The 227,252-nt window shown below is 70.7% G+C and carries 210 protein-coding genes, 3 tRNA genes, 2 pseudogenes and 1 riboswitch (2 of these 216 cut by a window edge); of the genes and pseudogenes, 79 read left to right on the top strand and 136 right to left on the bottom strand.

The window, feature by feature from the left end; all coding sequences use genetic code 11:
* The 13 genes and pseudogenes from DC008_RS23955 to DC008_RS23895 all read right to left on the bottom strand — a co-directional run.
* A protein-coding gene (locus DC008_RS23955) for an L-threonylcarbamoyladenylate synthase (protein WP_108708715.1) crosses the window boundary here: on the bottom strand, nt 1–273 show its 5' end (the start). The gene continues 375 nt to the left of window position 1, outside the view; the window shows 273 of its 648 coding nt (coding positions 1–273); its start codon is at nt 271–273; the stop codon falls past the left edge of the window.
* Nucleotides 274–325: 52 nt separating this feature from the next.
* Nucleotides 326–1,165 carry a peptide chain release factor N(5)-glutamine methyltransferase gene (gene prmC / locus DC008_RS23950; protein ID WP_055625168.1) on the bottom strand — a complete coding sequence of 280 codons (840 nt, stop codon included), beginning with the start codon at nt 1,163–1,165 and terminating at the stop codon, nt 326–328.
* A gap of 88 nt (nt 1,166–1,253) precedes the next feature.
* Nucleotides 1,254–2,330 (bottom strand): peptide chain release factor 1, encoded by a 1,077-nt coding sequence (gene prfA, locus DC008_RS23945; RefSeq protein ID WP_055625167.1) that lies wholly within the window; start codon nt 2,328–2,330, stop codon nt 1,254–1,256.
* A gap of 105 nt (nt 2,331–2,435) precedes the next feature.
* Complete coding sequence (gene rpmE / locus DC008_RS23940; protein ID WP_019753312.1) at nt 2,436–2,660, bottom strand: 50S ribosomal protein L31; 225 nt, start codon at nt 2,658–2,660, stop codon at nt 2,436–2,438.
* Nucleotides 2,661–2,784: 124 nt separating this feature from the next.
* Entirely contained in the window at nt 2,785–3,927 is a 1,143-nt protein-coding gene (locus DC008_RS23935) for an LCP family protein (protein ID WP_108708714.1), read from the bottom strand.
* Nucleotides 3,928–4,137: 210 nt separating this feature from the next.
* Nucleotides 4,138–5,949 (bottom strand): trypsin-like serine protease, encoded by a 1,812-nt coding sequence (locus DC008_RS23930; protein WP_244221410.1) that lies wholly within the window; start codon nt 5,947–5,949, stop codon nt 4,138–4,140.
* Between the two features lie 121 nt (nt 5,950–6,070).
* On the bottom strand, nt 6,071–8,125 hold the full coding sequence (gene rho, locus DC008_RS23925) for a transcription termination factor Rho (protein WP_108708713.1): 2,055 nt from the start codon (nt 8,123–8,125) through the stop codon (nt 6,071–6,073).
* A gap of 411 nt (nt 8,126–8,536) precedes the next feature.
* Nucleotides 8,537–9,466 carry a homoserine kinase gene (gene thrB / locus DC008_RS23920; RefSeq protein WP_108708712.1) on the bottom strand — a complete coding sequence of 310 codons (930 nt, stop codon included), beginning with the start codon at nt 9,464–9,466 and terminating at the stop codon, nt 8,537–8,539.
* 334 nt (nt 9,467–9,800) lie between these two features.
* Nucleotides 9,801–10,859 (bottom strand): threonine synthase, encoded by a 1,059-nt coding sequence (thrC, locus tag DC008_RS23915; RefSeq protein ID WP_108708711.1) that lies wholly within the window; start codon nt 10,857–10,859, stop codon nt 9,801–9,803.
* Between the two features lie 6 nt (nt 10,860–10,865).
* A complete protein-coding gene (locus tag DC008_RS23910; RefSeq protein WP_164492360.1) occupies nt 10,866–12,158 on the bottom strand; it encodes a homoserine dehydrogenase in 1,293 nt (430 codons plus the stop codon).
* Between the two features lie 168 nt (nt 12,159–12,326).
* Nucleotides 12,327–13,718: a diaminopimelate decarboxylase gene (gene lysA / locus DC008_RS23905; RefSeq protein WP_108708710.1), complete on the bottom strand. Its 1,392-nt coding sequence runs from the start codon at nt 13,716–13,718 to the stop codon at nt 12,327–12,329.
* A 35-nt stretch (nt 13,719–13,753) separates the two neighbouring features.
* Nucleotides 13,754–15,042, bottom strand: a pseudogene (locus DC008_RS36480) (hypothetical protein); the annotation flags it as partial.
* 107 nt (nt 15,043–15,149) lie between these two features.
* Complete coding sequence (locus DC008_RS23895; RefSeq protein WP_108710832.1) at nt 15,150–15,680, bottom strand: response regulator; 531 nt, start codon at nt 15,678–15,680, stop codon at nt 15,150–15,152.
* A gap of 59 nt (nt 15,681–15,739) precedes the next feature.
* On the opposite strand from DC008_RS23895, the gene DC008_RS23890 reads away from it, so the two are divergent.
* Both DC008_RS23890 and DC008_RS36475 read left to right on the top strand, forming a co-directional pair.
* A tRNA-Arg gene (locus DC008_RS23890) sits at nt 15,740–15,811 on the top strand.
* 247 nt (nt 15,812–16,058) lie between these two features.
* On the top strand, nt 16,059–17,984 hold the full coding sequence (locus DC008_RS36475) for a zinc-ribbon domain-containing protein (protein WP_123954029.1): 1,926 nt from the start codon (nt 16,059–16,061) through the stop codon (nt 17,982–17,984).
* A 27-nt stretch (nt 17,985–18,011) separates the two neighbouring features.
* Here the strand turns inward: DC008_RS36475 and DC008_RS23860 are convergent, their stop codons facing one another.
* The 13 genes from DC008_RS23860 to DC008_RS23800 all read right to left on the bottom strand — a co-directional run bounded on the left by DC008_RS23860 (nt 18,012) and on the right by DC008_RS23800 (nt 28,043).
* Entirely contained in the window at nt 18,012–19,475 is a 1,464-nt protein-coding gene (locus DC008_RS23860) for a tyrosine-type recombinase/integrase (RefSeq protein WP_208645970.1), read from the bottom strand.
* Complete coding sequence (locus tag DC008_RS23855; RefSeq protein ID WP_108708708.1) at nt 19,472–19,666, bottom strand: helix-turn-helix transcriptional regulator; 195 nt, start codon at nt 19,664–19,666, stop codon at nt 19,472–19,474. The genes DC008_RS23860 and DC008_RS23855 overlap by 4 nt, the downstream gene beginning before the upstream one ends.
* A complete protein-coding gene (locus DC008_RS23850) occupies nt 19,663–20,820 on the bottom strand; it encodes an AAA family ATPase (protein WP_108708707.1) in 1,158 nt (385 codons plus the stop codon). Before DC008_RS23850 ends, DC008_RS23855 begins: the two co-directional genes overlap by 4 nt.
* Entirely contained in the window at nt 20,817–21,716 is a 900-nt protein-coding gene (locus DC008_RS23845; RefSeq protein WP_108708706.1) for a bifunctional DNA primase/polymerase, read from the bottom strand. The genes DC008_RS23850 and DC008_RS23845 overlap by 4 nt, the downstream gene beginning before the upstream one ends.
* A 90-nt stretch (nt 21,717–21,806) precedes the next feature.
* On the bottom strand, nt 21,807–21,962 hold the full coding sequence (locus tag DC008_RS36050; protein ID WP_244221409.1) for a hypothetical protein: 156 nt from the start codon (nt 21,960–21,962) through the stop codon (nt 21,807–21,809).
* 366 nt (nt 21,963–22,328) lie between these two features.
* On the bottom strand, nt 22,329–22,778 hold the full coding sequence (locus tag DC008_RS23835; RefSeq protein ID WP_108708705.1) for a hypothetical protein: 450 nt from the start codon (nt 22,776–22,778) through the stop codon (nt 22,329–22,331).
* Between the two features lie 11 nt (nt 22,779–22,789).
* Nucleotides 22,790–22,978, bottom strand: a complete 189-nt coding sequence (locus tag DC008_RS23830) for a hypothetical protein (protein WP_108708704.1) — start codon at nt 22,976–22,978, stop codon at nt 22,790–22,792.
* Nucleotides 22,979–23,013: 35 nt separating this feature from the next.
* Entirely contained in the window at nt 23,014–23,265 is a 252-nt protein-coding gene (locus DC008_RS23825; protein WP_108708703.1) for a hypothetical protein, read from the bottom strand.
* A gap of 139 nt (nt 23,266–23,404) precedes the next feature.
* The gene (locus DC008_RS23820) at nt 23,405–25,648 is read right to left on the bottom strand and encodes a P-loop NTPase family protein (protein ID WP_208645968.1); all 2,244 of its coding nucleotides are present in this window, start codon (nt 25,646–25,648) and stop codon (nt 23,405–23,407) included.
* 82 nt (nt 25,649–25,730) lie between these two features.
* Entirely contained in the window at nt 25,731–26,114 is a 384-nt protein-coding gene (locus DC008_RS23815) for an RRQRL motif-containing zinc-binding protein (protein WP_108708702.1), read from the bottom strand.
* The gene (locus DC008_RS23810; protein ID WP_108708701.1) at nt 26,114–26,764 is read right to left on the bottom strand and encodes a GGDEF domain-containing protein; all 651 of its coding nucleotides are present in this window, start codon (nt 26,762–26,764) and stop codon (nt 26,114–26,116) included. The genes DC008_RS23815 and DC008_RS23810 overlap by 1 nt, the downstream gene beginning before the upstream one ends.
* Nucleotides 26,761–27,747 carry a DUF2637 domain-containing protein gene (locus DC008_RS23805; protein ID WP_244221408.1) on the bottom strand — a complete coding sequence of 329 codons (987 nt, stop codon included), beginning with the start codon at nt 27,745–27,747 and terminating at the stop codon, nt 26,761–26,763. The genes DC008_RS23810 and DC008_RS23805 overlap by 4 nt, the downstream gene beginning before the upstream one ends.
* Nucleotides 27,744–28,043 (bottom strand): hypothetical protein, encoded by a 300-nt coding sequence (locus tag DC008_RS23800; RefSeq protein ID WP_108708700.1) that lies wholly within the window; start codon nt 28,041–28,043, stop codon nt 27,744–27,746. Before DC008_RS23800 ends, DC008_RS23805 begins: the two co-directional genes overlap by 4 nt.
* A gap of 163 nt (nt 28,044–28,206) precedes the next feature.
* On the opposite strand from DC008_RS23800, the gene DC008_RS23795 reads away from it, so the two are divergent.
* Complete coding sequence (locus DC008_RS23795; RefSeq protein ID WP_108708699.1) at nt 28,207–28,602, top strand: GntR family transcriptional regulator; 396 nt, start codon at nt 28,207–28,209, stop codon at nt 28,600–28,602.
* A 216-nt stretch (nt 28,603–28,818) separates the two neighbouring features.
* Here the strand turns inward: DC008_RS23795 and DC008_RS23790 are convergent, their stop codons facing one another.
* The 4 genes from DC008_RS23790 to DC008_RS23775 all read right to left on the bottom strand — a co-directional run bounded on the left by DC008_RS23790 (nt 28,819) and on the right by DC008_RS23775 (nt 33,769).
* Nucleotides 28,819–29,352, bottom strand: coding sequence for a flavoprotein (locus DC008_RS23790; RefSeq protein WP_279632356.1), 534 nt, complete (start codon nt 29,350–29,352; stop codon nt 28,819–28,821).
* Between the two features lie 26 nt (nt 29,353–29,378).
* Nucleotides 29,379–30,614 carry a helix-turn-helix domain-containing protein gene (locus tag DC008_RS23785; RefSeq protein WP_108708697.1) on the bottom strand — a complete coding sequence of 412 codons (1,236 nt, stop codon included), beginning with the start codon at nt 30,612–30,614 and terminating at the stop codon, nt 29,379–29,381.
* Between the two features lie 550 nt (nt 30,615–31,164).
* Complete coding sequence (locus DC008_RS23780; RefSeq protein ID WP_108708696.1) at nt 31,165–32,787, bottom strand: hypothetical protein; 1,623 nt, start codon at nt 32,785–32,787, stop codon at nt 31,165–31,167.
* Nucleotides 32,788–32,878: 91 nt separating this feature from the next.
* Complete coding sequence (locus DC008_RS23775) at nt 32,879–33,769, bottom strand: hypothetical protein (protein WP_108708695.1); 891 nt, start codon at nt 33,767–33,769, stop codon at nt 32,879–32,881.
* 776 nt (nt 33,770–34,545) lie between these two features.
* Between DC008_RS23775 and DC008_RS23770 the strand changes: the two genes are divergently transcribed.
* A complete protein-coding gene (locus tag DC008_RS23770) occupies nt 34,546–34,923 on the top strand; it encodes a hypothetical protein (protein ID WP_123954028.1) in 378 nt (125 codons plus the stop codon).
* A 140-nt stretch (nt 34,924–35,063) separates the two neighbouring features.
* Here DC008_RS23770 and DC008_RS23765 read toward each other — a convergent pair whose 3' ends face one another.
* The 12 genes from DC008_RS23765 to DC008_RS23710 all read right to left on the bottom strand — a co-directional run bounded on the left by DC008_RS23765 (nt 35,064) and on the right by DC008_RS23710 (nt 43,081).
* Entirely contained in the window at nt 35,064–36,437 is a 1,374-nt protein-coding gene (locus tag DC008_RS23765) for a tyrosine-type recombinase/integrase (protein WP_108708693.1), read from the bottom strand.
* On the bottom strand, nt 36,434–36,607 hold the full coding sequence (locus tag DC008_RS23760) for a helix-turn-helix transcriptional regulator (RefSeq protein WP_108710827.1): 174 nt from the start codon (nt 36,605–36,607) through the stop codon (nt 36,434–36,436). Before DC008_RS23760 ends, DC008_RS23765 begins: the two co-directional genes overlap by 4 nt.
* Nucleotides 36,608–36,618: 11 nt before the next feature.
* Nucleotides 36,619–38,007: a replication initiator protein RepSA gene (gene repSA / locus DC008_RS23755; protein WP_164492358.1), complete on the bottom strand. Its 1,389-nt coding sequence runs from the start codon at nt 38,005–38,007 to the stop codon at nt 36,619–36,621.
* Nucleotides 38,004–39,059 carry a DNA cytosine methyltransferase gene (locus tag DC008_RS23750; protein ID WP_108710825.1) on the bottom strand — a complete coding sequence of 352 codons (1,056 nt, stop codon included), beginning with the start codon at nt 39,057–39,059 and terminating at the stop codon, nt 38,004–38,006. The genes repSA and DC008_RS23750 overlap by 4 nt, the downstream gene beginning before the upstream one ends.
* A 5-nt stretch (nt 39,060–39,064) precedes the next feature.
* Nucleotides 39,065–39,247, bottom strand: a complete 183-nt coding sequence (locus DC008_RS23745) for a hypothetical protein (RefSeq protein ID WP_108708692.1) — start codon at nt 39,245–39,247, stop codon at nt 39,065–39,067.
* An 85-nt stretch (nt 39,248–39,332) separates the two neighbouring features.
* On the bottom strand, nt 39,333–39,884 hold the full coding sequence (locus DC008_RS23740) for a GGDEF domain-containing protein (RefSeq protein ID WP_108708691.1): 552 nt from the start codon (nt 39,882–39,884) through the stop codon (nt 39,333–39,335).
* Nucleotides 39,885–39,975: 91 nt separating this feature from the next.
* Nucleotides 39,976–40,305, bottom strand: coding sequence for a SpdD-like protein (locus tag DC008_RS23735; RefSeq protein ID WP_108708690.1), 330 nt, complete (start codon nt 40,303–40,305; stop codon nt 39,976–39,978).
* A gap of 12 nt (nt 40,306–40,317) precedes the next feature.
* Entirely contained in the window at nt 40,318–40,473 is a 156-nt protein-coding gene (locus tag DC008_RS23730) for a hypothetical protein (RefSeq protein WP_108708689.1), read from the bottom strand.
* Between the two features lie 12 nt (nt 40,474–40,485).
* Nucleotides 40,486–40,677 carry a mobile element transfer protein gene (locus tag DC008_RS23725; RefSeq protein ID WP_108708688.1) on the bottom strand — a complete coding sequence of 64 codons (192 nt, stop codon included), beginning with the start codon at nt 40,675–40,677 and terminating at the stop codon, nt 40,486–40,488.
* 19 nt (nt 40,678–40,696) lie between these two features.
* Nucleotides 40,697–41,350 (bottom strand): DUF2637 domain-containing protein, encoded by a 654-nt coding sequence (locus DC008_RS23720; protein ID WP_108708687.1) that lies wholly within the window; start codon nt 41,348–41,350, stop codon nt 40,697–40,699.
* A gap of 18 nt (nt 41,351–41,368) precedes the next feature.
* Nucleotides 41,369–42,724, bottom strand: a complete 1,356-nt coding sequence (locus tag DC008_RS23715; protein WP_108708686.1) for an FtsK/SpoIIIE domain-containing protein — start codon at nt 42,722–42,724, stop codon at nt 41,369–41,371.
* A gap of 3 nt (nt 42,725–42,727) precedes the next feature.
* Nucleotides 42,728–43,081, bottom strand: a complete 354-nt coding sequence (locus tag DC008_RS23710) for an SCO3933 family regulatory protein (RefSeq protein WP_108708685.1) — start codon at nt 43,079–43,081, stop codon at nt 42,728–42,730.
* Between the two features lie 157 nt (nt 43,082–43,238).
* On the opposite strand from DC008_RS23710, the gene DC008_RS23705 reads away from it, so the two are divergent.
* Together DC008_RS23705 and DC008_RS23700 are read left to right on the top strand one after the other, a co-directional pair.
* On the top strand, nt 43,239–43,970 hold the full coding sequence (locus DC008_RS23705; RefSeq protein WP_108708684.1) for an XRE family transcriptional regulator: 732 nt from the start codon (nt 43,239–43,241) through the stop codon (nt 43,968–43,970).
* A gap of 28 nt (nt 43,971–43,998) precedes the next feature.
* Nucleotides 43,999–44,469 carry an NUDIX hydrolase gene (locus DC008_RS23700; RefSeq protein ID WP_108708683.1) on the top strand — a complete coding sequence of 157 codons (471 nt, stop codon included), beginning with the start codon at nt 43,999–44,001 and terminating at the stop codon, nt 44,467–44,469.
* Here the strand turns inward: DC008_RS23700 and DC008_RS23695 are convergent.
* The 9 genes from DC008_RS23695 to DC008_RS23655 form a co-directional block, all read right to left on the bottom strand.
* Nucleotides 44,457–45,017 carry an HDIG domain-containing metalloprotein gene (locus tag DC008_RS23695; RefSeq protein ID WP_108708682.1) on the bottom strand — a complete coding sequence of 187 codons (561 nt, stop codon included), beginning with the start codon at nt 45,015–45,017 and terminating at the stop codon, nt 44,457–44,459. The two genes, DC008_RS23700 and DC008_RS23695, sit on opposite strands and share 13 nt — an antisense overlap.
* An 837-nt stretch (nt 45,018–45,854) precedes the next feature.
* A complete protein-coding gene (locus DC008_RS23690; protein ID WP_164492357.1) occupies nt 45,855–46,610 on the bottom strand; it encodes a XamI family restriction endonuclease in 756 nt (251 codons plus the stop codon).
* Nucleotides 46,611–46,763: 153 nt separating this feature from the next.
* Complete coding sequence (locus DC008_RS23685; RefSeq protein ID WP_164492356.1) at nt 46,764–47,999, bottom strand: DNA cytosine methyltransferase; 1,236 nt, start codon at nt 47,997–47,999, stop codon at nt 46,764–46,766.
* Between the two features lie 282 nt (nt 48,000–48,281).
* A complete protein-coding gene (locus DC008_RS23680) occupies nt 48,282–48,677 on the bottom strand; it encodes a very short patch repair endonuclease (protein ID WP_244221508.1) in 396 nt (131 codons plus the stop codon).
* A 178-nt stretch (nt 48,678–48,855) separates the two neighbouring features.
* Nucleotides 48,856–49,611, bottom strand: a complete 756-nt coding sequence (locus tag DC008_RS35265; protein ID WP_123954027.1) for a hypothetical protein — start codon at nt 49,609–49,611, stop codon at nt 48,856–48,858.
* Nucleotides 49,612–51,167: 1,556 nt separating this feature from the next.
* Nucleotides 51,168–52,970 (bottom strand): DUF1998 domain-containing protein, encoded by a 1,803-nt coding sequence (gene drmB / locus DC008_RS23670; protein ID WP_108708677.1) that lies wholly within the window; start codon nt 52,968–52,970, stop codon nt 51,168–51,170.
* Complete coding sequence (locus DC008_RS23665) at nt 52,951–56,130, bottom strand: helicase-related protein (RefSeq protein ID WP_108708676.1); 3,180 nt, start codon at nt 56,128–56,130, stop codon at nt 52,951–52,953. The genes drmB and DC008_RS23665 overlap by 20 nt, the downstream gene beginning before the upstream one ends.
* Nucleotides 56,127–57,644 carry a nuclease-related domain-containing DEAD/DEAH box helicase gene (locus tag DC008_RS23660; RefSeq protein WP_108708675.1) on the bottom strand — a complete coding sequence of 506 codons (1,518 nt, stop codon included), beginning with the start codon at nt 57,642–57,644 and terminating at the stop codon, nt 56,127–56,129. The genes DC008_RS23665 and DC008_RS23660 overlap by 4 nt, the downstream gene beginning before the upstream one ends.
* Complete coding sequence (locus DC008_RS23655; RefSeq protein WP_108708674.1) at nt 57,641–62,353, bottom strand: sacsin N-terminal ATP-binding-like domain-containing protein; 4,713 nt, start codon at nt 62,351–62,353, stop codon at nt 57,641–57,643. The genes DC008_RS23660 and DC008_RS23655 overlap by 4 nt, the downstream gene beginning before the upstream one ends.
* Nucleotides 62,354–63,583: 1,230 nt before the next feature.
* Here DC008_RS23655 and DC008_RS35485 point away from each other — a divergent pair.
* Complete coding sequence (locus tag DC008_RS35485; protein WP_164492354.1) at nt 63,584–63,745, top strand: hypothetical protein; 162 nt, start codon at nt 63,584–63,586, stop codon at nt 63,743–63,745.
* Nucleotides 63,746–63,959: 214 nt separating this feature from the next.
* On the top strand, nt 63,960–64,847 hold the full coding sequence (locus tag DC008_RS23650; RefSeq protein WP_108708673.1) for a hypothetical protein: 888 nt from the start codon (nt 63,960–63,962) through the stop codon (nt 64,845–64,847).
* 93 nt (nt 64,848–64,940) lie between these two features.
* Here DC008_RS23650 and DC008_RS36045 read toward each other — a convergent pair whose 3' ends face one another.
* The 3 genes from DC008_RS36045 to DC008_RS23635 all read right to left on the bottom strand — a co-directional run bounded on the left by DC008_RS36045 (nt 64,941) and on the right by DC008_RS23635 (nt 66,315).
* The gene (locus tag DC008_RS36045) at nt 64,941–65,462 is read right to left on the bottom strand and encodes an SHOCT domain-containing protein (RefSeq protein WP_108708672.1); all 522 of its coding nucleotides are present in this window, start codon (nt 65,460–65,462) and stop codon (nt 64,941–64,943) included.
* Between the two features lie 98 nt (nt 65,463–65,560).
* Entirely contained in the window at nt 65,561–65,899 is a 339-nt protein-coding gene (locus DC008_RS23640; protein WP_108708671.1) for a YciI family protein, read from the bottom strand.
* An 11-nt stretch (nt 65,900–65,910) separates the two neighbouring features.
* Complete coding sequence (locus DC008_RS23635) at nt 65,911–66,315, bottom strand: ATP-binding protein (RefSeq protein ID WP_108708670.1); 405 nt, start codon at nt 66,313–66,315, stop codon at nt 65,911–65,913.
* A gap of 380 nt (nt 66,316–66,695) precedes the next feature.
* Here DC008_RS23635 and DC008_RS23630 point away from each other — a divergent pair, with 380 nt between their 5' ends.
* Nucleotides 66,696–66,926 (top strand): DUF397 domain-containing protein, encoded by a 231-nt coding sequence (locus tag DC008_RS23630; protein WP_055624080.1) that lies wholly within the window; start codon nt 66,696–66,698, stop codon nt 66,924–66,926.
* Nucleotides 66,927–67,177: 251 nt separating this feature from the next.
* Nucleotides 67,178–68,089, top strand: a complete 912-nt coding sequence (locus DC008_RS23620; RefSeq protein ID WP_108708669.1) for a helix-turn-helix domain-containing protein — start codon at nt 67,178–67,180, stop codon at nt 68,087–68,089.
* A gap of 72 nt (nt 68,090–68,161) precedes the next feature.
* Here the strand turns inward: DC008_RS23620 and DC008_RS23615 are convergent, their stop codons facing one another.
* Nucleotides 68,162–68,980, bottom strand: coding sequence for an SAM-dependent methyltransferase (locus DC008_RS23615; protein ID WP_108708668.1), 819 nt, complete (start codon nt 68,978–68,980; stop codon nt 68,162–68,164).
* Nucleotides 68,981–69,398: 418 nt separating this feature from the next.
* On the opposite strand from DC008_RS23615, the gene DC008_RS23610 reads away from it, so the two are divergent.
* The gene (locus DC008_RS23610; RefSeq protein WP_108708667.1) at nt 69,399–70,148 is read left to right on the top strand and encodes a thioesterase II family protein; all 750 of its coding nucleotides are present in this window, start codon (nt 69,399–69,401) and stop codon (nt 70,146–70,148) included.
* 9 nt (nt 70,149–70,157) lie between these two features.
* Here the strand turns inward: DC008_RS23610 and ku are convergent, their stop codons facing one another.
* Nucleotides 70,158–71,231 carry a non-homologous end joining protein Ku gene (ku, locus tag DC008_RS23605; protein ID WP_244221406.1) on the bottom strand — a complete coding sequence of 358 codons (1,074 nt, stop codon included), beginning with the start codon at nt 71,229–71,231 and terminating at the stop codon, nt 70,158–70,160.
* Between the two features lie 87 nt (nt 71,232–71,318).
* Between ku and ligD the strand changes: the two genes are divergently transcribed.
* Nucleotides 71,319–72,200, top strand: coding sequence for a non-homologous end-joining DNA ligase (gene ligD, locus DC008_RS23600; protein WP_108708665.1), 882 nt, complete (start codon nt 71,319–71,321; stop codon nt 72,198–72,200).
* 20 nt (nt 72,201–72,220) lie between these two features.
* Here ligD and DC008_RS23595 read toward each other — a convergent pair whose 3' ends face one another.
* Entirely contained in the window at nt 72,221–73,027 is an 807-nt protein-coding gene (locus DC008_RS23595; protein WP_108708664.1) for a nuclease-related domain-containing protein, read from the bottom strand.
* A gap of 324 nt (nt 73,028–73,351) precedes the next feature.
* On the opposite strand from DC008_RS23595, the gene DC008_RS23590 reads away from it, so the two are divergent.
* The 6 genes from DC008_RS23590 to DC008_RS23565 all read left to right on the top strand — a co-directional run bounded on the left by DC008_RS23590 (nt 73,352) and on the right by DC008_RS23565 (nt 80,121).
* The gene (locus DC008_RS23590; protein WP_108708663.1) at nt 73,352–73,858 is read left to right on the top strand and encodes a protein-tyrosine phosphatase family protein; all 507 of its coding nucleotides are present in this window, start codon (nt 73,352–73,354) and stop codon (nt 73,856–73,858) included.
* A gap of 103 nt (nt 73,859–73,961) precedes the next feature.
* Nucleotides 73,962–74,705, top strand: a complete 744-nt coding sequence (locus DC008_RS23585; RefSeq protein WP_108708662.1) for a hypothetical protein — start codon at nt 73,962–73,964, stop codon at nt 74,703–74,705.
* Nucleotides 74,702–75,937 (top strand): sensor histidine kinase, encoded by a 1,236-nt coding sequence (locus tag DC008_RS23580; RefSeq protein WP_108708661.1) that lies wholly within the window; start codon nt 74,702–74,704, stop codon nt 75,935–75,937. The genes DC008_RS23585 and DC008_RS23580 overlap by 4 nt, the downstream gene beginning before the upstream one ends.
* A gap of 700 nt (nt 75,938–76,637) precedes the next feature.
* Entirely contained in the window at nt 76,638–77,174 is a 537-nt protein-coding gene (locus DC008_RS23575) for an SH3 domain-containing protein (RefSeq protein WP_108708660.1), read from the top strand.
* Nucleotides 77,175–77,227: 53 nt separating this feature from the next.
* A complete protein-coding gene (locus DC008_RS23570; protein ID WP_108708659.1) occupies nt 77,228–78,649 on the top strand; it encodes an FtsW/RodA/SpoVE family cell cycle protein in 1,422 nt (473 codons plus the stop codon).
* The gene (locus DC008_RS23565) at nt 78,646–80,121 is read left to right on the top strand and encodes a penicillin-binding transpeptidase domain-containing protein (RefSeq protein ID WP_108708658.1); all 1,476 of its coding nucleotides are present in this window, start codon (nt 78,646–78,648) and stop codon (nt 80,119–80,121) included. Before DC008_RS23570 ends, DC008_RS23565 begins: the two co-directional genes overlap by 4 nt.
* Before the next feature lie 10 nt (nt 80,122–80,131).
* Here the strand turns inward: DC008_RS23565 and DC008_RS23560 are convergent, their stop codons facing one another.
* Nucleotides 80,132–81,241, bottom strand: a complete 1,110-nt coding sequence (locus DC008_RS23560) for a ferritin-like domain-containing protein (protein ID WP_108708657.1) — start codon at nt 81,239–81,241, stop codon at nt 80,132–80,134.
* Nucleotides 81,242–81,367: 126 nt separating this feature from the next.
* On the opposite strand from DC008_RS23560, the gene DC008_RS23555 reads away from it, so the two are divergent.
* The 5 genes from DC008_RS23555 (at nt 81,368) to DC008_RS23535 (ending at nt 85,131) form a co-directional block, all read left to right on the top strand.
* Entirely contained in the window at nt 81,368–82,306 is a 939-nt protein-coding gene (locus tag DC008_RS23555) for an AurF N-oxygenase family protein (protein WP_108708656.1), read from the top strand.
* Nucleotides 82,307–82,508: 202 nt separating this feature from the next.
* Nucleotides 82,509–83,153, top strand: a complete 645-nt coding sequence (locus tag DC008_RS23550) for a TetR/AcrR family transcriptional regulator (RefSeq protein ID WP_108708655.1) — start codon at nt 82,509–82,511, stop codon at nt 83,151–83,153.
* A gap of 10 nt (nt 83,154–83,163) precedes the next feature.
* Complete coding sequence (locus DC008_RS23545; protein ID WP_108708654.1) at nt 83,164–83,469, top strand: hypothetical protein; 306 nt, start codon at nt 83,164–83,166, stop codon at nt 83,467–83,469.
* Between the two features lie 102 nt (nt 83,470–83,571).
* Nucleotides 83,572–84,624: a C40 family peptidase gene (locus DC008_RS23540; protein ID WP_108708653.1), complete on the top strand. Its 1,053-nt coding sequence runs from the start codon at nt 83,572–83,574 to the stop codon at nt 84,622–84,624.
* Nucleotides 84,625–84,771: 147 nt separating this feature from the next.
* Nucleotides 84,772–85,131 (top strand): DUF805 domain-containing protein, encoded by a 360-nt coding sequence (locus DC008_RS23535; RefSeq protein WP_108708652.1) that lies wholly within the window; start codon nt 84,772–84,774, stop codon nt 85,129–85,131.
* Nucleotides 85,132–85,205: 74 nt separating this feature from the next.
* Here DC008_RS23535 and DC008_RS23530 read toward each other — a convergent pair whose 3' ends face one another.
* Genes DC008_RS23530 through DC008_RS23510 form a run of 5 tightly spaced genes read right to left on the bottom strand, consistent with a single transcriptional unit; the run spans nt 85,206 to nt 90,875 of the window.
* A complete protein-coding gene (locus DC008_RS23530; RefSeq protein ID WP_108708651.1) occupies nt 85,206–86,459 on the bottom strand; it encodes a styrene monooxygenase/indole monooxygenase family protein in 1,254 nt (417 codons plus the stop codon).
* Between the two features lie 25 nt (nt 86,460–86,484).
* Nucleotides 86,485–87,096, bottom strand: coding sequence for a GTP-binding protein (locus DC008_RS23525; RefSeq protein WP_055624100.1), 612 nt, complete (start codon nt 87,094–87,096; stop codon nt 86,485–86,487).
* A complete protein-coding gene (locus DC008_RS23520) occupies nt 87,077–87,496 on the bottom strand; it encodes a DUF742 domain-containing protein (RefSeq protein WP_108708650.1) in 420 nt (139 codons plus the stop codon). The genes DC008_RS23525 and DC008_RS23520 overlap by 20 nt, the downstream gene beginning before the upstream one ends.
* A complete protein-coding gene (locus tag DC008_RS23515; RefSeq protein ID WP_108708649.1) occupies nt 87,493–87,996 on the bottom strand; it encodes a roadblock/LC7 domain-containing protein in 504 nt (167 codons plus the stop codon). Before DC008_RS23515 ends, DC008_RS23520 begins: the two co-directional genes overlap by 4 nt.
* Entirely contained in the window at nt 87,993–90,875 is a 2,883-nt protein-coding gene (locus tag DC008_RS23510; RefSeq protein ID WP_108708648.1) for a sensor histidine kinase, read from the bottom strand. The genes DC008_RS23515 and DC008_RS23510 overlap by 4 nt, the downstream gene beginning before the upstream one ends.
* A 406-nt stretch (nt 90,876–91,281) precedes the next feature.
* Here DC008_RS23510 and DC008_RS23505 point away from each other — a divergent pair, with 406 nt between their 5' ends.
* Entirely contained in the window at nt 91,282–92,052 is a 771-nt protein-coding gene (locus tag DC008_RS23505; protein WP_108708647.1) for a protein phosphatase 2C domain-containing protein, read from the top strand.
* A 15-nt stretch (nt 92,053–92,067) separates the two neighbouring features.
* On the opposite strand, the gene DC008_RS23500 is transcribed toward DC008_RS23505, so the two are convergent.
* A complete protein-coding gene (locus DC008_RS23500) occupies nt 92,068–92,562 on the bottom strand; it encodes a MarR family winged helix-turn-helix transcriptional regulator (RefSeq protein ID WP_425276567.1) in 495 nt (164 codons plus the stop codon).
* 225 nt (nt 92,563–92,787) lie between these two features.
* On the opposite strand from DC008_RS23500, the gene DC008_RS23495 reads away from it, so the two are divergent.
* Nucleotides 92,788–93,627: a lysozyme gene (locus DC008_RS23495; protein ID WP_108708645.1), complete on the top strand. Its 840-nt coding sequence runs from the start codon at nt 92,788–92,790 to the stop codon at nt 93,625–93,627.
* Nucleotides 93,628–93,696: 69 nt separating this feature from the next.
* Here the strand turns inward: DC008_RS23495 and lon are convergent, their stop codons facing one another.
* On the bottom strand, nt 93,697–96,111 hold the full coding sequence (gene lon / locus DC008_RS23490; protein WP_108708644.1) for an endopeptidase La: 2,415 nt from the start codon (nt 96,109–96,111) through the stop codon (nt 93,697–93,699).
* A gap of 310 nt (nt 96,112–96,421) precedes the next feature.
* On the opposite strand from lon, the gene DC008_RS23485 reads away from it, so the two are divergent.
* From DC008_RS23485 to DC008_RS23470, 4 genes are all read left to right on the top strand, one after another.
* Nucleotides 96,422–97,099 (top strand): spermidine synthase family protein, encoded by a 678-nt coding sequence (locus tag DC008_RS23485; RefSeq protein ID WP_108708643.1) that lies wholly within the window; start codon nt 96,422–96,424, stop codon nt 97,097–97,099.
* Between the two features lie 132 nt (nt 97,100–97,231).
* Nucleotides 97,232–97,969: a response regulator transcription factor gene (locus DC008_RS23480; protein WP_030956984.1), complete on the top strand. Its 738-nt coding sequence runs from the start codon at nt 97,232–97,234 to the stop codon at nt 97,967–97,969.
* Nucleotides 97,966–99,072 (top strand): sensor histidine kinase, encoded by a 1,107-nt coding sequence (locus tag DC008_RS23475; RefSeq protein WP_108708642.1) that lies wholly within the window; start codon nt 97,966–97,968, stop codon nt 99,070–99,072. Before DC008_RS23480 ends, DC008_RS23475 begins: the two co-directional genes overlap by 4 nt.
* 291 nt (nt 99,073–99,363) lie before the next feature.
* Complete coding sequence (locus DC008_RS23470; RefSeq protein WP_108708641.1) at nt 99,364–103,149, top strand: multifunctional oxoglutarate decarboxylase/oxoglutarate dehydrogenase thiamine pyrophosphate-binding subunit/dihydrolipoyllysine-residue succinyltransferase subunit; 3,786 nt, start codon at nt 99,364–99,366, stop codon at nt 103,147–103,149.
* Between the two features lie 96 nt (nt 103,150–103,245).
* On the opposite strand, the gene DC008_RS23465 is transcribed toward DC008_RS23470, so the two are convergent.
* Nucleotides 103,246–104,235: a hypothetical protein gene (locus DC008_RS23465; RefSeq protein ID WP_108708640.1), complete on the bottom strand. Its 990-nt coding sequence runs from the start codon at nt 104,233–104,235 to the stop codon at nt 103,246–103,248.
* Nucleotides 104,236–104,371: 136 nt separating this feature from the next.
* On the opposite strand from DC008_RS23465, the gene DC008_RS23460 reads away from it, so the two are divergent.
* Nucleotides 104,372–104,554, top strand: coding sequence for a DUF6104 family protein (locus tag DC008_RS23460; protein WP_055624112.1), 183 nt, complete (start codon nt 104,372–104,374; stop codon nt 104,552–104,554).
* 15 nt (nt 104,555–104,569) lie between these two features.
* Here DC008_RS23460 and DC008_RS23455 read toward each other — a convergent pair whose 3' ends face one another.
* The gene (locus tag DC008_RS23455) at nt 104,570–105,394 is read right to left on the bottom strand and encodes a serine/threonine-protein kinase (protein ID WP_108708639.1); all 825 of its coding nucleotides are present in this window, start codon (nt 105,392–105,394) and stop codon (nt 104,570–104,572) included.
* A 170-nt stretch (nt 105,395–105,564) separates the two neighbouring features.
* Between DC008_RS23455 and DC008_RS23450 the strand changes: the two genes are divergently transcribed.
* Both DC008_RS23450 and DC008_RS23445 read left to right on the top strand, forming a co-directional pair.
* Nucleotides 105,565–106,533 (top strand): DUF4097 family beta strand repeat-containing protein, encoded by a 969-nt coding sequence (locus DC008_RS23450; protein WP_108708638.1) that lies wholly within the window; start codon nt 105,565–105,567, stop codon nt 106,531–106,533.
* 1 nt (nt 106,534) lies between these two features.
* A complete protein-coding gene (locus DC008_RS23445) occupies nt 106,535–107,623 on the top strand; it encodes a PadR family transcriptional regulator (RefSeq protein ID WP_108708637.1) in 1,089 nt (362 codons plus the stop codon).
* A gap of 55 nt (nt 107,624–107,678) precedes the next feature.
* Here the strand turns inward: DC008_RS23445 and DC008_RS23440 are convergent, their stop codons facing one another.
* The 4 genes from DC008_RS23440 to DC008_RS23425 form a co-directional block, all read right to left on the bottom strand.
* Nucleotides 107,679–108,242, bottom strand: coding sequence for a Clp protease N-terminal domain-containing protein (locus tag DC008_RS23440; protein ID WP_108708636.1), 564 nt, complete (start codon nt 108,240–108,242; stop codon nt 107,679–107,681).
* A complete protein-coding gene (locus tag DC008_RS23435; RefSeq protein WP_055624179.1) occupies nt 108,242–108,451 on the bottom strand; it encodes a helix-turn-helix domain-containing protein in 210 nt (69 codons plus the stop codon). Before DC008_RS23435 ends, DC008_RS23440 begins: the two co-directional genes overlap by 1 nt.
* A gap of 124 nt (nt 108,452–108,575) precedes the next feature.
* Entirely contained in the window at nt 108,576–109,538 is a 963-nt protein-coding gene (locus DC008_RS23430) for a zinc-binding dehydrogenase (protein WP_108708635.1), read from the bottom strand.
* A gap of 238 nt (nt 109,539–109,776) precedes the next feature.
* Nucleotides 109,777–111,000, bottom strand: coding sequence for an NAD(P)-dependent malic enzyme (locus tag DC008_RS23425; protein ID WP_108708634.1), 1,224 nt, complete (start codon nt 110,998–111,000; stop codon nt 109,777–109,779).
* A gap of 661 nt (nt 111,001–111,661) precedes the next feature.
* On the opposite strand from DC008_RS23425, the gene DC008_RS23415 reads away from it, so the two are divergent.
* Genes DC008_RS23415 through DC008_RS23405 form a run of 3 tightly spaced genes read left to right on the top strand, consistent with a single transcriptional unit; the run spans nt 111,662 to nt 114,353 of the window.
* Nucleotides 111,662–112,615 (top strand): ABC transporter substrate-binding protein, encoded by a 954-nt coding sequence (locus DC008_RS23415; protein WP_108708633.1) that lies wholly within the window; start codon nt 111,662–111,664, stop codon nt 112,613–112,615.
* A 35-nt stretch (nt 112,616–112,650) separates the two neighbouring features.
* Nucleotides 112,651–113,595: an amino acid ABC transporter permease gene (locus DC008_RS23410; RefSeq protein ID WP_108708632.1), complete on the top strand. Its 945-nt coding sequence runs from the start codon at nt 112,651–112,653 to the stop codon at nt 113,593–113,595.
* A complete protein-coding gene (locus DC008_RS23405) occupies nt 113,592–114,353 on the top strand; it encodes an amino acid ABC transporter ATP-binding protein (RefSeq protein ID WP_055624121.1) in 762 nt (253 codons plus the stop codon). The genes DC008_RS23410 and DC008_RS23405 overlap by 4 nt, the downstream gene beginning before the upstream one ends.
* 65 nt (nt 114,354–114,418) lie before the next feature.
* Here DC008_RS23405 and DC008_RS23400 read toward each other — a convergent pair whose 3' ends face one another.
* Complete coding sequence (locus DC008_RS23400; RefSeq protein ID WP_108708631.1) at nt 114,419–115,204, bottom strand: class I SAM-dependent methyltransferase; 786 nt, start codon at nt 115,202–115,204, stop codon at nt 114,419–114,421.
* Between the two features lie 98 nt (nt 115,205–115,302).
* Between DC008_RS23400 and DC008_RS23395 the strand changes: the two genes are divergently transcribed.
* Complete coding sequence (locus tag DC008_RS23395; protein WP_108708630.1) at nt 115,303–115,932, top strand: CGNR zinc finger domain-containing protein; 630 nt, start codon at nt 115,303–115,305, stop codon at nt 115,930–115,932.
* Here DC008_RS23395 and sodX read toward each other — a convergent pair.
* A complete protein-coding gene (sodX, locus tag DC008_RS23390) occupies nt 115,836–116,270 on the bottom strand; it encodes a nickel-type superoxide dismutase maturation protease (RefSeq protein WP_055624180.1) in 435 nt (144 codons plus the stop codon). The genes DC008_RS23395 and sodX overlap by 97 nt on opposite strands.
* 145 nt (nt 116,271–116,415) lie before the next feature.
* On the opposite strand from sodX, the gene sodN reads away from it, so the two are divergent.
* The 3 genes from sodN to DC008_RS23375 all read left to right on the top strand — a co-directional run bounded on the left by sodN (nt 116,416) and on the right by DC008_RS23375 (nt 118,040).
* Nucleotides 116,416–116,811, top strand: coding sequence for a superoxide dismutase, Ni (gene sodN / locus DC008_RS23385; protein WP_020123534.1), 396 nt, complete (start codon nt 116,416–116,418; stop codon nt 116,809–116,811).
* Nucleotides 116,812–116,920: 109 nt separating this feature from the next.
* A complete protein-coding gene (locus DC008_RS23380; RefSeq protein ID WP_123954026.1) occupies nt 116,921–117,202 on the top strand; it encodes a hypothetical protein in 282 nt (93 codons plus the stop codon).
* Nucleotides 117,203–117,299: 97 nt separating this feature from the next.
* On the top strand, nt 117,300–118,040 hold the full coding sequence (locus DC008_RS23375) for a VOC family protein (RefSeq protein WP_108708628.1): 741 nt from the start codon (nt 117,300–117,302) through the stop codon (nt 118,038–118,040).
* Here DC008_RS23375 and DC008_RS23370 read toward each other — a convergent pair.
* Genes DC008_RS23370 through DC008_RS23355 form a run of 4 tightly spaced genes read right to left on the bottom strand, consistent with a single transcriptional unit; the run spans nt 118,027 to nt 119,496 of the window.
* Complete coding sequence (locus DC008_RS23370) at nt 118,027–118,242, bottom strand: hypothetical protein (protein ID WP_123954025.1); 216 nt, start codon at nt 118,240–118,242, stop codon at nt 118,027–118,029. The two genes, DC008_RS23375 and DC008_RS23370, sit on opposite strands and share 14 nt — an antisense overlap.
* Nucleotides 118,239–118,571 carry a DUF952 domain-containing protein gene (locus DC008_RS23365; protein WP_108708626.1) on the bottom strand — a complete coding sequence of 111 codons (333 nt, stop codon included), beginning with the start codon at nt 118,569–118,571 and terminating at the stop codon, nt 118,239–118,241. Before DC008_RS23365 ends, DC008_RS23370 begins: the two co-directional genes overlap by 4 nt.
* A 44-nt stretch (nt 118,572–118,615) precedes the next feature.
* Nucleotides 118,616–118,885: a hypothetical protein gene (locus DC008_RS23360; RefSeq protein ID WP_108708625.1), complete on the bottom strand. Its 270-nt coding sequence runs from the start codon at nt 118,883–118,885 to the stop codon at nt 118,616–118,618.
* 26 nt (nt 118,886–118,911) lie between these two features.
* On the bottom strand, nt 118,912–119,496 hold the full coding sequence (locus DC008_RS23355; protein WP_108708624.1) for a dihydrofolate reductase family protein: 585 nt from the start codon (nt 119,494–119,496) through the stop codon (nt 118,912–118,914).
* Between the two features lie 134 nt (nt 119,497–119,630).
* On the opposite strand from DC008_RS23355, the gene DC008_RS23350 reads away from it, so the two are divergent.
* On the top strand, nt 119,631–120,221 hold the full coding sequence (locus tag DC008_RS23350; protein WP_108708623.1) for a TetR/AcrR family transcriptional regulator: 591 nt from the start codon (nt 119,631–119,633) through the stop codon (nt 120,219–120,221).
* An 18-nt stretch (nt 120,222–120,239) separates the two neighbouring features.
* Here the strand turns inward: DC008_RS23350 and DC008_RS23345 are convergent, their stop codons facing one another.
* From DC008_RS23345 to DC008_RS23335, 3 genes are all read right to left on the bottom strand, one after another.
* On the bottom strand, nt 120,240–120,833 hold the full coding sequence (locus DC008_RS23345; RefSeq protein WP_108708622.1) for a GNAT family N-acetyltransferase: 594 nt from the start codon (nt 120,831–120,833) through the stop codon (nt 120,240–120,242).
* A gap of 252 nt (nt 120,834–121,085) precedes the next feature.
* On the bottom strand, nt 121,086–122,213 hold the full coding sequence (locus tag DC008_RS23340) for a family 2 encapsulin nanocompartment cargo protein polyprenyl transferase (RefSeq protein ID WP_108710824.1): 1,128 nt from the start codon (nt 122,211–122,213) through the stop codon (nt 121,086–121,088).
* 123 nt (nt 122,214–122,336) lie between these two features.
* Nucleotides 122,337–123,743 carry a family 2B encapsulin nanocompartment shell protein gene (locus tag DC008_RS23335; RefSeq protein ID WP_108708621.1) on the bottom strand — a complete coding sequence of 469 codons (1,407 nt, stop codon included), beginning with the start codon at nt 123,741–123,743 and terminating at the stop codon, nt 122,337–122,339.
* A 302-nt stretch (nt 123,744–124,045) separates the two neighbouring features.
* Here DC008_RS23335 and DC008_RS23330 point away from each other — a divergent pair, with 302 nt between their 5' ends.
* Nucleotides 124,046–124,636, top strand: a complete 591-nt coding sequence (locus DC008_RS23330) for an N-acetylmuramoyl-L-alanine amidase (protein ID WP_181890392.1) — start codon at nt 124,046–124,048, stop codon at nt 124,634–124,636.
* Between the two features lie 27 nt (nt 124,637–124,663).
* Nucleotides 124,664–125,584 (top strand): 1-aminocyclopropane-1-carboxylate deaminase/D-cysteine desulfhydrase, encoded by a 921-nt coding sequence (locus tag DC008_RS23325; protein WP_108708620.1) that lies wholly within the window; start codon nt 124,664–124,666, stop codon nt 125,582–125,584.
* A gap of 4 nt (nt 125,585–125,588) precedes the next feature.
* Here the strand turns inward: DC008_RS23325 and DC008_RS23320 are convergent, their stop codons facing one another.
* A complete protein-coding gene (locus tag DC008_RS23320) occupies nt 125,589–127,184 on the bottom strand; it encodes a Na+/H+ antiporter (protein WP_108708619.1) in 1,596 nt (531 codons plus the stop codon).
* A 135-nt stretch (nt 127,185–127,319) separates the two neighbouring features.
* Here DC008_RS23320 and DC008_RS23315 point away from each other — a divergent pair, with 135 nt between their 5' ends.
* The 3 genes from DC008_RS23315 to DC008_RS23305 all read left to right on the top strand — a co-directional run bounded on the left by DC008_RS23315 (nt 127,320) and on the right by DC008_RS23305 (nt 129,410).
* A complete protein-coding gene (locus tag DC008_RS23315) occupies nt 127,320–127,580 on the top strand; it encodes a UBP-type zinc finger domain-containing protein (protein WP_108708618.1) in 261 nt (86 codons plus the stop codon).
* A gap of 271 nt (nt 127,581–127,851) precedes the next feature.
* Nucleotides 127,852–128,265 carry an ATP-binding protein gene (locus DC008_RS23310; protein WP_055624136.1) on the top strand — a complete coding sequence of 138 codons (414 nt, stop codon included), beginning with the start codon at nt 127,852–127,854 and terminating at the stop codon, nt 128,263–128,265.
* 17 nt (nt 128,266–128,282) lie between these two features.
* Nucleotides 128,283–129,410, top strand: coding sequence for an RNA polymerase sigma factor SigF (locus tag DC008_RS23305; RefSeq protein ID WP_164492352.1), 1,128 nt, complete (start codon nt 128,283–128,285; stop codon nt 129,408–129,410).
* A 24-nt stretch (nt 129,411–129,434) separates the two neighbouring features.
* On the opposite strand, the gene DC008_RS23300 is transcribed toward DC008_RS23305, so the two are convergent.
* The gene (locus tag DC008_RS23300) at nt 129,435–129,890 is read right to left on the bottom strand and encodes a hypothetical protein (RefSeq protein WP_108708616.1); all 456 of its coding nucleotides are present in this window, start codon (nt 129,888–129,890) and stop codon (nt 129,435–129,437) included.
* Nucleotides 129,891–130,077: 187 nt separating this feature from the next.
* Here DC008_RS23300 and DC008_RS23295 point away from each other — a divergent pair, with 187 nt between their 5' ends.
* Together DC008_RS23295 and DC008_RS23290 are read left to right on the top strand one after the other, a co-directional pair.
* Nucleotides 130,078–131,046 carry a diacylglycerol/lipid kinase family protein gene (locus DC008_RS23295; RefSeq protein ID WP_108708615.1) on the top strand — a complete coding sequence of 323 codons (969 nt, stop codon included), beginning with the start codon at nt 130,078–130,080 and terminating at the stop codon, nt 131,044–131,046.
* 317 nt (nt 131,047–131,363) lie between these two features.
* On the top strand, nt 131,364–131,621 hold the full coding sequence (locus tag DC008_RS23290) for a WhiB family transcriptional regulator (protein WP_003992873.1): 258 nt from the start codon (nt 131,364–131,366) through the stop codon (nt 131,619–131,621).
* 171 nt (nt 131,622–131,792) lie between these two features.
* On the opposite strand, the gene DC008_RS23285 is transcribed toward DC008_RS23290, so the two are convergent.
* The gene (locus DC008_RS23285; protein WP_055624140.1) at nt 131,793–133,259 is read right to left on the bottom strand and encodes a sensor histidine kinase; all 1,467 of its coding nucleotides are present in this window, start codon (nt 133,257–133,259) and stop codon (nt 131,793–131,795) included.
* 666 nt (nt 133,260–133,925) lie between these two features.
* On the opposite strand from DC008_RS23285, the gene nagB reads away from it, so the two are divergent.
* Nucleotides 133,926–134,711, top strand: a complete 786-nt coding sequence (gene nagB / locus DC008_RS23280) for a glucosamine-6-phosphate deaminase (protein ID WP_108708614.1) — start codon at nt 133,926–133,928, stop codon at nt 134,709–134,711.
* Between the two features lie 69 nt (nt 134,712–134,780).
* Here the strand turns inward: nagB and DC008_RS23275 are convergent, their stop codons facing one another.
* From DC008_RS23275 to DC008_RS23260, 4 genes are all read right to left on the bottom strand, one after another.
* Nucleotides 134,781–136,262 (bottom strand): glycoside hydrolase family 3 protein, encoded by a 1,482-nt coding sequence (locus DC008_RS23275; protein WP_108708613.1) that lies wholly within the window; start codon nt 136,260–136,262, stop codon nt 134,781–134,783.
* A 9-nt stretch (nt 136,263–136,271) separates the two neighbouring features.
* Entirely contained in the window at nt 136,272–137,102 is an 831-nt protein-coding gene (locus DC008_RS23270) for a carbohydrate ABC transporter permease (protein WP_108708612.1), read from the bottom strand.
* The gene (locus DC008_RS23265) at nt 137,099–138,085 is read right to left on the bottom strand and encodes a carbohydrate ABC transporter permease (RefSeq protein ID WP_108708611.1); all 987 of its coding nucleotides are present in this window, start codon (nt 138,083–138,085) and stop codon (nt 137,099–137,101) included. Before DC008_RS23265 ends, DC008_RS23270 begins: the two co-directional genes overlap by 4 nt.
* Nucleotides 138,086–138,164: 79 nt before the next feature.
* Entirely contained in the window at nt 138,165–139,442 is a 1,278-nt protein-coding gene (locus DC008_RS23260) for an extracellular solute-binding protein (protein ID WP_108708610.1), read from the bottom strand.
* A gap of 356 nt (nt 139,443–139,798) precedes the next feature.
* Between DC008_RS23260 and DC008_RS23255 the strand changes: the two genes are divergently transcribed.
* The 6 genes from DC008_RS23255 (at nt 139,799) to DC008_RS23230 (ending at nt 146,865) form a co-directional block, all read left to right on the top strand.
* Nucleotides 139,799–140,563, top strand: a complete 765-nt coding sequence (locus tag DC008_RS23255) for a GntR family transcriptional regulator (protein WP_055624146.1) — start codon at nt 139,799–139,801, stop codon at nt 140,561–140,563.
* A gap of 164 nt (nt 140,564–140,727) precedes the next feature.
* The gene (locus tag DC008_RS23250; RefSeq protein ID WP_055624147.1) at nt 140,728–140,991 is read left to right on the top strand and encodes a DUF3311 domain-containing protein; all 264 of its coding nucleotides are present in this window, start codon (nt 140,728–140,730) and stop codon (nt 140,989–140,991) included.
* Entirely contained in the window at nt 140,988–142,616 is a 1,629-nt protein-coding gene (gene mctP, locus DC008_RS23245) for a monocarboxylate uptake permease MctP (protein WP_108708609.1), read from the top strand. Before DC008_RS23250 ends, mctP begins: the two co-directional genes overlap by 4 nt.
* 73 nt (nt 142,617–142,689) lie before the next feature.
* Complete coding sequence (locus tag DC008_RS23240) at nt 142,690–143,196, top strand: GNAT family N-acetyltransferase (protein WP_108708608.1); 507 nt, start codon at nt 142,690–142,692, stop codon at nt 143,194–143,196.
* 52 nt (nt 143,197–143,248) lie between these two features.
* Nucleotides 143,249–143,373, top strand: a riboswitch (cobalamin riboswitch).
* A gap of 124 nt (nt 143,374–143,497) precedes the next feature.
* A complete protein-coding gene (locus DC008_RS23235) occupies nt 143,498–145,852 on the top strand; it encodes a ribonucleoside-diphosphate reductase subunit alpha (RefSeq protein WP_108708607.1) in 2,355 nt (784 codons plus the stop codon).
* Nucleotides 145,853–145,908: 56 nt separating this feature from the next.
* Complete coding sequence (locus DC008_RS23230) at nt 145,909–146,865, top strand: ribonucleotide-diphosphate reductase subunit beta (RefSeq protein WP_235073978.1); 957 nt, start codon at nt 145,909–145,911, stop codon at nt 146,863–146,865.
* Here the strand turns inward: DC008_RS23230 and DC008_RS23225 are convergent.
* Nucleotides 146,778–147,017, bottom strand: a complete 240-nt coding sequence (locus DC008_RS23225) for a hypothetical protein (protein ID WP_062668204.1) — start codon at nt 147,015–147,017, stop codon at nt 146,778–146,780. The two genes, DC008_RS23230 and DC008_RS23225, sit on opposite strands and share 88 nt — an antisense overlap.
* Before the next feature lie 92 nt (nt 147,018–147,109).
* Between DC008_RS23225 and DC008_RS23220 the strand changes: the two genes are divergently transcribed.
* Entirely contained in the window at nt 147,110–148,075 is a 966-nt protein-coding gene (locus tag DC008_RS23220) for a GlxA family transcriptional regulator (RefSeq protein ID WP_108708605.1), read from the top strand.
* Here DC008_RS23220 and DC008_RS23215 read toward each other — a convergent pair.
* The 10 genes from DC008_RS23215 to DC008_RS23170 form a co-directional block, all read right to left on the bottom strand.
* On the bottom strand, nt 148,072–149,454 hold the full coding sequence (locus DC008_RS23215) for a bifunctional albaflavenone monooxygenase/terpene synthase (protein WP_108708604.1): 1,383 nt from the start codon (nt 149,452–149,454) through the stop codon (nt 148,072–148,074). The two genes, DC008_RS23220 and DC008_RS23215, sit on opposite strands and share 4 nt — an antisense overlap.
* Nucleotides 149,451–150,536, bottom strand: a complete 1,086-nt coding sequence (gene cyc1, locus DC008_RS23210; protein ID WP_108710823.1) for an epi-isozizaene synthase — start codon at nt 150,534–150,536, stop codon at nt 149,451–149,453. The genes DC008_RS23215 and cyc1 overlap by 4 nt, the downstream gene beginning before the upstream one ends.
* A gap of 263 nt (nt 150,537–150,799) precedes the next feature.
* A complete protein-coding gene (gene def / locus DC008_RS23205) occupies nt 150,800–151,450 on the bottom strand; it encodes a peptide deformylase (protein ID WP_108708603.1) in 651 nt (216 codons plus the stop codon).
* Between the two features lie 74 nt (nt 151,451–151,524).
* A complete protein-coding gene (locus tag DC008_RS23200) occupies nt 151,525–152,505 on the bottom strand; it encodes a tetratricopeptide repeat protein (RefSeq protein ID WP_055624156.1) in 981 nt (326 codons plus the stop codon).
* 108 nt (nt 152,506–152,613) lie between these two features.
* Nucleotides 152,614–153,855 carry an HD-GYP domain-containing protein gene (locus DC008_RS23195; RefSeq protein WP_108708602.1) on the bottom strand — a complete coding sequence of 414 codons (1,242 nt, stop codon included), beginning with the start codon at nt 153,853–153,855 and terminating at the stop codon, nt 152,614–152,616.
* A complete protein-coding gene (locus tag DC008_RS23190; protein ID WP_108708601.1) occupies nt 153,852–155,159 on the bottom strand; it encodes an HD-GYP domain-containing protein in 1,308 nt (435 codons plus the stop codon). Before DC008_RS23190 ends, DC008_RS23195 begins: the two co-directional genes overlap by 4 nt.
* A 112-nt stretch (nt 155,160–155,271) precedes the next feature.
* Nucleotides 155,272–155,574: a mycothiol system anti-sigma-R factor gene (gene rsrA, locus DC008_RS23185; protein WP_055624159.1), complete on the bottom strand. Its 303-nt coding sequence runs from the start codon at nt 155,572–155,574 to the stop codon at nt 155,272–155,274.
* On the bottom strand, nt 155,571–156,266 hold the full coding sequence (locus DC008_RS23180; protein ID WP_055624160.1) for a sigma-70 family RNA polymerase sigma factor: 696 nt from the start codon (nt 156,264–156,266) through the stop codon (nt 155,571–155,573). Before DC008_RS23180 ends, rsrA begins: the two co-directional genes overlap by 4 nt.
* 257 nt (nt 156,267–156,523) lie before the next feature.
* Nucleotides 156,524–157,162: an alpha/beta hydrolase family protein gene (locus DC008_RS23175; protein WP_108708599.1), complete on the bottom strand. Its 639-nt coding sequence runs from the start codon at nt 157,160–157,162 to the stop codon at nt 156,524–156,526.
* 1 nt (nt 157,163) lies between these two features.
* Nucleotides 157,164–157,982: an SOS response-associated peptidase gene (locus DC008_RS23170; protein WP_108708598.1), complete on the bottom strand. Its 819-nt coding sequence runs from the start codon at nt 157,980–157,982 to the stop codon at nt 157,164–157,166.
* Between the two features lie 50 nt (nt 157,983–158,032).
* Here DC008_RS23170 and DC008_RS23165 point away from each other — a divergent pair, with 50 nt between their 5' ends.
* The 4 genes from DC008_RS23165 to DC008_RS23150 all read left to right on the top strand — a co-directional run bounded on the left by DC008_RS23165 (nt 158,033) and on the right by DC008_RS23150 (nt 161,648).
* Nucleotides 158,033–158,755, top strand: a complete 723-nt coding sequence (locus DC008_RS23165; protein ID WP_108708597.1) for a M50 family metallopeptidase — start codon at nt 158,033–158,035, stop codon at nt 158,753–158,755.
* Nucleotides 158,756–158,851: 96 nt separating this feature from the next.
* The gene (aroA, locus tag DC008_RS23160; protein WP_055624164.1) at nt 158,852–160,168 is read left to right on the top strand and encodes a 3-phosphoshikimate 1-carboxyvinyltransferase; all 1,317 of its coding nucleotides are present in this window, start codon (nt 158,852–158,854) and stop codon (nt 160,166–160,168) included.
* A gap of 17 nt (nt 160,169–160,185) precedes the next feature.
* Entirely contained in the window at nt 160,186–161,196 is a 1,011-nt protein-coding gene (gene rsgA / locus DC008_RS23155; RefSeq protein ID WP_108708596.1) for a ribosome small subunit-dependent GTPase A, read from the top strand.
* 128 nt (nt 161,197–161,324) lie between these two features.
* Nucleotides 161,325–161,648 carry a DMT family transporter gene (locus tag DC008_RS23150; RefSeq protein ID WP_108708595.1) on the top strand — a complete coding sequence of 108 codons (324 nt, stop codon included), beginning with the start codon at nt 161,325–161,327 and terminating at the stop codon, nt 161,646–161,648.
* 181 nt (nt 161,649–161,829) lie between these two features.
* Here DC008_RS23150 and DC008_RS23145 read toward each other — a convergent pair whose 3' ends face one another.
* Nucleotides 161,830–162,441, bottom strand: a complete 612-nt coding sequence (locus DC008_RS23145; RefSeq protein ID WP_108710822.1) for a TetR/AcrR family transcriptional regulator — start codon at nt 162,439–162,441, stop codon at nt 161,830–161,832.
* A 553-nt stretch (nt 162,442–162,994) separates the two neighbouring features.
* On the opposite strand from DC008_RS23145, the gene hisN reads away from it, so the two are divergent.
* Nucleotides 162,995–163,795 (top strand): histidinol-phosphatase, encoded by an 801-nt coding sequence (gene hisN / locus DC008_RS23135; RefSeq protein WP_108708594.1) that lies wholly within the window; start codon nt 162,995–162,997, stop codon nt 163,793–163,795.
* 136 nt (nt 163,796–163,931) lie between these two features.
* Nucleotides 163,932–164,324, top strand: coding sequence for a CBS domain-containing protein (locus DC008_RS23130; RefSeq protein ID WP_108708593.1), 393 nt, complete (start codon nt 163,932–163,934; stop codon nt 164,322–164,324).
* 72 nt (nt 164,325–164,396) lie between these two features.
* Here the strand turns inward: DC008_RS23130 and DC008_RS23125 are convergent, their stop codons facing one another.
* On the bottom strand, nt 164,397–165,848 hold the full coding sequence (locus DC008_RS23125) for a catalase (RefSeq protein ID WP_108708592.1): 1,452 nt from the start codon (nt 165,846–165,848) through the stop codon (nt 164,397–164,399).
* Nucleotides 165,849–166,002: 154 nt separating this feature from the next.
* Here DC008_RS23125 and DC008_RS23120 point away from each other — a divergent pair, with 154 nt between their 5' ends.
* On the top strand, nt 166,003–166,419 hold the full coding sequence (locus tag DC008_RS23120; protein WP_055624170.1) for a Fur family transcriptional regulator: 417 nt from the start codon (nt 166,003–166,005) through the stop codon (nt 166,417–166,419).
* A gap of 126 nt (nt 166,420–166,545) precedes the next feature.
* Here the strand turns inward: DC008_RS23120 and DC008_RS23115 are convergent.
* From DC008_RS23115 to DC008_RS23100, 4 genes are all read right to left on the bottom strand, one after another.
* Nucleotides 166,546–166,619 (bottom strand) — tRNA-Met (locus DC008_RS23115).
* Between the two features lie 48 nt (nt 166,620–166,667).
* Complete coding sequence (locus DC008_RS23110; RefSeq protein ID WP_108710821.1) at nt 166,668–168,470, bottom strand: tetratricopeptide repeat protein; 1,803 nt, start codon at nt 168,468–168,470, stop codon at nt 166,668–166,670.
* 344 nt (nt 168,471–168,814) lie between these two features.
* Nucleotides 168,815–168,888: transfer RNA gene (locus tag DC008_RS23105), tRNA-Met, on the bottom strand.
* A 58-nt stretch (nt 168,889–168,946) separates the two neighbouring features.
* A complete protein-coding gene (locus DC008_RS23100) occupies nt 168,947–171,898 on the bottom strand; it encodes a UPF0182 family membrane protein (RefSeq protein WP_108708591.1) in 2,952 nt (983 codons plus the stop codon).
* Nucleotides 171,899–172,065: 167 nt separating this feature from the next.
* Here DC008_RS23100 and DC008_RS23095 point away from each other — a divergent pair, with 167 nt between their 5' ends.
* Nucleotides 172,066–172,608, top strand: a complete 543-nt coding sequence (locus DC008_RS23095) for a PPA1309 family protein (RefSeq protein ID WP_164492350.1) — start codon at nt 172,066–172,068, stop codon at nt 172,606–172,608.
* A 74-nt stretch (nt 172,609–172,682) separates the two neighbouring features.
* Here the strand turns inward: DC008_RS23095 and DC008_RS23090 are convergent, their stop codons facing one another.
* From DC008_RS23090 to DC008_RS23080, 4 genes are all read right to left on the bottom strand, one after another.
* Nucleotides 172,683–173,780: a YlbL family protein gene (locus DC008_RS23090; protein ID WP_108708590.1), complete on the bottom strand. Its 1,098-nt coding sequence runs from the start codon at nt 173,778–173,780 to the stop codon at nt 172,683–172,685.
* Between the two features lie 82 nt (nt 173,781–173,862).
* Entirely contained in the window at nt 173,863–174,027 is a 165-nt protein-coding gene (locus tag DC008_RS35480) for a hypothetical protein (protein WP_164492349.1), read from the bottom strand.
* A gap of 175 nt (nt 174,028–174,202) precedes the next feature.
* Nucleotides 174,203–174,664, bottom strand: a complete 462-nt coding sequence (locus DC008_RS23085) for a molybdenum cofactor biosynthesis protein MoaE (RefSeq protein WP_108708589.1) — start codon at nt 174,662–174,664, stop codon at nt 174,203–174,205.
* A gap of 108 nt (nt 174,665–174,772) precedes the next feature.
* Nucleotides 174,773–175,891 carry an SDR family oxidoreductase gene (locus tag DC008_RS23080; RefSeq protein WP_108708588.1) on the bottom strand — a complete coding sequence of 373 codons (1,119 nt, stop codon included), beginning with the start codon at nt 175,889–175,891 and terminating at the stop codon, nt 174,773–174,775.
* A 192-nt stretch (nt 175,892–176,083) separates the two neighbouring features.
* Here DC008_RS23080 and DC008_RS23075 point away from each other — a divergent pair, with 192 nt between their 5' ends.
* Nucleotides 176,084–177,538, top strand: coding sequence for a zinc-dependent metalloprotease (locus tag DC008_RS23075; RefSeq protein ID WP_108708587.1), 1,455 nt, complete (start codon nt 176,084–176,086; stop codon nt 177,536–177,538).
* Nucleotides 177,535–178,056 carry an NUDIX hydrolase gene (locus DC008_RS23070; RefSeq protein ID WP_108708586.1) on the top strand — a complete coding sequence of 174 codons (522 nt, stop codon included), beginning with the start codon at nt 177,535–177,537 and terminating at the stop codon, nt 178,054–178,056. The genes DC008_RS23075 and DC008_RS23070 overlap by 4 nt, the downstream gene beginning before the upstream one ends.
* A 57-nt stretch (nt 178,057–178,113) precedes the next feature.
* Here the strand turns inward: DC008_RS23070 and DC008_RS23065 are convergent, their stop codons facing one another.
* The 4 genes from DC008_RS23065 to DC008_RS23050 form a co-directional block, all read right to left on the bottom strand.
* Nucleotides 178,114–178,869 (bottom strand): AIM24 family protein, encoded by a 756-nt coding sequence (locus DC008_RS23065; RefSeq protein ID WP_108708585.1) that lies wholly within the window; start codon nt 178,867–178,869, stop codon nt 178,114–178,116.
* A gap of 18 nt (nt 178,870–178,887) precedes the next feature.
* Complete coding sequence (locus DC008_RS23060) at nt 178,888–179,568, bottom strand: AIM24 family protein (protein ID WP_108708584.1); 681 nt, start codon at nt 179,566–179,568, stop codon at nt 178,888–178,890.
* Nucleotides 179,569–179,581: 13 nt separating this feature from the next.
* Nucleotides 179,582–181,309: a TerD family protein gene (locus tag DC008_RS23055; RefSeq protein ID WP_108708583.1), complete on the bottom strand. Its 1,728-nt coding sequence runs from the start codon at nt 181,307–181,309 to the stop codon at nt 179,582–179,584.
* 150 nt (nt 181,310–181,459) lie between these two features.
* On the bottom strand, nt 181,460–182,056 hold the full coding sequence (locus DC008_RS23050; RefSeq protein ID WP_108708582.1) for a M48 metallopeptidase family protein: 597 nt from the start codon (nt 182,054–182,056) through the stop codon (nt 181,460–181,462).
* 302 nt (nt 182,057–182,358) lie between these two features.
* On the opposite strand from DC008_RS23050, the gene DC008_RS23045 reads away from it, so the two are divergent.
* Both DC008_RS23045 and DC008_RS23040 read left to right on the top strand, forming a co-directional pair.
* Nucleotides 182,359–183,579 carry a TOMM precursor leader peptide-binding protein gene (locus tag DC008_RS23045; RefSeq protein WP_108710818.1) on the top strand — a complete coding sequence of 407 codons (1,221 nt, stop codon included), beginning with the start codon at nt 182,359–182,361 and terminating at the stop codon, nt 183,577–183,579.
* Nucleotides 183,572–184,948, top strand: coding sequence for an ABC1 kinase family protein (locus tag DC008_RS23040; protein WP_108708581.1), 1,377 nt, complete (start codon nt 183,572–183,574; stop codon nt 184,946–184,948). The genes DC008_RS23045 and DC008_RS23040 overlap by 8 nt, the downstream gene beginning before the upstream one ends.
* A 94-nt stretch (nt 184,949–185,042) precedes the next feature.
* Here DC008_RS23040 and DC008_RS23035 read toward each other — a convergent pair whose 3' ends face one another.
* From DC008_RS23035 to DC008_RS23015, 5 genes are all read right to left on the bottom strand, one after another.
* Nucleotides 185,043–185,264 carry a hypothetical protein gene (locus DC008_RS23035; protein WP_108710819.1) on the bottom strand — a complete coding sequence of 74 codons (222 nt, stop codon included), beginning with the start codon at nt 185,262–185,264 and terminating at the stop codon, nt 185,043–185,045.
* 132 nt (nt 185,265–185,396) lie between these two features.
* A complete protein-coding gene (locus DC008_RS23030) occupies nt 185,397–185,720 on the bottom strand; it encodes a hypothetical protein (protein ID WP_055621915.1) in 324 nt (107 codons plus the stop codon).
* Complete coding sequence (locus DC008_RS23025; RefSeq protein ID WP_055621914.1) at nt 185,717–186,085, bottom strand: WhiB family transcriptional regulator; 369 nt, start codon at nt 186,083–186,085, stop codon at nt 185,717–185,719. The genes DC008_RS23030 and DC008_RS23025 overlap by 4 nt, the downstream gene beginning before the upstream one ends.
* 175 nt (nt 186,086–186,260) lie before the next feature.
* Nucleotides 186,261–186,587: a hypothetical protein gene (locus DC008_RS23020; RefSeq protein WP_108708580.1), complete on the bottom strand. Its 327-nt coding sequence runs from the start codon at nt 186,585–186,587 to the stop codon at nt 186,261–186,263.
* 165 nt (nt 186,588–186,752) lie between these two features.
* Nucleotides 186,753–188,951: an ATP-dependent DNA helicase UvrD2 gene (locus tag DC008_RS23015; RefSeq protein WP_108708579.1), complete on the bottom strand. Its 2,199-nt coding sequence runs from the start codon at nt 188,949–188,951 to the stop codon at nt 186,753–186,755.
* 183 nt (nt 188,952–189,134) lie between these two features.
* Here DC008_RS23015 and DC008_RS23010 point away from each other — a divergent pair, with 183 nt between their 5' ends.
* Entirely contained in the window at nt 189,135–189,377 is a 243-nt protein-coding gene (locus tag DC008_RS23010) for a mycoredoxin (RefSeq protein ID WP_055621911.1), read from the top strand.
* Between the two features lie 117 nt (nt 189,378–189,494).
* Here the strand turns inward: DC008_RS23010 and nudC are convergent, their stop codons facing one another.
* The 5 genes from nudC to DC008_RS22985 form a co-directional block, all read right to left on the bottom strand.
* Nucleotides 189,495–190,436, bottom strand: coding sequence for an NAD(+) diphosphatase (nudC, locus tag DC008_RS23005; RefSeq protein ID WP_055621910.1), 942 nt, complete (start codon nt 190,434–190,436; stop codon nt 189,495–189,497).
* A gap of 156 nt (nt 190,437–190,592) precedes the next feature.
* Complete coding sequence (locus DC008_RS23000; protein ID WP_108708578.1) at nt 190,593–191,996, bottom strand: dipeptidase; 1,404 nt, start codon at nt 191,994–191,996, stop codon at nt 190,593–190,595.
* 10 nt (nt 191,997–192,006) lie between these two features.
* Complete coding sequence (locus DC008_RS22995) at nt 192,007–195,600, bottom strand: ATP-dependent helicase (protein WP_164492348.1); 3,594 nt, start codon at nt 195,598–195,600, stop codon at nt 192,007–192,009.
* A 117-nt stretch (nt 195,601–195,717) separates the two neighbouring features.
* On the bottom strand, nt 195,718–199,071 hold the full coding sequence (locus DC008_RS22990; protein WP_108708576.1) for an ATP-dependent helicase: 3,354 nt from the start codon (nt 199,069–199,071) through the stop codon (nt 195,718–195,720).
* 311 nt (nt 199,072–199,382) lie between these two features.
* Nucleotides 199,383–199,769, bottom strand: a complete 387-nt coding sequence (locus tag DC008_RS22985) for an MGMT family protein (RefSeq protein WP_164492347.1) — start codon at nt 199,767–199,769, stop codon at nt 199,383–199,385.
* 186 nt (nt 199,770–199,955) lie between these two features.
* On the opposite strand from DC008_RS22985, the gene DC008_RS22980 reads away from it, so the two are divergent.
* The 3 genes from DC008_RS22980 (at nt 199,956) to DC008_RS22970 (ending at nt 206,092) form a co-directional block, all read left to right on the top strand.
* Entirely contained in the window at nt 199,956–202,742 is a 2,787-nt protein-coding gene (locus DC008_RS22980) for a lysylphosphatidylglycerol synthase transmembrane domain-containing protein (protein WP_108708574.1), read from the top strand.
* 121 nt (nt 202,743–202,863) lie between these two features.
* Nucleotides 202,864–204,411, top strand: a complete 1,548-nt coding sequence (locus tag DC008_RS22975) for an alpha/beta hydrolase (protein ID WP_108708573.1) — start codon at nt 202,864–202,866, stop codon at nt 204,409–204,411.
* Between the two features lie 133 nt (nt 204,412–204,544).
* The gene (locus DC008_RS22970; protein ID WP_108708572.1) at nt 204,545–206,092 is read left to right on the top strand and encodes an alpha/beta hydrolase; all 1,548 of its coding nucleotides are present in this window, start codon (nt 204,545–204,547) and stop codon (nt 206,090–206,092) included.
* Between the two features lie 104 nt (nt 206,093–206,196).
* On the opposite strand, the gene moeZ is transcribed toward DC008_RS22970, so the two are convergent.
* The 9 genes and pseudogenes from moeZ to DC008_RS22925 form a co-directional block, all read right to left on the bottom strand.
* Nucleotides 206,197–207,375, bottom strand: coding sequence for an adenylyltransferase/sulfurtransferase MoeZ (moeZ, locus tag DC008_RS22965; RefSeq protein WP_055621902.1), 1,179 nt, complete (start codon nt 207,373–207,375; stop codon nt 206,197–206,199).
* A 63-nt stretch (nt 207,376–207,438) separates the two neighbouring features.
* Complete coding sequence (locus DC008_RS22960) at nt 207,439–208,272, bottom strand: spherulation-specific family 4 protein (RefSeq protein ID WP_108708571.1); 834 nt, start codon at nt 208,270–208,272, stop codon at nt 207,439–207,441.
* Complete coding sequence (locus DC008_RS22955; RefSeq protein ID WP_055621900.1) at nt 208,260–209,252, bottom strand: NAD-dependent epimerase/dehydratase; 993 nt, start codon at nt 209,250–209,252, stop codon at nt 208,260–208,262. Before DC008_RS22955 ends, DC008_RS22960 begins: the two co-directional genes overlap by 13 nt.
* A 230-nt stretch (nt 209,253–209,482) precedes the next feature.
* On the bottom strand, nt 209,483–210,712 hold the full coding sequence (locus DC008_RS22950; RefSeq protein WP_108708570.1) for a hypothetical protein: 1,230 nt from the start codon (nt 210,710–210,712) through the stop codon (nt 209,483–209,485).
* Nucleotides 210,713–210,773: 61 nt separating this feature from the next.
* A complete protein-coding gene (locus DC008_RS22945) occupies nt 210,774–212,441 on the bottom strand; it encodes a DUF3492 domain-containing protein (RefSeq protein WP_108708569.1) in 1,668 nt (555 codons plus the stop codon).
* A 212-nt stretch (nt 212,442–212,653) separates the two neighbouring features.
* Nucleotides 212,654–212,830 (bottom strand): annotated as a pseudogene (locus DC008_RS22940) (ABC transporter ATP-binding protein); the annotation flags it as partial.
* Nucleotides 212,831–213,112: 282 nt separating this feature from the next.
* Nucleotides 213,113–213,205, bottom strand: coding sequence for an Ms4533A family Cys-rich leader peptide (locus DC008_RS36350; RefSeq protein WP_341867298.1), 93 nt, complete (start codon nt 213,203–213,205; stop codon nt 213,113–213,115).
* Between the two features lie 52 nt (nt 213,206–213,257).
* Nucleotides 213,258–214,631: a DUF3152 domain-containing protein gene (locus DC008_RS22935; RefSeq protein WP_108708568.1), complete on the bottom strand. Its 1,374-nt coding sequence runs from the start codon at nt 214,629–214,631 to the stop codon at nt 213,258–213,260.
* A gap of 412 nt (nt 214,632–215,043) precedes the next feature.
* Complete coding sequence (locus DC008_RS22925) at nt 215,044–216,069, bottom strand: alpha/beta fold hydrolase (protein ID WP_235073961.1); 1,026 nt, start codon at nt 216,067–216,069, stop codon at nt 215,044–215,046.
* Nucleotides 216,070–216,369: 300 nt separating this feature from the next.
* Here DC008_RS22925 and DC008_RS22920 point away from each other — a divergent pair, with 300 nt between their 5' ends.
* The 4 genes from DC008_RS22920 to DC008_RS22905 all read left to right on the top strand — a co-directional run bounded on the left by DC008_RS22920 (nt 216,370) and on the right by DC008_RS22905 (nt 218,354).
* Nucleotides 216,370–216,594 carry a hypothetical protein gene (locus DC008_RS22920; protein ID WP_108708567.1) on the top strand — a complete coding sequence of 75 codons (225 nt, stop codon included), beginning with the start codon at nt 216,370–216,372 and terminating at the stop codon, nt 216,592–216,594.
* Between the two features lie 237 nt (nt 216,595–216,831).
* Entirely contained in the window at nt 216,832–217,473 is a 642-nt protein-coding gene (locus DC008_RS22915; RefSeq protein WP_055621891.1) for a TetR/AcrR family transcriptional regulator, read from the top strand.
* A 156-nt stretch (nt 217,474–217,629) separates the two neighbouring features.
* Nucleotides 217,630–217,857 carry a DUF3107 domain-containing protein gene (locus DC008_RS22910; protein ID WP_055621890.1) on the top strand — a complete coding sequence of 76 codons (228 nt, stop codon included), beginning with the start codon at nt 217,630–217,632 and terminating at the stop codon, nt 217,855–217,857.
* A 227-nt stretch (nt 217,858–218,084) separates the two neighbouring features.
* Nucleotides 218,085–218,354: a hypothetical protein gene (locus DC008_RS22905; RefSeq protein WP_108708566.1), complete on the top strand. Its 270-nt coding sequence runs from the start codon at nt 218,085–218,087 to the stop codon at nt 218,352–218,354.
* A 37-nt stretch (nt 218,355–218,391) separates the two neighbouring features.
* Here the strand turns inward: DC008_RS22905 and DC008_RS22900 are convergent, their stop codons facing one another.
* Nucleotides 218,392–219,147: a ferritin-like fold-containing protein gene (locus DC008_RS22900; RefSeq protein ID WP_108710817.1), complete on the bottom strand. Its 756-nt coding sequence runs from the start codon at nt 219,145–219,147 to the stop codon at nt 218,392–218,394.
* Nucleotides 219,148–219,625: 478 nt separating this feature from the next.
* Between DC008_RS22900 and DC008_RS22890 the strand changes: the two genes are divergently transcribed.
* Both DC008_RS22890 and DC008_RS22885 read left to right on the top strand, forming a co-directional pair.
* The gene (locus tag DC008_RS22890) at nt 219,626–221,896 is read left to right on the top strand and encodes a DEAD/DEAH box helicase (protein WP_108708564.1); all 2,271 of its coding nucleotides are present in this window, start codon (nt 219,626–219,628) and stop codon (nt 221,894–221,896) included.
* 108 nt (nt 221,897–222,004) lie between these two features.
* Nucleotides 222,005–222,886, top strand: coding sequence for an alpha/beta fold hydrolase (locus tag DC008_RS22885; RefSeq protein ID WP_108708563.1), 882 nt, complete (start codon nt 222,005–222,007; stop codon nt 222,884–222,886).
* On the opposite strand, the gene DC008_RS22880 is transcribed toward DC008_RS22885, so the two are convergent.
* Nucleotides 222,883–223,776 carry an NYN domain-containing protein gene (locus DC008_RS22880; protein ID WP_108708562.1) on the bottom strand — a complete coding sequence of 298 codons (894 nt, stop codon included), beginning with the start codon at nt 223,774–223,776 and terminating at the stop codon, nt 222,883–222,885. The two genes, DC008_RS22885 and DC008_RS22880, sit on opposite strands and share 4 nt — an antisense overlap.
* A 239-nt stretch (nt 223,777–224,015) precedes the next feature.
* On the opposite strand from DC008_RS22880, the gene DC008_RS22875 reads away from it, so the two are divergent.
* Nucleotides 224,016–224,168 carry a hypothetical protein gene (locus DC008_RS22875; RefSeq protein WP_107096745.1) on the top strand — a complete coding sequence of 51 codons (153 nt, stop codon included), beginning with the start codon at nt 224,016–224,018 and terminating at the stop codon, nt 224,166–224,168.
* A gap of 84 nt (nt 224,169–224,252) precedes the next feature.
* Here DC008_RS22875 and DC008_RS22870 read toward each other — a convergent pair whose 3' ends face one another.
* From DC008_RS22870 to DC008_RS22860, 3 genes are all read right to left on the bottom strand, one after another.
* On the bottom strand, nt 224,253–224,858 hold the full coding sequence (locus DC008_RS22870; protein ID WP_108708561.1) for a MarC family protein: 606 nt from the start codon (nt 224,856–224,858) through the stop codon (nt 224,253–224,255).
* A gap of 113 nt (nt 224,859–224,971) precedes the next feature.
* On the bottom strand, nt 224,972–225,829 hold the full coding sequence (locus DC008_RS22865; protein ID WP_108708560.1) for a PHP domain-containing protein: 858 nt from the start codon (nt 225,827–225,829) through the stop codon (nt 224,972–224,974).
* 113 nt (nt 225,830–225,942) lie between these two features.
* Nucleotides 225,943–226,584, bottom strand: coding sequence for a DUF6758 family protein (locus tag DC008_RS22860; RefSeq protein WP_108708559.1), 642 nt, complete (start codon nt 226,582–226,584; stop codon nt 225,943–225,945).
* Nucleotides 226,585–226,749: 165 nt separating this feature from the next.
* On the opposite strand from DC008_RS22860, the gene DC008_RS22855 reads away from it, so the two are divergent.
* Nucleotides 226,750–227,252, top strand: the start of a protein-coding gene (locus DC008_RS22855) for an MFS transporter (RefSeq protein ID WP_108708558.1). It continues 724 nt past the right edge of the window; 503 of the gene's 1,227 nt are visible here — the first part of the coding sequence; its start codon is at nt 226,750–226,752; its stop codon lies off the right edge, out of view.

Genomic DNA, 227,252 nt, shown 5'->3' with positions numbered 1-227,252 from the left:
GTCGACGAGCTCCCAGGCCAGCTCGGAGAAGTCGGTGACGAGCCCGTGGAGCGTGTTCGGGGAGCCGATCAGCACGGGCGTCGGCATGTTCCGGCCGCGGCCCTTGGCCTCCAGCAGATCGCCGACGGCCTCCTTGGTGAAGGCGTCGGCGCCGATGCCGTACACGGTGTCGGTGGGAAGGACCACGAGCTCGCCTCGGCGGACGGCGGACGCGGCCTCGCGCAGACCCGTCGTACGGTCGGTCGCGTCGTTGGTGTCGTATCGCCGTGCCATGTCTAGCGGGCCTCCTCGTACACGTGCTTCCGGACAAGAGCTCGGGGGGTGGTCACGGCATCGCCTTGCGGGCCGTCGCGAACCGGGGGCGGTTGTTCAGGTCGGGGTGGTCGGCGGCGTCGGCCCAGCCCCGCTCCTCGGTGAAGATCCACGGCACCTGGCCGCCCTGGGTGTCGGCGTGCTCGATGACGACGACGCCGCCGGGCCGCAGCAGGCGGTGCGCGGTGCGCTCGATGCCCCGGATGAGGTCCAGGCCGTCCTCGCCGGAGAACAGGGCGAGTTCGGGGTCGTAGTCCCGGGCCTCGGGGGCGACGTACTCCCACTCGGTGAGCGGGATGTACGGCGGGTTGGAGATGACCAGGTCCACCTGGCCGTCGAGGTCGCGGAAGGCGTCCAGCGCGTCGCCCTGGCGCAGCTCGACCCTGGACCCCTCGACGTTCTTGCGGGTCCAGCGCAGGGCGTCCTCGGAGAGCTCCACGGCGTGCACGCGGGAGCGGGGCACCTCTTGGGCGAGGGCGAGCGCGATGGCGCCGGAGCCGGTGCACAGGTCGACGATGCACGGCTCGACGACGTCCATGGCGCGTACCGCGTCTATGGCCCAGCCGACGACGGACTCGGTCTCGGGCCGGGGCACGAACACCCCGGGCCCGACGTGGAGTTCGAGGTAGCGGAAGTAGGCCCGTCCGGTGATGTGCTGGAGCGGCTCACGCTGCTCGCGCCGGGCGATGACCTCCCAGTAGCGGGCGTCGAAGTCGGCGTCCTTCACGGAGTGCAGCTCGCCCCGCTTCACGCCGTGCACGAACGCGGCGAGTTCCTCGGCGTCGTTGCGCGGTGAGGGCACGCCGGCGTCGGCCAGCCGCTGGGTGGCCTGGGCCACCTCCGCGAGCAGCACGCTGCGGGGGCTCGAGGGTCGCCCCCCAATGGATTGCTGCACGCAAGTCCTCCGTGTCGTACTCGTCCGTGCCTACGTCCTGGCGTCCTTACGCCGCTGCCAGCTTGGCCGCCGAGTCCGCGTCGACGCAGGCCTGGATCACGGCGTCGAGGTCGCCGTCCAGGACCTGGTCCAGGTTGTAGGCCTTGAAGCCCACCCGGTGGTCCGAGATCCGGTTCTCCGGGTAGTTGTAGGTGCGGATCTTCTCGGAGCGGTCGACCGTGCGGACCTGGCTGCGGCGTGCGTCGGCGGCCTCCTTCTCGGCCTCCTCCTGCGCCGCGGCGAGCAGCCTGGAGCGCAGGATACGCATCGCCTGCTCCTTGTTCTGCAGCTGGCTCTTCTCGTTCTGGCAGGAGGCGACGACGCCGGTCGGCAGGTGCGTGATGCGCACCGCGGAGTCGGTGGTGTTGACCGACTGGCCGCCCGGCCCGGACGACCGGTACACGTCGATGCGCAGATCGTTGGGGTTGATCTCGACGTCGATCTCCTCGGCCTCGGGCGTGACCAGCACACCGGCGGCGGAGGTGTGGATACGGCCCTGGGACTCGGTGGCGGGGACACGCTGCACGCGGTGCACCCCGCCCTCGTACTTCAGCCGGGCCCAGACGCCCTGGCCGGGCTCGGTGGCGCCCTGGCCGCCCTTGGTCTTCACGGCGACCTGGACGTCCTTGTAGCCGCCCAGCTCGGACTCGGTGGCGTCGATGATCTCGGTCTTCCAGCCGACGCGCTCGGCGTAGCGCAGGTACATGCGCAGCAGGTCGCCCGCGAAGAGCGCGGACTCGTCGCCGCCGGCTCCCGCCTTGATCTCCAGGATGACGTCCTTGTCGTCGCTCGGGTCGCGGGGGACGAGCAGCAGGCGGAGCTTCTCGGTGAGCTCCTCGCGCCGCTGCTCGAGCTCCTTGACCTCGGCGGCGAACTCCGGGTCGTCGGCGCCCAGTTCACGGGCCGTCTCGATGTCGTCGCCCGTCTGCTTCCACGACCGGTAGGTGGCGACGATCGGCGTGAGCTCGGCGTAGCGCTTGTTCAGCTTGCGCGCGTTCGCCTGGTCGGAGTGGACCGACGGGTCGGCGAGCCTCGTCTCCAGGTCGGCGTGCTCAGCGACCAGTTCCTCGACGGCCTCGAACATCTTGGGCTCCTGAAATGCGTACGGAAGGGAAGGGCGGGCGACCAAAAACGCCGGTCCCGGCGCGCCTGGTGGGGGCGCGGCCGTGGACCGGCGAATCGGTGCTCGCTACTTCTTGGAGCCGGCGGCAGCCTTGCCGAAGCGGGCCTCGAAGCGGGCCACACGGCCACCGGTGTCGAGGATCTTCTGCTTGCCCGTGTAGAACGGGTGGCACTCGGAGCAGACCTCGGCGCGGATGGTGCCGCTGGAGATCGTGCTGCGGGTGGTGAACGACGCGCCACAGGTGCAGCTGACCTGCGTCTCGACGTACTCGGGGTGGATGTCGCGCTTCAAGGTGTCTCCTAGAGTTCCTGGAGGGCGCCGGGTCGCCGCCGCGGGATGCGGGAGCGTGAACCGGGGCCGACGTACCAGTCTGCCAGGACTGGGGCCATCCCCCCAAACCGGGGGTCCCGGTGATCTATTCCCCGGACCGTACGACGCCGTTCGCGTCGCCCGTCGCGGTGCCCTCGGTGGCCGCCTTCGGGATCGGCCGGTCGTGCTCGAGGGCCGTGAAGACCTGCTTCGCCTTGGCCTCGGCGACGATCACCCGGTTCGGGTCGGCCGGGTCGTAGCGGACGGGCAGCGTCACCATGGTCATGTTCTTCGAGCTGATGCCCTTGAGGCCGTTCGCGAAGGACATGAGCCGGTTGACCGAGCCCAGGCCGGAGTCGGTCGTGACCGTCTTGGTGGCGGTGTCGGCGAGGTCGAGCAGCCGCTTGGGGTTGCCGAACAGGTCGATGCTCTTGGCCTGCTCGATGAGGGCCTTCATGAACGCCTGCTGGAGCTGGATGCGGCCGAGGTCGGAGCCGTCGCCCACGCCGTGCCGGGTGCGGACCAGGCCGAGGGCCTGCTCGCCGTCGAGCCGGTGGGTGCCGGCCGTCAACTCGAGATGGCTGTCGGGGTCGTCGATGGCCTTGGTGGTGGTGACCTCGACACCGCCGAGCCGGTCGATCAGCTTCTGGAACCCGGAGAAGTCGACCTCCAGGTAGTGGTCCATGCGGATGCCGGTCAGGGACTCCACCGTCTTCACCGCGCAGGGCGCGCCGCCGGTGCTGTACGCCGAGTTGAACATGACGCCCGAGGCCGCCGGGTAGGCGTTGCCGTCGATGTCGGTGCAGCGGGGCCGGTCGATGATCGTGTCGCGCGGCACGGAGACCACGCTGGCCTTCTTGTGGCCCTTGTGGACGTGCAGGATCATCGCGGTGTCCGAGCGGGCGCTGCCGTCGTCGGCACCGCCGCCGAGCTTCTTGTTGCCGCCGCCGGAGCGGGAGTCGGAACCGAGGACGAGGATGTTCTCGGAGCCGTTGTCGGTCTTCCGCGGCCGGTCGGTGCCGAGGGCCTGGTCGATGTCGACGCTCTGCAGATTGCCGTTGAGCTTGAAGTACAGATATCCGGCGCCGGTGCCGCCCAGGACGACGATCCCCGCGGCCGTCCAGGCGGCGATCAGCAGGCCCTTGCGTCTCTGGCGGGGCCTGCGGCGGCGTCCCTTGCCGCGTGGTCGGGGCGTCCTGGAGCCGGTTCCGCCCGGTATGCCGGGCTCCGGCGTGCTCTCGGCTGACACTCTGCTCCTCGGTTCTCGTCCGGTCGTCTCCCCCTTGCGGTCAGGTTCGGGCGTGGCACAAAAGCACCCTTACCGCACCATCGTCACCCCGTCGGGTCAGACGGGGAAACCCGGACGAGGGTTGCACAGACGACTGTGCCCACCGCCGGAGCGACGGTGGGCACGGTGTGCTGCGGGTGAGGCGGGCCGGACCCGCTCCCACCTGGGATGTCAGCCGAAGATGTCGTACTGCTTGAAGTCGGTCGCGACCGAGATCCTTGTGGCGAAGATCTCGCTCGTGGCCTTGCCGGTGCCCTTGTACAGGTAGAGCGTGCCGCCGGTGGTGCGGGCCAGGAAGTCGGCCTTGCCGTCCCCGGTGATGTCACCGACGGCGTCGAAGGCGTTGTACGTCCAGTGGCTGCGGACCTTGATCCGGGACGAGAACGCCTCGGAGCCGGTCTTGCCGGTGCCCTTGTACAGATAGATGTCGCCGGTGCTCGCCTGGCGGGCGATCAGGTCGGCCTTGCCGTCACCGGTGAAGTCGCCGTGGCCGCGCACGGAGTTGTACTGGTTCCAGCCGGTGCGGACCGAGTAGCGGGTGCCGAAGGTGCCGTCGCCCCTGCCCGGGTAGACGTACAGCGTGCCGCCGGAGTCGACCGAGATCAGGTCGGGCAGGTAGTCGCCGTCGACGTCACCGGGGGTGATGATGCGGGTGCGGGTCTTCCAGTTGTCGGCGAGCTTCTTGGTGGACCAGCTCTGGGCGGACGGCACGTAGTGCGTCCAGAAGACGTCGCCGTCGCTGCTGCGGCGGTACACCAGGTCCTGGTAGCCGTCCCGGTCGAGGTCGGTCTGCAGGACGACGTTCACGCCGTTCCAGTTGCCCCAGGACTCGCGGGCCGCGAAGGAGCTGCCCTTGGAGTCCTTGGAGTAGCCGGTCTTGGTGGAGGCGTTGCGCACCCACAGGTCGGCCTTGTGGTCACCGCTGATGTTGGTGTCCTCGACCCGCGGGTAGGCGGCGCCGACGTAGGTGCTGACCTTCGAGAAGACGCTGTAGGCGCCCTTGGCGACGCAGTTCTGCACGCCCCAGGAGACGACGCCGACGATACGGCCCTTGACCACGAGCGGCCCGCCCGAGTCGCCGTTGCAGGCGGAGACGGTGCCGCTGTCGCTCCCGGTGGCCGGCTTGCCCGCGCACACCATGTGGCCCTTGACGAAGTCCGCGCCGAAGTAGCCGGCGCAGGTGCTGTCGGACTGCACGGGCAGCGTGGCCGACTTCAGCGACTGCGAGATGTCCTCGCTGGTGGAGCTGGTGCGGCCCCAGCCGTAGACCTTGGCGCTGGTCCCGGAGGCGTACGAGGCGGTGTCGCCGGACGTCGTCATCCGGATCGGCGTCGCCTTGACCTTGTTGCCCAGCGTGATGACGGCGATGTCGTTGTCGATCGTCGTTGCGCTGTACGACGGGTGGTACCACTGCCGGTACGGCAGCGAGACGGTGCCGCCGTGCAGGTCGCTGCCGCCGGAGCCGTCGGAGGTGGGCAGCTGGTTGGTGCCGGTGACGACGGCGCCGTAGTTGTACCAGTCGTAACCCTTGACGCAGTGCGCGGCGGTGAGGATCTTCGTCGGCGCGACGACGGCGCCGCCGCAGAAGAAGCCGAGGTCGTCGTCCTCGGTGGCGGTGCCCCGGTCGTCGTAGTACCAGAGCTGCGCCATCCAGGGCGCCGTGGTGATGCTGGTCGTGGTGCCGCCGATCACCATGGGGCTGGCGGTCGAGTCGTCGCCGCCCGCGGCGTACGACGACTTCTTCGACGTCTCGCCCGCGGTGTCGTCGCCGGCGAGCGCGCCGGACACGCGGCGCTCCAGCTCGGCCGACGGCACCGAGGCCGTGGCGGGCTTCACGGTCGGCTGCGGCGCGGCGGTGGCGGCTCCCGCGGTGGACGTGAGCAGGGCGGCGGCGACGGCCGCGGCGACACCGGCGGCGGCGACGGGCAGCCCGAAGCGGATCCGGCGTCTGTGACGACCGCTGCCGGATTGGGTGGTGGTCAAGAAGGTCCCCCCAGGACACAAGAGTAGGAAGGGGCGCCTGTGGCACCCGTCCCTATCAGCGCCAAAAGGCCGCCCCACGTCACTGGCGTGACATGGGGCGGCCTTTTCGGACGCGTACGGCTCAGTCGCCGTTGCCGGGGGTCGGCGTCGTCTTCTGGATCTGCATCAGGAACTCGACGTTCGACTTGGTCTGCTTCATCTTGTCGAGGAGCAGCTCGATGGCCTGCTGCTGGTCGAGCGCGTGCAGCACCCGGCGCAGCTTCCAGACGACCGCCAGCTCCTCGTTGCCGAGCAGGATCTCTTCCTTACGGGTGCCGGACGCGTCGACGTCCACCGCGGGGAAGATGCGCTTGTCGGCGAGCTTCCGGTCGAGCTTGAGCTCCATGTTGCCGGTGCCCTTGAACTCCTCGAAGATCACCTCGTCCATACGGGACCCGGTGTCGACGAGCGCGGTCGCGAGGATGGTCAGCGAGCCTCCGTCCTCGATGTTGCGCGCGGCACCGAAGAAGCGCTTCGGCGGGTACAGGGCGGTCGAGTCGACACCACCGGACAGGATGCGGCCGGAGGCCGGGGCGGCGAGGTTGTACGCACGGCCCAGACGGGTGATCGAGTCGAGCAGCACGACGACGTCGTGGCCCAGCTCCACCAGACGCTTGGCGCGCTCGATGGCGAGCTCGGCGACCGTGGTGTGGTCCTCGGCCGGGCGGTCGAAGGTCGAGGAGATGACCTCGCCCTTGACCGACCGCTGCATGTCGGTGACTTCCTCCGGACGCTCGTCGACGAGGACGACCATCAGGTGGCACTCGGGGTTGTTGTGCGTGATCGCGTTGGCGATCGCCTGCATGATCATGGTCTTGCCGGTCTTCGGCGGGGCCACGATCAGACCGCGCTGACCCTTACCGATCGGCGACACCAGGTCGATGATGCGGGTGGTGAGAACGCCCGGGTCCGTTTCCAGACGGAGGCGGTCCTGCGGGTAGAGCGGGGTCAGCTTGTTGAACTCCGGGCGGCCGCGGCCGTGTTCGGGTGCCATGCCGTTGACGGAGTCCAGGCGGACCAGCGCGTTGAACTTCTCGCGGCGCTCGCCCTCCTTGGGCTGACGGACCGCGCCGGTGACGTGGTCACCCTTGCGCAGGCCGTTCTTGCGGACCTGGGCGAGGGAGACGTACACGTCGTTCGGGCCGGGCAGGTAGCCGGAGGTCCGGATGAACGCGTAGTTGTCGAGGATGTCCAGGATGCCCGCGACCGGGATCAGGACGTCGTCCTCGGCGATCTGCGGCTCCTGGCCCATCTCGTCGCGGCCACGGCGGCCACGGCGGTCGCGGTAGCGGCCACGACGTCCGCGCCGGCCGCCCTCGAAGTCGTCGTCGTCCTGCGGGCCGTTGTCACGCTGGCGGTCCTGACGGCCGCCGCCCTGCTGCTGGCCCTGCTGACGGTCCTGACGGCCGCCGCCCTGCTGGTCGTCGCCCTTGCGACGGTCACCGCGGTCACGATCGCGGCCGCGGTCACGGCGGTCGCGGCGGCGGTTCTCGCCGCCCTCACCGGCGTCGCCCTTGGCGTCGTTGCCCTGCTGGCCCTGGGACTGCGTCTCGGCCTTCGACTCGCTCTTCGCCTCGGCGGTGACCGTCTCGGGCGTGCTCGCGGGCGCACCGGCGTCGGCGGTGGCACGGCGGCGGCGGCGCTCGGCCGGCGCGTCGTCTCCCCCGCGCTCACCGTCCGCGCCCCGCTCGTCCGCGTCGCCGCGGGAGGGGCCGCCGGCCGGCTGGCCGGGGATCTCGATCTGCTGCTGGGCCACCGCCTGGTCGGCGGGGGCCTCCGCCTTCGCCTTCTTGTCGGCGTCGTCGCCGGTGCGCGCCTTGGAGGTGGCACGGCGCTTGGGCTTGGTCTCGGTGGCGGCGTCGGCCTTCGGGGCCGCGGCACCTCCTCCCCCTGAGGGGGTACCCCCAGCCTGCGCCTCCTTGATGACCTCGATCAGCTGGCTCTTGCGCATCCGCGCGGTGCCCCTGATGCCGAGGCCGGAGGCGACCTGCTGCAGCTCGGCCAGCACCATGCCCTCGAGGCCGGTACCGCGGCGCCGCCGGGAGCCGGCACCGCTGGCAGGCGCGGAGGCGTCCGTGGCGGGCGCGGCAGCGGTCTCCTCGACACGTGCGCCCATCAGATCGGTGGTGTCGCTCACGAAGGGTCCTTCCCTGGAGCGGACGTCGGCCTGTCTGGCTCGGCGACCGGTTGTGCTGTCCGGCGTCGGTCCTTGGTGTGTGGACCGTGCCGGGGCGGTGGTCCGCCAAAGGCGGCGGAGGAATATCTGGAGATGGCGGTTCCCTGAGCCGTGGCACTGAGTGTCGGTGTCACGCGGCTCGGTCGCGCCGGTTCCGGAGCGTGCCCGGCGAGTCGCTCAGCGCTCGCGTACGAGGTACTGCCCGCATACGTCGTACGGAACACAGTGCGACTTGGGAGGCTCCCGGAAGAATGTCTGTCCCGGACGGGGACACGAAGCACCTCGCCATGGTGGGGTCGGGTGCAGACTTGAGGTTAACACTACCGGATCCAACAAACATTCCCCCTCTCGAAATCCGGCAACCGCGCGCTTTCAGATGTCACCGGACGGCGCGAGCGGCAGTACGCACGCGCCTTGAGCGTCGAGGTCGAGCCGGTTCGCGGCCCATCCCTCGCCTGCCAGATGGGCGACCTTGTCGGCACTGGCCTCGTCGGCCAGCGCCAGCACGGTCGGGCCCGCGCCAGAGATCACCGCGGGCACTCCGTCGGCTCGCAGCCGCTCCACGAGGGCCGCGCTCTCCGGCATGGCCGGCGCGCGGTACTCCTGGTGGAGACGGTCCTCGGTAGCGGGCAGCAGCAGCTCGGGGCGCCTGGTCAGGGCCTCGACGAGCAGGGCGGCACGGCCCGCGTTGGCGGCGGCGTCGACGTGCGGGACGGTGCGCGGGAGCAGGCCGCGCGCGGTCTCGGTGAGGACCGGCTTCCCGGGGACGAAAACCACCGGAACGATGGAATCGGCCGGATCCATCCTGATGGCGCGGGCGGCGCCGGCCTCCATCCAGGAGAGCGTGAACCCGCCGAGCAGACAGGCCGCGACATTGTCGGGGTGGCCCTCGATCTCGGTCGCGAGCTCCAGGAGCGCGGTGTCGTCGAGGCGGGCCTCGCCGCCTATCGTCACGGCCCGGGCGGCGACGATGCCGGCGCAGATGGCGGCGGAGGAGGAGCCGAGGCCGCGGCCGTGCGGGATGCGGTTGGCGCAGACGATCTCGAGGCCGCGCGGCTGGCCGCCCAGCAGGTCGAAGGCGGTGCGCAGGGACCGTACGAGGAGATGCTTCTCGTCGCGGGGCAGCGTCTCGCTGCCCTCACCCGCGATGTCGATGTGCAGCCCGGAGTCGGCCACCCGGACGACGACGTCGTCGTAGAGCCCCAGCGACAGGCCGAGGGCGTCGAAGCCCGGGCCGAGATTGGCGCTGGTGGCGGGGACGCGCACCCGGACGGCGGCGGCGCGGAACGCTGGACCGGCCATCGCTCGATGACTCTCCTTGAGCTGCGTGATTGTCGAAGACACTTCGATGCCGTACGAGAACCCAGGGGGCCGCGTGCCGGGCCGCGGAGACGGCGCGGCACCGCGCCCTGCGGAGGCATATGCGGCGGGCGGGTTCAGTACAGCCTATCGAAGACAGGTTCTGTGGCGACATAGGGCGCACAGGAGGCGCACGATGCGTGTCGTATGCCCCCTGTGCACCCCCCACTCAGGGACTTCCCCAGGTGGGCGCCGTCTGAACACGCCACGCGGACCCGTACGACGGGGTGTGGCGCCACTGCCTCGGCGGTGGCGCCCTCCGCCCGTCCGGTGGCGTTTACGCCAGTCCGAGCCGCTCGGCCGCGGTGGCCGCGTCGACCGGGACGGTGACCGGCTGCGGGGCGCCGGCGACGGCCCAGTCGGGGTCCTTCAGACCGTTGCCGGTCACGGTGCACACGATCCGCTGCCCCGGATCGACCTTGCCCTGCTCGGCCGCCTTCAGCAGACCGGCGACCGACGCGGCGGACGCGGGCTCCACGAAGACGCCCTCCTGCGCGGCCAACAGCCGGTAGGCGCGCAGGATCTCACGGTCCGTCACCTCGTCGATGAAGCCGCCCGACTCGTCCCGCGCCGCGAGGGCGAAGTCCCAGGAGGCCGGGTTGCCGATGCGGATGGCGGTGGCGATGGTCGAGGGGTCCTTGACGACCTCGCCGCGCACGATGGGCGCGGAGCCGGACGCCTGGAAGCCCCACATACGGGGGGTGCGGGTCGCCGGGCCGTCGGCGGCGTACTCCCGGTACCCCTTCCAGTACGCGGTGATGTTGCCCGCGTTGCCCACCGGCAGGACGTGGATGTCGGGGGCGTCGCCGAGCATGTCCACGATCTCGAAGGCGGCCGTCTTCTGCCCCTCGATGCGTACCGGGTTGACCGAATTGACCAGCGACACCGGGTAGTTGTCGCTCAGGTCGCGGGCGAGCGTGAGGCAGTCGTCGAAGTTGCCGTCGACCTGGAGGATCTTCGCGCCGTGCACGAGGGCCTGGCCCATCTTGCCGAGCGCGATCTTGCCCTGCGGCACGAGCACGGCGGACACCATGCCGGCGCGCACGGCGTAGGCGGCGGCGCTCGCCGACGTATTGCCGGTGGAGGCGCAGATGACCGCCTTGGCGCCCTCCTCCTTGGCCCGCGTGATGGCCATGGTCATACCGCGGTCCTTGAAGGACCCGGTCGGGTTGGCGCCCTCCACCTTGAGGTGGACCTCGCAGCCCGTGCGCTCGGAGAGCACCTGCGCGGGCACGAGGGGCGTGCCGCCCTCACGGAGCGTCACGACCGGCGTGGTGTCGGAGACGGGCAGCCGGTCCCGGTACTCCTCGATGATTCCGCGCCACTGGTGGGTCATTGCTGGTTACTCTCCTTCAACCCGCATGATGCTGGCGACACCCCGCACGGTGTCGAGCTTGCGCAACGCCTCGACGGTCCCGACGAGGGCCGCGTCGGACGCACGGTGGGTGACGACGACGAGGGAGGCCTCGCCGTCCTTGCCTTGCTGGCGGACGGTGTCGATGGACACGCCGTGCTCCGCGAACACGGTCGCGACCTGGGCGAGAACACCCGGTTTGTCCGCCACGTCAAGGCTGATGTGGTACCGCGTGACGACCTCGCCCATCCCGGAGACGGGAAGGGCGGCGTACGCGGATTCGCCGGGACCGGTCGCGCCGTTGAGCCGGTTGCGGCAGACGGCGACGAGGTCGCCGAGCACGGCGGACGCGGTCGGCGAGCCGCCCGCGCCGGGGCCGTAGAACATCAGCTGCCCGGAGGCGTCGGACTCCACGAACACGGCGTTGTACGCGCCGCGCACGGAGGCCAGCGGATGGGTCAGCGGGATCATGGCGGGGTGCACGCGCGCGGTGACGGACCCGCCGTCGGCGGCCCGCTCGCAGATGGCGAGCAGCTTGATGGTGCAGCCCATCTCCTTCGCGGAGGCGAAGTCGGCCGCGGTCACCTCGGTCATGCCCTCGCGGTAGACGTCGTCGAGACGCACGCGCGTGTGGAAGGCGATCCCGGCGAGGATGGCGGCCTTGGCGGCCGCGTCGAACCCCTCGACATCGGCGGTCGGATCGGCCTCGGCGTACCCCAGGGCGGTGGCCTCGTCGAGGGCCTCCTGATACCCGGCCCCGGTCGAGTCCATCTTGTCCAGGATGAAGTTCGTCGTCCCATTGACGATGCCGAGCACCCGGTTGACCTTGTCACCGGCGAGGGACTCGCGCAGCGGACGGATCAGCGGGATGGCACCGGCGACGGCGGCCTCGTAGTAGAGGTCCTTGCCGTGCTTCTCGGCGGCGGCGTGCAGGGCCGCGCCGTCCTGGGCGAGGAGCGCCTTGTTGGCGGAGACGACGGAGGCGCCGTGCTCGAAGGCGGTGGTGATGAGCGCGCGGGCCGGCTCGATGCCGCCGATGACCTCGACGACGACGTCGATGTCACCGCGCTTGACGAGGGCGGTGGCGTCGGTGGTGACGAGGGCCGGGTCGATGCCCTCGCGCACCTTGCCGGGACGCCGTACGGCCACGCCCGCGAGCTCCACCGAGGCACCGATGCGGGCGGCGAGGTCGTCGGCGTGCGTCGTCATGATGCGCGCCACCTCTGAGCCGACCACTCCACAGCCCAGCAGCGCCACCTTCAGCGGACGCGTACGCATCATCCGACCTCGTTTCCTCATACCGTCTACGGTTGCACCAGTCTCACTCACCGGACGGAAGTTTCTGCCCTTCGTCCGGATCGTGAGACATCTATTTCATTTGTACCGGGGTGGGAGACGAGAGATCTTCCGCCCTCGGTGTTCTGGCCGTTGCTGTGCTCCGGCTGCGGGTCAGCCGACGTCGAGACGGAGGAGGTCCTCCTCCGTCTCACGCCGGACGATCTCCCGGGAGGCGCCGTCCCGCACGGCGAGGACCGGCGGCCGCAGCACGTGGTTGTAGTTGCTGGCCATGGAACGGCAGTAGGCGCCCGTCGCCGGTACGGCGATGAGGTCCCCCGGCGCCAGGTCGGCCGGCAGGAACGCGTCCTTGACCACGATGTCCCCGCTCTCACAGTGCTTGCCGACGACGCGGGCGAGCATGGGCTCGGCGTCGGAGGAGCGGGAGACGAGGGCGACGCTGTACTCGGCGTCGTACAGGGCGGTGCGGATGTTGTCCGACATCCCGCCGTCGACGGAGACGTACGTGCGCAGCCCGTCGAGCGGCTTGATGGTCCCGACCTCGTAGAGCGTGAACGCGGTCGGCCCGACGATGGCGCGCCCCGGCTCCACGCTGATCCGCGGCGTGCGGAGCTTCGCGGCCTCACACTCCCGGGTGACGATCTCGGTGAGCGCCTTGGCGATCTCGTGCGGCTCACGGGGATCGTCGTCACTCGTGTACGCGATCCCGAGCCCGCCGCCGAGGTCGATCTCGGGAAGCTCGACGCCGTGCTCGTCGCGGATGTCCTTCAGCAGCCCGACCACGCGGTGCGCGGCGACCTCGAACCCGGACATGTCGAAGATCTGCGACCCGATGTGGGAGTGGATGCCGATGACGTCGAGCCCGTCGAGCTGCAGCGCCCGCCGCACGGCCTCGGCGGCCTGCCCGCCGGCGAGCGGGATGCCGAACTTCTGGTCCTCGTGGGCGGTGGCGATGAACTCGTGGGTGTGCGCCTCGACGCCGACGGTGATGCGGATCTGCACGCGCTGCCGCGTGCCGAGCTCATGGGCGATATGAGCGACCCGGACGATCTCCTGGAACGAGTCGAGCACGATCCGCCCGACTCCCGCCTCGACGGCCCGGCGGATCTCGGCGACGGACTTGTTGTTGCCGTGGAAGGCGATGCGCTCGGCGGGCATCCCGGCGGACAGCGCGGTGGTGAGCTCGCCGCCGGAGCAGACGTCGAGGTTGAGCCCCTCCTCGTGCAGCCACCGCACGACGGCACGGGACAGGAACGCCTTGCCCGCGTAGAAGACGTCGGCGTCGGTCCCGAAGGCGTCGCGCCAGGCGCGGGCCCGGGCCCGGAAGTCGCTCTCGTCGAGGACGTAGGCGGGGGTGCCGTGCTGTTCGGCCAGGGTCTTGACGTCGACCCCGCCGACGGTGACGACCCCGTCATCGCCCCGGGTGACGGTCCGGGCCCACACCTTGGGGTCGAGGGCGTTGAGGTCCGCGGGCGGGGCCGAGTAGTGCCCCTCGGTCAGGACGTCGGCGTGACGGGGCCCGGCGGGATGTGCGGAACGGCTCATGACTCTTGTCGGCTTCCTCAGAGATGTTCGGGTGCGTCGATGCCGAGCAGGGACAGGCCACCGGCCAGCACCGCCCCGGCGGCTTCGGCGAGCGCGAGCCGGGCACGGTGGGCGGCCGAGGGTTTCTCCGCCCCGCGCGGCAGCACCGCGGGCAGCAGGGGCAGCACGGCATCGGCGACGCTGACGAGGTGCCGGGCAAGTCGATCGGGAGCGCGGTGCGCGGCGGCCTGGGCGAGCACGCGGGGGTGGTCGGCCAGGGGGTGGAGGAGGGGGTGGGGGGTGGCCGGGGGCGGATCGCCAGGGGGTGGGTGGCCTGGGGGGCCCTCGGGGTGGGGTGCGCGTGCGCGGCTTGGGGGGCGTCGGGGGTGGGGACGCCGGTGGGGGTGGGGACGCCGGTGGGGGTGGGGGTGCCGGCGGGGTGGGCGGCGGCGTACGTGGGCCGGGCGGAGAGGGCAGTGGGATGGGCGGCGGCCCCGATAGGCCGGGCAGGGCTGGCCGTGGGATGGGCGGCAGCGCCCGTAGGCCGGGCGGGGTCGATCGGGCCGGGCTCGGCACGGAACCCCAGGTCGGCGGCGTTACGGCTGAGGGCCCGGATGCGGGCGTGCGCGTAACGGACGCGGAAGAGGGGGTTGCCCTCACGCTGGACGAGATGCTCGTCGGAGATACGGGGCCGGTCGTGGCCGGCGGGGTGAAGCAACGCCCACCGCCCGGCGTCACGGCCGAGGTGGAGAGGGGAGGCCGGAGCGGGAACAGGCTGAACGACGTGGCCCGCCGAGGAGGCCGCCGGACCCGGAACTCCCTCGTCCCCACAGCCCGGCACCCCGAGTACGGTGATCCACTCCCCCTCGAGCACACCACCCTCACAGCTGGTGCGCACGCCCACCCCCTGGGACCGCACCAACCGACCGACGACATCCATGACGACGACGGCACGGACCTCGCACGGGGCGCGCAGGTGCACGACCTCACCGCTGGGCTCGTCGACGAACCCGTACCGGGGGCCGCGCCGCAGGATCTCGGCGACGAGATCGACGCCGGCGGCGCCACCGAGGGTGATGTTGAGGAACCCGGGCCCGGTGACGACGACGTCCCGTACACCGTCACTGGCGGCGAGGCGGGTGCGCAGGATCTCGGCCACGTGGAGCGGGGGCTGCCCGGCGGGCCGGGCGAGCTGGAGGGCGATGTTGGTGGCGTAGTCGCCACAGCCACCGGGGCCGGGAGCGGTGACCTTGACACGCTCCGGCACGGCGACGTCCAGCACCCCGTCGTCGACAGCACGACGCACCGCGCCCAGCACGGTACGGGAGAGCTCGACGGGGGTCACGGGTCAAGCGTATGGGAGGAGGGGGGTGGGTATGCGACCGGGTTTGTACGGGCCGCTCGGTGTGACCCGGCCCCACACGGAAGGCCCCCAGGGCCTGCTGGCCCGCCCTAAACCCTGACCCCTGCTCCCAGCCCCCCACCGACGCGCCGCTCCCCCTCCAGCAACCGCCGCACGACGCTCACGAGTTCGGCGGGCTCGAAGGGCTTGGGCAGAAAGGCGTCGACGCCGACGTCGAGCCCGCTCTCGATCTCGTACTGCGTACAGCCGCTGATGATCGCGAGCGGAAGATCACGCGTACGGCTGTCGGCACGGAGCTGCGCGGCGGTACGCAGCCCGTCGAGGCGGGGCATGACGACATCGAGGGTGATCACATCGGGCCGCACCTGATGGACCACATCAAGACACTCGGCACCATCGGCCGCGGTCACGACCTCGATGCCCTCCAGCTCGAGATTGACCCTGATCAACTGCCGGATGACCTTGTTGTCGTCCACAACAAGCACCCGGCCGGACGCGCCTGGCACAACTCGAGAGTAGGTCCGGACCGGCCACCGCGTCCGGGTTTTCCCGACTTCCACCCCCTGCGGGTGACCCACCCCAGCTCGCACGGGGTGCCACACCCCGCAAAACCCGTTCATGAACACCCCACCGGAGCTGGTAGTGTTCTACCCGTCGCCGCGAGCAACGCGACCGACACGCCCCCGTAGCTCAGGGGATAGAGCAACGGCCTCCGGAGCCGTGTGCGCAGGTTCGAATCCTGCCGGGGGCACTCGCCGAGGATCAGCAGCCATGATGCGCTGACCAGGGTGGATGCCGACAGAAGAGGGCGGGAGTCAGTCTCACTGACTCCCGCCCTCTCTTGTCGTCTCTCACTGTCCGCGACACACCCTCGACACAGTGCATGCCCCCTCGCGCTGTCACCACACACGAGCCCCCTCTGCAGAACATCGCCCGTAGATCGCTCTGAGCTTGCCCCTGGCGCGCTCTTCGAAGCTGCACCAGAGATCAAGCGAGTCATGCCCCGCAGCGGCAAACGGGCCGTACTATGCGGCTGGTTTCGACTTGCTAGGGGGGACATGTCGCGCTCGGTAGATACGACCGACAGACAGCGAAACGCGCTCACCTTCACACACCCACACATCGCGACAGAGCTGGTCGCAGTCATCGGCCACGACGACGTAACGAGTGACCGGCTTCAGCCTTCCGACCAACGTGGGTGCAGGTGGCGCTGCACAGCATGTGCCCATGAGTGGACGTGCACCGTCACCAAGCGAACTACAGGCGGCGCCGGCAGCGGATGCCCGAAGTGCGCACGCCTACGGACAATCAATGCACGCAGGATAGCTCGCCAAGGTGAGTCCCTTGCAGATCTACACCCCGAACTGGCCCAAGAATTTGTTGCCAACCTAGAGAATGAACTCACCCCCTCACAACTCAAGCCACACAGTGGCTACAAATGCCGCTGGCGCTGCCGTTTCTGCAACAACGAATGGGTAGCGGTTCCACAGAACCGCGTATCCAACAAAACAGGCTGTCCCGCCTGCTTTGCAGCAAGGCGGGGCAAGTGGAAGCGCAAACCACAGGGCACATTCCAAACCGCACATGATGCACTCGGAGAGGTCGCTAAGGAGTTCATCAGAAACGAAACAACGCCGGATCATGATTTAACCATGCTCAGACCTGGATCTGGCGATAAGTGCGCCTGGCTGTGCTCAACTTGCGGTCACACATGGATAGCCAGCGTCGCATCCCGTGTTCGCTCACACAAGAATCGAAGCGGATCCGGATGCCGGAAGTGTTACGACCGACGCATCGCCGCGCGCCGCAAAGCCCCTAAAGAAGGAGAGTCACTCAGAGAAATCTACCCACAGATTAGCCAATCCTTCGTGAAGAACTTGACAACGCCGGGCGTAGGGCCCGAGCACCTGAGAATACGTAGCAATGACCGGTGTCTCTGGAAATGCAGCTATGGGCACGAATGGGAAGCTAACGTTCTGACCCGAACATATGGTTCCGGCTGCCCCAAGTGCACGTCAGCAGGCAGGTCGCGTTTCGAGCTTGAGGTGCAGTACCTGCTCGCAGCAGCAATAGGGGCCGACGTCGTATGCGACCACGCCGTAGAGCACGTGCGTGGAGCCTCGGGACGCCCTCCCCGAGTAGATCTCTTCGTGCCGTCGGTTCAACTCTATGTGGACCTGGACCCGTTCCACACGCACAGCACAGACCGCCACCGGGAAAAGGATGCCAGAAAGAGCGTACTCCTGCGTGATTTGGACTATGTGCGGGTTCGCGCTCAAGGCCTCCCTCACATCCCTGGCGAACATGTAGAAGTCAGTGACGCCACTAGAAAGGGAATCGACCCGTGGACCTGGGCGTCTTCACTCGGTCCGACCATGGTTGCTCGCGGACTCCAATTCAAAACACTGAGTAAGGCGCAAAGAGAGAGAGCCCTGGGGCAGGCAGCAGACGCCTGGGCGACAATTAAGGGAGGAGTGAGGTTCGAGTCTGCGGCGAAGAAATATCCCGGGCTTCTCCCTGAATTCAGAAAGAACCTCACCCGACCCGAGTACGACCTGTCCCTGTGCTCGCCTTCTTCGTTCGATGTAGCGGAATGGCAATGCAGCAAGTGCGGACACGTATGGGAAACCATGATCCGCAACAGAACATACAGCGGCTCTGGTTGTCACGCATGCCACCGACAAGGAACAAACAATAACAACGTCTCCCGATCGATGGCGCAGCCTGGCGAGTCGCTTGCAGATCTTCTCCCCAGCATCGCTGCTAGGTTCATCCGTTGCCTGAAAGACCCAACACGCACCCCAGAAAACCTTAGAATCAAGAGCAATCTGAGGTGCGAGTGGTTTTGTCAGACAAGACAGCACACGTTCACCGCACCAGTCTTTGCAGTATCTGGCGGAACTAAGCGCAGGTGTTGCAGATAGCGTATGCATAGCGCGCCAGATCTGCTTCTATACCATGTCTCCGTCTTCTTCCAAAGACTTAGAAATCTTGGCGTTCGCGACTTCCTCGTGTCCGTCGACGCAGCCGTGATATCGCCGATGGATCACCTCCGGCGAGTTGCCGACCCGACGGGCCACCTCGGCAATCGGCACCCCCGCGTTCAGCCACCGCGTTATGCAGGCGTGCCGCAGATCGTACGGGCGGCCGGCCAACGGCGAGTCGACGCGCTCAGGCGGGAGGGCGTAGGCACGTGCCTCCTCCCAGACGCGCCAGTAGGTGGAGGACCCGACGACTCCCCCGCGCTCGTTGCCGAAGACGCGCTCCTCCTTGGCCGTCCCGAATTCCGTAAGGTGCGCGCGGAGGATCGCGACCAGCACAGGCGGAACAGGCACCGGCCGGTCGCTGGTCGCCTCCCTCGCCTTGAGTCCCCGGCGATCGTGCCGCTCCCCCGAGTCGGTCCACTGCTTCCCGGAGACGGGCCGCGTTTCCCGCAGGGTCAGCGTGCCCCAACCCGTCTCGGGCAGGTGGCAGTCCGACAATCGCAGCCCGACCGCCTCCGCGGGGCGCAGGCCCGCGTAGTACAGGACCGCGTAGAAGGCCACCAGCCGCCGCCCACGGCACCGGTCCCACGACCCGACGTAGGAGACGGCCGTGAGCAACTGGCGGGCCTGGACGGGGTTCACCAGGACGCGGCGGTCAACGACATCGTTGGACCCGACGTGCTTCCGGCGAGCGCGCTGGAGCGGGTTCTCTGGGAGCTCCCCCGTCACCACGGCGTGTTCGAGGGCGGTGTTCAGGGCCCGGCGGCGCCGCTTGTATGTGTCGCCCGCCGCCGGGGTGCCGTCCAGCTTGTACCCGAGGCGGTACAGCACATCCTCGAGTACTTCGGGGTCGGTCAGATCACCCAGTGGCCGGTCGGTCGTCGTGACCCAGTCGTATGCGGCCTTGAGTTCGGCCGACGGGTCCTCTCCCGCGTTTGCGGGCACGATCCCCCACCGGAAGGCCAGCCGAAGGGTCTCGTCGTCGGGAGCGTCGTCCCCACGCTTGACCATGGCGAGCGTCACGGCCGCAAGGCCGTCCGCCATGCCCTCACGGGTCTTGGCCGCAGCCGTACGCCACCGTCCAGCCACGTACTTCCGGCAGAACTCGAACCATCGCAACGACGACTCGGCGTCCGCTGCTTCGGCGGCTTCGGCCGCCGCGCGTACCTCGGACTCAGGCAGTCCCGATTCGATCTCGAACGCTTCACCACGCCGATTCATGGCCTGCCACAGCTCGGACCGTCGGCTCTCCGCGAGAGCCAACGTGGTGAACGTGTCGCCGTGCACCTGCCCTGCGACCACCCACCGGAGGCGCCACGGGCGGGACTTGCGGCCGGTCTTGGTCACCTTCCACAGCCTGACGTCGAAGGAGTAGCCCGGCCGGGCCGACCCGCGAGGGCGCCCGGCCGGGGTGTTGCTCTCGGCGCTCACGCAGCGTCCTCCCGCTCCGCAAGCCAACGCTCGTACTCCGACCGCCGGATCCGCACGTCGCCGTTCGGGAGCTTGATCGCGCGGGGCCCCTTCCCGAGCTGGCGCCACCGGTAGAAGGTCGACGGGGCGACCTTCAGATCAGTGATGACCTCCTTGACGGTCATCTTCTCGTCCCGTGTACGGGCGCTCATTTCGCCATCCCTTCGGCTTCGTCCGCACCGGACAGGCCGGACAGCTCCAATTCCGACTGTCCGGGGTGTTCGTGCTGGTCAGACGGGACAACCGGACAGCCGGACAGTGCGGACACCTCTTGGGCGCCCTGCGTCCGGGTTTCGGTGTCCGGGTAGTACCGGCCGCCGGCGTCCTTGGTGAGCTGTCCGGCGTCGGCCATGCGGTTGCAGGTGCGGCGGATCGTGTCGATGTCGACGTGCGGCAGCTCGTCCGCCATGTCCTTCGGCTTGGCGCCGGGGTGGGCGCGGACGTACCGCAGGATCGTGGCGCGGGTGTCGCTGACGGTGTGGTCGGAGACCGGGCCGTCCAACAGGTGCCAGGCGCCGGAGGCGGGTTGGAAGCTGAGGGCGTACTCGGCTTCGTCCACGTCGCGGCCGGTGACGTGCAGGATGCCGTCCGCCTGCCCACGCGCCCGTTTCAGCACGAGCGTGGCGTCAGCGGCTCCGGCGATGCCGTTGGTGCCGGAGACCTCGGTCAGGAAGTCCTCGGAGCCTGCCTTGCGGACGTGGTGCACGAGGACGACGGCCACGCCGTAGTGGTCGGCGAGCCGCTTGGCGTAGCCGACGGCGACATAGTCCGCGTCGTACGCCGACACCCCGGCCGGGGCCTGTCCGCGCATCTTGGCGAACACGTCGATGACGACCATGCGCGCGTCGGGGTTGCGCTCCAGCCACTGTGCGATGGCCTCGGTCCCGCCCTGGGGGAAGGGCGGGCATTCGGTGACCAGGGTCAGACCGGCGGGCGCGGGCTGGCCCCCGAGCAGCTTGCCCATGCGGGTCTGGAGACGGCGCGGGGTGTCTTCCAGGGCGAGGTAGAGCACCGGGCCTCCCTCGACGGGTACGGAGTCGAACGCCTTGCCGCCGGCCGCGGCCGACAGCCCCAGTCCGAGGGAGAGCCAGGACTTGCCGACCTTGGGCGGCCCGGCGAGCACGTTGACGCCCTCGGCGAGGATGCCGGGCACGGCCCATTTCGGCTCGGGGAAGTGCGCGGCCATGAGCTGATCGGCCGTCCATGCCGTCCGTGGGCGCTCCCGTTTGGGCAGCGCAACGGGGGCCGTCTCGGGGTCGCTGGGCACGGAGTACAGGTGCAGGGGCGGGATGGGGTTGGCGCTCATGCGGCGACCGTCCGGGGGCGACGTGCTCCGGCACGCAGGCCGGAGGAGATGGTACGCCGTGCCTCGCGCTCGCCCTGGCCGACTTGGAGCGCGGCCGTGAGGAGCCAGCCGGTGACGTCGGCTTCGCCCAACTCGCCTCCGGCAACGAGCTGTCCGAGGGCGACCGCGGCGATGTAGAGGCTGTTGTTGTGCTCGTGCGGGCCGGAGCCGGTGACCCGCTGCACCTCCCCGTTGATCGCGGAGCGGAGGAAGGCGGTGCGCCGTCCGTGGCCGGTGAGGGCGACCGTGACGGGTGTCTGCGGGGGCAGCGGGGCCGGGCGCAGGAGTTCAGCGAGCCAGCCCGGCAGGGGCGCCACGGGGCCGTGGTGGGTGACCTCGTACGGGTGTCCGGCGAAGGTGCTGCCCGCGCCGACAACGAGCCCGCCCCACGCGCGGGTGTCGACCTTCCAGCCCAGCCCACGGGCGCTGTCCCCGGCGGTGTTACGCAGGGGCTCGCCCTCGGGCGCGAGGAAGTACAGGTGGGTGCCGCCGCTCCACGTGCGCACCGTGTAGGTGTCGGCGGGGAAGGGCTGGCCGTGGCGCTCGCAGAGCACGGCGAGCACGTCGGCGCCGTCGGTGACGCCGTGCTCGGCCCAAGCGGCCGGCGGGGTGTCGCCGGGGTGCTTGGGCTTGTCCAGGTCAATGACTACCAGGCCGGACGGGCCGGTGGCGATGCCCACGTTGAAGGCGGCAACGGACCACGCGCGGGTGATGCGGTCCGGGTCGGTGGTGGCGCGGGTCTCCCAGTCGGAGACGGCCGGGCGCTTGTCACCGGGAATCAGGGGGAAGACGCGCCAGTCACGCGACGCTGCGTCAAGCGCGGCGGTGAGCTGGGCAGAGCCGTCCAGGTGCGGCATGCTGGGGGTTCTCCTGTTCTGTCTGCGGATGGGCAGGGAGAACCGCGGCGGCGGGCGACCTTGCTGGGGAGTCCCGCCGCCGCGGCGTTGCTACTGGTTCTTGGTCCAGTGGGCGTATTCCTGGCGGACGTAGCCGCGCGGGTCGGCGGCGGTGGCCGGGTGCTCCGGCCGGTACGGGGCGCCGTGGTAGTCGCCCTCGCCCTCCCGGTCGCAGTCGATGAGCCGGCGGGCCGCTTCCGTGGCCACCTCGTCGGCGTCACCGCGGGGGCCGTCCTCCTCGGCGCGCAGTGCGATGCGGTCCAGCAGCGCGGCCTTACGGAGCCAGAACTCCCGCCCCAGGTGCTCGCCGAACGGCTTATCGGCGGCCGTTCGGGCGGTCCATCCGATCTCGCGGATGAGGCTCGGGGCGAGCGCGTACGCCTCGTCCGGCGTGGGCCACGGTCCGGGCTCGGGGCGGTGGTCGGCGGTGACGTACAGCCGGGTGCGCGCGCCGTCGGGTAGGTGCGGATGGCGCCGGCGGCGAACGCACCGCTCAGTGCAGCGGTGATCCGGTCGGTGTCGGCGGGGTCGCAGATGACGCGGATCTCGAACACGTCTGTCCTCTCGGGGTGGTCAGCCGTGGAAGTGGCTGCGCTTGATGACGGCCTTGCGGATGTGGACGGTGCTGCCACGGGCGCCGGCGACGGCGCGGGCGGGGGCGCGCCAGGCGAGCACGGCGAGCGCGATCCAGACCAGGGCGCCGGAGCCGAGTCCGGCGAGCGCGTTGACGGCCTCGCCGATGCCGTAGCCGAAGCCGGCCGCGAGGGCGCCGCCGCCGATGCCGGCGCCCATCAGGCGCTGGGCGAGGGGGTCCAGCAGGGGCAGCGAGGTGAGGTCGCGCGGCTCGGGGCGGGCCATCGGGGGCGGGGCGAGGTGCTTGGGCATGGGGACCATGCGCCCGTAGGCGTCGGGCACCCACACCACCGGCCCGCGCTCGGCGGCCAGTTCGACCGCGGCCGGGGCCAGCGCGTACGGCTCGGTGGGCATGTCGTGCGCGAGCGCGGGCAAGGTGGATTCGTTCACGGCGGTGCTCCTCACAGTTGCTGGATGGCGTCGATGACCGCGGCGGCGAGCTGGTTGATGGGTCCGGCGGCGCCGGTAGAGGCGAGGAAGAAGCCGAACCCGGCGGCGGTGAACGCGGCGCCGTAGCCCAGGGACTTGGAGCGGAGCAGGAAGAACAGGACGAGTCCGAACAGGGCCACGAGTGAGACGGTGACGGCCACGGGCGGAACCTCCCTTCGACGGGGTGGGCGGGTGGTCAGTGGGTGCCTTCGCGGTAGATCCGCTGGGCTCGGTTGAAGAGCCAGCGGCCGGCGCGTATGCGCTTGCCTGTGGCCTTGCAGCGGCGGCAGCTCTTGCCGCGCTTGGGCCGTCCCTTGCGGTCGGTTTCCAGGGCGAAGCCGAAGCCGTTGCACTTGCGGCAGGTGCCGAACGGGCTGGCCGCGCACATTCCGACGTAACCGAGCGTGACGGAGAGCAGGCAGGCGATAGCAAGGGCGATGGGGGTCACGAGGGGCCCTTCTAGGCGGTTTTCGAGGTTTTCGCAGGTGGGGTGCTATGCGCTAGATCGCAGATCAGGTGCTGTGTGGGGTGCTAGCGAGGGTGCTACCGGTAGCACGTCGCCCTGCTACCGGTAGCACCGTCCAGGGCTAGGCGGCGCCCCGCTTTTCGTCACGCTCCGCAATCGCCTTCGTGAGGTCGGCGCGGACGATGCCACGGCGGGTGGTGCGGGTGCCGTCGTCGGTGGTCCCGGCCACGTCGCGGGTCTTGATGCCGTGCGGCTTGAGCGCGCTGGTGACGTTCTCGCCCTTCCAGCCGCCGTAGACCTCCGGCCGCAACTCGGCGAGCCGGGCGGCGATCCGCTCGTTCCACACCCGCTCTTCCGACGGCGGCACGACCGCGGCGACGTCGGCGAGCAGGTCGTACGAGGGGCCGGTCACGGCCTCGGGGTCCTCTCCGAGCGCGTGGCCGGACAGGGTGCCCTCAGCCTTGCGCAGGGCGTAGGCGCGCTGGGCGATGGCGTGGGTGGCGTGGTCGTCCAGGTAGGCGGTGCGCACCACGACCGGCAGCGCCGTGGCGCCGGCGAGGTAGCCGTTACCGGCGTCGATCTCCGGGCGGAACGAGGTGGCGCGTACACCGTTCTTGTACGCGGACGTACCGAGGATCATGTCGTTCTCGACCTGCCCGGCGACCTTGAGAGCGAAGCGGATGGACACATTGCCGCTGATGCCGGTCGGGAGCGAGTCCTTGTCCGGGCGCTGCGTGGCCAGGACGAGGATCACGCCCAGGGCGCGACCGAGCTTGATGATGAACTCGGCGTCGTCACCTGCCTGTTTGCCGTACTTGGGGTGCGCGAACAGGTTCTGGCACTCATCGAACACGCCCACGAGCGGCCACAGCTTGAGCGAGCGCTTGTCGGCGATGGCGCGGGTGATGCGCTTGTCCGGGCACAGGTCCCGCGGCAGCTTCTTGATCGCAGCCGCGCGGCGCATGACCTCCTCGCGCAGCAATTTCAGGGAGTCGGCCGCGTACTTGATCGAGTCGTCGTCGATGCCGGAGACGAACCGGTGGCTGACGCATTCGAGGGAGTCCAGGTCGCCGGTGCCCTTGTTCTCGTGCAGCCACAGTTCGACGGACGGGTCCATGGCGGCGCCGCAGGCCAGCACGCGCACGGAGGCGGTCTTGCCCTGGCCGGGCAGCGAGCCGATCAGGATGTTGTGCTGGATCATGGGTACGGACTGAGCCCGGCCGCGCGGGTCGATGCCGAACGGGATCCGCTTGAAGATGTCGTGCTTGCGGGCGGTGGCGAGCGGCCACTTGACGAGTCCGGTCTTGGACAGATCCCGGTCCCCCACCCAGAGGATGAGGCGCCCCTCGTGCTCGTTGGGGTCGGCGTCAGGCCACACGCAGCCGAGGGGGCGGCGCAGGCCGGAGGCGAGTCGGGCGCGCCGGTCGGCCACGTCGGCGACGGTCACCCCGAGGGGCAGGTCGATGTCCGCGCGCCAGCCCGGGCCCTCACGGGTGATCGGGGCGACGAACTTGATGCCGTCCTGCCCCTTGGCCACGGCACTGGTGATCTGGCCGATGCCGATGGACGCCATGGCCTTGACCACGATGTCGCTGGTCAGCTTCTGCACCTCGGTCTTGATGACCGCACGGGTAGCCAGCGGCGCATCCGCCGGCGCGCCCAGCCAGCCCAGCGTCAGCACGATAAGCGTGGCGGCGATGACCTGCGTACGCGGCTCGGCGCCGTAGACCAGGAACAAGCCCATGACCAGGGCGGCCAGGGCACCGAGGATGGTGAGGAGCATCCGCAGCCGCACCCGCCGGTCGCGCTGACGGGAGAGCTTCAGGTACAGCTCGGAGTTTTCCCGACGTGCCTCGGCCTGCCGCAGCGGCTCACCCTCCGCGTCGACCGCCCAGCGGCCCACGCGGGTCAGGGTGTTGGCCAGGCCGCGCGGCGAGCGCCAGATGAGCTTGGGCACGTACAGAAACGGCACTCGGACCGCGTGGAAGGCGATGGTGTGCCAGACATGCCCGGCCAGCCACCGCATCGCGTTGGCGAACTCCGGGCCCGCCTTCGCCCACGCCGGGAGGATGTCCAGCCGCTTGGAGTCGCGGATGCGGTCGATCAGACCGGGGCCCGACTGAGTCGGCGCCGGACGGTCGACCAGGGTCGGGGCGGAGTCGTCCGACTCTCCCTCGCCCGGGTCGACCGACTCGGTCGGCTTCGGGTCGCCCGACCGGCCGGGCCCGGAGTCGGGCGCGCGGTCCGCCGACTCGGTGCGGGCCGACCGGGCCTTGTCCAGGTCGACCACGGCGCCGTCGGAGTCGGCGGCCATCTCGGCTTCAAGCCGGTTGAAGAGTTCGTTGTCATCGTCGGGATGTTTCACTGAGGGTTCCTTCTCTCTGGGAGGGATGCGGGGCCCGGCCGCTGCTTTGGTCGGTTTGGGACCGGGCCCCGCACTGAGTGGGTCAGGCGGCGCGCTGTTCCTCGGGGTAGGTGCAGAGGAGGCACATCCCGAGCGAGGTCGGGATGCAGTAGCTGTAGGTGATCCGGCACTTGGGGCAGGTGCGGCGGGCGAGCATCGCCAGGGCGAGCGCACCCCACTTGCGGGAGGTCATCGGCCGGACCGGCTTCGCGCGGTCGACGCGGTAGAGGTAGGCGACCTGCACCCCGGCCTTGCGGCCCCGGTGGCTGCGCATTACCTGTGCGGCGACCGGCTGTCCGCCCGGCCGCAGCCCGGCCGCACGCAGCTGCCGGCGAGTGGCGTAGCCGTCCGGGGCGAATCGCCACGGGTACGTGGGGACCCCGAACCGGGCACCAGACGGGTCGAAGCACTTGCTGTAGGCGGACATCAGGCCGCCACCCCTACGACCAGAGCATCGGTCCGGGCTCCGGCGCGGCCGGCGCGCCGCCCGGTGACCGTGGCGAACAGTCGCCCCAACCCGGCGCGGCGGGTACCGGCGCGGGCCTGCTTGGCCGCGTACATCGCCTCATCGGCCCGCCGCAGCAACCCGGACAGGTCGTCGCCGGGGAAGTCCGCAGCGCGCACCCAGCCGAGAGAGACCGTGGTGTGTACGGCCGGGTCCTGGCCGTCGACCGGACGGGCGAGCACGCCGTGCAGCACGGCGAGCATGTCGGAGGCGGTGCCGTGGTCGTCGATCAGGACGGCGGCGAACTCGTCGCCCCCGAGCCGCCCGGCCACCCCGGAACGGCCGACGTGGTAGGCGAGCCGGTCCGCGGTCGTCTTCAACAGCGCGTCCCCGGCCGCATGCCCGAAGGTGTCGTTGATCTGCTTGAAGCGGTCAACGTCGGCCAGCACCACAACCGCCCGGGGGTCCCGCAGCAGAGCCGTGGCGCGACGGGTGAACGCCTCGCGCGTCCGCAGCCCGGTCAGCGGGTCACGGCGGGCGACGTTCAGGCGCCGCCGTAGCCACAGCGTGTGCGCCGACCAGCCGGAGGCGACCGGCGCCGCCGCGGCCAGCATGGTCAACACGGTGTTCATGCCGCCGCCTCCTCGGTCCCCTCGTCGCCGTCGACGGAGTGCAGGCGGCGCCCCTCGGCCCGCTCGCTCAGCAACAGGTCGCGCAGCACGCGGGAGTTGGCAGCCGAGCAGTGCAGCGTGGTCCGGATGGCTTCCGCGTTGATCGCGTCATCGGCCCAGTCGGCCGTGGCCTCACGCGCCTCGGCGAGCAGTTCCGCCGGGGTCCGCGGCGCCTTGGCAGTCTTGGCCTTGCCCTTGGTGCCAGCCTGGCGCTTGCGCGGCGCCTTGGGCGCCTTCGGCTCTTCCGTCTGCTGCTGCGGCACGGGCGGGACGTCCTCGCTCGCCGGGGCCAGCTCGCCCAACTTCAGCAGCACGCGTTCCGGGCGCGGGGTCTTCGACCGCCACCGCCGGCCATGCCGCTCGCGCAGCCGAGCGCGGGCCAGCTGCCGCTCCCGCTCCCGCTTCAGCGCCTCGGAGTAGGAAGTGATCTCCCACAGCGTCATCCGCCGCCACAGAGCGAAGGTCGATAGCGGGGCGAGCATCCAGCGGGAGAATCGCACCTTCTCCATCCGGCGGCCAGTGGCGGCGCCGATCCGGACGGCGTAGACGTGGGCGCCGATCTCGGAGAACACCACCCACAGCAGGGGCATCGTGCCGTGCGCGACCTTTGCCCACAGCGTGTGCCCGGCTGCGACGTTCAACCCGCACGTGACCAGCGTTAGCGCCCAGGGCACGAACCGCACCCACGCCAACGCCATGTCCATCCGGATCAAAAGCAGGTTGGCCACGGTGAACACCGGAATGGCCACATCGATGCCGACCGGCAGCATCCATGGCGCGCCGAAGCCCCAACGGGCGGCGGCAAAGGAGACCGCGTCGAACGAGGCAATCAGCCCCAGGGCGCCGACCCCGGCCGCGGCCAACGCGCCCAGTCCGGCAAGACCCATCTCCGGCTTCGTCAGCGGCGGCACCGCCGGCCGTGCCGTCTCGGTTGCGGTCGTCATGCCGCCGCTCCCTTCCGGGAGGACCGGCGGCGCCTCGCCGGGCTCGCCAGCGGAACGACGTTGAACAGTTCTGGGGCGTGCGCCTCGATCACCTCAGCGGCGATGCGGGCCACGTCGTCCGGCAGGTTGCTGTATTCGGGGTCGGCGAGGATGTCGCGCGCCGCGTCCAGGCGGGCCGCGTGCTCTTCGTCCGTCTCGCCCTCGACCCCGAGCCACAGCTCAACCGGGGTACCAAGGGCCAGCTCCACGAAGTCCGCAGCCGATACGGCCTGTTGATGGCCGACGTACGTGCGCATGGTGCTCTCCTGAGTCGAAGGAGCAGGGAGAACCGCGACGGCGGGCGACCTTGCTGGGGAGTCCCAGTGCCGCGGGAGTTTCAGATTGACCTATGTCAATCTGGCTGTCAAGAGGGTTGGGCGAGGCGTAGAGATTGACCTAGGTCCAGCTACTCTCGAACCCATGGAGCAGAGTCCAGAAGCGCCCAAGCAGACGCCCACGGCCAAGGAGATCGCCGCGGATTTTCGCGAGAAGATCACGGGCCCGAACCGCGAGTACGATCCGGGAGACCGACTCCCTGCGGCTCGCAAGCTCGCCAAAGACCTTGGCGTTCAGCTCATGACCGTGCAGAGCGCCTACGGCCAGCTCCGTGACGAGGGACTGGTTCTCACCCAGCAGGGTCGCGGGACGTTCGTCCGAGACCCGTCGGTGCCGCTCGGTACCGAGCCGGGCAGTAGTCCCGCGTTCACCGCACTGGCAGCAGAACTCAGCTCGATTCATGACGCTCTTCGTCTGCTCGGTGAGCGACTGGACCGCCTTGAACAGCTTGTCGGTGACGGGACTCCACCCTCGCCGTAAGTTCGTCCGCTCGCCGTAGCAGTCGTTCGACCGTGGCGCGCGCCTCGCTCAGACTCGCTTCAATCAAGGCAAGTTCCGTGGGAGTCAGGCCTCCCAACTCGCCGCTTCGCTCATTGATCCCTGACATGCCAATGAGCATGCGACCGGAAACGGAAGAGGACCCGGACAGACTGTCCGGGTCCTCTTTCCTTGCAGACCAAGTAGGTTGACGACTCGTCACCGAGTGGCTTCCACCACGGCGTCGAGCACTGCGGCCCACGGGAGTTCGCGCCCCGCCGGCGCTTCCCTCGGTTCGTACAGCGGCCAGACGTCCGGGCCGTAGACGACGTGCACTCCCCCGGCCCGAAGGGCATCGACGTGGCCCTGCCACGCGGGGTGGCGAGCGTGCGCCGCGTTCACCCGAGGGAAGATGACAACCGGCAGACCGAGGGTGCCCATGGCCTCGCCAACCTGTGTCAGCGCCTGGTTGTCCATGAGGCCGGTCGCGAGCTTGGCAACTGTGTTGGCCGACGCGGGGGCGACCACGTAGCAGTCAACCGGCGGATGCGGTCTGTCCTCTCCAGGGAGACGCGGTTCGTCACGCACAGGCAGGCCGGTGAGCTTCTCCAGCCGCTCAACCTCGCCGATCATCCGTAGCCACTTACCTGCGGTCGGCGTGAGGGTGACGGCCACCTGCCATCCTCGGTCCATCGCGGGTCCGACAAGACCGGTGCGCAAAGCCTCAACGCCTCCGGCCGCCGACCCGACCACACCGAGCACCCCGCGCTTGCCTGAACTCACTGCACCGCCCTGCACCGCTGAGCCATCACGAACACCTCGGACGAACGCGAACCGCTGGTCACGGGAGACTGCTTGATCAGGTCCCGCAGCGTCTCGCGCACCCTTGGATTGTTGCGTACGAGCTGCGGCGATGTCCGCTCAGCTGTACGTAGCTCCGCGAACGCTTCATCCCCCTGCCCAGCGAGGGACAGGGCACGGGCGAAGTCGATACGGTGCGAGACGCTGCGCTCCTGCGGCATGTGGTCGACGTTGATCCGGCCGTGTTCCACCACGTACGAGACGTTGTCGAGGTCCAGCTCAATAGACAGGCGATGGAGCAGTACGTTCGTCGGCCCGAACCCCGTCTGCCAGTAGTTCTCATCCGACCCGAGGTCATCCGCGAGTTCTTCGGCACGGTCCAGTAGTGCCGTTGCGGTGGGCCGGTCCTGATGCCGTGCCGCCGCGACGGCGGCACGCAGGTGGATCATGCCCAGAAGGCTGAGCGCCGCCGGGTTGCTGTCGGTCACCTGAGCCGACAGCCACGTAGCTGCCGTGTTGCCCAGCTCTAGCGCATCGTCATAGCGCCCGTTGGCGAGCAGGGCATGCGTGCCGGATCGCGCAGCCGACGCCAACACGAGCGGGTCGTCCGACTCGTCAGCGGCTCGCATCGCGCGCTCGGCAGCAAGCCATGAGATGTCCGACTCGCCGATCTTCGCAAGAGTCGTAGCCGCAAGGTGGTGCGTACGGGCTGACACTGCCCAGCAGTCGCCATGGTCATCGCCGCGGCGCGCCGCTCGTTCCTCCAGTTCCTGTGCGGTCTGAAGAAGCGCCGGCAAGGCTGCGATTACGCTGCCGAGCCGTCCGCCCTGGTAGTCGTTCCATGCCTGCTCGACACGCACGGCCACAGGGGCAGGTGTCGGAAGCTGGGTCTCAGCCTCAGGGCCGAAGAGCAGGCGCGAGAGCCGACGCGGGCTCATGAGGGCGTCACGTACGGCGGGGACATCGTCCTGCTGCCGCTCGTCTTCCATGAGCACGGTCTGACCGAGTAGATCCCCGAGAGGCACGCGCAGGGTGCGCGACAGCTCCGCGAGCATGTCGATACGGGGCGGCTTTCGGCGTCCCGTCTCGATCTTCGCGAGCCAGTCAGTGCTACGACCGACCAGACCGGCCAGCACCTCTTGCGTGTAGCCGCGGCGCTTCCGGTAGAACGCGATGCGCTCGCCGATGCTGAGGTGATCTCCAAGACCACGCATGTGGTGTTGCCTCCCGCTGCTGAGTAGGGGCGTCTTCACGGTACCGACGCGGCGGGGAAGGGGTAAGTGATCTCAGCCCTTACCGCCAACGACCAGCGTGCGGCACTGAGCAGGAGCGAACCCGGACGGATTGTCCGGGTCTGATGGAACCGCGCTGGGAGGGGTCCGCACTGTCCGGCTGTCCGGTTAGGGCTCTCACCTGCACAAACAGCCCGGACAGCGGCACTTTGAGCTGTCCGGGCTGTCCGGTCACAGACGGCTGCAACACGCAGTGGGTGTTACAGCCCGTCGGCGAAGCCGACCTCTCCAATGGACGTAGGAGCCGGAGGCGACTTCCGATCTGCTGACTCACGAGGGGTACACAGGAGGGTTCGGAACTTTCCCTACCTGATCAAGCACCCGTCGTCGCTTCACTCCTCCGGGCGAGCGCGGGCGGCCGGCGGCGCCCGCGCTCATGTGTCCGCCCCGCTCGGCACCACCGGCCGCCCGCCCACCCCCGCCCAAGGAGTAGGCACACGGTGCATGAAGTCAGAACACGTCGTGGCCGCTCTCACTGTTCGGATTCGGGCACCATGAAGCTGCGCAGCTTATCGATCAGTGCAGTTGCTTGCACGAGGAGGTCTGAGAACGCGCTAGACAACCCTTTCTCCTCCAGATTGAAGTGCGTGGCAGCTCGTTGGTAGTCCTTACCACCCCTGACATGGGCTGGCCCGCTGCGGAGGCCGTTAAGGTTCCGCAGAAACGTGATGAGTTCTTGCCGTTCCGGGAACTCGACCCCGTCGAGGTACTTCTGAAATTTGGTGATGCCCTTATCGTTAGGCTCAACCGTGATGTGCTTGGCGAGCTCACGTTCGTTCAAACGCTCCACGAGAACCTTCGATAGCGACATGACCTGGTCGTCGAATTCTTTCTGGTTCTCGCTCGCCGGGACGTGTAGCGTTGCCCAGTTGTGCTCGTCTTCAGTCCTGAGCGGCTTGAACAGATCCCACCCAAAGTGGTTATGCCAGCTGTCACGAAAACGCTCGTACGAGGCTTTGAACGCGAGCGCAGGCTCATCGGCGGCAGCCCACTCGCCCAGGATGCCGCGTCGGAACGCAACGTCACTTACATTCCCATCGGGCACGACATTAAAGCTCTTCCAGTAAAGCTGCTCCTTCTGAGAGAGCCTGCCGAGGTCACCCAGATAGACAACCACGTAGTCCCGATGGTTATTGTCGAGTCGAAGCCCCCAGTACCCACCACAGTAAAGGTGACTGTCTTCGACCCGATATTTCGCAGGGTCGTTGTAATACTTAGCCATGACGGCCTTGCTGAAGAAGACGGGCGTCAGAAAGTGGGGAGCTTCGGGGTTCTTGCCGAAGTGGTTCGCAAGCTGTTCCTCATCGCAAGTGAAGTAGACGTTGTTTCCCTCCTCGTCTACGTCAATAATGAACTGCTCGTACTCTCGGCTATCACGATCACGAATCCAAGATGGGAGAGGATTACCCGAGCCCTCGACGATCTTCTTCCCTGTCATGCGCGCCATGGTCCGACGGGCAGGGTCGGAGATACCCGAAAGCATGTTAACCCACCGAATGTATCGGTAGTTAGTTTCCTGCTGGTCTACGTTCTGCTTCTCAATCCCCAGCTCGTCCAGCGTCTTCGACGACCAACGGTCAAACTCGAAGAAGAGCAGCATCACCATTCCGCGAGCCGCGAGGTATTCCTTGATGTACTTCGCCCGCACTTGGATTTTCTTCGGCGCCACACGGACGACTTCAACATCGTCGCCGTTGTCGTCGAGAGCGATAAAGACGCCCTTCTTGCGGTCCTCGTAGAGGTTGTGAAAGTGCCGGAACTCCTCGGACAGTTCGAGGTACGACGGCTTCAGACCATGGAAGTCGCGGCTAATGACGAACGGCTCAATCCCATCGTCATCACCAAAGCGGTGGTACTCGCGCCTACCATCGCCATAGAAGGAAAACCCCGGCATCCCGTGGCCAATGAGCAGATCCCACGACGTGTTGGCAAGACATCTGTCCAGGACCTCGGGCCGGGCAAGCGAACAGTAGTAACTCACCTCCTCGTGCTCGCCCTTCGTGAATTCATAGACAGTGATCCATGGTTCCGCGCCGAGCTTGTTAGCGACGTATTCCAGTCGGTCAGAGAATTCAAGAGGGGATCGCTCATTCATGTGCGCACTTCATCCTAACGCCGAGCACCGGAAAACTATTTTTGCGTAGCGAGGCTCACTGCCACGATCTACGGAACTTTCCCCTTCGGGATCAGTTCTGCCACTCGTGCAGAAGTCCACCAGTCATGAGGAGCGCCGAGTACGCATTGGCCTTGACGGTCTCGGCAGTCTCCGGGTGCGCCCCCAGGTCGCACATGAACTTAAGCGCCCGCCGTACCTGCTCGGCACGCGGCGGATAGCCGACCTTGATCTTGTTTGCTTCCCTGCGGAGCGTCTTGAACGCCGCTTCCACATCGGCCGCCTCGTCCTCTTCGTCAGCGGTCTTCCCAACGAGCGCAGCGAGCGACTGGCGGAGCGCTTCTACCGTCAGCCGCCACTCCTGCTTGAGGTACTGCTTCTCTGCGTCCCGGTAGAATTCGAGAGCCACCTTGAACTCAGCCGACCGGTTGGCGTCCGGCGCGTCCAGCTCGATCAGGAGCAGGCGCCGATACTGCATCTGGTCAAGGACAGCCGCCCAGTCGCTTTGGCTGAGCTCACACTCGATGCTGCCAACCCCGATGCGTTCGAGGCTGCCGTCGTTCATGGTCGTGCCGGTGAGCTGCAGGCGGAACTTCATGCCGCCCGTGCGGTGCTCCTCGATCACCTGGAGCTGCCGGTGGTCAACATCAGCCACCAGGACGAAGGATGTGGTGGCTGCCAAGCTGTGCAGCGTGACCGGTGAGTCTTCGACCGCAAGCCTTCTCACATACCCACTCGTTGATCCGAGCCCTTCCGCGTACAGCCTGCCCTCGAGCAACAGCGGCTTCTGGGCCGCCACTTCATCTCTACATGAGGCTTCGACGTGGAAACGAAGCTGCATCACGCCGAGCCCGCTGGAACCCTGCACCTTCTTGAGGTCGAGCCGCACCGCGTTGTTGGCCCAGCCCATGTTGATCCATGCCTCGTTCATGATCGGCCTCTCGTGGTCGGCGTAGACGAGCATTCCAGGATCGGGAGGACGCGGACGCGAGTCAACTGAGTTGCGGAGGAGAGGTGGTGACACGTATGGGCTGGAACTCGAACAGCTCGACCAAGCACCCGAGTCGAGTTGAGTGCCAGTACAAGAGCCGTCAGCCACAGGCCCCGCTGAGTGTCTAACTGCGTGACAACGCCGACGGGCAACGACAGGCGAGCACGGACACCGGCGAACCTGCAGTGCAGGTGACGAGCACACCAGCTCAAGGCCGAGCCCTCACCCAAGTTGCTTCGCGACAAAGCAGTCCCTGCCCCAAGGCGCCCAGCGCATCCAGCCCGCACGGGAAGAGCGGCCGACGCAGTGCCCGGCCGCAGCCAACGGAGTGCTCCCGCGACACAGCTCCGACACACTGTGTGTCCCCGTACCACAACGGACTGGCTCCCGCGCAGGTCAGAGGGGATGCATGGCTCGATCGGCGCAATCACTCCGGAGCCGTGTGCGCAGGTTCGAATCCTGCCGGGGGCACCCAGCATGAGGTGCCCAAAGACCCCGTCACCAGCGGAAACGCTGAGGCCGGGGTCTTCGCGTATGTGCAGCCATATGCAGCGCTGAGCGGCCCTAGGTCGGGGTCTGTGGACTATTCGTGGACAGGATCTTGGAGAGTCTGCCCAGTTCAGCCGACACTTGAGAAGGCCAGCGAGGTCACGGACCCACCACGGACCAGGCCATGTCTACTGAGCTTGATCGGGCGATGTCGGGTGATTGCCTGACAGGTGAGGGATGGGTCCGGTAGATGTGTGCGCGTGAATGACTCCACGCCCGAGAACGACGAGCCCACATCCTTCGTCGAGAAGACGAAGTACCTGTACGGGAAGCACAAGGGGAAGATCCTCGCCGCCGGCACCGCCTTGGGCGGCATGGCTCTGGCCGTCGCTGTCGTGGTCTCCAAGACTGCCATGGAACAGAACGCCTCCGATGATGGCGAGGACGCAGAGGACTCCGGGTCGGTCGCCGAATCTGCGTCCGCGGACGAGCGGCGGAATGGCCCTGTCAGACACTCGGTCGTCGGGCACAAGAGGACCCTTGCTGACGGACGCATCATTTCCGTTGCGCCTTATGAGCGGGGCGGCTCCTCGGATGACGAGGATGAGGACGAATCCCCCGGCGAAGCCGCCGCCTGAGCGCGTGGGGAGAAGGGTCGTTCAACGCAGCCCAGAGCTGGTGACGCGTGGGCAAGCGTCTACAGCATCCTGTGGAGACACAAGCAAAGCGAAGGTCCCCGGAGTCATCCGGGGACCTATGAATCGAGCAACGCCAGTGCTTACTCGTATTCGCGCAACAACTCCTCGATCTTGCGGTTGACGATCTCCTGCCGTCCGTCGATGCACTTGGCATAGCGGCTCAGCAGGACCTCGACGCTGTTGCCCGCACGCTCGGCGACCTCCGTCGGGTCTACCCCGGAGTTGAGCCAGGTCGACAGTGCCGAGTGCCTGAGGTCATACGGGCGCGCAGCGAGCGGGGAGGCGGCCGCGGCCGGCGGAAGCGCCAGCGCACGGGCCTCCTGCCAGACGCGGTAGTACGTCGAGGAGCCGACCACTCCCCCGCGTTCGTTGGTGAACAGCCGCCCATCCTCGGCGGTGCCGAAGGTGTCGAGGTGCTGCCGGAGGATGGCGACGAGCTGGGGCGGGATCGGTACGAGCCGGACCTCTTCCGCCGGCCGGTTCTTGAGGCCCCGGTCGTCGTGGGTCTCACCGGAGTCCGTCCACTGCTTTCCGACGCTGGGACGTGTCCGGTTCAGCAGTACCGTCCCCCAGCCGGTCTCAGGCAGTTTCAGGTCCGAATCGGTGAGGCCGACGGCCTCAGCCGGGCGCAAAGCGCCGTAGTACATGCAGGCGAACAGGCCGACGAGTCGGCGACCACGCGCCCGGCCGTACCCACCAACGTACGAGACCGCAGCCAGCAGGGAACGGGCCTGCGCAGGATTGGCGACCACCCGGGGATCGACTTCCCCGGCCACCTTCGGTTCCTTCCAGCGGATGCCCGTGATCGGATTCTCTTTGAATTCCCCGAGGTCCACTGCATAGTGCAGCGCGTTGACGAGTGTCCGACGCTTGCGCCGGACAGTCTCCGCGGCTGCCGCCGTCCCATCGAGCTTCAGCTTGAGCGAATCCAGGACGGCCCTGCCGATCGCAGCGTCACCGAGGTCCGAGAGCGGGCGCGACGCCTTGGCCACCCAATGCAAGGTGTTCGCGATCTCGGTCGGCAATTCGCGCTTGTCCGGTCCGGGAAGGATGAAGGCCCAGTTGCGGAGCGCCCTTCTGATCATTTCCTCGGACGGCTGCCCCGGACGCTCGTCAAGAAGGGCCATCGTGACGGCGGTCAGAGCCTCATTGATCCCGTTGCGCGTGTTCGGCGCCGCGTGCGGCCACTTCATGGCGAGGTACTTCTGGGCGAAGGCATACCAGGTCAGCGTGGTTGCCTTTTCGACCATGGAGTCGGGCAGCCCTGTTTCCGTGTCGAACTCTTCGCCCGCATGAGCGGCACGAAGCATCTTGGATCGGTAGTGGTCCGCAAGCCCTTTGGTGCGAAACTGATCGGAGAACACGGCTCCGGCAACAGTCCATCTCACGTCATAGGACGACTTCTTCGTGTTCCTCTTTCGAACACCCCAGATCTTCACATCGAGAGACCTCATGCCGCGGTCCTCTCCCGGGCATGCAGCCATGCGTCGAAGTCACTGCGCCACATGCGCCATTCACCGTTGGGCAGCTTGAACGCCTGCGGCGCCTGCCCGATCTCCTGCCACCGGTAGAAGGTCCGCCGTGAAATGCCCTTCAGTTCGGTACAAACCTCACGCACCGTCATCAACTCGTCTTTCACGTCAGTACTCCTTCCTGTACGAGGTCTCGCAGGGCTTCGCGGGCGGTTTCGCGGTTGAGCTGGAGGTCGCGGGCGATGGTGGCGGCCAGAACGGATTCGCCGGGGGTGTGGCCGTGGCCGGCGTATTGCCAGTCGGCCAGGACGAGGACGGTGTCCGGCTCGGTGTCCTCGATGCCGAGGGCGGCGTGTTCCTGGGCGGCGCGGTAGTCGGCGCGGGCCTGGCGGAGGGCGCCGAGGGTGGTCGAGTAGCGGCGGGACTTAGATGAGAAGTGGCCGCGGAAGCCGAGCATGTGCGCCCAGGCCCACAGGCGCCGGTCCGGGTAGAGCGGATCGAGGGTCTTGCACGCGGCGATGAGGCGGCGGGCATGATCGGGGACGCCGTGCCGGTCGAGTTCGGACAGCTCCCCAACGCGGTGGTCCAGGGTCCCGGTGTTCTCAGCCGCTTTGGTCGCGTACTTGGCGACGTAGGAGGCAACGGCCTGTTCGGTGATGTCGGAGCCGTCCCCGAACGCCTTCACGGGCCGTACGTCGAGCTGTGTGCCCCACCGGAAGGTGCGGGCCGGTTGGTCCTCGGCGGCCGGGACCGAGACGGAGGTGTACGAGTGCGCGGCAGCTGCACGGATGGCGTCGGCGAGGAGGTCGACCGTTGCCCAGGCGGGCGGCGGCGTGTCGGGGCCGTCCGGGCCGTCGAGGCGGATCACGGCATGGAAGTGCAGGGCGCCGCGCTTCTGGAATTCGGCGACCTTGCCGTACGACAGCCGGGCACGCTCTTTCAGCTCGCGTTGGGTGAGGCTGGCGCGGGCGGCGATCTCGCGGCGAAGGCGGGTGGTGAAGCGTTGCCAGAGTTGCCCGGCGTGGTTGTTGAACAACACCGCGCCCGCGTAGTCGTACGTCTCCAGGTCGAGTGCGGTGCCCAGCACCGGGTCGTCGGAGGCGTGGCGGGTGCCGCAGCGGCAGATGCCTTGGTCGGGCCGGTTGTGGACCGGGCCGAACGAGGGGGCGGTGAGGGTCGCGAAGACGCGGGGGTGATCGCGGACGGTGGCGGGGATGTCGCGGCGGTCGTCCCCGGCCAGGCCCGCGCGGATGAGGTGGTAGGTGTCGCCCGCATACGTCCACGCGCAAGACGGGCAGCGGGAGGCGCGGCGGTTGCCGCAGGCGAGGCGCAGTCGTCCGCCCGGCTCGTGTTCGGTGGAGTAGTGGTGCAGGGTCTCACCGGTCGTCTTGTCCTTGTGCAAGGTCCAGCCGGTCAGGTGAATGGGGTCGGAGCAGCCGCCCGTGCGGCGGATCTGGTCCTCCCAGCGGTGATAGTGAGGGGCCGAAGCCACCCTCAGCAGATCGCCGAGGGTGATCGGATCCAGGCCCGCCAGGGTGGCGGTGTCGCTCACGCGGCCACCTCCAGGGCAGCGGGAACCAACGGCCGCAGGACGGCGGCGGCGAGGGGCGCGGGGACGGCATTGCCGATCTGCTCGAACTGCTTGGTACGGGAGCCAGCCCACGGGTAGCGGGCGGGGAAGCCCTGGAGTATGGCCGCCTCCTCAACCGTCAGACGCCGAATGGGCGTGCCGTCCGCGTCGATCCAGGCAACGTGATTCATGGCCTTGCCGAACAGCAGGGTCGAGGCGGGTTGGTCGAGGCGCCGGCGGGTGGCTGTGGGGCGGCTACCGACCTTGAGCAGCCAAGACCGAGCGCGGCCGGTGAGAGTCCAGGACGGGCCGGTGGTTGGGAAGCGGCTTCCGCCGGTGGTGTGGTTCCCGCGCGTGATGACCTCACTGGGCAGGCAACCCAGAACGTCGCCCATGGTCAGCCAGGGCGGCAGGCTGGCGCCGAAGAGGTCAGCGCAGGTGCCGCCGTCGGCGTGGGTGGGCTCCGGTGGCAGGGCTGGGCGAGTACGCGAGGCGATCAGGAAGACACGGCGGCGGGTCTGGGCGACGCCGAAGTCCGCCGCGTTGAGAACTCCGGTCCACGTTGAGTAGCCGATTCCTGCCAGTAGGTGGGCAGTGTGCTCGAATAGGGGCGCCACGGCAGGGACCTCCTCGAGGGCGATCCAGTCAGGGCGCAGGTCGAGGGCATACCGAAGCGGTTCGACCACCAGGAGAGAGCGCGGGTCGGAACATGCTGCGCGCAGGGTGGCGCGGGTGTCCCGCCCGCGGGCGAGGTCGTCCAAGCCCTGGTGGCACAGGTCGCGATCGACGTTCCCGACACGCAGGCCTGCGGCGCTGAAGGTCTGGCACGGCGGCGAGGCGATTAGGCCGGACACCTTCCTTAGGAGAGCGGTGCTCGGATAGGCGGCGACGTCGGCGCGGATGGTGGCGTGCCCGGCTGCGGCACGGGTGGCGCAGGCGGCACTGTCGGTCTCGATGCCGATGTCTCGCAGGCCGAGGGCACGCAGTCCCTCGGACCAGCCACCGGGGCCGGCGAAGAGGTCCAGGACAGTCATGGCGGTCACCGTCCCGTCCGGGCGAGTGTGACCGGGCGAGCGGGGCCGACGCCGTGGCAGTTCGGGCAGTGGACGGTGATGGTGCGCAGGTGACCCTGCGGGTCGCGGCCGCCGAGGGTGACGGCGACCGTGGCGAAGCCGTCGCAGGCCGGGCAGATACGTCGTGCGGGCGGGGTGTGCTGGGCCATGATGGTGCTTCCTTTCGATTGCGGTTGGAAGGAACGGCCCCGGGTGGCGGCGTGCTTGGCGGCTTGTGCGCCACCCGGTGGCCGGTCAGTGAGAAAGGCGCGAGCCCCGGCGGCCACGGCCCTTGGCCGCGTACATGGCCGCATCGGCGGCGGCGAGCGCATCGGTGAGCATCGGTACCGGCAGCTCAGCGAGACGGCAGATGCCGACCGAGGCGGCCAGCGGCAGCGACCTCCCGGCGTAGTGCAGCGGCCGGTGCAGTGCGGCGATCAGCGCACCCAGGTCGACGGCAGCCAGGTTCTGGACAACGGCGACGAACTCATCCCCGCCCAGGCGTCCGGCGGTGCCGTGGCGTCCGCACCAGGTACGGAGCCGGTCGGCGGTGGCGGCGAGGGCGGCGTCTCCGGCAGCGTGGCCGTGGGTGTCGTTGAGGTTCTTGAAGTGGTCGAGGTCGACCAGGAGCACGGCGGCGGCCGAGTGCCGACGGATGCAGTGCTCGGCGCGGGCGGTCCATCCAGCGCGGGTGTGTAGACCGGTCAGCGGGTCACGGCGGGCGGAAGCGAGCCGGCGGGCGAGGACGCTTCCGTGGACGGCCCAGCCCAGTAACGGCACCAGGACGGCGGCTATCTGCGGATCCATGACGTTCCCCTTTGGACGACAGCAGTTGGCGGAGTACGTGTCCCGGAAGGCGGCGGCGTGCTGGCGGCTTGTGCGTCACCTCCGGGACCGGTCAGCGGCGGTGCTGCGAGGTCAGCAGCGAGCGCAGGACGACGGCGCAGACGGCGACCGAGGCGGCGGTGACGGCGACCGCGAGGAGCATGGAGACCAGGACGGCGCCGACGACCAGGACCACGGCAGTGCCGCCGCCGACGAGGGCGAGCGCGGTGCCGGGCGTGAGCTGTAGGGCGGGCCGGGATGGAACCGCGACCGGGGCCGGGGCGACGGGGACCGACGGCGTGGACGGCGTGCCAAGGCTGACGGTGGTCGGCTCGATGACGACCGCGGGCGGGGCGACCAGGCCGGTGGGCTGGGGCATGGTCGGGAGCTTGGGCCGGAACATGGGCGGATTTCCTTACTTGACGGCGGTGTCGATGACCGGGGCGAGAAGGCTGTCGGCGAGGAGGTAGCCGCCGAGGAGGAGCACGGCAACGAGCCAGAGGGGCGGGCGGATGAGCTTGACGCCGAGGACTCCGACGACCAGCAGGGCGAACCAGAGCGGGACATCCATGGCGGTGGCCTCCTAGCGGACCTTGCAGCGGTGGGTACGGGCGGCGAGTTGGGCGGCGGACTGGCTGGAGTAGTCGGCGGACCAGCCGCAGCCGTCCGAGCTGCACACGGCGGCGTGCTTGGTGGTGCCGTTGCGATCGCGGTGCGTGCCGATCTGCACCGGACCGATCTGCATCACGGAGTGGAAGAAGTCGCGGGCGGGCATGACGGGGTCTCCTTTCGGGTCAGGCGAGCTGGGCGGCGATGGCGTCGGCCAGGTGCGGCGGGACGCCGAGGCGGGAGCGCAGGGTGTCGGTGTCGATCTGGGCACCGGTCCGTTGCTCGTGGTCGGCGGCGACCTTGCGGGCGTGGTCGACGAGCGCGGCCGGGACCGAAACGGCCGGCGGGGCCGGGTCGGCGGCCGGGAGGGCAGGGGCGTCGACGGGAGCCGTCGGCACCGGTTCCAGGTCAGGCTCAGCGGCGGCGACCGGTTCGGGCTCCACCTCGGGCGCGGGGTCCGGCTCCGAGGTGTGGGCCGCAGGTGAGTGTGCGAGGAGGGTGCCGCCCATGAAGGCCAAGGCGGGCCAGGCGGCGACGAGGATGCGCAGCCAGGCCGGGACGTCGTCGAGGTCGAGGAGTCCGGCGGTGGCGACGTTCGCGCCGAGCGAGGCAACGAGGGCGGTGAGGAACCAGCACCAGGCCAGCCGAGACGGACCGTCCGTGCGCAGCCGACGCCAGGCGGCGACCAGCAGCAGATCGACGGAGACCGGGTAGGCCCAGGCCTTCCAGCCGTCCTGCCCGGCAGCGGCGGCCAGGTCGTGCAGGTGGGCGAAGGACAAGGCACCGGCGATGACGGCTTGCACCAGGACGGCATCCACGCGCAGCAACGAACGGGGCATGACGAACCTCCGGGAAGGTCAGGCGGCGGCCGGGGCCGACTCGACAGCCGGGGCCGGAACCGGGGCAAGGGCACCGAGTGCAGGCCTGAACGGCGCGAGGGCGGACAGGTCCGGGACCAGGTCGGCGTGCCGGTTGCAGATGTTCACCGCCTGGCGCAGGGAGGTGTGCGGGGCGCGGATGCGGGCCCAACCGCCGGTCGAGTCACCGGTGATGGCGACGCCGGGGGTGTCGGTGGGGATCTGGATCGCGGCTAGTACGGCGTCCGGGGCGATGTCGCCGAGGGCCATGTTCGCCGAGGTTTCATCGTTGACGCGGTGGGCGGTGCGGCCGGTGAGCTGGGCGCGGAGCATGGTGATGCCCTTGCCGAGTTCGGAGCCGAAGCGCTGCCCGCAGATCTCCAGGTAGATGCCGGCCGCGCGGCCGAGCTGGGCGAGGCGGGCCAGGGCGGTGATGATGCGATCCCGGCGCTTCTCCTCCTCCTTGGTGGCGAAGAGGGCGAGTTCGGCGACCTCGTCGACCAGGACCACGATCGGCACCGGCCGCAGGTCTTCGGGGAGGTCCCAGATGTCGGCGGCGATCTCCGCATCGGGCACGTCGGCGGTAACCCGCTGTTCGGCCCGGATGAGTTGGTAGACGTCCTGCATGTGGGACACAAGGACGTCGAGGAGTTCGGCGGCAGTGTCGGGGTTGTCGGCGAGTGCGGAGAACCGGCGAGCCAGCGGGAACAGCTCCACCCCCTGCTTGCAGTCGATGCCCACCAGGGCGACCCGGTGCGGCGCGAGCGCGGCCACGAGGTTGCGCTGATAGACCGACTTGCCGGACTCCGTGGCACCGAGGGTGAGCGCGTGCGGCACCGTGCGGTAATCGCGGTAGTGGACGGCTCCGTCCTCGCGCAGGGCGACCGGGACCCGCATCGGTCGGCTGTCGACCAGGGCAGGCATCTGCACGCGCTTGAGCACGTCATAGCCGGTCATGCGTACCTCGACGACGCCCGAGCGCAGTTCACGGGAGGTGACCCCGTACATGGCAAACGAGTGCCGCAGCCGGTCACACGAGGCGGCCACGTCGAAGGCATCCTGACCGGGCCGCAGCTTCAGCCGCAGCACCAGGCCGGTACGGGTCACCCTGACGCGCAGGATGCGCGGGGCCCGTGGGCCGGGGACTGGCCGGTTGGTCATCCGGGCCAGTGCCAGACGCCAGCGTGGGGCCGGAACGGTGAGGCCGCAGGCGTCCATGACGGAGCCGTAGCGAACCAGGACCCGCAGCGCGGCAAGGACGACCCCGAAGGTCAGCCAGTACCAGGCGGGCCGCCGCCACCGCAGGAGACCGGCAGCAGCGACGACCAGCACCAGGGCGACTAACAACCGTGTCATGACTCAGGCCGCCTTCGAGGCCGAGCCCGCAGCGGCCAGCGAGGTCACCGCGACCGCGCGGAAGGCGATCCCGTGCCGCTTCTGGCCGTTGAACTCGTTCTCCCAGGGCGAGGCGACCAGGCCGGTCAGGACCACCGGGGTGCCCATGGTCAGGTCCTCGGAGACGCCGGACTGCGGAACGGTGAGCTTGAGGATCTCCACGTCGTCGGGGGTGGAGAACATGACCTCCACGACCATCAGGGTGGCGCCGTCCTTGTCGAGGGCAATCTCGCCGGTACGGCGGTCCTTCACCTTGGGCTGCGGTGCCTTGGCGACCATCACGGTGGCGTTGGCGGTGTCCACGGGAATCTGACGCATCGTCTTGTCTCCTGTATCGGTGCGGTGTTGACCGACATCCCGTCGGTGAGATCAGGAGACCGTGAGGGACGGTGGACGCATCACCGTCCGTATGGACGTTTAGGGACGTCTGAGCTACCGTCAAAACGTCCCTAGCGGTCCCAGTGAAGGGCACGTCATGGCGAACGAACGTCTGCGCGCAGCGATTTCAGCGAAGGGCGAGACGATCCAGTCCGTTGCCGAGCACGTCGGAGTGGACCCCAAGAGCGTCGAGCGGTGGATCACCACCGGCCGCACGCCGCACCGCGGGCACCGCTGGAAGGCGGCGAGCCTCCTCGGAGTCGACGAGGTCTACATCTGGCCGTCCGTGGAGAAGCAGGCGGAGAAGGCCAGCACATCCGAGCTGATCACGTACTACCCGCACCGTGGCGCGGTGCCCGCCCCCCTCTGGTCATCCCTGATCGAGAAGGCGACGGACCAGGTCGACATCCTTGTGTACGCCGGGCTGTTCCTCTTCGACAGCAATCCGGACCTGCCGGACCAGCTGGCCGAGAAGGCGAAGGCCGGCGCCCAGGTCCGCATCCTGCTCGGCGATCCCGACTCCGAGGCGGTCCGGCAGCGCGGCGAAGAGGAGGGCATCGGCAACGACCTGGCCGCACGTGCCCGGATCACCCGGCGCTACCTCGAGCCCGCCATGTCGACGCCCGGCGTCGAAGTCAGGCTGCACGACACGATCCTCTACAACTCGATCTACCGGTTCGACGAGGACGTTCTCGTGAACCCGCACGTCCTCGGAGCTCCCGCCGGCCAGAACCCCGTGATGCACTTCCGGTATCTCCCAGGAGCGCGGACCTTCCGGCACTACATGCGAAGCTTCGATTACGCGTGGGAGCGGGGCCGCGCGGCATAACAGGCTCCGGACGTGCAACGCTGAACGCATGGCCCGTGTCGACTACTTCAACAACCCCAACGCCCCGAAGGCGAACAGCCTCGTCCCCTCCGTGACCGCCGTGGCACGCAACGAGGCCGGGGAAGTTCTGCTGATCCACAAGACCGACAACGATCTTTGGGCCCTGCCCGGAGGCGGTATCGACCTGGGCGAGTCAGCGCCCGACGCAGCCGTACGCGAGACGAAGGAAGAGACCGGGTTCGATGTGGAGGTGACCGGCCTCGTCGGCATCTACACCAACCCCGGGCACGTCATGGCGTACGACGACGGCGAGGTCCGTCAGCAGTTCTCCATCTGCTTCCATGCCCGCATCACCGGCGGCGAGCTGCGGACGAGCAGCGAGAGCAAGGAAGTGGCGTTCGTCGACCCGAGCAAGCTGGACGAGCTGAGCATTCACCCGTCGATGCGCATGCGGATCGAGCACGGCCTGGCCGACCGGGCGGAGCCCTACATCGGCTGATCAGCCATGCGGTCGAGGGTCCGCTCGACAGCGCCCCGGAGGTACGGCCGCGCCTTGCTGATCGCGTTGTGCACCTCGCTGCCCGGCTCGTAGCGGACCAGGATCTCGTCGATCCGGGTATCAAAGTCGAAGGACTGCCCAGCGGGGCCGGTCGTCATATCGGCGAAGATCAAGGCGTCCAGGACTGGCGAGTCTTCCCGCTCATAGACGGCCAGCTCCGCCGAGAGTCGGCGCTGCTCCGCCTCGTACACGGCTCCGGAGTGGTGAGCCACCAGTCGCACCAGGCGCGCCGGCGCACCGAGCAATTCGAGATGCCGAGCGCCATCGAGGGGATGGAAGCCGGTGTCACGCAGCTCGGGCGCGTAGCCGATGTCATGCAGCCAGGCAGCAGCGACGAGGAGATCCCGATCCGCCTCGGACACGGCCGCGGAAACTTCGTTCGCCCGAGCAGCCACTGCCTGAGTGTGGAGCCAGCGGTTCCCGAGCGGAGGAAGCAGGGACTCGGCGAGTTCAGCCGCTCCCTGAGGCGTGTCCAGTGCAGAAGGCATGGATGGAACGTTAGCCGAGCCGACCAGAGAGCCGACAGGCCACGATCGAGCGGTTGCCGATCAGAGGGCGGTAAGACTTTCCCTACTTCATCAAGGCTCGCTGCGCTCGCTCGTCCGGCGGCCGACGGCGCTTGTCGATCACCGCCAACCCGACCGCCGCAGACTCCGCCCAGGGCGCATCAACGGCCGCTTACGGCCCCCATGTCACCGCCACCACGATCCGGCCTCGGAAGGGGAAAGACACAACAGCGGTCGAACCTCAACGCCCCGTTTGCGGGGCCACCACACACCCCTTTCCACCCGGTTGCCTACACCAGTAGGTCGGATCACACCGAGGGCCGCGCCAAGCGCGGCGGCGCCGGCCGGTCGCCGCCGCGCCGCCTCCATGTCTTCGCCACCGGCGCACGTCGCCGCCCGCCCGTCGCCGCACGCAGCGGCCACATTCCAACACGGGCACGGGGACGAACGGTGATCCCCAACGGCGCAGGTCAAAGACGCTTTGTGTCACCGGCAGAGGCCCGATCGTGGTGGCGGTGGCACGCGGGTCGACGCTGCCAGATGCGCAGGCGTTCATACGGCCCACTGATCACGCACCAGGCCACCAGCCAGCGGGTGCAGCCATGAGAGGAGAGAACCCCGTCGTGGCCGGGGCGGCCGGCTCCGCGACTTTAGCCAGCCACTTTGGCGCGAGCCTCGAAGCTCATGGCCCCAACGTCGTGCTTTAACGGGCAGGTCAACAGACTGCCCGACGCGCCGGAAGCTTACGGGGCCATGATCACTCGCGCCAAAGCAGCTCCCGGCCAAAGTCGCTACACCGACCGCGTTCTCACAGCCTCGCTAGGCGATTGTCTCGATAAAATCTGTCAGCGCCTTCAAGTCGTGTTGCCAATAGACCCATAGGCCGTCCATATTCTGCGCCCTTTCTAGACATGAGAGATCAAAAGAGCCAGCCAGCACGGCAACGGACATCACCTGAGTGCCGAAATGCTGACGCCAAGTCTCAGACTTGCCGCCGCATTCACGAATCAGTCGCTTCCAAGAGTTTTTGGGGCCGTTTGAAACCTTGCACTCGATCGCCAGAAGACGTCCATCCTTCAAGCGAATTGGGACATCGCATTTGGCCCCGGCCACTTTTCTTTCTTTCGAGAAGTGGCCACGCTCCAAAACATCCAGGACGTCGATGTCGCCTCTCTTGGCATCCAGTACGTACCCGATGCCCTCTAGCGCTGCTGCAACTTCGGCTTCCTGACGCTTACTTGCTGTCCCTCGCCGACGTGTTCGCAGCAGCTCCAAAGCCAATAGCGCGCTGGTCGCCATGACTGCGGACTCGCGCTCTGTCTCGTTTGGTTGCCTGCCCTCCGCAACCCAGGCGAACCGGACAGGATCCAGCACCTCGCGGATCACCTCAGCGGTTTCATCGCAAAGGTCGGCTGGGACAGTTCGAAACTTCTGCCCAACTAACGTCCAGAGATCCTCCTCGCTTACTGGAGGGGCACAGACATACCTGAGAATGCGCCATATGGTCGGGTCATATATGAAAGCTTGACCGTCCAGATTGAGGAGATCTCCAGTCACCTCCAGTGCTTCTCTCACGCGGGGCTCTACTTCTCGGTACACCTCCTCAAAAGCCCGGGGACCCTCTTCTTTCCGTTCTTTGCGGAACAGTTGCTCTGAACGCACTCGCCCTTCTGCTAGTTCCGACGTAGACCAGTTTGCAGGAAACTTCCACGTCTGAACCATCCCCCACTAACCTGCCAATTCTCGTTGCTTGCGGGCAGCCGCTCTATGCTCGCCGTTTGTCTGATGTTCCATGGCGGTGTAAGCCATCCACTTATGGAATTCGGGCGGCCAAGGTCCCGACTTAGGAGCGGCTTTCTTGTTCGAGCTAATAGACTGCATGAGCATCAGTCCCATTTTTTCCGCCACATCAGCCTGTACGGCATTACCGATTTGGCGAAACCTGCTGGCGACTGTTCCCTGGAACTCCCACTCTCGGGGAAACCCTTGCAGTGCCGCACATTCACGCCAAGTAAGCCGGCGCAAGGTGCCATCTTCGAGGCGGATCCAGTCCGGAGTTGTAGCAGCGCGGATCGTTCGCGCCGGCATGTTAAGGTCGGCCAGAAAACGATCCTGCCTATAGCCCCAGTGGCCAGTGGGGCGGTTGGCTTCGACAATTCCACCCGACTTAACACCAGTGCCTGGGGTCAAGCCCTTGAGTTCGTCCACCAGGGAGCCGGCGGGATACACAATATCCTCAGGCTTGGGCGTTGGCTGCCCAGAAAGGAACTCACCAAGCGTCACCCACGGCTTAACATCGCCCATAAGGGTGTCACCCACGAGTCTTCCATGTGTGGGTTCCGGGAAATCGGGAAGAATGCGATCCTTGGACGCAATCATGAAAAGCCGAATCCGGCGTTGTGCAGCTCCGAAGTCAGCGGCATTAAGCAGCTTGAAACGCGTGGCGTAGCCAATTTCTTCGAAGGAAGACCTGATGAGGCGCAGGACTCCACCCGGTTCCCCGCTCGGGTCTTTGGCCGTAACTAGGCCGCGGACATTTTCGAAAAGGATTAGCCTCGGCTTCAGCTGTTCAGCAAGGCTGACGAACTCCAAAAAGAGTTTACCCCGCGGATCCTCAATGCCCCGCTGCCGACCGGCAGAGCTGAAAGGCTGACACGGAGGCCCGCCGGCTAGAACGTCGGGGCGCCACCGACTGGTCGCGCCTTCAGGGCGCAAATCCGCAGCCTTGAGTTCTTCTGCAGGAGCATGGATAAGGCGGGCGCCTTCCAAATGGATTCGCCCCTCCTGGCCACGCACTGGAACGCTGGATTCCTGTACCTTCTGCAGAGTCTTCATGCAGTTGGCGTCCACGTCGGTCGCGGTGACAGTGTGGAACCCAGCACGCTCTAGGCCGAGGTCAAGCCCACCTGCTCCCGAGAAGAGCGAAACAAGTGTGGGCTTCCTTTCGCTATTAGGTGTAGTCAAGGGTCCCTCGCTGACTATGGGTGGTTCGGACCGGCGGTGCAGTCTCGTGGAGTTGCTGCCGCACGGGACAACTACAGATGCTACCGGGGCCGACCGTCAGCGTGATGCTATAGGCAACATACTGGTGCAGGAAGGCCTCTGCGCACCATGTCAACACTGTCCAAACGTCCGCGTATCCCTGCGCGCAGCGCCAGTTCAAGTAGCGAAGCGGTCAAGACGGTGTAACCCAACCGTTTCCTGACGCCTCGTCACAAGAGCGCCTCGCGTCCCTACGTGGGCGCGCTACCCCGACTTCGTCGTGGTTGGTGACTGCTGGCGGACGCACTCGGCCACGTGCGAGGCTGCAATGATCGGATCTTCGTGCTCCCAGATGCGAACTACTATCCATCCGGCGTCTATCAGTTGGCGATCGGTGTCAGCATCACGCGCTTTATTCCTGCTTATCTTACGCGCCCAGTAGTCGCTATTTGCCACAGAAGCGCTGTAATGTTCGGGGCAACCGTGCCAGAAACATCCATCAAGGAAAACTGCGACTTTAGCTTTCGTGAATACCAAGTCCGCTGTCCGACGCAGATGCGGCAGTGGCCGAACGCTCACGCGGTACCTAAGACCTAGTGCATGGACGGCGCGCCGAAGCGCCAATTCAGGGCGCGTGTCGCGACGAGGAGTGCGCTGCATCCTCAACCGCACTTCATCGCTGGATGCCCAAGAGCTGTAGGAACGACTCATGTTGCAGCCTAATTAGGGTACCTTCAGTCAGAATCCAGTAACCGCGCCGGCTGGTGCTTGCCGAACACGCCTCTTCCAGGTTAACCAACGTGCCCGCCGACAGATCCTCTACTGCGTCAAGCGCCCTCTACGCTGACGTCAAGATCCGGTACATAGCTTGGCCATCCGCCTGCACCTCTGCCTCTCTCAGCGCTCGCCAAGCCGCATGATCGGCATCGAGTAGAGACCCTGCCAACTTCAGCTTCTTAAGATCTGATTTCGTCAACTGTGGCTTGAGGTCAAAGGGGTTGACAGGCAGAGAGAGCAGAAAAGCCAAATCACGATAGTGCTTTTCCTTGGACGAGGCCGCAATGCCAAGGGCGGCCGCCTTTCCAACGATCGCCCCGAGCAAGTTGGGACGATGAATCGTCCCAACTCGATCACCAAGTTGTGCACAGATACTTTCACTCCGTTGCACGGCCTGTCGGCCTCCAGGAACTTCCAGCGTCGTACCTGGGGGCGTAGTGGTGAGATTAGCCCGCTGTCCAAGGTTGTCTGGAGCAAGCAAGTCAACAATCAGAGCGCCCGCGGAATCGTCACGCTTATACCTGTGCGTCTTGCCTTCCGGGGATACCCCAGTGGATTCAAATCCCATCTCTTCCAGAGCAGCGACGAGCGTGCGCAAACTCTGCTGATCAGATATGACATCAGCCAGCACATCAAGGTCAAGGCTCGCTGCTGGCGGGGTCCTGCCGTGCTCCAATCCGTGCAGCAGTACCATTTGACCACCGATCAGCGTCCAGTCTTGGGGGACCTTCTCAGAAAGATCCAGGAGGGTCCCCCAAAGGCCCACCAGTGGCCCCGTCAGCAGATCCGACTCAATGCGGACCCGTACGTCTGTCACGCTGCATCCGCCAGCCGCGCCGCAGACGATGCAAGCAACGGTTCGAGGATGCCTGCCGCTGCCACAACGGCACGGTCCTCTTTCGCGTCCAGCAGGTCAGCTGCGATCACGGGAGCCGGAGCGTCCCTCCCCTCCTTCGCTTCATGTACATCTGGCGCAAGGAATGACCAAGCGCTGGCGGGGGGCACACGAACGACAAGGTTGCCGCCTTGGGCATCCATCACCAGGCCGAATGCAGCTTCTAGCTTCCCTATCCGGTCTGGATGCACGTAGACCTCAGCACGCCCAGGTGCCACATAGTCGGCGCCCACATGAGGAGCGGCGCTAGCCCCAGCCCGTACTACATCCGAGTGGGCGAGCAAGGCATGCAACGCACTGCGGTGAACTCGATAGCGCCGGACTTCGGCCCTGGCGGCAAGCAACTTCTGCAGACGAGCCGCTGGCATGTCTCCATCGGCAGCTAGGATCCGAAGACGGGCAAGTAGGCGAGACCGCTCTGGGTCCGACAACCCAACAGGCCGGCGCCCCGAAAGCATGGCGAGAGCTCCCCAAGCGTTCTTCGCCGACAGGGGACGACCAGGTTCGGGAGCTGACAGCTTGCGATCGCGGACGCTGTCAGCATCCACGATCCACCGCCCACCGACCATCGAGCCTCGCAGCTGATCATCACGCAGCAGCTGGCGTACACGCGAGTCGTCCACACCCAAGCTCTTGGCGGCTTGCCTCACGGACATGAAGTCCACGTCACACCTCCTTGCGCGTATCCTCCTGGACCCAGGAGGGAAGACGCAACCAGTGTCCACCCTTCGCCGGCTTGCGTCAAACCTCACGGTTCCGGGAGGGAACACGCAATGACTCGCTTGGGAGCAGAGAACCAACCGTCGAACGCAAGGGTTAGCCATCCTCGAAGCGGGCACCCCGTTGCCCATGCAAGCCCATGTCACTATGTGTGATACCTGCAGGTCAGAAGTATGTTCTACTGTTAGCCGCAGCGGGGTCGGGCTAGAAGCCGCACATCCAGCCGCTCCCCCACGCGGTGGAAACACAGATCCAATCCTCAGGGCTCTGGTACGCCTGACAGCCGCCTATTTGCGGACCATTCGTGGACCGAACCAGATCGTCGCATCGGGAATCATCGCCTGACCTGCTGGAACAGGTGAGACACACGGGCCCTCCGGAGCCGTGTGTGCAGGTTCGAATCCTGCCGAGGGTGCTGAAGCGCTGTGGGGCGACAATCCGTTCAGCAGTACGTCAGGGCCGTACGCAGGATCGGGCTCGGCTTCCCTCTGACTGGATGTCAGTCGTCGCCGTTCGAGGAGGGCCTCGACCACCAACCGGCCCGCAGGAGGCGGTCGGTGATGGGTGAAGCATCTCGGCAGTCACGCAAGGCGCCCTTAGATCGTTCCCTGCCTCGTCCCACACGGATCGAGGGCTTCGCGCAGTACGGGAGCTCAGAGACAAGAATCGGGCAGCTACTGGCGGAATGGCGGTCGGGCGTGGAATCACTCTGCGGCCCGCCATGTGCCCCGCAGGGCCGCAGAGTGGTGGAGAGTGCGTCACCCGGGCCTGCGAACCTCCGGCAGGACGTCGTCCAGGAGGCCTCTCACATCGCTTCCGCCCAAAACCAGTTGTCGGTCCAGCATCCGGTTACCTGTCTCGCAGGACGTTTCGCTGACGAGGGAGCACCCGTGGCAGGCCGAGGCGTTCAGCTGGGAGGCCCCCTGGCGGTCGCTCTCGATGCAGACCGGGTCGTTGGAGCAGAAGTCCGCGTCGTCCAGGGCGGTCACCAGGAGGGGGATGAGCTTCTTGGGATCCCCGAGCCTGACGAGGCCGCCGAGAGTGCCCTGGGCGTCGCCGGCCGCTGTGTAGATCAGGATGCCCGCGGTCCTGTCCGTGCGATCGGAGTTCGCGTAGATCCTTTCCTGCAGTGCGGCGGACGCGTAGCCGCTGGCGAAGGCCAACCGTCGGATGAGCAGGTGTGCCAGCGTGTGCAGGGCGATGTACCTGGGCTCGGGCACATCGAGACGGCCGGCCCACGGGGAGTCCGCTCTTCTCTTCTTGAGGATGCTGGCGCGTGCCTGCACCTCCGGCTGTGCCTCCCATGCGGCGATCTTCCCCTCGTCGAATCGCAGGAAGATGCCTTCCCCGAAGAGTTCGATCGCCGGGTAGGTGGGCCGATACGACCGGTCCGCCCCCAGGTCGACGTGGATCAACGCCGCGTCCGCGTCATGGCGGCGGAACCCTCGCAGGGCACGGACCTCCCGCACTCGTCGCACCTGTCCGATGCCGCTGATCTTGCCGACGAGGCTCCGCGGCCCGGCGATCCCTTCGAGGCTTCTCCCGTCGACCACGAAGTCGCTGCCCGAGCGGTCGCGCCCTTCGTCGAGCTTCTTCAGGAACGCCGACCACTCCCCGTCCTTGAGGTCGAGCAGCAGCTCCCCGGGGGGACCCTCTTCCCCCGCCGCGACGCCGAGGACGGATTCCGCCGTCACTCCGAGGTCCTCTGCGATCAGCTGCGCCAGCACTTCCGACTGAGGACCGCCGTTGTCGGTCACGATCTTTCCGAAGAGCATGTGACCGCGGATCTCGTCGGCCGTCTCCGCGGACCGCGGACGCTCCTCCGGTATGTCGAGAGCCGAGATCCTTTCCGCGATGTAGTTGCCCGTGGCCCCGCGCTGCACGGCGACCAACTCGTACGGGCAGGGCTTCTTGACGGCGCTCTCCGGCTCCCAGGGCTGCCGTCCCGCGCAGCGGATGCCGTCCTGGTGGAGGCCCCCCTTGCTCACGAGTTCCGTGAGCTTCCGTTCGTTCTTGCAGCCGTAGCACTTCACCACCAGTGCCGCGAGGCCTTCGCCTCGAGTCGCCAGCTTGTGGAATCTGAGTGCCTTGAAGTCACGGCAGACGCGAACTGCTTCGTCCATGCTCGCGGCCCGCCCGCGATGTGCCCACTGGAACCAGTTGATGTCCTGGATGTGGCTGCCCTTCTCGCAGACGGCCGCATATCGCATCGGCACGAGCGCGCCACCGCAGTCGCAGGTGTTGCTCCACTTGCCCTTCTTCCTGCCGGTCAGCTTCGAGAGCTTGTCGCAGCGCTCGCAGAACCGCCAGGCGGGAAAACGCCAGTACGGCAACGCGGGGGTTTCCTTCGCGGCCCGGTTCGCGTGTGCCGGCGGCTGTCTGAGGACACCGGCGCCGATGCGGGCCATCAGCCGCTCGCAGCTGATCTCCTGGGCGTACTTCTTGTCCCACCAGGACGTGTCCGGCGCCATGAGCGATTCGCCGCGCACGTCGACGATCGCTCCCACACCGAACGGCGAGATCGTCTCGGAAAGGCGCAGGTCATGCCTGATCTTCTCCATGGTGCACCTCCTCCTGGGGTTCCTGGACCTCGACCGCCACGTTGGGCTCCACAGACCTCATCGAGTCCGCGACGAGCCATCCCTCACCGGACTGGCCGAACTTCTTCAACAAGGCCTTCTGGTCTTTCTTCGTCCGCTGGTAGTACAAGGGCTCGCCCGACCCACGCGCCTGGGCCGCCCGTCGGTCCCAGTCCCTCAGAAGGCTCCACACCGCGGCGCGTGTGTCCGCGGATTCGAGCCCGTCGGCACGCGTCACGTGGCCGAGGAACCGTTCTACGAGTCGTTCGACCGCCTCTTGGATCCTGTCGTCCGCGAGGTCCAACTCGCCTGCCGCCTCGTTCCGGGCGAACCGGGTGAACGACTGACGCAGAAGCGCCACGAGCGCCCCGGCGAGTGAGCGCTCGCGCGAGGACAGTGACCATGGTGTGACGCTCGTGGGTTCGACGCTCCGGTAGAGCGCCTCGTGGTAGCCCCGGAAGGTCTCGAAGTGCGACCGGTCACGGGCCCGTCCGGAGCGGAAGAGGGTGACGACGACACCTTTCGTGTCTCCACGTCCGACACGGCTCGTGGCCTGGATGTACTCGGCCGTGGTCTTGGGCTGTCCCACCATGAGCATCAGCGCGAGTCGCGGGATGTCGATGCCCACGGACAGCATGTTCGACGACAGGACCACATCGACGGCGTCCTGAGACTCGTCCGCCCTGACCCGGAGCGCACGAAGATCGTTCGGCAGTTCCTCGGCTCCGCGACGGCTCGTCAGTTCGAGGACTTTCCCTGCCCTCACGGATCGCAAGGGGAAGCCGAGCCTCTCGGCACGGGGGTCCAGACGGCCGTTGACGTCATCGATGACCAAGGTCCCTGTGCGCCCGAGCTCACGGAGACTGTTGTGGTACATGACCAGCGTCCAGTACGCGTCGCGCGACGCGGCGGACGGGACGCGGGCGGCCAGAGCCTCCGGCATCTCCACCATGGGAGTGACGGCCGCGATGACGGCGGACGGTTGTGAGACCGCCTGCGGCATCAGGCCGACGTAGAGACGCCCTTCCCCGCTCTCCACCGGACGGGAGAAGAATGTGCGGTCGTCGTCGAGACCCGACGGTGGGTACAGGGCGACCTCTCGCCCGTACAGTCCCTCCACCTGCTCCTCGGACGCGCGGATGGTGGCCGTCGAGGCCACGATCTTGGGGCTGGTGCCCGACCGGCTCAGCAGAACCTGGATCACGGCGTCGAAGACGGCGACGGTGGTCCCCAGGGGCCCCGAGAGCAGGTGCAGCTCGTCCTGGATGATCATGGACGGTTGTCTGAAGGTTGTCCCCAGGCCGAGCAGACTGCCCGCTTCCGGCTTGAACTGCAGGCGTGCGAACTTGTCGACAGTGGCCAGGAGGATCGTGGGCGGATCGTCGTACAGCACCTCGTCGACGACCGCGAGCGGGAGCTCGCCGGCGAAGTCGCACGTCGCGTCGACACAGTGCAGCAGGACGTCCACGCCCTCCAGACGCATACCGTAGTCCTGTGGCTTGTCGCTCCTGAGCCTGGGCACCAACGGCGTCAGACACCAGGGGCAGCTCTCTACCTGGAACTCGTTCGCCTCGTCCGGCCGCGCGGCCTTCTGCAGCCGCTTGAGTGCTTCACGCGCCTCTGCCCGCGTACCGGGTGTCACCTCGTTGCCCACCCAAAGACCGATGGAGAACGGAGCCATGCCCTTCGCCCGTTCGTCCGTGCCCCGCAGCATCTCCATGGCACAGACCAGCGCCGCGGCCCGTTGGAACTGCTGAGAGGTCAGCAGCCGCAGGGTGTAGCGGGTGATGACGGCGGTTCCCCCGCCGGCGTTCTTGTGTGTGAGTCGTCGGCGGAACACCTCGATCGCGGCGAGGCCCAGATACGCCTCGGTCTTGCCGCCACCGGTCGGGAACCAGATGAGGTCGACGAGCTCCCGCTCCTTGTGCCTCTCGTCGACGGTGGAGGCCAGTGAAACCAGCAGGAAGCCGAGCTGGAAGGGTCGCCAACGCGGCTCCTGGACCTGGTTATCTGGCGTCCCGCGGTTGAGGGACGCCTGCCGCATCTGAAGCCGCATGGCGGCCATGCCGAGCGAGAATGCCGTCCGAAGGTCCTGCCGCCCCGGCGCCCTGAGGAGGTCCAGGCCCTCCCTCATCCTGTCGACGGCGTCCTGCGATCGTCGGGCGATCCGGACGGCCACGTCCCTGTCGGGGTCGAACGTCTCGGCCCGCTCCAACTGTTTGGAGGCCCAACCGGCGAACGCCTCGACGAAGGCGTCCAACGATCGAAGGACCGCTTCGGGATCCTCGTCGATCCGCTGAAGATGCCCCAGCTCCAGAGCCTCGGCCTCCGCCGTCCCCTCATCGAACCCCGTCGTCTCGACGGCGGGCACCACGAACGCCGGTACGGGCTCGAGGAAGACCCTGGTACAACGGTCGTCCGCGAACTCCCAGTCGGCGGCCATCCCGTGCCCGACCGCGTAGACCTTCCGCTTGCGATACCGCAGGCGCAGTTCGGCGGCTTCCGGGTCGGTCTCGATGGAGCGTGTGGTGTCGTGCTCCAGGATTCCCGCCCCGTCGGAGGGCGCGGCGGCCAAGCGGACCTGGAAGAGCATCCGCGGGATGTCGAGTCGGTCGTCGCCCGTGGATTCGCCCAGGACCCGTACATGGACGGTGACCAACGAATTGCCCCGGAAGTCCCGCCAGCGAGAACCGAGCTCCACCGGGACGCCGCCCACGGAAAGGCTTTCGGGGCCCTCCCCTCGCCTGAGCACGAGGCCGTCCTTGGAGAACGGGGTACGCCGCCATCTGGGCGGTCCGTCCCCCGCGACGGCGGCGTACGTGCCGCACGAGAAGTCGACGTCGACGGAGTCTCCGTCGGTGACGAAGGACAGCGCGACGGACGAGGGCTTCCAGTCCTCGGCCAAGGGAACCGCGGCCCCGGTCTCCTCGACATCGCCGTCGGGGACGTCCGCCGTCACGTCCGCGTCCGTGTCTCGGTCGGCGTGAGAAGGTCGAGCCTCCGCCTCGGCCGGGAAGAGCATGCCGACGGCGTACTGCCGATGAGGCAGGTTCGCGGTGACCTCCTCGGGCCCCGCTTCGGGCCCCACGTAGGAGGCTCGGAGATGATTGAGGGCCTCCTTCTGGGCCACTGTGAGGTTCACTTGTCGACCTGCTTTCGAAGAAGATCCTGGAGCCGCTTCTTGTCGGCCCTGGACGCGACCACGTGGAGGGTGACCCGCGCCCGAGTGACAGCCACGTAGAACGCGGCGATTCCCCGGTCGTCGTATTCCTGGGGCAGGTCGCAGACGATGACGTGCTCCGCCTCCAGGCCCTTGGCGTAGCGGGGGTTGGTCACGAGGAATCCGGCCTCACTCCTGCGGGGCTCGGCGTCCTCGGACACGCTGATGATCCAGATGTCATGGCGTCGGGCTCCATCGGCGACGAGGTCGCGAGCCACGCTCTCGGCCGCGGAGACACCGGCCGACCCGTCGGACCACCGCCATTCCACCCGATCACCGTGCACGATGCCCGGGTCCCCGACATCGGCGCCGAGATACTCCTGCACGACATGGACGATCGCGCGGGTGTTGCGCACGTTACGGTCGAGGTCGTACTGGAGCGCCTCCTGCTGGACCAGCTCGCAGACCTCAGGGTCGAACTCGCCGTCGACGCGCGCCTGATTGTTGGGATCGAGGAACATCCTCCACCGGCCGCCTTCCCGACCGCCGCGGATCACGGCGTCCAAGGCGTCCATGCCGTCGGCGTTCATGAGGTCCTGTGCCTCGTCGACGAAGACGACGTCGTACTTCTTGTCACCGGACAGGTCCGCGAAGGGAAGGAGATCGATGTCTCTGCCCACGATCCGAGGGCCGAAGAAGTCGACCAGGGCGGGCGAGTGAAAAGTGATGAGGACGGACTTCCCTTCGCCCGCCTCCTGCTTCGCTCCTTCAGCCAGCACCAGGGACTTCCCTGTGCCCGCCCCACCGAACACGAGCATCCTCGGGTTCCGGGACAGCGCGGCAAGGACCCTGGCCTGCCCCTCGGTCGCCCGATTCTGCTCCTCCAGCACGGCCCCCCGCTGTGCATCGATGACGGGCATCCTGGTGAACTCGCCGAACAGGCGGGCCCGGAGCGTCTCCGACCTGGCGACCCTGATTCCGTGAGGCGCGCTCCTCGCTCCGCCGGCCACCTTCTCGAAGGCCTCGGTCAGCGCGGCGATGCTCATCTGCTCCTTGGCCCACCAGTGGCTTCCCTTCCACTCGACGGCCGGTGGGGGTGCGTCGATGTCGGGGGTGAGGGCGACAGCCTCGGTAGCGAACCATCCGACGCCCTCCTCCTGGAGAATGTCGCGCAGCGCGTACATCGCCGACTGCGCCTGATCCATCGGCGACTCTCGCAACTTCTTCCAATCGCCGTGCCTGTCGATGGAGTACCAGACGCCGTCGTACTTCCGGACACCTCCGCCCTTGACCTCTAGGACGATGACGATGCCGTTCCAGAGCACGACGAAGTCAGCTTCGCCCTGCTGCTTGACCGCGTGGCTCCGCAGCTTGACGGAGTGGAAGGCGACGGCGTCGGCGGGGCCGTCCACCGCTCGCAGCAGTCGGGCCACCCGCCGTTCGGCGCCGCTGGTGGTGGTCGCATCGACGTCGGCGAGGTCCGGTACCAGAATCATGATCCCTGCTTTCGCCAGAGCTCTTCGTAGGCACGGAATCCGAGGAGTTCGTCGGCCGCGCCGAAGTTGTCCTCGACATCCACGATGAGGCACTCCTCCTTGCCGCCGTTCGCGGGACCGCGCAGCCCTCGGCCGGCCATCTGGATGTAGGCACTGGGACTGAAGGTGGGCCTGGCGATGTACAAGGCCCGCACACCGGGCGCGTCGAATCCCTGGATCAGAAGATCGCAGTTGGCGAGAACCCTGATCTCGTTGCGCTTGAATCGCTCGATGACGTCACGGCGGGTCTGCCGACCGGTCTGCCCGCTGACCGCCTCGGCCGCGACGTCCCGATAGCGAAGGGTCGCGGCAAGGACCTGGGCGGACAAGACGTTCGGCGTGAACACGAGGATCGGCCACTCCGGATCCCGCTTCAGAATGTCGTCCACGAGGATCTTCATACGGGCCTGGTCCCGACCGATACGGTCGAGGACCTGGGGTTCGAGCCTGCGCAGGGATCGCACCTGTGCCAGTTCGTCCGGCTTCAGGGCGACATCCACGCCGTTCAGCAGTTCGTGCCGGACTTTCGCGAGGACGCCTATCTTCGACAGCTCCTCGTAGGCGCTGTCGTCGAAAGCTCGCATCAACTTCCCGCTGAAGCGGGCCGCCAATTCCTTCGTCGGCTCGGTGACATCGCCGCTGCCCTTGAACGGCGTCGCCGAGATGCCGACCAGAGGCCGTTCCCAGCTGCGGCCGTCGACCCCGAGCCACCTGAGGATCTTCGTGTACATCTTCGACCCCCCAGCCCGGTGCGCCTCATCGATGAACACGGCGGAGGCCCGGCTCAGCCACTCGTACTCCGGAGTGCCGGCGATCCGGTCGAGCTTCGCGTCGGTGGCCACGACCACGCTGAACTCGGTGTCGGGTTCGTGGACGACGTTGGTGTTCCAGAGCCGGCCGATCGTCAACGGACTTTCGTCCCCTAGCCAACGCCACACGGTGCCGAACGTCTGCACCGCCTGCTCGCAGAGCTCCTCCGACTGGGCGATCCACAGCACGGTCCCGCGCATCTCGCCGTCGGCGAACAGGCGCAGCACGGTTTCGGTGGCGACCCGGGTCTTCCCCGCCCCCGTGGGGAGCTCCACCATGCCCTTGAGCGCACGCCCGTCCGGGCCCCTTGAGGTCAGGACCTCCTTCAAGTCCTGGCTGATCTTTTTCTGGAAGTCGTGGAGAGGCTTGAGCTTCACGGCGCCGGGCACCACGAACTCGTCGTCCTGGTGCCGCGTGCGTCGCCCGGCGTACTTGGCACCGAACCCCATCTTCCGCAGCCAGGCGACCGTGGGAGCTCCGCCCGCCCATGTCGTGGGGACGTCCGTGTACCCCTCGGCGCTGAACTCCTCCGCGAGAAGCTTGATCGAGTCGCTCCCGTAGACAGTCAGGAAGAGTTCGGCGACGGACGTGGAGCCGGTCACCAGCCCCTGACCCTCGATGGCCTGCCACAGTCCCTTCGGCAGGTTCTCCTTCAGCGTGTCGTCACCGATGTAGATCGCGAGCCGCTCGGCATCGTCGGAGGCGGCCCGGGCGTCCTGCCGTTGTGCCTCGAGGTGTTGATCGATGCGTGCCTGGAGGATGTCGCTCACCTCGGCGTTCGACAGGCGCAGATCGAAAGCTTCGTTGACGATCTGCAGGACACGCGACTCGTCGAGTTCTGCCTGGACCACCAGGGTCAGTCCCTGACGGTGCCACTCGAGCGACTGGTCTTCGACGCCGTCCTCCGTGGTCACACGCTTGGTGATCTGGACGGCCTTCGCCACCGTCGCGTTCGTGACCTTGTCCTCGACGAATGTCGAGCGCAGTCCGGTGTAGAGGTCGATGACGTGTTCCTCGGCCTGCCTACCGTCGACAAGGAGCGAGAAGGAGAAGCTGTCCTCGAACCGTCGGCATCCGACCACCTCGACAAACTCGTCCGCCTCGTCCTCGTCCACCTTGAGGTACGGCTTCTGCCTCTGGTTGAGGAATTCGCGTTCCTCCTCGGTCGTCGCCAGGTACACCGCATCGGGCCGCCTTCGCTCGATGGCACGTCCCACCCGAGCGGGGATGTACACCGGGTGCCCGTCCGGGAAGGCGAAGCGGCTCGCGGTGAGGATGAACCCCTTCAGGGCCACGTTGCTGATCGGCGAGGTGACCTCCGACTCGAGCGCCTCGTGCAGGAGCTCCACAGGGACCTCGCCCAGGTCCTTGGGCAGCTTCAGGGCGTCCTCGACGTGGCGCGGTCCTCGGAACAGAGGAAGAAGGGCCTCGTACGCGACGAGCGACGCGGAGACGACGTGACCGGGCGTGCGGTACCCGCGATTGGACTTCAGCGAGCCGGCTCGCCCCGCCGCCCAGCGAACAGGGGACAGGACCCGGTGGCTCAGCCCCGTGTCGATGTCGGTGCAGAGCCAGTGCCCCACCTGGTCGAGCCTGAGCAGTCCTTCCGTCCACCGCTCGCGCAGGGGCTCGGGAGCGCCCGCGTCCCGCAACATCAGAAGCGCGGAGAACGGGCCGGGGCCCTCGCCCCTGTCGAACTCGACCTGCTCGACGGGCCGGTCCCCGGGCCCGAGCCTCCGGTTCACCTCGTCCAACACGTACTGGCAGTAGTCGTCGAAGTGGATCTCGTCCTCGAGCGGGTACGAGGCCACCGGCTCGGTGACGACGCCGGCGGCGTGTGCCAGTTGTGGCACGCATCTCGTCCGGTCCAGCACCCGATCCGGAGTGCTGTCGCCGAGGCCGTCGATGTCCAGCACCAACTGCGGCAGGGCCCAGCCGCCGTCCAGAGTCGGGACCCTGAGGGCCCCATTCCTGTTTCCCGCGACGGCCTTCTGCGCCTGCGCCATGGGCACGTCGGTGGCCGCCTCCCAGAACTTCGGGAGCTCGTCTTCCTGCGTCTCCGGTGACAGCCTGGCCATTCGGGCCTCGAACTTGGCAAGCGGGTCGAGGTCGCGGAACCCGCGATCCGCGAGCTTCTTCTCGACGCCGGGAACGGCCAGGAAGTCCGGATCGACGAAGCACGCCCCCTCGATGTCGACGTCCTCCGCACGATGGAGGAAGACCCGGTCACTGTCCTTGATGGACAGCATCCCGGCAGTCGTGGGTATGACCTTGGCGGGGCCGAAGCCGTTTGGATTCCTCAGCACGAAATCGAGGGCCTTCGCCGCGGAGGCCATGTCGGGCCCCTCCGCCCACTCGCGCAGCCAGGAGAGGACACCTCTCTTGTGCACCTTCTCCAAAGCCTTCTGCTCGTCCCGGAGACGTGAATCGGTGAAGGCGGAGGAGACGCTGGAGATGTAGAGCGCTCTCAGACGCGCCCCTCGCTGGCTGGTCGCATAAGAGCGCCAGTGCGGCACGTCCTCGTTGGTATGGGGGGACCTGATCCATTCCTCGTGATCACGCTCGGAGGCGTCACCGACGCCGAAGTCCAGGGGTCGAAGCTCAGGTGGTGTGCGCAGCACACCTGTCGCGTCGGGGACCAGGGCCTTCTCGCTGCCGAGTCGCGGCACATGGACGCAGAGGATCTCGTCGCCGAACGAATGGGTCTCTCGGCCACGTGCCGGCATGTAGTCCAGGTGTGCTGCTGGATCGTCGGCGGACGAGACCCTCGGCAGCATGTCGACGAACATCTCCGAGAGAGTCACGAGGATCTCTCGGTTGTACGAGTTCGTGAGCAAGGTGGTGCGGTCGTCGTTGACACTCCAGGGCGCGTTGAAGAGGGCGGACGCCGATGTCCTGTCCTGGAGCGGGAAGTACGACCAGAACTCCCCCGTCTTCAGCTGGGCGAAGCGCGCGGGCATCGCGACCGTGACCTTCATCCGGTCACGCGACACCGCTTCCCCGACCTCGATCCGAGCCTCGGGGCTGGGCGCGTGCATGCGATCCTCGACGTACCACTCGTCGTGGTCGCCATCGGGACGCTCGATGCGGAATCGGCCGTCGCCCAGGGCGCGCGACACGTGAGACGTGACGAAGTTGGCGTCGACTCCGACGACCCGCAGCCGGATCTCGCGCACCGAGTTCACGAAGAGGAGGAACTCGGAGCGGAACTCCTCGATCTCCTTCTTGAGGCTCTCCAGCCTCGTGGCGTGCGGCAGTCTGACGACGGTCACCGCCCACTCCCCCAACTCCGCCAGGATCGGGTCCTTGCCGAATTCGGTCGCCGCGTCGATCCGGGTGAGCGTCCTGAGAACCGGCAACCGCTTGGGTACGGGCGCAATGGCCGCGATCGCCGCCTTCGCCCTCGAAGAGTTGAACTCGAAAGCGACCGAACGACTGAACACCTGAGGGGTGTCGGTGACCGCGAGCACCGACTTGAACCCGAGCCCGAACCGACCGATCTCGTCGCCCCGCTTACCACTGAGGTGCGCATGAGCGAGCGCGGTGAGGCCGCTTCGGGAAAAGGGGCGACCGGCGTTCGCGCAATACAGCGTCTGATGGTCGAGATCGAGAACGATCTCGACCCTCCCCGCTCCGTCTTCGTACTCGGAAGCACCGGACATCGCGTCAGCCGCGTTCTGCACCAGCTCCAGGAGGGTCCGGTTCGAGTAGCCACCGACCCGGATGGACTCTTCCTGGTTGGCGTGCTCCGTTATCAGATTCGCGTTCGCACGATACGAGTTGATCGCCCGTTCGAAGAGCTCGTCGACCTCGCGGACCAGCCCCGTATCAGGCACCCAATCGTAATTCTTCCCCAGCACGGCGCACCGCCCCCGCTCTCACTACCACGAACTACCAATGCCAGAACCGCATCCGAGCGAAATCTGAATGCCGATCACCGCGGCCCGACGTTTTGTCCCGCACCTCGGATGCGCCGAGGCGCCCCGGTCGTCGGCAGCCTCCCGTCACTTCCCTGACTGACGGTCGATGCCCGAGCACCGCAAAGCCCGACCCGAGTCGAAGCGAATACGATTCCCGACGTTGCGCGATGCGCGACTGATTTCGACGAGCTCGACGCGCCCGCCACCGCTCCGCCCGGCCCAGATCGCTCACGGCTCCTATTGCGTCAGCCCGGGCCGATGACCCGGCTGGGACATTCGAGCTGACCCCACATCACAGCGATCTTCACACACCCCCCACAGCGTGAAGCTCAAGCGTTCAACAAACTTTAGCCATAGGGAACCCCCTGTTACCGATTCGCAATACGGAGATCACCTACGGCATACGCCCGAAGTCGACGCGCCGCCAATGGTGCCGCCAACGAGGCAAATGTCGAGCGCGTCCCGGGCGGTACCTGCGTACAGCAGTAATCGGCCGGCCAGCGGACCCCGACCCCCGAAGGCCTCATCGTCACCACTGTGCCCACCCCCCTCAAGGCTTCACCAAATACTCAACAAGCGGAAGCCCTTCCACCGAATCGAGCAGGCCACCTGGAGCACGCCACGGTCGGCGCGCCCCCACCACGCACCCTCGCACCGGCGCGGACCGCTTGTGAAGGTCCTGACAGGGGCTCAGCTCGTCGCCCAGCAACTCGCATCCGGCCCCACCCTGACACCCCTACGCCAGTCACGGGGCGCACTTCGCGATTCGTGTGCGTTGCAATGATCACCTGAGGCTGCTATCAATCTTCCCCACGCATCATCACATGATCTTCACATCCTGCAGGTCCCCTCTCATGGCCGGTGGTCGGGGGAGTGCGCGTGTTCCGTCGGTCGGTCTCCGGGCCGTGAGTCCATCTGGAAAGCACATGAGCGATTGCCCGTCCTGCGGTGCTGAGACAGCCGCAGGTCACGCGTTCTGCAGCCGTTGTGGGGTGCCGGTTGCCGAAGTCGGTGCGGCCGACCCCGCTTCTCCTGCCACCGCCCCGCCTCCTCCCCCGCCGACCGCGCGCCCACGGTTCCCACTGCGGCGCCGGCCGTGGCTCCCACCGCACCGCCCATGCCGCAGTTCGCCCCCCCCCCCCCGGGCGGGCTGCCCAGTGGTTCGGGGCCGTGCGGCCCGACGCGGCGGCCGCCAAGAGCGTGGCCGTCGGTGCGCTGGCGGCGTTGGGGAGTCAGCTCGGGCTGCTGTTCGTCGTCCTCGCCGTCGGGGCTCAGTTCCTGCCCGACGAGAACACCGGCACCTTCGGGGACTGGCTGCCGGCCGCCGTGTGAATGGCCGGGCTGGCGCTCCGCGGCACGCTGGGGCTGTCCCTCGAGGAGGAGGCGCAGTCCTGGGGGGCGGACGAGGTCGCCGGGCAGGGGGAGGTCGGGCTCACCCTGCAGTTGCTGCTCTTCACCGGTACCGCGCAAGTGGGCCCGCGTCACCGGCATCGGCCTGATCGCGGCCGTCGTCCTCGGTGGCGGTGGTACGGCTGCCTGGGCCGTCGTGGACTCCCAGGTGTACGGCCCCGAGGGCGCCGTCGAGGACTACTTCGGGGCGCTCACGGAGGGCCGTGCCGAGGACCTCCTGGAACTGCTCGGCGGCACCGACTCCGGCCCGCTGCTGACGCAGGCGGTACTGGACCGGCAGCGCAAGGCGGCGCCGATGACCGGTGTCAGGATCAGCGAGCTGGAGGAGTCCGAGGACACAGCCGCCGTCACCGTGACGTACACGGTGGACGGCGACGAGTACGAGACCGTCGTGCATCTGGTCGCCGACAAGGAGGACAAGCACCACGGGCTGTGGCGGCGCTGGCGGGTCCTGGGCGGTCTCGGCAAGGTCGAGCTGACGGCGTCGTCCGTTCTCGGCAAGGCGCAGGTGAACGGGGTGACGGTGCCGTTGGACGAGGGCCCCACCGAGGTGACCGTCTTCCCCGGCTCGGTGACCGTGGACGGTGTGAGCTCCGCCCATGTCGCCGCCAATGGGGGCGGCACGGTCGTCGTGGGGCCGGGTGAGACCGAGGTCGTGGACGAACTCCGCGCGGGTCTCACCGGCAAGGGCGAGCGGGCCGCGCAGCAGGCCGTGCTCACCGAGCTGAAGGAGTGCGTGGAGCGGAGCACGAGCCTCGAACCCGACGACTGCCCGATCAGCCCGGACGGCTACTTCTGGGGGGACGACGCCGAGGACGTGAAGTGGACGCAGAAGTCCGAGCCGTCCCTGCGGACCGAGCCGGCCGAGGACGGCACCTCCGGTGAACTGGACCTGGAGGTCGCCTGGACCGACGTCAGTTTCGACGTGGAGGAGAAGATGGAGGACACGTGTACGTCGTCCTTCTCGGCCACGGTCGACCTCACCGGCACGCCCCCGAGCGTCAGCTTCGACGAGTACTACTGACCGACCAGTACTGACGAGCACTACTGGTCGGTCAGTACGTCCGATCCGTCCGGGCCGGCACCCTTCACGGGTGCCGGCCCGGACGCGCGTGGGTCACATGCGCGCCAGGATCTCCGCCTTCTTCGACGTGAACTCCTCCTCCGAGAGGATGCCCGCGTCCCGCAGCTCGGCGAGCTGGCGGAGCTGCTCCACGGGAGTCCCGCCCGACTGCGGCGCGGGGGCGGGGGCGGGGGCCGCCGTCGGCTGCTCGGCGCCCGGGACCTTGCCGAGGATCAGGTCGGTGAGCAGGCTCTTGATACGGGGAGCCGTGTCGTGCGGAACGCGGAACTCGATGTTGTTGCCCGACGCCACCACCACGACCTTGGTGAACAGCAGGCCGTCCCGCTTGGTCACCACGCTGGCGATGTTGCGGACCGGGATCATCTCGGTGCCGGCGTCGGAGCTGCGCACCCCGGTGGCCAGGAGCGAGGCGCCGCCGGTCAGAAAGCCGGCCGTGAGCTTCTTGGCGCTCATGCCACGGGTGCGGGACCACTCGACCCGGTCGTGGTAGATGGCCACGTCGGCGTTCTTGCCCTCGATGTGGCTCTTGAAGGTCATCAGCGCGGTGCTGGACATGGTGGTGCTCCTGACGTTCGGAAACGGCTTGGTACGTGCCGTCTGCACCTAGACCCACCCAGATGGGTGAAGGTTGTACGAACGTCGGGGTGACGGGCTCAAGCCGTCGGGTCCGGCATGATTTCGCGGACCTCCTGGGGGCAGCGGCACGCCTCGGCGATTTTGGCCGCCCAGGCCAGCGCGGCCTCGCGGGTGGGGACGTCGATGACCGAGAAGCCGCCGATCACCGCCTTGGTCTCCGGGTCGGGGCCGTCGGTGACGGTGCCGTCCGGGGACACGATGCTCGCCCGCTGGCGTTCCAGTCCGCCGCCGTAGACCCAGACGCCGGCCTCGCGGGCCTGGCGGACCACCTCCATCGAGGCTTCGGCCACCTTCGGCAGCTCGCCCTCGGGGATGATCATGGTGCCGTCGTCGAACGAGATCAGATAGTGCGTCATGGCCGACTGTTCTACGGCACGTCGGGCTCGTCCGTGCGCAGCATCGCCCAGACCGTCTTGCCGGCCGGGGGGCGGCGGGTCCAGCCCCAGTGCTCGGACAGGGCCTCGATGATGCGCAGACCGCGGCCGTGCTCGTCGAAGGGGTCGCTGGTGTGGGGGTAGACCGGCGGGCTGTCGCTCGGGTCGATGACCGCGCAGACCAGGTGCCCCGGGCGGCGCAGGCTGAGCCGGAGCCAGATGTCGCCGTCGACTGCAGCGTGCAGGACGGCGTTGGCCAGGAGTTCGGTGACCACCGTGAGCGCGTCGGTGGTGCGGTGGGCGAGGCCCCAGTCGTCCAGGGTGCGGCGGACGACGTCGCGGGCCTGGGCGCAGCCCCGTTCCGCGCCGGTGAGGGGCAGGGTCACGGGGCGGGGCATGTCCGTACCGGCGGGCGTGTCCGTGCCGGATGCGGTCGGTCCGGCTGGGCGCAGAGGCGCGATACGGGGCGTCTGCGGGGCGGCGCCGAGGCTTCGTACAGCGGCGCCGGAGGGGCGGGCCGGCCTCGCGGGGGACACAGCGCTGCCGGGCGGTCGAAGGCCTTCGTACGCAGGTAAGGACACAACGTCTCCCTGATACACGGTCATGACGGGGCGTCTGCACCGCAGTTGACGGCACGGCTATTATCCACGACGAAGGCCTCCTCGTGCAATTTCACGGGAAATTGCGCGTGGAATGTCATCGCAGAGCACGATGCGTGTCCGGGGCCCGGCGTGGCGGAGGGGCGTGCGCGTGGCGGAACGTGAGCAAGGAGAGTGCAGTGCCAACAGCACCGAACGGCGTACGGGCCAGCTCGTTGGGCGTCCGTTGGATCAAGAGCCGGCACAGCAATGCCGAGGGCAACTGCGTCGAAGTGGCGGCTCTGGCCGACGGGCGGGTCGCCCTGCGCAACTCCCGCGACCCCGACGGCCCCGCGCTCGTCTACACGCCGGGCGAGATCTCCGCGTTCCTGGCCGGCGCCAAGGACGGTGAGTTCGACCACCTGGCCTGACGCCGCTCGGCCGGTCGTGTGACGGCGGCCGGCCGTCCACGGGCACCGGCGTCCCCGGTGGGGGTGCCGGTCACGCAGGGGCGCCGCGGCTCTTCGGGGGAGGCGGCGGCGCCCCTGGCGGGGGGGTGTCGGGCCCTGACATCCGTGCCTCAAACGGAAGTTGAGCGCTCCACTTCCGGCGGGGCCGGGCGACGGGAGCCATCCGGATGCGATAATGCAGTCTGTCGTATGCCCGTCTACGGGGAGTCAGGATGTCCTCCGAGTCACCTCGCATTTCCCGCCTCGAGCCGTATCTGAGCCGGACGGAGCCCGCGCCCACCCTGCTGAAGATGCTGGTCGGCGTGCAGCTGGCGGGTATCCGCGAGGACGCCGGGCTCTCCCAGGACCAGGCGGCGCGGGCCGCGGGGTTCAGCCCGGCGAAGCTGTCGCGGATCGAGTCGGGCAAGGGCCGCCGGCCACCCACCGAGGCCGACGTCCGTACGCTCCTGGAGCAGTACGGCACCGCGGAGTACGAGGCCTCCGTGCTGCTGCAGCTGCTCAAGCGCGCCAACGAGCCCGGCTGGTGGCAGCGGTACGACAAGCGGCTGATGCCGGAGTGGTTCGACCGGCTGGTCGGGCTGCAGGAGGCCGCCACCGCCATCCGTACCTTCGAGCTCCAGTACGTCCCGGGTCTGCTGCAGACCGAGGACTACACGCGGGCCGTCGTGGAGCGCGGGCTGCCCACGGCGTCCGCGCGCGAGGTGCAGCGGCGCGTCGAGCTGCGTATGCGCCGCCGCCAGCTTCTGCACCGCGCCGACGCGCCCCGGCTGTGGGCGATCGTGGACGAGTCGGTGCTGCTGCGCGTCCTCGGCAGCCCCGCGGTCATGCACGAGCAGCTCGAGTACCTCGTCGAGATGGCGCAGCGGCCGCATGTGACCGTGCAGATCGTGCCGCTGGACGTGACCAACGCGTCCGCGCCCGCCATCCCGATCACCTATCTCCGGTTCGGCGGCGTGGACCTGCCCGACATCGTGTACCTGGAGCACATCAAGAGCGCCGCGTTCCTGGAGGACCGCGACGAGACGGAGGAGTACCGACTCGCGCTGGACCGCCTCGGTGACGAGGCCCTCGACCCGCGGGAGTCGCTGGAGCGGCTGCGCGAGACCATGAAGCGGTACGCGTGACGTCCTGAAGCGGCCTCGCCGGAGCCTCCTCACGGAATCACGGAGGCTCCGGACGCGCGCTGTGCGGGGGGACTACTGCGGCAGTCGGCCGATGCCGCCGAACTCGATCCACTCCATCGTCTGCTGACGCGGCGCCACCTCGTTGTCGGGGCGCCAGGTGGAGACCTCCACCAGACCGGGCTCCAGGATCTCCAGGCCCTCGAAGTACTCCTCGACGTCCTTCTCCTGGCGCACCCGGCCCCAGTGGCCCTGGGTCGCCTGGTCCATGAACTCGGTGACGAACTTACGGACCTCGGGGTCCTCGCTGACCAGCTGGCACATCAGCATGAAGCTGCCCGGGGCGAGGCGCTCGCGCACCCGGCGGGCCACCGCGAGCGGCCCGTCGGTGTCGCTGTCCGGGATGCAGTGGAACACCGAGTTGAACAGCACGGCCACCGGCTGCGAGAAGTCGATCAGGCGCTGGGTGTCCGGGTGGTCGAAGATGCCGTCCGTGTCGCGCATGTCGGCGTGGATGACGGCCGTGCGGTCGTTCTGGTCGAGCAGGGCGCGCCCGTGGACCAGGACCATCGGGTCGTTGTCGACGTACACGACACGCGACTCGGGGTCGACGTCCTGCGCGACCTGGTGGACGTTGTTCTGGGTGGGCAGACCGGAGCCGTGGTCGAGGAACTGCCGGATGCCGTACTCGCCGGCGAGGGTGCGCACGGCGCGCTGGAGGAAGCGCCGGTTGTTCACCGCGAGGGCCCGGGTGCTGGGGACGACCTTGTCCAGCTCCTCGCAGGCCGCTCGGTCGGAGGCGTAGTTGTCCTTGCCGCCGAGATAGTGGTCGTACATGCGCGCCGCTGTCGGCACCGCTGCGTCGATCGATGTGGACAGCTTTCCAGGCTCCATCGTTTCCCCCAGTGGCAGGGCCGGCCGAGGAGGATCACCTCGCCGACAACCCATCCTAGGGAGCGCCGAGTTGGTCGGGCCAGCCCATCGCGCAAGCCCGTAGGGCCTCTCGCGCCCCGCGGGGTGCGCGGGGACCGGCGAATTGGAGCAAGGGTGCGAACCGGTCACGCGCCCGTGCGGGCCCGGGTGTCCGCAAACGTTCGTAGGTGTCTACGAGATCGGCGGGCGGCGGCGGGGCCGGGTGCCGGGGGATGCCCTCAAGTGCCGTCCCGGGCCGGGCGATCAGCGGGGACGCGCGTCGCCAGGAGGCCCCGTCGGCGGTGGTTTCTCGGTCGCCTTTGGTGCCCGGGACGGCCGTGCGCATCGCCTCGAACTAGAGTTCCTGGTCAAGAATCGCATTCGAGTTCGAGGCGGAACCATGACCGTGCCCGGGACGCGGAGCCGGTGGCTGCGGGGCACGCGCTCCCCCGGCGCGCGGACGCTGCTGGTGTGCTTCCCGCACGCGGGCGGGGCGGCCGGGTTCTTCCACGACTGGGCGGCGCTCACCCCGCCGTGGCTCGACGTCCTGGCGGTCCAGTACCCCGGCCGACAGGACCGGCTGAACGACCCCTGCCCGGCCACGCTGGAGGAGCTGGCCGACACGGTCGCCGAGGCCCTGGTGCGGGAGGCGGCGGACGGGCCGCCACTGACGCTGTTCGGGCACAGCATGGGCTCGGCGGTGGCGTACGAGGTGGCCGGGCGGCTGACGGACGCGGGCATCGCCCCCGCCCGTCTCGTCGTGTCGGGGCGCGGCCGGCCACGCGGTCCGCATGAGCTCGCCCCGCGCGCGGCCCCCGACGACGACGAGATCCTGCGGCACGTCCGCACGCTCGATCCCGCGGGCGCCGCCCTGTACGACCATCCCGATCTGCGGCCCGTGATCATGCCGGCGCTGCGCGCGGACTTCCGGATGCTGGCCGCGCACCGCCCGGTCCCGCTGCGGCGGCTGGCGGTGCCGGTGACCGCGTGCGGCGGGGACCGCGACCCGGTGTGCCCGGTCGCGGAGCTGTCGTCCTGGTCGGACGTGACCTCGCGGGAGCCGGAGGTGCGGGTCTTCGAGGGCGGTCACTTCTATCTCACCCCGCGGAAGACCGACGTGCTGGCCCTCCTCGCCGCACGGCTGGTGTGACGGCGGGGATCAGGCCGAACGCTTGCGCGACGCCGTCTTCTTGGCCGCCGTCTTCTTCGCGGCGGTCTTGGACGACGTACTGGTCTTGGCCGTGCTCTTGACGGCGCTCTTCTTCGCGCCCTGCGCGGACTTCGACGTCGACTTCTTCGCGGACGACGCCGTCTTCTTCGCCGCGGTCTTTCCGCCGGACGTGGACTTCCTGCCCGCGGTCTGCTTCGGTGCGGCGCGGGCGGACTTCCGCTGCGGCAGCGTCCGCACCTCCGCCTCCGCGGGCTCGGCGGTCTCGTCCGGCTCCGCCGGCTCCTCGCCCCGGGACTCCTTCGCCGCGCGCACGCTCTTCTCCAGCGCGGCCATCAGGTCGAGGACCTTGCCCGACTGGGCCGGTGCGGGCGACTCGGGCGGGGCCTCGCCGGAGACCTTCGCGGCGACGACCTCCTCCAGGGCCTCCCGGTACTCGTCGTGCAGCTCGTCCAGCTCGATCTCGCCGAGGGTGTCCATGAGGGCGTCCGCGAGATCGAGTTCCTTGTCGTTCACGGTGACGTGCGTGTCCGGGGCGACACCCTCGGGAGCGCGGACCTCGTCCGGCCACAGCAGCCCGTGCATGGCGATGGCGTCGTCGACGACCCGCAACATGCCGAGCCGCTCCCGGCCGCGCAGGGCGTACTTGGCGATCGCCACCTTCTGGCTTCGCTTGAGCGCCTCCCGCAGCAGGGTGTACGGCTTCGCGGCCTGCGCCCCGCCGGCCGCGAGGTAGTAGGCGGCGTCCATCTGGAGCGGGTCGATCCGCTCGGCCGGGACGAAGGCGACGATCTCGATGGTCTTGGCGGTCGGCAGCGGGAGGTGGGAAAGGTCCTCGTCCGTGATCGGGACGATCGTGCCGTCCGCGTCCTCGTACCCCTTGCCGATCTCGGACTGGTCGACCTCGCGGTCCTCCAGCTCGCAGACCTTGCGGTAGCGGATCCGGCCGCCGTCCTCCGTGTGGATCTGCCGGAAGGAGATCGAGCGGTTCTGGGTGGCGTTCACCAGCTTGATGGGGATGCTGACCAGGCCGAACGAGATGGCGCCGTTCCAGATGGATCGCACTTCCGCACCCCTTCGGTCGATATGCCACTTCGGGCGATATGCCAGGATTGTTCCTATATTCAGTTGTTTCTCTGGAATCCTCATCGTATGACGCCGATCACAGAGGTGGAGGGGCGACGGCTCGCGCTCAGCAACCTGGAGAAGGTGCTGTACCCGGCGACCGGCTTCACCAAGGGCGAGGTGCTGCACTACTACGCCACCACCGCGCCGGTGCTGCTGCCGCATCTGCGCGACCGGCCGGTGTCGTTCCTGCGCTATCCGGACGGCCCGGACGGGCAGCGGTTCTTCGCCAAGAACGTGCCGCCGGGCACCCCCGACTGGGTCACGACCGCCGAGGTGCCCCGGATGGAGGGGCCGGCGCGGATGGTGCTCGTGCAGGACCTGGCGAGCCTGATGTGGGCCGCCAACCTCGTCACCGAGTTCCACACCCCCCAGTGGGTGATCGCGGCGCCCGGCGAGGCGGACCGGCTGGTCTTCGACCTGGACCCGGGGGCGCCCGCCTCGGTCGTCGAGTGCTGCGAGGTCGCCCTCTGGCTGCGGGAGCGGCTGGCCGCCGACGGCATCGAGGCGTACGCCAAGACCTCCGGTTCCAAGGGCCTGCACCTGACCGCCGCCGTACGGCAGGTGTCCTCCGAGCGGGCCACGGAGTACGCCAAGGAGCTCGCCGTCGAGGCGGAGCGGGCGATGCCCCGGCTGGTCGTCCACCGGATGACGAAGAGCCTGCGGCCGGGGAAGGTCTTCGTCGACTGGAGCCAGAACGCCGCCCGGAAGACGACGGCCGCCCCCTACACCCTGCGGGCCCGCGCCGAGCCGCTGGTGTCCGCGCCGGTCACCTGGGAGGAGGTGGCGGAGTGCCGCGACCCCGGCTCCCTGACCCTCCGCGCCCCGGACCTGGCCCCGCGCCTCCAGGACTTCGGCGATCTCCTGGCCCCGCTGCTGGACCCGAAGACCGCGACCGCGTTGCCCTGACGGCCGCCTGTTCTCAAGGCTCAGAGCGCCGCCGCCCACACCGTGCGGTCCCGCGCCATCGCGTACAGCGCCTCGACGTCCGCCGGTTTCAGCAGCCCGCCCGTCCGCGCGAACCCGGCGATCTCCGTGTCCCGCAGCACCCGCACCTCCCGGGGTGGCGCGGTCACCGCCACCTCGGCCGGAGCGACGAGGACGAGGACCGGGCGGACCTCGGCGGTCAGGACGTGCGCGGCCCGGGCGGCCTCGGCACGCAGGCGCCGCAGCAGCGGCTGTGCCGTCCGCCGCCCGAGCGTGACCAGCGGGTCGGCGACGGTCACCTTCTGCCTGCGGGCGTACAGGCTGTGCAGTGCGAACAGCCCGCCGGGCCCGATCAGCAGATGGTGGATGCGGTCCCCGCCGGGCAGCGGCACCGAGTGCAGCACCCGCCAGCCCGCGCCCTCCAGCAGGTCCAGCGCCTCGCCGGCCGTCCGCTCGGCGGTCAGCGCCCGCTGCCGGGGGTCGGTCCGCAGCCGGTGGGCGCGCCCCGGGTCCCTGTCGAGCGCGACGAGCAGTGCCTCGCCGGGGCGGTTGGGGGCCAGGTCGTCGTCCGGGTGCAGGGCGAGCCGGGCCAGGTCCGCGGGGGTGGGGACCGGGGGCGGGCCCACGGCGACCGTGCCGGTGACGAACGGGGCGAGGGCCTCCAGCACCTCCTCGCGGTGCTCCTGGCCGAGGAGGTTAACGCGGGCCGCCTCCCTGTCGTACCAGGCGATGTTCCGCCCGTCCGGGAGACAGACGTACAGCCGTTCCCGGCCGTGCCGCCAGGCGGGCACGACGCGCAGTTCGCTCATGGCACCATCACCCCACTGACCATGGGAACAGGCGGGGTGCTGCGCGGGCAAGAACCCGGCTACCTTGGGGAGGAGTTGGGCAGACCCCCCGTAGGGCGTGTCACGAAAGTGGCGTCGTTCGCCCGGAGGGCGGGGCTCGCGGCGTCTGGTGCCGGGGGCACGTCCCACGCCCTTCAGGCAGTGGGGGGAGCATCGCAAGGCGGAGGGCCTTCCGCGTACTGGGCGTACGCGGGCGACCCGACAACGCGGCGAGGTGCCGTGCCAGGCGCCGCGAGCCGGACGGGACTTTCGAAACACGCCCTGGGGGCGGCTGGGGAGGCGCCGTTGCGTACCCGCAGGAAGCAACCCGACGTACCCGCTCCGGACAGTCCGTGGAGCGAGATCGTGCCCGGTCTGTGGATGGGCGGGCACCAGTTCCGCGGTCGCACCGGGCAGCTGGAGTTCGCCGTGGTACGGGACGAGTTCGACCTCGTCCAGTCCCTGCTGCGGCTGCCCGGGCACGGGCCCGACCCGGGGGTGGAGCACCATGTGTGGCCGATCCCGGACGGGCCGCTGGACGGCACACAGCTCGCGGGCGTGATCCGGCTCGCGGACGCCGTGTCCGAGGCGCTCGACGCGGGCCGCAGGGTCCTGGTCCGCTGCTACCACGGCTACAACCGCTCGGGCCTGGTCGTCGCCCACGCCCTGATCCGGCGCAGCCACTCGCCCGACCAGGCCATCCGGCTGATACGCTCCCGCCGCTCTCCCTGGGCCCTGCACAACGAGCTGTTCGTCGACTACCTCCGCGCGGGACTGCCGGTCGCCCGGCTCCTGGAGGAACTCGCCGAGTGACCGGTTCGCCCGTCCGCCACCCGGGTGCGCAAAAAGGACTTCCGTACGAATAGGGTGTACGCGCCACGGGCGCCCGCCCCTCACCCGCCCTCCCTGGAGAACCGTGCCCCGCAGCCGCCCCCTGCGCCCCGCCGCGCTCGTCGCCGTGCTGGCGGCGGCCGTCGCGGGCTGCGGTGACGCCGGGGGCCTGCGCAGCGCGGGTCCGACCGAGACCGCGGTCGGCCCGGACAAGCTCTGGCCGCAGCTGACGCCGGCGTCGAGTCCGGCGTATGTGATCGGCGAGGTGAACCGCGAGGTCGTCAAGGGGGTCGCGGTCTCCGGCGGCGACATCCACGCCGTGGACCCGGTGGCCGTCGTACGGCGGGAGATCGCCGAGAGCCCCGGGGACTATACGGACGACCGGGCGCCGTACCGCGAGACCGGGCGGCTGATGGCGCAGTGCGGCGCGGGGGCGGGCCACGGCCGGTGCCCGGTGCTGCGGCCGTACTACCGGGATCTGACCGGCGACGGGCGCGCCGAGCTGACGCTGGGCTTCCGGCTGCTGCCGGGCCGGACCACCGCGGTGCGCGTCTACACCGTCGAGAAGCAGCGGCTGGTGCGGGTGATGAGCTGGGACGACGCGGTCAGCGGGGTGGAGCTGGCCCGGCGTTCGGTGATCATCCGCTCGCCGTCGGAGGTCGCCGGGTACGAGTACCGGCTGCAGTGGACGTGGGAGCCGGACCAGAAGGCGATGCTGCTCACGCACGACGAGATGCTGCGCACGGGCCCGCACCCGCCGAAGACCCCGAAGCCGTCCCCCTCCTCCTCGTCGTCCCCGTCGGCGTCCCCCTCGGCGGGGACTCCGTGAGGGTCCGGCTGCCCCGGTGGGCCGGGCCGCTCGCCGTGAAGGCCGCCGTGTTCATCACGGTGATGTGCTGCGCGCTCGCGGCCCTGCTGGGCGTCCTCGTGCATGTCTCGGTGACCAACCAGACCGTCGGCAAGGCGCGCGAGCTGGCGCTGGGCCGGCTGGCGAGCGCCACGAGGGCCTTCGAGACCGGGGACACCCTCGGTGCCGGGGTCCGGGTGGACCCGCCGGGGCTGCCGCGCTCCCTGCGGGAGCTGGCCCTGGGCGGCGAGCGGGGCACGATGGTCGCCGACCACCGGGGGCGCCCCACCATGTGGGCGGCGGGCCCCGTCGACCGCAGCCGGATCCTCGCCGTCGAGGTGGACTACTCGCAGCAGGCCCGCACGATCGACGGTCTGGACCGGGCGATCCTGTGGTCGTCGGCCCTGGCGATCGGGGTGACGGTCCTGGCGGGAGCGTTCGCGGTGACCCGGGTGACGCGCCGGCTGCACGCGACGGCCGGGGTGGCCCGGCGCATCAGCGTCGGCGACCTGGACGCGCGGGTCGGCGACCCGCGGACGAAGGACCCGGACCGGCCGCAGGACGAGGTGGCCGTGGTCGCCGCCGCCCTGGACTCCATGGCGTCCTCGCTCCAGGGCAAGCTGCTGGCCGAGCAGCGGTTCACGGCGGACGTGGCGCACGAGCTGCGCACCCCGCTGACCGGGCTGCACGCGGCGGCCGAACTGCTGCCGCCGGGGCGGCCGACCGAGCTGGTGCGGGACCGGGTGGCCGCGCTGCGGACGCTGACCGAGGACCTGCTGGAGATCTCGCGGCTGGAGTCGGGGCGGGAGCGCTCCGAGCTGGACACCGAGTCGCTGGCGGCGCTGGCCGACCGGGTGGTGCGGGGGTCGGCGGGTGACACCGAGGTCGTGGTCGTGCGGGACGCGGTCGTGGAGACCGACCGGCGGCGGCTGGAGCGGGTGCTGGGCAATCTGGTGACCAACGCGCACAAGCACGGCCGGGGGCCCGTGGTGCTGACGGTGGACGGGCACGTGGTGACGGTCCGGGACCACGGCGAGGGCTATCCGGAGTACCTGGTCGCGCACGGGCCGCAGCGGTTCCGCACCGAGGGCGGCGCCAAGGGGCACGGACTGGGGCTCACCATCGCGCTGGGGCAGGCGGAGGTGCTGGGCGCACGACTGACGTTCGCCAACGCGGAGGACGGCGGGGCGATCGCCCGGCTGACGCTGCCGTAGGGGCATGCCGCGTACGCCGGATGACGCCGCCATAGCGGCCTGACGGCATTCCCCGCGCGTTGACTGACGCTGCCGTAGAGGGCGGGGGCACTCCCGCGCGGCGGCCGACGCCGCCGTACCAGCCCGGCGGCAGCCCCGGCGCACCGGCCGACCCCGCCGCAGCGGCCGGATGTCATCCCCCGCGCGCCGGCCGACACCGCCGCAACCGCCGGGCGGCATCCCCCGCGCACCGGCCGACGCTGCCGCAACGGCCGCGGGCAAACCGTGCGCCGACCGACGCTACCGGGCGGCCGGGGCATGTCCCGCGCGGCGGCCGGGCGGCAGTCCTCGTGCACCGGCTGACGCTGCCCCAGCGGCCGGGCGGCATCCCCCGTGCGCCGACCGACGCTACCGGGCGGCCGGGCATGTCCCGCGCGGCGGCCGACGCCGCCGCAACCGCCGGGCGGCATCTCCCGCGCACCGGCTGACGCTGCCGCAGCGGCCGGGCGGCATCCCCCGGACACCGGCCGACGCTGCCGCAGGCGCCTGGCGGCATTCCCCGCGCCGTCGGCAGGCTCGCGGCGCGGGGCCGCTTCTCCCCCGGGCGTGGTGCTCGGTTGGCCCATTCAGACGCGCGGCGCCCCGGGGGCGCTCCTAGCGTGGCGATCAGTCAGGTTTTTCCTGTCCCGGGGTTTTCCGGGACTGTCCTCGGAGGTGCCTCATGGCCCTGCGTTCGCGTTTCGCGCTGTCCATAGCCGTCGGTCTGCTCGCCACCGGCGCGGCCGCCACACCCGCCATGGCCGACGACGAGTGGGGGTCCGGCAGCAGCTCGGAGTCCAACAGCTCGGAGTCCCAGGGGGACTGGGGCGGGACCCAGGGAGAGGGTGGCGGCGGTGGCGGCGGTGGCGGCCAGGGTGGGGACGGCGGCGGGGACTGGAGCGGCGGCGGCCAGGGCGGTGAGGAGAACGCGTCGCAGGGGGCGTCCCAGGGCGACTGGGGCGGTGGCGGCCAGGGCGGGAACCAGGAGTTCACCCGGGGCCGGGTCACCGCGGGCACCCTGCTGCTGCGCAGCGCGCCCGACCGGGGCAGCGAGGTCATCCGTGTCGTGCACCGGGGCGACCACGTGCGTATCTACTGCAAGACCCGGGGCGAGAGCGTCCAGGGCAACCGTCACTGGTACCTCCTCGCGGACGGCACCTGGGCGTGGGGCTCGGCACGCTACATCGAGACCGTCGGGCGCTCGCCGCGCTGGTGCTGAGGCATCAGGAGTCATCAGGCGCGCAAGACGCACTATTTGGGTAGGTTCCGGACATGACCAAGGCCGGAACCTCCCTGGTGGCGGCGGACGCGCCCGCTCCCACCGCAGCTCTCCCCCGGCGCCGTGGCATCGAACTGTCCCTCCTCGTCGTGGCCGTCCTGCTCAGCGTCTACGGCTACTGCGCGGTCGGCCTGGCCCGGCACGGCACCGTCCCGCCCGGCGCCGCCGGCTACGGCGCCGGGCTGGGCGTGCTGGCGCTGGTCGCGCATCTGGCCGTACGCCTGCGCGCCCCTTCGGCGGATCCCCTGCTGCTGCCGATCGGCGTGTTGCTCAACGGGCTCGGCCTGGTGCTGATCTACCGGCTCGACCTGGAGACGCCGGGCGACCGGGCGGCGCCCACCCAACTCGTCTGGTCCACGCTCGGGGTGACGCTGTTCATCCTGGTCGTGCTGCTGCTGCGCGACCACAGGGTGCTCCAGCGCTACGCCTACGTCTGTGTGGTCGCCGCGCTCGTCCTGCTCACCCTGCCGATCCTCTTCCCCTCGGTGAACGGTGCCCGGATCTGGATCCGGATCGCGGGATTCTCCATCCAGCCCGGCGAGTTCGCGAAGGTGCTGCTCGCGGTGTTCTTCGCGGCGTACCTGGCCGCCAACCGCAGCGCCCTGGCCTACACGGGCCGGCGGGTCTTCGGGGTGGAGCGGCTGCAGCTGCCGCCCGGGCGGGTGCTCGGCCCGATCGTCGCGATCTGGCTGGTGAGCGTGGGCGTGCTGGTCCTCGAACGGGACCTGGGGACCTCGCTGTTGTTCTTCGGCCTGTTCGTCGTGCTGCTGTACGTCGCGACCGGGCGCACCGGCTGGATCGCGCTCGGCCTGCTGCTCGCCGCGGCGGGCGCCATCGCCGTGGGCCAGCTGGAGCCGCATGTGCACGGCCGGGTCGAGGACTGGCGGCACCCGTTCGCCTCCATCGAGGCGGGCGAGGGCCCCAACCAGCTCTCCCAGTCGCTGTTCGCCTTCGCCGCGGGCGGCACGTTCGGCACCGGGCTCGGCCTCGGCAACTCGATCCTGATCGGCTTCGCGGCCAAGTCGGACTTCATCCTGGCGACCGCCGGGGAGGAGCTGGGCCTGGCCGGTCTCTCCGCGATCTTCCTCCTGTACGGCCTGCTGGTGGAGCGCGGCTACCGGACGGGGCTGGCGCTGCGCGACCCCTTCGGCCGGCTGCTGGCGGTGGGGCTCGCCTCGATCGTGGCGCTCCAGGTGTTCGTGATCGCGGGCGGGGTGACCGGGCTGATCCCGCTGACCGGCATGGCGATGCCGTTCCTGGCGCAGGGCGGCTCGTCGGTCGTCACCAACTGGGCGATCGTGGCGCTGCTGATCCGGCTGAGCGACCGGGCGCGCAGCCGGCTCGGGGTGCCCCGGGCCGAGGAGCCCGCGGCGCCGGAGACAGGGCGGCACGAGCACGCGGGGGCCGTCCGATGACCCGGCACATCCGGCACGCCGCCTTCTTCTGCGCCCTGCTGCTGGCCGCGCTGCTGGTCAACGCGGCCCGCGTCCAGGTCGTCGAGGCCCCGGCCTACGACGACAACATCGCCAACCGCCGCACCACCATCGCCCGGTACGGGCAGCCGCGTGGGAACATCCTGGTCGACGGCGCCCCGGTCACCGGCTCGCAGGACACCGGGGAGCATCTGCGCTACGAGCGGACGTACACGAACGGCCCGATGTACGCGCCGGTCACCGGGTACGCCTCGCAGGTGTACGGCACGACCCTGCTGGAGCACACCGAGGACGGGGTGCTGGCGGGCACCGACCCGCTGCTGTCGCCGTTCCCGCTGTGGGGGGCGGCCGCGCGGGGCCGCTACCCGGGCGGCGACGTGGTCACGACGCTGCGGCGGACCGCACAGGAGGCGGCGTACGAGGGGCTGGCGGGCCGCAAGGGGGCGGTCGCGGCGATCGAGCCGTCGACCGGGCGCATCCTCGCCCTGGTGTCCGCGCCCTCCTACGACCCGTCGGTGCTGTCGGGGAACGGCTCGGCGGTGGCCCGGTCCTGGTCGACGCTGAACCGGGACCCGGACAAGCCGATGCTGAACCGGGCGGCGCGCAAGACCTATCCGCCGGGTTCCACGTTCAAGGTGGTGACGGCGGCCGCGGCGCTGGACGCGGGGGTGGTCGAGGACCTGGACGCCAAGACCCGCACCCCCGACCCGTACACGCTGCCGGGGACCCGGACGAAGCTGACCAACGCGTCCGAGGGCTGCAAGAACGTGCCGCTGCGCAAGGCGTTCGAGTGGTCCTGCAACACGGTGTTCGCCAAGCTCGGCGTGGAGGTGGGCGTCGACCGGATGGCGGCGACGGCGAGCGCGTTCGGGTTCAACGACGCCGAGCTGAAGATCCCGTACTCGGTGGCCGAGTCGACGTTCGACACCCGGGTGGACCGGGCGCAGCTCGCGCTGTCCTCGATCGGGCAGTACAACACGCGGGCGACGCCGCTGCAGATGGCGATGGTGGCGGCGGCCGTGGCCAACGGCGGGCAGGTGCGCTCGCCCTATCTGGTGGAGCGCACGGTGCGGGCCGGCGGGGGCACGGTGGCGGCGGCCGGGTCCCGTCCGATGCGGCAGGCGATGCGGCCCTCGACGGCCGCGCAGCTGCGGGAGCTGATGGTGGACGTGGTGCGGGAGGGCACCGGTTCCAACGCCTGGATCCCGGGCGCGACGGTCGGCGGCAAGACCGGCACGGCCCAGCACGGGCTGGGCAACTCCGGGACGCCGTACGCCTGGTTCGTCTCCTGGGCGCAGGGCGACCACGACGTGGAGCCGAAGGTCGCGGTCGCCGTGGTGGTGGAGGACGCTGACGCGGACCGGGGCGAGATCAGCGGCGGCGGGGACGCGGCGCCGATCGCGCGGGCGGTGATGGAGGCCGTGCTGAAGTCGTCGCCGGAGCCGCGGCGCTGACGCGGGCGGCTCAGTCGCCGTCGGCGCCCGCCCGTACGGCGTCGGTCACCTCGGCGACCCGCTCGCGCTCCTCGCGGGCGAACCGTTCGGCGTCCAGCCGCTCGGCGATCTCCTCGTCCTGGCTCATCAGCAGGTCCAGGTTGTGATCGCCCATCTCCAGCACGCCCATGTCGACGTAGGCCCGCTGGAGGCGTTCGCCCCAGAGGCCGATGTCCTTGACGCAGGGCACGATGCGGGAGAAGAGCAGCTTGCGGAACAGTCGGAGGAACTCGGAGCGTTCGCTGAGCTCCTCCGCCTCGGCTTTCGGCACGCCGAAGTTCTCCAGGACCTCGACACCCCGCAGCCGGTCCCGCATCAGGTAGCAGCCCTCGATGACGAACTCCTCGCGCTCGCGCAGTTCGGCGTCGGTGAGCTGCTGGTAGTAGTCGCGCAGGGCCATCCGCCCGAAGGCGACGTGCCGGGCCTCGTCCTGCATGACGTAGGCGAGGATCTGCCGGGGCAGCGGCTTGGTCGTGGTGTCACGGATCATGCCGAACGCGGCGAGCGCCAGGCCCTCGATCAGCACCTGCATCCCGAGGTAGGGCATGTCCCAGCGGCTGTCGCGCAGGGTGTCGCCGAGCAGGGCCTGGAGATTGTCGTTGATCGGGTAGACCATCCCGACCTTCTGGTGCAGGAAGCGGCCGTAGATCTCGGCGTGCCGGGCCTCGTCCATGGTCTGGGTCGCCGAGTAGAACTTGGCGTCCATGTCGGGCACCGACTCCACGATCCGCGCCGCGCAGATCATGGCGCCCTGCTCGCCGTGCAGGAACTGGCTGAACTGCCAGGAGGCGTAGTGCCTGCGCAGGTCGCCCCGCTCCCGTTCGCTCATCCGGTCCCAGTACGGGGTGCCGTACAGGGCCATCGCGTCCTCGGGCGTGCCGAGCGGGTCGTAGGGGTCGACCTCCAGGTCCCAGTCGATCCTGCGCCGGCCGTCCCACTGTTTGTCCTTGCCCTTCTGGTAGAGGGCGAGGAGCCGCTCGCGGCCGTCGTCGTACTCCCAGTTGAAGCGGGCCGCGCCGGTCGCCGGTACCTGCCAGAGGAGGTCACCCGGATCGTCGGCGTACACGTCGTATGTCGGCATATGGCGCAGGCTCCTACGTGTTGGACGCGGGGTCAACAAGTGCGGCACGGGGGATTGACGGGCTTACTGACAGGCAGTCTCATAAGAGCCGTACGATGTGACCACCGGTTACGAGGTGAGGGACCGATGACTGCCCTGACGGAAGCCGAGGCGCTGGACGGACTGCGCGACGCGCTCGGCCTGCTCAAGGACCGTGAACAGGTGGCCGAACGCCTCCTCGCCTCTTCCGCGAAGCACTCGTTCGACCCCGACAAGGAGCTGGACTGGGAGGCGCCCTTCGAGGAGGGCAAGTGGTTCTGGCCCCCGGAGCTGGTCTCGCTCTACGACACCCCGATGTGGAAGCGGATGAGCGAGGAGCAGCGCATCCTGCTCTCCCAGCACGAGGCCGCCGCGCTCGCCTCCCTCGGCATCTGGTTCGAGCTGATCCTGATGCAGCTGCTGGTCCGGCACATCTACGACAAGGCGGCGACGAGCGCCCACGTCCGGTACGCCCTCACCGAGATCGAGGACGAGTGCCGGCACTCCAAGATGTTCGCCCGCCTGATCTCGCACGGCGGCACGCCCTGGTACCCGGTCAGCCGCGCCCACCAGAACCTGGGCCGGCTGTTCAAGACGATCTCCACCACCCCGGGCTCCTTCACGGCCACCCTGCTCGGCGAGGAGGTGCTCGACTGGATGCAGCGCCTGACCTTCCCGGACGAGCGCGTCCAGCCGCTGATCCGCGGGGTCACGCGAATCCATGTGGTCGAGGAGGCCCGCCATGTGCGGTACGCCCGTGAGGAACTGCGCCGGCAGATGATGACGGCGCCGAGGTGGTCGCAGGAGTTCACCCGAGTGACCTCCGGCGAGTTCGCCCGCGTCTTCTCGGTCGCCTTCGTCAACCCGGACGTCTACACCAACGTCGGCCTCGACAAACGGGAGGCCATGGCACAGGTCAAGGCCAGCGGCCACCGCCGCGAGGTCATGCAGACCGGCGCCAAGCGGCTGACCGACTTCCTGGACGACATCGGCGTCCTGCGCGGCGTGGGCCGCCGCCTGTGGAAGTCGTCGGGGCTGCTGGCATAGCCGAAGGCGCTCCCGGCCCGGCGGTTAAGGGCTGTCCCGTCATTCCCGGTGGATCGGCGCGCGGCGTCGGATGCGGTGCATCGCAAGGCGGAGGGTCGTCCGCATACCGGATGTATGCGGACGACCCGACAACGCGGCGAGGTGCCGTAGCCGGCGTCGCGCGCCCGCCGGGAATGACGGGACAGCCCTTAGGCTTCCTTCCATGCCAGCCGCTCCCGCCTACCGCCGTCTGAGCGTCGAGGAGCGCCGTTCGCAGCTCCTCGACGCCGCCCTCGGGCTCTTCGCGCACCGCGCCCCCGAGGAGGTCTCCCTCGACGACGTGGCGGAGGCGGCCGGGGTGTCCCGGCCGCTGGTGTACCGGTACTTCCCCGGCGGCAAGCAGCAGCTCTACGAGGCCGCCCTGCGCTCCGCCGCCGAGGAGCTCCAGAAGTGCTTCGACGAGCCCCTCGACGGGCCCCTGGTCCCCCGCCTCGCCCGCGCTCTCGACCGCTATCTCGCGTTCGTCGACGAGCACGACACCGGGTTCAGCGCCCTGCTCCAGGGCGGCAGCGTCGTCGAGACGTCCCGGACGACGGCGATCGTCGACGGGGTGCGCCGGGCCGCCGCCGAGCACATCCTGCGGCATCTGGAGGTCGGCGACCCCGGGCTCCGCCTGCGGATGACCGTCCGGATGTGGATCACGGCCGTGGAGGCGGCCTCGCTGATCTGGCTGGACGAGGGCAAGCAGCCGCCCGTGGAGGAGCTGCGGGACTGGCTGGTGGACCAGTTCGTGGCGGTGCTGTCGGTCACCGCCACCCGGGACCCGCAGACCGCGGCGCTGGCCGAGCGCCTGCTGGCGGATGGCTGACACTGGTCCCGTGAAGAGCGAAGACACCCCGTTCGAGGGCGGCCCGATGGACGGCCGGGTGCTGCCCGTGCTGCTGGGCATCACCGGGCACCCGCCGAAGACGTACCGCATCCCCGTCCCCGACCCGGACGGCGGCCCGCCCACGGTCCTCGTCTACCGCCGCGTCCCGCGTGTACAGGGAGCCCGGCCGGGGCTGTCGCGGCGCTGGAAGTACGCCTACGACCCCGAGGGCGAGCGGGGCGGCCGCCGGCTGAACTGGCCGTGGTCGCGTCCCGGCGACACGCCGCCCGGCAAGCGGGACGACCCGCACGGGTGACCGGCCTACGCCGAACCGCGCACGTCCCGCGCGCGGACCCGGTGCGTCCGCTCGATGCTCACGGTGCGAGCAGAGATCCTGTACCGCACCGGAGGTGATGACATGTCAGGAAGGCCGCTGCGTCTGGCGTGCACCGCGGCCGTGCTGTCCGCCGCGCTCCTCGCCCCCGGGTCCGCCACGGCGGCCCCCGAGCCCCCGGAGCGCACCACGGCCGCCCTGCTGACGGACCTTCAGCGCCTGTACCGGGAGGCGGAGCGGGCGACCGAGACGTACAACGCCACCGAGGAGAAGCTGGACCGGCAGCGCGCCGAGGTGGCCCGCCTGGACAAGGCGCTCGCCGCCGCGCGGCTGCGGCTGCACGACAGCCGGGGCGCGGCCGGCCGGCTGGCCCGCCAGCAGTACCAGAACACCACGGCGATCTCCCCGTACGTACGGCTGCTGCTGGCCCGCGACCCCCAGCATGCCCTGGACCAGAGTCATGTCATCGGCCTGCTGGCCCGCGAACGCGCCGAGACGGTCGGCCGGCTGACCGGCACGGAACGCGAGGCGGACCGCCTGGCCCGCCGGGCCCGCGCCGCCCTGGACACCCGACTCTCGCTCGCCGACCGGCAGAAGAAGGACCGGGACACCGTACGCAAGCGGCTGCGCGAGGTGGAGGAACTCCTCGCGTCCCTCACCGCCGAGCAGCTCGCCGAACTGGCCGAACTGGAGGAGAAGGGCGTCGACAAGGCGCAGAAGGACCTGGTGGCGTCGGGCGCCCTCGCGCAGGACGACCACAAGCCGTCCGCCCGGGCCAGGCGGGCGATCCGCTTCGCCGAACGCCAGCTGGGCAAGCCGTACCGCTGGGGCGCCGAGGGGCCGAAGTCGTACGACTGCTCGGGGCTGACCCAGCGGGCCTGGGCGCACGCCGGCACCCGTATCCCCCGCACCAGCCAGGAACAGTGGGCCCGGCTCGAACGGATCCCGCTGGCCGAAATGCGCCCCGGCGACCTGGTCGTCTACTTCCCCGACGCCACGCATGTCGCCCTGTACATCGGCAGGGGAAAAGTGGTCCAGGCGCCGCGCCCCGGCGAGAAGGTCAGGATCTCCCCGATCGCCTCCAACCCGGTCCTGGGCGCGGTCCGGCCGACGACGAAGACGCGCAGCTCAAAGTAGTCGAAGTGGCCTTTTATCAAGCCACAGATGATCACCGATCAGACGCTGCGCGATAACTTTTTGACCCGCGAGAACAAGCCATCTAGATTCCGCTGGCCTGTTCATTTCAAGCAGGCCTTCACCCGATCTAGTCCCTGGGGGGGACCCATGAACTGGTACCTCGACGTCCTCAAGAAGTACGCCACCTTCAGCGGCCGCGCCCGCCGCAAGGAGTACTGGATGTTCGTGCTCTTCAACACGATCGCGTACATCCTGCTGATGGTCATCGACCTCGCCACCATCGGCTCCGGTGTCCTCGCCATCGTCTACGAGGTCGCCGTCCTGCTGCCCTCGCTCGCGGTCGGCGTCCGCCGCCTGCACGACACGGACCGCTCCGGCTGGTGGCTGCTCATCGCCCTCATCCCGCTCGTCGGCGCCATCGTCCTGCTGGTCTTCCTGGCCAGCGACGGCAAGCCGGAGGCGAACAAGTACGGCCTGAACCCGAAGCTGGCGCCGGCCGCCGCCTGATCAGGCTCACACATACGACGGTGGCCCGCCCCTTCGGGGGGCGGGCCACCGTCGTTCTGTACGGGCCGGAAGACTCAGGCGCCCGCGAGCGAGCCCAGGTAGGCCTCCGTCTTCTCCGGGTCGTAGAAGAAGTTCTCGAAGTCGGCCGGGTTGTCGAAGGCGTTGGCGAAGCGGTCGGCGGCGGGCTGGAGCTGGCCTGCCGCGCCGATGAGGTTCAGGACGTGCTCCGGGGGCGGGGCCAGCATGGCGTTCGTCCACTTGGTGACGTGCTGGGCCGTGGCCCAGTAGCGGTCGAACGTGGCCCGCATCCAGGCCTCGTCGAACTCCTTGTCGCCGTGTTCCAGGATCGACGCGAGGTAGGCCGCCGCGCACTTGGACGCCGAGTTGGAGCCCTGGCCGGTGATCGGGTCGTTGGCCACGACGACGTCCGCGACGCCGAGGACCAGGCCGCCGCCGGGCAGCGTGCCGACGGGGTTGCGGACCGTGGGGGCGTACCGTCCGCTCAGCGTGCCGCCGGCGTCCGTCAGCTCCACCTTCGTGGCGCGGGCGTACTCCCACGGCAGGTACCGCTCCATGAGTTCCAGGGTCAGGGAGAGGTGCTCGGCCGGGTCCTTCACGCCGTTGAAGACGTCGAGCGGGCCGCCGGGTATGCCCTCCCAGAACAGGATGTCCGCGCGTCCGGACGTCGTCAGGGTCGGCATCACGAACAGCTCGCCGACGCCGGGCACGAGGTTGCAGCGGACGGCCTCGGTGTCCGGGTGCTCCGGGCGCGGGCCCATGCCGTGCACGTAGGCGACCGCGAGGGCGCGCTGGGGCTCGCTGTACGGGGAGCGCTCCGCGTCCCGGCCGAACATCTGGACGAGCTCGCCCTTGCCCGCCGAGACCAGCACGAGGTCGTAGGTGCGGGCGAAGTAGTCGAGGTCGCCGACGGCCGCGCCGTGGATGACGAGCTGGCCGCCGCGCTGGGCGAAGGTCTCCATCCAGCCGGCCATCTTCACCCGCTGGTCCACGGACTGCGCGAACCCGTCGAGCCGGCCCAGCCAGTCGATCGCGCGGGCGGCCGGGCCCTCGGCCCAGGAGCCGGGGGCGGCGACGGAGACGCCGAGTCCTTCGATCTTCGGGGCCTGGGACTCCCAGAAGTTCAGCTGGAGGTCGCGCTCGTGCTGGAGTGCGGTGTGGAACATGCACTGGGTGGACATGACCCGCCCGGAGCGGATCTCGTCCGCGGTCCGGTTGGACATCAGGGTGACCTCGTACCCGTGGGACTGAAGTCCGAGGGCGAGCTGGAGACCGGACTGGCCGGCCCCGACGACGAGTATCTTCCGCATGCGGGTGAGGGCTCCTAACCGCGTTTCACTCGGGGGTGACGTCCAGCGCGTGCCCCACCAGGGACAACAGGGTCTCGATCACCGAGATCCGGCGCCTCGCGTCCATGATCATTACAGGTATGTGCGGAGGGATCGTCAACGCCTCCCGCACGTCCTCCGGTTCGAACCGCTCACTGCCGTCGAAGTGGTTGACCGCGACGACGTACGGCAGCCCGCAGCTCTCGAAGTAGTCGAGCGCCGGGAAGCAGTCCTTCAGCCGCCGGGTGTCGGCCATGACGACCGCGCCGATCGCGCCGCGCACCAGGTCGTCCCACATGAACCAGAACCGCTGCTGGCCCGGGGTGCCGAACAGATACAGCACCAGGTCCTCGTCGAGCGTGATCCGCCCGAAGTCCATGGCCACGGTGGTGGTCGACTTGCCGGGCGTGGCGGTGAGGTCGTCGGTCTCCTCGCTCGCCTCGGTCATCAGCGCCTCGGTCTGCAGCGGCGTGATCTCCGAGACGGATGTGACGAGCGTGGTCTTGCCGACGCCGAACCCGCCCGCCACGACTATCTTCGTGGCGATCGGGGCCCGGGCCCGGTCCGTCTGCCAGGACCGCAGGTCCTCGTCGGTGTCCTCAAAGACGACGGAGTCCACTCAGCACCCTTTCGAGCAGAGCCCGGTCCGGACGGCCGGTGCCATGACCGGTTCCGGTGCCGTACACACGGATCTTTCCCTGGTCCGCGAGATCGCTGAGGAGCACGCGGACCACGCCGAGCGGCATCTTCAGCAGCGCGGCGATCTCGGCCACCGTACGCATCCGGCGGCACAGTTCGACGATGGCCCTCAGCTCCGGCATCACCTTGGTGCTGAGCGAGCCGTTCGTCAGCTCCTTGCGCTCCTCGGGGGCCTCCAGCGCGGCCACGAACGTCTCCACCAGGAGGACGTGGCCGAAGCGGGTGCGGCCGCCGGTGAGCGAGTAGGGCCGCACACGGGCCGGTTTTCGGTCACCCCCGCGCACGGGGAGCTGTCGCCGGTTCCTCGGGGCGTTGCTCATCGGGTGCTCCCTGCCGACGCGGGCTCCAGCGACTTCCGGAGCTCGCTGCGGAGTTCGGGGGTGAGAACGTGTCCGGCCCGGCCGACGAAGAGCGCCATGTGGTACGCGACCACGCTCATGTCGCAGTCGGCGGAGCCGTGCACCCCGAGCAGCGAGCCGTCGCTGATGGACATGACGAAGAGGCTGCCCTCGTCCATGGCGACCATGGTGTGCCTCACCCCGCCGAACTCCATCAGCTTGGCCGCCCCGACGGTGAGGCTGCCGATGCCGGAGACGATGGTGGCGAGGTCGGCGGAGGAGCCGCGCGGGCCCGAGCGCCGCTCGTGCCTCGCCTCGCGGGCCTCGGCGTTGCGTGCCTGGTCGGAGGAGAGGAGCAGGAGGCCGTCGGAGGAGACGACGGCGACCGACTGGATACCCGGCACCTCCTCGACCAGATTCGTCAACAACCAGTGCAGGTTGCGGGCTTCACTGCTCAGTCCGAAGGTACTGGGCGCGGTCAACTGCTTGCCTCCTCGACTGTGCCCCCCGTGGCTGCTTCGGATTCGGTGCTCGCTCCGGCGGGCGTGTCCGGTGCCTTGTTCTGTCCGGTGCGTTCGGCGATCTCCGCCTGGACGTCGCGGTAGCCGGCCTCCGCGCCCTTGCGGAAGCCGCCGAGCCGGCGGCGCAGGGCCTCGGCGTCGACGCCCCCGCTGCGGCGGACCGGCGCGGCCGTCGGTGCCGTGATCCGGGGGGTGCGCTTGGGCAGGCCCTTGTCGGTGACGGGCTCCGGGTCCTCGTCCACCTCGTCCCGGGCTCGTTCGTGGGTGTCGGGGCCGATGGCGTACGGGTCGGGGCGCTCGGGCTGCTCGGGCGTCTCCATGCGCTCGGGCAGCTCCGTCCGCTCGGGCCGCTCCGTGAGCGACTCCTCGGCCGGGGCGGCGGCGGGCTCCGGGATCAGCAGCTCCATCGTCGTCTCGGCGGGCGACTGCTGGGCGGGGACGTGCGGTTCGGCGGCTGCCTCGGCGGGCTCGGTGGCCGAGGGCTCGGTGGCCGAGGGCTCGGTGGCCGAGGGCTCGGTCGCCTCCGGCTCCTCGCCGGCCTCCTCGGGCCCGGCCTCCGACTCGTTGCGCTCGACGGCCTGCTCGGCCAGCGCCACCAGCGGGTCGGCGCCCTTCTGCCGGGCCGGCAGATGGTTGGAGTTGGCCTCGGCGTCGGCGCCCGGCAGGGAGAAGGTGTGGCCGCCGGTGCGGCGCGGTGACTCCGTGGGGACCGCGGCGGTGGGCGCGGCGGCCAGCAGACCCTTGGGCAGGACGGCGACGGCCGCGACCCCGCCCTGCTTCTGCTCGCGCAGCTGCACGCGGACGCCGTGCCGATGGGCGAGGCGGGCGACGACGTACAGGCCGAGACCCAGCCCGTCCTCGCCCTCCTGGTCGTAGGTGGCCTCCGGGTCGAACTCGGCGAGACGGGTGTTGAGCCGGGTCAGCCGGTCCCCCGCCATGCCGATGCCCTCGTCCTGCACGGAGAGCATCACCTCGCCGCTCTCCAGCAGCCAGCCGGACACCTCGACGGGCAGGTCCGGCGGAGAGAACGAGGTGGCGTTCTCCATGAGTTCGGCGAGCAGGTGGGACAGGTCGTCGGCGGCGAAGCCGGCCACGTGCGCGTGCGGCGGCAGCGCGGCGATCCGGACCCGCTCGTACCGCTCGATCTCGCTGACGGCGGCGCGGACGACGTCCACCAGCGGCACCGGTCCGGCGTGCTGCTGCACGTGCTCGGTGCCGGCCAGCACGAGGAGGTTCTCGCTGTGCCGGCGCATGACCGTGGCGAAGTGGTCGAGTTTGAACAGGGTGGCGAGGCGCTCGGGGTCCTGCTCGCGCTCCTCCAGGCCCTCGATCACGCCGAGTTGCCGCTCGACCAGGCCGAGGGTACGCAGGGCGAGGTTGACGAAGGTGCCGCCGATGCTCTCGCGCAGCCGCTCCAGCTGGGCGGTGGACTCGGCGAGTTCGCCGCGCAGGTCCTCGCGGGCGTCGGCCATCTTCTGGCGCTGCCCGACCAGGTGCTTGCGGTCGGACTCCAGGGTGGCGATGCGCTCGTTCAGGGCGGCGGCCCGCGTGTGCAGCGCGTTGACGGAGTCGACGACCTGGGCGAACTCGTCCCTGCGGCCGGTGAACCGCACGGGTTCCTCGGCGGCCGGGTCGGCGGCGCCCGCGAGCCGGGCGGAGCCGAGCCGCAGTACGGCGAGGGGGCGGGTGAGGCCGCGGGCCATGCCGGTGGCCACGCCCACGGCGAGCAGCATCAGCACACCGAGGATCGCGATGTGGATCTCCAGCGCGGTGACGTCGTCGTCGCGGAGCTGCTCCAGGGCCTTGGTGCGGCGGTCGTAGAGGGCCGACTCCGCGCCGCGCATCGAGTCGACGCGGGCGGAGAGGGCGGCCGAGGCACGGCGGGTGTTGGTCTCCAGGTCCCGGTCGCTGAGCGTGGGCTGGTCGGTGAGGGCGACCAGGTAGCGCTCGGCGGTGTCGACCTCGGGACCGGTGACGGTGGAGTCGTACGAGGCGCGCGCGGCGGGCGCGGCGGTGTCCCGGAAGTCGGCAAGGGCCGCGTCGGAGCGCAGCCGGGCCTGCTGGGCGGCGGTGGCGAGCGCGTCACGCTGTTTGGCGTCCGCGTCCGAGGAGGTCTTCCGCGTGGTCGCGACACCGGTGAGCGGGTCGACGACGGTCTGGGTGGTGGTCGGCACGCTCAGCGCGGCGAGCAGCAGCCCGCGCGCGGCGGCGGCCTGCTGCACCGCGGTGTCGAGTTCGGCCAGCGCGTGGGCGCCGGTGCCGGCGCGCGAGGGCATCTCCTCGGCCAGGCGCTCGGCGAGCCGGTGCAGTTCGGCGATGGCCGCCGTGTACGCGGCGTGCGCCTCCAGGGCGGTGCTCTTGCCGGTGAGCGCGGACCGGCGCAGCGTGGCGACGCCTTCGAGGTCGTCGCGCAGACCGGCGGGCGTGTCCGTGTCGGCGCGCAGCTCCTCGACCTGCCGGTCGACCCGGGCGCTGCGCTGCTCGCTGGGCGCCTTGGACTTGGGGCGGCCCGCGGCGATGTAGGAGGTGACCTCGTCGCGCTCGTCGGCGAGGGAATGCGCGAGGGTGAGCGCGTCCTGGGTCTGCTCGGCGAGCGTCACGGCGCTCTGTGTGTCATGCAGTTGCGCGGAGGCGGTGACGATCGAGGGGACGCCGGCGCCGGCGATGGCCGCGGCGACGACGGCCACGGCGACGATCAGCCGGTTCCGTACGTGGGTCGGGCGCCCCTTGCCTGCGGGGGCGGGGGCTTCGGCGGTGCCGGGGGTGGGCTGGTCGCCTCCTGCGGAGGCCGTCTGCTTGCCTGAGCGACGAGGCCGCGTCTTCTGCACCGGTGCTCGCATTCCTGACTCGTGGTACCCATGGGTCCGGATGACGTCGGGTCAACTTCCGTCGACCGTACGTACACCCCTCCCCCAAGCTCGCGACTGGGTTCGCGCCCGGGGTGGCCCTCACCGGTCCCCGACCCTCCCAGTGCCGGTGGGCGACGGTCCGGCATCACCTGACCCGCCACCCGAAGGAGTGAACCCCGGAGGGGAGTTGGCGGGCAAGTTCCCGTGGCCGGTGCCAGGACCCTGCGCGGTGGGCCGGTTGGACGTCTGCGGCGGGCGGTGGCAGTATTCGCCGCCACGTCTTGCCGGAGTGATGCATTCCTCTCAAATCAGGCGGGTGACCTGCGTCGCCGTGACGGTCCGGCGGAAGTCGCGCCCCTGGGCGGGACCTTGTGAAGGGCTCGTGCAGACTGGCCGGATGCGCACAGAGCTAGTTTCGGAGTCGGGCGATCCGGACCGCGCCAACGAGGACTTCGCGAGTGTGGCCCTGCCCGCTTCGGGGCGGGGAGGGGCCCTCGTCGTCCTGGACGGGGTGACGCCGCCGCGGGACGGGGCGGGGTGTGTGCACTCCGTCCACTGGTTCACCGCACGGCTCGGCGGGGCCCTGACCGAACTGACCGTTTCCCTCCCCGATGTGCCCCTCGCGGAGGTGCTGGCCCGGGCGATCGCGCGCACCGCCGAGGCCCACGCGGGGACTTGTGACCTTTCTCACCCGCGCACGCCCCAGGCAACCGTCGTCCTCGCGCGGTGGTCCGCCGGGGCGGTGGAGCACCTCGTCCTGTCCGACTCGGCCCTGCTGGTGGAGTCCCACGACGGGACGGTGACGCCCTGCCTCGACGACCGACTGGACCGGCTGCCGGCGTCGGCGCTGGCGACGCACGCCCATGTCGACACGTATCTGCGCAACAAGGAGGGCGGCTTCTTCACGGCGGCCGCCGACCCGGCGGTGGCGGAACGGGCGGTGACGGGGGCGCTGCCGCGCGACGAGGTGCGCACCCTGGCCGCGCTGACGGACGGGGCGACCCGCTGGGTGGAGCGCTTCCGGCAGGGCGACTGGCGCGACTGCCTCGGCTATGTCCGCGAGAAGGGCGCGGGGGCGCTGGTGGAGCGGGTACGCGCGCTGGAGCGGACGCACCCGGGGCGCGGCAAGCGGCACGACGACGCGACGGTCGTGTACGTGGAGCTGTGAGGCGGCCGGGGGCGGTTAATGGTCCATGCCCCGGTTCAGCTGGTTCAGCAGCCGGGCCAGCTCCGCCACTTCCTCGCGCTCCCAGTGGGACATCTGGGCGACATAGCTCGCCCGGCGGGCCTCGCGGACCTTGGCGACCCGGCGGCGGCCCTCCTCGGTGAGGTGTACCAGCCAGGCCCGGCCGTCCGCCGGGTCCGGTTCCCTGGCGACCAGGCCGAGGTCCTCCAGGGCGCGCAGCTGGCGCGACATGGTGGCCTTGCCGACGCCGATGTACGCGGCGAGTTCGGTGGCCCGCAGCTGTCCCGACTCGTCCAGACGGACCAGCAGCCCGTACGCCGCCGACTCCAGGTCCGGGTGGACCTCGCGGGCCATCTCGCCCTGCTTGGCCCGGGCGCGCCGGAAGAGGACCGTCAACTCGCGTTCCAGGTCCAGGAACTCGGGCTGGTCCATACCACCGCTGGAGCTACCGGGTCCGGGCGCCATCGCGTCGCCGTTGCCGTCTTCGTGCACGTCAGCCCCTGCCTCGTTTTCCCGGCCGTGAAAGTTTCCGCCAACCGGCGTCATCGCCGCAGCTCCGTCAGTATTTCGCAGGCTTAGACCAACGGCAGCCGCCAGGCCCTCTTCCACCTGGTCATTCCGCTGCCTAGCGTCGTACGCGGAGCATGCCGCTGACATGCTCACGCCACACCCGTGCGCGTTCCCCACCATGCGTCACCGAGCCTTCGGAGGCACGCTATGCCCGTGCACAGACCCGAACAGCGCCACCCCCACAGCCCGTATCCGACCGGACTCCTGCTCACCCTCGCACTCGCCCTGGCCCTGCTCGTCCTGACCGCCCAGCCGTCGTCAGCGCGGGACGGCGGCACCCCGCCACGCGGCTCCGCCTACATGGGCATGGGCGTCGCGGCGCACGACGGCACCACCGGCGTCCCCGCCGGCACCCTGGCCGCCCAGACGGAGGGTGTCGACGTCTCCAGCCACCAGGGCAACGTCGCCTGGTCGACCCTGTGGTCCAGCGGGGTCAAGTGGGCCTATGTGAAGGCCACCGAGGGGACGTACTACACCAACCCCTACTTCGCCCAGCAGTACAACGGCTCCTACAACGTGGGCATGATCCGCGGGGCGTACCACTTCGCGACCCCGGACACCACCAATGGAGCAACCCAGGCCGACTACTTCGTCGACCACGGCGGCGGCTGGTCCCGCGACGGCCGCACCCTGCCCGGTGTCCTCGACATCGAGTGGAACCCGTACGGCGACGCCTGCTTCGGCAAGTCCGCCAGCGGGATGGTCACCTGGATCCGCGACTTCGTGAACCGCTACAAGGCGCGCACCGGCCGCGACCCCGTCATCTACACGGCGACCAGCTGGTGGAAGCAGTGCACCGGCAACTCCAGCGCCTTCGCCTCGGCCAACCCGCTGTGGATCGCCCGGTACGCCGCGTCCGTGGGCGAACTGCCGGCCGGCTGGAGCTACTACACGATGTGGCAGTACACCTCGACCGGCCCGACCGTCGGCGACCACGACCGCTTCAACGGCGCCCTCGACCGGGTCGTGGCCCTGGCCAACGGCTGACGCCCCCGCACGGGGAGGGCCCGGGCCCCCACCTGGGGACCCGGGCCCTGCCCTGTCCGGCGGCGTCCGTCACGCCGCCGCCGGAACCTCCCGGGCCGCGTCGCTGGTGGCCGGCGACAGGGCCAGCTCCAGCACCTGGCGGACATCGGTCACGGCGTGGACGTCGAGCTTGTCCAGCACCTCGGCCGGGACGTCGTCCAGGTCGGGCTCGTTGCGCTTGGGGATGATCACGGTCGTGACCCCCGCGCGGTGCGCGGCGAGCAGCTTCTGCTTCACGCCGCCGATCGGCAGCACCCGGCCGGTCAGCGAGACCTCACCGGTCATCGCCACGTCCGTACGGACCAGCCGTCCGCTGAGCAGCGACGCGAGCGCCGTCGTCATCGTGATGCCCGCGCTCGGCCCGTCCTTCGGGACCGCGCCCGCCGGGAAGTGGATGTGCACGCCCCGGTCCTTGAGATCGGCGACGGGCAGCTCCAGCTCGGCGCCGCGGCTGCGCAGGAAGCTCAGCGCGATCTGGGCGCTCTCCTTCATCACGTCACCCAGCTGACCGGTCAGCGTCAGGCCCGCCGCGCCCGTCTCCGGGTCGGCCAGCGACGCCTCGACGAACAGGACGTCGCCGCCCGCGCCGGTCACCGCGAGACCTGTGGCCACGCCCGGCACGGCCGTACGGCGCTCCGCCGGGTCCTGGGCCGACTCGGGCACGTGGTGCGGCCGGCCGATCAGGCCGCGCAGCTCGTCCTCGCTGACGCTGAACGGCAGCTTCCGCTCGCCCAGTTCGTGCTGGGCCGCCACCTTGCGCAGCAGCCGCGCGATGGACCGCTCCAGGGTGCGCACGCCCGCCTCGCGGGTGTACTCGCCGGCGAGCTTGCGCAGCGCGCCCTCGTCGATGGTGACCTCGTCCGCGTTCAGTCCCGCCCGCTCCAGCTGGCGCGGGAGCAGGTGGTCGCGGGCGATGACGACCTTCTCGTCCTCGGTGTAGCCGTCGAGCCGGACCAGTTCCATACGGTCGAGCAGCGCCTCCGGGATGGCCTCCAGCACATTGGCGGTGGCCAGGAAGACGACGTCGCTCAGGTCGAGCTCGACCTCCAGGTAGTGGTCCCGGAACGTGTGGTTCTGCGCCGGGTCGAGCACTTCGAGGAGCGCGGCCGCGGGGTCGCCGCGGAAGTCGGAGCCGACCTTGTCGATCTCGTCGAGCAGGACCACCGGGTTCATCGACCCGGCCTCCTTGATCGCCCGCACGATCCGGCCGGGCAGGGCCCCGACGTACGTACGGCGGTGGCCGCGGATCTCGGCCTCGTCGCGCACACCGCCGAGGGCGACACGCACGAACTTGCGCCCCATGGCGTGGGCGACGGACTCGCCCAGCGAGGTCTTGCCGACACCGGGCGGGCCGACGAGCGCCAGCACGGCACCGCCGCGCCGCCCGCCGACGACACCGAGGCCGCGCTCACCGCGCCGCTTGCGCACCGCGAGGTACTCGGTGATCCGCTCCTTCACGTCCTCGAGACCGGAGTGCTCGGCGTCCAGCACGCCCTTGGCGCCCTGGATGTCGTAGGCGTCCTCGGTGCGCTCGTTCCACGGCAGCTCCAGGACGGTGTCCAGCCAGGTCCGGATCCAGGAGCCCTCGGGCGACTGGTCGCTCGACCGCTCCAGCTTGTCGACCTCCTTGAGCGCGGCCTCGCGGACCTTCTCCGGCAGGTCGGCGGCCTCCACGCGGGCGCGGTAGTCGTCGGACTCCTCGCCCTCCTGCTCGCCGTTCAGCTCGCGCAGCTCCTTGCGGACGGCCTCCAGCTGGCGGCGCAGCAGGAACTCGCGCTGCTGCTTGTCGACGCCCTCCTGGACGTCCTTGGCGATGGTCTCGGCCACGTCCTGCTCGGCGAGGTGGTCGCGCAGCTGCTGCGTGGCGAGCTTGAGCCGGGCCACCGGGTCGGCGGTCTCCAGCAGCTCGACCTTCTGCTCGGTGGTCAGGAAGGGCGAGTATCCGGAGTTGTCGGCGAGCTGCGAGACGTCGTCGATGGCCTGCACCCGGTCCACGACCTGCCAGGCACCGCGCTTGCGCAGCCAGGCGGTGGCGAGCGCCTTGTACTCCTTCACCAGCTCCGCCACCTGTCCGGGCAGCGGATCGGGCACGCTCTGGTCGACGGGCGTGCCCTCGACCCACAGCGCCGCACCCGGCCCGGTGGTGCCCGCGCCGATACGCACCCGGCCCCGGCCGCGGATCAGGGCACCGGGATCACCGTCGGCCAGCCGGCCGACCTGCTCCACGGTGCCGAGCACCCCGGTGCTCGCGTAGGTCCCGTCGATACGCGGCACCAGCAGCACCCGGGGCTTGCCGGGCGTGGACCGCGCGGCGGCCTGCGCGGCCTCCACGGCGGCACGCACATCGGCGTCGTTCAAGTCCAGGGGGACCACCATCCCGGGCAGCACGACCTCGTCGTCGAGCGGCAGCACGGGCAGGGTGAGCGGTGTGGACGTCGAAGCCATGATCTCCCCTTAGGCAGTCAAGTTGAGTTACGCCGACTCAATGCTCGGGGCTGCCCGATTGTTCCCGGCACTCCGGCACGTTCGCTGACAGCGATCGACGGCGAACCCGGCGTGTGGAATCCACGGGGTCGACAGGGGAAGCGGCGAGTCGAAGGCCGCTATTCCGGCCGGTCCCCGGCCACCGGAATCCCGGCGTGCGTAGCCGACGGCACGGTGACCGAGCCGGTCCCCGCCCGGGAGGCGGTCACGGCGTTCGCTCTCGGCGATCGGGTGCTCACCGCAGCCCCCTCCCCCCTGGCAGGATGGCCCGATGTCCACTTCGTACGACACGCCTGTGGTTCTGGACCGTCGCGAAGGCCCCTATGGGGAGGTGGTGCTGCGGCGGCACGGGGAGCTGCTGCAGATCATCGCCAACGGCTGCTTCCTGATGGACACCTCCGACGGCCGCTCGGAGCGGCTGCTGGTGGACGCGGCGCTGGACGCGCTGGGCGACCGTTCACGGCCGCACATCCTGATCGGCGGGCTCGGGGTCGGGTTCTCGCTCGCACACGCCGCGGCCGACCCGCGGCCGGGGCGGATCACCGTCGCGGAGCGCGAGCGCGCGATCATCGACTGGCATCTCGGCGGGCCGCTGTCCGGCCTCTCCGGGGCGGCGCTCGCGGACCCGCGGACGTCGATCCTGGAGACCGATCTCGTCACCCACGTGTATGAGACATCCGCCACGTACGACGCGCTCTGCCTCGACATCGACAACGGGCCCGGTTGGACCGTCACCGACGGCAACGAGAGCCTGTACTCACCGGACGGACTGGCCGCCTGCGCAAGGGCGTTGACACCGGGTGGGGTACTGGCCGTATGGTCCGCTCAGCCCTCTCCGGAATTCGAAGAAACCTTGCGCAATGCCGGATTCCAGCAGGTGCGTACCGATGAGATCCCCGTTGCCCGGGGCGTTCCGGACGTCGTGCACCTCGCCGTCCGACCTGGATAGCCCTGGCACGGTGACTCCCCGTACTCTGCTTCCCTGACGCGGATCATTCAAGCGTCAATCGCAAGCATGCGCAGGCACAGCCAGTAAGCGGGATCACCCCACGGATTCCGGAAAGCAACTTTGGGGCGGGCGATGGAGCAGACACACACCTCCCACAACGGCACGGCGGCGACCCCCGGCGCACAGCGCCGGGTCCTGGTGGTCGAGGACGATCCGACCATCGTGGACGCCATCGCGGCCCGTCTGCGCGCCGAGGGATTCCTCGTGCAGACCGCGGGTGACGGCCCGGCGGCCGTCGACACGGCCGAGGCCTGGCAGCCCGACCTGCTGATCCTCGACATCATGCTGCCGGGCTTCGACGGCCTGGAGGTCTGCCGCCGGGTGCAGGCCCAGCGGCCGGTGCCGGTCATGATGCTGACCGCGCGGGACGACGAGACGGACATGCTGGTCGGGCTCGGCGTCGGCGCCGACGACTACATGACCAAGCCGTTCTCCATGCGGGAGCTGGCGGCACGCGTGCACGTGCTGCTGCGCCGCGTCGAGCGCGCCGCCCTCGCGGCCACCACGCCGCGCTCGGGCATCCTGCGCCTCGGCGAGCTGGAGATCGACCACGCGCAGCGGCGTGTGCGGGTCCGCAGCGAGGACGTGCATCTGACGCCGACCGAGTTCGACCTGCTGGTGTGCCTGGCGAACACCCCGCGCGCGGTCCTCTCGCGCGAGCAGCTGCTCGCCGAGGTGTGGGACTGGGCGGACGCCTCCGGCACCCGCACCGTGGACAGCCACATCAAGGCGCTGCGCCGGAAGATCGGGGCCGAGCGCATCCGCACCGTGCACGGCGTGGGCTACGCCCTGGAGACGCCGACGCCATGAGCGACGGTCCGGCCGCGCGGAGAGGCCCCGGGGAGCCCTGGGGCGGCGTACGTCCGTTCTCGATCAAGACCAAGCTGGGCGCGCTCGTCGTCATCGCGGTCCTGATCACCACCGGACTGTCGATGATCGCGGTGCGCACCCAGACGGAGCTGCGCTTCATCACGGTCTTCTCGATGATCGCCACGCTGCTCATCACGCAGTTCGTGGCGCATTCGCTCACCGCGCCGCTGGACGAGATGAACACGGTGGCCCGCTCCATCTCCCAGGGCGACTACACGCGCCGGGTCAGCGAGAGCCGCCGCGACGAACTGGGCGACCTGGCCGGGACGATCAACCTCATGGCCGACGAGCTGGAGGCCCAGGACCAGCAGCGCAAGGAGCTGGTCGCGAACGTCTCCCACGAGCTGCGCACCCCGATCGCCGGCCTGCGCGCGGTCCTGGAGAACGTGGTCGACGGCATCGCCGAGGCCGACCCGGAGACGATGCGCACGGCGCTGAAGCAGACCGAGCGCCTCGGCCGGCTCGTGGAGACCCTGCTGGACCTGTCCCGCCTGGACAACGGCGTCGTCCCGCTGCGGATGCGGCGCTTCGAGGTGTGGCCCTATCTGTCCGGGGTGCTGAAGGAGGCCAACATGGTCGCCTCCGCGCGCGCGGGCATGACCTCGGGCTCCGGCAGCCACACCCGTACGGACGTGCATCTGCACCTCGACGTGTCCCCGCCGGAGCTGACCGCGCACGCCGACCCCGAGCGCATCCACCAGGTCGTCGCCAACCTCATCGACAACGCGATCAAGCACAGCCCGCCGCACGGCCGGGTCACGGTCAAGGCGCGGCGCGGCCCGCACCCGGAGTCGCTGGAGCTGGAGGTCCTGGACGAGGGCCCGGGCATTCCGCGCTCGGACTGGCACCGGGTCTTCGAGCGGTTCAACCGGGGCGCCGTCAGCCGCCCGCACGGCCCGGGCAGCGACGGCGGCACCGGACTGGGGCTGGCGATCGCGCGCTGGGCGGTGGACCTCCATGGCGGCCGGATCGGTGTGGCCGAGTCGGAGCGGGGTTGCCGGATTCTTGTCACACTTCCAGGGCAGCCTTCCGTACCAAGTTGACGTAAAGTTCGAAGCGGAGCGCCAAGATCCACACGCGTCGTGCCTGACAGGGCCGTGTGATCAGGTACAGACCTGCGCCGTCGCCGCGTCAGGTCGCGGCCGCGCCATCCCCTTTACGTGCCGCAGAAGCGGAACCCCGCTTGTTTCCCGCCATTTCTGAGCCCGAAACACGCTTCCCGATGTGACTTACACGACGATGACCATGCCCGGCCTGACCTTCCCGGCCGGGGAGGCGTAGCCTTGATTCCCGCTGTCCATCACCTTGTGAAGCGGAAGAGGGCGGTTGCCGCCGTGTCGCCACAGTCCCCCAGTAACGCATCGAGCATCTCGACCGACGCGGACCAAGCGGGCAAGAACCCCGCTGCCGCGTTCGGCGCCAACGAGTGGCTCGTCGACGAGATCTATCAGCAGTACCTCCAGGACCCGAATTCGGTAGACCGCGCCTGGTGGGACTTCTTCGCCGACTACAAGCCGGGGGCTGCCGCCGCCCCGGCTCCGGCGGGTACCGCGGCCGCGGGGGCCGCGGAGACCACCACCGCTCCGGCCGACGCGTCGGTCCCGGCGCCCGCTCCCGCGGCCCCGAAGCCGGCGGCCGCAGCCCCGGCCAAGGCCGCCGCGCCCGCCGCTCCGGCGCCGGCGAAGCCCGCCGCGGCCCCGGCCGCCAAGCCGGCCCAGCCGAAGAAGGCCGAGCCCGCCGCCGCCCCCGCGGACGGCCCCGAGTTCGTGACGCTGCGCGGCCCCTCCGCCGCGGTGGCCAAGAACATGAACGCCTCGCTGGAGCTGCCGACCGCCACCTCGGTCCGCGCGGTCCCGGTGAAGCTGCTGTTCGACAACCGCATCGTCATCAACAACCACCTCAAGCGGGCCCGGGGCGGGAAGATCTCCTTCACGCACCTGATCGGCTACGCGATGGTGCAGGCCATCAAGGCCATGCCGTCGATGAACTACTCGTTCGGCGAGAAGGACGGCAAGCCGACCCTCGTCAAGCCGGCGCACGTCAACCTCGGCCTCGCCATCGACCTGGTCAAGCCCAACGGCGACCGCCAGCTCGTCGTCGCGGCGATCAAGAAGGCCGAGACGCTGAACTTCTTCGAGTTCTGGCAGGCCTACGAGGACATCGTCCGCCGCGCCCGCGACGGCAAGCTGACGATGGACGACTTCACCGGTGTCACGGTCTCCCTGACCAACCCCGGCGGCCTGGGCACCGTGCACTCCGTGCCGCGCCTGATGCCCGGCCAGTCCGTGATCATGGGCGTCGGCGCCATGGACTACCCGGCGGAGTTCCAGGGCACCTCGCAGGACACCCTGAACAAGCTCGGCATCTCGAAGGTCATGACGCTCACGTCGACCTACGACCACCGGGTCATCCAGGGCGCCGCCTCCGGCGAGTTCCTGCGCCAGGTCGCGAACCTGCTGCTCGGCGAGAACGGCTTCTACGACGACATCTTCGAGGCCCTGCGGATCCCCTACGAGCCGGTCCGCTGGCTCAAGGACATCGACGCCAGCCACGACGACGACGTCACCAAGGCCGCCCGGGTCTTCGAGCTGATCCACTCCTACCGGGTCCGCGGCCACGTCATGGCCGACACCGACCCGCTGGAGTACCGCCAGCGCAAGCACCCCGACCTCGACATCACCGAGCACGGCCTCACCCTGTGGGACCTGGAGCGCGAGTTCGCGGTCGGCGGCTTCTCGGGCAAGTCCCTGATGAAGCTGCGCGACATCCTCGGCGTGCTGCGCGACTCGTACTGCCGCACCACCGGCATCGAGTTCATGCACATCCAGGACCCCAAGCAGCGCAAGTGGATCCAGGACCGCATCGAGCGCCCGCACTCCAAGCCGGAGCGCGAGGAGCAGCTGCGGATCCTGCGCCGGCTGAACGCCGCGGAGGCCTTCGAGACCTTCCTGCAGACGAAGTACGTCGGCCAGAAGCGCTTCTCCCTGGAGGGCGGCGAGTCCGTCATCCCGCTGCTCGACGCGGTGCTGGACTCGGCTGCCGAGTCCCGCCTCGACGAGGTCGTCATCGGCATGGCCCACCGCGGCCGGCTGAACGTCCTGGCGAACATCGTCGGCAAGTCGTACGCGCAGATCTTCCGCGAGTTCGAGGGCAACCTCGACCCGAAGTCGATGCACGGCTCCGGTGACGTGAAGTACCACCTGGGCGCCGAGGGCACCTTCACCGGCCTGGACGGCGAGCAGATCAAGGTCTCGCTCACCGCCAACCCCTCCCACCTGGAGGCGGTCGACCCGGTCCTGGAGGGCGTCGCCCGCGCCAAGCAGGACATCATCAACAAGGGCGGCACGGACTTCACCGTCCTGCCGATCGCCCTGCACGGCGACGCGGCCTTCGCGGGCCAGGGTGTCGTCGCCGAGACGCTGAACATGTCGCAGCTGCGCGGCTACCGCACCGGCGGCACCGTCCACGTCGTCATCAACAACCAGGTCGGCTTCACCGCGGCCCCCGAGTCCTCGCGTTCCTCCATGTACGCGACGGACGTGGCCCGCATGATCGAGGCCCCGATCTTCCACGTGAACGGCGACGACCCCGAGGCCGTCGTCCGCGTCGCGCGGCTGGCCTTCGAGTTCCGTCAGGCGTTCAACAAGGACGTCGTGATCGACCTCATCTGCTACCGCCGCCGCGGTCACAACGAGTCGGACAACCCGGCCTTCACCCAGCCGCTGATGTACGACCTGATCGACAAGAAGCGCTCGGTGCGCAAGCTCTACACCGAGTCCCTGATCGGTCGCGGCGACATCACCCTGGAAGAGGCCGAGCAGGCGCTGCAGGACTACCAGGGCCAGCTGGAGAAGGTCTTCACGGAGGTCCGCGAGGCCACCGCGCAGCCGACCGCCGCCGAGCCCACGGACCCGCAGGCCGAGTTCCCGGTCGCCGTGAACACCGCGGTGACCACGGAGGTCGTCAAGCGGATCGCCGAGTCCCAGGTCAACATCCCCGACCATGTCACCGTCCACCCGCGTCTGCTGCCCCAGCTGCAGCGCCGGGCGTCGATGGTCGAGGACGGCACCATCGACTGGGGCATGGGCGAGACTCTCGCGGTCGGCTCCCTCCTGCTCGAGGGCGTCCCGGTCCGGCTCGCCGGCCAGGACTCGCAGCGCGGCACCTTCGGCCAGCGCCACGCGGTGATCATCGACAACAAGACGGGCGAGGAGTACACGCCGCTCCAGTACCTCTCCGAGGACCAGGCGCGGTACAACGTGTACAACTCCCTGCTGTCCGAGTACGCGGCGATGGGCTTCGAGTACGGCTACTCGCTCGCCCGCCCCGAGGCGCTCGTGATGTGGGAGGCGCAGTTCGGCGACTTCGTCAACGGCGCGCAGACGGTCGTGGACGAGTTCATCTCGTCGGCCGAGCAGAAGTGGGCCCAGACCTCCGGTGTGGTCCTGCTCCTGCCGCACGGCTACGAGGGCCAGGGTCCGGACCACTCCTCGGCCCGCCCGGAGCGCTTCCTCCAGATGTGCGCGCAGAACAACATGACGGTCGCCATGCCGACGTCGCCGTCGAACTACTTCCACCTCCTGCGGTGGCAGGTGCACAACCCGCACCACAAGCCGCTGGTCGTCTTCACCCCGAAGTCGATGCTGCGCCTCAAGGCCGCCGCGTCGAAGGCGGAGGAGTTCACCACCGGGCAGTTCCAGCCGGTCATCGGCGACGCGTCGGTCGACCCGGCCGCCGTCAAGAAGGTCGTCTTCTGCGCCGGCAAGGTCTACTACGACCTGGAGGCCGAGCGGAAGAAGCGCGGCGTCACGGACACGGCGATCATCCGCATCGAGCGCCTGTACCCGCTGCCGGGCACCGAGCTCCAGGCGGAGATCAAGAAGTACCCGAACGCCGAGAAGTACCTGTGGGCCCAGGAGGAGCCGGCGAACCAGGGTGCGTGGCCGTTCATCGCGCTCAACCTGATCGACCACCTGGACCTCGCGGTCGGTGCCGACGTCCCGCACGGCGAGCGCCTGCGCCGCATCTCGCGTCCGCACTCCTCGTCCCCGGCCGTCGGTTCCGCCAAGCGGCACCAGGCCGAGCAGGAGCAGCTGGTGCGTGAGGTGTTCGAGGCCTGAGCCTGCGGACCGCCGTAGGAGAGCCCGGACGGAAGGCCCGGCTCCGAGTCCCTCGACTCGGAGCCGGGCCTTCCGGCGTCCGCTTGCGGGCGTCTTCTAGCGCAGGGCTGCGTGGAGCTGGGCGAGGGCGCGTACGGTCGACCGGATCTCCAGCAGATAGGCGGTGGCCCCGGACGGGCGCCGGGCCGGCTCGGGTGCCCTCGACGGTTCGATGCCGACGGTGTCCACCTCCACGGCGAAGGGCAGCTGCAGCATCCGTACGGCGGTGGCGTGCTGGGCGGGCACGTGGAGCGCGGTCGTCACCAGCAACAGCCGGTCCCCCGGCCCCAGTTCGGCGACCCGCTCGGCGAAGAAGGCGTAGCTGTCCGCGGTGTCCGCGCGGCGCCGCTCCGGCCGGCTCGACGGGGCGGCGACCACCCGGACGGGCAGCCGCCCGGGCGTACGGTACGTGCGGACGGCCCAGGTGCCGCCGGGCAGTTCGGACTCCTCACCGGCCACGGACTCGGGCGTCTGCAGGCCGAAGGCGCGGCGGGTGCCGAAGTCGAGGGCCTCGTACTCCTCGCCGAGCTCGGGTGCCCCGGCGAGCGCGGCGAGCTCGAACTCGTCGCCCACGAAGGGGCGGTGGCCGCCGAGGGCGGTGACGGAGCCGGCGGTCACCCGTCCGGTGCGGATCAGATGGGCGGCGTACGCCGTGCGGGCCAGGCAGGCGCGGATGAGGCCGCCGAGGACCAGCACGTGCTCGTAGTGGCCGTAGCGCAGCCGGGTGCCGCCACAAAGGCCGAGAGCCTCGGCGGCGGCCCGTACGAGCTGCTGCTGCTCGGGGCGTACGGGCAGGTCGTCGGCGAGATTGCGTTCCCTGCCGCGCCGGGTGTCCCAGCGGCGGGTGAACACGTCGAGCCGGGCCAGCCGCTCGGCCGCGTCGCCCTTGCGGGCCGCCAGGTCGCGGGCGAGTTCATGGTCCTGGTCGGTGCGGGCGAACGCCTCGACCAGGGCGCGCACGGGCGGCGAGGCCAGCCAGTCCTCGATGTCCGCGACCGGGTCAACTCCCGTGCCGACGAGGGGTACCGGGTCGAAGTGCGTACTCATGTCGTTCCGTCTCCGTGGGATGGGACTACCGCGCGCCGTCCCGAGAACTGCCGGGACGGGGGCGGGGTCACGGAACCGTCGGCGAGCGGCCCCGGCCCGGCACGCAGCCGTGGCGGACAGGACATATCCTCACTGCATGTACTTCACCGACCGAGGCATCGAAGAGCTGGAGAAGCGGCGCGGCGAGGAGGAGATCACCTTCGAGTGGCTGGCCGAGCAGCTGCGCACCTTCGTCGATCTGAACCCCGACTTCGAGGTACCGGTGGAGCGGCTGGCGACCTGGCTGGCCCGGCTGGACGACGAGGACGACGACATCTGAGGACGCCGGTGCACGTCAGTCCAGCGGGCTGACGGGCCAGCAGGCGAGGCCCAGTGTGCCGTGGGCCAGCAGGAGCGCGCCCGCGGTCGTCCAGCCGCCGCTGCGGCGGTGCAGGCCCCAGGCCGTGAGAGGCAGGCCGACCGCGATCTGGGCCAGGGAGAGCGCACGCGCCCAGGGCCCGGCGGCGGCCCAGGGCACGAGAGGGGCCGGCGGCGCGGCGTCGTCCTCGGACCGGGCGGCGCCCTCCGTCGGGCGGACGTGCGGGTGTTCGCGTGCGGCGGCGCGCAGCCGTTCGGCGCTGTCGCCGGGGGCGAGGCCGTCGGGCAGGTGCACGCCCGCGCGCTGGAGGACGGCGAGCAGTCCGCGCAGGCGGGCGCGGGCGTCGGACGCCGGGTCGGGGCGGGTCAGTTCGTCGAGGGACTGCTCGTCGAGCACCGGGTCGAGGCCGAGGCGGGCGGCGAAGGTGTGCATGGCCTCGTCGACGCCGGCCGGGGTGCCGTCGGCGAGCCATTCGTAGCCGACCGGGCGGCGGAAGCCCGAGGCGAGGGAGTACCCGGCGCGCTCGGTGTCCCACCACAGGGCGAGGGCGGGCCACGGGGCGCCGACGGCCAGGGCGAGGGCCCAGCCGGACAGGACGCGGTCGACCGGCTCGCCGCCCTCCTGCCAGGGCCTGCCCTCGGGGACGAGCACACTCCACCCCTCGCCGGCCGGCGCGAGCAGCATGTCCTCGCGCAGCAGCCTTGCCACGGGTGCGACGGAATCGGGTTCCGCCCGGCACAGGAGCAGGGCGCCCGGGGCCGGCTGGGCCTCGCGGGCGGACCGGGACTGTTCCGTCGACATGCCCCCACGCTAGGCCGGTTTGCCCGGTCAGCGAGATTTGTGATCACCAGAACGAGTGCCTTGACTTTCCCTGCCCGCGATATATCGTGTTTTACGGAAGACGCGATATGGCGTGTCGTGTCCGGGTCCGGCCCGTGCGGCCGCGTCCGGCCGGTCAGGAGGTCCGCACCATGCCCGAGTGGTCCGTCACGGAGCCCAGGAAACTCACCTTCGAGGAGCCGGTGCGCGACCTGCACGTCCGCGTCGTCAACGGAACGGTGAACGTGGTGGGCACCGAGGAGGGTTCCGCACGCCTGGAGGTCTCCGAGATCGAGGGCCCGCCCCTGGTGGTGACCCAGCGGGACGGCGTCCTGACCGTCGCCTACGAGGACCTGCCCTGGAAGGGGTTCCTCAAATGGCTGGACCGCAAGGGGTGGCGCCGCAGCGCGGTGGTCTCCCTGGCGGTGCCGGCCGACACCTGTGTCGAGGTGGGGGTGGTGGGCGCGAGCGCGTTCGTCTCCGGCCTGCGGGGGCGGTCCATGGTGAAGGGCGTGACCGGCGACACCACGCTGGTCGGCCTGTCCGGGCCGGTCCGCGCGGACACAGTCTCCGGGAACCTGGAGGCACAGGCCGTGACCGGCGACCTCCGCTTCAACTCGGTCTCCGGCGATCTGACGGTCGTCGAGGGCGCCGCCTCGTCCGTGAAGGCCGACTCGGTCAGCGGGTCCATGATCGTCGACCTGGACCCGGACGGCCCGACGGACGTCCGGCTGACCAGCGTCTCCGGCGAGATCGCCATACGGCTGCCCGCCCCGGCCGACGCCGACGTCGAGGCCAACACCGCGAGCGGCACCATCTCCAACGCCTTCGACGACCTCCGCGTGCACGGCCAGTGGGGCGCGCACAAGATCACCGGCCGGCTGGGCGCCGGCACCGGCAAGCTCCGGGCGACGACGGTCTCCGGCTCCATCGCCCTGCTGCGCCGACCGCCCCGGGAGGACGAGTCATGGGTGGATGAGGAGCCCGGCCCGGCCGGGGACCCGGTGGGCGGACCCGGGGCCGGAGCGGGGGACAATCCCCTCTCCGGCCAGGGCGACGATCCGACCGACGCCCCCACCTCCCGCCCGGCCGACGGCACGACCGACAAGAAGGTGCTCTGACATGCCCCCCGTCTTCGCCCACGGCCGCCTGCGCCTGTATCTGCTGAAGCTGCTGGACGAGGCGCCCCGCCACGGCTACGAGGTGATCCGCCTCCTGGAGGAGCGCTTCCAGGGGCTGTACGCGCCGTCCGCCGGCACCGTCTACCCCCGTCTGGCCAAGCTGGAGGCGGAGGGCCTGGTCACCCACACCACCGAGGGCGGCCGCAAGGTGTACGCCATCACGGACGCGGGCCGCGCCGAACTCGCCGACCGCAGCGGTGAACTGGCCGATCTGGAGCTGGAGATCCGGGAGTCGGTCGCCGAGCTGGCCGCCGAGATGCAGGCCGATGTGCGCGGCGCGGCCGGTGATCTGCGGCGCGAGATGCGGGCCGCCGCGTCCGAGGCCCGCAAGGGCGGCTCCGGGGCGGAGAGCCCCTCGGGCGACTTCTCGGACGTCACCGACAAGGAGGCCTGGCGGGCCGCCAAGGAGGAGATGCGCCGGGCCAAACAGGAGTGGAAGGAGCAGGCCCGCCGCGCCAAGGACGAGAGCCGGCGCGCCCGCGAGGAGGCCCAGCGCGCCCGGCGCCAGGCCAAGGAGGCGCAGGACCGCGCCCGGGCCCAGGCCCAGGAGGAGGTCCAGCGCATCGCCCGCCGGGTCCAGGAGCATGTGCAGGACCACTTCGCCCGGGGCGACTGGCCGACGGGGCTGCGCGAGGGCCTGACGGAACTGACCAAGGAGTTCGGCGACTTCGGCAAGGGCTTCGGCCGGGACTTCGGCTTCGGCCGCCCGGGCGCCCCCTCCCCCGGGACCGACCGGGCCGGACAGGCCCCGGCAGGCGAGCACGCCCCCGCCGCCGAGTACACCCGGCCCCCCGAGTACTCCGAGACCCCCGAGGACTTCCCGGCCGGCTACGAGCCCACCTGGGCCCATGAGACCGGCACCGGCGACCCGGCCCGCGACCTGGACCGGCTGCTCGACCGGTTCCGCGACGACATCCGTGACGCGGCCCGCGACCACGGTGTGACGCCGGACCAGTTCCGGGACGTACGGCGCCACTTGTCGACTGCGGCGGCCCATATCGGCGCGGTGCTGCGGGCACCCAAGTCCTGACGCAGGCCGGGCGGTACGGCCCGACCGCCCGGCCCGGCCTTCCCCGCAGCGCCCCTCAGCCGGCCTTGGACTCCGGTCCGCCGTACAGCACCCGGGTGACGGACTCATGGGTCACGCCGTGGTCGGCGAGGGCCTCGGCGGGGACTCCGGGGCGGCTGGTCAGGGCCAGCAGCAGATGCTCGTCGCCGATGTACCGGTCCCGGCGGGCGACCGCCGTGCGCAGCGACCGCGTCAGCACATCCTTGGCGTCCTTGCCGAACGGGCGGTGCCCGGACCAGCCGCCCCGGCCGCGGCGGTCCCCGGCCAGCGCCCCGACGCCGTGCGCCTCCTCGACCCGGGCGACGATCTCCGTGACGTCGATCCCGAGTCCGGCGAGCGCGTCGGTTTCGGCCTGGGACAGCCCGCCCCGCCGGCGGGCCTCGCCGAGCGCCCGGCGTACCGAGTCCAGCCATGCGCCGCCGCCGAGCGACGCCAGGGCGAACGACGCCCGGCCGCCCTCCCGGTCCAGCAGCGCGAGCAGCAGATGCTCGGGCCCGACGACCGGCGCCTCGTCCCGCTCGGCGTGCTCGACCGCGCCCGTCACCACCGCGCGGGCGTCCTTCGTGAACCGTTCGAACATCAACGCCTCCCGTGCTTCTTGTGGACGGCCTGCCTGCTGACCCCGAGCTCCGCGGCGATCTCCTGCCACGACCACCCTTGGTTGCGCGCGCTGCGCACCTGCACCGCTTCCAGCTGTTCCAGCAGCCGGCGCAGGGCGGCGACGGCCCGCAGGCCCACCCTTGGATCGCGATCTCCCGCCCGCTCGGCGAGATCCGTTGCCTCGGTCATGATGTCAATATTGGTTGACAGGCCGGGCGATGTCAACCCTGGTTGACATGCAGGTGCGGGGGCATGAAGAACGGCGGGTCCTGAGCCGAGCCCGGACCCGCCGTGAAAGGCGCGACGCCAAAGGTCAGTTGGTGAGGACGATCTTTCCGAACTGCTCGCCGGACGCCATCCGCTCGAAGCCCTCACGGGCCCGGTCCATCGGCAGCACCTCGTCGATCACCGGGCGCACCCCGGTCGCGGCGCAGAAGGACAGCAGGTCCTCCAGCTCGTCCTTGGTGCCCATGGTGGAGCCGACGACCTTCAGCTCCAGGAAGAAGATCCGGGTGAGCTCGGCGTGCGAGGGCCGGTCGCCGCTGGTGGCACCGGAGATGACCAGCGTGCCGCCCGGCCTCAGCGACTTCACGGAGTGCGACCAGGTGGCGGCGCCGACCGTCTCGATCACGGCGTCGACGCGCTGCGGGAGCCGGGCCCCCGACTCCACGGCCTCGACGGCGCCCAGCTCCAGGGCACGCTTGCGCTTGGCCTCGTCCCGGCTGGTGGCGAAGACGCGCAGCCCGGCCGCCTTGCCGAGGACGATCGCGGCCGTGGCGACACCGCCGCCGGCGCCCTGCACCAGCACCGAGTCACCGGGCCGTACACCGGCGTTGGTGAACAGCATCCGGTACGCGGTCAGCCAGGCGGTGGGCAGGCAGGCGGCCTCCTCGAAGGAGAGTTCCTTGGGCTTGGGCAGGACGTTCCAGGTCGGGACGGCGACCTGCTCGGCGAAGGTGCCCTGGTAGCGCTCGGTGAGGATGGAGCGGGGCTCCCGGGGGCCGACCCCGTGCCCGCTCTGGCCGATGACGGAGTGCAGGACGACCTCGTTGCCGTCCTCGTCGACGCCGGCGGCGTCGCAGCCGAGGATCATCGGCAGCCGTTCCTCGGGGAGGCCCACACCCCGCAGGGACCAGAGGTCGTGATGGTTCAGGGAGGCGGCCCTGACATCGATGGTGCTCCAGCCGGGGCGGGCCTCGGGGGCCGGGCGGTCCCCCAACTCCAGGCCGGAGAGCGGCTGGTCGCGGTCGATTCGGGCGGCGTAGACGGCGAACATGACCTTGACGATAGGCTCCGCGCCCGGCCGGCGGAACGGTGGGGCGTTGTGAGACACGCCCTCTTGCCAAGCCACCGGGCCCCTGCGAGCGGCCTCGCGGGACACGCCGGGCCAGGTCCCGTCCGCCACCCGGACGGCGGAGCAGGCGGGTAAAGAGACAAGCCACCCCGCCTGCACCCGCCGACGAGAACGACCCCGCCCGGACAGCCGGGCGGGGTCGTTCTCGTCGACACCGGGGTCAGCGGCGGGCGACACCCTCGGCGCGGGCGGCGGCGGCGACGGCCGCGGTGACCGCGGGAGCCACGCGCTCGTCGAACGGCGACGGGATCACGTAGTCGGCGGCGAGGTCGTCACCGACGACACCGGCCAGCGCCTCGGCGGCGGCGATCTTCATGCCCTCGGTGATACGGGAGGCCCGCACCTGGAGGGCCCCGGCGAAGATGCCGGGGAAGGCCAGCACGTTGTTGATCTGGTTCGGGAAGTCCGACCGGCCGGTGGCGACGACCGCGGCGTACTTGTGCGCGACCTCGGGGTGCACCTCGGGGTTCGGGTTGGCCATGGCGAACACGAAGGCGCCCTCGGCCATGGAGGCGACGGCCTCCTCGGACACCGTGCCGCCGGAGACGCCGATGAACACGTCCGCGCCGGCCAGGGCCGACTCCAGCGAGCCGGTGAGGCCGGCCTTGTTGGTGAACCCGGCCAGCTCGCGCTTGACGTCCGTCAGGTCGGTCCGGTCGGCCGAGACGACGCCCTTGCGGTCGGCCACGGCGACATCGCCGATACCGGCCTCGACCAGCATCCGGGCGATGGCGACACCGGCCGCGCCGGCACCGGAGATCACGGCCCGCAGGTCCGCGAGTCCCTTGCCGGTCAGCCGCGCGGCGTTGCGCAGCGCCGCCAGCGTCACGACGGCCGTGCCGTGCTGGTCGTCGTGGAAGACCGGGATGTCGAGCCGCTCCTGCAGCTTGCGCTCGATCTCGAAGCACCGGGGGGCCGAGATGTCCTCGAGGTTCACTCCGCCGAAGGACGGGGCGAGGCGCACCACGGTCTCGACGATCTCGTCGACGCCGGTGCAGGCGAGGGCGATCGGGACCGCGTCCACGCCGCCGAACTGCTTGAACAGAATGGCCTTCCCCTCCATCACCGGGAGGGAGGCCTCGGGGCCGATGTCACCGAGCCCCAGCACGGCCGTGCCGTCGGTCACGACGGCGACGACGGACGACTTCCACGTGTAGTCGTTGACGAGTTCCGGCTGCTCGGCGATCGCGCTGCACACTTTCGCGACGCCGGGCGTGTACGCCAGGGACAGGTCGTCCTTGTCGCGGACCGGCACGGTGGCCTGCACGGCCATCTTGCCGCCGCGGTGCAGGGCGAATGCCGGATCGAAGGAATCGAGGGGCTCGACCCCTCCGTCCTGATCGGTATTGCCCCCGCTGCGAGGATTGACGATCTCCGCTGCCACTTTGTCTGACCCCTTAAATGATCATGGTTGAGGGTGGGACCACTCCTGGTGAGAAGTGGGCGGGGACGCGTATGGCCCTGCTCGTTGATACGTACGACGTACGACGTACGGCCCATACGCGACGGGCGCGCCGCACACGCGCCCTGAGCCCCGGATGAGGGGTGTAAAGAACCTTCTTACCGGACGGACCGCGCCGCGACGAGTCCAATACGTGCAAGATCACATGACGCATGGGGAGGCTTCCTCACCCATGGATACGAATCGGACACGACGTGAGGGCGGCACCGGTGTGAATCGTGCCGAAATGGGCGGACAATCATCACCAAACACCATGGAAGGTCACCGAACCTCACGTACCCCACACACGACCGGTCCGCATCCCGCGAAACGCCGAAGATCTTCCGGCCGGAAGGGCGGATTCCCGTAGAAGGTGCGGCCAGGGTGGACCGGCCCGCGACGGTTCGGGGGTAACCCGTTATCCGATTTTGACATGGCGGGCGCCCTGAATGGCCCAGTCCGAATGGCAAGATGCCGTAATCACACAGGGTCGCGACACTCGAAGGCGTGTGCTCTCGTCGACCTGAGGAACACAGGCCCCTGCCGGTCACCGGCAGGTGCCCGCCCCATCGGCAACTCCACCCATCCGCCGGAGGAACCCACCATGACCGCACGCACCACCCGTCGTACGACCGCCGCTCGCTCCCGGTTGGCAGTGGTCGGCTCGATCGCGGTCGCAGGCGCACTGATTCTCACCGGTTGCGGTGACCAGACCGACAGCAACACGGAGGGCACGGGCTCGAAGAGCGCCGCACCGCTCGCCGACAAGCTGCCGCAGGCGATCCGCGACAAGGGCGTCATCAAGGTCGGCTCGGACATCGCGTACGCCCCGGTCGAGTTCAAGGACGACTCCGGCAAGACGGTCGGCATCGACCCCGACCTGGCCGCCGCCATGGGCAAGCAGCTCGGCGTGACCTTCGAGTTCGAGAACGGCACCTTCGACAGCCTGATCACCGGTCTGCGCTCGAAGCGCTACGACATCGCCATGTCGGCGATGACGGACACCAAGGACCGCCAGGAGGGCATCGACTCGGACACCGGCAAGAAGGTCGGTGAGGGCGTCGACTTCGTCGACTACTTCACGGCCGGTGTCTCGATCTACACCCAGAAGGGCAAGAACACCGACATCAAGACCTGGTCGGACCTGTGCGGCAAGAAGATCGTCGTGCAGCGCGGCACGGTCTCCGAGGACCTGGCCAAGGCCGAGGCCAAGAAGTGCTCCGGTGGCAAGACCATCACCATCGAGGCCTTCGACAACGACCAGCAGGCCCAGACCCGCCTCCGCGCGGGCGGCGCCGCCGCCGGTTCGTCCGACTTCCCCGTCGCCGCGTACGCCGTGAAGACCTCCGGTGGCGGCAACGACTTCCAGCTGGTCGGCGAGCAGGTCGAGGCCGCCCCGTACGGCATCGCGGTCGCCAAGAACAACGCCCAGCTGCGCGACGCCCTCAAGGCCGCCCTCGACGCGATCATCGACAACGGCGAGTACGACAAGATCATCAAGAAGTGGGGCGTCGAGGACGGTGCCGTGAAGGAAGCCACCATCAACGGCGGCAAGTGACCGCGTCGGACAGCGGGCACTGAAAGGCAACACCTGTGACTGACATCGACAAGAAGGACGGGGCGGCGGACACCCCGCCGGCCGGTCCGGAGGCCATCAAGGCCATCCCGGTCCGCCACTACGGGCGGTACGTCTCCGCCGTCCTGGCGCTCGCCATCCTGGCCGCGATCGTCTACGCCTTCTCCCAGGGCAAGATCAACTGGGACGCGATCCCGGACTACTTCTTCGACGACCGCATCCTCGACGGCGTCGGCAAGACGCTGCTGCTGACGGTCCTGTCCATGGCGATCGGCATCATCGGCGGCGTCCTGCTCGCCGTGATGCGGCTGTCCAAGAACCCCGTGACCTCGTCCATCGCGTGGTTCTACATCTGGTTCTTCCGCGGCACCCCGGTCCTGGTCCAGCTCATCGTCTGGTTCAACCTGGGCCTGGTCTTCGAGTACATCAACCTCGGCCCGTTCTACAAGAACGAGTGGTCCGACTTCATGACGCCGTTCCTGACGGCGCTGCTCGGACTCGGCCTCAACGAGGCGGCGTACATGGCGGAGATCTGCCGCGCCGGTCTGCTCGCGGTCGACGAGGGCCAGACGGAGGCCTCGCACGCCCTCGGCATGAGCCATGTGAAGACGCTGCGCCGCATCGTCATCCCGCAGGCCATGCGCGTGATCGTGCCGCCCACGGGCAACGAGGTCATCAACATGCTGAAGACGACCTCGCTGGTCTCGGTCGTCCAGTATCCCGAGCTGCTGCGCGCGGCCCAGGACATCGGCCAGACCTCCGGCGCCCCGGCCGAGATGCTGTTCCTCGCGGCCGCCTGGTACCTGCTGCTGACCTCGGTCTTCAGCATCGGCCAGTACTACCTGGAGCGCTACTACGCCCGCGGTTCGAGCCGGTCCCTGCCGGCGACGCCGTTCCAGAAGATCAAGGCGAACCTGCTGTCCCTGTCCAACCGCTCTTCGTCGACGGGAGGCACCGCATGACCGCCATGGTCAAGGCCGAGGGCGTCCACAAGTCCTTCGGCCCCGTAGAGGTCCTCAAGGGCATCGACCTCGAGGTCAAGCAGGGTGAGGTGTTCTGCCTCATCGGTCCCTCGGGTTCCGGCAAGTCGACCTTCCTGCGGTGCATCAACCACCTGGAGAAGATCAACGCCGGGCGGCTGTACGTCGACGGCGAGCTCGTCGGCTACCGCCAGAAGGGCGACAAGCTGTACGAGCTCAAGGACAGCGAGGTCGCGCTGAAGCGCCGGGACATCGGCATGGTGTTCCAGCGGTTCAACCTGTTCCCGCACATGACGGCCCTGGAGAACGTCATCGAGGCGCCGATCCAGGTCAAGGGCGTCTCCCGCGCCCAGGCCCGGGAGCGGGCGCGCGAGCTCCTCGACCGGGTCGGCCTGGCGGACAAGGCCGGGAACTACCCCTCGCAGCTCTCCGGCGGCCAGCAGCAGCGCGTGGCGATCGCCCGGGCGCTGGCGATGGACCCGAAGCTGATGCTCTTCGACGAGCCCACCTCGGCGCTCGACCCGGAGCTGGTCGGCGACGTCCTGGACGTCATGCGCGACCTCGCCGAGTCCGGCATGACGATGGTCGTCGTCACCCATGAGATGGGCTTCGCCCGCGAGGTCGGCGACAGCCTGGTCTTCATGGACGGCGGTGTGGTCGTCGAGTCCGGCGATCCGCGGGAGGTCCTGACCAACCCGCAGCACGAGCGGACACAGGCGTTCCTGTCCAAGGTGCTCTGACCGAGGACACCGGAGAGGGGCGGTACGGGTCATCCGTACCGCCCCTCTCGTCATGTCCCGGGGTGCTACTTCAGCGCCAGCAGCAGCGTGTCCGACGGGGAGCACCAGACCGGCCGGGCCTCCCCGAAGCCCTGCTCGCGCAGGACGCGGGCGTGCCACGCGGCCGGGGGCATGTCGCCGTCGGCGTGGTCGCCGTAGATCTCGAAGCGGCGGGCCGTCGGCTCGGCGAGGGCCGGGTCCTGGGCCGCGAGCCGCCACCACTCGGACCAGTCCGGGACGCCGTCCGCCCTGGCGCGTTCCATGCGGGCGTGGCGCTGGGCGCGCTCGGCGGCGTTGATCCGGGGCGTCGTGTCGTCGATCATGTGGTCCGCGTTCATGAAGACACCGCCGTCACGGACGAGCTCCGCGACCTGACCGTAGAGGGCCACGAGGGGTTCACGGTGCAGCCAGTGCAGGGCCGTGGCGGTCAGGACGGCGTCGTAGGAGTCGTACGGCAGCCGGGCCGGCCAGTCGGGGTCCTTGAGGTCGGCCGTGACGAACGAGATCCGCTCGTCGCCCGCGAAGGTCCCCTCGGCGATGGCCAGGAGCGCCGGGTCGAGGTCGACGCCGGTGCTGGTGGCCTCGGGGAAGCGCGCGAGCAGCCGTGCCGAGATGCTTCCGGTGCCGCACGCGAGGTCGAGCACGCGCGGGGCCGGGCCGACCAGGGCCTCGACCATGTCGAGCATGATCCGGAAGCGGTCCTCGCGGTCCGGCATGTACCACTCCTGCTGCCGGTCCCAGCTGCGCTGCCAGGCGGCCCAGTCCGCGGTGGTCGCGGTGGTCGCGGTGGCCGAGGTGTCCATGTCCGTCATCGAGCCCCTCCGTCGCACGATTGCGTAATACCCTGGATCCACGATCGACCATTACCCGACCGCACGACGACGATAGAACGTCTCCGTAAGGACTACAAGTGGAACTGGCCTATTACTCGGACTACGCCGTCCGGCTCGTCAACAGCGAGGACCCGGCCCGGGGCAAGGACTCACTGACGTCGGTCGAGGCCGTCCGCGACCTCTTCGGCAGCCACCAGGAGGCGGCCCGCCGCGCCACCGACGCGGACGTCACCCGTTTCCGCTCGGTCCGCGCACGCCTGCGGTCGGTCTTCGAGGCGGCGAACGACGGCGACGAGTCCACCGCGGTGAACCTGCTGAACGCCCTGCTCCTGGAGTTCCCGGTGAGCCCGCAGATCTCCGGGCACGACGTCCGCGACGACGACGGGCGCCCGCTGTGGCACATGCATCTGGCCGACCATCCGTCGAACGCGACCGCCGGCTACGCGGCCATCGCCGCGATGGGCCTGGCCTTCCATCTGACGGAGTACGGCGTCGACCGGCTGGGGCTGTGCGAGGCGGCGCCCTGCCGCAACGCCTACCTGGACACCTCGACCAACCGCTCCCGGCGCTACTGCTCCGACCGCTGCGCGACCCGCGCCAACGTCGCCGCCTACCGGGCGCGCAAACGCCTGGAGGCCGACCGGTCGGCCAGCACCGGCCGCACCGCCGAGAGCGCCCAGCGCAGCCTCGCGAACGGCGAGCGCTGACCGGGCTTGCGCGGCCGCACCCGCAGCCGTACGCGGCCCAGGATCAGCTCGTCCGGGACGACGCCGTAGTCGGTGCTGTCGCCGCCCGCGAACGCGTTGTCGGCCAGCACCCACCAGCCGCCGTCCCGGCGCTCGGCCGCGCGCTTGACGACCAGCAGGTCCTGCTGGAACGGATGGCGCAGGACCACGACGTCACCGGGCCGGGTCCGGCCCCGGTGCGACACGACGAGCAGATCGCCGTGGTACAGCGTGGGCACCATGGAGGGACCGGTCACCTCGGCCCACCCGAAGGGCCGCCCGGCCCGCCCGCGCTCGGTCTCCTGCGACAACTCCGGCATCCCCGGCACCTCCCCGGTACGGTCCTCCACCAGTCTCAGTCTCACCCTGGACTTTTGTCCTAAGCCCACGGGGGCACTCGCGAAATCCGGTCTTGCAGGGAGTAATGTCCCACCTGAGAAGACGATCACGAGGAAGGAATGCTCCATGCTTTCCCGCCTGTTTGCCCCCAAGGTCAAGGTCAGCGCACACTGCGACCTGCCCTGCGGTGTGTACGACCCGGCCCAGGCCCGCATCGAGGCGGAGTCGGTGAAGGCCGTCCAGGAAAAGATGGCCGCCAACGACGACCCGCACTTCCAGGCGCGTGCCACCGTCATCAAGGAGCAGCGCGCCGAGCTGGCCAAGCACCACGTCTCGGTGCTCTGGAGCGACTACTTCAAGCCCCCGCACTTCGAGAAGTACCCGGAGCTGCACCAGCTGGTCAACGACGCCCTGAAGGCCCTCTCGGCCGCCAAGGCGTCGACGGACCCGGCGACGGGCCAGAAGGCTCTGGACTACATCGCCCAGATCGACAAGATCTTCTGGGAGACCAAGAAGGCCTGAACCCAGGCCTTTTGTCGTTTCCCGACCTCCGAAGGGGCTCGGCCGGTTCGCCGGACGGGCCCCTTCGGTGTCGGTTCACCCGCATGGCCCGGGGTTCCGCCGAGGGGCCGTGAGAGTGCTCACCCAGGGCGACGCCATGGTGTTCGTGCCGGCGGACCGGCGGGACACCGCGCTGGTCTCGCCGGACGCCTTCGCGGGCGTGGGGGACATGGCGCCGGCGCGCGGTCCGGTGGAGTCCGGGACGCTGAAGGGCGAGGAGGCGTCGCCCGCCCGGATACGGTCCACGATGCCGGCCCAGCGGCGGATCCTGCTGGTGACGGACGCCGCAGCGGTGGTCCGGCCGGTGTCGGCACGCCGGGACGAGGTCAAGTCCGCCGTGCTGAAGCGGTAGTTCACCGAGGTGGACATAAAGGTGCGCGGGAGGCGGGTGACGGTGTACGAGCGGATGCCGTCCCGGTGAGAGCGGCGACCCGTCCTACGATCACCCCATGAGCATCCGCTGGACCTACGCCTTCGTCGACCGACCCGCCGCCCTGTTCGAGCGGGCCCACACTTTCTGGGCGGCGGTCACGGAGAGCGGGCTGTCCGAGTTCCGGGGCGAGCGGGGCGAGTTCGTGACCCTGGTGCCGGGCGGTGGTGCGGACGCCTGTGTGAAGGTGCAGGGGGTCGGCGCGGGGGCCGGGGGCGCGCATCTCGACTTCGCCGTGGACGACGTACGGGGGTTCGTGGCGGACGCGCTGGGGCACGGTGCCGGACTCGTCGCCGAGCACGACGGGTGGGCCGTGCTGCGTACGCCGGCGGGGGTGCCGTTCTGCGTGGTGCCGTGGGCCGGGGAGTCGGTCCGGCCGCCCGTGGTGCGCGGAAGCCGGCTCGACCAGGTCTGCCTGGACCTGCCGCCCTCCGCGTTCGACACCGAAGTCGCCTTCTTCGGCGCCCTGCTGGACGGCTGGGCGTCGGCGCCCGGCTCGCGCCCCGAGTTCCACGTACTGCGGCCCCCGGCCGGGCTGCCCGTCCGGATCCTGCTGCAGCGGCTCGGCGAGGAACGCGCGCCCTCCGCCCATGTCGACCTCGCCTGCGCGGACATCGCGGCGACCCGCACCCGGCACGAGGAACTGGGCGCCGTCTTCGTCGCCGACGGCGCCCACTGGACGGTGATGCGGGACCCGGCGGGTGGCGTCTACTGCCTGACGGCCCGCGATCCGGGCACGGGGGCGCTCAGCGCCCGCTGACGAAGCAGGCGACGTCCACGCTTCCGTCCGCGGGCGAGGGCAGAGGGCACTCCGTCGGCGACGTGCCCGGCGTCGCGTTCTCCCAGCCGAACCGCCCCTGCGGCCGTCCCGTGTCCTGCAGCCACAGCGTCGCCCCGCCCGCGACGGCCACCAGCACCAGCCAGGCCGCCACGATCCACCGCCATGACCGCCGCCGCGTCACCTCCACCGCTCCACGTCGACCACGGCGCCGACCGGCAGCGGCCCGTACACGTGCGGGAACTCCTCTCCGCCCGGCTCCACCGCCTCGTAGCGCAGCGGCACGTCCAGCCGCTCGGGGTCGACGACCAGCACCACGAGATCGTCCGGCCCGTCGTAGGTGCCGTAGAGGAAGCCGGCGACCTTGGGGAGCTGGGCGCGGGTCGAGCAGTGGATGAAGCCCTCCTCCTGGAGCGTGCGGCCACGGGTGGAGATCTCGTAGGCGCCGCGCTCGCGGGCGGCCTCCCAGAGCGAGCGTTCCGTGAGGTGGAGGATGTACGCGTGTTCGGACATACGGCGAGCGTACGGTCCGGGGCGGAGCCGCTTCTCGCCGCCGGTCAGGATTCGGTCGCGGTCGTCTTCTCGGGTCCGCCGGACGCGACCGGGCTCCCGGGCGGGGTGGGACCACCGGACGCGTCGGGCTGTCCGGGCCGGGCGGGCCGGTCGTGGTGCTGCTCGGCGGCGCCTTCGGAGTGCGCCGCGCAGTCGGGGTTCCGGCAGGGACCGGGTACCCATGTGGGGACCCACGCGCCCAGCGTCTTGTGACGCCGGACGACCATTTCCACGGGCTGTCCGCAGTCGGGACAGACGTGCTGTTCGCTGCCCATGTCCCCAGGGTAGGACGGCGCGCCGCTCAGCGCTTCCTGCTGTACGTACGAACCACGGCGCCGTTCTTGAAGGCCCGGACCTCGTCGAGGGCGAAGTCGGTGACGGCGAAGCCCGAGCCGAACATCGGCATGCCCGTCCCGTAGACCAGGGGATAGCTCTTGATGACGAGTTCGTCGATCTCGTCGATCAGCTCGCCGGCGAGCTGCGAGCCGCCGCACAGGTAGATGTCCAGTCCGCCCTCCTCCGCCTTCAGGGCGCGGACGGCGCCGACGACGTCGTCCCTGATCAGCTCGACGTCCGGGTCCGGGGACTCGGCCAGGGAGCGCGAGGCGACGTACTGGCGCAGATGGGCGTAGGGGCTGGTGATGCCCTCCTTCAGCCCTTCGTCGTAGCTGCCCCGCCCCTGGACGACCGTGTCGAACCGCACGTTCTCCAGGTGGTCGAGGCCGAGGGCGCGGCGGCCGGGGGTGGACACCGTCTCCGGGTACCGCTCCGTGAGGAAGGCCAGGAACTCCTCGTCCACGAAACGGAACATGTCCGTGGCGTCGCCGGCCGGGTCCCCGATGAAGCCGTCGAGGGAGCAGGCGATGAAGTAGGTGAGCTTTCGCAAGCCGGTCTCTTTTCGTAGGCTGACCGCAACCACTTCGGTTGTAGTGCTTCAGTTGTAGTACTCCGGCTGTAGTGGTTACAAGCGCTTTTCCCGTGCTGTTCCATGAAGGCTTCAAGTGAGGGAGGGGATTCCGCATGGCGGGTAACCCGGAGCGGCGGGCCGCTCTCGTCGACGCGGGCGTCGAGTTGCTGGCGCGTGAGGGGGCGCGGGGGCTGACGTTCCGGGCGGTGGACGCCGAGGCCGGGGTGCCGGTCGGCACCGCCTCCAACTACTTCACCGACCGCGAGGACCTGCTCCGGCAGATCGACGCCCGGCTGCACACACGGCTCGCACCGGACCCGGAGGTCCTCGCCGGGCTGCTCGCACGACCGAAGGACCGCTCGCTCGTCACCGCGTTCATGCACGACCTGATGGGCCGGGCCACCCGCGACCGCACCGGGTATCTGGCGCTGCTGGAGATGCGCCTGGAGGCGTCCCGGCGCCCCGAACTGCGCGCCTCGTTCACCAAGTCGGTGCGTGGCGACCTCGACGAGGCCCTCGGCTTCCACCGCTCCGCCGGGCTGCCCGGCGGCGACGAGGTCGTCACCGTGCTCTATCTGGCGATGCTCGGCCTGCTCCTGGAGCACCTGACCCTGCCGGACGTCCTGGACGGCGTCCTCCCCGGGGTGTCCGTCCCGGACGGGCTGGTGGAGCGGATCACGGCGACGGTGGTGCCGGAGGCGTAGCAGGGGGTGTCGTGCCGGTCAGCCGCGCGGCTCGCGCCACATCGGCCACATCGGGGGGCCGTCCGGGAGGTCGAGGGGGCGGCCCTCCAGGGCGAAGCCGAGGCGTTCGTACAGCACCCGGCTGCGGGCGCTGCTCGCCTCCAGATAGGCGCCGAGGCCGTCCCGGTCGCAGCGGTCGAGGACGGAGGTGATGAGGGCGGTGCCCAGACCCTGCCCCTGCCGCCCGGGAGCCGCGGCGATCATCCACAGGTACTCGTGGGCCCGTCCGGCCGGGTGGATGCCGGCGGTGAGCCGGCCGATCAGCTCGACGCGCTCGTTGTCCGGGTCGACCTCGGCCCGCAGTCGGGCGGGCCCCTCGTCGTCCTGCTCGGGCGCGTCGGCGGGCACGGACATCCACAGCGCGCAGGCCGTGCCGTCCTCGGTGAGGTCGATCCGGCCGTGGGCCAGCACGATGTCCGTGAAGGCGGCCATCAACTTCGGGTGCGTGGTCCGGCGGTGCTCCTTGCCCGGGAAGACCCAGCCGCTGACCGGATCGTCCTGGAAGGCCGCGTCCAGCAGCCCCACCACCAGCTCCCGGTCCGCCTCGCCCGCCGTCCGGATCGCCACGCCCATGAGTCCGCGCCCCTTCGTCTCAACCGGCCTTGATCGTAGGGCGGTTGGTGCCGCCGTGCCGCACCGGGGACGACTTTGACGCGATCCATGCGGCTCGCCGCACAGAGGTGCTTGATGTGAAGGCGGGCCCCGCACACCGTGGGGATGTGCGGGACCCGCCGGGCCGGAGCCACGGTGGTGCCGTACGGGGTCAGGAGCCGTACGGCCCCGATGGCTCCGGGGTCCTCGATTCCGCGGCGGCGGCCGCGGGTCTCAGGCGCTGCGCCGGGTCACGAACTCGGCCAGCGCCAGCAGTCCACCCGCCTCCTCCGGTTCGGGCACCGCGCGGGCGAGCGCCTCTACGGCACGTGCCATCCGGTCCGCGGCCTGGGCCTGCGCCCAGTCGCGGCCGCCGGCCCGCTCCACGGCGAGCACGGTGCGCTGCAGGTCCTCCTGGTCGTAGGGCGCCTCGTACAGCGCGGCCAGCTCCTGGGCGGCCGGGCCGCCCGAGGTGAGCGCCGCGACGACGGGCAGGGACTTCTTGCGCGCGGCGAGGTCCGCGCCGACCGGCTTGCCGGTCCGCCTCGGGTCGCCCCATATGCCGATCACGTCGTCGATGAGCTGGAACGCGAGCCCGGCCTCACGGCCGAACGCGTCCATCGCCCGTACCCCGCCGTCGCCGGCGCCCGCGTACAGCGCCCCGAGGGCGCAGGCGCAGCCGAGGAGCGCGCCGGTCTTGGCCTCGGCCATGGCGAGCACCTCGTCGAGGGTGACCTCGGTGGGGCGCCGCTTCTCCAGCGCGGTGTCGGCGTGCTGCCCGGCGCACAGCTCGACCACGCAGTCGGCGAGCCGGGACGCGGCCTTCACGGACGCCGGATGCGGGTCGTCGGCGAGCAGGCGCAGCGCCAGCGCCTGCAGGGCGTCACCGGCGAGGATCGCGTCGGAGTCGCCGAACACGGTCCAGGCGGTGGGCCGGTGCCGGCGTGTGGTGTCGCGGTCCATCACGTCGTCGTGCAACAGCGTGAAGTTGTGGACCAGTTCCACCGCCACGGCCGCTCTGAGGGCTGACGCCCGGGCCCGCGGTCCGCCGAGCGCCGCCGCGGCGGTGAGGACGAGGGCGGGCCGGATCGCCTTGCCCGCGCCGCCCGTCGCCGGGGTGCCGTCCGGATCGGTCCAGCCGAAGTGGTAGCCCGCGATCCTGCGCATCGAGGGCGGCAGCGACTCGACCGCCGCCCGCATCTCGGGGTCGACGGACGCCCGGGTGCGCTCCAGGATCACCGCCGCCTCCGGCGTGTCGGCCGGTCCCGGCGGGCCGGCCTGGCCGGTCGCGACGGTCCCCCGCCCCTCGGGCGGCTCGGTGGCGAGCGGGACCCCGGCGGGGCGGTGCTGTGTCTCCGTCATGAACTCACCCACGGCCTCGCCTCGATGAGTCGGCCCACGGTGGCCCTTCCGCTCCAGCTGGACGCCTACGCCGTGGGTCTACCCACGCGGAGTGTGCGGAACACGGCGTACCGGCTGCGGAGGTCATCGCCAACGGCCGATCTCGACGTTCTCCAGGACACCCAGCGCGTCCGGGACCAGCACCGCCGCCGAGTAGTACGCCGTCACCAGGTACTTGATGATGGCCTGTTCGTTGATGCCCATGAAGCGGCACGACAGGCTCGGCTCGATCTCGTCGGGGATGCCGGCCTGCTGGAGGCCGATGACGCCCTGCTCCGCCTCGCCGGTGCGCAGCGCGATGATCGAGGTCGTCCGGGCCTCGGTGACCGGGATCTTGTTGCAGGGGAAGATCGGCACGCCCCGCCAGGTGGGGATGCGGTTGCCGGACATGTCGATGGTCTCCGGGACCAGTCCGCGCTTGTTCAGCTCGCGTCCGAACGCGGAGATCGCGCGCGGGTGGGCGAGGAGCATCTTGGTGCCGCGCCGCCTGCTGAGCAGTTCGTCCAGGTCGTCGGGGCTGGGCACACCGTCGTGCGGCTGGAGCCGCTGGTCGTACTCGCAGTTGTGGAGCAGGCCGAACTCGCGGTTGTTGACCAGCTCGTGCTCCTGGCGCTCCTTCAGGGCCTCCACGGTGAGCCGCAGCTGCTGCTCGGTCTGGTTCATCGGCTGGTTGTAGAGGTCGGCCACCCGCGTGTGGATGCGCAGCACGGTCTGGGCGATGCTCAGTTCGTACTCACGGGGCCGGGGTTCGTAGTCGACGAAGGTGTGCGGGATGTCCGGCTCGCCGCTGTGGCCGGCCGCGAGGTCGACCTCCTTCTCGCCGTACTTGTTGGTGCGCTGCGTCGGGATCGACCGCAGCTCCTCCAGGTGCTCGCGCAGCGACTCGGAGCGCTCCGCGACCTGCTCGAAGTCCCGGCGGTCGAGCACCAGGACGGTGCACGCGGTGACCGTGCGGGCCGTGTACTCCCAGATGGCGTCGGGGTCGAGCAGCGCCGCCTCGCCGAGGTAGGCGCCGTCGGCGAGGACGCCCAGCGACTCGTCCTCCCCGTAGGGGCCGGTGCCGATCTTCTCCACCCTGCCGTGCGCCAGCAGGTACACCGCGTCCGTCGGGCTGCCGAACGAGGCGATGACCTGGCCCGCCGCGAACTCCCGCTGCGCGCACCGCTGGGCGAGCTCGGAGAGCACGTCCTCGTCCTCGAAGGAGCGCAGCACCGGCAGCTCACCCAGCTCGGCGGGGATGACCTCGACGCGGTCGCCGGTCTTCACGAACGTGACGCGGCCGTCCCCCACGGCGTACGTCAGCCGCCGGTTCACCCGGTACGTGCCGCCCTGCACATTGACCCAGGGCAGCATGCGCAGCAGCCAGCGGGAGCTGATCTCCTGCATCTGGGGCGCGGACTTGGTCGTGGTGGCCAGGTTCCGTGCGGCCGCCGTGCCGAGACTCTGCTGTGTCTTGGCCTGCTCCGTACGGACCTCTTCGCCTACCGACATATGGAATTGCCCTCCCGGTCGTGCACGGGCGCCGTCCTGACGCCACGCGTAGCGATCTGCCTGACCAGGCTTTCATCACGGAACGTGTTGGTGCTATTACCCGAACGAGGGGGAATGGATCACTGTCCCGCTGGGCAGATGGTGGCCTTCTGTCCACCCCTACCGGCACTCCGGACTGGCTGAAACGGCTCGCTCGCCGTGCGACGGGGCGAGCGGCAAGGAGTCCTTTCTTCCGTTTCCGGTAAAGGACCGGTACGAGGCGGCCGCATCCGGCGGCCGCCCCACGGCGCGAGGAGGCGTACATGGCCACACCCATGTCCGCGAGCAGATTCCTGCAGAGGCTGCGCGCGGAGGGCGTGACGGTCGTCGAGGTCGGCGACTGGGAGCACCACAACCGCAACCACGTGGGGCCGTGGGGCCCCGTGCACGGCGTGATGATCCATCACACGGTGACCAAGGGCAGCGCGGCCACGGTCGAGCTCTGCCGCAAGGGCTACGAGGGGCTGCCCGGCCCGCTCTGCCACGGTGTGATCACCAAGGACGGCAAGGTCCATCTGGTCGGCTACGGCCGCGCCAACCACGCGGGTCTCGGCGACGACGACGTCCTGCGCGCGGTCATCGCGGAGAAGACCCTGCCGCCGGACAACGAGGCGAACACCGACGGCAACCGCCACTTCTACGGCTTCGAGTGCGAGAACCTCGGCGACGGCAAGGACCCCTGGCCCGAGGCGCAGCTCGACGCGATCGCGCGCGTGTCGGCGGCGGTCTGCCGGCATCACGGCTGGAACGAACGCTCGGTGATCGGGCACCTGGAGTGGCAGCCCGGGAAGGTCGATCCGCGCGGGTTCACGATGGCGTCCCTGCGCGGGCGGGTCCGGGAGCGGCTGAAGTAGCGGCCCCGCGCCGGTCACAATGGCCGGGTGACCAGCCGTGACGCCGTACCCGACCTCGCCGCCCTGCGGCCGCGGCTGCCCTCGCCGCTGTGCGAGTCGGCGGACGGGCGGCTGGCGCGGCACGGTGTGCGGCTGCTGCTCAAGCGGGACGACCTGATCCACCCGGAGCTGATCGGCAACAAGTGGCGCAAGCTCGCGCCGAATCTGACGGCCGCGGCGGGCCGGACGGTCGTCACCTTCGGCGGTGCCTACTCGAACCATCTGCGGGCCACGGCGGCGGCGGGCCGTCTCCTCGGCCTGCCCACGGTCGGCGTGGTGCGCGGCCAGGAGCTGGCGGGGCGTCCCCTCAACCCCTCGCTGGCCCGGTGCGTGGCCGACGGGATGCGCCTGCACTTCGTCGACCGGTCGACGTACCGGCGGAAGCACGAGCCCTCGACGCTCGCCGACGTCCTGCGCGCGGCGGGCGCCCAGGACGCCTATGTCGTGCCGGAGGGCGGCAGCAACGCGCTCGCCGTCGAGGGCTGCCAGGCGCTCGGCGAGGAGCTGCGCGGGCGGGCCGACGTGGTCGCGGTGGCGTGCGGCACGGGCGGCACCCTGGCGGGCCTGGCCGCCGGGCTGGGCGCGGGCGCGCGGGCGCTCGGCGTGCCGGTCCTCAAGGGCGGCTTCCTCGGCGCCGAGGTCCGCGCCCTGCAGACGGCGGCGTTCGGGGGTCCGCGCGGCGACTGGTCGCTCGACGAACGGTTCCACTTCGGCGGGTACGGGCGTACGACGCCCGCACTGGAGTCCTTCGCGGCCGACTTCGAGGACCGGCACGGACTGCCCGTCGAGCGGCTCTATGTGGCCAAAATGCTGTACGCGGTCGTGGCCCTCGCCGAGGAGGGAGCCTTCGCGCGCGGGACGACGGTCGCGGCCGTCGTCACCGGCGCGCCGCTCCCCGGAATCAGCTGACCGCTCAGCCCTCCTCGCGGTAGGCCGCGGCCTCCTCCAGGTCGAGTCGGCGCAGCAGGGTGCGCAGCATCTCGTCGTCGATGTAGCGGCCGTCGCGCAGTTTGACGAAGACGGCGCGTTCGGCGCCGATCGTCTCCCGGGCCAGGCGCCGGTAGGTGTCGTCGACGGACTCGCCGGTGATCGGGTTGGCCTGGCCGAGGCGTTCCCAGACGGAGTTGCGGCGGCGTTCCAGGACCGCCCGCAGCCGCTCGACGAGGGGTTCGGGAAGGGCGTTGCGCTCGTCGGCGAGCAGTTCCCGCAGACGTTCCTCGGCGGCGCGGGACGCCTGCGCCTGGGCGTTGGCCTCGGCGAGGGTCTCGGCCTGGGGATCGCGGCCCGGCAGCTTCAGCAGGCGGATCAGGGCGGGCAGCGTCACGCCCTGCACGACGAGCGTGCCGATCACGGTCGTGAAGGTCAGGAACAGGATGAGGTTGCGCTCGGGGAACGGCCGGCCGTCGTGCATCGCGAGCGGGATGGAGAACGCGATGGCGAGGGAGACCACGCCCCGCATCCCGGCCCAGGAGATGACGAACGGCCCCTTCCAGGTCGGTTCCTCCTCGCGCTCCCTGATCCGGGCCGAGAGCATCCGCGGCAGGAAGGTCGCCGGATACACCCACGCGAAGCGGGACGCGACGACGACGGCGAACAGGGCGAGCGCGTACCAGGCGGCCGTTCCGCCCTCGTAGGTGCCGAGGCCCTTGAGGACGACCGGCAGCTGCAGGCCGATCAGGGCGAACACCGCCGACTCCAGCACGAACGCGACCATCTTCCACACCGCCTCCTCCTGGAGCCGGGTCGCGAAGTCGACCTCCCACGCGCGGTGCCCGAGATAGAGGGCGACGACCACGACGGCGAGCACACCGGAGGCGTGCACCTGCTCCGCGACCGAGTACGCCACGAACGGGGTGAGCAGCGACAGCGTGTTCTGGAGCAGCGCCTCCTTCAGATGGGTGCGCAGCCAGTGGATCGGCACCATCAGGACCAGTCCGACGACCACACCGCCGACCGCGGCCAGCAGGAACTCGCCGATACCGCCGAGCCAGGTGGCGCCCTCGCCGACGGCCGCCGCGACGGCGACCCGGTAGGCGGTGATCGCGGTGGCGTCGTTCACCAGGGACTCGCCCTGGAGGATCGTGGTGATCCGGGACGGCAGGCCCACCCGGCGGGCGACGGCCGTCGCCGCGACCGCGTCGGGCGGCGCCACGACCGCGCCCAGCACCAGCGCCGCGGTCAGCGGGAGCCCGGGGACGAGCAGATAGGCCGCGTAGCCGACGACGACGGTGGCGAACAGGACGTATCCCACGGACAGCAGCGCCACGGGCCGCAGCTGCGCGCGCAGGTCGAGGTAGGAGCTGTCGGTGGCCGCCGTGTACAGCAGCGGCGGCAGGATCAGCGGCAGCACGACGTGCGGGTCGAGCGTGTAGTCGGGCACGCCCGGCACGAACGACACCATGAGCCCGGCGGCGACCAGCAGCAGGGGCGCCGGCACCGGGACCCGCCGGGCGAGCGCGGCGACCGCGGCGCTGCCCGCCACCAGCAACAGCAGCGGCATCACGTCCATGCTTCTCGCCCACCCTCGTCCGTCGCCGGCGCTCGCCCGCGCCCGCTCGCCGTGTCCGGGGACGGCGGCCGTCCGCGCTCCCCGGCCATGATTCTCCCGCGCGCGGCCACGCGCGGCCGTCGTAACCTGGCAATCATGAAACAGTGCACGCACGCCGACGGGCTGCCGCACCCGGAACCCGAACCGCTGAGCGAGACATGTCCCGAGTGTCTGGCGGAGGGCACGCACCCCGTCCAGCTGAGGATCTGCCTCACCTGCGGTCACGTCGGCTGCTGCGACTCCTCGCCCGGGCGCCACGCGACCGGGCACCACAAGGAGTCCGGGCACCCGGTCATGCGGACCTTCGAGCCCGGCGAGCGCTGGCGCTGGTGCTTCGTGGACCACGTTCTGGTGTGACGGCGACGTAGGCTGGACGACGCCGGTGGCCCGACGGTTCGACCGTCTGACGTCTGGGTACGTCAAACCGGCGCGCGCTCTTCCCAATTGGGCCCGCAGACCCCCTAGCCACGGAGCGTATCCGTGTGTTTACTATGAGTGACAGCAAGGGGTTGGGGTCCTGGGGACAGGAAACTTCGAAGCGCGATAGCGTCACCGCTGAACCACAGATCGCGTTACCCCGGGGGGCGACCCTCGGCCCCGAGAAGCTTGTACCACCTTGGAGGTGAGGGTGTCCCAGATCGCAGGCGAGCCCGTGACCCAGGACTTCGTGGAAGTCCGGCTGCCGGCTGCGGGTGCCTACCTGTCGGTGCTGCGTACGGCGACTGCCGGCCTCGCCGCCCGTTTGGACTTCACCCTCGACGAGATCGAGGACCTTCGCATCGCGGTGGACGAGGCCTGCGCGATCCTGCTGCAGCAGGCCGTGCCCGGCTCGGTGCTCAGCTGCGTCTTCCGCCTCGTCGACGACTCCCTGGAGGTCACCGTCTCGGCCCCGACCACGGACGGCCACGCCCCGTCCCGCGACACCTTCGCCTGGACCGTGCTCTCGGCCCTCGCCGGCAAGGTGTCCTCGGCGGTGGACGAGGACAAGACCGTGTCGATCAGCCTCTACAAACAGCGCGGCGCGGGACCCGGGCCGGCGTGAGGGACGGGGACGGGCCGGTGCGGGACGAAGAGCGCGGCACACGGGAGCTGCCGGACGGCACCTCCCCCTGCTCCGACGGAGCCGGGAGCCTGGGGGCGGGCCCGAGCGGCCCGAGCGGTTCCCGCCGCATGGCGGACGGCATCGACGGCATCCCCGAGCAGGCCCGGCCGCACCCGGAGGACGACTCCGTGGCGACCGGCCTCCTGGCCGACGGGCGGGATGACGACGGTGCCGTGCAGGGCACGCCCCCGGCCGGGCGCATCGGGGTCTCCCCGGCCCGGCCGGCGGCGAGGGCTCGGGAGAGGGCGACGGGGACGATGAGCGAGCACGAGCGGTACGCCGAGGAACGGCCGACGAGCGCACGCGGCGCGCAGGCGACACGCCACGACCCGCAGGACCGCAGCGGGGCGCGCGCCCTGTTCGTCGAGCTGCGCGGCCTGCAGGACGGCACCCCGGAGTACGCGGAGCTGCGCAACCGGCTGGTCCGGATGCATCTGCCCCTCGTGGAGCACCTCGCGCGCCGCTTCCGCAATCGCGGCGAGCCGCTCGACGACCTCACCCAGGTCGCCACCATCGGGCTGATCAAGTCGGTCGACCGGTTCGACCCGGACCGCGGTGTGGAGTTCTCGACGTACGCGACTCCGACGGTCGTCGGCGAGATCAAGCGGCACTTCCGGGACAAGGGCTGGGCGGTGCGCGTCCCGCGCAGGCTGCAGGAGCTGCGCCTCGCGCTGACGACGGCCACCGCCGAGCTGTCCCAGCTGCACGGCCGCTCCCCCACCGTCCACGAGCTCGCCGAGAAGCTGGCGATCTCGGAGGAGGAGGTCCTGGAGGGCCTGGAGTCGGCCAACGCCTACTCGACGCTGTCGCTGGACGTCCCCGACACCGACGACGAGTCCCCGGCGGTCGCGGACACCCTGGGCGCGGAGGACGAGGCGCTGGAGGGCGTCGAGTACCGCGAGTCGCTCAAGCCGCTGCTGGAGGATCTCCCGCCGCGCGAGAAACGCATCCTGCTGCTGCGCTTCTTCGGCAACATGACCCAGTCGCAGATCGCGCAGGAGGTCGGCATCTCGCAGATGCACGTCTCCCGGCTGCTGGCGCGCACGCTGGCGCAGCTGCGGGAGAAGCTGCTGGTCGAGGAGTGACCGCCGCCGGTCGGCCCCGCCGGGTCAGCTCTCGTCCGGTTCGCCGCCGGGCCGGCGGATGCCGAGGGCCTGTGTGGTCGACGGGCTGACCAGGAAGACGAGCGTGGCGATCGCGGCCGCGGCCAGGGCGATCCCCACCGGGATGGCGATGCTGTCGGCCTGCAGCAGGCTGTAGGCCACCGGCAGCGCCAGGATCTGGGTGATCACGGACGGTCCCCGGCTCCAGCTGCGCAGGGCCAACAGCCCGCGCGCGGCGAGCAGCGGCAGCAGGGCGAGGACGACGAGCGTGATCCCGAGCGTGACGGCCTGCCCCCGGTCGTCCGGGTCCCCGGTCAGCCCCAGCACCAGCACCCAGACACCGCCGACGGCCAGTCCCAGCCCTTCCAGGGCGGTGAGCACGGCGGCGTAGGTGAGCCGCCGCGGGCGCGGACCGGCGGTTTCCTCGGGAGCGGGGGTCTCGGGGGTCTGCTGCTTGGTCACCCCTGAAGGGTAGCCCTCGGCCAGGGGCCGCTTTTCGGCCGAGGTCACCTTCGTCGCGGTGCCCCGGCCCGGGCCTCCCGATCCCCCGCTGTCCCCCGTTTTCCCGTGTCGAGGCTCACGCGGGTTCTCCCGGGAGATCCCCACCTCGACCTGTGCCCGGTACCCCCCAGTAGGTACGCTGCCAGTCATGCGTGCACTTCTCGTGGTCAATCCGGCGGCAACCACCACAAGCGCACGTACGCGCGATGTCCTGATCCATGCGCTCGCCAGCGAGATGAAGCTGGAGGCGGTCACCACCGAGTACCGCGGCCATGCGCGCGACCTGGGCCGGCAGGCGGCGGACAGCGACGACATCGACCTGGTGGTCGCCCTCGGCGGCGACGGCACCGTGAACGAGGTCGTCAACGGTCTGCTGCACAAGGGCCCCGACCCGGAGAGCCTGCCGCGTCTCGCGGTGGTCCCGGGCGGCTCCACCAATGTCTTCGCCCGCGCCCTCGGCCTGCCCAACGACGCCGTGGAGGCGACCGGCGCCCTGCTGGACGCCCTGCGCGAGGGCAGCGAGCGCACGGTCGGCATGGGCATAGCCGCCGGCACCCCGGGCACCGCCGACGAGGCCGTGCCGGGCCGCTGGTTCACCTTCTGCGCGGGGCTCGGCTTCGACGCGGGAGTCGTCGGCCGGGTCGAGCAGCAGCGTGAGCAGGGCCGGAAGTCCACGCACGCGCTGTATCTGCGCCAGGTGGCGCGTCAGTTCCTCCAGGAGCCCAACCGCCGGCACGGCACGATCACGCTGGAGCGGCCGGGCGCGGACCCGGTGACCGATTTGGTGCTGTCCATCGTCTGCAACACCGCTCCATGGACGTATCTGCTCAATCGTCCCGTGTACGCGGCACCTAAGGCCTCGTTCGATACCGGGCTCGACGTACTCGGTCTCAGCCGGATGTCCACGGTCGCGGTTGCCCGGTATGCGACCCAGTTGCTCACTTCGTCCCCCGAGCGGGGACCCCATGGCAAGCACGCCGTCTCCCTGCACGACCTGGACCGGTTCACCTTGCATTCGAAGGTGCCCCTGCCCCTTCAGATGGACGGCGACCACCTGGGGCTGCGTACGAGCGTGACGTTCACAGGCGTACGCCGTGCACTGCGTGTGATTGTGTGAGCGGAACGGGCGAAAGTCCTTTCACTCGAACGTTTAGGCCAGGATCCACCCCATGGAAGTACGGCTGTGACCTAGTCGACACCGAGGAATCAAAAAAAACTTTCCGGAAGGGGTTGTATCCGTCGCCGAGGTTTGCGAGTCTCTACATGGCGATCGGGACGGCCCGCAAGACCGGCCTCCACTGATCACCAGAATCCCCTTCAACTCACAGGACCCACGCCGGGGAACCTGGCGATAGGCCCTTCACTTGTTGAGGGATTCGTGAAAGCGTTCACATTCACAAGCAACCCGCATGTAATCAAGGAGAGGTAGCAGCCATGGACTGGCGTCACAACGCCGTTTGCCGCGAGGAAGACCCCGAGCTCTTCTTCCCCATCGGCAACACCGGTCCTGCGCTGCTGCAGATCGAGGAAGCCAAGGCCGTCTGCCGCCGCTGCCCGGTGATCGAGCAGTGCCTGCAGTGGGCGCTCGAGTCCGGTCAGGACTCCGGCGTCTGGGGTGGTCTCAGCGAGGACGAGCGTCGTGCGATGAAGCGCCGCGCCGCCCGCAACCGGGCCCGTCAGGCCTCCGCCTGACACTCCCACCCCGCAACACAGCCTGAGCTTGGCGGCGCGTACAGCGCGTACGCATCTCCCGCCCCGAGCCGCAGCGCGCAGTACCCCCGATGAGCACAGGCCCCGGACCTTCTGGTCCGGGGCTCTTTGCTGTCCGCACTCCCCCGTCGCCGGCCGCTGCGCGGGCCGGTGCTACTTGGTCGCCCGGACCGGGATGTCGAGGATCACCCGGGTGCCCCGCTCCGGCGCGGGGACCATGTCGAACGCGCCGCCCAACTCGCCCTCGACGAGCGTCCGTACGATCTGCAGACCGAGGTTGCCCGCGGTGTGCGGGTCGAAGCCCTCGGGCAGGCCGACGCCGTCGTCCTGGACGGTGACGAGGAGCCGCGCCTGCTTGGTCGTCCCGCCGCGGACCGCCGACACCTCGACGGTGCCGGTGTCGCCGTCGCGGAAGCCGTGCTCCAGCGCGTTCTGCAGGACCTCCGTCAGGACCATCGACAGCGGGGTGGCGACCTCGGCGTCCAGGATGCCGAAGCGGCCGGTCCGCCGGCCGGTGACCTTGCCCGGCGAGATCTCGGCGACCATCGCGAGCACCCGGTCGGCGATCTCGTCGAACTCGACGCGCTCGTCCAGGTTCTGGGAGAGCGTCTCGTGCACGATGGCGATCGAACCGACCCGGCGGACCGCCTCCTCCAGGGCCTCCCGGCCGCGGTCGGACTCGATGCGCCGGGCCTGCAGGCGCAGCAGCGCGGCCACCGTCTGGAGGTTGTTCTTGACCCGGTGGTGGATCTCCCGGATCGTCGCGTCCTTGGTGATCAACTCACGCTCGCGGCGGCGCAGTTCGGTGACGTCCCGCAGCAGCACCAGCGAACCGATGCGGATGCCCTTGGGCTTGAGCGGGATCGCCCGGAACTGGATGACGCCGTCCTCGGACTCGATCTCGAACTCCCGGGGCGCCCAGCCGCTGGCGACCTTGGCCAGCGCCTCGTCGACCGGGCCGTGGGTGGGGGCGAGTTCGGCGGTCGTCCGGCCCAGGTGGTGGCCGACCAGGTCGGCTGCGAGGCCGAGGCGGTGGTAGGCGGAGAGGGCGTTCGGGGAGGCGTACTGGACGACGCCGTCGGCGTCGACGCGGATCAGGCCGTCGCCGACGCGGGGCGAGGCGTCCATGTCGACCTGCTGGTTGGCGAACGGGAACGAGCCGGCCGCGATCATCTGCGCGAGGTCGGAGGCGCTCTGCAGATAGGTGAGCTCGAGCCGGCTCGGGGTGCGCACGGTGAGCAGGTTGGTGTTGCGGGCGATGACGCCGAGGACGCGGCCCTCCCGCCGGACCGGGATCGACTCGACGCGGACCGGGACCTCCTCGCGCCACTCGGGATCGCCCTCGCGCACGATCCGGCCCTCGTCGAGCGCCGCGTCCAGCATCGGGCGGCGGCCGCGCGGGACGAGGTGGCCGACCATGTCGTCCTGGTAGGAGGTCGGGCCGGTGTTGGGCCGCATCTGCGCCACGGAGACATAGCGGGTGCCGTCGCTGGTGGGTACCCACAGCACGAGGTCGGCGAAGGAGAGGTCGGAGAGCAGCTGCCACTCCGAGACCAGCAGATGCAGCCACTCGAGGTCGGTGTCGTCGAGGGCCGTGTGCTGGCGTACGAGTTCGTTCATGGAGGGCACGAGGCCGAGCGTACCTGGGGTTACCCGCGTAGCACGCACGCCGGTGGCGGGACGCCGTACGGCCCCGGAGACACCCGCGGGCCGCGGCGCCTGAGAGGGACCCTCAACCCTCCCGGCACCGCAGCCCGGAGCAATATCGGCCGTGGGGTGTGCGGTCCCGGTCGGCCGAGGATGAGGACCCGAAGCAGTCAGGGCAGAGAGCTCCGGTTCCTCGGTCCGCCTTCCTGTGCGGGGAAGACGGAAGTCGGTGCGTTCTCGTTCCACGCACTCCCTGGCATTGTGGACTAGACCACTCGGGTGTGTCCATGCGTGGGAGCGTGTTCGCTGTTGGCGCTTTCGTGCGGGCTCTCGCACCGGCCCGAGCCGGCGGGTCGCCCTGGCATACATCACGCAGCCTAACCCGTGTGGGTTCATGTCGGGGCGGGTCGGCCGGGGCAATTCCAGCGCACCACCGCCGGTTCGTCCCAGGTCGCCCGGTTCGGCCGGGTCGTACCGGGTCACACGGTCCGCAAGAGGGCCCTGGACAGGGGGTGCGGGAGCGGCGATCCGCGGGGTGCGCCCACCTGGGCCCGAAGGGCCCGCTCTGTTAGATTGGTCTAAACCACATGCTCTCTTCAGGGTGACCTTCGAGTCCCTCCTCAGATCGGCAGGCCCAGCGTGGAAGTTGTCATCGTTCCGGACGCCCAGGCGGGTGGCGAGCTGATAGCCGAGGCCATGGCCCAGCTGCTCCGACGCAAGCCCGACGCCCTGCTCGGTGTGGCCACCGGGTCGACACCGCTGCCCATCTACACGGCGCTCGCGGACAAGGTGCGCTCCGGTGCCGTCGACGCCTCGCGGGCGCGTATCGCCCAGCTCGACGAGTACGTGGGGCTCCCCGCCGAGCACCCCGAGTCCTATCGCTCGGTGCTGCGGCGCGAGGTGCTGGAACCGCTGGGCATCCCCATGGACGCGTTCATGGGCCCGGACGGCACGGCCGAGGACGTGCAGGCCGCGTGCGAGGAGTACGACGCGGCCCTGGCGGCGGCCGGCGGGGTCGACCTCCAGCTGCTCGGGATCGGCACCGACGGGCACATCGGCTTCAACGAGCCCTGTTCGTCGCTGGCCTCGCGGACCCGGATCAAGACGCTCACCGAGCAGACCCGCGTGGACAACGCGCGCTTCTTCGACGGGGACATCGAGCAGGTCCCGCACCACGTGATCACGCAGGGCATCGGGACGATCCTGGAGGCGCGGCACCTGGTGCTGCTGGCCACCGGCGAGGGCAAGGCGGACGCGGTCGCCGCGACCGTCGAGGGCCCGGTCGCCGCGGTGTGCCCGGCGTCGGCGCTGCAGCTCCACCCACACGCGACGGTCGTCGTGGACGAGGCGGCCGCCTCGAAGCTGAAGCTGGCGGACTACTTCCGGCACACGTACGCCAACAAGCCCGACTGGCAGGGGATCTGAGCCCCGCTCTTCCGCGGACGACCAAGGCGCCGGTCCCCTGAGGGGGCCGGCGCCTTGGTCGTCCAGCCCTTAGACGCCCGCGATGACCTCCGCCGCCGCGCGGCCGCAGACGCGGGCCGCGCCATGGGTGGCGATGTGCAGGGCGCCGCGGGGGGCGGCCTGGGGGACGCCCATCTCGACCACGATCGTGTCGGGACGGGCCGTGAGCAGGTCGTCCAGGGCCGTCGCCATCCAGGGGTGGCGGTGCTCGTCGCGCACGACCGCCACCAGGCGGCGCCCACCGGCCGCCGCGAGGGCCTCCCGGCCCGCGTCCTCGCCGGTGTGGCTGCCCGTCCGGGTGCCGGGGAGCAGCCGGTCCAGCTCCGCCGCCACGCCCCACGGCGTCTCGTCGCCGACCGCGATGTTGGCGACCGGGGTGAACGCGGCGACGTACGGCGCCCCGATGAGCGGGGTGAAGGACCCGGCGCCGGCCAGCCGCAGGGCGCGGCGGGCCGCGACCAGGCCGATGTCGGGTCGGGCCTCGGCCGCGTCCGCCGTGGTGGCCGTCGTCCAGCGGGCCAGCTCGCGGACGCGTTCGGCCGCCTCCGCGAGCCGTGCCTCGGGCAGGTCGCCCGCACGGACGGCCGTGACGAGGGCGTCGCGCAGCCGCCGTACGGTCTCGTCGTCGGCGAGGCCGCCGCCCACGCAGATGGCGTCGGCACCGGCCGCGATCGCGAGGACGCTGCCGCGCTCGATGCCGTAGGTGGCGGCGATGGCCTGCATCTCCATGCCGTCGGTGACGATGAGGCCGGTGTAGCCGAGTTCGCCGCGCAGCAGATCGGTCAGGATGCCGTGGGACAGGGTCGCCGGGCGGTCCGGGTCCAGGGCGGGCACGAGGATGTGCGCGCTCATCACGGCCCGGGTACCGGCGGCGATCGCCGCGCGGAACGGGGCGAGTTCGCGTTCCGTCAGCACCGAGGCGTCGGCGTCGATGCGGGGCAGCGCGTGATGGGAGTCGACGGCGGTGTCCCCGTGGCCGGGGAAGTGCTTGGTGCACGCCGCGACGCCCGCCGACTGCAGACCGGTGACATAGGCCGCGGTGTGCCGGGCGGCCAGGGCGGTGTCGGCGCCGAAGGAGCGCACGCCGATCACCGGGTTGGCCGGGTTGGAGTTGACGTCGGCCGACGGGGCCCAGTTGAGGTTGACGCCGCAGGCGGCGAGGCGGCGGCCCAGTTCGGCCGCGACCTGCCGGGTGAGGTCGACGTCGTCGACGGCGCCGAGGGCGTGGTTGCCGGGGAAGCTGGAGCCGGTCCGCACCTCGAGCCGGGTGACGTCGCCGCCCTCCTCGTCGATCGCCACGAGGACGTCGTCGCGCTCGGCGCGCAACTGGGCGGTGAGGGCGGCCAGCTGCTCGGGCGAGGCGATGTTGCGGCCGAACAGTCCGACGGAGGCGAGGCCCTCCCCGAGGCGGCGCAGCAGCCAGTCCGGGGCGGTGGTGCCGGTGAAGCCCGGCTGGAGCACGGTCAGGGCATCGCGCGTGAGTGTGTCGGTGCCGCTGGCGATGGTCGTCATCGGGTGGCGTTATCCCTTCACGGCGCCGGCCGTCAGGCCGCTGACAGCCCTGCGCTGCAGGAAGACGAAGAGGATCAGGATCGGGACGGCGAAGAGGGACGAGGCCGCCATGGTCGCGCCCCAGTCGTTGCCGAAGGCGGTCTGGAAGCTGGACAGCCACAGCGGCAGGGTCTGCGCCTCCGCCTCCTTGTTCAGCACCAGGACCAGCGGGAACTCGTTCCACGCGGTGATGAAGCCGAAGAGGGACGTGGACATCAGGCCCGGCGCCAGCAGCGGCAGGATGACCTTGCGGAACGCCTGGGAGCGGGTGCAGCCGTCGACCATCGCCGCCTCCTCCAGCTCCCGCGGCACCGCGGCGACGAAGCCGCGCAGCGTCAGGATGGTGAAGGGCAGGATCATCATCATGTAGAAGACGGTCAGCGGCAGCAGGCTGTTGAGCATCGACGCGTCCCGGACGATCATGTACACCGCGATGATCATGACCTCCCAGGGCGCCATCTGGGCCAGCATGAAGCCGATGACGAACCCGCGCCGCCCCTTGAACCGCATCCGCGCCAGGGCGAACGCGCCGGCCAGCGCGATGACCAGGGCGAAGACGACCGCGCAGAGGGTGACGATCAGCGAGTTGCCGACGTAGGTCCAGAAGTGGTCGACGCCGGTGGCCCGCTGGAAGTGCTCGAAGGTGATGTCGGTCGGGAACCAGACCGGGTCCTCGGAGATGATGTCGCCGGTCGGCTTGAACGCCGTGGCGAACATCCAGTAGACGGGGAAGACGAAGCCGACGAACAGGACGACGGCCGTGACGTTGGGCCACAGACGGCCGAAGAGTGAGCGCTTCACAGCTCGTCCTCCTCTTGCTTGAGCACGATCCTGAGGTAGTAGGCGGTCAGGCCGAGCAGGATCAGGATGGTCAGGACGGCGATCGCGGCGCCCATGCCGTAGTGCTGGTTCCCGACGCCCTCGATGTAGGCGTAGACGGGCAGGATCTCGGTGAGCCGGTCGGGGCCGCCGCCGTTGATGGTGAAGACCTGCACGAACGCCTTGAAGACCCAGATGACCTCGAGGAAGGTCGTGGCGTACAGGAAGGGGCGCAGGAACGGCATGGTCACCGTGGTGAAGCTCTTCCAGACGCCCGCGCCGTCCAGGGAGGCGGCCTCGTACAGCTCGCTGGGGATGGTGGTCGTGGCCGCGTAGAGGTTGATCGCGACGAACGGGATCGACATCCACACGATCAGCAGGGTGACCACGAAGAACGTGGACATCTGGCTGCTGGTCCAGCTGTAGTCGGCCATCGAGTGCCAGCCGAGCTTGTCCAGCACCCAGTTGACGACGCCGAAGCGCTGCGCGAACAGCCACTGGTAGACGGTGCTGGCGGCGACCACCGGCATCGCCCAGGCCAGTACGAGCCCCATCATCAGCGTGATCCGCATCCGCTTGCCGAGGCGGGCCAGCAGCAGGCCCACCAGGGTGCCGGCGACCATGATCAGGACGACGTTGACCGCCGTGAACAGGATCGAGCGCAGGGTGACGCGCCAGAAGTCCTCGCCGGTGAGGACCTGCTTGTAGTTCTCGACGCCGTTCCACTCGGTGACGTGCTGGATCAGCTGCGCCATGTTGAGGTTCTGGAACGACAGCAGCACGTCCTTCAGCAGCGGCCAGCCGAGCAGCAGCACGGTGGCCGCGCAGGCCGGCAGCAGCAGGAGGTAGGGGACGAACGTGCCCGCGCGCCTCCCCGTCGCGGGTCTGGGCCCGCGGGGTCCGCCCGGCGTCGTCTTCGCCACGTCCACCGGACCGGAGGGCGGCCGTTCGGTCTGCACGGTCATGCTCGCGATCTCTCTTCTCGACCTACCGGAACGAGGGTGCGGGGGGCGGCCCGACGGCCGGCCCCCGCACCCGGTGCCCTTACTGCTGCTGCGCGAGGCGCTTGTTGAACTCGTCCTCGACCTGCTTGGCGGCGGCGGCCGGGGACTTCCCGTTCAGCACGGCGGTCATGTACGTCTTGACCGGGTTGGGGGCGTTCTCGACGGCGGCCCACTCGGGGATCAGCGGCGTGGTGCCACCGCCCGCGGCGGCCGGCGCGGCGGCCTCGGCGACCTCGTTGCCCTTGAGGTTGCTCTGCAGCGACTCCTTGTTGGGGATGACGCCGTTGAGCTTGGCGAGCTGGCCCTCGTACTGGTCGGACAGGGCGATCTTCAGGAACTCCTTGGCGAGCTCCTGCTTCTTGCTGCCCGCGGCGACCGCGAGGTTGGAGCCGCCGAGGAAGACGCCCTCGGGCTTGTCGGCCGTGGCACCGGGGATGGTGAAGTAGCCGATCTCCTTCTCGATCTTCGGGTTCGCCTTGATCGCGATGCCGGCCTCCCAGCCCATGCCGATGAAGGCGCCGACGTTGCCCTTGCCGAAGACCTCGCCCTGCTGCGGGGTGGCCTCGTCCTTGTCCTTGGGGGCCTTGGACAGGGCCTGGAACTTCTTGTACGTCTCCATGGCGGCGGCGACCTTCGGGTCGTCGAGGTTGGAGACGTACTTGCCGTCCTGCTCCTTCACCAGCTGGACGCCCTCACCGATGGTGAGGCCCACGAAGTGGTACCAGTTCTGGCCGGGCAGGTAGATGGGCTCGGCGTCGGTCTTCTCGCCGATCTGCTTGAGGTCGGCGTAGAACTCGTCGCGGGTCTTGGGCGTGTCCTTGATGCCGGCGTCGGCCCAGACCTTCTTGTTGTAGAGCACCACGCGGTTGGCGAAGTACCACGGCGCCGCGTACTGCTTGCCCTCGAAGATGGAGGACTCGTTGAGGGACGCCGTCCACTCGGCGCCGATCTCGTTCTTGAGGTCGGCCAGGTCGGCGAGGCCGCCCGTCTTGGCGTAGGCCGGCGTCTGGGTGTTGCCGATCTCGAAGACGTCCGGCGGGTTCTCCTCGGAGAGGGCGGTGGTCAGCTTCTGCTGGATGCCGTTCCACTGCTGGATCTGGAACTTGACCTTGGCCTTGGTCTTCTTCTCGAAGGCGGCGGCGACGTCCTTCTGCCACTGGTCGGGCGAGGAACCGTCCATCACCCACACCGTGAGCGTCTCGCCGGCGTACCCGTCCGCCCCGGCCTTGCCCCCGCCGTCGCCGTTGTCGCCCCCGCACGCCGCCAGGGAGATCATCATGCCCGCGACACCGATCGCGGATATCAGCCTGCGCTTCACGCCACCCTCCTCAGGGATGCCACAAACCCCCCTGCCTCCCCGCACTAGCGATGGGCCGGGACCTGGACCAATGGTGTAGACCAGTACCCGGAGCTTGGACCAGACCAGAAGGGGTGTCAAGGGTGCTCGAAGGGGCTCCTACCAGCCGTTATGCGACCTACATATGCAGGAACCTTTAAGTAAGAAACCCTCGAAAATGCGGCTCGCGGCCGCCATCGGCCGCTAGACCATTGCATTCTGTGGACTAGACCAAACGGCCCGGCGACGGTATACAGAACAGATCACGGAGCGTACGGGGACAGGCCCCGCGCCACCGTGCCACGATGTGAGCCGCAGCCGGAGCGGGAAGGCGGAGCATGAGCACCGACGTCAGCAGTGCGGAGAACGAGAGCGGCGTCCCCGTCCGCACCGCCCGCGTGCCCAAGTACTACCGCCTGAAGAAGCATCTCCTCGACATGACGGAGACCCAGGCGCCCGGCACCCCCGTGCCGCCCGAGCGCACGCTCGCCGCCGAGTTCGACACCTCGCGCACGACCGTGCGCCAGGCCCTGCAGGAACTCGTCGTCGAGGGCAGGCTGGAGCGCATCCAGGGCAAGGGCACGTTCGTCGCCAAGCCGAAGGTGTCGCAGGCGCTGCAGCTCACCTCGTACACCGAGGACATGCGGGCACAGGGCCTGGAGCCGACCTCGCAGCTGCTGGACATCGGCTACATCACCGCCGACGACCGGCTGGCCGACCTGCTCGACATCACGGCCGGCGGCCGGGTGCTGCGCATCGAGCGGCTGCGCATGGCGAACGGCGAGCCGATGGCCATCGAGACCACGCACCTGAGCGCCAAGCGCTTCCCCGCGCTGCGCCGGTCGCTGGTCAAGTACACCTCGCTCTACACCGCGCTCGCCGAGGTCTACGACGTCCATCTCGCCGAGGCTGAGGAGACCATCGAGACCTCGCTGGCCACCCCGCGCGAGGCCGGTCTGCTCGGCACCGACGTGGGCCTGCCGATGCTCATGCTGTCCCGGCACTCCCTGGACCGCGAGGGCCAGCCGGTGGAGTGGGTGCGCTCGGTGTACCGCGGCGACCGCTACAAGTTCGTGGCCAGGCTCAAGAGGCCGCAGGACTGACGTACGGACGAGGTCGGTACGGAAGATTCCGCTTCTGTCCAGCTCCATGTGACGTGCACACGATTCCTCCACATCGGAAGGGCGGTCAAAGCCTTCCGCTGCGGTTGCGCCGTCACCTACATTGCCCGGGCATTTCCCAGGCGATCAATGAGCGGAGCCGTCCGATGTCAGATGCACCAGAAGTGAACAGAGGCCTGGTGACGCCCGCCCGGGTGGTCATCGGCCTCTGCCTGGCCGCACCCTTCGTGGCGATGCTGTGGGTGGGTTCGTACAGCAGGACCGACCCGCAGTTCATCGGCATCCCGTTCTTCTACTGGTACCAGATGCTGTGGGTGCTGATCTCGACGCTGCTGACGATGACCGCGTACAAGCTGTGGCAGCGTGACCAGCGCGCCCGCGCCTCCCAGAAGGGCGGTGCCGCGGAATGAACGACGGCGTGAACGGCGTCGCGCTCGGCGTCTTCATCTTCTTCTTCCTGGCCGTCACGGTCATGGGCTTCCTGGCCGCGCGCTGGCGCAAGGCCGAGAACGAGCACAGCCTCGACGAATGGGGCCTGGGCGGCCGGTCGTTCGGCACCTGGGTCACATGGTTCCTGCTCGGCGGCGACCTGTACACCGCGTACACCTTCGTGGCGGTCCCGGCGGCGATCTACGCGGCCGGCGCGGCGGGCTTCTTCGCGGTGCCGTACACCATCCTCGTCTACCCGCTGATCTTCACGTTCCTGCCGCGCCTGTGGTCGGTCTCGCACAAGCACGGCTATGTGACGACCTCCGACTTCGTGCGCGGGCGGTTCGGCTCCAAGGGCCTGTCGCTGGCCGTGGCGGTCACCGGCATCCTGGCGACGATGCCCTACATCGCGCTCCAGCTGGTCGGCATCCAGGCCGTCCTGGACGTGATGGGCGTCGGCGGCGGCGAGAACACCAACTGGTTCATCAAGGACCTGCCGCTGCTCATCGCCTTCGGCGTGCTGGCGGCGTACACCTACTCGTCGGGCCTGCGCGCCCCCGCGCTGATCGCGTTCGTCAAGGACACGCTGATCTACATCGTCATCGCGGTGGCGATCATCTACATCCCGATCAAGCTGGGCGGCTTCGACGAGATCTTCGCCAAGGCGAGCGAGGCGTACAGCCAGACCAACCCGGCCACGGGCGCGCCACGCGGGGCGCTCACCCCGCCGGACGCGACCCAGTGGACGTACGCCACGCTGGCGCTGGGCTCCGCCCTCGCGCTGTTCATGTACCCGCACTCGATCACCGCGACGCTGTCCTCCCGCAGCCGTGAGGTGATCCGGCGCAACACCACGATCCTGCCGCTGTACTCCCTGATGCTGGGTCTGCTGGCCCTGCTGGGCTTCATGGCGATCGCGGCCGGGATCAAGGTGCAGAACGGGCAGCTGGCGATCCCGCAGCTGTTCGAGAACATGTTCCCGGCCTGGTTCGCGGGCGTGGCCTTCGCGGCCATCGGCATCGGCGCGCTGGTGCCGGCGGCGATCATGTCCATCGCAGCGGCGAACCTGTTCACCCGCAACATCTACAAGGACTTCATCAGGCCGGACGCCACGCCCGCCCAGGAGACCAAGGTCTCCAAGCTGGTGTCGCTGCTGGTGAAGGTGGGCGCGCTGGTCTTCGTCCTCACCATGGACAAGACGGTCGCCATCAACTTCCAGCTGCTGGGCGGCATCTGGATCCTGCAGACCTTCCCGGCCCTGGTCGGCGGCCTGTTCACCCGCTGGTTCCACCGCTGGGCCCTGCTGGCCGGCTGGGCGGTCGGCATGATCTACGGCACGCTCGCCGCGTACGGGGTGGCGACCCCGGCGCAGAAGCACTTCGGCGGCTCCTCCAAGGAGATCCCGGGCATCGGTGAGATCGGCTACATCGGTCTGACGGCGTTCGTGCTCAACGCGCTGGTCACCGTCGTCCTGACGTTCGTCCTGAAGGCCGCGAAGGCCCCCGACGGCGTCGACGAGACGAAGCCGGAGGACTACACGGCGGACGCGGGCGACCCCGGCGTCCAGGTGGAGCTGCCGCCGGCCACGGCGGGCTCGTCCCACTGAACCACCCGCACACGGCGGGCCGTCGGAGAAATCCGGCGGCCCGCCGCCGTGTTCCTGCGGCAGACTCGGCGGCATGGACATCGTGATCCGGCCGGCGGCCCCCGGGGAGTACGGCATCCTCGGGGAGATCACCGCAGAGGCCTATCTACGGGACGGACTGCTGGACTTCGGCGAGGACGACTCCTATCTCCATGAGCTCAAGGACGTGGCCAGGCGCGCGGCGGCCGCCGAGGTACTCGTCGCTGTCGAGCGCGACCGTGTCCTCGGCGGCGTGACCTTCGTCTCGGGCAGCGGCCCGATGGCGGATCTGGCCGGGCCCGGCGAGGCGGAGATCCGGATGCTCGCCGTCGACCGGGCGGCCCGGGGACGCGGCGCCGGCGAGGCGCTCGTACGCGCCTGCCTGGACCGCGCCCGCGCCACGGAGGGCTGTGTACGCGTGGTCCTCTCCTCCCAGCCCACCATGTACAGCGCCCATCGCATCTACGAGCGTCTGGGCTTCGTCCGCACCCCGGAACGGGACTGGAACCCCGTGCCGGAGCTCCTCGACCTCACGCTCGTCACCTATGAGTTGACGCTCTGACACCACCACGCCACAACATCTAGGGGTGGCGCGACGGGCGAGCACAAGATGTATGCTCATGCTCGCTGTCGCCGCAGGGGAATCCGGTGCGAATCCGGAACTGTCCCGCAACGGTGTACTTGTGCATGTTCCGTGCACATGGTCAGTCCGAGGACCTGCCGACAGTGCGTCCCGGCCACCCGGCCGGTGCGCCCAGACGTCCGGGCCTCGTGGAATGGGCCGGTGGACGCGACGCCCCGTGCGCTCGTGAGCTGCCCCCTGCCCTCCGCAAGGCCCTGTGCCGAGCGAGGGAGAGCCTCACGTGACCATCGCGCCAGCCGAACCGGCCTCAGCGGCGGCCGAACCGGAGAACGACGGTCCCGGTGCCGCGCTGTTGCGGACCCTGACCGAGCTGACCGCCGACCTCCCCGACGCCGACCCCGGCCGGGTCGCCGCCGCCGCGCTGCGCGGCCGGTCCGCGCGGGCCGACGAGGCGGAGCTGCGCGAGCTCGCCACCGAGGCGGCGGCCGGTCTCATCTCCGAGGACCCGGCGTACAGCCGGCTGGCCGCGCGGCTGCTCACCCTCTCCATCGCCGCCGAGGCCGCCTCGCAGGGCGTCACGAGCTTCACGGGGTCGGTCGCGACCGGGCACCGCGAGGGCCTGATCGCCGACCGGACCGCCGCGTTCGCGCGGACGCACGCGGACCGGCTCGACGCGCTCGTCGACCCCGCCGCCGACGACCGCTTCGGCTACTTCGGCCTGCGCACCCTCTACAGCCGCTATCTGCTGCGGCATCCGCACACCCGCAAGGTGATCGAGACGCCCCAGCACTTCCTGCTGAGGGTCGCCTCCGGCCTCGCCGCGGACGACACCTCCTCGGCGGTGGACGAGGTCGCCGCGCTGTACCGGCTGATGAGCCGCCTGGAGTACCTGCCGTCCTCCCCCACGCTCTTCAACTCCGGCACCCGGCACCCCCAGATGTCGTCCTGCTACCTCCTGGACTCCCCCAAGGACGAGCTGGACTCGATCTACGACCGCTACCACCAGGTCGCCCGGCTCTCCAAGCACGCCGGCGGCATCGGGCTGTCGTACTCCCGCATCCGCTCCCGGGGTTCGCTGATCCGGGGCACCAACGGGCACTCCAACGGCATCGTCCCGTTCCTGAAGACGCTGGACGCCTCCGTGGCGGCCGTGAACCAGGGCGGGCGGCGCAAGGGCGCGGCGGCGGTGTACCTGGAGACCTGGCACTCCGACATCGAGGAGTTCCTGGAGCTGCGGGACAACACCGGTGAGGACGCCCGCCGTACACACAATCTGAACCTCGCGCACTGGGTGCCGGACGAGTTCATGCGCCGGGTCGAGGCCGACCGGCCGTGGAGCCTGTTCTCCCCCGCCGACGTGCCCGAGCTGGTCGATCTGTGGGGCGAGGAGTTCGACGCGGCCTACCGCGCGGCCGAGGCGGAGGGCCTCGCGCGCAAGACCCTCCCGGCCCGCGAGCTGTACGGCCGGATGATGCGCACCCTCGCGCAGACCGGCAACGGCTGGATGACCTTCAAGGACGCCGCCAACCGGACCGCCAACCAGACCGCCCTGCCCGGGCACGTCGTGCACTCCTCCAACCTGTGCACCGAGATCCTGGAGGTCACGGACGACGGGGAGACGGCGGTCTGCAACCTCGGCTCGGTCAACCTCGGCGCCTTCGTGCGCGACGGGGACATCGACTGGGAGCGCCTGGACGAGACGGTCCGCACGGCCGTCACGTTCCTCGACCGGGTCGTGGACATCAACTTCTACCCGACCGAGCAGGCCGGCCGCTCCAACGCCCGGTGGCGCCCGGTGGGTCTGGGCGCGATGGGTCTGCAGGACGTCTTCTTCCAGCTGCGGCTGCCCTTCGACTCGCCCGAGGCGAAGGCGCTGTCCACGCGGATCGCCGAGCGCGTCATGCTCGCCGCGTACGAGGCGTCCGCCGACCTCGCCGAGCGCGAAGGGCCGGTGCCGGCCTGGGAGAAGACGCGCACCGCCCAGGGCGTGCTGCACCCCGACCACTACGACGTGGAGCTGACCTGGCCCGAGCGCTGGGCCGCGCTGCGCGACCGCCTCGCCACCACCGGCCTGCGCAACTCGCTGCTGCTGGCCATCGCCCCGACCGCCACGATCGCGTCGATCGCCGGTGTCTACGAGTGCATCGAGCCGCAGGTCTCCAACCTGTTCAAGCGCGAGACGCTGTCCGGCGAGTTCCTCCAGGTCAACTCGTATCTGGTGGAGGAGCTGAAGCGGCTCGGCGTGTGGGACGCCCGCACCCGTGAGGCGCTGCGCGAGGCCAACGGCTCGGTGCAGGACTTCGCGTGGATCCCGGCGGACGTACGGGCGCTGTACCGCACGGCGTGGGAGATCCCGCAGCGCGGCCTGATCGACATGGCGGCGGCACGCACGCCGTTCCTCGACCAGTCGCAGTCCCTGAACCTGTTCCTGGAGACGCCGACCATCGGGAAGCTCTCCTCGATGTACGCGTACGCCTGGAAGCAGGGGCTGAAGACCACGTACTACCTGCGCTCCCGCCCGGCGACGAGGATCGCCCGCGCGGCCCGCGCCACCGTCCCCGTCCAGCAGGCCGCCGACCCCGAGGCCGTCGCCTGCTCCCTTGAGAACCCCGAGTCCTGCGAGGCCTGCCAGTGACCACCAGCACGACCAAGAACCTGCTCGACCCCGGCTTCGAGCTGACCCTGCGCCCCATGCGCTACCCGGACTTCTACGAGCGCTACCGGGACGCGATCAAGAACACCTGGACCGTCGAGGAGGTCGACCTCCACTCGGACGTCGCCGACCTCGCGAAGCTGACCCCGGCCGAACAGCACCTGATCGGGCGGCTGGTGGCGTTCTTCGCGACCGGTGACTCGATCGTCGCGAACAATCTGGTGCTGACCCTGTACAAGCACATCAACTCCCCGGAGGCGCGGCTGTATCTGTCGCGCCAGCTGTTCGAGGAGGCCGTGCACGTCCAGTTCTATCTGACGCTGCTGGACACCTACCTCCCCGATCCGGAGGACCGGGCGGCGGCGTTCGCGGCGGTGGAGAACATCCCGTCGATCCGTGAGAAGGCCGAGTTCTGCTTCCGCTGGATGGACTCGGTGGAGAAGCTGGACCGGCTGGAGTCGCAGTCCGACCGCCGGCGGTTCCTGCTCAACCTGATCTGCTTCGCCGCCTGCATCGAGGGCCTGTTCTTCTACGGGGCCTTCGCCTACGTCTACTGGTTCCGCAGCCGGGGCCTGCTGCACGGCCTCGCGACCGGCACCAACTGGGTGTTCCGGGACGAGACCATGCACATGTCGTTCGCGTTCGACGTGGTCGACACGGTCCGCAAGGAGGAGCCGGAGCTGTTCGACGACCGGCTCCAGCAGCAGGTCACCGACATGCTGAAGGAGGCCGTCGAGGCCGAGCTGCAGTTCGCGCGCGACCTGTGTGGTGACGGCCTCCCGGGCATGAACACCGACTCGATGCGGCAGTACCTGGAGTGCGTCGCCGACCAGCGGCTGACCCGCCTCGGCTTCGCCCCGGTGTACGGCTCCGAGAACCCCTTCTCCTTCATGGAGCTGCAGGGGGTTCAGGAGTTGACCAACTTCTTCGAGCGGCGTCCCTCGGCGTACCAGGTGGCGGTGGAGGGCACCGTCGACCTGGACGAGGACTTCTGAGTCCGGACCGCGTCGCGCTCCTGGGCCTCCCTGATCTGACGGTCGATGCGGCGGTCGTGCACGATCCCGATCACCGAGGGGAGGACCAGGAGGACGAACATCCCGAGCACGACGGCCATGGCGAGCAGTGTCTGTGTCTGTTCCGTAGTCATGACACCACTGTCGCGCCGGACACTCCTGTCGAACAGTGGCAGGACTGCCGCACACCCTCGATTTACTGCCATCCGCGAGGCACAATGGCACCATGCTGAAGAACGTGGCGGCCGTCCTGCTGGACGGCGTACACCCCTTCGAACTCGGTGTGGTCTGCGAGGTGTTCGGCATCGACCGCAGCGACGAGGGCCTGCCCACGTACGACTTCGCGGTCGTCTCGGCCGAGGGGCCGACGCTGGGCACCCACGCCGGCGGGCTGACCCTCTCCACCCCGTACGGTCTGGAGCGGCTGGAGGAGGCGGACCTGATCGCGGTGCCGGCCGGGAACGACTACCTCACCCGTGACTTTCCGCCCGAGCTGCTGGACGCCCTGGTCAGGGCGGTCGACCGGGGCGCCCGGGTGCTCAGCGTCTGCTCCGGGGTCTTCATGCTGGGAGCGGCGGGCCTGCTCGACGGACGGCGGTGCAGTGTGCACTGGCGGCATGCCGAGGAGCTGGCGCGGCGGCACCCCCGGACGACGGTCGAGCCCGATGTGCTCTACGTCGACGAGGGGCCGGTGATCACCAGCGCCGGCACCGCCGCCGGCATCGACGCCTGTCTGCACCTGGTGCGCAAGGAGCAGGGCCCGGAGGTCGCCAACAAGATCGCCCGGCGGATGGTGGTGCCGCCCCACCGGGACGGCGGCCAGGCCCAGTACATCGAGCGCCCGCTGCCCGCCTCCTCCTGCGACACCGTCGGCGAGGTGCTGGCCTGGATGGAGCGGCACCTAGACGAGGACGTCACCGTCGAGCAGCTCGCCGAGCGCGCGCTGATGTCCCCGCGGACCTTCGCCCGCCGCTTCCAGCAGGAGACCGGCACCACCCCCTACCGCTGGATCCTGCGGCAACGGGTCCTGCTGGCCCAGCAGTTGCTGGAGGCGACGGACGAGACGGTGGACGCGATCGCCGGCCGGACCGGGTTCGGCACGGCCGCCGCGCTCCGCCACCAGTTCGTACGGGCCCTCGGGACGACCCCCCAGGCCTACCGGCGCACGTTCAAGGGACCCGAGGCCGCCTAAGGGCTACGGGGTGTCGTCCGCAGTCTCAGGTCGTGCGGGTGGAGGGTGATGCCGACCCTGGTCCCGTCCTTCGAGCCGGGTGTCTGCTCGAAGTGGTACGAGGTCGCCAGCGCCGCCGTGACGAGTGTCAGCAGCGCCATCGACAAGTGGTCGCTCGGGCACTTGCGGTTACCGACGCCGAACGGCGTCATGGCGTACTTCGGCACCTCCTTCGCCCGCTCCGGCAGCCAGCGGTCCGGGTCGAACCGGAGGTGGTCGGTGTAGGACCGCGGGTCGCGCTGGACCGCGTACGGGCTGTAGACGATGTCGGACCCGGCCGGAATGCGATAGCCACCGAGTTCGGTGTCGGCGACCGCGCGCCGGGTGAGAATCCAGATCGCGGGCCGCAGCCGCATTGCCTCGATCACGACATTGTTGGTGTGCCGCAGGGCGCGGACGTCCTCGAATGCCACCGGCCGGCCGGCGGTCACGGATTCAACTTCCGCGCGCACCTTGTCGGCGTGTTCCGGGTGCTCGGCGAGGACATGGAGCAGCCACATGATCGTGGACCCCACGGTTTCGGCCCCTGCGGTCAGAATGGCGACGACCTGGTCGTGGATCTCCTGCTCGCCAATGGGGTCGCCATTGCCGTCCGTGGCCTCCAGCAATGCCGTCAGCAAATCGTTCGGCCTTTGACCGGATGCCCGGCGTTCGGCGACGATCTCGTCGACGATGAGATGGAAATCGGCCAGGGCTCCGTTGAATCGGCGGTTGGCCGGGAGCGGCAGCCTGTAAAGCGGCCCGAGTGGGATCACCATCCGCCGGTACATGCCCCGGAAGAGCGTGTCGAGCGCCGCGGACAGCCGCTCGGCGCGTTCGTCCATGTACGCCCCGCGCAGCAGGCAGCGGGCGGCGACGCGCACGGCGATCCGGAAGGCCTCGGTGGTGCAGTCGATGATCTCGCCGGCCTGCCACCGCCCGGTGAGCGCGTGTGCCTCCTCCTCCATGACCGGCGCGTAGCCGGGGATGGCGTCGAGCCGGAACGCGGGCTGCATGGTGCGGCGCTGACGGCGGTGCCGGGGCCCGTTCGCGGTGGCCACGCCCTCCTTGCCGAGCAACTCCTCCAGCGACTCCCACAGCGGCCCGGCGATCTCGAAGTCGGTGCTCAGCGCCAGTGCCCCGGTGAGTTCGGGGCTGGTGACGGCGTACAGGGTCTTCGGGCCGAGCCTCAGGCGGACGACCTCGCCGTGGTCGCGCAGCCCGGACATGAAGGCCAGGGGATCTCGGACCATGCGCCAGGCGTGGCGCAGTACGGGGACCCCGCCGCCGGCGAGGGGCGGCTCGCGCAGTTCGGAGGACGGACGGGAGCCGGTTCCCGGGGGTACGGACTCGACGGTCATTTCTCACCTGCCGCTTCGTTGCTGACGTACGGGGGCGTGGACCGGTCGTCCCAGCTGTCGACCTTGTACCGGCCGGACTCGTGGTGGAACCAGTAGACCGAGCTGAACCAGTTGCGCATATTGCCGACGCAGGTGCGCACGGCGGTACCGAGTTCCTTTCCGTACCGGGTGCCGTCGGCGAGGGAGTCGGCGAACACCAGGGCGTCGCGTTCGGCGACGAGGAATGCGGAGACACACCCGTCGATGCGGTGCCGCATTTCGACGATGGCCTCTTCCAGGGTCAGCCGTTCATGGGTGACGAGACTGATGCCGAGATTGTGGACCTCGTCGCCCGCTATTTCCTTCGGGAGGGAGCAGAGGTCGTTGTACCAGGCGGCGAATTCCTGGCTCAGTAATGCCGCCCTCCGGTATGCGGGATGCTTTCTCACGAAGTCGGGGAGTTCGAGTTCCGCGCTCGGTTCGAGAAGGTCGTTCCAGATGTGGTGGGCGAAGGTGAGTCGGCGCAGGGCGAGGTATTCCTCGACAGTGGGGATACGCCCTTCGGTGCGGTTCACGAATTCCCGGTCGTACGCCTCGATGACGGCGTGGAAGTGGCGGGCGAAGCGGGCGTTCCAGCCGGGCGACAGGAACGAGTACAGCCGTACGAGGCTGTCGGCCAGTCCCGCCACCAGCGGATCGGTGTGCCCGAGGTGCCGCTCGGGCGCGTCGAGGGCGGTGTGCAGCCGGGTCCGCAGCCGCCGCCAGGCGGCCGGCCGGCGGTGGACGATGTCGCGGTCGTGCCGGTCGTCCCAGACGAAGAACCACGCGCTGTAGTCGGCTATCGCCTGCAGGACGGCCTCGGGGGCCTCGGTGTAGTACCCCGCCATGAGGTCGGTGTAGCAGAGGCCGTCGGCATACTCCTCGACCTTGTCGGCCGGCATGAGCCGTTTTTCGAGGAGCCAGGTGCGGGTCTTCTCCTGGAGCCGGGGCCAATAGGGATGGAGTTGCCTGGGAAACGCTTCCTCGATCACCGGAAGACAGAGCGCTGGTGGTACCGGTACCGCTGTCGGTGTCGATGTGGTGCCGCGTGAGAAAGCATGCACGAACAAACCCCTCTCAGCCCGCCGGTCGGTCACGCCCTCCCCTGCGCCGGGCGTGCACCGTCGTGTATCCCCGCACTTCCATTCAGCACCACAACTGACCGTTCTGGGAACGGATTTGCATCATTCACTACCCCTACAGGACCGCAGTCCCGCTGTCATCGGCGGGACGCGCTCGAACAGATGACGGAGACGCGAACGGCGCCCGACCGGGACGGAGGTCCTGGGCGGGCGCCGTACGGATGCGGCCCGTGGGCGCGAGGGGGTCAGTCGTTGGCGACGACCGGGTAGCGCGGCTCGTTCTCGGCCATCTGCCGCAGCGCGTCCTTGCGCTCCCGCTTGGAGAGGCGGTCGATGTAGAGGTAGCCGTACAGGTGGTCCGTCTCGTGCTGCAGGCAGCGGGCGAAGTAGCCCGTGCCACGCACCTTGATCGGGTTGCCCTTCTCGTCCTGGCCGGTCACCTCGGCGTAGTCCGGGCGGGCCAGCGGGGCGTACGCGGTCGGCACGGACAGGCAGCCCTCGTTGCTGTCGTCCAGGCGGCGCCGGTCGGCGGGCAGCTCCACGAGCTTGGGGTTGCAGACGACACCGACGTGCCGCACGCCGTCGTCGTCCGGGCAGTCGTAGACGAAGACCTTCAGGTCGACGCCGATCTGGTTGGCGGCCAGGCCGACCCCCTCGGCGGTGCGCTGCGAGGCGAACATGTCGTCGACCAGCTGCCGCAGTTCGTCGTCGAACTCCGTGACGTCCTTGCACTCCTTGTGGAGGACCGGGTTGCCGACGACCGTGATGGGCCGCGAGGTGCCGCGCTCGCGGTACGCCTGCTCGCGCTCGTCGCAGTCCTCCGAGTCGATGACGAAGCCCTCGTCGTCGACGGGGAGCACGCCCGCGTGCTGCTGATCGGTGTCCTGCTGGGCCATGACAGACGTAAGCCTTTCCTGCACAAACCGGGGATCGGACGGACGGTGATGCTGATACAGGGTACGGGGAACGCTCAGCAGACCTCTTCGAGATCACGCCAGTCACGGCTGTCCGGGCTGTCCGCGACCCAGCCGTCCAGCAGCCCCCGGACCAGCGCGGCCGGTGCCGCGACCCCGCACTCGCGCTCCGGCACCCACAGCTGCCCGTCGGTGCGGTGCCCGAGCGGACCGGGGTGGCCCGGCTCACTGTGGTCGTGCGGGTCCAGATGCTCCCCGTCGCCCTCGTCGGACGGCATCCGTGACTCGGAGCACATCCGGCACAGCAGCCGCACGGACGACGACCAGTCCTCCGCGGCGAACCCGGCGTCGGCGGCGAGCTGCTCCAGGGCGTCCCGGTCGGACTCGGTGGCCGCCTCCAGCAGGACCACCCAGGTCGGGACGGGCGACGGCGCCCACAGCTCGATCTCGTCGAAGACCGGGAAGGAGTGACCCGACGACGTGGTCCGCTCCCCGTGGGGCACACCGTCGTGCAGCACGACCTCGCCCCAGCGGCGCCCGGACGACGGCAGCGGGATCGACAGCACCTCGATCCGGGCGGGGTCCAGCCGCCGCCCCCACACCACCTCGGCCTCACCCTCCGGGGAGAGCCGTACGGCCGCGCTGCCCAGGTCCATCCCGGCCGGCTCACCGGACTCGGTGGCCCCGCCCGGCACCCGCAGGCCGTACGCCTGCCAGGCCCGCCGGGCCAGCGGCCAGTCCTGCAGCGCGGTCGCCGCGATGCCGACGTTCCACCAGTCGGGGGCGCCGGTCTCCCGGTCCAGCAGGGCCACGGCCCGCAGCCCGGCCGCCCGCGCCTGCTCCCAGTCGTGCCGGAACTTGTGCAGCAGCGCGAGGTTGAACCAGGACTCGGACAGCCAGGGCTCCAGATCGGCGGCCCGCGTCAGCAGCGCGCCGGCGTCCTCGTACCGGCCGTCGCCGATCAGAGTGAACGCCCGGTCGGTGGCCTGCCGCCAGGAGGCGGAGGGCCGGTGCCGTCCCTTGCCGAAGATCCTCACGATTCCCGCCTGCCAGTTCCGTGGAGTGGGCTGGCTAGTGCTGCCCCCGGACACCCTTTCCTTCGCATCCAACCACGTACGGCTGGAAGGGCGCTCATTACCCATGGGTTACCCAGCCACAGGCATGCTCAGACCGTCTCTGGACAGGACCCGCGCGAGCGAGCCGACCACCTCCGGGGCGTACTCCCCGGCGGTGCCCAGGCGCAGTTCCTCCAGGGCCGCCAGCGCCCCGCCGGGCCCGGCGTCGCGTGCCTTCTCCTCGTACGCGTTCACCGCGCGCACGATCCGGGCGGCGACCGGCTGCTCGGCGCAGGGGTCCGCGAGACGCTCCACGATCAGCGCCACCTGGAGGCTCACACCGGTCTGCCGGACCACGGCTCCGCCGAGCAGCGCGATCCGCCGCTGCTCCTCGGCGGGCAGCCGGGCGGTCGCCCCGGCCGGCACCGGGTCGACCAGGCTGAGCTGTCCGATGTCGTGCATGAGCGCCGCGTACTCCAGCACGGTGAGCTCCGCCTCGGACAGCCCGAGGTCCCGGCCGACCTCCCGGCTGAGGGCGGCCACCCGGCGGGCGTGCCCGGCCGGGGTGTATCCGGCGATCTCGGTGGCCCGGGCGAGGGAGGCGATGGTCTGCCGGTAGGTGGTCCGCACGGCGGCGTACCGGCGGAACGACATCTGGGTGAGCAGCAGCGGCACCGAGAAGACCGGCAGCGCCCACAGCCCGACGACGGCGACGGCGAGCGCCATCACCGCGCCCGTGGCGCAGACCGCCGACCCGATGCCGAGGGTGGCCCGCAGCTCGTCGCGGAGCAGCGGGCCGAACGGCCAGCCGGTGCGGGAGTGCGCGAGGGCCGCGGCGAGCAGCGCGTCGCACAGGAAGGTGAGAGTGAGGACCGCCGCCAGGAGCACGGCGTACGAGGTGCCCCAGCCGTGGAAGGCGCCCTGGTTGTAGAGGGGGTGCAGACAGACCGCGGCGAAGCCGGTGGTGAGCACGCGCCGCGCGAGATGGTCCCGCACGGGCCGGCCGCACGCGATGTGCGGGACGCTCCCGAGCAGCGAGGCGGTGAGCACCACGCCGACCACCTGGGTCACCCCGTGATGGGTGGCCTGCCCGCCGGCCTCCCCGAGCAGCGCGTACGACAGGGCGGCCGCGGCGCCGAGGGGTGCGGCCTCGCGGCCTTCGGCCCCGGTCCAGCGGGTCAGTTCGCCGAGGACGACGAGGGCGCCGAAGGCGAGGGCGGTGCCGCGTTCGTCGAGGCCGTCGCGCAGACAGTCGAGCAGGGAGAGCCCGGCGAGGAGGGCGGCGCCGGTGTGGACGCAGCCGAGCAGGAGCGATGACCGCGGGGCCGTCATCGGTGGGCTCCGGGGACGCTGGAGACGGGTGGCCGGGGCGGGGGCGCGCCGGCCTCGTCCGCGGTCACGGCGGGGTGCCAGCCGAACCGGCGGACGGCGCGGACGAGCGCGGTGACCATCCGGGGGTCGAACTGCGAGCCCGCGCACCGCTGGAGCTCGCGCAGCGCGACCTGGACGGGCCGGGCCCGGGAGTAGGAGCGGGTCGACGTCATCGCGTCGAAGGCGTCCGCGACGGCCACCACCCGGGCGGGCTCCGGGATCTGGCTTCCCCTCAGGCCGTAGGGGTAGCCGCTGCCGTCGAGGCGTTCGTGGTGGTGCAGGACGGCGGCCCGGGCCTCGCCGAGGAAGGAGATGCCGCGGACCATCTCGTGCCCGTACTCCGGGTGCAGCTCGATGATCCGGCGTTCCTCGGGGGTGAGGGGGCCGTCCTTGCGGAGCAGTCGGGTGGGCACGCCGAGCTTGCCGACATCGTGCAGGATGCCGGCGAAGCGGAGCACCTCCACCCGCTCGTCGTCCAGGCCCAGTTCCCGGGCGATCATCATGGAGGCGTGCCCGACGCGCTCGCTGTGGCCGCGGGTGTAGCCGTCCTTGATGTCGACGGCCTGCACGAGGGCGCGGATGGTGGCCTGGTGGGCCGCGTGCTCACGGTGGTACTGGGCGAACACCCACCACGACACCCACATGGGCAGCAGCACGAGCAGGGCCGCGACCGGGCCGTACGGGCTGTGCCAGAGGACGGCCATCATGAGTCCGGCCAGGCCGTGCACGGCGATGGGCGCGAGGGAGCGCAGGTACAGTCCCCGCCAGGCGCGGCGGGCGGGCACCCGCTCGGCGAGCGCCAGGATGCCGCCGTCGAGCAGGGTGAGGACCAGGCAGAACGCGACGACGGCGGCCCCGGCGGCGGCGAGCGCGCGGGGGAACTCCGACGCCGTCACGGCGTCCGGCTCGCCGAGCGCCCCGTAGACCCCGGCGGCCGCGGACACGGCGAGCACCAGCTGGGAGGCCCGCCACAGGCGCCGCGGTCCACGCGGCCGGCGTCCGACGGGTCCGAGCAGCGCGCCCGGCACCGCCACGAGCGCGGCGGCGGGCGCGGGCAGCAGGAACGCCCCGGCCAGCAGCACGGGGTAGAAGGTGCCCGACAGACGTCCGCGGGCGGCGACGCGTCCCCCGCCGGCGTACAGCGCGGCGAGGAGAGCCACCGCCCACCAGGGCGGGTGCGCGGAGTGCAGGGGCAGCAGACAGAGCGCCGCCGCGAGGGCGGCACAGGCGACGTACACGCGCGCCCGTGCCGGCAAGGTCTCCATGCCCCGGCCCCTCCCCCACCGTCACCTGCTCAGCTCTCGCGGAGCCTAGGTGGGTGTGGGGGCGGGTGCGGGCGTGTCGCCCGCCTTTCGCACGTTCGGGTGACGCGAGGCGTCAGGTCTCCTGCGGAGCGGTGGCCACGTCGTGGTCGGGCACGGCCTGTCCGGAGCGGATCAGGTCGAGCCGGCCCAGCACCTTCGCGCGCAGGTCCGTGGGGACGTCGTCATGGCCGCAGCAGCGCTTGACGAGCTTCTTCACGGCCTCTTCGAGTCCGTACTTCTCCAGGCACGGCGAGCACTCCTGGAAATGCTGCTTGAACTTGACGCGGTCGACATCCGGCATCTCGCTGTCGAGGAACTCGTAGAGGTGGTCGAGTACCTCGGAGCAGTCCGTCTCGTGCGGCTCTCCGCAGCTCATGAGCCCGAGCCTTTCGCTTCGTCCGACTCTCCGGCGCCGGCCGGGACCAGCCCGCGCTCGCGGGCGTAGTCCTCGAGCATGCCGCGCAGTTGACGGCGGCCCCGGTGCAGCCGGGACATCACCGTTCCGATGGGTGTCCCCATGATGTCCGCGATCTCCTTGTACGCAAAGCCCTCTACGTCGGCCAGATACACGGCGATGCGGAATTCCTCGGGGATCGCCTGCAGTGCTTCCTTCACGTCCGAGTCCGGCAGGTGGTCCAGCGCCTGCGACTCGGCGGAGCGCAGTCCGGTCGACATGTGCGACTCGGCGCGCGCCAGCTGCCAGTCCTCGATCTCCTCGGCCGCGGAGCGCTGGGGTTCGCGCTGCTTCTTGCGGTAGGAGTTGATGAAGGTGTTGGTGAGGATCCGGTACAGCCACGCCTTCAGGTTGGTGCCCTCGCGGAACTGGTGGAAGGACGCGTACGCCTTGGCGTAGGTCTCCTGCACCAGGTCCTCGGCATCGGCCGGGTTGCGCGTCATGCGCAGCGCGGCCGAATACATCTGGTCGAGGAATTCGAGCGCGTCCCGCTCGAAGCGCGCGGTGCGCTCGGCGGTCGTCTCGGGGGACGTGCCCACGCTCGTGCCCAGGCCCTCGGGCTGCTCCGCCTGGCCGTTGTCGGTCCCTGCGTCGGTACCGGGAACCGGACCCACCTCCTCAAGATTCCGGGCAGGGCCGAATCCGGCCGTGCCTGAATCGGAGGATAGACGACCTGCCGTACCTGCCGCCCCTCGAATAGGGGCGGTCTTGGCCGCGTGCAGCACCGTCCAGTCCAGGTCGGCACGGCTGCTGCGACTCGGGCAGAAGGTCGAACCCATGCGGTGGACTTCCTCTCCAGCGACGTCGGTGCCGGTGCGTGGGCACCGCTGTCCGCCACAACAGAGGCCGGGGCCGCAACATTCCCGAGTCTTTACCCCAGTGACCCGGCCCACCCGACGACCGCGTCCGTGACGAGGGACACGGCCTCGTCCTGGGTGAGGGGCGCCCGCTTGGGCACGGCGAACCCGTGGTCGCCATGGGGCACCTCGACCAGTTCGTAGGGGCCGTCGGGGAACTCCTCCGGCCTGCCGAAGGGGTCGTTGCCGCCCTGCACGACGAGGGTGGGCACGCCGGCGCCGAGCAGTTCGTCCGCCCGGGACTTCTCGGGCCTGCCCGGCGGGTGCAGGGGGAAGCTCAGCGCCAGTACGGCGTGCGCCCCGAGCTCCACGGCCGTACGGCAGGCGACGCGGGCGCCCGCGCTGCGCCCGCCGGAGATCACCGGCAGGCCCGGCGCCGCGAGCGCCGGCCACACCCCCCGCCACCCGGTGTCCAGGGTCTTCGGCGCGGGCGCCACCTTCTTGCCGGCCACCCGCCAGGGCTGCTCGACGAGGGCGACGCTCACCCCGTGCTCCGGGAGGGTCCGGGCGAGCGCCACGAGGTCGCGGGCGCCGATGCCGCCGCCGGCGCCGTGGCTCACGGCCAGCACGAGCCGGGGCCGGGGCGCCGGGTGCCAGGTGACACGGGCGTCGCCCGCGTCCGTGGCGATGGTCTCGATGATCTCGGTCGTCACGTCAGAAGAGTGTGCCCTCTTCGGGGCCGTCGAGCTCCTTCAGCAGCTCCGGGCCGTTGTTGCGGACGTTGCTGACCAGCGTGGAGACCGGATAGGCGCGCATCAGCCCGGACGGCGGTGGCGTGAGGAGCGAGCGCAGCTCCTCCGGGTCCTGACGGGCGGGGTCCAGCCAGGCGTCCCAGCGGTCGGGCGTCAGCATCAGCGGCATCCGGGGGTGGATGTCGGCCAGGGAGCGCGGGCCCTCCTCGGGCGCGACCGCGAGCGGCGCGGTCTCCGCCTCCGTCGTGATCACCGAGCAGGTCACCCACCAGGCCCGCGGATGGTCGTCCGGCAGGGTCCGGTCCCGCCAGAACTCGTACAGCCCGGCCATCGCGAAGACCGAGCCGTCGGCGGGGAGCACGAAGTAGGGCTGCTTGCGCGGCCGTTTGCGCTTGCCCTCCTGCTCCAGGTCCAGCTCCTGGCGGCCGGTGACCCACTCGTAGTAGCCGTCGGCGGGGATGACGCAGCGCCGGGAGGTGAAGGCCCGCCGGTACGACGGCTTCTCGTGGACCGTCTCCGCGCGCGCGTTGATCATCTTGAAGGCGCTCTCGGGCGTCTTGGACCAGCTGGGGACCAGTCCCCACTTCAGCTTGCGCAGCTGCCGAACCGGGCGCGGGTCGTCCGCGTCTTTCAGGGGGCGGTCCAGGACGACGTGGACCTCCTTGGTCGGCGCCACGTTGTAGTCCGGCTCCAGGGTCTCCTCGGGCTCCCTCCCCATCTCGATCCCGAAGATCGCCGCGAGGTCCTCGGGCCCACGACTGGCTGCATACCGTCCGCACATACGTGCCACACTGCCAGATTCCATCCACCCCGAGGGAGTCGACGCCTCATATGGACAGCACCGCATCCGCCTCGCTCGCCTCGCTGTGGGACGAGGTCTCCGGTACACAGACCGACCCGGACCTGTGGGTGGTGATCGCCACCCTGGTGGCGGCGCTCGCCGTGGTCGTCACGCCGGGCGCGTGGCGGCTGTCGCGCAACGCCATCACCATCGCCCACGAGGGCGGACACGGTCTGGTCGCCCTGCTGACCGGCCGGGCGCTGACCGGGATACGGCTGCACTCCGACACCAGCGGCCTCACGGTGAGCCGCGGCAAGCCGTACGGCCTCGGCATGATCCTCACGGCGGCCGCGGGCTACACGGCTCCGCCCCTGCTGGGGCTCGGCGGCGCCGCGCTGCTGTCCGCCGGGCGCATCACGCTGTTGCTGTGGCTGGCGACGCTCCTGCTGCTGGCGATGCTGGTGATGATCCGCAATGCCTACGGGGCACTCACGGTCTTCCTGACGGGCGGCACGTTCGTGGTGGTCTCGTGGCTCGCGGGACCGCAGGTGCAGGCGGCGTTCGCGTACGCGGTGGTGTGGTTCCTCCTGGTGGGCGGTGTTCCGCCGGCCTTCGAGCTGCAGGCGAAGCGGTCGCGCGGCGGGGCCGGCGACTCGGACGCGGACCAGCTGTCGCGACTCACCCATGTCCCGGCGGGGCTGTGGCTGTTCCTGTTCCACGCGGTGTCGCTGTGCTCGCTCCTCGGCGGGGGCCGCTGGCTGCTGGACCTGTGAGGCCCTGAGCGGCCCCAGGTCACGGGGGCGGGCCCCGTGGCACGACCGGCCCCACGGCGCGGCACCGGCGGGACCGCCTGCTTATAAAGTGGGGCCATGGCCCCGAACGACGCATCCACCGCCCTCTGGCCCGCCCCGCACGCGAGCGGAGCCGTCGACGCGACGGTCCACGTGCCGGGGTCCAAGTCCGTCACCAACCGCGCCCTCGTCCTCGCCGCCCTGGCGAGCGAGCCCGGCTGGCTGCGCCGCCCGCTGCGCTCCCGGGACACGCTGCTGATGGCCGGCGCGCTGCGCACGATGGGGGTCGGCATCGAGGAGGGCGTGGGTCCGGAGGGCACCGGTGAGGCGTGGCGGGTCCTGCCCGCGGGCCTGCGCGGCCCGGCCACGGTCGACGTCGGCAACGCCGGCACGGTGATGCGCTTCCTGCCGCCGGTGGCCGCGCTGGCCGACGGCCCGGTCCGCTTCGACGGCGACCCGAGGTCGTACGAGCGTCCGCTGCACGGGGTGATCGACGCGCTGCGCGTCCTCGGCGCCCGGATCGACGACGACGGCCGGGGCGCGCTGCCGCTGACCGTGCACGGCGGGGGTGCGCTGGAGGGCGGCGTGGTGGAGATCGACGCCTCGTCCTCGTCCCAGTTCGTGTCGGCGCTGCTGCTGTCCGGCCCGCGGTTCAACCAGGGCGTCGAGGTCCGGCACACCGGCTCGACGCTGCCGTCGATGCCGCACATCCGGATGACCGTCGACATGCTGCGTGCGGTCGGCGCGCAGGTGGACACCCCGGAGTCGGGCGGTGAGCCGAACGTCTGGCGGGTCACGCCGGGCGCGCTGCTCGGCCGCGACCTGACCGTCGAGCCGGATCTGTCCAACGCCCAGCCGTTCCTCGCGGCGGCGCTGGTGACCGGCGGCAAGATCCTCATCCCGGACTGGCCGGCCCGCACCACGCAGCCCGGCGACCGGCTCCGGGAGATCTTCACCGAGATGGGCGGCTCCTGCGAACTGACGGAGTACGGGCTGGTCTTCACCGGTTCGGGCGCGATCCACGGCATCGACGTGGACCTCGGCGAGGTCGGCGAGCTGACGCCCGGCATCGCGGCCGTCGCGGCCCTCGCCGACTCCCCCTCGACCCTGCGCGGGGTGGCGCATCTGCGGCTGCACGAGACGGACCGGCTGGCCGCGCTCACCAAGGAGATCAACGAGCTCGGCGGCGATGTCACCGAGACCGCCGACGGCCTGCACATCCGCCCGCGCCCGCTGCACGGCGGCGTGTTCCACACCTACGAGGACCACCGCATGGCGACGGCCGGCGCGATCATCGGCCTCGCGGTCGAGGGCGTGAGCATCGAGAACGTGGCGACGACGGCGAAGACGCTGCCGGACTTCCCCGATCTGTGGACCGGGATGCTCGGGGCGTAGGGCTCGGGGACACAGCGATGCGCCGCTACGGCAAGCACACCGACGAGGACGACATCCGCACGCGCCCCGGCCGTCGGAACACCAGGCCCCGGACCAACATCCGCCCGAAGCACGAGGACGCCGCCGAGGGCATGGTCCTCACCGTCGACCGGGGGCGGCTGACCTGCCTCGTCGACGACCGGGTCGTCCTCGCGATGAAGGCCCGCGAACTGGGCCGCAAGGCCGCGGTGGTCGGCGACCGGGTGGCCCTGGTCGGCGATCTGACCGGGAAGAAGGACACCCTCGCGCGGATCGTGCGCATCGAGGAGCGCAGCTCGGTGCTGCGCCGCACCGCCGACGACGACGATCCGTTCGAGCGGGTCGTGGTCGCCAACGCCGACCAGCTGGCCATCGTCACCGCCCTCGCCGATCCCGAGCCGCGGCCCCGGCTGATCGACCGCTGTCTCGTGGCGGCGTTCGACGGCGGCCTGGAGCCGCTGCTGGTGCTGACCAAGTCCGACCTCGCGTCCCCGGACGAACTGCTGGAGCTGTACGGCGCGTTGGACATCCCCTACGTCGTCACCAACCGCGAGGAGCTGACCGACGGCGGCGCTGCGGACCGGGTGCGCGAGCATCTGAGCGGCAGGGTCACGGCGTTCGTGGGCCACTCCGGCGTCGGCAAGACGACGCTGGTGAACGCGCTGGTGCCGGAGGACCGCCGGCGTGTCACCGGGCACGTCAACGCGGTGACCGGGCGCGGCCGGCACACCACGACGTCGGCGCTCGCCCTGCCGCTGGGCGGGGCGGGCGGCTGGGTGGTCGACACCCCGGGCGTACGGTCGTTCGGGCTCGCCCATGTCGACCCGTCCCGGGTCATCCACGCCTTCCCCGACCTGGAGGCGGGCACCGAGGGCTGCCCGCGCGCGTGCAGTCACGACGAGCCGGACTGCGCGCTGGACGCCTGGGTGGCGGAGGGTCACGCCGATCCGGCGCGGCTGTACTCGCTGCGCCGGCTGCTGTCGACGCGGGAGCGCACGGAGGGCGACTGACCTCCGCGTTGTTTGTCCCCCCGTGAGTTAGGTAAGGGCATAATCGCATTGAGCGAGCTCCAAGCTTGGCCAGAGGCTGACGAACCTGACGAAGCGGTCACCGAACCTGGGATACGGGAGGACAGCACATGGCGTGGCTGCTGGTCATCGTGGCGGGGCTGCTCGAAACCGGCTTCGCCGTCTGTCTGAAACTGTCGCACGGCTTTTCGCGCCTGTGGCCGACCGTCGCCTTCTGCATCTTCGCGCTCGGCAGCTTCGGTCTGCTGACCCTGTCCCTGCGGAAGCTGGACGTGGGTCCGGCGTACGCGGTGTGGACGGGCATCGGGGCGGCGGGCACCGCGATCTACGGGATGGTCTTCCTCGGCGACATCGTCTCCACGTTGAAGATCGTGTCGATCTCCCTGGTCATCCTGGGAGTGGTCGGCCTCCAGCTGTCCGGATCCGCGCACTAGGGTCTTTCGTTTGGATCAGGCCGGATCAGGAAGCGGGGGGGTCCGGTGCCGTGATCGCAAGGCGGAGGAGGGCGCCATGGCGGAGCCGTGGCAACCGACGACAACGCGGCGAGGTGCGGTGCCAGACCCCGCGAGCCCGGCATGATCCAAACGAGAGGCCCTGGGCCTGACCGACACGGGGTCAGTCCTTCAACTGCCGGTCCAGGGCGCCCCGTACGAGCTCGGCGACCCCGTCCTCGCCGGGCGGCGGGGCGGCGACGCAGGACAGGGCGAGCCGCAGGGCGAGTTCGCAGCAGCGCGCGAGACCCGCGGGGTCCGGCTGGGCGGCGCCGGACGCGGCGAGCACCGTGACGGCCCGGTCGCGCACCATGGCCACGAAGTCGCCGGGCGCGGGCAGCGGCCCGTCGGCCCTGCGCTGGGCGGGCACGGCCGAGGAGGACGGCACCGCGGACAGCGTCGGCGCGGGCAGGCGCTCGCTCCAGCAACCGGTGAGCAGGGCCCGGACCAGTGCGTTGTCACGGGCGAGCCGCGCGGTCCAGTCGGCGGTCGCGGTCAGCCGGTCACGGGCGTCGCTCGGGGTGGCGAGGGCGCGTTCGACGCCCGCCAGATAGGTGTCGGCCTCCCTGCGGACCAGCGCGCGGGCCAGTCCCTCCTTGCTGCCGAACTCGTTGTAAAGCGTCTGCCGGGACACCCCGGCCGCCGAGGCCACGTCGACCATCCGCACGGCCGACCAGGGCCGACGCGCCAGCGCCGTGAAGGCGGCGTCGAGCAGGGAATCCCGCGCTGCAGGCATCATCGCCTCCTGGGGCGAGCGGCTTAGCGCCCAGATTTGACGCGCACGGAACCACTGTCAAGGGTTCCCGAAGGCATCCGGGGGTCCTTCGGCCGGGCGCGCGGGGCTCGGACGCCGGGCGCCGGGGAGGCTTGGGGCGCGGGGCGCCGGGCGCCGGGGAGGCCTGGGGCGCGGGGCGGCTTTCCGGCGCAGGCGGCGTGGGGCCCGGCGCGGGAGGGCGTTCCGGCGCAGGGGGCGCCGGGGCGGGTGCGGGGGGCTCGGCGCCCGGGGCACGGGCGCGGACCGAGGGTTGGGGCGGGCGCGCGGCGCTCGGGGCGGGCGTGGGCCCGGCGCCGGGCGCGAGGGCCTTTCGCCGCCGGGAGGGGGCGCGGCAACGAGCGCGGGCGGGTTTCCGGTGCCGGGGGCGTGGGGCCCGGCGCGGGAGGGTTCTCCGGCGCAGAGGGCTCCGGGGCGGGTGCGGGGTCGGGGTCGGGTGTGTGGCTCTCGTGTGGGGGGCCGGTCCGCACGGGGGTCCTGTGGCCCCACCCCGATCACGACAGATACGGTTCGTTCCATGCCGGACTACCTCGACGATCTCCGCCTCGCCCACGTCCTCGCGGACGCCGCCGACGCCGCCACCATGGCCCGCTTCAAGGCGCTCGACCTCAAGGTCGAGACCAAGCCGGACATGACGCCGGTGAGCGAGGCCGACCGGGCCGCCGAGGAGCTGATCCGGGGGCAGCTGCAGCGGGCCCGCCCGCGCGACGCGATCCTCGGCGAGGAGTACGGCGTCGAGGGCACAGGCCCCCGCCGCTGGGTGATCGACCCGATCGACGGCACCAAGAACTACGTCCGGGGCGTCCCGGTGTGGGCCACGCTCATCTCGCTGATGGAGGCGGGCGAGGGCGGCTTCCAGCCGGTCGTCGGCGTCGTGTCCGCCCCGGCGCTCGGCCGGCGCTGGTGGGCCGCCCAGGGGTACGGCGCGTTCAGCGGGCGCAGCCTCTCCGCCGCGACCCGGCTGCACGTCTCGCGCGTCTCGAAGCTGGCGGACGCGTCGTTCGCGTACTCCTCGCTCAGCGGCTGGGAGGAGCAGGGGCGCCTGGACGGCTTCCTCGACCTGACGCGCGAGGTCTGGCGCACACGCGCGTACGGCGACTTCTGGCCGTACATGATGGTCGCCGAGGGCGCGGTGGACCTCTGCGCCGAACCGGAGCTCTCCCTCTGGGACATGGCCGCGACCTCGATCGTCGTGACGGAGGCGGGCGGCAGCTTCACCGGCCTCGACGGCCGCCCCGGCCCGCACAGCGGCAACGCCGCAGCCTCGAACGGACTGCTGCACGACGAACTCCTGGGCTACCTCAACGGCCGGTACTGAACGCCCTCTTGTTGACCCCCTCTTTGCCTGTCACTCTGGGGATCCCCCCACTTGTGAACTTGTGCACCGCCATAGGGCGCGTCCTGCGTCAGGCAGGAGCGGCGGTGCGGGGGCACTTCAGGAGGTGGCTCCATCCATGCTCGTACGAGACGCCATGAGCACCGTGGTCCTCACCATCGGCCCCACCCACACCCTTCGCCAGGCAGCCGCGCTGATGTCCACCCGCCGGGTCGGCGCGGCCATCGTCCATGATCCCGACGCGGGCGGCATCGGCATCCTCACCGAACGCGACATCCTCAACTCCGTCGGTCTCGGGCAGAGTCCGGACACCGAACGGGTGCACGACCACACCACCGACGACGTCGTCTTCGCCACGCCGTCCTGGACCCTGGAGGAGGCGGCCCGTGCCATGGCGCACGGCGGCTTCCGGCATCTGATCGTGCTGGAAAGCGACGAGCCCGTCGGCGTCGTCTCGGTCCGGGACGTCATCCGCTGCTGGGCTCCGGCCCGCCAGCACGCGCCGGCCTGAGCACACACGACGGGCCGGGCTCCCCCACGGAGCCCGGCCCGTCCGCCGCGGCAAGCGGTCCAGCGCCTTCGGTCAGCCGCGCAGTGCCTGCACGGCGGCCTCCAGCCGCTTGCCGAAGTCCTCGTCGGCCTGGCGGAAGTTGTCGATCGCGCGCTCGGCGATGTCGTCGCGCGTCACGCCGGAGATGGCGTTCGCCAAATTCTTCACCAGGCGCTCCCTCTCGTCCTCCGACATCAGCCGGTAGAGGTTGCCCGCCTGGACGAAGTCGTTGTCCTCGGCGTGGACGGGCGTGACCGTCTCACCGGTGACCCCGCTGACCTGCACGGGCTGCCACAGCGGGCGGTCCGTCTGGAAGGGGCCGCCGAAGCTGTTCGGCTCGTAGTTCTTCGCGCCCTTGTGGCGGCCGTCGTAGAGGTAGCCGTCACGGGAGTGGGTGCGCGCCTCGGTGGCGTGCGGTCGGTTCACCGGCAGGTGGTCGGCGTTGATGCCGACGCGGTAGCGGTGGGCGTCGCCGTACGCGAAGAGACGGCCCTGGAGCATCTTGTCCGGGGAGGGACCGATGCCCGGCACGAAGTGGGCGGGGCTGAAGATCGACTGCTCGACCTCGGCGAAGATGTTCTCCGGGTTGCGGTTGAGCTCCAGCTTGCCGAACTCGATCAGCGGGTAGTCCGCGTGCGGCCAGACCTTGGTCAGGTCGAACGGGTTGAAGCGGTAGGTCGCCGCCTCGGTCACCGGCATGATCTGGACGGAAACGGTCCAGGTCGGGTACTCGCCCCGCTCGATGGCCTCGCGCAGGTCGCGCTGGTGGGAGTCGGGGTCCTTGCCCGCGAGGACCTCGGCCTCCTCGGCGGTCAGGTTCTTGATGCCCTGGTCCGTCTTGAAGTGGTACTTGACCCAGAAGGCCTCGCCTGCCTCGTTGTTCCACTGGTAGGTGTGGGAGCCGAAGCCGTCCATGTGGCGGTAGGACGCCGGGATGCCGCGGTCGCCGAACAGCCAGGTCACCTGGTGGGTCGACTCGGGCGACAGGCCCCAGAAGTCGAAGACGTTGTCCGCCTCCTGCGAACCGGTGTACGGGTCGCGTTTCTGGGTGTGGATGAAGTCGGGGAACTTGATCGCGTCCCGGATGAAGAACACCGGGGTGTTGTTGCCGACGAGGTCGTAGTTGCCCTCCTCGGTGTAGAACTTCACCGCGAACCCGCGCGGGTCGCGCACCGCGTCCGCCGCACCCAGGTTGCCCGCGACCGTGGAGAAGCGCAGGAAGACCTCGGTCTCCTTGCCCACCTCGGACAGGAACTTCGCCCGGGTGTACCGCGTGACGTCGCCGGTCACCGTGAAGGTGCCGTACGCACCGGCGCCGCGGGCGTGCACCACGCGCTCCGGGATGCGCTCCCGGTTGAAGTGCGCGAGCTTCTCGAGCAGGAGCTGGTCCTGGACGAGGACCGGGCCGCCGATCCCCGCGGTCTCGCTGTTCTGGTTGTCGGCCACCGGAGCTCCGGCCTCCGTCGTGAGCGGTCCCTGGGTCACGTAACGCCTCCTGCTTGGTTCCGGGTGAACCCAACCCTTCCTGCCCCTTGGTCAAGTTCGTCATCGATCTTACAATGGACATTGTCTAAGTCAAGCGAGACTCCAAAGTCACATCTGTTCAGAACCTGGTCCTGGTGCTGTTAAGGTGTCCTCCATGAGTGACCTTCTGGAACGGCTGCGTGGACGCGGGTGGCGCATGACCGCGCAGCGGCGCGTCGTGGCCGAGGTCCTCGCCGGCGAGCATGTCCATATGACGGCCGACGAGGTGCACGCCCGAGCTGTCGCCAAGCTGCCCGAGATCTCGCGTGCCACCGTCTACAACACGCTGGGTGAGCTCGTGTCCCTCGGCGAGGTGGTCGAGGTCTCCACCGACAAGCGCGCCAAGCGGTACGACCCGAACGCGCACCGGCCGCACCACCACCTGGTGTGCGCCCAGTGCGGCACGATCCGGGACGTCCACCCCACCGGGAACCCGCTGGCCGATCTTCCCGACTCCGAGCGCTTCGGCTTCTCGGTCTCCGAGGTCGAGGTCACCTACCGCGGCGTCTGCCCGAACTGCTCCAAGGCCTGAGCACGCTCCTGAAGCCCCGGCGCCTCTGAGGTGCCGGGGCTTCGTGCTGCCCGGCCTGCGCGAGACAGGGGACGGCGAAAACACCAAGGGCCGGAATCCCTGAGGATTCCGGCCCTTGGTCTTGAGTAGCGGGGACAGGATTTGAACCTGCGACCTCTGGGTTATGAGCCCAGCGAGCTACCGAGCTGCTCCACCCCGCGTCGGTGAAATGAACACTACGTCAAGGACGCGGACCGAGGCAAATCACTTCAGGCGGACAGTTCCTCCCGCAGAGCGTCCCGCAGACGTGCCGCGCGCTGCGCGACCTCCTTCGGGCCGAGGGTCACCGCGCGGTCGGCCCAGCGCTGGCCCTCCGCCAGCTCGCCGCGACGCGCGTAGACCAGGGCGAGCCGCAAGGCCGACCGCCCATGCCCGGCGTCCGCCGCACGGGTCCACCACACGGCGGCCTCGGGCTCGCTGCCCTCCCTCGCCAGCAGCAGACCGAGATTGAACGCGCCGTTGCGCGAGCCGGCCTCGGCGGCCCTCCGGTACCACTCGGCCGCCTCGACCACGTCACCGCGCGCGGCGGCCAGCATGCCGACCCTGACCTGGGCGCGCCGGTGCCCCTGGGTCGCCGCGCGCTCGTACCACTCCTCGCACTCGGTCTTCTCGTGCACCGTCTCGCCCAGCTCGTGCGCGGGCTCCGGCGGGCGCCGCGCGTCGAGCAGGGTCGCCAGCCGGTACGCCGCCTCGGCGCTGCCGGCCCCGGCCGCACACCGCAGATGCCGCTCGGCCGCGAACTCGTCCCCGTCCCGCAGCCGCGCGATGCCGACCTGGAGCGCCGCCTCCGAGTGCCCGGCGGCGGCCGCGCGCTCGTACCAGCGCAGCGCGGCCTCCTCCTCGCCCCGTCCGGCGTGCAGGATGCCCAGGTTGAACGCGGCGTCCACGCTGCCGGCCTCGGCGGCCTTGGAGAACCAGGGCTCGGCGCCCGCGGCGTCCCCGACCTGGAGCAGCAGGATGGCCAGCGCGTTCGCCGCCTCGCGGTGCCCGGCGTACGCGGCCCGCCGGTACCACTGCTCGGCCTGCGCGGTGCGCTTCTGCTCGGCGCAGAGCAGCCCGAGGTTGTACGCGCCGTTCACGTCCCCGGCGTCCATGGCGGCCCGGTACCAGCGCTCGGCGGTCTGCGTCTCGCCCCGCTCGGCGTGCAGCGCGCCCAGCGCGTTGGCCGCGTTGCCGTCGCCGTCCTGGGCGGCCCGCAGCCACCACACGGCGGCGCTCTCGCTGTCCCCGGCGTCGCGCAGCAGGAAGCCCAGGGCGCAGGCGGCCCGCGGCTCACCGTCCTTGGCGGACGTCAGATACCAGCGACCGGCCTCTTTGAGCTCGCCCCGCCGCTCGAGGATGGCCCCGAGGTGCAGGGCGGCCCGGCGGTGTCCGCGCGCGGCGGCCTGCCGGTACCACTGCTCGGCCTCCTCCGGCGCGGCCTCGTCCGCGGCGACACCGTTGTCCGGCCCGTCCAGGTCCGTGTGGCCGGCCTGCCGGTCGAGCGCACGGGCCAGCCGGTACGCGGCCTCGCGGTGGCCGCGCTCGGCGGCCGCCCGCATCCAGCGCTCGGCGCCGGGGTCGCTGCGGTGCTCCAGCAGATCGGCGAGCGCGTAGGCGCCCAGCGCGTGTCCCTGCTCGGCGGACTGCCGCAGCCAGTACTCGGCGGCTGGCTCGTCACCGCGCTCGCGGTGGTGCCTGCCGAGCGCGTGCGCGGCCGCTGCCGATCCGGCGACGGCGGCGATCCGCCACCAGCCGGCGGCCTCGTCGGCGTAGCCGCGCTGGTGCAGCAGGACGCCGAGGTTGTTGGCCGCGGCCCGGTCGCCCGCTGCGGTGGCGGCGCGCAGATGGGGCTCGGCGCCGTCGAGGTCGCCGCGGCGCAGCAGCATGGCCCCGAGGACGCTCATGGCCTCGGGCTCGCCGCTCTGCGCGGCGAGCCGGTGACGTGCCTCCTCGGCCGCCTCCCCCGCGTCATCGGCGTCCAGGGGGCGGTCGAGGGCCGGGGTGTCCTCCGGCTGCACCAGATCACTCATCGGCTGCGAGGCGTCCTCCATCGGCTGCACGGAATCGCCCGCCGACTGCGCATAGTCGGCAGGCTGCACAAACCGCCCTGTATCCAACAGAGTTGCCTTGTCCCCCATAACGTCCATCGTCGCACCACCTGCAACCTGGGTACACCTGGTATACCGCAGCCAGTGAGGTCACTTCAGCGTTTTGTCGACATGCCCACAGAGAGACAAGTCAAACACAGACGGCCCAACTCGCCACGGCGGCGCGTCCATCCCGCTGCCCTGCACATGCGTTCGCACACCACGAAGGCCCGGATCCATGAGGATCCGGGCCTTCGCTTGTCGCACGATCGAATCGCCGACTTCAGTAGCGGGGACAGGATTTGAACCTGCGACCTCTGGGTTATGAGCCCAGCGAGCTACCGAGCTGCTCCACCCCGCGCCGTTGTGTTGCAACCGTACCACGGCGCGGGGTGGGCCTTTTGACCAGCTCAGCGCCCCTAGGTGCCGGTGGGCTCGCTGGTCGGCTCGGGACTCTTGCCCGGCTTGGCGTCCGCGTCCCCGTCACCGGATCCGCCGGCGCCCTTGTTCGCGGCGTCCTGGGCGTCCTCGGCCCGCCGCAGCGCGTCCTGCAGGTCCTTCTGCGCCTTGCCGTACGCCTCCCAGTCACCCTTCTTCAGGGCTTCCTGGCCGGCGTCGAACGCCTTCTGGGCGTCGTCGAGCGCTTCCTGGACCGTCGGGTCGGTGGACTTCGGCGGCGGGGTCGTACCGCCGTCGTCGCCCTCGTCCGGCGGCTCGGTCGTCGGGCCCTCGGCTCCGAAGACCTTGTTCAGCGCCTCGTCGAGCGTGTCCTCGAAGGCGGTGGCGCCGCCGTAGGACACCAGCACCTTGCGCAGCAGCGGGTACTTGAGCCCGCCACCGCGGACGTAGACCGGCTCCACGTAGAGCAGTCCGCCGTCCAGCGGGACCGCCAGCAGGTTGCCGTACTCGACCTCCGAGTCGCCGCCTCTCAGCAGCCTGATCGTCTCGGCGATGTTCTGCTCGGAGTTGAACTGGCTCTGTACCTGACTGGGGCCGTTGACCGTGGTGTTGGTCGGCAGTTTCAGAATTCTGATCTTGCCGTAGTCACCGGTCCCCGCCTCCGCGTCGACCGCCATGAACGCGCTGAGGTTGTCCCTGCCGTTGGGCGTGAACGTCGTCGTCAGCGAGAACGCCTGCGCCTGCTGGTCGGGCATCTTCATGCTCAGGTAGTACGGCGGCACCGCGCTGCCCGACTTGTTGGTCGGGTCGTCCGGCACCTGCCAGACCTCGCTGCCGCTGAGGAACGTCGTGGCGTCCTTCACGTGGTAGCGGGTGAGCAGCTCACGCTGGACCTTGAACAGGTCCTGCGGGTAGCGCAGATGGGCCATGAGCCCGCTGGAGATCTCGCTCTTGGCCTTGACCGTGCCGGGGAAGGCCTTCATCCAGGTCCTCAGGACGGGGTCCTTGGTGTCCCACTGGAAGAGCTTGACCTCACCGGTGTAGGCGTCGACCGTCGCCTTCACCGAGTTGCGGATGTAGTTGACCTGGTTCTGCTGGGCCACCACCGCGCGGTTGTCGTTGGTGGCGGTCAGCGAGTCGGCCGTGGTGTCGCCGAGGGTCGTGCGCGAGGAGTACGGGTAGCCGTTCGTCGTCGTGTAAGCGTCGACGATCCACTGGATCCGTCCGTCCACGACCGCCGGGTAGGCGTCGCCGTCGATGGTCAGCCACGGGGCGACCGCCTCGACGCGCTCCTTGGGCGTGCGGTTGTACAGGATGCGCGAACCGTCGCCGATGGCACCCGAGTACAGGATCTGCGGCTCGCCGAACGCCACGGCGTACGCGGCCCGGTTCACCGGGTTGGAGAGGCTGACCCCGCTGTCGCCCTTGTAGCTGTAGGTCTTCTCACCGCTGTCGTCGGAGTAGTCGATCTCCTTCTGGGGACCGCCGACGATCGAGTACATCGTGGTCTTCTCGCCGTAGTAGACCCGCTGCTCGTACGTCCCGAGGTCGCCCTTGGACGGCAGGTCGGACTCGGTGAACTCCGGGCGGCCCTGGGAGTCGGCGTTGGTGCCCTCCGCGGCCACCGCGCCGTATCCGTGGGTGTACCGGAAATGGTCGTTGATCCAGTTGCGCTTCGGGATGCCGTTGAGGTTGATCTCGCGCAGACCGATGACCGTGTCCTGGTCCTTGCCGTCCTTGCTGTACCGGTCCACGTCCAGGTTGGTCGGGAACGCGTAGTAGTTCCTGATCTGCTGGAGCTGCTGGAACGTCGGCGAGACGATGTTCGGGTCCATGATGCGGATGCTCGCCGTGGAGCCCACGTCGTCGCGCAGCTTGGTCTTGTCCTCGGTCTCGCTGGTGCCGGGGTACTCGGTGACCTGGGTGCCGTCGATGCCGTAGGCGTCACGCGTCGCCTTCAGGTTCTTCTCGACGTACGGCGCTTCCTTGGCCTGCTCGTTCGGCTGGACCTGGAACTTCTGCACGATCGCCGGGTACAGGCCGCCGATCAGGATCGCGGACAGCACCATCAGGCCGAAGCCGATCACGGGCAGCTGCCAGGTGCGCCGCCACAGGGTGGCGAAGAACAGCAGGGCGCAGATGACCGCGATGCAGAACAGGATCGTCTTCGCCGGCAGATAGGCGTTGGCGTCGACGTACCGCAGACCGGTCCAGTTGTCGGTGGCCTTGAAGTCGCTGGACTTGACCGCCAGGCCGTACCGGTCGAGCCAGTAGGCGACGGCCTTCAGCGCGACGAAGATGCCGAGGAGGACCGAGAGGTGCCCGGTGGCGGCGGCCGTGGCGCGCGCGCCGGGGCTGGTGATGCGCAGCCCGCCGTACAGGTAGTGGGTGAGCGCTGCGGCGATCACGGAGAGGATCACTGCGGCGAAGCCGAAGCCGAGCAGGAACCGGTACCAGGGCAGGTCGAAGGCGTAGAAGCCGACGTCGAGGTGGAACTGGGGGTCCTTCTCACCGAAGGGCACGCCGTTGACCCACATCAGCCAGGTCCGCCACTGGCTGGAGGCGGAGGCGCCGGCGATCAGACCGACCAGCGCCGTGATGGCGATCAGCAGCCACTTCTTGTAGGGCGCGATGCCCATGCGGTAGCGGTCGAGGTTCTGCTGCTCCATCGACATCGCGCTCAGCGGCGGGCGCAGCCGGTGGGCCAGCCAGATGTTGAAGCCGACCGCTAGGGCCATCAGCAGGCCGAAGACGAAGAACAGTCCGATCTTGGTCCACAGCGTCGTCGTGAACACCGACGAGTAGTTCACCGACCGGTACCAGAGCCAGTCCGTCCAGAACCCCGCGAACATGGTGAAGACCATGCCGAGGACGGCGAGGACGCCCAGTGTCATGAGCAGGGTCCGGACCCGCCGGGACGGGCGGCCCACTCTCATCCGTGGCCCGGTCGGGCCTCCGCCGCGGTCCGGCATCTGGAAAGCCAAGGTTTCGCACCCCGAAGTTCGCTGTTGGTCTGGGTCAGGCCCGCGTCTTCGTGGACCCTCTGTGGCCCCCCGTGATCGCGGGTCCACACCTATGCAACTTACTCACCCTTTACTCGGTTCCCGATCCGGGCCAGGAACGAGGCAGGATTGTGACCATGTCCAACACTCCCATGGCAGCCAACCCCCTGACCCGGGCCGTTCTCGAGATCGACGAGTACGCCTCCGGACTCGGCTGGGACCAGCCCGCCCGCCTCTTCGCCCTCGTCGACACCGCACGGCTGCGAGTCCAGGAACCCGGCCTCGCCGCCCAGCTCGGCCTGGGGGACGAGCAGGAGTCCACCGGCCTGACCCCGATCGAGCAGGACGAACTTCCAACGGGCAAGCAGCTCGACGAGTTCCTCGGCACGATCGCCTGGCCCGACGCCGTCGCCGGCTGCGCGCTCACGGTCGAGCGTCTGATGCTGCCGCCGTCCGCGGAGGCGCAGGTGCCGCAGGGTCTGAGCGACGCCGAGCTGACGCGCTGGGTGGCGGAGCACCCCGAGCGGCAGGAGGTCCGGATGACGGTGGCGGTGCTGCGCGACGGCAGCCGTGAGTCGGCGCTGCGGCTGCGCGAGAAGGACACCCCGACGGAGGTCCTGACCGGTCCCGAGCTGGTGCCCGGCCTGGCGCAGGCGCTGGCGGCGACGTTCGAGGACTGAGGACCTCGGGATACGACGGCGGGGCGCCCCCCTGTACGAGGGGGCGCCCCGCCGTCGTAGGCGCCGGGGCCGGGTCAGCTCCCGGTGGTGCACTTCGGCAGTCCGGCGGTGTCGCCGGAGCGGATGTCCTTCAGGGCGCCGAGCGCGTCGTCGATGGTGTCGACCTTGACCAGGGTGAGCCCGTCGGGGACGTCCCGGGCGGCGGTGGCGCAGTTGTCGGCGGGGGTGAGGAAGAACTGGGCGCCCTTGTCATGCGCGCCCACGGTCTTCATCTCGATGCCGCCGATGGGTCCGACCTTGCCCGCGTCGTCGATGGTGCCCGTGCCGGCGACGAACTTCCCGCCGGTGAGGCTGCCCGGCGTCAGCTTGTCGTAGAGCCCGAGCGCGAACATCAGGCCCGCGCTGGGGCCGCCGACGTCGGCGAGCTTGATGTCGATGTCGAACGGGAAGGTGTGGTCGGTCCCAGCGGAGATGCCGACGATGGCGCGCTTGGCGCCGCTGTCGTCGGACTCGGCGGTCCTGATCGTGACCTTCTCGCTGCCCTGCGGCGTGCGGCGCTCCTTCTCCGCGGCGGCCTGCTCCTTCGCCGGGACGATCGTGAAGACGACGTCCTGGCCGGGCTCGTGCTTGGTCACCAGGTCGGCGACGTCCCCGGGCTTCTTGACGGCGGTGCCGTCGACGGCCTTGATCACGTCACCGGCGTGCAGCTTGCCCTCGGCCGGGCTGCCCTTCACGACCGTCGAGACGATCACCCAGCTGCGCACCGGGATGTCCAGCGCCTTCAGGGCGGCGACCTTCGCGCTCTCCTGGGACTGGCTGAACTCCTCGGCGTTCTCCTGGGTGGACTCCTCCTCCGTCTTGCCGTCCGGATAGAGGGTGTCGTGCGGCACCACCTTGTTGTCGTGCGCCAGCCAGCCGTAGACGGCCTCCACGAGGTTCATCCGGTAGTCGGCGCTCGTGACCCGCACGGTGGTCATGTTGAGGTGGCCGCTGGTCGGATAGGTCTTGCGCCCGGAGATCTGCAGCACCGGCTCGCCGTCGTGCTCCCCCAGGGTGTTCACCGTGGGACCCGGGGACATCTCGGCATACGGCACGCGGATGAAGACCCCCGCGCACAGGAGCGCGATCAGCATCAGAGTGGAGGCGAGCATCGTCGCGGTGCGGCGTGGCATGGCACGACAGTACGTGACAGTCCTGTCAGAGCCCCGTCAGGGCCGGGATCCGGACCACGCGGGCGCCTTGGGGCGCCGGTGATCAGGTCCGGGACGGGGGCTTCTCCATGGCGGCGCGAAACCGCGCGTACCCGTCGAGCTCGGGCCCGTCGCCGCGGGTTCTGCGGGTCCTGTTGGCCCAGCTCCCCCACAGGCCGGCGCCGATCGCGGCCCCGAGCGGAATCAGCAACCAGGCGAGCGCCGTCATGCGCGCCTCCCGTCCCCAGAGCGAACCGCAAACTGACTGATCAGCAGATTAACCGCTGGCACTGACAACGCTCATGCCCGGGGTGCGGTTACGCAAGCCGAGTGGGGTGGACGGGTCCCCGGACGCCTCCGGAGGACGGGTCGGCAGGCGCGGACGGTCAGCAGGTGCGGCCGGGTCAGCAGGCGCCGACCCACTCCTCGGTGCCGTCCGAGAACCTCTGGTGCTTCCAGATCGGCACCTCGTGCTTGAGGTCGTCGATCAGCTTCCGGCACGCCTCGAACGCCTCGCCGCGGTGGGGGCAGGAGACGGCGACGACGACGGCGAGGTCACCGACCGCGAGGTCGCCCACGCGGTGCACTGCGGCGAGCGCCCGCACCGGGAACCCGGCGACGACCTTCTCCGCGATCCGGCGCATCTCCGCCTCGGCGCTGGGATGGCACGAGTACGTCAGCGCGTCCACGTCGGCACCCCCGTCGTGGTTGCGCACGGTGCCCACGAACAACGCGGTCCCGCCGGACGCGTCGTCCCCGACGGCCCGGAAGACCTCGTCCACGGAGAGGGGTGTCTCACGGATGCCGATGAGCTTGACCGGGTCCTGAGCGCCCTGCTCACCGGGGTGATCACTGGTAGGTGCCATGACCCCATCGTGCCCCACGCGCGCGAGGGCGGGGAATAGCGTCATCGCCCGGCACACGCGTGTGGCTCTTTGGAGCCTCCTACAGACGGCGAGGCCGTCCGGGGGCGGTCAGATCCGGCGGCGGGCCTTGCGCGCCCTGCGGACCACCGCCGCGGCGCCCAGCAGCGCCACCGTCGCGCCCGCGGCACCGGCGGCCGTGGCGTCCTTGCGGCCCAGGCGCCGTCCGGCGACCGTGTGCCGTCCGGAGACCTCCTCCAGCAGCTCCGCGAGCACCTCCTCGTTGGTCCACTGCGGCCGCCACCCGGCGTCGTGCAGCCGGCTCCCGCTGACCACCCAGGGGTACATCGTGTAGGCGAGGTCGCCCGCCGGGGACGGCGTCAGGCCGATGCGGTGCAGCCGGGCCGCCGCGCCGAGGGCCACCGCGGACGGCAGTTCCATCCGCCGGATCCCGCTGAGCTCCTCGACCTCCTCCTGCTCCAGCCATCCGTCGCAGCCGACGGCCAGTTCCCCGTCGACCTTCTCCAGGACGGCGTACTCCAGGGCGCCGCACAGGTCCTCGACATGGCAGAACTGCCAGGCGGGCCGCGACCCGGCGACCACCAGCAGCCGAGGCGACTCGAAGTACCTGGTCAGCGCGGTGTCGGTGCCGCCGACCAGGACGGCCGGACGGACGACGGTGACGTTGAGGCCCGGGTGGGCGCGGGGGGCGCGGCGTGCCAGGCGCTCGATCTCCAGCAGGTCGCCGACGCCGGTGGCCTCGGCGGTCGCCCGCAGCTCGGCGTCCTCGGACAGTGGCAGCTCGTTGTCCGGCAGGGCGCCGTAGACCATCGCGGAGGTGCACAGCACCACGCGGTGCACTCCGGCGGCCGCGGCGGCCGTCAGGACGGTCTGGGTCCCCCGAACGTTGTAGGCGGTCCGCGCGGCGGGATCCGTCTCCAGATCGAGGTCGAGCGCCAGGTGCACGACGACGTCGGCGCCGCGCAGCTTCTCCGCGATGGCCGGGTCACGGACGTCCAGGATGTGCCACTGCGCCTCCGCGCAGTCGCCGCGCCGCTCGTCGATCGCGATGACCTGCTTGACCTCGTCGGAGGCGACGAGCCGCTCCGTGAGCAGGGCACCGACGCCGGACGCGGCACCGGTGACCGCGACGACGGGACCGCGCACACCGCGCGCGGGAGGGGTTGACCGGTTTCGCGCTGCGCGAACCTGCGGATCGGGGGAACTCACCGGGCGTCTCCAGCGGTTGTCTTCAGTACGAGCGTGAGTGACGCGTACGTACCAGGTGGCATCCATCCTGCCGCAGGCCGAGAGTCGGCGAAGCACCGAGGCCCGATCGGTCACAGGTGTCTACGCTGGGTGGTGTTATCGGGCAGTCGTGCCGCCGGCGCCAGCCGGTGGCCTTACCAGCCGAGGAATCCCGTGAGTGACACCCCATTCGGATTCGGCCTTCCGCCGGAGGAGCCGGACGACGGCGACGAGGGCAAGAAGAAGGACCAGGAGAGCGGTGGTGGTCAGGGACCGTCCAACCCGTTCGGCTTCGGGGTGCCCGGTGCCGGAGGCTTTGGCAGCCCGGGCGCCGACAATCCGTTCGCAGCGATGTTCGGTTCGCTGAGCCCCAACGACCTGGGCGCCGCCTTCCAGCAGCTCGGCCAGATGCTCTCGTACGAGGGCGGCCCGGTGAACTGGGACATGGCCAAGCAGATCGCCCGCCAGACGGTCTCCCAGGGCACGGCGGACGGCACCAAGGACGCCAGCGTCGGCCCCGCCGATCGCACCGCCGTGCAGGAGGCGGTCCGCCTCGCCGACCTGTGGCTCGACGACGCGACGTCGCTGCCGTCGGGTGCGGGCACCGCCGTCGCCTGGAGCCGCGCGGAGTGGGTCGAGGCGACCCTGCCCGCGTGGCAGGAGCTGGTCGACCCGGTGGCCGAGCGCGTCGGCAACGCCATGGGCGACGTGCTGCCCGAGGAGATGCAGGCCATGGCCGGCCCGCTGATCGGCATGATGCGCTCGATGGGCGGCGCCATGTTCGGCACGCAGATCGGGCAGGCCGTGGGCGTGCTCGCGGGCGAGGTCGTCGGCTCCACCGACATCGGCCTGCCGCTCGGCCCGGCGGGGAAGGCCGCGCTCCTTCCGGTCAACATCGAGTCGTTCGGCAAGGACCTCGGTGTGCCGCAGGAGGAGGTGCGCCTGTATCTGGCGCTGCGCGAGGCCGCCCACCAGCGGCTCTTCGCCCATGTGCCATGGCTGCGCTCCCATCTGTTCGGCGCGGTCGACGGGTACGCGCGCGGGATCAAGGTCGACACCGCCAAGCTGGAGGACGTCGTCGGCCAGTTCGACCCTCAGAACCCCGAGCAGCTCCAGGACGCGCTCCAGCAGGGCATGTTCCAGCCGGAGGACACCCCGGAGCAGAAGGCCGCCCTGGCCCGTCTGGAGACGGCTCTGGCGCTGGTCGAGGGCTGGGTGGACGCGGTGGTGCACGCGGCCGCGAAGCCCCGTCTGTCGTCCGCGGACGCGCTGCGCGAGACGCTGCGCCGCCGTCGTGCCTCGGGCGGTCCGGCCGAGCAGACCTTCGCCACGCTCATCGGGCTCGAGCTGCGTCCGCGCCGGCTGCGCGACGCCTCCCGGCTGTGGGCCTCGCTGACGGACGCGCGCGGTGTCGACGGCCGGGACGCCCTGTGGCACCACCCGGACATGCTGCCGACGGCGAGCGACCTGGACGACCCGGACGGCTTCGTGCACCGCGAGCAGATCGATTTCTCCGAGCTCGACAAGATGCTCGGCGAGGCGGCGAGCGGCGGCTCCACGGGCAAGCCCGACCTGAGCAAGGGCCCCGAGGACGGCGAGGACCGCCGGAAGGACGACGACGGCGAGTGAGCCTGTACGACGACGCGGTCCTGGTGCTCAAGGGGTACGAGGACCAGAGCGAGCTGCGCCAGGTCTACCTCGACCATCTCGCGGAGCACCCCGACGGCCTGTGGAAGGCCTGCTCGGACGGCCACATCACGGCGAGCGCCCTGGTGGTCGACCCCGACCGCGGGCGGGTGCTGCTGACGCTGCACAAAAAGCTCCGGATGTGGCTGCAGATGGGCGGCCACTGCGAGCCGGGCGACGCGACCCTGGCGGCGGCCGCCCTGCGTGAGGCCACCGAGGAGTCCGGCGTCACCGGTCTGACCCTGCTGCCGGGCGGCCCGGTGCGCCTCGACCGGCATCCCATCCCGGCGCCCTGCAACTGGCATCTGGACGTGCAGTACGCCGTCCTCGCGCCCTCGGACGCCGAGCACGCGATCAGCGACGAGTCACTGGACGTGCGCTGGTTCGCCTACGACGAGGTCCCGGACGTGGCGGACGCCTCGGTCGTACGGCTGCTGGAGGCCACGCGCGCGCGGCTGTGAACGCGTGAGGGGCGACCGCCGGGCGGTCACCCCTCACGCGTGCGGGCCGGTGCCCGGTCAGCTCCAGACGTTGCCCTGGTTCTGACCCCGGGCGCCCTGCTGGCCCATGCCGTACTGGGCGGCGAGGCCGGAGCCGATCTGGGCGTTCTGCGGCGGCAGCAGTTCGCTGGGCTGGACCAGCGCGAAGCCGGTGCCCATGAAGCTGAGCTCCCAGCCCTCACCGGTGCTGCCGCGGCGCCGCCACACCCCGGAGGAGTGCGTCTGCGCCTGCATCTGCACCCGCAGCCCGGTGGACCAGGCCACGATCGCGTCGGCGTCGCAGTTGACGTACTTGTCGGGCGTCACCTGCATCATCAGCGGCATGCCGGAGGTCATCAGGGCGACCTTGCCCCGGCCGGTGATGTTGAGCTGGTACTTCCCGGAGCCGGAGATGCCGTAGAGGCTGTCCACGGCGATGACCTCGTGGTGCAGCGAGGAGTCCATCGCCAGCACATAGCTGCTGTCGACGGTCAGCCCGTCCTGGTCGACGTCCACGAGGTGGACGTGCTGCTTGAGGTTGGCGAGGTAGACGACCCCCTGTCCGTGACAGCGCATGAGGTCCAGGCCCTCACCGGTGCGCGCCCGCGAGCGTGACTGCTGGTTGCTCTGGAACTCGGCGTCGAACTCGACGAGTCCCTGGTAGGCGACCATCGTGCCCTTGCGGGCGAGGACGTCGTCGTGCCCCTCCAGGGCGACGCGGAGCATCTGCTTGTTCTGCAGGCTCCAGCGGTCCTGGGTCTGCTGGTCGTTGTAGGCGAAAATCGGGCTCTGCATGGCGTTCTTGGCTCCCCCTCAGCCCCGGACCCGGAGGCGGTCGGTACTGTCCTCGCTCGGCTGGACGACGACGATGCCCTGGCCGGAGAAGGCCATCTGGTAGGCCTCACCGCTGCCCCGGCCGATCAGGGACTGCGCCTTGAAGCTGCGCTTGCCCTTCACCTTGAGGTTCGGCGACCAGGCGACGAGCGCGTCGGGGTCGACGTACGTCTCGTCCTCGCCGCCGCCGCAGTCGACGACGATCGGCTTGCCCCGGGAGGTCAGCGCGACCCAGCCCTGCCCGGAGATCTTGGTGTTCCACAGGCCCTGCCCGGCGAACTTCGCCAGGCCCTTCACCCGCTCGACCCCCCACGTCAGATGGGCGTCGAAGGCGAGGAGGTTGGTGGCGTTGACGGAGATGCCGTCGCCGTTGAGGTTGATCACGACGACGTTGGCGCCGTAGTCGGCGAGGTAGAGCAGGCCGTCGCCGGAGCACTTCATCAGCGGCGCGCCCTCACCGGTGAGCCAGTCCTTGGCGATCTGACGGACGGCGGGCGGGTTGGGCTCGTACTGGACGAAGCCCTCGTAGGCGACCATCGAGCCCACGCGTGCGAGGAGGTCGTGCCCGGTCTGCATGGCCACCTTGGCCATGTGGTTGCCGTGGTTCTCCATGCGGGCGGTGACGGGTGCGGGGGCGTAGCCCGCGAGCGGCTGGTTCATGACGGGCTCTCCCTCAGATCTCGTACGGCTGGACGACGACGAAGCTGCCGGGCGCCGCCCGGAACTGGAGGTTCACGCTCTCGCCGGTGTCGCCGGGGTAGGCGTTGCGGCGCATGCGGACCTGGCTGGAGACGACCACCTGCGCGGCGGACGACCAGGCGACGACGGCGTTGCAGTCGGCGAACGTCGTGGGCGTGACGGGCAGCACCACGGGGGTGCCGTGCGTCTTGACGACGATCGTGCCGGTGCCGGTGAACTGCATCGTGAACAGCGCGCCGCCGGGGATGCCGTGACCCTCGATCCGGCGGACCTCGTACTGCAGGCCCTCGTCGAAGGCGAGGACGTTCTCCGCGGAGACACAGATGCCGTCGCCCTGGAGTTCGATGGGGTGCACCATCGTGTTGTCCTCGGCGAGGAACACCTGGCCCTGGCCGGTGCAGCGCATCAGCTGCATCTCCTGGCCGGTCGCGTTGCCCACGATCCGGCCGGAGAAGCCGGCGCCCTTGTAGCTGAAGTCCACCTTGCCCTGGTAGAGCACCATGCTGCCCTGGCGGGCCAGCACGGGCTGGCCGCCGACGCCGAGGTCGACGCGGACCATCTTCTTGTTCTGCTGCGTCCAGCGCTGTCCGGTCGGCGTCTCCTTGAACTGCTGGAGGGCCGCGGCGACACCGGGCGCCTGGGGGGCGCCATGGGGGGCACCGTGCGGGACATGGCCTGGCACCTGCCCGGGGATCTGGCCCGGGACCTGCCCGTACGCGGGCGGCTGCTGGCCGTATCCCGGGGGCGGGGTGGGCTGTCCGTAGCCGGGCGGCGGCACCGGGGCCTGGGGTGCCTGCGGCGCCGGGGGTGCCTGCGGGTAGCCGTAGCCGGGAGGCGGCGGCGCGGAGGGCTGGCCGTAGGGCGCGGGCGCCGGGGCGGGCGGCGGCGGGGTGCCACCGGGCGGCGTCATGGGCGCGACGATCGTCGGCTGGGCGTGCACCGACGGCGCCGGGGCCGGAGGCGGCGGCGTGGCACCGGGCGGGGGCGCGAAGCCCTGGGCGGCCGGAGCCGGCGCGGGGGCCGGCGGAGCCGCGGGCTGCGGGACGGGAGCCGGCGCGGGCGCTCCGGCCGGGGCTCCGAAGGCGGGCGCCGCGACGGCCTGGGCGGGCGGCGCGAAACTGGGCGCGCCGGCGCCGGCCTGAGGCTGCGGCGGGGCGGCGGCGGGCGTCTCCTCCTCCATCACCTCGCCGCCGAAGTTCCTGAGCAGCGCCTCGAGACCGCCGTCGAAGCCCTGTCCGACGGCGGCGAACCGCCAGACGTCCTTCAGATAGAAGTCGCCCAGCATGACGGCACGTTCGGTGGTGAACTCGGAGCCGGTGAAGGAGTACCGGGCCACCTCCTCGCCACCCGCGACGATACGGATGTAACCCGGGCCGACCTGCGACATCTGACCGTCGCCGTCGAGCGTCGCCGTGAAGGACAGCTTCTGGATCTGCGGGGGGATCTTGTCGAGCGTGACCCGGAACGACTCGGTGTCACCGGCCTGCGCGCCGAGGATCTGGATGGCCTCCTCGGGGGACTTCGGCTGATTGAAGAAGATGAAGTAACGGTCGTCGGAGAGCCGTTCGTCGGCGTCGAGACCGAAGCAGCTGATGTCGAAGGTCAGCCCTGGGCCACCGATCTGCACACCTACGTACAGGTCCGTGCCCGCCGTGAGATCACTGATCCTGGCCTTGTGGCCGCGTTGGAATTCCCTGGCCATGCGTAACGACCGTCCCCCATCCCGAAGTGAGTGCGTCGCGACAGGCTAACGGCAAACTCGGACATCGGACGAAGCCGGTACAGACCCGGTACACAACCCTTCCACGCCCGAATCGGGGGCGTCCTCTGCGGACACCTGCGCGTGCGCCGCCTACTCGCCCCGGGCGGCGGGCAGATGGGGCAGCCGCTCGGCGGCCACGACACCTTCGAGATAGCCCTTGGCGCGCTCGGTGCGGGGATACGCCTCCAGCAGCCGCCAGAAGCGGGGCCCGTGTCCGGGGACGAGGAGATGCGCGAGCTCGTGCAGCAGGACGTAGTCCACGACGTACTCGGGCATGCCCTGCAGCCGGTGGGAGAGCCGGATGCTGCCCTCGGCCGGGGTGCACGAGCCCCAGCGGGTGTTCTGGTTGGTGACCCAGCGGACCGAGTCGGGCCGCGCCCGGCCGTCCAGATACTGCTCCGACAAACGGTCCGCGCGCGTGGACAGTTCGGCGTCGCCGAGGACCTTCTTGCTCTCCTGGGCGGCCAGCTTGTCGAGCATGACGCGCACCCAGCGCTGCTCCTCCGCCTCGGACATTCGGGCGGGGATGAGCACGATGGTGCGATCGCCCTCGCGGTACGCCGAGACCGTCCGGCGGCGCCGGGCGCTCCTGCGGACCTCGATCGCGTTCGCCCCCGAGCCGCTCAGGGGCGGGCTCGTCGTACTGCGCTGTGGCGTTCCGGCGCGGTGCAGTGGGTCGGCGGACACGCCCCGACGTTACCCGCTGTGGCGGGGGGAAGTCCCGACTCCGGGACGGTTCGGTTCCGATCCCCCACGGTCCGTCTGATTTGTACGACGAATATCCACTGCCTGTGGACAACTTTCGGCACCGATCGGCGTGACCGTGCATTCTGGCGGACGTCGGGGACGCCACGACCGGGCTCCCCCGGCACACGGGGACGCACCATCACGACGGCTACGGGGGCCTGTTCATGAGCACTGCACCATCGACGGATACGACGGATACGACGGCTAGGGCGGACAGTGCGGAGGCCGGGGCGGGGCTTCCGCTGGCGCCCTTGCTGAAGCCCGCGTTGCGGCGCGCCTGGCGCGATCTCAATACGGTGCAGTTCGGGATGACTCCGGCGCACGCGCTGACGCTGGGGCCGATGGACACCGCGACGGGCAGCTTCCTCGATCTGCTGAACGGCACCCGGGGACCGGAGTTGCTCCGCGAGGAGGGCCGGCGGATGGACCTGCCCGACGGACACGTCGACGGGCTGCTGCGACGGCTCTCACGGGCCGGTCTGCTCGACGACGCCCGCGGCGGCGGGCCGGGGGGCGACCTGCTGCGGCGCAGAAAGGCCGTCCTGGACCGGCTGCGCCCCGATCTGGCCTCGCTGTCCCTGAACACCTCCGACCCGGGCGAGGCGATCGGCCGCCTCGCCGCCCGGCGTGCGGCGCGGGTGCAGGTCCGGGGCGCGGGCCGGGTCGGCGCGACGCTCGCCTCGCTGCTGGCGGGCGCCGGGGTCGGCGAGGTGGACGTGCGCGACATCGGACGGGTCGAGCCGGGGGACGTGACACCGGGCGGACTGCCCGCGGAGACCGTCGGCGACCGCAGGGACGAGGCCGCGCGCAGGGTCGCCCGCCGGCATGCCCCGGACCGCCCGCCGCGCCGCGACACCCGCTCCCCCCGCGGACAGGACGCCCAGGGCCACTCGTTGGTGATCATCGCCCCGCGCGACGACATCGGTGTGCACGCCCCGTCACCGTCCGCCGCCGAACCGCTGATCGACTCCGGTACGCCTCATCTGTACGTCCGCGTGGTCGAGGGCACCGGTGTGGTCGGTCCCCTCGTCCTGCCCGGCGAGACGGCCTGCGCGGGCTGCCTCGACGCGGACCGCACCGACCGCGACCCGGCGTGGCCGCGTCTGATCGCCCAGTGGCGTTCGGGCCGGGGCAGGTCCCGGCCGGTGCCACCCTGCGATCTCGCGCTGGCCACCACGGTCGCCGGACTGGCCGCCGCGCACGCCCTCGCCTTCCTCGACGGCCGGATCCCGTCGACGGCGGGTGCGCGGTGGGAAGTGTCACTACCCGGTCTGACCTGGCACGCCCGTCCGATCTGGGCGCATCCTGCCTGCTCGTGCGGTGCCGCGGCCAAAGGTGAGGGGGAACACCCCTCCGCGAAGGCGGGGTCGCACGAGACAATGGCGAGGGAACGGCCGTCGAAGACGCCACGCCGCGAGGGGGGCACCGCACGGCCGGCTCGGATCTGGAGGGCGCATGTCTGATCTTCCGCGCAAGGCGGTCACCCGCACCGCCAAGCTCGCCGCGCTCCCGCTCGGCTTCGCCGGGCGGGCGACCTGGGGACTCGGCAAGCGGATCGTCGGTGAGTCCGCGGAGATCGTCGGCCGCGAGCTTCAGCAACGGACCGCCGAGCAGATGTTCAAGGTCCTCGGCGAGCTCAAGGGCGGCGCCATGAAGTTCGGCCAGGCCCTGTCCGTCTTCGAGTCCGCCCTGCCCGAGGAGATCGCCGGGCCGTACCGCGCGGCCCTCACCAAGCTGCAGGAGGCCGCCCCTCCGATGCCGACGCGCACCGTGCACGCGGTGCTGGCGGAGCGGCTCGGCGAGGACTGGCGCGAGCTGTTCCTGGAGTTCGAGGACAAGTCGGCCGCAGCCGCCTCGATCGGCCAGGTGCACCGGGGCGTATGGCACGACGGTCGTGAGGTCGCGGTCAAGGTGCAGTACCCCGGCGCCGGGGAGGCTCTGCTGTCCGACCTGAACCAGCTGAGCCGCTTCGCCCGGCTCCTGGGCCCCCTGATCCCGGGCATGGACATCAAGCCGCTCATCTCGGAGCTGAAGGACCGCGTCTCCGAGGAGCTGGACTACGGCCTGGAGGCGCAGGCACAGCAGGCGCACGCGGAGGAGTTCGCGGACGACCCGGACGTCGTCGTCCCGGCGGTCGTCCACCAGAGCGACGAGGTCCTGATCACCGAGTGGATCGACGGCGTGCCGCTCTCGGAGGTGATCTCCGACGGCACCGAGGAGCAGCGCGACCGCGCCGGTCAGCTCCTGGCCCGGTTCCTCTTCTCCGGCCCGGCCCGCACCGGCCTGCTGCACGCCGACCCCCACCCGGGGAACTTCCGGCTGCTGCCGGGCGACCCGGACGGTCACGGCGACTGGCGGCTGGGCGTGCTGGACTTCGGCACGGTCGACCGGCTCCCGGGGGGCCTGCCGACGCCCATCGGGGAGTCGCTGCGCATGACGCTGGACGGCGACGCGGACGCGGTCTACGAGATGCTGTGCGGCGAGGGCTTCGTCAAGGAGACGATCGACCTGGAGCCCGAGGCCGTCATGGACTACCTGCTGCCGATCATCGAACCGGCGCAGGTCGAGGAGTTCACGTTCACCCGTGGCTGGATGCGCAGTCAGGCGGCCCGGGTCGCCGACCCCCGCTCCCCCGCCTACCAGCTGGGCAAGCAGCTCAATCTGCCGCCCGCCTATCTCCTCATCCACCGGGTGACGCTGAGCACGATCGGCGTGCTGTGTCAGCTCGGGGCGACCGTGCGGCTGCGCGAGGAACTCGAGGAGTGGCTGCCGGGGTTCGCGCCGGAGGACTACGACTACACGGACGAGGAGGACTCGGCGGCGGAGGCCTGAGCCGGGGGCCGCACGGGCTGCGCCGGTTATACGGGCTCCTCGGCCTACACGGGCTGCTCGGGCTGCTCGGGCTGCTCGGGCTGCTCGGGCTGGGCTACCACCAGGCGGAGTCGAGCCTGCCCTCGATCGCGCGGAGGTTCTCGCGCGAGCAGGTGTCGCAGAAGTGGATCCGGGCGCCGTTCTCCACGGAGCAGGTCCAGGTGGGGCGCGGTCCCTCGGCGCGGGTGCCGCAGCCGGCGCACACCAGCGGCTGTGCCTGGGGCTCGGCGTCGGAGCCGCGGTCGCCGTCGCTGTCACTGCCGGGAGGACTCGTCACCCACCCGACGATAACGCCGGTGCCCACTGTTAGCCCGGACAACGCACGGCGGGGGCCGCTCCGTTCGTGACGGATCGGCCCCCGCGAGGAGTCGGTGCCCTGCCGGTGGGACGACCCACCGGCTGGTGGCGATTACTGCATGACCGCCATGGCGAGCGCCCGGCGGGCGCGCAGCGAGGCGCGCTCGGCCCGGCGCTGCATCCGGCGAGCGGTCGCCAGGCGCACGGCCTGGCGCTCCCGCTGCGCCTCGTGCTGGAGGTCGTGCATATGCGCACGTGCCAGGGCTTCTTGGATGAGTTGCATCTCTCGGTTCCTGTTCTGGCGCGCGGTGGTGGCGCCACTGCTGGTGAAGTCTTCAGGCGCGGAGCCTGCGTTCTCGTGGGTGGACGGCTTCATCGGGGCCTGCTTCTGGGGGTCGTGCGTGAGGGGGCGGTCGATCGTTCCGGTGATGTTCATGCCGTGACCGGGTTCTTGCGCGGGCGGCCACGCGGCCGCTTCCGGGCGACGACGACACCCTGGACGAACAGCTCGCCACCCCAGACGCCCCAGGGCTCGCGCCGCTCCTTGGCGCCGGCGAGGCAGGCCTCCATCAGCGGGCAGGTGCGGCAGAGGGACTTGGCGTACTCGACGTCCGCCGGCGACTCGGCGAAGAAGACCTCCGGGTCGTACGAACGGCAGGGGACGGGCACGCCGAGGTTCTCGATGGCGTCGTCGAGCGCGGTGAGCGCGGTGAGGGGGGTCAAGGTCGGGTCCTCCGTGGAGCCAGGCTTGGGAATCACGTCTGAAGGCGGTACGGACGGGGCGTGCGCTTCGAGTTGCACGGTTCGTCTTCCTCGTCTGTTCGTTCCGGTCCTGTTGGACCGGTTGGCGGCTGGTACCGGGTCTTGCCTGTCCCGAGGCTCCTTCGCTCTGTCGCCCCCTGTGAGAGGGCAAACAGAAGGGCCGCGGATCCCGGATGGGGTTCCGCGGCCCTGAAGGCGCCGGCCTGATCTGCGATCAGGCTGGATCACTCCAGGGTTCTGGCCCACGGAAGGCCCACATCTGGTGGTGCTGCGTCGTCTGCTTCCGGAATCCGGCACCGGTCGCCGTAAAGGCATAGGCCTGCGCCTGTGCCACTACTGCCGCTTCCAGTGCCTTGGTCGGTCGCTCATTGCGCTCACGGACGGGAAGGCCCGCGAGGGACACGGCGGACGCCGGACGGACGGCACGAATGCCGGACAGACCGGTGCCCTGGTCCGAGGCGCCGAGCATGCACAGGGAGGCGACGACCGAGCGATCGGTCATTTTGGCGGTGCTGATGGAGCTGGCGTTGATGCTGATCACTGGACTCGCCTCCTCTCGGCGTCTCGGGGGACTGGTGTGAACCAGTCCTGCGGGTATGCAAGTACATCACGGATCAGGGGCCTCCGAGAAGGCCTCCGTTCGCGTGGTTAAGAACCTATGGGGATCGCTGGGGCATGCGCAAACTATTTTTGGGACGAGTTCCCGTCAGTCCTCACTTTCGCTCTCCCCAATCTCCTGACCTGCGCATATGGCCAGCACATCGGCTCCGTAGCGGTCGAGCTTCCGTTTGAGGAGACCTGGAATGCGGGCCAACTCATGCGGACTGCACGGCTCCGCCTCGGCGATCGCCATCAGGGTGCGGTCCGTGAAGACGCAGAAGTCGGGCTGGCCGCTGCGCCGTGCCTGCTCCGCCCGCCAGTCGCGCAGCCGCTCGTACAGGCCCTCGTTCATGTCGGAGGGGCAGGTCTCGCAGCGCATCAGCTTCATCTCACCTGCGTCGATGAGCGTGCGCCCGCAGACCCGGCAGCGGGCGGGGGTGCGCTGCGTCCGTCTCGGGGCGGTCTCGCGCCGGCTGGTGAAGCCCCGCTCGACACCCCCGGCACCGCCGCCCGCCGCGGCCCGCCCCTCGGCACCCGCGGTGCCGGGGCGCAGCCCGTCCAGGAAGCGGCTGGGGCGGCGGTTGGGGCGGCCGCCGGGAGCACGGGTCAGCGCCCAGGAGACATGCAGATGGCGCCGGGCGCGGGTGACGCCCACGTACAGCAGGCGGCGCTCCTCCTCGACCTGCTCGTCGGTCTTGGCGTAGGAGATCGGCATCATGCCCTCGGCGACGCCGACCAGGAAGACGGCGTCCCACTCCAGGCCCTTGGCCGAGTGCAGGGAGGCGAGGGTGACGCCCTGGACGGTGGGGGCGTGCTGGGCGTTCGCCCGCTCGTCGAGCTCGGCGACCAGGTCGGCGAGGGTCGCGCCGGGCTTGGCCGCCGCGAAGTCCTGGGCGAGGTGGACCAGCGCGGCCAGGGACTCCCAGCGCTCTCTGACGGCACCGGAGCCGGCCGGGGGCTCGGACGTCCAGCCCTCCCCCGACAGCACGGCACGCACCTGCGAGGGCAGGTCCACGACGTCGTCCAGGAGCGAGTCGTTGGCACCGAAGCGGGCCGCTCCGCGCAGGGCGACGCTCGCCTTGCGCACCTCGGGGCGGTCGAAGAACCGCTCGGCGCCGCGCAGCTGATAGGGGATGCCCGCGTCGGCGAGGGCCTGCTCGTAGGTCTCGGACTGCGAGTTCGTGCGGAACAGGACGGCGATCTCGGCGGCCGGGACCCCGGCGTCCAGCAGGTCGCGGATGCGCCGGGCGGCGCCCTCGGCCTCGGTCGGTTCGTCGGCGTACTCGGTGTAGACGGGCTCGGGGCCGGAGTCGCGCTGGGAGATCAGTTCCAGCCGGTGGTCGGCGGCGCGGCCGCGGGCCTGGGCGAGGAGGCCGTTGGCGAGGCGGACCACCTGCGGGGTGGAGCGGTAGTCCCGGACCAGCTTGACGACGGTGGCTCCGGGGTGGCGGGTGCGGAAGTCGAGCAGATGGTCCGGGGTGGCGCCGGTGAACGAGTAGATCGTCTGGCTGGCGTCCCCCACCACGCACAGGCTGTCGCGGTCGCCGAGCCACAGCTCGAGCAGGCGCTGCTGGAGCGGGCTGACGTCCTGGTACTCGTCGACCACGAAGTGCTGGTACTGCGAACGCACCTGCTCGGCGATGTCCTGGCGGTCCTGGAGGACGGCGACGGTCAGCAGCAGGACGTCCTCGAAGTCGATGACGGCGCGGTCCCGCTTGAGGTCCTCGTAGACGGTGTAGAGCTGGGCGATCTCGGCGGGGTCGCGGGGGGCCTCCCGTCCGGCCTTCGCGGCGGCGAGCGCGTAGTCGCCGGGGACGGTCTGGGTGACCTTGGACCACTCGATCTCGGCGGTGACGTCACGCAGCTCGTTGCGGTCGAGGCGGATGCGGCAGGCGGCGGCCGCGTCGGCGACGAGCTGGACCTTGCGGTCGACGATCCGCGGCATGGAGCCACCGACGGCTTTCGGCCAGAAGTACTGCAGCTGCCGCAGCGCGGCCGAGTGGAACGTGCGGGCCTGGACCCCGGCGGCGCCGAGCTGGCGCAGCCGGCCGCGCATCTCCCCGGCGGCACGGGCGGTGAAGGTGACGGCGAGCACGCTGGCGGGCTGGAGGATGCCCGCGCGGACCCCGAAGGCGATGCGGTGGGTGATGGCCCTGGTCTTGCCGGTGCCGGCGCCCGCGAGCACGCACACCGGCCCGTGCAGGGCGGTCGCCACCTCACGCTGCTCGGGGTCGAGCCCTTCGAGCACGGCGTCGGGGGAGTCCGGTACCTGCGGGAACAGGGTGGAGTGCGTTGCTGCTGTCACACGTTCATGCTGCCAGGTCGCCGGAGACGGCCGCGCCGGTTGTCCACAGGCGGGCAGGGACAGTCGTACGAATGCGGCAGGCGTCACGTGCGCGGCATACCCCGGGCGGGAATGGCGGGCCCGTCCCGTACGTTCCCCCAGCGGACGACCCGATCCCCGAGCTATCCGAGGAGCGCGCGAGACATGCAGGGCACTGTGACGATGTACAGCACCACCTGGTGCGGCTACTGCCAGCGGCTGAAGAAGCAGCTGGACCGCGAGGGCATCGCGTACACCGAGATCAACATCGAGCAGGACCCCGAGTCCGCCGCGTTCGTCGAGAAGGCCAATGGCGGAAACCAGACGGTGCCGACCGTGCTGTTCGCGGACGGTTCCACGCTGACGAACCCGTCGCTGGCCCAGGTGAAGCAGAAGGTCGGCGTCTGAGCCTGCCTACTGCTCCGGACGTCCGGTCCGGCGTCTGATCCAGAGCGACGAAGAGGGTGGCGGCCCCCCAGCGGGGCCGCCACCCTCTTCGTCTGTGCCCGTGGGCTTCCGCGCCGGTCAGACGCCGCGCGTCGGCAGCTGCTTGCCGTACCAGAGCTCGATCAGCCGGGCCGCGATCGAGATGCCGTACGGCGGCAGGACCTCGCCCGACTCGAAGGCCGTACGGAGGTCGTCGCGGGAGAACCAGCGGGCCTCGTGGATCTCGTCACCGTCCACGTCGATGTCGGTGGAGGTGGCCCGGGCCATGAAGCCGAGCATGAGGCTGGACGGGAAGGGCCAGGGCTGGCTGGCCACGTACTCGACCCCGCCGACGTGGATGCCGGCCTCCTCGAAGACCTCGCGCCGCACGGCCTGCTCGATGGACTCCCCCGGCTCGACGAAGCCCGCGAGCGTGGAGAAACGGCCCTCGGGCCAGTGGACCTGGCGGCCGAGGAGGATGCGGTCCTCCTCGTCGGTGACGGCCATGATCACGGCCGGGTCGGTCCGCGGGTAGTGCTCGGCTCCGCAGGCGGGGCAGCGGCGGATGTGCCCGGCTGCGGCGATGACGGTGCGCTCGCCGCAACGGGAGCAGAAGCGGTGGGTGCGCTGCCAGTTCTCCAGGCCGACGGCGTGCACCATCAGCCCCGCGTCGCGCGGTGACAGCAGCAGTCCGGCCTCGCGCAGCCCCGCAGGGCGCGCGGACTGGTCGATACGGCCCGGCAGGGCGTCCTTCTGCAGGGCGAAGTAGCTGACGCCGTCCTCGTCGATGCCGAGGAAATAGCGGTGCGCCTCGGTGAGGGGAGCCTCGAACGAGGGAGTCATGACGAGTTCGGTGCGTCCGTCCGGCGTCTCGTCGATCAGGACCTGGCCCCCGGAGACCACGAAGCAGCGGGTCGTGGGGTGACTCCACGCCGCGGCCAGCCAGGCCTCGTCGAGCCGGTGGTGGGCGGCGCGGTCGATGCCGCTCGGGGCTGTGAGCGAGACGGGTCGGTCGGCGGTGTGGTCGGTCGAGGTGGTCACGGGTGCTTCCAACTCCCCCAGTGGAACGGTGTGCTTCGGCGGGTGGATCGGCGGGACGTGGGACGGGAGGTGACCGGGGGCGGCAGGGCTCGGCGGCATGGGACGGCTTTTCCAGTGTGCCGCGCGTGTGCTGCCGCTCCGGGCGGGTGCGGTGCCTCAGGGCGCATGACGCCAGTGCGCGGCCAGATCACCCCACAGATAGGCGGTGGTCTCGACGCCTTTGAGGAGCAGGTCGAGCTCGACCTTCTCGTTCGGGGCGTGCCAGCCGTCGGAGGGGACGGAGATGCCGAGGAAGAGCACGGGTGCGCCGAGCACGTCCTGGAGGTCGGCGGCGGGCCCGGAGCCGCCCTCGCGCGTGAAGCGCACGGGGCCCTCGAAGGCGCGGCCCATGGCGCGCACGACCGACTGCAACGCCGGGTGGTCGAGCGGTGTCAGACACGGGCGGGTGGCCCCGCTGAAGGTGATCTCGCAGCGGATTCCCGCGGGCACCTGCTCGGCGGCCCACGCGCGGACGGCCTTCTCGATGTGGTCCGGGTCCTGTCCGGCGACCAGCCGGAAGGAGAGCTTCACCAGCGCGGACGACGGGATGATCGTCTTGCTGCCGGGACCCTGGTAGCCCCCGCCGATGCCGTTGACCTCGGCGGTGGGGCGGGCCCAGACACGCTCCAGCGTGGTGTGGCCGACCTCGCCGTGGGTGGCGTGCGACCGGGCGGTGCGCAGCCACCGCGCCTCGTCGAACGGCAGCTCGGCGAAGAGCTCGCGCTCGCGGTCGGTCAGCTCCACGACGCCGTCGTAGAAGCCGGGGATCGCCACGCGCGCGTGGTCGTCGTGGAGGGCGGCGACCAGGCGGGCGACGGCGGTCGCCGGGTTGGGGACGGCGCCGCCGAACGAGCCCGAGTGGATGTCCTGGTCGGGGCCGTACAGCCGGATCTCGCACTCGGCGAGACCCCTCATGCCCGTGCACACCGTGGGGGTGTCCTCGGACCACATGCCGGTGTCGGAGACGATCACCGCGTCGGCGGCCAGCCGGTCGGCGCTCTCCTCGACGAGGGCGCGGAAGTGCGGGGAGCCGGACTCCTCCTCGCCCTCGATCAGCAGCTTCAGGTTGACGGCCGGGGCGGTGCGGCCGGTGGTGGCGAGGTGGGCGCGGACGCCGAGTGTGTGGAAGAACACCTGGCCCTTGTCGTCGGCGGCCCCGCGCGCATACAGCCGTCCGTCGCGGACGACGGGCTCGAAGGGCTCGCTGTCCCAGCCGTCCTCGCGGGCGGCGGGCTGCACGTCGTGGTGGCCGTAGACGAGGACCGTGGGCGCCTCGGGGTCACCGGAGGGCCAGTGCGCGAAGACGGCGGGCGCTCCGGGCGTGGGCCAGACCTCGACGGCCGGGAAGCCGGTCTCGCGCAGCTTTGCGGCGAGCCAGTCGGCGCTGCGGCGCACGTCGGGCGCGTGGGCGGGCTGAGCCGAGACGGACGGGATGCGCAGCCACTCGGCGAGATCGTCGAGGAAGGCGGTGCTGTGCTGTTCGATGTACGTACGGACAGCGTCGTCCGGGGTCTGGCTCATACTCCCGAGCCTATCGGCCCGCGCCGACATCCTGATTGGGCGGTTCCTCACACTCCGTCTCCCCGGCGGGCTCGCCGGTGAGCAGCCGTTCCAGTGCCGCGCGGTCCGGCAGCGCGTCCGGGCGTACGACCTCGCCGCTGCGGACGTAGAGGAAGACGGCGTCCACCGCCTCCAGGGGGACGCCCTGCTGCTCGGCCCAGGCGAGCCGGTACAGGGCGAGCTGGAGGGGGTCGGCGGTGCGGCCGCGGTTGGTCTTCCAGTCGACGATCTCGTACGTCGCCTCGCTGCCGTCGCCACTTCGGTACACGGCGTCGATGCGGCCTCGGACGACCCGGCCGGCGATCGCGAGCTGGAACGGCGCCTCCACCCGGTAGGGCGTGCGGTGCGCGTACTCGGTGCGCTCGAAGGCGGCCTTGAGCGCCTCCAGGTCGCGTTCGTCGGCGATCTCCGCCTCGCTGCCGGGCAGCTCGTCGGGGTCCAGCATCGGCAGCGTCAACTCTTCGAATCGGGCTTCCACCCATGCGTGGAACCGGGTGCCTCGGCGTGCGGCGGGTTGCGGGGGGCGCGGCATGGGGCGTGCGAGTTCCTGCGCGAACCCGTCCGGGTCGGCGGCCAGCCGCATCAGCTGCGACGCGGTCAGGGACGCGGGCAGCGGTACGTCCATGACGCTCGCGCGGGCGCGCAGCAGCTCGCCGGTGAGGGCGTCGAGGTCGCGGTCCCAGGAGGCGAGGGTGCGGGCCTCCTCGGGCGTGAGGCGCTCGCGCGGGGGCGGCACGGGGGACGGCGGTCCATGGTCCCGGTCGGGCGTGCGGGTGCCGGGCTGCGCCGCCTGGTGCGGGATGGCCGGGCGGGCGGGGGTCTGAGGCTCGGGGGCGCTCTCGTGCCGGGTGCCGTCCTCCTCCTCGTCGTACGCACCGCCCTCGTACGGGTCGTCCTCGAAAGGGTCCTCCTCGAAGGGATCGTGGTCGAGAGGGGCCTCGTCGAGGGGCGCCTCGTCCCACAGGTCGGGTTCGCCGAGGTCGGCGTCCTCGTCCGGCGGAGGCGGCCAGTCCGGGTCGTCGTACGTGTCGGGGTCGTGCGCCGCGACGACGGCGTCCTGGGACGCCAGCTGTTCGAGGTGGGCCAGGACCGTCTCGGCGGCCGCGCGGCGCCGGGCCAGGGCGGTGTCGTCCAAGGGCAGAGGCCAGGCGTGCTCGGCGCCCTCACGGAGCAGGGCGGGGTTCTCCGCGTCCTCGGCCGGCTCGTCGGCCCACACCTCGATCTCGCCGTGCCCGGACGCACAGTGGTCGTGCAGGGCGAGCAGGAAGTCGGAGGGCCCGCGGGGCTTCTTCTGGCTGGGGCCCCACCAGTGACCCGAGCCGAGGAGCAGTGAGCGGGGCCGGGTGAAGGTGACGTAGCCGAGGCGTAGCTCCTCGGTGTGCTGGTGCTCCTTCATGGCCTCGTGGAAGGCCTTGAGGCCCCGGGAGTCCCAGGAGGTGACGTCGGGGAGCGTGTCGGCGTCGCCACGCAGCTCGTGCGGGAGGACCTTGCCCTGGGCGGTCCACTTCTCGCGGCCCTGGGCGCTGGGGAAGGTGCCGGTGACCAGTCCGGGGACGGCGACGACGTCCCACTCCAGGCCCTTGGACTTGTGCGCGGTGAGCACCTTGACGGTGTTGTCGCCGCCCGGCAGGGCGTTGTCGAGGCCCTTCTCGTACTGGGCGGCGGTGCGCAGGAAGGCCAGGAAGGCGAGCAGGGAGGCCTCGTGGTCGCCGGCCGCGAAGGACGCGGCGATGTCGAGGAAGTTGGACAGGGTCTCGCGGCGGCGGGCGGCGAGCGCGTGCGGGGAGGCCGAGAGCTCGACCTCCAGGCCGGTGACGGCGAGCACGCGGTGGAGGACGTCCATGAGCGGGTCGGACAGGGAGCGGCGCAGGTCGCGCAGCTCGGCGGCGAGGCGGGCGAAGCGCACGCGCGCGTCGGGCGAGAAGGGCAGCCCGTCGTCGTCCCCGGTGCCGTCCAGCGGCGTCTCCAGGAAGGTGTCGAGGGCGTCCGCGAGGGAGATCACCTCGGCCGGGTCGATGCCCTCGACGGCCTCGGCGAGGCGGCGGTCGGGGTCGTCGTCGCCGTCCACGCGCGCGTGGGAGACGAGCAGGCGGGCGCGGCGGCCCAGCAGGGCGAGGTCGCGCGGGCCGATGCGCCAGCGCGGGCCGGTGAGCAGCCGGACCAGGGAGGCGTTGGCGCCGGGGTCCTGGAGGACCTCGCAGACGGCGACCAGGTCGGCGATCTCGGGCAGGTGGAGCAGGCCGGACAGGCCGACCACCTCGACGGGTACGTCCCGCGCGACGAGCGCGCCCTGGATCTCCGCGAAGTCACCGGCCGTACGGCACAGGACGGCGATCTCGCCCGGCGCCTTCCCGGTGTTCACCAGGTGGGCGATGGAGTCGGCGATCCAGTCGATCTCCTCGGCGTGGGTGGTCAGGAGGGCGCAGCGGACGATGCCGTCGCGCTCGGCTCCCGGGGCCGGGCGCAACGCCTCCACGCCCGCGTGCATGGCCCGCAGGGGCTCCGCGAGGCCGTTGGCGAGGTCGAGGAGGCGGCCGCCGCTGCGGCGGTTCTCGCTGAGGGACTGGCGGGTGGCGGGGCGGCCGTCGGCGTGCGCGAAGTGCTCGGGGAAGTCGTCGAGGTTGGCGACGGAGGCCCCGCGCCAGCCGTAGATCGCCTGGCAGGGGTCGCCGACGGCGGTCACGGGGTGGCCGGTGCCCTCGCCGAACAGCCCGGCGAGGAGGACGCGCTGGGCGACGGACGTGTCCTGGTACTCGTCGAGGAGGACCACCCGGAACTCGTCGCGCAGCAGCCGGCCGACCTCGGGCATCCCGGCGAGGCGCGCCGACAGGGCGATCTGGTCGCCGAAGTCGAGCAGGTCCCGTTCGCGTTTGGCGGCGCGGTAGCGGACGACGAGGTCGGCGAGTTCGCGGCGCGCGGCGGCGGCTTCGGGGACCTTGCGCAGGTCGGCGTTGCTGAGCCGGGTGTTCTGGAGGGTGAGCAGCAGCTCGGCGTCGTGGGCGCGCAGGGCCTCGGGGCGTACGAGGTGCTCGGAGAGTTCGGCGTCGAGGGCGAGCAGGTCGCTGACGAGGTCGGCGAAGGAGCGGGTGAGAGCCGGGTAGGGGCCGGGGGCCTCGCGCAGCACGCGCGCGGCGAGCTGGTAGCGGGTGGCGTCCGCGAGCAGCCGGGAGGTCGGTTCGAGCCCGATGCGCAGGCCGTGGTCGGTCAGCAGACGGCCCGCGAACGCGTGGTAGGTGGAGATCACGGGCTCGCCCGGCGGGCGGTCGGGGTCGATGGCGTCGGGGTCGGTGACGCCGGCCCGGACGAGGGCCTTGCGGACGCGTTCGGCGAGCTCGCCGGCGGCCTTGTTGGTGAAGGTCAGGCCGAGGACCTGCTCGGGCGCGACCTGGCCGGTGCCGACCAGCCACACCACGCGGGCCGCCATGACCGTCGTCTTGCCCGATCCGGCGCCGGCCACGATCACCTGCGGGGCGGGCGGCGCGGTGATGCAGGCCGTCTGCTCCGGGGTGAACGGGATGCCGAGGAGCTCTTTGAGCTGCTCGGGGTCGGTGATACGGGCGGGCACCTGAGGAAGGCTAGCGGCGGCCACTGACAGCCCGTGTCCGTTCGGTCGGCCGCGGTGGGGAAAGCGCAGGTCGGAGCGGGTGGTGCGATCGGTCACGCCGGTCGTCGGCGGGTGCGGTCACTCGACCACGTGCCGTCCCTCGGGGCGTGCGCTGCACGACGCCCGGAACGCGCAGTGGGTGCAGTGCTGCCCCGCGGTGGGCGTGAACCGCTCGTCGAGGACCTTGCCGGCCGCCGTGGCCAGCAGGTCGCCGACCCACTCCCCCTCCGGGCCGTCCAGCGGCTGCTGCGCCTGCACCTTGGGCAGGGTCTCGCCGCCGTCCCGTTTCGCGGCGCCCTGGCGCAGCTGGACCAGCTCGGCGCCGCCCGGTTCGGGCCGTGCGCCGTCGAAGGCGTCGTCGACGGCGCCCTCGCGGACGGCGAGCTGGTAGACGGCGAGCTGCGGGTGGCGGGCCACCTCGGCCGCGCTGGGGGCCTGCTTGCCGGTCTTGAAGTCGACCACGTACGCGCGTCCGTCGGCGTCGGCCTCGACGCGGTCCATCTGTCCGCGGATGCGCACCTCGAAGTCGCCGGCCTCCAGCGTCACGTCGAAGTCGTGTTCGCTGGCCACCGGGGTGCGGCCCGCACGGTCCATGACATGCCAGCGGAGGAAGCGTTCGAGGGCCGCGCGCGCGTGGGACTTCTCCTGCGCGGACTTCCACGGGGCGTCGAAGGCGAGGGCGTTCCAGACGGAGTCGAGCCGTTCCATGAGGACGTCGAGATCGGCCGGGGTGTGCCCGGAGGCGACCTCGTCGGCGAGGACGTGGACGACGTTGCCGAAGCCCTGGGCGACGGTCGCGGGCGCGTCGGCCTTCACCTCGCGGCCCAGGAACCACTGCAGGGCGCAGGTGTTGGCCAGCTGGTCCAGCGCGCTCCCGGACAGCACCACGGGCTGGTCGCGGTCGCGCAGCGGCACCTTGGACTCGGTGGGTTCGAACATGCCCCACCAGCGGTAGGGGTGGGCGGCGGGCACCAGGGGGCGGCCGTCGTCGTCGGAGAGCGCGGCCAGCCGGGCCAGCCGGAGCGCGGCGGCCCGGCGCAGGGCGTCGGACGCGCGCGGGTCGACCGTCGTCGCCCGCAGTTCGGCGACGAGGGCGGCCACGGACAGCGGGCGGCGGGGCCGGCCGGTCACGTCGACGGGGTCCACGCCGAGTTCGGTCAGGAACCGGGACGGCTGGTCGCCGTCGTCGGCGGGGGCCTTCACGGCGGTGACGACGAGCCGTTCACGCGCGCGCGTTACGGCCACGTAGAACAGCCGGCGCTCCTCGGCGAGCAGCGCGCCCGGGGTGAGCGGTTCGGCGAGCCCGTCACGGCCGATGCGGTCGGCCTCCAGGAGGGAGCCCCGGCGGCGCAGATCGGGCCACAGGCCCTCCTGGACCCCGGCGACGACGACCAGGCGCCACTCCAGCCCCTTGGAGCGGTGCGCGGTCATCAGGCGCACCGCGTCCGGGCGTACGGCCCGCCGGCTGAGGGTGTCGGCGGCGATGTCCTCGGCGTCGATCTCCTCGAGGAAGTTCAGGGCGCCCCGGCCGCCGGTGCGCTCCTCCGCGCGCGCGGCCGTCGCGAACAGCGCGCATACGGCGTCCAGATCGCGGTCGGCGTTGCGGCCCGCGGCGCCGCCGCGACGGGCGGCCCGCTCCAGGCGGGTGGGCCACGGGGTGCCCTCCCACAGGTCCCACAGCGCCTCCTCGGCCGTACCGCCGCCCGCGAGGCGCTCGCGGGCCTTGCGGAGCAGCGCGCCGAGCCGCTGCGCGCCCCGCGCGTACGCGGGGTCGTGCACGGCCAGCCGCTCCGGCTCGGCCAGCGCGCGGGCGAGCAGGTCGTCGGAGGGCGGCGGCAGCGGGTTGCCTCCGGCCCGCTCCTCGTCGCGCAGGGCCCGCCCGAGGCGGCGCAGATCGGCGGCGTCCATGCCGGCCAGGGGCGAGGTGAGCAGGGTGAGGGCGGTCTCGGTGTCGAGCCAGCAGGGGGCCTCGTCGGTGGTCGTCTCCGGGCCGTCCGGGTCCTCCGGTGAGCCGTGCTCCTGCCTGTCGGAGAGGCCCGCCTCCGCCGTCGCCACCGCGCGCAATGCCGTCAGCAGGGGCGCGACGGAGGGTTCATGGCGCAGGGGCAGGTCGTCGCCGTCGATGTCCAGGGGCACCCCGGCGGCCGTGAGGGCGCGGCGGACGGTCGGGATGGTGCGGGAGCCGGCCCGGACCAGGACGGCCATGTCGCTCCAGGGGACGCCGTCCTCCAGGTGGGCCCGGCGCAGGATGTCCGCGACGTTGTCCAGCTCGGTGCCGGCCGTCGGGTAGGTGAAGACCTCCACCCGGCCGCCCTCGCGGACGGGGGTGAGCTCGCGGTGGGCGCGGACTTTGTCGGCCGGGAGCCGGGTGAGCGGCATGCGCCGGGTCAGCAGCCGGGTCGCGGCCAGCAGCGCGGCGCCGGAGCGGCGGGAGACGCGCAGGACCTCGACGGGGGCGGGGCGGCCGTCCGCGCGCGGGAAGGCGTGCGGGAACTCCAGGATGCCGTTCACATCGGCGCCCCGGAACGTGTAGATCGACTGGTCGGGATCACCGAAGGCCACCAGGGTGCGGCCGCCGCCGGCGAGGGCGCGCAGGAGCCGCACCTGCGCCGGGTCGGTGTCCTGGTACTCGTCGACGTACACGGCGTCGTAGCGCGCGGCGAGCGCCTCGGCGGCGTCGGGCCGCCGCGCGAGCAGGACCGCGCGGTGGACCAGCTCGGCGTAGTCGAGGACGCCCTGGAGGTCGAGGACGTCCAGGTACTCGGCGAGGAAGGAGGCCGCGGCCCGCCAGTCGGGGCGGCCGATGCGGCGGGCGAAGTCGTCCAGGGCGCCGGGGCCGAGGCCCAGCTCACGGCTGCGGGCGAGGACCGCGCGGACCTCGTCGGCGAAACCCCGGGTGGTCAGGCAGGCGCGCAGCTCGTCCGGCCAGCGCACATGGGCCAGCCCGAGCCGCTCCAGCTCGGGCTGGCCCGCGAGCAGCTCGCGGACGGTGACGTCCTGCTCCGGGCCGGAGAGCAGCCGCAGGGGATCGACGAACAGGTCGTGGTCCTGGTGGGCGCGGACCAGGGCGTAGCAGAACGAGTGGAAGGTGGTCGCCTGGGGCGCGCGGGCGGCACCGATGCGCAGCGCCATGCGGTCGCGCAGTTCCACGGCGGCCTTGCGGCTGAACGTCAGCACGAGGATGCGCTCGGGGTCGCCCCCGCGCGCGATGCGCTCCGCCACCGACTCGACGAGCGTGGTCGTCTTGCCGGTGCCCGGGCCCGCGAGGACGAGCATCGGCCCGGTCCTGTGGTCAACCACCGAGCGCTGTGCGGCGTCCAGACGAGGGGGAGCCGCCTGGGCCGGAGGGGTACGCACCAACCGGTAAGCGCCACGGGCCCCCTGTCGCACCGGGGTGTGCGACAGGCGCCTGGTGGAGGAAGAGGAGCTCACGTGGTTCGCCGGTCCTGGTGGGTGTGCAAGGGGTCGTGGCCGGCGCGGTGCGCCGTCGTCGGGGGGCCGTGGTCGGGGTCGCGGGCGGCCGCCTTCCGCGCGGGGCGGGCGGTGACCGCGGGATGAGGGGGACACGCGCAGCCGACGCTACGCCGCGGGACCTCACGGAAGCAGGGCTTCCGCTTCATCCCTCGGGTCACTCCTGGCACCTGCGCCCCTCGCCTCACGAACGTACGTCATGCCTCGGACGTGCCCTCCTTCCCCCGGACGCGTCACGGGTCACACGGCGGGCCCGCCGATGGCGGAAGCTGTCAGGTGTGACCCTGTGCGCGTCCGCCTCCGTCCCAGCGCGCCCGCCTCATGTCGAGGCGCGGCAGGTGGCCCTCGGCCGCCCTGCTCGCGTCCTTCAAGGGGGTGCCCTCGGCGCGGTAGTGCTCCAGCGCCCGCAGCTCGTGGCCGGGCAGCAGGACGCCGTCCGCGCGGACCACGCGCCACCACGGGACGGCGCCCCCGTAGAGGGCCATCACCCGGCCCACCTGGCGGGGTCCGCCCTCCTCCAGCCACTCCGCGACATCCCCGTAGGTCATGACGCGCCCCGGCGGGATCAGCTCGGCGACCTCCAGGACCCGCTCGGCGTACTCCGGCAGCGCGTCCGCGCGCTCCGGTCGGGCGGTGTCCGGCAGGCTCTCCTCGCTCATCCGCCCCATCCTGCCGCACCCCACCGACAACGCGACGCGCCCGCCACCGTGCGTAGCCCTCGCCCCGGGGCCCCGCTTCCGGCAGACTGTGCGCCCCCGCGTTTGCACCCTGATGCCCCTGTGTGTCGGTGGGGCATGCCACCATCGTGCGGGCGGTGACTGGTGATACGAGATCAAGAAGAGACGATGAAGCAGCAGGGCGTGCACCCGGAGGACGCGGAGAGCACGTCCGGCGCTTCGTCGCGCCCTGACACCGCGCGCGCGGGCGGAAAGGACCCCGAGGGGGCCGCCGCCGGCGAGGAAGAGCAGGTCGGCGAGGGTTCCGGCACGGGCCCCGAGGCCGGCGACACGGCGGGGCGGGACTCCGAGGAGGCGTACGCCGACGAGGTCGAGGGTGACGAACCGCTCCTCCCCGCGCGCGTGCACCGACCCTCCGACCTCGTCCGGGTCCTGGTGGGCGTGCTGGGGATGGTGCTGCTGCTCGCGATCGCCGCGTTTGCGCACGGCACCACCTCGGGCCTCGAACAGGACATCAACAAGGGCACCGGACAGGCGCCCGACGTCTTCAGCAAGATCGCCGGTCTGGTCTCCAGCATCGCCATCCTGCTGGTCCCGGTGGCCTTCGCGATCGAACGGCTGATCAAGCGGGACGGGCTGCGCATCGCGGACGGCGTCCTGGCGGCCGTCCTCGCGCACGGGGTGACACTCGCCACAGACCTGTGGGTCGCGCGGGCCGCCCCCGAGTCCATCCGGGACGCGCTCACCCAGCCCTCCCCCGGCGACGTCGGCTCGCTCACCGACCCGGTGCACGGCTACCTCGCGCCGGTCATCGCGTACATGACGGCCGTGGGCATGTCCCGCAGACCCCGCTGGCGCGCGGTCCTGTGGGCGGTCCTGGTCCTGTACGCGTTCTCGATGCTGGTCACCGGCTACACCACGCCGTTCTCGATCCTGCTGACGCTGCTGATCGGCTGGGCCGTCGCCTACGGCACGCTCTACGCCGTCGGGTCGCCCAACGTCCGCCCGACCGGACGGACCCTGATGGCGGGCCTTCGGCATGTCGGCTTCCGCCCGGTGAGCGCGGCCCGCGAGGAGGTCGCCGACGCCCAGGAGACCGCCACCGACCGCGGCCGGCGCTACTTCGTCACCCTGGAGGACGGGCCTCCGCTGGACGTCACGGTCGTCGACCGGGAGCAGCAGGCGCAGGGGTTCTTCTACCGCGCGTGGCGCAACCTCACGCTGCGCGGCTTCGCCACCCGCAGCAGCCTCCAGTCGCTGCGGCAGGCCCTGGAGCAGGAGGCCCTGCTCGCCTACGCGGCCATCGCCGCCGGCGCGAATGCGCCCAAGCTGATCGCCACCTCCGAGCTCGGCCCGGACGCCGTGATGCTCGTCTACGAGCACACCGGCGGCCGCACGCTGGACTCGCTGGCGGACGACGAGATCACCGACGATCTGCTGCGCGACACCTGGCTCCAGGTCAAGGCGCTGCAGTCCCGCCGTATCGCGCACCGCAGGCTGGTCGGTGACGCCATCCTGGTGGATCGTTCCGGCAAGGTGATCATCACCGATCTCCGCATCGGGGAGATCGCCGCGAACAGCCTGCTGCTGCGCATGGACATCTCCCAGCTGCTGGTCACCCTGGGGCTGCGCGTCGGCGCCGAGCGCGCCGTGGCCTCGGCGGTCGGCGTGCTCGGTCCGGACGCCGTGGCCGACTGTCTGCCGATGCTCCAGCCCATCGCGCTGAGCCGCTCCACGCGCGCGACGCTGCGCCGTCTCGCCAGGGAACGCGCCGAACGCGAGCGCGAGGCCGTCCTGGAGGCGTCCCGGGTGTCCAAGCAGGCCCGCAGCGAGGAGGCCGCCACCGACGCCGGGACCGGGTCCGACAAGCCGGACAAGAAGACCGTACGGGCGCAGGCGCGGGCCGAGAAGCGGGCCCTGGACGAGGCTCTGGACGACGCGCGCGAGGAGGACCTGCTCACCCTGATCCGGCACGAGGTGCTGCGCATCAGGCCGCAGGCACCGGTCGAGCCGGCCCGGCTGGAGCGGGTGCGTCCGCGCACCCTGATCAGCTTCATCGCCGGCGCCATCGGTGCGTACTTCCTGCTCACGCAGCTCACGCACATCGAGTTCGGCCCGCTCGTCGCGAACGCCCAGTGGGGCTGGGTGGCCGCGGCCGTGCTGTTCTCCGCCGCCAGCTACTTCGCCGCGGCGATGGCCCTGCTGGGGTTCGTGCCGGAGCGGGTGCCGTTCCGGCGGACGGTGGCCGCGCAGGTCGCCGGGTCGTTCGTGAAGATCGTCGCGCCGGCCGCGGTCGGCGGTGTGGCCCTGAACACCCGCTTCCTGCAGCGCGCGGGAGTGCGGCCGGGGCTCGCGGTGGCGAGTGTCGGCGCTTCGCAGCTGTTCGGGCTCGGCTGCCACATCCTGATGCTGCTGGCCTTCGGCTACCTCACCGGAACCGAGAAGACGCCCTCCCTGTCGCCGTCCCGCACGGTCATCGCCGGTCTGCTGACGGTGGCGGTGCTGGTGCTCGTCGTGACGTCGGTGCCGTTCCTGCGGAAGTTCGTCGTCACGCGCGTGAGGTCGCTGTTCGCGGGTGTCGTGCCCCGCATGCTCGACGTGCTCCAGCGGCCGCAGAAGCTGATCACCGGCATCGGCGGCATGCTGCTGCTGACCGCCTGTTTCGTCATGTGCCTGGACGCCTCGATCAGGGCCTTCGGCAGCGAGGGCACCTCCCTGAGCATCGCCAGCGTGGCCGTCGTCTTCCTGGCGGGCAACGCGCTCGGCTCGGCCGCGCCGACCCCGGGCGGCGTGGGTGCCGTCGAGGCCACCCTGACCGTCGGTCTGATCGCCGTCGGCCTGCCCAGCGAGGTCGCCGCTCCCGCGGTGCTGCTGTTCCGCCTGCTGACCCTGTGGCTGCCGGTGCTGCCGGGGTGGCTCGCCTTCAACCATCTGACCCGCAAGGGCGCGTTGTAAGGCGGCTCAGCACACGACGAGCCGCCGTACGGTGGAGGGGCACCCCACGGGCGGGGCGCCGCCGTACCTCGTACGGCCCGTGTCCCGGGCGCCGCGCCCCGCACGACCGCAGGATGGGATCATGCCGAACCCGCCCCGGCTGCGCGCCGCCGCCCTGACCGCCGCCGCCCTGCTGCTGGCCTCCGCGCTCGCGGCCTGCGGGGACGACGATTCCGGCGACCGTGACCTGACGGCGCAGAAACTGACCTGGCGGGACTGCCCGGCGCCCTCGCAGGCGCAGGGCGGCGGAGGGAGCCCGTCGCCGTTGCCGGACGACGGCACCTGGCAGTGCGCGACGATGAAGGCGCCCCGCGACTGGGACGAACCCGAGGGCGACACCATCGACATCGAGCTGATCCGGGTGCGGACCACCGCCCCCGAGGACCGCCGCATCGGCTCCCTGATCTTCAACTTCGGCGGGCCGGGCGGCTCGGGCGTCACCACGCTGCCGGCCTTCGGCTCGTCCTACGAGACCCTGCGCACCCGTTACGACCTGGTGAGCTTCGACCCGCGCGGGGTCGGCCGCAGCGCACCTGTGTGGTGCGAGGACGACCAGCAGCTCGACGCGTACTTCCAGCAGGACGCGACACCGGACGACGCGGCCGAGCGCACCGAGTTCCTCGACAGCACCAAGGAGTTCAACAGCGCCTGCGAGAAGAACTCCGGCGCGATGCTGCCGCACGTCGGCACCACGGAGGCGGCCCGCGACCTGGAGCTGATGCGTCAGGTCCTGGGCGACGACAAGCTCCACTACTTCGGCATCTCCTACGGCACCGAACTCGGCGGCGTCTACGCCCATCTGTTCCCGGACAAGGTCGGGCGGGCCGTGTTCGACGCGGTGGTCGATCCGGCCCAGAACCCCGAACAGGGTTCGCTCGCCCAGGCCAAGGGCTTCCAGCTGGCCCTCGGCAACTTCGCCGAGGACTGCGTCTCCCGCGTCGAGGACTGCCCGATCGGCGACGCCGCCGAGGACGTCGAGAACCGCATCGCCAAGCTGCTGAAGGACCTCGACAGCAAGCCGATCAAGGGAATCTTCCCGCGCGAGCTCACCCAGGCCGCCGCCACCAGCGGCATCCTGCAGGCGCTGTACTCCAAGGATTTCTGGCCCTATCTCACGGAAGGGCTCGAGCAGGCGTACGACGGGGACGGCAGCACCCTCATGCTGCTCTCCGACGCGCTGAACGGCCGCAGCGAGAACGGCGAGTACAACAACAGCACCGCGGCCAACGTCTCGATCAACTGCGCCGACGACAAGCCGCGCTACACCCCGGCGTTCGTGGAGGACCGGCTGCCGGAGTTCCGCGCGGCCTCCGAGCTGTTCGGCGACTCCCTCGCCTGGTCGCTGCTCAGCTGCACGGACTGGCCCGTGGCGGGCGCCGCCGACCATCCGGACGTCAGCGCGCCCGGCGCGGCACCGATCCTCGTCGTCGGCAACACCGGCGACCCGGCCACCCCCTACGAGGGGGCCCGGAAGATGGCGCAGGCGCTGGGCGACGGGGTCGGTGTCGAGATGACCTACCGAGGGGAGGGGCACGGGGCGTACGAGAGCGACAACAAGTGCGTACGGGACGCGGTGAACGGCTATCTGCTGGACGGGAAGGTGCCGACGGCCGGGACGGTCTGCTCCTGAAACCATCGACCCATCGAATATGCGCAGGTCAGAGAGTTATCCACAGGCTCCGACGGGCTTTCGGTGATCCGCCTACTATGGCCGGACCGCCCTTCGCCGCACGGTGCGGAGGGCCCGCGAGGGGGGACACGGCATGGCACGGTTCGTACGGTGGACGGCTCTGACGGCTGCCGCCGCGCTGCTCGCGACCGGATGCGGCGGGGGCTCGTCGGACGACCCGAAGACCGACGGGGACACCGGCGGCACCAGCGCTTCGGCACCGGCCGGGAGCCCCGAGGCGGCGCTGCCCTCCTCGCTGACCTCCCAGGAGCTGGACTGGGGCCGCTGCCGGGCCACGGAGGGCTCGCCCGCACCGGGTGACGAGTGGCAGTGCGCGGATCTGAAGGCGCCGCTGGACTGGAAGAAGCCCGAGGGCAGGACGATCGACCTCGCGCTGATCCGCGCCAAGGCCACCGGCGACGACCGCATCGGCTCCCTCCTCTTCAACTTCGGCGGGCCCGGCGGCTCGGGCGTGGACAGGCTGCCCTGGTACTCGACGGGCGCGTCCGCGCTGCGCGAGCGCTACGACCTGGTGAGCTGGGACCCGCGGGGCGTGGGATCCAGCGAGGGGGTGCGCTGCCGCCGCGACCAGGAGATCCAGGCGTCCGAGGCCGTCGACCTCACGCCGGACACGGCCGCGGAGGAGACGGCATACTTCAAGGACGCCGCCGACTTCGGCAAGGGCTGCCAAAAGACCGGAGGCTCCCTGATCGCGCATGTGTCGACCGCGGACACCGCGCGCGACATGGATCTGATGCGCCAGGTGCTCGGGGACGAGAAGACGCACTACTTCGGCATCTCCTACGGCACCGAACTGGGTGGGGTCTACTCCCACTTGTTCCCGAAGAACGTCGGCCGGATCGTCCTGGACGCGGTCGTCGACCCGAGCGCCGACGCGGCCGGCCACGCCGAGAACCAGGCCCGCGGCTTCCAGCGCGCGCTGAACAACTACCTGGAGTCCACCGGCAAGAGCGCCGAGGAAGGCACACGTGAGGTCGTCGACCTGCTGAAGCGGATCGACGCCAAGCCGCTGCCGACGTCGTCGAGCCGCGACCTCACCGAGTCGCTCGCCCTCACGGGCATCATCAGGCCCCTCTACAGCAAGGCCAGCTGGCCGACCCTGACCAGCGCCCTCCAGGCGGCCCAGCAGGGCGACGGCACCGAGCTGCTGGCCCTCGCCGACGACTACAACGACCGTCAGGACTCCGGGAAGTACGGCACGGGAAGTCACTCGCAACGGGTCATATCGTGCCTGGACGACAGGCAGCGCCCGACGCCCGAGGACGCGAAGAAGGCGTTGCCGCACTTCGAGAAGGTCTCACCGGTGTTCGGCCCGATGCTGGGCTGGGACACGGCCGGCTGGTGCCACGACTGGCCGGTGCCCGGTCAGTACGACACCCCGGAGGTCAGCGCCCCGGGCTCGGCCCCGATCCTGCTCATCGGCAACACCGGCGACCCCGCCACCCCCTACGAGGGCACCCGCAGGATGGCCGACGAACTCGGCAAGGGTGTCGGCGTGATGCTCACCTGGAAGGGCGAGGGCCATTCCGCGTACGCGAAGGGCAGCAGCTGCGTGGACTCCACGATCAACGACTACCTGCTGGAGGGCACGGTCCCGAAGGACGGCAAGGTCTGCTCGTAGCGGGCGGGGCGGCGGCCCCTGGGGTGCACGGGGCACGACAGAAGCCCACGGCCTCCGAACGGGTCGGGGCCGTGGGCTTCGTCAGGGCTGCCGAGCGGGGCCGGTCAGTAGACCGGCTTGTCGGGCTCGATCTGGTTGACCCAGCCGATCACACCGCCGCCGACGTGGACCGCGTCCGCGAAGCCCGCGGACTTCAGGACCGCGAGGACCTCCGCGCTGCGGACACCCGTCTTGCAGTGCAGGACGATCTTCTTGTCCTGCGGGAGGTTCTCCAGGGCGGTGCCCATGAGGAACTCGTTCTTCGGGATCAGACGGGCGCCGGGGATCGAGACGATCTCGTACTCGTTGACCTCGCGGACATCGATGATGTCGATGTTCTCGCCGTCGTCGATCCACTCCTTGAGCTGCTTGGGAGTGATCGTGGAGCCGGCCGCCGCCTCCTGGGCCTCCTCGGACACGACGCCGCAGAAGGCCTCGTAGTCGATGAGCTCGGTGACGGTGGGGTTCTCGCCGCAGACCGCGCAGTTGGGGTCCTTGCGGACCTTGACCTGGCGGTACTGCATCTCCAGGGCGTCGTAGATCATGAGGCGGCCGACAAGGGGCTCGCCGATGCCCGCGAGGAGCTTGATGGCCTCGTTGACCTGGATGGAGCCGATGGACGCGCACAGCACGCCCAGCACGCCGCCCTCGGCGCAGGAGGGGACCATGCCCGGCGGCGGGGGCTCCGGGTAGAGGCAGCGGTAGCAGGGGCCGTGCTCGGACCAGAAGACCGAGGCCTGGCCGTCGAAGCGGTAGATCGAACCCCAGACGTACGGCTTGTTCAGCAGCACGCAGGCGTCGTTGACCAGGTAGCGCGTCGCGAAGTTGTCCGTGCCGTCGACGATGAGGTCGTACTGGCTGAAGATGTCCATCACGTTGTCGGCCTCGAGCCGCTCCTCGTGAAGGACCACGTTCACGTACGGGTTGATGCCCTTGACGCTGTCGCGGGCGGACTCGGCCTTGGAGCGGCCGATGTCGGCCTGGCTGTGGATGATCTGACGCTGGAGGTTCGACTCGTCGACCTCGTCGAACTCCACGATGCCGAGCGTGCCGACGCCCGCCGCGGCCAGGTACATCAGCGCCGGCGAGCCCAGGCCGCCGGCGCCCACACAGAGCACCTTGGCGTTCTTCAGCCGCTTCTGCCCGTCCATCCCGACATCGGGGATGATCAGGTGGCGGGAGTACCTGCGAACCTCGTCTACGGTGAGCTCGGGGGCGGGCTCGACCAGGGGTGGCAGCGACACGGGGACTCCGTTGGTCGGTCGATCACTACATTTGTTCTCCTCGTAACAGTGCCATGGCCTTTTTCATTCCGAGACACCTGTTCCGATCCGCGAGACGATGTCGTCCCAGTAGCCGGGCATGGACTCCCAGGGGTCGGTGCGTCCCCCGCCGTCGGTGCGGTCGGTGAACCAGACCGTCGCGGCGCCCTGCCAGCGCGCGATGCGCAGCGCCTCGTCCAGGTGCCCGCGCGGCACCCCGTGGACCAAGTGGCAGAAGCGGCCGGGCGGATAGTCGGCCGTCCACTCCGCCACCTGCGACCAGCGGTACTCGGACCAGGGCCCGGAGAACGTGACGAGCTGGTCGCCGCACTCGGCGTATCCCGGGTGGGGATGGGTGCCGTGGCCGAGGACGATGTGGGCCTTGTCACGCAGCGCGCGCAGTGTGCCGACCGCGCGCCGGGTCTCGTGCAGGTCGGCGCGGTCGACGGGGCAGCGGTCCAGATAGAAGCCGTCGACCCGGTACCAGTCGACATACCGCTGCGCCTCGGACATCAGGTCGCTCAGGGTCCGGCCGCCGCCGCCTCGGGACGGGCGCGGGGCCGGGGTTCCTAAGCGCGGCAGGCCGAGGCGGGTGGTGTCGAGGAGACGGGTGGTGTCGAGGCGGGAGGCGTCGAGGTGCCCGAGGACCCGGACGCCCGCGTTGCGGAGGCGGCCGGCCGCCTCCAGGCAGTGCGGGTCGGGCTGGGTGCCGGGGCCGTCGGCGACGTTGAGGACGGCCCAGTGCACGGGGGCGCCGGGGCGGGTCAGTGCGCCCCACTCAGCGGAGGCGAGGAGGGGGTGGGCCAGGCCGGGGATGCCGAGCCCCGGGCGCAGGTCCGTGCACGCGGTCGTCGCGGGGGTGCCGGTCAGATACGGCATGCCGCCTCCATCCAGATGTCGCCCAGGGACTCCTCGAGGTTGATGCGGGGGCGCCAGCCGAGCCGGTCGCGGGCGGTGCGCACGTCGGCCTGCTGCCAGCTGCCGCAGCCGTCCGGGTAGGCCACGGGCGCGGCGGCGTGGGCGCCGTGCGTGCCGTGTGCGCCGTGCGCCGTGTGGTCCGAGTCGCCCCGGGGGTGGCCGATCGTGGCGCGCAACGGGGCGGGCGGGCCGTCGAGTTCGTGCAGGGCACCGCCGTACCCGGCCACCCGCGCGAGGACGGCGGCCGCGTCCCGCAGCCGGACGGCACGTCCGGAGCCGATGTTGATGACGCCCTGCGCGGCGGAGAGCGAGGCGGCGTGCACGGCGCGGGCGACGTCGCGGACGTCGACGAAGTCGCGCTGGGCGCCGAGGCCGGTGAGCTTCAGCTCGCCGTCGCCCGACTGCATGGCGCGGCGCATCGCCTCCGCGAGACGGCCCAGCGGCGACCCGGCGGGCGTGCCGGGACCGGCCGGTGAGAAGACCCGCAGGACGACGGCGTCCAGTCCGGAGCCCAGGACCAGTTCGGTGGCGGCGAGCTTGCTGACGCCGTACGGGCCGCCGGGGCGCGGCACGGCGTCCTCGGCCGTGGAGGAGCCGGGCTGGCTCGGGCCGTACTCGGCGCCGCAGCCGATCTGGACGAGACGGGCGCCGCAGCCGCTGCGCCGCAGGGCCTCGCAGACGGTGGCGACGGCGACGGTGTTGTGCCGGGTGAGTTCACGGGCGCCGCCCCGGGTGGCGCCCGCGCAGTTGATGACGACGCCGGGGTGGACCGCGTCGAGGAAGCGGGTGAGGGCGCCGGGGCTGCCGGACGCGAGGTCGAACCGGACGTCCGCGTCGTCGCCGCGGCCCAGCGCGGTGAGCTGGACGGCGGGGTCGGCGAGGAGACGGTCGGCGACGAAGCGGCCGAGATAGCCGTTGGCTCCGATCAGCAGGACTCTCATCGCGCGGCTCCCGTGGCCGAGGGGAGGTCGGGTCGGGAGGTGGTCATGGAAGGTCTCTCCTTCGTCGGGGGTGCCTCCGGCGGTGGGGCCGGGGGTCTACGGGTGGGGGGTGACGGTGGGGGTGCCGGCGCGTGTGCCGCCTCGCGCGCCGGTGCCGGCGCCGGTGGCGTACGCGGTGGCCGGCGCGCAGGGACTCGGGCCCGTCGACGCCGTGCTCCGGGTCATCCCGCTCACCACGGCTCCTCCTGGGTGGCATGCGCCGAAGCCCGGGTCAGCGTGCGGCCCGCGTGGAGCAGCAGGGCCAGGGCCGCCGCGCCGCAGGCCAGGGAGGGGACGGCGGCGGGACCCCAGGCCTCGACCAGCGCCCGCGTGGGCGTCGCCAGCCACGCGCCGCCCGGGAGGCGGGCGGCGAAGACGCAGGCGAGAGCCGTCGCCTCGGCCGCCGCGGTGGCGGTCAGGACGAGTGCGGGGGCGTGGGTGAAGCCGTGGACGGTGAGGAGGCGGGCCAGGAACAGCAGGGCGCCCAGGGTGAGGGTCTGTGGGTGGGCGGCTGGCTCGTCCAGGACCGCCGCGGTCCCGGCCGTGAGGGCCGCGAGGGCACAGACGTAGCCGGCGAACGCGGCCAGCAGCAGGGGCTTCACCGCGGTGGTGAAGTCGTCCAGGGCCCTGCTGGAGGACAGGGTGCGGCGGGCCCGTACGGCGAGGAGGTGCGCGCACCAGGCCGCGGGCGCGCAGGAGAGCGCGAGGGCCAGGAGGAGCGCGGTGGCGAGCGGCCAGGGGCCGTCGGCGCCGCCGCCGGGCAGGCTGTCGGGACCCCCGCTGAGGGCGGTGCGCAGCAGGCCGTCGCCGAGGAGGGCGTAGCCGAGGAGCCAGCCCGTCCAGGTCGCCGTCGGCCGCGTGGGGTGCGTGGTCGACAGCGGGCCCCTGGCCAGGGCCGCGCGCAGGGCGAGCAGCACGGCGAGCGCTCCTACGGCGGCGGCGATCGGGCGGGCCTGGCCTTGGGTGAGCCGGACCGCGGTCACGGTGGCCGCCCCGAGCGCGCCGGGAAGGAGCGTGAGGAGCACCCAGCCGGCCCGCGCGCGGGGCGGTGCGACGGGCGCGGGGACGGAGGAAGGCTCGCCGTCGCGCGGCACGCGCGCGTACATCTCCTCCGCCAGCGAGAACACGTCCCGGTGCCGGAAGCGGGCCGCGGTTCGGTCGGTGATGCCGTGGGCCTCGAGACCGGCGGCGATCTCCAGGGGGTCCACCGCGCGGGCGCACAGGTCGTGGTGGCGGTGCATCAGGGCCTTCACCGGGTCGGCGCCCGCGCGAGACGGGCCGGGCCGGCTGCGAGGGTCGGCGAGGGCCTGGTCCTCGGGTCCGTCGGCGTCGGCCGTGAGCCACTCCTCGGCGCGCTCGTCCCAGACTTCGGGGCTTTCGGGTGCCGTCACGGGGTGGTCGATCCCTCCTGCGCCGCTCATCGCGCCTCCTCCGTCCCCGCGTCGCCACGGGCCGGCCGGGCCAATTCGGTGTGCGCGCCGCTCATCGCGCCCCCTCCGGCAGCGGGGCCGTGGTGTCCGGGCCGGTGTGCGGGCGGTTGGTCCAGTGGCCGGGGACATGGGCCTCGGCGGGGACACCGAAGGGCAGCGGGGCACCGGCGTCGTCGAGGACGACCCGCCGGACCGGCGTACCAGCGACGACGTCGAGGTAAATGCCGTGAAATGCCGCCACGTTCTGCTCGACGGTGAAGAGTTCGAGGGCCCGCGCGCGGGCGGCGGCGCCGAGGCGTGCACGGCGCTCGGGGTCGCGCAGCAGCGCCACGCACGCCTCCGCGAGCGCCCGCGGGTTGCGCGGCGGTACGACGAGCCCGGTGCCGCCGATGACCTCGACGACCGCGCCGACGTCGGTGGACACCGTGGCGCGGCCGCACAGCATGGCCTCGACCAGGCCGACCGGGAAGCCCTCGACCACGCTGGACAGGACGGCCACCGCCCCGGAGGCGTACGCGTCGGCGAGGGACGGGAGCTGCGGCCCGCCGATCTCCTCGAAGGAGACCGGGTTGTCCCCGACGGTGTGCGGACCGTCGGCCTCGTCGGGGAAGAGCTGCGCTGCGAGCGCCCGGCAGTGGCCGAGGTAGGCCTCCCCCTCCGGTCCCGCCGGGGTGCCGACGATCCGCAGGCGGGTCTTCGGTTCCTCCTTGCGGACCTCGGCGAAGGCGTGCAGCAGGGACACGAGGTCCTTGGCGGGTTCGACGCGGCCGACCCAGACGAGGGTGTCGGGGTCCGCGCACGACGGCGCCTCGCCGACCTCCGCGAAGCGGGAGGCGTCCATGCCCGGGTAGACGGTGCGGAGCTTGGACCGGTCGGCGCCGCAGCGCTCCTGCCAGCGGCGGGCGTGGGCGTTGCCGGGCGTGATGACGGCCGCCCGGCGGTACGCCTCTGCGGCGAGGGCGCCGTGGAAGCCTGCGAGCAGGGTGCGGACGGCCGGCGGGGCGTCGGCGCCGGCGAGGTAGTGGGTGCGCAGCCCGACGCCGTACTCGGTCAGCACCAGCGGTACGTCGCAGAAGTGGCGGGCGAGCAGGCCGGTCAGGGCGGCGGTGCCGCCGGAGGTGGCGTGGCTCAGGTCGGCCGCGCCGAGCCCGTCGTCCTCGTACCAGTCGAGCGAGAGGGGGCGCAGGGCGCGTTCGAGGTGGGCGGCGACGGCGAGGAGATCGGGGACGCGCGCCTCGCGCGCCGTGCGCATCGCGTCCCGTGCGCGGCAGGCGCGCTCGAGGGTGCGTACGGCGGCCTCGGAGCGCAGGGCGCCGGCCAGTCCGCCCTCGTGGCGGGCGAGTTCGGCGAGCCCGTACAGCGCGTTGCCGAAACGGTCCGCCTGAAGGGCCGACGGGGTCTCGGAGGCGCCGTCGGCCCCTCGGCCGCCGCCCGCGCCGAGCACGGCGGCCAACTCGCCGTAGTGCTCGGCGAACCGCCGGCGGGCGCGTCGGCCGTGGACGACACCGTCGTCCTCGGCGGTCCACAGCGACGCCGTGCGCACCCGGCTGACCTGCGGGGGCAGTGGGACCCAGCCCTCGTCCTCCTGGCGCTCGCTGCGGCTGAGCGCGTAGATGTCGAACTCGTGCTGTCCGAGCCCGCGCACGAGCCGGTCGCACCAGAGCCTGGCGTCACCGCTCACATACGGATAGCCACCCTCCGCAATCAGTCCGATGCGCACGAGTACACCCCCGATCTCCCTTGAGGGGAGCCGCCGTACGGCGGCGGCTCACAGCGGGAAGAACGTATGCGCACAAGGCGGTGGCGCGATGGACGGTTGTCCATCGCGCCACCAAAAGGGGTGAACGGTCGTAACTTTCCCGTGCGGGTCGCGTTCCGTCGCGCTAGGAGTTCAAACGCACACGGATCGTCACGCTCGTGCGGCGGGATCGGTCAGATCGTGGCCGACTCCCATCGCGCCAGCTCCCGTCGCTCGGACCGCCGGCGCGCGGCGACCGCCGGATCGAGCGCCGGTACGGCGGCCAGGAGCTGCCCTGTGTACGGGTCCCGCGGCCGGTCGTACACCTCATCGGCGGGGCCCTCTTCGACGATCCGGCCCCGGCGCATCAAGCCCGCAGGCGACGGCGCCCGCTGCCACGGCCAGGCTGACGGATGCCACGGCCACACGGCGCGCCATGACGGACGGTCGACGCATCGGAGACGACCTCTCGGTTGGGTGATCGCGTGCCGGACCCGCTTCGGATCTCGAAGCATGAGACGGAACGACACGAAGTGAGACGAACGGAGGCGGATGCCCGCCCCGGCGCCGGGTCGTCGAGAGGGCGCGCCCGGGTCAGATGCCGGAGCGCGGAGAAAGCGGGGATTCGCGACGCGTACGTCGAAGGGCGGACGTCAGCGACAGTGGATGTCGGCCACGCACAGCGCGGTCACACCGATGAGCGCCGGCTCGACGGCGGCGCGAGAGGTGGCGTGACGGGACGACATGCGCAGAAATATGATCCGGCTGCGCATGCCAATGTGAGCTGTGAGTCGCCTGTCAACTCTCCGGGAACGCCCAGGGGTTGGGCTTGCAGGTGATCCCGTCGTGGTCGAGGAACTTCGTCTGCTGCTGCATGACCGGGGCGAGCTCGCCGTCCTTGTCGCAGGTGACGTGCCCGAAGCCGAGCCGGTGGCCGATCTCGTGGTTGATCAGCATCTGCCGGTAGGCGTGGATGCGGTCGCCGTAGGTCTCCGAGCCCTGCGCCCAGCGGTAGGCGTTGATCATCACGCGCTCGGTGGCGGCCGAGTCGCACGAGACGTTGTCCTCGGTGGTGTCGAGGCCCGACTTGGCGCACCACTCGGCGGTGGTGCCGGGGCTGGCCAGCGTGATCACGAAGTCGGGCTCACCGCTGTGGATGCGCTCGAAGGTACGGGCGCCTCCGTGGGCCCAGCTGCGCTCGTCGTTGAGCGTCTTGTGCACGGCCTCGGCGAACAGGGCGGCGTCCAGCCCGAGACCCCGCTCGACGTCCACGCGGTAGGTGAACTTCCGCCCGCCGCCGGGGGCCTTGTCGATCCCCGGCACCGCGTCGAACTTCCCCGAGCCGGTCGCGTTCGCGCCCAGCGCGAAGCGCCGGTCCATCTTCTGGGCGTACGTCAGCGTGGCCGCGCCCGGCGCCGCCGAGGGCGTCGGGCGGTCGTCGGTGCGGGAGGCCGGGTCGCGGGCGTCCCGTGCCTGGTCCCCGGTGGACTGCGCCCGGGCGTCGGTGTCGTCGCCGCCCTGCGCAACCTGTCCGGCCACCACGACGGCCAGCACGGTGACGACGGCGGCCGCCGCGACCCCGGTGAAGGCCCGGCCCTTGCCGCCCTTGGCGGGCGCGGGCACACCGGTCGGCGGGGTGTCGTCGTCCGCCCGTTCGGCGGCCGGCGCGTACGCCTGCTCGGCACTGCGGGACGTGAAGCCGTCGGTCTCCCCGTCGAAGGCGTCGACGAACTCCTGCCGGGGCCCCTCGGAACCGGGCGCCCGACGGGGACGCGGTACGGCGGCACCGGTCGTCGCGGTGCCGTAGGTGACTCCGGTCCGCCCTCGCAACTCCCCCCAGCCACCGCCGGCTTCCCGCTGCTCGGGATGCCCACCACGGGCCCTGGGGACCCCGTGCGCGGGGGTCCCGTCCCCGTACCGGGGCACACCGTGCGCGGGGGTCCCGTCGGGGAAACGCGGGACACCGCGGGCGGGGGTGCCGTCGGGAAGACGCGGGACACCACGGGCCGGGGTGCCGTCGGGCATCCGAATCCCCTGCGGCGGGGTGCCGTCGGCCGGCCGAGGGATTCCGCGCGCGGGTGTGCCGTCGGGGTAACGCGGCACCCCACGCGCGGGGGTGCCGTCGGCGAAGCGGGGCACCCCGTGCGCCGGGGTGCCGTCGGGCAGACGCATCCCCTGCGGTGGGGTGCCGCCGGCCGGGCGGGGAACACCGCGCGGAGGCGTGCCATCAGCGAATCTCGGGACCCCACCCGCGGGGGTCCCGTCAGCCGGACGCGGGACCCCACGCGCGGGCGTCCCGTCCTGCGGGGGCGTGGCCCCCGGCGGATACGGACGCCCGCCGTACGACGGAGGCCCACCGGCCGGCCCACCCGGCCCGCCCGGACCACCTGATCCCGGCCCACCCGGCCGCCCCGGCGACGGCGCAGGCGCCCCCGGGTCCCGTCCGGGATCCGGTACGGGGGGCGGCGGCTGTCGCCGGGGCGCGCCCGTATCGGGCGGTGCCTGTGCGGCGTCCTGTCGTGCCGTCGTCTCCGTGGCGTCCCGCTTGGCGAGGCCGCGCCGGCTGTGGCGTCCCACGCGCGCCTCAGCTCCCTGAGTTCTCGGTAGCGGCACCGGAGCCGGTGCCGGCCCCCGGCCTGCCCGGGTCGGGCTCCCGCCCCTCGACCTCGGCGAGGAGCTCACGGAAGCCCCGGGCGACGACGTCGGGGTACTCCATCATCGCCACGTGCCCGGCGTCCGGGAGGGTCAGCAGCCGGGAGTCACGGAAGGCACGCGCCGCCCTGCTGCACATGCGGTGGCCGACGAGTTGGTCGCGGCCGCCGTAGACGAGCAGGGTCGGGGCCAGCACGCGCTCGGCCTGCCGCCACAGCGCATGCTGTCCGCCGAGGGTGTAGGCGTTGACGAGCCCGCGCGCGGAACGCGTCATCGCGTCCCAGAAGTACGGCAGCTGCAGCCGCCGCTCCATCTCCTGGACGGCGTCGCGGAATCCTTCCGGCGTCACCCGGCCCGGCTCGCCGTAACAGAGCTGCAGCACCCCGCGGACCCGCTGCTCGGCCGTCCACTTCCTGGTGAGGCGTGTGAACAGGGCCGTCACCCCCGGCACCGCCAGCAACCCGGTGGGCACGGCGGTGCGCTGGACGCGGAGCTCCGGTAGCGCGGGCGACACGAGGGTGAGCGTACGGACGAGGTCGGGGCGGACGGCGGCGACGCGCGTGGAGACCGCGCCGCCGAGCGAGTTCCCGAAGAGGTGTACGGGCCCACGGCCGGAGGCGTCCAGATAGCGGATCACCGCGCGTGCGTGCGCGGTGAGGGAGTAGTCGCCGTCGTCCGGTGGCGGCGAGTCGCCGAAGCCGGGCAGGTCCACGGCCTCGGAGTCGACGACGCCGTCGAACTGCTCCATGAGCGCCGACCAGTTGAGCGAGGAGCCGCCGAGCCCGTGGACGTACAGGGCGGGTGGCAGCCCTTCCCGCCGCGGCGGGCGCGACCGGACGGTCAGCGTGACCCCGGGCAGCCCGACGGACCGCAGCCGCTCCCCCTCCGCGACCCGGACGGTCGCCACCTGAGGAAGCACATGGGCGGCCGGCACGGAGGGCAGCTCGGTCGAAGACATGCGGCAATGTTACGAGGTGATCACGCGGGGATTCATACGTTCGCCATTGTGTTCGCCGTCACAAGTCGACGCGTACATGGCAGCGCGCATGACGGGAACCGGTCCAGCGGACCGCCCTGGGCTCCGCCCCGGGTGAAGGCGTCCTGAAACCGCCCGAATCGCCCGCAGATCCGCCGCCGATCGCATAGCGTCCGGATCGGGTGTCTCCTAGGCTCGTACGCAGGGCACCCGGACACGGACCCCTGCCTCGCCCGGGGACACCACACCCCCGCGGGGACGTTCTAGGAAAGGGAGCCCGTCATGACCGTCGATCCCACCGACCCCGAGACCTTCGTGCACGACGACACCGAGGACGACGAGGAGTTCGACGTCGAGGCGCCTCCGGCCGACGCGGCCGAGCAGAAGGCGGACATCAACCCGGACGAGGACGACCCGCTGACGGAGGTCGACCCGAACCTGGCCAACGAGGCCGACCTGATCGAGCAGGCGCGCGTGGTCTCCCTCGACGAGGACGACTATCGCTGACGGGGCGGCCTCGGGACCGCCGGGACCGGCGACGGGCTGCCCGGACGCCGGAGCAGGGCCGCTGAGCAGGAAAAAGTCGGACCCTATGCCCATTACACCCGGCTTTCAAACCTTCTGTGCGACTATCGTCACCGTCCGGTCCGTGAAATTCTGCGCTCGCACCGCGCACACCAGGGTTACCGAAAAGTACGATGGCGACGCGGCGCACACCGCATGTGGACGATCTTGGGAGGCGGCGTGACAGCCATCGAGCAGACAGAGGCGGCACGCCCGCGGGGCACGCGCCTTCCGCGCCGAGCCCGACGGAACCAGCTGCTGGGCGCCGCCCAGGAGGTCTTCGTGGCGCAGGGCTACCACGCCGCCGCGATGGACGACATCGCCGAGCGCGCCGGCGTCAGCAAGCCGGTGCTCTACCAGCACTTCCCGGGCAAGCTCGACCTCTATCTGGCACTCCTGGACCAGCACTGCGAGTCGCTGATCCAGTCGGTGCGCACCGCGCTCGCCTCGACCACCGACAACAAGCAGCGCGTGCGCGCCACGATGGACGCCTACTTCGCGTACGTCGAGGACGACGGCGGCGCCTTCCGGCTGGTCTTCGAGTCCGACCTGACGAACGAGCCCGCCGTGCGCGAGCGCGTCGACAAGGTCACGAACGACTGCGCCGAGGCGATCTGCGACGTCATCGCCGAGGACACCGGCCTCTCGCGCGCGGAGTCGATGCTGCTGGCCTCCGGCCTCGGCGGACTCGCGCAGGTCGTGGCCCGCTCCTGGCTGCACAGCGACCGCAGCGTGCCGCGCGACCAGGCCGTCCAGCTGCTGACGTCCCTGGCCTGGCGCGGTATCGCCGGCTTCCCGCTGCACGGCTCCGAGTCCCACTGAACCCCGTGCGTTCCCGCATCACGCGCGCATTTGTTCCCGTCCACTGTTCGCTCCTGGCGTTGCCCGGCGATGCGTGGACATCCCCTCACCGGGCTAATGTGTGCTGGTACGGCGCGCATGGTCGCGCACTTCACTGACCGTCGGAGGGACATAGCCGTGGAGGTCAAGATCGGCGTGCAGCACGCGCCCCGCGAGATCGTTCTGGAGAGCGGTCAGAGTGCCGAGGACGTCGAGCGGGCGGTGTCCGATGCGCTGGCCGGCAAGTCTCAGCTCCTGAGCCTCGTCGACGAGCACGGCCGCAAGGTCCTCGTCCCGGCCGACCGTCTTGCGTACGTGGAGCTCGGTGAGCCGGCTCCGCGCAAGGTGGGCTTCGGCGCACTCTGAGGCACCACCGCCCGGGCGTGCGGAAGGGGGCCCGGCGACCACGGTCGCCGGGCCCCCTTCCCGTTGCCCCTCACAGCCCCCCCCCGGCCCTCCCCTCAGGTCCCCTCCAGCTCTCCTCCACTGAGGGAGCACAGCCCGTTCACAGAGGAGGATTGGATTCCGCAGGTCAGGGGTATGACGGGGTACGACCGTTTCGAGCAGGTCGGCCATGTGGGAGGGACCCCAGCATGCTCTTGGAAGCGCTCAGCTCCGCGATCCTCGGCCTGGTCCTGGCGTGGGCCGCGTACAGCCGCCTGCCGCACCGCATGCCCGCCCGCTCGCTGGTCCTGCCGACCGGTGTCGGCGGCGCCCTCTTCGGCGCCTTCGTCACGCACACCGCACTGGACTTCGGGAACCTCGCGGTGATCCTCACCGGCGCCGGGATCGTCGCCGCCGCCTCGCTCTCCCTGCTGGTGCGCCCCGCGGGAAGACTCGGCCGCCGCTCGGCGACCGCCTGAGGAGAAAGCGGTCGCCCAGCGAGTTACGGCAGCACGGCTATGCCGCCAGGCCCAGCGCCGCCATCCGCTTGGTGTGCGCCTCGGTGATCCGCGAGAACATCTTGCCGACCTCCGCGAGGTCGAACCCGTCCGCGACGCCGCCCACGAGCATCGTCGACAGCGCGTCCCGGTCGGCGACCACACGCTGCGACTGCGACAGCGCCTCGCCCATCAGCCGTCGCGCCCACAGCGCGAGACGGCCACCCACGCGCGGGTCGGCGTCGATCGCCGCGCGCACCTTCTCCACAGCGAACGTCGCGTGACCGGTGTCGTCCAGCACGGCCAACACCAGGTCGCGGCTGTCCGAGTCGAGCCGGGCCGCGACCTCCCGGTAGAAGTCGCTGGCGATCGAGTCGCCGACGTAGGCCTTGACGAGGCCCTCCAGCCAGTCGGAGGGGGCCGTCTGCCGGTGGAAGCCGTCCAGCGCGGCCACGAACGGCTCCATGGCCTGGGTGGGCTCGGCGCCGATCTCGGTGAGCCGGTCCCGCAGCTTCTCGTAGTGGTGGAACTCCGCCGACGCCATCTTGGCCAGCTCCGCCTTGTCCGCGAGCGTCGGCGCCAGCTTGGCGTCCTCCGCGAGCCGTTCGAACGCCGCCAGCTCGCCGTAGGCCAGCGCGCCGAGCAGGTCGACGACGGCGGCCCGGTACTGAGGGTCGGCGGAGGCCCGCGCCCAGTCCTGGGCGGCGACCCCGGTGCGTGCGACGGGGGTGTCGGCGGTGTCCGCGGCGTCAGAGGTGTTGTCAGGCGTCGTCATGAAGCGCACAATAGCCCGCTCGATGCCTTACGGAAGTCCCTGGTCAATCACTGTGACGACGACTACGTGACCAATTCGGCCATCGCATGTGCGCGATTCCGGGGTATGGTGGTAATGCGCCCGCTGAGTACTTTGACGTACCCGACGGGCCGCACGTTATGAGGATGCCCGGTCGGTGGCCCGACTGGCTCCGACCCGACAGCCCTCCCAGGCCGTACGGCACAGTGCGTACGACGACCGGAGGGACACCCTCAGCGGTACGAGCGCTAGAGCGTCGGCAGTGGTCCCGTGCCTTTCGGTCCCGCCGTACGGCGGCCGACGTCCCCGGCACGGTCCCAAGACCCCCGCGCTCGCCTCGCACCGCGTACACAGAAGAGGCAGCACCCTGACTACGACTTTCCGAGAGCTCGGAATCCTCAACGAGACCGCTGAGGCCCTTGAGGCCGTCGGCATCGTCAATCCCTTCCCCATCCAGGAGATGACCCTCCCCGTCGCCCTCTCCGGCACGGACGTCATCGGCCAGGCGAAGACCGGCACCGGCAAGACGCTCGGCTTCGGCCTCCCCATCCTGGAGCGCGTCACCGTCCCCGCCGACGTCGAGGCGGGCCGGGCCCGTCCCGAGGCCCTCACCGACGCCCCGCAGGCGCTCGTCGTCGTCCCCACGCGCGAGCTGTGCCAGCAGGTCACCAACGACCTGCTGACCGCGGGCAAGGTCCGCAACGTCCGCGTCCTCGCCATCTACGGCGGCCGCGCCTACGAGCCGCAGGTCGAGGCCCTGAAGAAGGGCGTCGACGTCGTCGTCGGCACCCCGGGCCGTCTCCTGGACCTCGCGGGCCAGAAGAAGCTCGACCTCAAGCACATCAAGGCGCTCGTCCTCGACGAGGCCGACGAGATGCTGGACCTGGGCTTCCTGCCCGACGTCGAGAAGATCATCAACCTGCTTCCGGCCCGGCGCCAGACCATGCTGTTCTCGGCGACCATGCCGGGCGCGGTCATCGGCCTCGCGCGCCGCTACATGTCGCAGCCGACGCACATCCGCGCCACCGCGCCGGACGACGAGGGCAAGACGGTCGCGAACACCGCGCAGTTCGTCTACCGCGCGCACAACATGGACAAGCCCGAGATGGTCGCGCGCATCCTGCAGGCCGAGGGCCGGGGACTGGCCATGGTCTTCTGCCGCACCAAGCGCACCGCGGCCGACCTCGCCGACCAGCTCCAGCAGCGCGGCTTCGCGGCCGGCGCAGTCCACGGCGACCTCGGCCAGGGCGCCCGTGAGCAGGCGCTGCGCGCCTTCCGCAACGGCAAGGTGGACGTGCTCGTCTGCACCGACGTCGCCGCGCGCGGCATCGACGTCGAGGGTGTCACGCACGTCGTCAACTACCAGTCGCCCGAAGAGGAGAAGACGTACCTGCACCGCATCGGCCGTACCGGCCGCGCGGGCGCCAAGGGCATCGCGATCACCCTCGTCGACTGGGACGACATCCCGCGCTGGCAGCTGATCAACAAGGCGCTGGAGCTCGACTTCACCGACCCGCCGGAGACGTACTCCACGTCCCCGCACCTCTTCGAGGACCTGAAGATCCCCGCCGGCACCAAGGGTGTCCTGCCCCGCTCGGAGCGCACGCGCGCCGGGCTGGCGGCGGAGGAGGTCGAGGACCTCGGCGAGACCGGTGGCCGCGGTGCCCGCGGTCGCGGTGGCCGGGGCGGCCGGGAGGAGTCCCGTACGGCGGAGCGTGAGCGCCCGGCGCGTACGCCGCGCCGCCGTCGCCGCACCCGCGGCGGGACCCCGTTGGACGCCGAGTCGGCGCCCGCCGTCACCGGTACGCCGGACGAGGCGGCCCCGGCGGAGTCCGGGACCGAGCCGCGCACCCCTCGCCGTCGTCGCCGCACGCGCGGTGGAGCGGCGGCCGAGACCGCCCCGGCGACCGCCGCGCCGCAGCAGGCCGCCGAGGCCGCCGTCGCCACGGCCGAGAGCCCGGCTCTCGAGACCGCCGAGGAGACCCCGGCGCCGCGCCGTCGCCGTACCCGTAAGTCCGCGGAGGCGCAGACGGCGCCGGTGGCCGAGGCCGTGCAGGCGTCCGAGCCGGTCGCCGCCGCGCCGGAGCCGGTGGCCGAGGAGGCCCCGGCGGCCGCCCCGCGCCGCCGCACCCGTAAGGCCGCAGCGACGGCCGAGGCCCCCGCCGAGGCGGCCCTCGACACCGTCGAGGCCACCGAGGCCAAGCCCAAGGCCCGTCGCACCCGCAAGGCCGCGGCGACCGCCGAGGGGGCCGACATTCCGGCGCAGACGGCTCAGGAGCCGGAGGCCGCCGAGGCCAAGCCGCGCCGGACCCGGACCCGCAAGGCCGCCGCGACCGCCGAGGCAGTCGTCGACACCGCCGAGGCGACCGAGGCGAAGCCGAAGGCGCGCCGCACCCGCAAGGCCGCCGCCACCGCGGAGGCCCCCTCCGAGGGCGCCGAGGTCACGGAGGCCAAGCCGCGCCGGACGCGGAAGACCGCCGAGGCCGCCCTCGACACCGCCGAAGCGGCCGAGGCGAAGCCGAAGGCGCGCCGCACCCGCAAGGCCGCCGCCACCGCCGAGGCCGCGGACATCCCGGCCCAGGCCACGGAGGAGCCGGCCGCCCCCCGCCGCCGCGCCCGCAAGACCGCGGCCGCCGTGGAGACCGCGGAGACGGCCGCCGAGGCGAAGCCGAAGGTGCGCCGCGCCCGCAAGGCCTCCGCCGCTCCCGCCGAGGAGACCGCGGAGAGCTGACCCGCACCGCACCGACGGCCCGGCCCACCCACCAGGGGGCCGGGCCGTCGGCGTTCCCGGGCGACCGTGCGCGGGACCGCTCCTGACGAACCGGTTACCCTCCCCCTCGTGAGCACCGAACCCGTGTACACCCCGCCCCCCGGCTCCCGCGCCTGTCAGCTGCGCACCGACCGCGGCGCCTTCGCCGTCGTCGACTGCCCCGTCGCGCCCGGGGTCCGGCCCCGAGGGGTCGCGCTGATGCTCCCCGGATTCACCGGCAGCAAAGAGGACTTCACCCTGATGCAGGGGCCGCTCGCGGAGCGCGGCTACCGCACGGTCGCCGTCGACGGGCGCGGCCAGCACGAGTCGGATGGGCCCGAGCTCGACGAATCCGCCTACGAGCGGGGCGAGTTGGCGCGTGACGTGCTCGCCCAGGCGGCGGCCCTCGGCCCGCTGGACACCCCGCTGCATCTGTTCGGCCACTCGCTGGGCGGCCAGATCGCGCGCGCGGCTCTCCTCCTCGACCACACGCCGTTCCGGTCGCTGACCCTGATGGCGTCGGGTCCCGCGCAGATCTCCGACTCCCAGCAGCAGCGCGTGAAACTGCTGCGGGACGCGCTCGCGGTGATGACGATGGCCGAGACCTGGGAGGCCATCCTCGCCATGGGGCCGCCCGAGGAGGTCGGCGGCCCGGCCCGCGGCATCGGCGGCCAGGAGCTGCTGCGCCGCCGCTGGCTGGGCACCAAGCCCGCTCAACTCCTCGCGACGGGGCGGCAGTTGTGCGCGGAGCCGGACCGGGTGGACGAACTCGCCGCGCTGCCGCTGCCGTTCCACGTCCTGTCCGGGGCCAGCGACGACACCTGGCCGGTCTCGGTCCTGGACGACATGGCCGTACGGCTGCACGCGCACCGGACGGTGATCCCGGGCGCCGAGCACTCCCCCAACGCCGACCAGCCGCTGCAGACCGCCCGCGCGACGGCCGACTTCTGGGACCGCGTCGACTCCCTCTAGTACTGCGCCTGGAGGTGCTCCCAGAACCCGTCGCGCAGGGCGCGGCGCAGGTCGGCCTGGCCGCGCAGGGAGTACTGGAGCAGTCCCTCGGCCTCGACGAGGAGGTCCTGGTCGACGGAGCCGGGGAGGTAGGGGTGGCCGGGCAGCAGCTCGACCAGTGACTCGCGTCCGCGTGCCGCGAGCCACTTGGCCGCGATCTGGGCGCCGACGAACCGCACGTCCTCCCGGGTGGGCCGGGCGGCCACGGCCTCGTAGGCGGCGGAGGTGCGCCGGGAGACGTACGGCTTGAAGAAGTCGAGGTCGAGGGTGCGCTGGCTGTCGACCTCCCAGAGCAGGGGCTCGGCCTGGTTGCGGCCCTCGGGCGCCTCGATGCCCCACAGATGCACACGCGCCCCGTATCCCTGGGCCGCCTCGACCGCCGACACGAGGTCCTCGTCGCCGCCGAGGAGGGCGGCGTCGCTGATGGCACGATGCCGGGCGAGGGACTCCAGGTCGCTGCGGATCAGGGAGTCGACGCCCTTCTGCTGGTTGTTGGCGTTGAGGTTGCCGAGGCGGACCTTGACGTCGGGAAGCTCGGCGATGGACTGCTGCTCGGCGGTGTGGATGCGGCGCCGGGCGCCGTCGTACCAGTAGACGCGCAGCAGCCGGCTGTCGGCGAAGATCGTGCGGGCGCGGTCGATGAGCGCCTCGATCAGCCCCTCGGCGTCCAGGTCGAAGGCCCGGCGGTCCTCGGTGCCCGCGACCAGGCGCCCGGCGGCGGCGTAGAGGTAGCCCGCGTCGACGAAGATCGCGTGAGTGGAGGGCGTCTTCGCCACCTCGGCGAGCATGCGGAGCAGCAGCTCGTTCGTGTGGTCGATGCGGGCGGCGAGCGCCGCCAGGTCGTCGTTCATCGCCTCCATTGTCCCGGCGGTCACGCTGCGAACACAACCGGTCCCGGTCGGTCTCTGCTTGATCGTTCGCAGTTGTCTTACCGGTCAGTAGTTAGTCGTTCGAAAAATTTCTTTAGCGTAGGGAATGTTCGTAACACGCGAGCCGTTGGATACCTATGGAACCGGGAGCGACTTCGCTCGCGGGGCCCTCCACCCAGATGTTCTCCTCAGGAGGATGACCAGACGAAGGGAGAAGCCATATGCGCTTCGAAATCATGCGACTCGACGAGCTGGACGGCACGCCCGTGGACAGCACCGTCGTGGACGCCGCCTCCGTCAACCGGATCGTTCAGCAGGCTGCCGCCACAGGGCAGCGACTCTGGATCCGCCCGGCCGACACCACGGCCTCGTAACGCGCGCGGATCGACGCGAAGCTTCAGGGCCCCGTACGCACGACGCGTACGGGGCCCTTTGGTGTGTCCGGGAGTCCTGGGGTCTCAGCTTCCCTGGATGACCTGGGTGACGCCGTTGATGATCTGCTGGACGGCGATCGCGGAGAGCATCATGCCCGCGAGCCGGGTCACGAGGACCACTCCCCCGTCCTTGATGACCCGGATGATCAGCAGCGAGTACCGCATCACGAGCCACAGCACCACATGGATGGCGAGGATCGCCGTCCACACGGACACCTGGCTGCCGACGCTGTCGGCCTTCTGCACGGCGAGGATCACGGAGACGATCGCGCCCGGCCCGGCGAGCAGCGGCATGCCGAGCGGGACGAGGGCGACGTTCACGTCCTTGGTCTGCTGCGGCTCGTCCGTCTTGCCGGTGAGCAGGTCGAGCGCGATGAGCAGGAGCAGCAGACCGCCGGCGATCATCAGCGCCGGGATCGAGACATGCAGATAGTCGAGGATCTGGTGGCCGAGGAGGCCGAACACCGCGATGACCCCGCCCGCCACGCAGACGGCCTGGAACGCCATCCGGCGCTGCACCTTGGCAGGCCGCCCGGCGGTGAGCGCCAGGAAGACCGGGGTGATCCCGGGGGGATCCATGATCACGAACAGGGTGAGGAAGAGCGAGCCGAAGACGGCGACGTCGAACATGGGTGAGCTGTGCCTTGCGCAGGGGCGTGCCGCCGTGACCGGCCGCCCGCGAGGCGGGCAGGGGTGGGCACGGCGGACGGCGCCGGGTGGATCGGACGGGCGGGTGAGGGTGCTCAGACTCCGCCGGTACCGGGGACGGGGAACGCGCCGGTGGCCCGCCGCGTGATCTCGCCGTACACCTCGGGGTCGGTCGTGTACTCGCCGAGGACGCAGGTCTTGCGGCTGCCGTGGTAGTCGCTGGAGCCGGTGGTCAGCAGCCCGAGCTCCTGGGCGAGTCCGCGCAGCCGCGCGCGGGTGCCGGCGTCGTGGTCCATGTGGTCGACCTCGATCCCGTCGAGTCCGGCCGCGGCCAGCTCGGCGATCGTGGACTCAGGGACCGTACGGCCGCGCTTGCTCGCGGCGGGGTGGGCGAAGACGGTGACGCCTCCGGCGGCCTTGACCAGCCGGACGGCCTCGAAGGGGTCCGTCTCGTGCTTCTCCACATGGGCCCGGCCGCCGTCCGCCAGCCAGTCCTTGGTGAAGGCCTCGTCGACGGACGGTACGACACCGAGCTCGAGGAGCGCGGAGGCGACGTGCGGGCGGCCGACCGAGCCGCCGCCGGCGATCCGGCTCACCTGCTCCCAGGTGACGGGCACACCCAGCGCGTTCAGCTTGGCGACCATGCCCTTGGCCCGCGGCACCCGGTCGTCGCGCACCAGCTCGCGCTCGGCGAGCAGGGCGGGCTCCTCGGGGTCGAAGAGGTAGGCCAGCAGATGCATGCTGATGCCGTCGACCCGGCAGGACAGCTCCGCGCCGGTGACGAGCGTGAGCCCCTCCGGCAGCGCGGCGATCGCCTCGGCGTAGCCGCGGGTCGTGTCGTGGTCGGTGAGGGCCACGACGTCCAGCCCTGCCTCGGCGGCGTGACGCACCAGCTCGGCGGGGGTGTCCGTGCCGTCGGACGCGGTGGAGTGGGTGTGCAGGTCGATACGCACGACGCGGACTCCAGTCGGGACGGCACGGAAGGGACCGCACAAGGATAGCCGCATTTCCCGGACCCGCCTGTCACACCCGTACGGCCCCGGCGCCCCCTACATGGGGCGGGCGTCTACGGTTCGAGCAGACGCGGGGAGAGCGCCCCGCAGGGCACCAGCTCCACCTCGGCCCCGGCGTCCCGCAGGTCGGTCAGCACGAGTTCGTCGTACATCAGCAGCCCGGACTGCTCGGGCCAGACGACGGCCCACACCCACATCCCGAGCGCCTCACCGGCGAAGACGGCGCGGTCGTCAGGGGTGCCGGAGACATGCCACAGCGGGGTCGGGCGGCCCGCGGCGAGGACCTTGGCCTGCGGCGGCTTCTCGACGTCGATGTACGAGCCCGGGTCGGGTCCGTCGATCCCGGCGTAGCGGGCACCGAGGCCGACGCCGAGCTCCTCAGCGACCAGGATCAGCTCGCCCGTGCCGCCGAGCGGTCCGGGACCCGAGCAGGCGACGGCGCTCGCGCGTCCGCCACTGCGGTCGTCGCCCGCGCTCGCGACGCCGGTGAACAGCCATCCGATCGGCAGCGGCCAGGGCATCCACACGGGCACCCGCGTGCGGTGCACGACCACGCCGAGCGCCTCGACACTGGGCGGTATCACGGGCTGCACCGGATGCACGGTGCCGTGCACGTCACACTGCCAGGTGTCGGCGAAGAGTCCGGGAGCCCTGACCCGGCCACCACACTTCGGGCAACTGGGTTCGCCCCTCATAGGCCCCCACGGTCCTACCCCTTCCGCCCCACGTCAAGGACGATCACCCGTCCGGACGGAAACACAGGGAGTGCGAAAATTTAGATGTAACTTGCATTAATTAGACTAGCTAACCTAATCTGTGCGGGTACCACCGACTGCTTCCCGTCCTGATTGGAGAACGGCATGGACCCCCTCGACGCGGGATCCGGCGGCATCCTCCGGCAGCCCAAGGCCGTCTGGGCGACCGCCGGCGCGTCCGTCGTCGCCTTCATGGGCATCGGGCTCGTCGACCCGATCCTGCCGTCCATCGCGAGCGGCCTGGACGCCACGGCCGGCCAGGTCTCGCTGCTCTTCACCTCGTACTTCCTGATCACCGCCGTGGCGATGCTGCTCACCGGCTTCGTCTCCAGCCGTATCGGCGGCCGTAGGACGCTGCTGCTCGGTCTCGCGCTGGTCGTCGTCTTCGCCGGGCTCTCCGGCACCTCCGGCTCGGTCGGGGAACTGGTCGGCTTCCGGGCGGGCTGGGGCCTGGGCAACGCGCTCTTCGTGTCCACCGCCCTCGCGGTGATCGTCGGAGCGGCGGCCGGCGGCAGCGCTGCGGCGATCCTGCTGTACGAGTCCGCCCTCGGCCTGGGCATGGCGTGCGGGCCGCTCCTGGGCGCGCTGCTCGGCGACGCCAGCTGGCG

The organism is Streptomyces nigra (genome assembly GCF_003074055.1).
GTDB classification, from domain to species: Bacteria; Actinomycetota; Actinomycetes; order Streptomycetales; family Streptomycetaceae; genus Streptomyces; species Streptomyces nigra.
This window is presented reverse-complemented; position numbering and strand designations above follow the sequence as displayed.

What these genes read in the sequence shown, in the direction of transcription:
- prfA (WP_055625167.1), bottom strand. Translation starts at nt 2,330, where the DNA reads ATGTTCGAGGCCGTCGAGGAACTGGTCGCTGAGCACGCCGACCTGGAG.
- thrB (WP_108708712.1), bottom strand. Translation starts at nt 9,466, where the DNA reads ATGGCCGGTCCAGCGTTCCGCGCCGCCGCCGTCCGGGTGCGCGTCCCC.
- thrC (WP_108708711.1), bottom strand. Translation starts at nt 10,859, where the DNA reads ATGACCCACCAGTGGCGCGGAATCATCGAGGAGTACCGGGACCGGCTG.
- DC008_RS23910 (WP_164492360.1), bottom strand. Translation starts at nt 12,158, where the DNA reads ATGATGCGTACGCGTCCGCTGAAGGTGGCGCTGCTGGGCTGTGGAGTG.
- lysA (WP_108708710.1), bottom strand. Translation starts at nt 13,718, where the DNA reads ATGAGCCGTTCCGCACATCCCGCCGGGCCCCGTCACGCCGACGTCCTG.
- DC008_RS23895 (WP_108710832.1), bottom strand. Translation starts at nt 15,680, where the DNA reads ATGAACGGGTTTTGCGGGGTGTGGCACCCCGTGCGAGCTGGGGTGGGT.
- DC008_RS36475 (WP_123954029.1), top strand. Translation starts at nt 16,059, where the DNA reads ATGCCCCGCAGCGGCAAACGGGCCGTACTATGCGGCTGGTTTCGACTT.
- DC008_RS23855 (WP_108708708.1), bottom strand. Translation starts at nt 19,666, where the DNA reads ATGAGCGCCCGTACACGGGACGAGAAGATGACCGTCAAGGAGGTCATC.
- DC008_RS23850 (WP_108708707.1), bottom strand. Translation starts at nt 20,820, where the DNA reads ATGAGCGCCAACCCCATCCCGCCCCTGCACCTGTACTCCGTGCCCAGC.
- DC008_RS23845 (WP_108708706.1), bottom strand. Translation starts at nt 21,716, where the DNA reads ATGCCGCACCTGGACGGCTCTGCCCAGCTCACCGCCGCGCTTGACGCA.
- DC008_RS23815 (WP_108708702.1), bottom strand. Translation starts at nt 26,114, where the DNA reads ATGTCCGCCTACAGCAAGTGCTTCGACCCGTCTGGTGCCCGGTTCGGG.
- DC008_RS23810 (WP_108708701.1), bottom strand. Translation starts at nt 26,764, where the DNA reads ATGAACACCGTGTTGACCATGCTGGCCGCGGCGGCGCCGGTCGCCTCC.
- DC008_RS23805 (WP_244221408.1), bottom strand. Translation starts at nt 27,747, where the DNA reads ATGACGACCGCAACCGAGACGGCACGGCCGGCGGTGCCGCCGCTGACG.
- DC008_RS23800 (WP_108708700.1), bottom strand. Translation starts at nt 28,043, where the DNA reads ATGCGCACGTACGTCGGCCATCAACAGGCCGTATCGGCTGCGGACTTC.
- DC008_RS23795 (WP_108708699.1), top strand. Translation starts at nt 28,207, where the DNA reads ATGGAGCAGAGTCCAGAAGCGCCCAAGCAGACGCCCACGGCCAAGGAG.
- DC008_RS23785 (WP_108708697.1), bottom strand. Translation starts at nt 30,614, where the DNA reads ATGCGTGGTCTTGGAGATCACCTCAGCATCGGCGAGCGCATCGCGTTC.
- DC008_RS23780 (WP_108708696.1), bottom strand. Translation starts at nt 32,787, where the DNA reads ATGAATGAGCGATCCCCTCTTGAATTCTCTGACCGACTGGAATACGTC.
- DC008_RS23775 (WP_108708695.1), bottom strand. Translation starts at nt 33,769, where the DNA reads ATGCTCGTCTACGCCGACCACGAGAGGCCGATCATGAACGAGGCATGG.
- DC008_RS23765 (WP_108708693.1), bottom strand. Translation starts at nt 36,437, where the DNA reads ATGAGGTCTCTCGATGTGAAGATCTGGGGTGTTCGAAAGAGGAACACG.
- DC008_RS23760 (WP_108710827.1), bottom strand. Translation starts at nt 36,607, where the DNA reads ATGACGGTGCGTGAGGTTTGTACCGAACTGAAGGGCATTTCACGGCGG.
- DC008_RS23750 (WP_108710825.1), bottom strand. Translation starts at nt 39,059, where the DNA reads ATGACTGTCCTGGACCTCTTCGCCGGCCCCGGTGGCTGGTCCGAGGGA.
- DC008_RS23745 (WP_108708692.1), bottom strand. Translation starts at nt 39,247, where the DNA reads ATGGCCCAGCACACCCCGCCCGCACGACGTATCTGCCCGGCCTGCGAC.
- DC008_RS23740 (WP_108708691.1), bottom strand. Translation starts at nt 39,884, where the DNA reads ATGGATCCGCAGATAGCCGCCGTCCTGGTGCCGTTACTGGGCTGGGCC.
- DC008_RS23735 (WP_108708690.1), bottom strand. Translation starts at nt 40,305, where the DNA reads ATGTTCCGGCCCAAGCTCCCGACCATGCCCCAGCCCACCGGCCTGGTC.
- DC008_RS23730 (WP_108708689.1), bottom strand. Translation starts at nt 40,473, where the DNA reads ATGGATGTCCCGCTCTGGTTCGCCCTGCTGGTCGTCGGAGTCCTCGGC.
- DC008_RS23725 (WP_108708688.1), bottom strand. Translation starts at nt 40,677, where the DNA reads ATGCCCGCCCGCGACTTCTTCCACTCCGTGATGCAGATCGGTCCGGTG.
- DC008_RS23720 (WP_108708687.1), bottom strand. Translation starts at nt 41,350, where the DNA reads ATGCCCCGTTCGTTGCTGCGCGTGGATGCCGTCCTGGTGCAAGCCGTC.
- DC008_RS23715 (WP_108708686.1), bottom strand. Translation starts at nt 42,724, where the DNA reads ATGACACGGTTGTTAGTCGCCCTGGTGCTGGTCGTCGCTGCTGCCGGT.
- DC008_RS23710 (WP_108708685.1), bottom strand. Translation starts at nt 43,081, where the DNA reads ATGCGTCAGATTCCCGTGGACACCGCCAACGCCACCGTGATGGTCGCC.
- DC008_RS23705 (WP_108708684.1), top strand. Translation starts at nt 43,239, where the DNA reads ATGGCGAACGAACGTCTGCGCGCAGCGATTTCAGCGAAGGGCGAGACG.
- DC008_RS23700 (WP_108708683.1), top strand. Translation starts at nt 43,999, where the DNA reads ATGGCCCGTGTCGACTACTTCAACAACCCCAACGCCCCGAAGGCGAAC.
- DC008_RS23695 (WP_108708682.1), bottom strand. Translation starts at nt 45,017, where the DNA reads ATGCCTTCTGCACTGGACACGCCTCAGGGAGCGGCTGAACTCGCCGAG.
- DC008_RS23680 (WP_244221508.1), bottom strand. Translation starts at nt 48,677, where the DNA reads ATGCAGCGCACTCCTCGTCGCGACACGCGCCCTGAATTGGCGCTTCGG.
- drmB (WP_108708677.1), bottom strand. Translation starts at nt 52,970, where the DNA reads ATGGAGAAGATCAGGCATGACCTGCGCCTTTCCGAGACGATCTCGCCG.
- DC008_RS23660 (WP_108708675.1), bottom strand. Translation starts at nt 57,644, where the DNA reads ATGATTCTGGTACCGGACCTCGCCGACGTCGATGCGACCACCACCAGC.
- DC008_RS36045 (WP_108708672.1), bottom strand. Translation starts at nt 65,462, where the DNA reads ATGTCCAGCACCGCGCTGATGACCTTCAAGAGCCACATCGAGGGCAAG.
- DC008_RS23640 (WP_108708671.1), bottom strand. Translation starts at nt 65,899, where the DNA reads ATGACGCACTATCTGATCTCGTTCGACGACGGCACCATGATCATCCCC.
- DC008_RS23635 (WP_108708670.1), bottom strand. Translation starts at nt 66,315, where the DNA reads ATGCCCCGCCCCGTGACCCTGCCCCTCACCGGCGCGGAACGGGGCTGC.
- DC008_RS23620 (WP_108708669.1), top strand. Translation starts at nt 67,178, where the DNA reads ATGTCCTCCGAGTCACCTCGCATTTCCCGCCTCGAGCCGTATCTGAGC.
- DC008_RS23615 (WP_108708668.1), bottom strand. Translation starts at nt 68,980, where the DNA reads ATGGAGCCTGGAAAGCTGTCCACATCGATCGACGCAGCGGTGCCGACA.
- DC008_RS23610 (WP_108708667.1), top strand. Translation starts at nt 69,399, where the DNA reads ATGACCGTGCCCGGGACGCGGAGCCGGTGGCTGCGGGGCACGCGCTCC.
- ligD (WP_108708665.1), top strand. Translation starts at nt 71,319, where the DNA reads ATGACGCCGATCACAGAGGTGGAGGGGCGACGGCTCGCGCTCAGCAAC.
- DC008_RS23595 (WP_108708664.1), bottom strand. Translation starts at nt 73,027, where the DNA reads ATGAGCGAACTGCGCGTCGTGCCCGCCTGGCGGCACGGCCGGGAACGG.
- DC008_RS23575 (WP_108708660.1), top strand. Translation starts at nt 76,638, where the DNA reads ATGGCCCTGCGTTCGCGTTTCGCGCTGTCCATAGCCGTCGGTCTGCTC.
- DC008_RS23570 (WP_108708659.1), top strand. Translation starts at nt 77,228, where the DNA reads ATGACCAAGGCCGGAACCTCCCTGGTGGCGGCGGACGCGCCCGCTCCC.
- DC008_RS23565 (WP_108708658.1), top strand. Translation starts at nt 78,646, where the DNA reads ATGACCCGGCACATCCGGCACGCCGCCTTCTTCTGCGCCCTGCTGCTG.
- DC008_RS23560 (WP_108708657.1), bottom strand. Translation starts at nt 81,241, where the DNA reads ATGCCGACATACGACGTGTACGCCGACGATCCGGGTGACCTCCTCTGG.
- DC008_RS23555 (WP_108708656.1), top strand. Translation starts at nt 81,368, where the DNA reads ATGACTGCCCTGACGGAAGCCGAGGCGCTGGACGGACTGCGCGACGCG.
- DC008_RS23550 (WP_108708655.1), top strand. Translation starts at nt 82,509, where the DNA reads ATGCCAGCCGCTCCCGCCTACCGCCGTCTGAGCGTCGAGGAGCGCCGT.
- DC008_RS23540 (WP_108708653.1), top strand. Translation starts at nt 83,572, where the DNA reads ATGTCAGGAAGGCCGCTGCGTCTGGCGTGCACCGCGGCCGTGCTGTCC.
- DC008_RS23535 (WP_108708652.1), top strand. Translation starts at nt 84,772, where the DNA reads ATGAACTGGTACCTCGACGTCCTCAAGAAGTACGCCACCTTCAGCGGC.
- DC008_RS23530 (WP_108708651.1), bottom strand. Translation starts at nt 86,459, where the DNA reads ATGCGGAAGATACTCGTCGTCGGGGCCGGCCAGTCCGGTCTCCAGCTC.
- DC008_RS23520 (WP_108708650.1), bottom strand. Translation starts at nt 87,496, where the DNA reads ATGAGCAACGCCCCGAGGAACCGGCGACAGCTCCCCGTGCGCGGGGGT.
- DC008_RS23510 (WP_108708648.1), bottom strand. Translation starts at nt 90,875, where the DNA reads ATGCGAGCACCGGTGCAGAAGACGCGGCCTCGTCGCTCAGGCAAGCAG.
- DC008_RS23505 (WP_108708647.1), top strand. Translation starts at nt 91,282, where the DNA reads ATGCGCACAGAGCTAGTTTCGGAGTCGGGCGATCCGGACCGCGCCAAC.
- DC008_RS23495 (WP_108708645.1), top strand. Translation starts at nt 92,788, where the DNA reads ATGCCCGTGCACAGACCCGAACAGCGCCACCCCCACAGCCCGTATCCG.
- lon (WP_108708644.1), bottom strand. Translation starts at nt 96,111, where the DNA reads ATGGCTTCGACGTCCACACCGCTCACCCTGCCCGTGCTGCCGCTCGAC.
- DC008_RS23485 (WP_108708643.1), top strand. Translation starts at nt 96,422, where the DNA reads ATGTCCACTTCGTACGACACGCCTGTGGTTCTGGACCGTCGCGAAGGC.
- DC008_RS23480 (WP_030956984.1), top strand. Translation starts at nt 97,232, where the DNA reads ATGGAGCAGACACACACCTCCCACAACGGCACGGCGGCGACCCCCGGC.
- DC008_RS23475 (WP_108708642.1), top strand. Translation starts at nt 97,966, where the DNA reads ATGAGCGACGGTCCGGCCGCGCGGAGAGGCCCCGGGGAGCCCTGGGGC.
- DC008_RS23465 (WP_108708640.1), bottom strand. Translation starts at nt 104,235, where the DNA reads ATGAGTACGCACTTCGACCCGGTACCCCTCGTCGGCACGGGAGTTGAC.
- DC008_RS23460 (WP_055624112.1), top strand. Translation starts at nt 104,372, where the DNA reads ATGTACTTCACCGACCGAGGCATCGAAGAGCTGGAGAAGCGGCGCGGC.
- DC008_RS23455 (WP_108708639.1), bottom strand. Translation starts at nt 105,394, where the DNA reads ATGTCGACGGAACAGTCCCGGTCCGCCCGCGAGGCCCAGCCGGCCCCG.
- DC008_RS23450 (WP_108708638.1), top strand. Translation starts at nt 105,565, where the DNA reads ATGCCCGAGTGGTCCGTCACGGAGCCCAGGAAACTCACCTTCGAGGAG.
- DC008_RS23445 (WP_108708637.1), top strand. Translation starts at nt 106,535, where the DNA reads ATGCCCCCCGTCTTCGCCCACGGCCGCCTGCGCCTGTATCTGCTGAAG.
- DC008_RS23440 (WP_108708636.1), bottom strand. Translation starts at nt 108,242, where the DNA reads ATGTTCGAACGGTTCACGAAGGACGCCCGCGCGGTGGTGACGGGCGCG.
- DC008_RS23435 (WP_055624179.1), bottom strand. Translation starts at nt 108,451, where the DNA reads ATGACCGAGGCAACGGATCTCGCCGAGCGGGCGGGAGATCGCGATCCA.
- DC008_RS23430 (WP_108708635.1), bottom strand. Translation starts at nt 109,538, where the DNA reads ATGTTCGCCGTCTACGCCGCCCGAATCGACCGCGACCAGCCGCTCTCC.
- DC008_RS23415 (WP_108708633.1), top strand. Translation starts at nt 111,662, where the DNA reads ATGACCGCACGCACCACCCGTCGTACGACCGCCGCTCGCTCCCGGTTG.
- DC008_RS23405 (WP_055624121.1), top strand. Translation starts at nt 113,592, where the DNA reads ATGACCGCCATGGTCAAGGCCGAGGGCGTCCACAAGTCCTTCGGCCCC.
- DC008_RS23400 (WP_108708631.1), bottom strand. Translation starts at nt 115,204, where the DNA reads ATGACGGACATGGACACCTCGGCCACCGCGACCACCGCGACCACCGCG.
- sodX (WP_055624180.1), bottom strand. Translation starts at nt 116,270, where the DNA reads ATGCCGGAGTTGTCGCAGGAGACCGAGCGCGGGCGGGCCGGGCGGCCC.
- sodN (WP_020123534.1), top strand. Translation starts at nt 116,416, where the DNA reads ATGCTTTCCCGCCTGTTTGCCCCCAAGGTCAAGGTCAGCGCACACTGC.
- DC008_RS23375 (WP_108708628.1), top strand. Translation starts at nt 117,300, where the DNA reads ATGAGCATCCGCTGGACCTACGCCTTCGTCGACCGACCCGCCGCCCTG.
- DC008_RS23365 (WP_108708626.1), bottom strand. Translation starts at nt 118,571, where the DNA reads ATGTCCGAACACGCGTACATCCTCCACCTCACGGAACGCTCGCTCTGG.
- DC008_RS23360 (WP_108708625.1), bottom strand. Translation starts at nt 118,885, where the DNA reads ATGGGCAGCGAACAGCACGTCTGTCCCGACTGCGGACAGCCCGTGGAA.
- DC008_RS23350 (WP_108708623.1), top strand. Translation starts at nt 119,631, where the DNA reads ATGGCGGGTAACCCGGAGCGGCGGGCCGCTCTCGTCGACGCGGGCGTC.
- DC008_RS23345 (WP_108708622.1), bottom strand. Translation starts at nt 120,833, where the DNA reads ATGGGCGTGGCGATCCGGACGGCGGGCGAGGCGGACCGGGAGCTGGTG.
- DC008_RS23340 (WP_108710824.1), bottom strand. Translation starts at nt 122,213, where the DNA reads ATGACGGAGACACAGCACCGCCCCGCCGGGGTCCCGCTCGCCACCGAG.
- DC008_RS23335 (WP_108708621.1), bottom strand. Translation starts at nt 123,743, where the DNA reads ATGTCGGTAGGCGAAGAGGTCCGTACGGAGCAGGCCAAGACACAGCAG.
- DC008_RS23330 (WP_181890392.1), top strand. Translation starts at nt 124,046, where the DNA reads ATGGCCACACCCATGTCCGCGAGCAGATTCCTGCAGAGGCTGCGCGCG.
- DC008_RS23320 (WP_108708619.1), bottom strand. Translation starts at nt 127,184, where the DNA reads ATGGACGTGATGCCGCTGCTGTTGCTGGTGGCGGGCAGCGCCGCGGTC.
- DC008_RS23315 (WP_108708618.1), top strand. Translation starts at nt 127,320, where the DNA reads ATGAAACAGTGCACGCACGCCGACGGGCTGCCGCACCCGGAACCCGAA.
- DC008_RS23295 (WP_108708615.1), top strand. Translation starts at nt 130,078, where the DNA reads ATGCGTGCACTTCTCGTGGTCAATCCGGCGGCAACCACCACAAGCGCA.
- DC008_RS23290 (WP_003992873.1), top strand. Translation starts at nt 131,364, where the DNA reads ATGGACTGGCGTCACAACGCCGTTTGCCGCGAGGAAGACCCCGAGCTC.
- DC008_RS23285 (WP_055624140.1), bottom strand. Translation starts at nt 133,259, where the DNA reads ATGAACGAACTCGTACGCCAGCACACGGCCCTCGACGACACCGACCTC.
- DC008_RS23275 (WP_108708613.1), bottom strand. Translation starts at nt 136,262, where the DNA reads ATGACGACCATCGCCAGCGGCACCGACACACTCACGCGCGATGCCCTG.
- DC008_RS23265 (WP_108708611.1), bottom strand. Translation starts at nt 138,085, where the DNA reads ATGACCGTGCAGACCGAACGGCCGCCCTCCGGTCCGGTGGACGTGGCG.
- DC008_RS23255 (WP_055624146.1), top strand. Translation starts at nt 139,799, where the DNA reads ATGAGCACCGACGTCAGCAGTGCGGAGAACGAGAGCGGCGTCCCCGTC.
- DC008_RS23250 (WP_055624147.1), top strand. Translation starts at nt 140,728, where the DNA reads ATGTCAGATGCACCAGAAGTGAACAGAGGCCTGGTGACGCCCGCCCGG.
- mctP (WP_108708609.1), top strand. Translation starts at nt 140,988, where the DNA reads ATGAACGACGGCGTGAACGGCGTCGCGCTCGGCGTCTTCATCTTCTTC.
- DC008_RS23240 (WP_108708608.1), top strand. Translation starts at nt 142,690, where the DNA reads ATGGACATCGTGATCCGGCCGGCGGCCCCCGGGGAGTACGGCATCCTC.
- DC008_RS23230 (WP_235073978.1), top strand. Translation starts at nt 145,909, where the DNA reads ATGCGCTACCCGGACTTCTACGAGCGCTACCGGGACGCGATCAAGAAC.
- DC008_RS23225 (WP_062668204.1), bottom strand. Translation starts at nt 147,017, where the DNA reads ATGACTACGGAACAGACACAGACACTGCTCGCCATGGCCGTCGTGCTC.
- DC008_RS23220 (WP_108708605.1), top strand. Translation starts at nt 147,110, where the DNA reads ATGCTGAAGAACGTGGCGGCCGTCCTGCTGGACGGCGTACACCCCTTC.
- DC008_RS23215 (WP_108708604.1), bottom strand. Translation starts at nt 149,454, where the DNA reads ATGACCGTCGAGTCCGTACCCCCGGGAACCGGCTCCCGTCCGTCCTCC.
- def (WP_108708603.1), bottom strand. Translation starts at nt 151,450, where the DNA reads ATGGCCCAGCAGGACACCGATCAGCAGCACGCGGGCGTGCTCCCCGTC.
- DC008_RS23195 (WP_108708602.1), bottom strand. Translation starts at nt 153,855, where the DNA reads ATGACGGCCCCGCGGTCATCGCTCCTGCTCGGCTGCGTCCACACCGGC.
- DC008_RS23190 (WP_108708601.1), bottom strand. Translation starts at nt 155,159, where the DNA reads ATGGAGACCTTGCCGGCACGGGCGCGCGTGTACGTCGCCTGTGCCGCC.
- rsrA (WP_055624159.1), bottom strand. Translation starts at nt 155,574, where the DNA reads ATGAGCTGCGGAGAGCCGCACGAGACGGACTGCTCCGAGGTACTCGAC.
- DC008_RS23170 (WP_108708598.1), bottom strand. Translation starts at nt 157,982, where the DNA reads ATGTGCGGACGGTATGCAGCCAGTCGTGGGCCCGAGGACCTCGCGGCG.
- DC008_RS23165 (WP_108708597.1), top strand. Translation starts at nt 158,033, where the DNA reads ATGGACAGCACCGCATCCGCCTCGCTCGCCTCGCTGTGGGACGAGGTC.
- aroA (WP_055624164.1), top strand. Translation starts at nt 158,852, where the DNA reads ATGGCCCCGAACGACGCATCCACCGCCCTCTGGCCCGCCCCGCACGCG.
- rsgA (WP_108708596.1), top strand. Translation starts at nt 160,186, where the DNA reads ATGCGCCGCTACGGCAAGCACACCGACGAGGACGACATCCGCACGCGC.
- DC008_RS23150 (WP_108708595.1), top strand. Translation starts at nt 161,325, where the DNA reads ATGGCGTGGCTGCTGGTCATCGTGGCGGGGCTGCTCGAAACCGGCTTC.
- DC008_RS23145 (WP_108710822.1), bottom strand. Translation starts at nt 162,441, where the DNA reads ATGCCTGCAGCGCGGGATTCCCTGCTCGACGCCGCCTTCACGGCGCTG.
- hisN (WP_108708594.1), top strand. Translation starts at nt 162,995, where the DNA reads ATGCCGGACTACCTCGACGATCTCCGCCTCGCCCACGTCCTCGCGGAC.
- DC008_RS23130 (WP_108708593.1), top strand. Translation starts at nt 163,932, where the DNA reads ATGCTCGTACGAGACGCCATGAGCACCGTGGTCCTCACCATCGGCCCC.
- DC008_RS23120 (WP_055624170.1), top strand. Translation starts at nt 166,003, where the DNA reads ATGAGTGACCTTCTGGAACGGCTGCGTGGACGCGGGTGGCGCATGACC.
- DC008_RS23110 (WP_108710821.1), bottom strand. Translation starts at nt 168,470, where the DNA reads ATGAGTGATCTGGTGCAGCCGGAGGACACCCCGGCCCTCGACCGCCCC.
- DC008_RS23100 (WP_108708591.1), bottom strand. Translation starts at nt 171,898, where the DNA reads ATGCCGGACCGCGGCGGAGGCCCGACCGGGCCACGGATGAGAGTGGGC.
- DC008_RS23095 (WP_164492350.1), top strand. Translation starts at nt 172,066, where the DNA reads ATGTCCAACACTCCCATGGCAGCCAACCCCCTGACCCGGGCCGTTCTC.
- DC008_RS23090 (WP_108708590.1), bottom strand. Translation starts at nt 173,780, where the DNA reads ATGCCACGCCGCACCGCGACGATGCTCGCCTCCACTCTGATGCTGATC.
- DC008_RS35480 (WP_164492349.1), bottom strand. Translation starts at nt 174,027, where the DNA reads ATGACGGCGCTCGCCTGGTTGCTGATTCCGCTCGGGGCCGCGATCGGC.
- DC008_RS23085 (WP_108708589.1), bottom strand. Translation starts at nt 174,664, where the DNA reads ATGGCACCTACCAGTGATCACCCCGGTGAGCAGGGCGCTCAGGACCCG.
- DC008_RS23065 (WP_108708585.1), bottom strand. Translation starts at nt 178,869, where the DNA reads ATGCAGAGCCCGATTTTCGCCTACAACGACCAGCAGACCCAGGACCGC.
- DC008_RS23060 (WP_108708584.1), bottom strand. Translation starts at nt 179,568, where the DNA reads ATGAACCAGCCGCTCGCGGGCTACGCCCCCGCACCCGTCACCGCCCGC.
- DC008_RS23055 (WP_108708583.1), bottom strand. Translation starts at nt 181,309, where the DNA reads ATGGCCAGGGAATTCCAACGCGGCCACAAGGCCAGGATCAGTGATCTC.
- DC008_RS23040 (WP_108708581.1), top strand. Translation starts at nt 183,572, where the DNA reads ATGTCTGATCTTCCGCGCAAGGCGGTCACCCGCACCGCCAAGCTCGCC.
- DC008_RS23030 (WP_055621915.1), bottom strand. Translation starts at nt 185,720, where the DNA reads ATGAACATCACCGGAACGATCGACCGCCCCCTCACGCACGACCCCCAG.
- DC008_RS23010 (WP_055621911.1), top strand. Translation starts at nt 189,135, where the DNA reads ATGCAGGGCACTGTGACGATGTACAGCACCACCTGGTGCGGCTACTGC.
- DC008_RS23000 (WP_108708578.1), bottom strand. Translation starts at nt 191,996, where the DNA reads ATGAGCCAGACCCCGGACGACGCTGTCCGTACGTACATCGAACAGCAC.
- DC008_RS22985 (WP_164492347.1), bottom strand. Translation starts at nt 199,769, where the DNA reads ATGAGCGAGGAGAGCCTGCCGGACACCGCCCGACCGGAGCGCGCGGAC.
- DC008_RS22980 (WP_108708574.1), top strand. Translation starts at nt 199,956, where the DNA reads ATGAAGCAGCAGGGCGTGCACCCGGAGGACGCGGAGAGCACGTCCGGC.
- DC008_RS22975 (WP_108708573.1), top strand. Translation starts at nt 202,864, where the DNA reads ATGCCGAACCCGCCCCGGCTGCGCGCCGCCGCCCTGACCGCCGCCGCC.
- DC008_RS22970 (WP_108708572.1), top strand. Translation starts at nt 204,545, where the DNA reads ATGGCACGGTTCGTACGGTGGACGGCTCTGACGGCTGCCGCCGCGCTG.
- DC008_RS22960 (WP_108708571.1), bottom strand. Translation starts at nt 208,272, where the DNA reads ATGCCGTATCTGACCGGCACCCCCGCGACGACCGCGTGCACGGACCTG.
- DC008_RS22955 (WP_055621900.1), bottom strand. Translation starts at nt 209,252, where the DNA reads ATGAGAGTCCTGCTGATCGGAGCCAACGGCTATCTCGGCCGCTTCGTC.
- DC008_RS22950 (WP_108708570.1), bottom strand. Translation starts at nt 210,712, where the DNA reads ATGAGCGGCGCAGGAGGGATCGACCACCCCGTGACGGCACCCGAAAGC.
- DC008_RS36350 (WP_341867298.1), bottom strand. Translation starts at nt 213,205, where the DNA reads ATGTCGTCCCGTCACGCCACCTCTCGCGCCGCCGTCGAGCCGGCGCTC.
- DC008_RS22935 (WP_108708568.1), bottom strand. Translation starts at nt 214,631, where the DNA reads ATGCGTCTGCCCGACGGCACCCCGGCGCACGGGGTGCCCCGCTTCGCC.
- DC008_RS22925 (WP_235073961.1), bottom strand. Translation starts at nt 216,069, where the DNA reads ATGTCTTCGACCGAGCTGCCCTCCGTGCCGGCCGCCCATGTGCTTCCT.
- DC008_RS22920 (WP_108708567.1), top strand. Translation starts at nt 216,370, where the DNA reads ATGACCGTCGATCCCACCGACCCCGAGACCTTCGTGCACGACGACACC.
- DC008_RS22905 (WP_108708566.1), top strand. Translation starts at nt 218,085, where the DNA reads ATGCTCTTGGAAGCGCTCAGCTCCGCGATCCTCGGCCTGGTCCTGGCG.
- DC008_RS22900 (WP_108710817.1), bottom strand. Translation starts at nt 219,147, where the DNA reads ATGACGACGCCTGACAACACCTCTGACGCCGCGGACACCGCCGACACC.
- DC008_RS22890 (WP_108708564.1), top strand. Translation starts at nt 219,626, where the DNA reads ATGACCCTCCCCGTCGCCCTCTCCGGCACGGACGTCATCGGCCAGGCG.
- DC008_RS22880 (WP_108708562.1), bottom strand. Translation starts at nt 223,776, where the DNA reads ATGAACGACGACCTGGCGGCGCTCGCCGCCCGCATCGACCACACGAAC.
- DC008_RS22875 (WP_107096745.1), top strand. Translation starts at nt 224,016, where the DNA reads ATGCGCTTCGAAATCATGCGACTCGACGAGCTGGACGGCACGCCCGTG.
- DC008_RS22870 (WP_108708561.1), bottom strand. Translation starts at nt 224,858, where the DNA reads ATGTTCGACGTCGCCGTCTTCGGCTCGCTCTTCCTCACCCTGTTCGTG.
- DC008_RS22860 (WP_108708559.1), bottom strand. Translation starts at nt 226,584, where the DNA reads ATGAGGGGCGAACCCAGTTGCCCGAAGTGTGGTGGCCGGGTCAGGGCT.